At 69.4% G+C, this 193199-nt stretch carries 203 protein-coding genes, 1 tRNA gene and 4 pseudogenes; 90 read left to right on the top strand and 118 right to left on the bottom strand.

Features of this window, described 5'->3' with window-relative positions; genetic code table 11:
- The first annotated feature begins 115 nt into the window (after window positions 1-115).
- On the top strand, window positions 116-889 hold the full coding sequence (locus FG385_RS13650) for a deoxyribonuclease IV (protein ID WP_139097059.1): 774 nt from the start codon (window positions 116-118) through the stop codon (window positions 887-889).
- 7 nt (window positions 890-896) lie between these two features.
- On the opposite strand, the gene FG385_RS13645 is transcribed toward FG385_RS13650, so the two are convergent.
- The 3 genes from FG385_RS13645 to FG385_RS13635 form a co-directional block, all read right to left on the bottom strand.
- Window positions 897-2441, bottom strand: a complete 1545-nt coding sequence (locus tag FG385_RS13645; protein WP_139097058.1) for a glycosyltransferase family 87 protein — start codon at window positions 2439-2441, stop codon at window positions 897-899.
- Between the two features lie 46 nt (window positions 2442-2487).
- Window positions 2488-5070 carry a transglycosylase domain-containing protein gene (locus tag FG385_RS13640; RefSeq protein ID WP_139097057.1) on the bottom strand — a complete coding sequence of 861 codons (2583 nt, stop codon included), beginning with the start codon at window positions 5068-5070 and terminating at the stop codon, window positions 2488-2490.
- Between the two features lie 63 nt (window positions 5071-5133).
- The gene (locus FG385_RS13635; protein ID WP_139097056.1) at window positions 5134-5532 is read right to left on the bottom strand and encodes a DUF5318 family protein; all 399 of its coding nucleotides are present in this window, start codon (window positions 5530-5532) and stop codon (window positions 5134-5136) included.
- Between the two features lie 236 nt (window positions 5533-5768).
- Here FG385_RS13635 and FG385_RS13630 point away from each other — a divergent pair, with 236 nt between their 5' ends.
- From FG385_RS13630 to FG385_RS13620, 3 genes are all read left to right on the top strand, one after another.
- A complete protein-coding gene (locus FG385_RS13630; RefSeq protein ID WP_139097055.1) occupies window positions 5769-6329 on the top strand; it encodes a PadR family transcriptional regulator in 561 nt (186 codons plus the stop codon).
- Between the two features lie 50 nt (window positions 6330-6379).
- The gene (locus FG385_RS13625) at window positions 6380-7471 is read left to right on the top strand and encodes an inositol-3-phosphate synthase (protein WP_139097054.1); all 1092 of its coding nucleotides are present in this window, start codon (window positions 6380-6382) and stop codon (window positions 7469-7471) included.
- 170 nt (window positions 7472-7641) lie between these two features.
- On the top strand, window positions 7642-7836 hold the full coding sequence (locus FG385_RS13620) for a response regulator transcription factor (RefSeq protein ID WP_407645493.1): 195 nt from the start codon (window positions 7642-7644) through the stop codon (window positions 7834-7836).
- Here the strand turns inward: FG385_RS13620 and FG385_RS13615 are convergent.
- Window positions 7797-8471, bottom strand: coding sequence for an HAD family hydrolase (locus FG385_RS13615; protein ID WP_139097053.1), 675 nt, complete (start codon window positions 8469-8471; stop codon window positions 7797-7799). The two genes, FG385_RS13620 and FG385_RS13615, sit on opposite strands and share 40 nt — an antisense overlap.
- 66 nt (window positions 8472-8537) lie before the next feature.
- Here FG385_RS13615 and FG385_RS13610 point away from each other — a divergent pair, with 66 nt between their 5' ends.
- Both FG385_RS13610 and FG385_RS13605 read left to right on the top strand, forming a co-directional pair.
- Window positions 8538-8993 (top strand): MarR family winged helix-turn-helix transcriptional regulator, encoded by a 456-nt coding sequence (locus FG385_RS13610; RefSeq protein ID WP_139097052.1) that lies wholly within the window; start codon window positions 8538-8540, stop codon window positions 8991-8993.
- Entirely contained in the window at window positions 8983-10197 is a 1215-nt protein-coding gene (locus tag FG385_RS13605) for an MFS transporter (RefSeq protein WP_139097051.1), read from the top strand. Before FG385_RS13610 ends, FG385_RS13605 begins: the two co-directional genes overlap by 11 nt.
- Here the strand turns inward: FG385_RS13605 and FG385_RS35600 are convergent.
- Window positions 10187-11090 (bottom strand): annotated as a pseudogene (locus tag FG385_RS35600) (MFS transporter); the annotation flags it as partial. The gene FG385_RS13605 and the pseudogene FG385_RS35600 sit on opposite strands and share 11 nt — an antisense overlap.
- Before the next feature lie 56 nt (window positions 11091-11146).
- Between FG385_RS35600 and FG385_RS13595 the strand changes: the two are divergent.
- A complete protein-coding gene (locus FG385_RS13595; protein ID WP_139097050.1) occupies window positions 11147-11836 on the top strand; it encodes an SDR family oxidoreductase in 690 nt (229 codons plus the stop codon).
- Between the two features lie 11 nt (window positions 11837-11847).
- On the opposite strand, the gene FG385_RS13590 is transcribed toward FG385_RS13595, so the two are convergent.
- From FG385_RS13590 to FG385_RS13580, 3 genes are read right to left on the bottom strand one after another with little or no spacing between them, the layout of a single operon-like run.
- Window positions 11848-13149: an amidohydrolase family protein gene (locus FG385_RS13590; protein WP_139097080.1), complete on the bottom strand. Its 1302-nt coding sequence runs from the start codon at window positions 13147-13149 to the stop codon at window positions 11848-11850.
- Complete coding sequence (locus tag FG385_RS13585; protein WP_139097049.1) at window positions 13146-13796, bottom strand: response regulator; 651 nt, start codon at window positions 13794-13796, stop codon at window positions 13146-13148. Before FG385_RS13585 ends, FG385_RS13590 begins: the two co-directional genes overlap by 4 nt.
- Window positions 13793-15499 (bottom strand): sensor histidine kinase, encoded by a 1707-nt coding sequence (locus tag FG385_RS13580; protein WP_235022551.1) that lies wholly within the window; start codon window positions 15497-15499, stop codon window positions 13793-13795. The genes FG385_RS13585 and FG385_RS13580 overlap by 4 nt, the downstream gene beginning before the upstream one ends.
- Window positions 15500-15608: 109 nt before the next feature.
- Here FG385_RS13580 and FG385_RS13575 point away from each other — a divergent pair, with 109 nt between their 5' ends.
- Entirely contained in the window at window positions 15609-16304 is a 696-nt protein-coding gene (locus tag FG385_RS13575) for an ABC transporter ATP-binding protein (RefSeq protein WP_139097047.1), read from the top strand.
- Window positions 16301-18514, top strand: a complete 2214-nt coding sequence (locus tag FG385_RS13570) for an FtsX-like permease family protein (RefSeq protein ID WP_139097046.1) — start codon at window positions 16301-16303, stop codon at window positions 18512-18514. Before FG385_RS13575 ends, FG385_RS13570 begins: the two co-directional genes overlap by 4 nt.
- Window positions 18515-18568: 54 nt before the next feature.
- Here the strand turns inward: FG385_RS13570 and trmB are convergent, their stop codons facing one another.
- The 6 genes from trmB to FG385_RS13540 form a co-directional block, all read right to left on the bottom strand.
- Entirely contained in the window at window positions 18569-19273 is a 705-nt protein-coding gene (trmB, locus tag FG385_RS13565) for a tRNA (guanosine(46)-N7)-methyltransferase TrmB (protein WP_139097045.1), read from the bottom strand.
- A 19-nt stretch (window positions 19274-19292) separates the two neighbouring features.
- On the bottom strand, window positions 19293-19838 hold the full coding sequence (locus tag FG385_RS13560; protein WP_200834442.1) for a hypothetical protein: 546 nt from the start codon (window positions 19836-19838) through the stop codon (window positions 19293-19295).
- Between the two features lie 296 nt (window positions 19839-20134).
- Entirely contained in the window at window positions 20135-20902 is a 768-nt protein-coding gene (locus tag FG385_RS13555) for an ABC transporter permease (RefSeq protein WP_139097043.1), read from the bottom strand.
- A 15-nt stretch (window positions 20903-20917) separates the two neighbouring features.
- The gene (locus tag FG385_RS13550) at window positions 20918-21859 is read right to left on the bottom strand and encodes an ABC transporter ATP-binding protein (RefSeq protein WP_139097042.1); all 942 of its coding nucleotides are present in this window, start codon (window positions 21857-21859) and stop codon (window positions 20918-20920) included.
- Window positions 21860-22094: 235 nt separating this feature from the next.
- A complete protein-coding gene (locus tag FG385_RS13545; protein ID WP_139097041.1) occupies window positions 22095-22748 on the bottom strand; it encodes a response regulator in 654 nt (217 codons plus the stop codon).
- The gene (locus FG385_RS13540) at window positions 22745-23914 is read right to left on the bottom strand and encodes a sensor histidine kinase (RefSeq protein ID WP_456061873.1); all 1170 of its coding nucleotides are present in this window, start codon (window positions 23912-23914) and stop codon (window positions 22745-22747) included. The genes FG385_RS13545 and FG385_RS13540 overlap by 4 nt, the downstream gene beginning before the upstream one ends.
- A 169-nt stretch (window positions 23915-24083) precedes the next feature.
- On the opposite strand from FG385_RS13540, the gene FG385_RS13535 reads away from it, so the two are divergent.
- The 5 genes from FG385_RS13535 (at window position 24084) to FG385_RS13515 (ending at window position 30825) form a co-directional block, all read left to right on the top strand.
- Window positions 24084-25598, top strand: a complete 1515-nt coding sequence (locus FG385_RS13535) for a dynamin family protein (protein WP_200834441.1) — start codon at window positions 24084-24086, stop codon at window positions 25596-25598.
- A gap of 5 nt (window positions 25599-25603) precedes the next feature.
- The gene (gene grpE, locus FG385_RS13530; RefSeq protein ID WP_160148785.1) at window positions 25604-26047 is read left to right on the top strand and encodes a nucleotide exchange factor GrpE; all 444 of its coding nucleotides are present in this window, start codon (window positions 25604-25606) and stop codon (window positions 26045-26047) included.
- Complete coding sequence (locus FG385_RS13525) at window positions 26044-27870, top strand: dynamin family protein (protein WP_139097039.1); 1827 nt, start codon at window positions 26044-26046, stop codon at window positions 27868-27870. The genes grpE (FG385_RS13530) and FG385_RS13525 overlap by 4 nt, the downstream gene beginning before the upstream one ends.
- Window positions 27871-27967: 97 nt before the next feature.
- A complete protein-coding gene (locus tag FG385_RS13520; protein WP_139097038.1) occupies window positions 27968-28663 on the top strand; it encodes a hypothetical protein in 696 nt (231 codons plus the stop codon).
- A 338-nt stretch (window positions 28664-29001) separates the two neighbouring features.
- A complete protein-coding gene (locus FG385_RS13515; protein WP_139097037.1) occupies window positions 29002-30825 on the top strand; it encodes a phosphoenolpyruvate carboxykinase (GTP) in 1824 nt (607 codons plus the stop codon).
- 53 nt (window positions 30826-30878) lie between these two features.
- Here the strand turns inward: FG385_RS13515 and FG385_RS13510 are convergent, their stop codons facing one another.
- Window positions 30879-31124: a helix-turn-helix domain-containing protein gene (locus tag FG385_RS13510; RefSeq protein WP_139097036.1), complete on the bottom strand. Its 246-nt coding sequence runs from the start codon at window positions 31122-31124 to the stop codon at window positions 30879-30881.
- Window positions 31125-31228: 104 nt separating this feature from the next.
- Between FG385_RS13510 and FG385_RS33895 the strand changes: the two genes are divergently transcribed.
- Entirely contained in the window at window positions 31229-31423 is a 195-nt protein-coding gene (locus tag FG385_RS33895) for a hypothetical protein (protein ID WP_160148784.1), read from the top strand.
- On the opposite strand, the gene FG385_RS13505 is transcribed toward FG385_RS33895, so the two are convergent.
- Complete coding sequence (locus FG385_RS13505) at window positions 31378-32973, bottom strand: alpha/beta hydrolase (RefSeq protein ID WP_139097035.1); 1596 nt, start codon at window positions 32971-32973, stop codon at window positions 31378-31380. The genes FG385_RS33895 and FG385_RS13505 overlap by 46 nt on opposite strands.
- A gap of 180 nt (window positions 32974-33153) precedes the next feature.
- Between FG385_RS13505 and FG385_RS13500 the strand changes: the two genes are divergently transcribed.
- The 3 genes from FG385_RS13500 to FG385_RS13490 are packed head-to-tail and all read left to right on the top strand — an operon-like array spanning window position 33154 to window position 35705.
- On the top strand, window positions 33154-33408 hold the full coding sequence (locus FG385_RS13500; RefSeq protein WP_139097034.1) for a DUF3311 domain-containing protein: 255 nt from the start codon (window positions 33154-33156) through the stop codon (window positions 33406-33408).
- Window positions 33405-35069, top strand: coding sequence for a monocarboxylate uptake permease MctP (gene mctP, locus FG385_RS13495; RefSeq protein WP_139097033.1), 1665 nt, complete (start codon window positions 33405-33407; stop codon window positions 35067-35069). Before FG385_RS13500 ends, mctP begins: the two co-directional genes overlap by 4 nt.
- Before the next feature lie 9 nt (window positions 35070-35078).
- Window positions 35079-35705: a peroxidase-related enzyme gene (locus FG385_RS13490; protein ID WP_139097032.1), complete on the top strand. Its 627-nt coding sequence runs from the start codon at window positions 35079-35081 to the stop codon at window positions 35703-35705.
- On the opposite strand, the gene FG385_RS13485 is transcribed toward FG385_RS13490, so the two are convergent.
- The 5 genes from FG385_RS13485 to FG385_RS13470 form a co-directional block, all read right to left on the bottom strand.
- Window positions 35695-35970 carry a hypothetical protein gene (locus tag FG385_RS13485; RefSeq protein ID WP_200834436.1) on the bottom strand — a complete coding sequence of 92 codons (276 nt, stop codon included), beginning with the start codon at window positions 35968-35970 and terminating at the stop codon, window positions 35695-35697. The genes FG385_RS13490 and FG385_RS13485 overlap by 11 nt on opposite strands.
- A 3-nt stretch (window positions 35971-35973) precedes the next feature.
- Window positions 35974-36903 (bottom strand): bifunctional helix-turn-helix transcriptional regulator/GNAT family N-acetyltransferase, encoded by a 930-nt coding sequence (locus FG385_RS13480; protein WP_139097031.1) that lies wholly within the window; start codon window positions 36901-36903, stop codon window positions 35974-35976.
- Between the two features lie 181 nt (window positions 36904-37084).
- Window positions 37085-37234, bottom strand: a complete 150-nt coding sequence (locus tag FG385_RS34365) for a hypothetical protein (RefSeq protein ID WP_200834435.1) — start codon at window positions 37232-37234, stop codon at window positions 37085-37087.
- Between the two features lie 181 nt (window positions 37235-37415).
- Window positions 37416-38612, bottom strand: a complete 1197-nt coding sequence (locus FG385_RS13475; protein ID WP_139097030.1) for an ATP-binding protein — start codon at window positions 38610-38612, stop codon at window positions 37416-37418.
- 120 nt (window positions 38613-38732) lie between these two features.
- On the bottom strand, window positions 38733-40004 hold the full coding sequence (locus FG385_RS13470; protein WP_139097029.1) for an acetyl-CoA C-acetyltransferase: 1272 nt from the start codon (window positions 40002-40004) through the stop codon (window positions 38733-38735).
- An 80-nt stretch (window positions 40005-40084) separates the two neighbouring features.
- Between FG385_RS13470 and FG385_RS13465 the strand changes: the two genes are divergently transcribed.
- Both FG385_RS13465 and FG385_RS13460 read left to right on the top strand, forming a co-directional pair.
- Window positions 40085-41428, top strand: a complete 1344-nt coding sequence (locus FG385_RS13465) for a 3-oxoacyl-ACP reductase (RefSeq protein WP_139097028.1) — start codon at window positions 40085-40087, stop codon at window positions 41426-41428.
- Window positions 41428-42288, top strand: a complete 861-nt coding sequence (locus tag FG385_RS13460) for a MaoC family dehydratase (RefSeq protein WP_139097027.1) — start codon at window positions 41428-41430, stop codon at window positions 42286-42288. The genes FG385_RS13465 and FG385_RS13460 overlap by 1 nt, the downstream gene beginning before the upstream one ends.
- Here FG385_RS13460 and FG385_RS13455 read toward each other — a convergent pair.
- Window positions 42248-42901, bottom strand: a complete 654-nt coding sequence (locus FG385_RS13455; protein WP_139097026.1) for a TetR/AcrR family transcriptional regulator — start codon at window positions 42899-42901, stop codon at window positions 42248-42250. The two genes, FG385_RS13460 and FG385_RS13455, sit on opposite strands and share 41 nt — an antisense overlap.
- A gap of 44 nt (window positions 42902-42945) precedes the next feature.
- Here FG385_RS13455 and FG385_RS13450 point away from each other — a divergent pair, with 44 nt between their 5' ends.
- Window positions 42946-43506: an SCP2 sterol-binding domain-containing protein gene (locus FG385_RS13450; protein WP_235022550.1), complete on the top strand. Its 561-nt coding sequence runs from the start codon at window positions 42946-42948 to the stop codon at window positions 43504-43506.
- On the opposite strand, the gene FG385_RS13445 is transcribed toward FG385_RS13450, so the two are convergent.
- Window positions 43503-43928 carry an FxsA family protein gene (locus tag FG385_RS13445; RefSeq protein ID WP_139097025.1) on the bottom strand — a complete coding sequence of 142 codons (426 nt, stop codon included), beginning with the start codon at window positions 43926-43928 and terminating at the stop codon, window positions 43503-43505. The genes FG385_RS13450 and FG385_RS13445 overlap by 4 nt on opposite strands.
- A gap of 6 nt (window positions 43929-43934) precedes the next feature.
- Complete coding sequence (locus FG385_RS13440) at window positions 43935-44513, bottom strand: TetR/AcrR family transcriptional regulator (protein ID WP_139097024.1); 579 nt, start codon at window positions 44511-44513, stop codon at window positions 43935-43937.
- An 88-nt stretch (window positions 44514-44601) separates the two neighbouring features.
- Between FG385_RS13440 and FG385_RS13435 the strand changes: the two genes are divergently transcribed.
- The 4 genes from FG385_RS13435 to FG385_RS13420 all read left to right on the top strand — a co-directional run bounded on the left by FG385_RS13435 (window position 44602) and on the right by FG385_RS13420 (window position 49676).
- Window positions 44602-45531 (top strand): quinone oxidoreductase family protein, encoded by a 930-nt coding sequence (locus FG385_RS13435; protein ID WP_160148783.1) that lies wholly within the window; start codon window positions 44602-44604, stop codon window positions 45529-45531.
- A 70-nt stretch (window positions 45532-45601) separates the two neighbouring features.
- Entirely contained in the window at window positions 45602-47401 is a 1800-nt protein-coding gene (locus FG385_RS13430) for an NHL domain-containing thioredoxin family protein (RefSeq protein ID WP_139097076.1), read from the top strand.
- Window positions 47402-47492: 91 nt separating this feature from the next.
- Window positions 47493-47786 carry a GroES family chaperonin gene (locus FG385_RS13425; protein WP_139097075.1) on the top strand — a complete coding sequence of 98 codons (294 nt, stop codon included), beginning with the start codon at window positions 47493-47495 and terminating at the stop codon, window positions 47784-47786.
- 18 nt (window positions 47787-47804) lie between these two features.
- Complete coding sequence (locus FG385_RS13420; RefSeq protein ID WP_139097022.1) at window positions 47805-49676, top strand: VanW family protein; 1872 nt, start codon at window positions 47805-47807, stop codon at window positions 49674-49676.
- 8 nt (window positions 49677-49684) lie between these two features.
- On the opposite strand, the gene FG385_RS13415 is transcribed toward FG385_RS13420, so the two are convergent.
- The 4 genes from FG385_RS13415 to mug form a co-directional block, all read right to left on the bottom strand.
- Window positions 49685-49960 carry a GlsB/YeaQ/YmgE family stress response membrane protein gene (locus tag FG385_RS13415; RefSeq protein WP_139097021.1) on the bottom strand — a complete coding sequence of 92 codons (276 nt, stop codon included), beginning with the start codon at window positions 49958-49960 and terminating at the stop codon, window positions 49685-49687.
- A gap of 91 nt (window positions 49961-50051) precedes the next feature.
- The gene (locus FG385_RS13410) at window positions 50052-51887 is read right to left on the bottom strand and encodes an acyl-CoA dehydrogenase (protein ID WP_139097020.1); all 1836 of its coding nucleotides are present in this window, start codon (window positions 51885-51887) and stop codon (window positions 50052-50054) included.
- Between the two features lie 131 nt (window positions 51888-52018).
- Entirely contained in the window at window positions 52019-52810 is a 792-nt protein-coding gene (locus FG385_RS13405) for a response regulator transcription factor (protein WP_139097019.1), read from the bottom strand.
- A 198-nt stretch (window positions 52811-53008) separates the two neighbouring features.
- On the bottom strand, window positions 53009-53563 hold the full coding sequence (gene mug, locus FG385_RS13400) for a G/U mismatch-specific DNA glycosylase (protein WP_139097018.1): 555 nt from the start codon (window positions 53561-53563) through the stop codon (window positions 53009-53011).
- Window positions 53564-53605: 42 nt separating this feature from the next.
- On the opposite strand from mug, the gene FG385_RS13395 reads away from it, so the two are divergent.
- A complete protein-coding gene (locus FG385_RS13395; protein WP_139097017.1) occupies window positions 53606-54238 on the top strand; it encodes a class I SAM-dependent methyltransferase in 633 nt (210 codons plus the stop codon).
- A 187-nt stretch (window positions 54239-54425) separates the two neighbouring features.
- Here the strand turns inward: FG385_RS13395 and FG385_RS13390 are convergent, their stop codons facing one another.
- Window positions 54426-55055, bottom strand: a complete 630-nt coding sequence (locus FG385_RS13390; protein WP_139097016.1) for a VanZ family protein — start codon at window positions 55053-55055, stop codon at window positions 54426-54428.
- A 188-nt stretch (window positions 55056-55243) separates the two neighbouring features.
- Here FG385_RS13390 and FG385_RS13385 point away from each other — a divergent pair, with 188 nt between their 5' ends.
- From FG385_RS13385 to phoU, 4 genes are all read left to right on the top strand, one after another.
- Window positions 55244-56944: a bifunctional metallophosphatase/5'-nucleotidase gene (locus FG385_RS13385; protein WP_139097015.1), complete on the top strand. Its 1701-nt coding sequence runs from the start codon at window positions 55244-55246 to the stop codon at window positions 56942-56944.
- Window positions 56945-57288: 344 nt separating this feature from the next.
- The gene (locus FG385_RS13380) at window positions 57289-58026 is read left to right on the top strand and encodes a GGDEF domain-containing protein (protein ID WP_139097014.1); all 738 of its coding nucleotides are present in this window, start codon (window positions 57289-57291) and stop codon (window positions 58024-58026) included.
- A 1455-nt stretch (window positions 58027-59481) separates the two neighbouring features.
- Window positions 59482-60870, top strand: coding sequence for an LCP family protein (locus tag FG385_RS13375; protein ID WP_139097013.1), 1389 nt, complete (start codon window positions 59482-59484; stop codon window positions 60868-60870).
- Window positions 60871-60946: 76 nt separating this feature from the next.
- Window positions 60947-61612: a phosphate signaling complex protein PhoU gene (gene phoU, locus FG385_RS13370; RefSeq protein WP_139097012.1), complete on the top strand. Its 666-nt coding sequence runs from the start codon at window positions 60947-60949 to the stop codon at window positions 61610-61612.
- Here the strand turns inward: phoU and FG385_RS13365 are convergent.
- From FG385_RS13365 to pstB, 3 genes are read right to left on the bottom strand one after another with little or no spacing between them, the layout of a single operon-like run.
- Window positions 61609-62244: a GTP pyrophosphokinase gene (locus tag FG385_RS13365; protein ID WP_139097011.1), complete on the bottom strand. Its 636-nt coding sequence runs from the start codon at window positions 62242-62244 to the stop codon at window positions 61609-61611. The genes phoU and FG385_RS13365 overlap by 4 nt on opposite strands.
- Window positions 62245-62253: 9 nt before the next feature.
- Entirely contained in the window at window positions 62254-63153 is a 900-nt protein-coding gene (locus tag FG385_RS13360; RefSeq protein WP_407645491.1) for an EamA family transporter, read from the bottom strand.
- 60 nt (window positions 63154-63213) lie between these two features.
- Window positions 63214-63990 (bottom strand): phosphate ABC transporter ATP-binding protein PstB, encoded by a 777-nt coding sequence (gene pstB / locus FG385_RS13355; RefSeq protein WP_139097010.1) that lies wholly within the window; start codon window positions 63988-63990, stop codon window positions 63214-63216.
- Window positions 63991-64353: 363 nt separating this feature from the next.
- On the opposite strand from pstB, the gene pstS reads away from it, so the two are divergent.
- The 3 genes from pstS to pstA all read left to right on the top strand — a co-directional run bounded on the left by pstS (window position 64354) and on the right by pstA (window position 67559).
- Window positions 64354-65463, top strand: a complete 1110-nt coding sequence (gene pstS, locus FG385_RS13350) for a phosphate ABC transporter substrate-binding protein PstS (RefSeq protein WP_139097009.1) — start codon at window positions 64354-64356, stop codon at window positions 65461-65463.
- 81 nt (window positions 65464-65544) lie between these two features.
- Window positions 65545-66513: a phosphate ABC transporter permease subunit PstC gene (gene pstC / locus FG385_RS13345; RefSeq protein WP_327436839.1), complete on the top strand. Its 969-nt coding sequence runs from the start codon at window positions 65545-65547 to the stop codon at window positions 66511-66513.
- On the top strand, window positions 66510-67559 hold the full coding sequence (gene pstA, locus FG385_RS13340; RefSeq protein WP_139097007.1) for a phosphate ABC transporter permease PstA: 1050 nt from the start codon (window positions 66510-66512) through the stop codon (window positions 67557-67559). The genes pstC and pstA overlap by 4 nt, the downstream gene beginning before the upstream one ends.
- A 7-nt stretch (window positions 67560-67566) precedes the next feature.
- Here pstA and mshD read toward each other — a convergent pair whose 3' ends face one another.
- Both mshD and FG385_RS13330 read right to left on the bottom strand, forming a co-directional pair.
- Window positions 67567-68454: a mycothiol synthase gene (gene mshD / locus FG385_RS13335; RefSeq protein ID WP_139097006.1), complete on the bottom strand. Its 888-nt coding sequence runs from the start codon at window positions 68452-68454 to the stop codon at window positions 67567-67569.
- 10 nt (window positions 68455-68464) lie between these two features.
- On the bottom strand, window positions 68465-69217 hold the full coding sequence (locus FG385_RS13330; RefSeq protein WP_139097005.1) for a winged helix-turn-helix transcriptional regulator: 753 nt from the start codon (window positions 69215-69217) through the stop codon (window positions 68465-68467).
- A 192-nt stretch (window positions 69218-69409) separates the two neighbouring features.
- Here FG385_RS13330 and FG385_RS13325 point away from each other — a divergent pair, with 192 nt between their 5' ends.
- The 6 genes from FG385_RS13325 to FG385_RS13300 all read left to right on the top strand — a co-directional run bounded on the left by FG385_RS13325 (window position 69410) and on the right by FG385_RS13300 (window position 73335).
- Entirely contained in the window at window positions 69410-70273 is an 864-nt protein-coding gene (locus FG385_RS13325) for an LmeA family phospholipid-binding protein (RefSeq protein WP_235022548.1), read from the top strand.
- Between the two features lie 4 nt (window positions 70274-70277).
- Window positions 70278-70703, top strand: a complete 426-nt coding sequence (locus tag FG385_RS13320) for a TlpA family protein disulfide reductase (RefSeq protein ID WP_139097004.1) — start codon at window positions 70278-70280, stop codon at window positions 70701-70703.
- A 196-nt stretch (window positions 70704-70899) separates the two neighbouring features.
- Window positions 70900-71337: a DUF4395 domain-containing protein gene (locus FG385_RS13315; RefSeq protein WP_139097003.1), complete on the top strand. Its 438-nt coding sequence runs from the start codon at window positions 70900-70902 to the stop codon at window positions 71335-71337.
- 37 nt (window positions 71338-71374) lie between these two features.
- Window positions 71375-72211 (top strand): sulfurtransferase, encoded by an 837-nt coding sequence (locus FG385_RS13310; RefSeq protein WP_139097002.1) that lies wholly within the window; start codon window positions 71375-71377, stop codon window positions 72209-72211.
- A gap of 2 nt (window positions 72212-72213) precedes the next feature.
- On the top strand, window positions 72214-72522 hold the full coding sequence (locus FG385_RS13305) for a DUF1416 domain-containing protein (protein ID WP_139097001.1): 309 nt from the start codon (window positions 72214-72216) through the stop codon (window positions 72520-72522).
- Window positions 72523-72720: 198 nt separating this feature from the next.
- Window positions 72721-73335, top strand: coding sequence for an FABP family protein (locus tag FG385_RS13300; RefSeq protein ID WP_139097000.1), 615 nt, complete (start codon window positions 72721-72723; stop codon window positions 73333-73335).
- Between the two features lie 7 nt (window positions 73336-73342).
- Here the strand turns inward: FG385_RS13300 and FG385_RS13295 are convergent, their stop codons facing one another.
- The gene (locus FG385_RS13295; RefSeq protein ID WP_139096999.1) at window positions 73343-73990 is read right to left on the bottom strand and encodes a response regulator transcription factor; all 648 of its coding nucleotides are present in this window, start codon (window positions 73988-73990) and stop codon (window positions 73343-73345) included.
- Window positions 73975-75207, bottom strand: a complete 1233-nt coding sequence (locus tag FG385_RS13290) for a sensor histidine kinase (protein ID WP_139096998.1) — start codon at window positions 75205-75207, stop codon at window positions 73975-73977. The genes FG385_RS13295 and FG385_RS13290 overlap by 16 nt, the downstream gene beginning before the upstream one ends.
- 167 nt (window positions 75208-75374) lie before the next feature.
- Here FG385_RS13290 and FG385_RS13285 point away from each other — a divergent pair, with 167 nt between their 5' ends.
- A complete protein-coding gene (locus FG385_RS13285) occupies window positions 75375-75773 on the top strand; it encodes a hypothetical protein (RefSeq protein ID WP_139096997.1) in 399 nt (132 codons plus the stop codon).
- On the opposite strand, the gene FG385_RS13280 is transcribed toward FG385_RS13285, so the two are convergent.
- Entirely contained in the window at window positions 75752-76600 is an 849-nt protein-coding gene (locus FG385_RS13280; protein WP_139096996.1) for an aminodeoxychorismate lyase, read from the bottom strand. The two genes, FG385_RS13285 and FG385_RS13280, sit on opposite strands and share 22 nt — an antisense overlap.
- Before the next feature lie 31 nt (window positions 76601-76631).
- Here FG385_RS13280 and ygfZ point away from each other — a divergent pair, with 31 nt between their 5' ends.
- Window positions 76632-77759, top strand: a complete 1128-nt coding sequence (ygfZ, locus tag FG385_RS13275; RefSeq protein ID WP_139096995.1) for a CAF17-like 4Fe-4S cluster assembly/insertion protein YgfZ — start codon at window positions 76632-76634, stop codon at window positions 77757-77759.
- Window positions 77760-77812: 53 nt separating this feature from the next.
- Complete coding sequence (locus FG385_RS13270) at window positions 77813-78379, top strand: RsiG family protein (protein ID WP_139097072.1); 567 nt, start codon at window positions 77813-77815, stop codon at window positions 78377-78379.
- On the opposite strand, the gene FG385_RS13265 is transcribed toward FG385_RS13270, so the two are convergent.
- Window positions 78376-79269, bottom strand: coding sequence for a hypothetical protein (locus FG385_RS13265; RefSeq protein WP_139096994.1), 894 nt, complete (start codon window positions 79267-79269; stop codon window positions 78376-78378). The genes FG385_RS13270 and FG385_RS13265 overlap by 4 nt on opposite strands.
- Before the next feature lie 197 nt (window positions 79270-79466).
- On the opposite strand from FG385_RS13265, the gene FG385_RS13260 reads away from it, so the two are divergent.
- The 4 genes from FG385_RS13260 to FG385_RS13245 all read left to right on the top strand — a co-directional run bounded on the left by FG385_RS13260 (window position 79467) and on the right by FG385_RS13245 (window position 82240).
- Window positions 79467-79655, top strand: a complete 189-nt coding sequence (locus tag FG385_RS13260; protein ID WP_139096993.1) for a DUF3073 domain-containing protein — start codon at window positions 79467-79469, stop codon at window positions 79653-79655.
- Window positions 79656-79746: 91 nt separating this feature from the next.
- A complete protein-coding gene (locus tag FG385_RS13255; RefSeq protein WP_139096992.1) occupies window positions 79747-80607 on the top strand; it encodes a 3-hydroxybutyryl-CoA dehydrogenase in 861 nt (286 codons plus the stop codon).
- A 2-nt stretch (window positions 80608-80609) separates the two neighbouring features.
- Window positions 80610-81500 (top strand): Gfo/Idh/MocA family protein, encoded by an 891-nt coding sequence (locus tag FG385_RS13250; RefSeq protein WP_139096991.1) that lies wholly within the window; start codon window positions 80610-80612, stop codon window positions 81498-81500.
- Window positions 81501-81637: 137 nt separating this feature from the next.
- Complete coding sequence (locus FG385_RS13245) at window positions 81638-82240, top strand: VanZ family protein (protein WP_139096990.1); 603 nt, start codon at window positions 81638-81640, stop codon at window positions 82238-82240.
- Here the strand turns inward: FG385_RS13245 and arfB are convergent.
- From arfB to FG385_RS13205, 8 genes are all read right to left on the bottom strand, one after another.
- Window positions 82206-82640 (bottom strand): alternative ribosome rescue aminoacyl-tRNA hydrolase ArfB, encoded by a 435-nt coding sequence (arfB, locus tag FG385_RS13240; protein WP_139096989.1) that lies wholly within the window; start codon window positions 82638-82640, stop codon window positions 82206-82208. The two genes, FG385_RS13245 and arfB, sit on opposite strands and share 35 nt — an antisense overlap.
- A complete protein-coding gene (locus FG385_RS13235; RefSeq protein WP_235022547.1) occupies window positions 82624-82890 on the bottom strand; it encodes a type II toxin-antitoxin system RelE family toxin in 267 nt (88 codons plus the stop codon). The genes arfB and FG385_RS13235 overlap by 17 nt, the downstream gene beginning before the upstream one ends.
- Window positions 82887-83162, bottom strand: a complete 276-nt coding sequence (locus FG385_RS13230) for a type II toxin-antitoxin system Phd/YefM family antitoxin (protein WP_139096988.1) — start codon at window positions 83160-83162, stop codon at window positions 82887-82889. Before FG385_RS13230 ends, FG385_RS13235 begins: the two co-directional genes overlap by 4 nt.
- A gap of 41 nt (window positions 83163-83203) precedes the next feature.
- Entirely contained in the window at window positions 83204-84277 is a 1074-nt protein-coding gene (gene purM / locus FG385_RS13225; protein WP_139096987.1) for a phosphoribosylformylglycinamidine cyclo-ligase, read from the bottom strand.
- 30 nt (window positions 84278-84307) lie between these two features.
- Window positions 84308-85825, bottom strand: a complete 1518-nt coding sequence (purF, locus tag FG385_RS13220) for an amidophosphoribosyltransferase (protein ID WP_139096986.1) — start codon at window positions 85823-85825, stop codon at window positions 84308-84310.
- 92 nt (window positions 85826-85917) lie between these two features.
- Entirely contained in the window at window positions 85918-86301 is a 384-nt protein-coding gene (locus tag FG385_RS13215; protein ID WP_139096985.1) for a hypothetical protein, read from the bottom strand.
- On the bottom strand, window positions 86288-86527 hold the full coding sequence (locus FG385_RS13210; RefSeq protein ID WP_139096984.1) for a DUF397 domain-containing protein: 240 nt from the start codon (window positions 86525-86527) through the stop codon (window positions 86288-86290). The genes FG385_RS13215 and FG385_RS13210 overlap by 14 nt, the downstream gene beginning before the upstream one ends.
- A 235-nt stretch (window positions 86528-86762) precedes the next feature.
- Window positions 86763-87641 carry a helix-turn-helix domain-containing protein gene (locus tag FG385_RS13205; RefSeq protein ID WP_139096983.1) on the bottom strand — a complete coding sequence of 293 codons (879 nt, stop codon included), beginning with the start codon at window positions 87639-87641 and terminating at the stop codon, window positions 86763-86765.
- A 175-nt stretch (window positions 87642-87816) separates the two neighbouring features.
- Here FG385_RS13205 and FG385_RS13200 point away from each other — a divergent pair, with 175 nt between their 5' ends.
- Window positions 87817-88653 carry an SAM-dependent methyltransferase gene (locus FG385_RS13200; RefSeq protein WP_139096982.1) on the top strand — a complete coding sequence of 279 codons (837 nt, stop codon included), beginning with the start codon at window positions 87817-87819 and terminating at the stop codon, window positions 88651-88653.
- Here FG385_RS13200 and FG385_RS13195 read toward each other — a convergent pair.
- Window positions 88650-89030 (bottom strand): sterol carrier family protein, encoded by a 381-nt coding sequence (locus tag FG385_RS13195; RefSeq protein WP_139096981.1) that lies wholly within the window; start codon window positions 89028-89030, stop codon window positions 88650-88652. The genes FG385_RS13200 and FG385_RS13195 overlap by 4 nt on opposite strands.
- 56 nt (window positions 89031-89086) lie before the next feature.
- Between FG385_RS13195 and FG385_RS13190 the strand changes: the two genes are divergently transcribed.
- The 4 genes from FG385_RS13190 to FG385_RS13175 all read left to right on the top strand — a co-directional run bounded on the left by FG385_RS13190 (window position 89087) and on the right by FG385_RS13175 (window position 92829).
- Window positions 89087-89710 carry a type VII secretion system-associated protein gene (locus tag FG385_RS13190; protein WP_200834434.1) on the top strand — a complete coding sequence of 208 codons (624 nt, stop codon included), beginning with the start codon at window positions 89087-89089 and terminating at the stop codon, window positions 89708-89710.
- 96 nt (window positions 89711-89806) lie between these two features.
- Window positions 89807-90616 carry a lysozyme gene (locus FG385_RS13185; RefSeq protein WP_139096979.1) on the top strand — a complete coding sequence of 270 codons (810 nt, stop codon included), beginning with the start codon at window positions 89807-89809 and terminating at the stop codon, window positions 90614-90616.
- Window positions 90617-90774: 158 nt separating this feature from the next.
- Window positions 90775-91644: a lysozyme gene (locus FG385_RS13180; protein WP_139096978.1), complete on the top strand. Its 870-nt coding sequence runs from the start codon at window positions 90775-90777 to the stop codon at window positions 91642-91644.
- Window positions 91645-91770: 126 nt separating this feature from the next.
- Window positions 91771-92829: a hypothetical protein gene (locus FG385_RS13175; RefSeq protein ID WP_139096977.1), complete on the top strand. Its 1059-nt coding sequence runs from the start codon at window positions 91771-91773 to the stop codon at window positions 92827-92829.
- Here FG385_RS13175 and FG385_RS13170 read toward each other — a convergent pair.
- Window positions 92823-93407, bottom strand: coding sequence for a helix-turn-helix domain-containing protein (locus FG385_RS13170; RefSeq protein ID WP_139096976.1), 585 nt, complete (start codon window positions 93405-93407; stop codon window positions 92823-92825). The genes FG385_RS13175 and FG385_RS13170 overlap by 7 nt on opposite strands.
- Window positions 93408-93420: 13 nt before the next feature.
- Here FG385_RS13170 and FG385_RS13165 point away from each other — a divergent pair, with 13 nt between their 5' ends.
- Window positions 93421-93930 carry a GNAT family N-acetyltransferase gene (locus FG385_RS13165; RefSeq protein WP_235022546.1) on the top strand — a complete coding sequence of 170 codons (510 nt, stop codon included), beginning with the start codon at window positions 93421-93423 and terminating at the stop codon, window positions 93928-93930.
- On the opposite strand, the gene purL is transcribed toward FG385_RS13165, so the two are convergent.
- Window positions 93923-96211 (bottom strand): phosphoribosylformylglycinamidine synthase subunit PurL, encoded by a 2289-nt coding sequence (gene purL / locus FG385_RS13160; protein WP_139096975.1) that lies wholly within the window; start codon window positions 96209-96211, stop codon window positions 93923-93925. The two genes, FG385_RS13165 and purL, sit on opposite strands and share 8 nt — an antisense overlap.
- Before the next feature lie 67 nt (window positions 96212-96278).
- On the opposite strand from purL, the gene FG385_RS13155 reads away from it, so the two are divergent.
- Window positions 96279-97853, top strand: coding sequence for an ABC transporter ATP-binding protein (locus tag FG385_RS13155; RefSeq protein WP_139096974.1), 1575 nt, complete (start codon window positions 96279-96281; stop codon window positions 97851-97853).
- The gene (locus FG385_RS13150) at window positions 97844-99571 is read left to right on the top strand and encodes an ABC transporter ATP-binding protein (protein ID WP_139096973.1); all 1728 of its coding nucleotides are present in this window, start codon (window positions 97844-97846) and stop codon (window positions 99569-99571) included. Before FG385_RS13155 ends, FG385_RS13150 begins: the two co-directional genes overlap by 10 nt.
- Window positions 99572-99590: 19 nt before the next feature.
- Here the strand turns inward: FG385_RS13150 and purQ are convergent, their stop codons facing one another.
- Together purQ and purS are read right to left on the bottom strand one after the other, a co-directional pair.
- A complete protein-coding gene (gene purQ, locus FG385_RS13145; RefSeq protein WP_139096972.1) occupies window positions 99591-100265 on the bottom strand; it encodes a phosphoribosylformylglycinamidine synthase subunit PurQ in 675 nt (224 codons plus the stop codon).
- A 70-nt stretch (window positions 100266-100335) separates the two neighbouring features.
- Window positions 100336-100572 (bottom strand): phosphoribosylformylglycinamidine synthase subunit PurS, encoded by a 237-nt coding sequence (gene purS / locus FG385_RS13140; protein ID WP_091517268.1) that lies wholly within the window; start codon window positions 100570-100572, stop codon window positions 100336-100338.
- Window positions 100573-100709: 137 nt separating this feature from the next.
- On the opposite strand from purS, the gene FG385_RS13135 reads away from it, so the two are divergent.
- Complete coding sequence (locus tag FG385_RS13135) at window positions 100710-101591, top strand: U32 family peptidase (protein WP_139096971.1); 882 nt, start codon at window positions 100710-100712, stop codon at window positions 101589-101591.
- Here FG385_RS13135 and FG385_RS13130 read toward each other — a convergent pair.
- The 4 genes from FG385_RS13130 to FG385_RS13115 are packed head-to-tail and all read right to left on the bottom strand — an operon-like array spanning window position 101556 to window position 105392.
- Window positions 101556-102326 carry an IclR family transcriptional regulator gene (locus tag FG385_RS13130; RefSeq protein ID WP_139096970.1) on the bottom strand — a complete coding sequence of 257 codons (771 nt, stop codon included), beginning with the start codon at window positions 102324-102326 and terminating at the stop codon, window positions 101556-101558. The genes FG385_RS13135 and FG385_RS13130 overlap by 36 nt on opposite strands.
- A gap of 36 nt (window positions 102327-102362) precedes the next feature.
- The gene (locus tag FG385_RS13125; protein WP_235022545.1) at window positions 102363-102758 is read right to left on the bottom strand and encodes a L,D-transpeptidase; all 396 of its coding nucleotides are present in this window, start codon (window positions 102756-102758) and stop codon (window positions 102363-102365) included.
- 38 nt (window positions 102759-102796) lie between these two features.
- A complete protein-coding gene (locus FG385_RS13120) occupies window positions 102797-104272 on the bottom strand; it encodes an aldehyde dehydrogenase family protein (protein WP_139096968.1) in 1476 nt (491 codons plus the stop codon).
- Window positions 104217-105392 carry an MFS transporter gene (locus FG385_RS13115; RefSeq protein WP_235022544.1) on the bottom strand — a complete coding sequence of 392 codons (1176 nt, stop codon included), beginning with the start codon at window positions 105390-105392 and terminating at the stop codon, window positions 104217-104219. Before FG385_RS13115 ends, FG385_RS13120 begins: the two co-directional genes overlap by 56 nt.
- A 68-nt stretch (window positions 105393-105460) precedes the next feature.
- Here FG385_RS13115 and FG385_RS13110 point away from each other — a divergent pair, with 68 nt between their 5' ends.
- Both FG385_RS13110 and FG385_RS13105 read left to right on the top strand, forming a co-directional pair.
- Complete coding sequence (locus tag FG385_RS13110) at window positions 105461-106411, top strand: DUF5937 family protein (protein ID WP_139096967.1); 951 nt, start codon at window positions 105461-105463, stop codon at window positions 106409-106411.
- Window positions 106412-106439: 28 nt separating this feature from the next.
- Window positions 106440-107075, top strand: coding sequence for an MBL fold metallo-hydrolase (locus FG385_RS13105; protein ID WP_139096966.1), 636 nt, complete (start codon window positions 106440-106442; stop codon window positions 107073-107075).
- Here FG385_RS13105 and FG385_RS13100 read toward each other — a convergent pair.
- From FG385_RS13100 to FG385_RS13080, 5 genes are all read right to left on the bottom strand, one after another.
- Window positions 106997-107743 (bottom strand): DUF2334 domain-containing protein, encoded by a 747-nt coding sequence (locus FG385_RS13100; RefSeq protein WP_200834432.1) that lies wholly within the window; start codon window positions 107741-107743, stop codon window positions 106997-106999. The genes FG385_RS13105 and FG385_RS13100 overlap by 79 nt on opposite strands.
- 74 nt (window positions 107744-107817) lie before the next feature.
- Window positions 107818-109245 carry an adenylosuccinate lyase gene (gene purB, locus FG385_RS13095; protein WP_139096965.1) on the bottom strand — a complete coding sequence of 476 codons (1428 nt, stop codon included), beginning with the start codon at window positions 109243-109245 and terminating at the stop codon, window positions 107818-107820.
- A 9-nt stretch (window positions 109246-109254) separates the two neighbouring features.
- Window positions 109255-109830, bottom strand: coding sequence for a TetR/AcrR family transcriptional regulator (locus tag FG385_RS13090; protein ID WP_139096964.1), 576 nt, complete (start codon window positions 109828-109830; stop codon window positions 109255-109257).
- Window positions 109827-110492 (bottom strand): hypothetical protein, encoded by a 666-nt coding sequence (locus FG385_RS13085; protein ID WP_139096963.1) that lies wholly within the window; start codon window positions 110490-110492, stop codon window positions 109827-109829. The genes FG385_RS13090 and FG385_RS13085 overlap by 4 nt, the downstream gene beginning before the upstream one ends.
- On the bottom strand, window positions 110485-110994 hold the full coding sequence (locus FG385_RS13080) for a SigE family RNA polymerase sigma factor (protein ID WP_139096962.1): 510 nt from the start codon (window positions 110992-110994) through the stop codon (window positions 110485-110487). The genes FG385_RS13085 and FG385_RS13080 overlap by 8 nt, the downstream gene beginning before the upstream one ends.
- A gap of 97 nt (window positions 110995-111091) precedes the next feature.
- Between FG385_RS13080 and FG385_RS13075 the strand changes: the two genes are divergently transcribed.
- Both FG385_RS13075 and FG385_RS13070 read left to right on the top strand, forming a co-directional pair.
- Window positions 111092-112126 (top strand): threonine aldolase family protein, encoded by a 1035-nt coding sequence (locus tag FG385_RS13075; protein ID WP_139096961.1) that lies wholly within the window; start codon window positions 111092-111094, stop codon window positions 112124-112126.
- On the top strand, window positions 112123-112722 hold the full coding sequence (locus tag FG385_RS13070) for an HAD-IA family hydrolase (protein ID WP_139096960.1): 600 nt from the start codon (window positions 112123-112125) through the stop codon (window positions 112720-112722). Before FG385_RS13075 ends, FG385_RS13070 begins: the two co-directional genes overlap by 4 nt.
- On the opposite strand, the gene FG385_RS13065 is transcribed toward FG385_RS13070, so the two are convergent.
- The 9 genes and pseudogenes from FG385_RS13065 to purD all read right to left on the bottom strand — a co-directional run bounded on the left by FG385_RS13065 (window position 112719) and on the right by purD (window position 120872).
- On the bottom strand, window positions 112719-112904 hold the full coding sequence (locus tag FG385_RS13065) for a hypothetical protein (protein ID WP_139096959.1): 186 nt from the start codon (window positions 112902-112904) through the stop codon (window positions 112719-112721). The genes FG385_RS13070 and FG385_RS13065 overlap by 4 nt on opposite strands.
- 115 nt (window positions 112905-113019) lie before the next feature.
- On the bottom strand, window positions 113020-114177 hold the full coding sequence (locus tag FG385_RS13060) for a pyridoxal phosphate-dependent aminotransferase (protein WP_139096958.1): 1158 nt from the start codon (window positions 114175-114177) through the stop codon (window positions 113020-113022).
- 18 nt (window positions 114178-114195) lie between these two features.
- A pseudogene (locus FG385_RS13055) lies at window positions 114196-114411 on the bottom strand (transglycosylase SLT domain-containing protein); the annotation flags it as partial.
- Between the two features lie 1683 nt (window positions 114412-116094).
- Window positions 116095-116376: pseudogene (locus FG385_RS34840) on the bottom strand (WXG100 family type VII secretion target); the annotation flags it as partial.
- A complete protein-coding gene (locus tag FG385_RS13045; RefSeq protein ID WP_139096957.1) occupies window positions 116373-116726 on the bottom strand; it encodes a hypothetical protein in 354 nt (117 codons plus the stop codon). The gene FG385_RS13045 and the pseudogene FG385_RS34840, both read right to left, overlap by 4 nt.
- An 81-nt stretch (window positions 116727-116807) precedes the next feature.
- Complete coding sequence (locus FG385_RS13040; protein WP_139096956.1) at window positions 116808-117578, bottom strand: ESX secretion-associated protein EspG; 771 nt, start codon at window positions 117576-117578, stop codon at window positions 116808-116810.
- Window positions 117575-119152 (bottom strand): hypothetical protein, encoded by a 1578-nt coding sequence (locus FG385_RS13035; RefSeq protein ID WP_139096955.1) that lies wholly within the window; start codon window positions 119150-119152, stop codon window positions 117575-117577. The genes FG385_RS13040 and FG385_RS13035 overlap by 4 nt, the downstream gene beginning before the upstream one ends.
- On the bottom strand, window positions 119149-119523 hold the full coding sequence (locus FG385_RS13030; RefSeq protein ID WP_139096954.1) for a PE domain-containing protein: 375 nt from the start codon (window positions 119521-119523) through the stop codon (window positions 119149-119151). The genes FG385_RS13035 and FG385_RS13030 overlap by 4 nt, the downstream gene beginning before the upstream one ends.
- Before the next feature lie 86 nt (window positions 119524-119609).
- On the bottom strand, window positions 119610-120872 hold the full coding sequence (gene purD / locus FG385_RS13025; RefSeq protein ID WP_139096953.1) for a phosphoribosylamine--glycine ligase: 1263 nt from the start codon (window positions 120870-120872) through the stop codon (window positions 119610-119612).
- A 106-nt stretch (window positions 120873-120978) separates the two neighbouring features.
- Here purD and FG385_RS13020 point away from each other — a divergent pair, with 106 nt between their 5' ends.
- Both FG385_RS13020 and FG385_RS13015 read left to right on the top strand, forming a co-directional pair.
- Window positions 120979-122070: a glycerophosphodiester phosphodiesterase gene (locus FG385_RS13020; RefSeq protein WP_200834431.1), complete on the top strand. Its 1092-nt coding sequence runs from the start codon at window positions 120979-120981 to the stop codon at window positions 122068-122070.
- 347 nt (window positions 122071-122417) lie between these two features.
- Window positions 122418-123932, top strand: coding sequence for a DHA2 family efflux MFS transporter permease subunit (locus FG385_RS13015; protein WP_139096952.1), 1515 nt, complete (start codon window positions 122418-122420; stop codon window positions 123930-123932).
- A gap of 51 nt (window positions 123933-123983) precedes the next feature.
- Here FG385_RS13015 and FG385_RS13010 read toward each other — a convergent pair whose 3' ends face one another.
- Window positions 123984-125270, bottom strand: coding sequence for an adenylosuccinate synthase (locus tag FG385_RS13010; protein WP_139096951.1), 1287 nt, complete (start codon window positions 125268-125270; stop codon window positions 123984-123986).
- Window positions 125271-125310: 40 nt separating this feature from the next.
- Between FG385_RS13010 and FG385_RS13005 the strand changes: the two genes are divergently transcribed.
- Window positions 125311-125991: a hypothetical protein gene (locus tag FG385_RS13005; RefSeq protein ID WP_235022543.1), complete on the top strand. Its 681-nt coding sequence runs from the start codon at window positions 125311-125313 to the stop codon at window positions 125989-125991.
- A gap of 152 nt (window positions 125992-126143) precedes the next feature.
- On the top strand, window positions 126144-126770 hold the full coding sequence (locus FG385_RS13000) for an HNH endonuclease family protein (protein WP_139096950.1): 627 nt from the start codon (window positions 126144-126146) through the stop codon (window positions 126768-126770).
- A 78-nt stretch (window positions 126771-126848) separates the two neighbouring features.
- Here FG385_RS13000 and FG385_RS12995 read toward each other — a convergent pair whose 3' ends face one another.
- On the bottom strand, window positions 126849-127508 hold the full coding sequence (locus FG385_RS12995; RefSeq protein WP_235022542.1) for a TetR/AcrR family transcriptional regulator: 660 nt from the start codon (window positions 127506-127508) through the stop codon (window positions 126849-126851).
- Between the two features lie 58 nt (window positions 127509-127566).
- Between FG385_RS12995 and FG385_RS12990 the strand changes: the two genes are divergently transcribed.
- Window positions 127567-128790: a lipase family protein gene (locus FG385_RS12990; protein WP_139096949.1), complete on the top strand. Its 1224-nt coding sequence runs from the start codon at window positions 127567-127569 to the stop codon at window positions 128788-128790.
- A gap of 65 nt (window positions 128791-128855) precedes the next feature.
- On the opposite strand, the gene FG385_RS12985 is transcribed toward FG385_RS12990, so the two are convergent.
- The 3 genes from FG385_RS12985 to FG385_RS12975 form a co-directional block, all read right to left on the bottom strand.
- Window positions 128856-129263, bottom strand: coding sequence for a DUF3151 domain-containing protein (locus FG385_RS12985; RefSeq protein WP_139096948.1), 408 nt, complete (start codon window positions 129261-129263; stop codon window positions 128856-128858).
- 160 nt (window positions 129264-129423) lie between these two features.
- Window positions 129424-130452: a class II fructose-bisphosphate aldolase gene (gene fbaA, locus FG385_RS12980; RefSeq protein WP_139096947.1), complete on the bottom strand. Its 1029-nt coding sequence runs from the start codon at window positions 130450-130452 to the stop codon at window positions 129424-129426.
- A gap of 67 nt (window positions 130453-130519) precedes the next feature.
- On the bottom strand, window positions 130520-131347 hold the full coding sequence (locus tag FG385_RS12975) for an LLM class F420-dependent oxidoreductase (protein WP_139096946.1): 828 nt from the start codon (window positions 131345-131347) through the stop codon (window positions 130520-130522).
- Window positions 131348-131398: 51 nt separating this feature from the next.
- Between FG385_RS12975 and FG385_RS12970 the strand changes: the two genes are divergently transcribed.
- The 6 genes from FG385_RS12970 (at window position 131399) to FG385_RS12945 (ending at window position 136206) form a co-directional block, all read left to right on the top strand.
- Window positions 131399-132328, top strand: a complete 930-nt coding sequence (locus FG385_RS12970; RefSeq protein WP_139096945.1) for an aldo/keto reductase — start codon at window positions 131399-131401, stop codon at window positions 132326-132328.
- A gap of 51 nt (window positions 132329-132379) precedes the next feature.
- Window positions 132380-133258: an SDR family oxidoreductase gene (locus tag FG385_RS12965; RefSeq protein ID WP_139096944.1), complete on the top strand. Its 879-nt coding sequence runs from the start codon at window positions 132380-132382 to the stop codon at window positions 133256-133258.
- Window positions 133259-133380: 122 nt separating this feature from the next.
- A complete protein-coding gene (locus tag FG385_RS12960; protein WP_139097065.1) occupies window positions 133381-133950 on the top strand; it encodes a SigE family RNA polymerase sigma factor in 570 nt (189 codons plus the stop codon).
- A gap of 52 nt (window positions 133951-134002) precedes the next feature.
- A complete protein-coding gene (gene nagA / locus FG385_RS12955) occupies window positions 134003-135142 on the top strand; it encodes an N-acetylglucosamine-6-phosphate deacetylase (protein ID WP_139097064.1) in 1140 nt (379 codons plus the stop codon).
- Between the two features lie 10 nt (window positions 135143-135152).
- Window positions 135153-135458, top strand: a complete 306-nt coding sequence (locus FG385_RS12950) for a hypothetical protein (RefSeq protein WP_139096943.1) — start codon at window positions 135153-135155, stop codon at window positions 135456-135458.
- Window positions 135459-135537: 79 nt separating this feature from the next.
- Entirely contained in the window at window positions 135538-136206 is a 669-nt protein-coding gene (locus tag FG385_RS12945; RefSeq protein ID WP_200834430.1) for a DedA family protein, read from the top strand.
- Window positions 136207-136313: 107 nt separating this feature from the next.
- Here the strand turns inward: FG385_RS12945 and FG385_RS12935 are convergent, their stop codons facing one another.
- Both FG385_RS12935 and FG385_RS12930 read right to left on the bottom strand, forming a co-directional pair.
- Window positions 136314-137705, bottom strand: coding sequence for an FAD-binding oxidoreductase (locus FG385_RS12935; RefSeq protein WP_139096941.1), 1392 nt, complete (start codon window positions 137703-137705; stop codon window positions 136314-136316).
- A gap of 56 nt (window positions 137706-137761) precedes the next feature.
- On the bottom strand, window positions 137762-138187 hold the full coding sequence (locus FG385_RS12930) for a PPOX class F420-dependent oxidoreductase (protein ID WP_139096940.1): 426 nt from the start codon (window positions 138185-138187) through the stop codon (window positions 137762-137764).
- A gap of 218 nt (window positions 138188-138405) precedes the next feature.
- On the opposite strand from FG385_RS12930, the gene FG385_RS12925 reads away from it, so the two are divergent.
- From FG385_RS12925 to FG385_RS12910, 4 genes are all read left to right on the top strand, one after another.
- A complete protein-coding gene (locus FG385_RS12925; protein WP_139096939.1) occupies window positions 138406-138924 on the top strand; it encodes a MarR family winged helix-turn-helix transcriptional regulator in 519 nt (172 codons plus the stop codon).
- Window positions 138925-138927: 3 nt separating this feature from the next.
- A complete protein-coding gene (locus FG385_RS12920) occupies window positions 138928-141537 on the top strand; it encodes an MFS transporter (RefSeq protein WP_139096938.1) in 2610 nt (869 codons plus the stop codon).
- The gene (locus FG385_RS12915; protein ID WP_139096937.1) at window positions 141534-142355 is read left to right on the top strand and encodes a YceI family protein; all 822 of its coding nucleotides are present in this window, start codon (window positions 141534-141536) and stop codon (window positions 142353-142355) included. The genes FG385_RS12920 and FG385_RS12915 overlap by 4 nt, the downstream gene beginning before the upstream one ends.
- A gap of 91 nt (window positions 142356-142446) precedes the next feature.
- The gene (locus FG385_RS12910; protein WP_139096936.1) at window positions 142447-143136 is read left to right on the top strand and encodes a DedA family protein; all 690 of its coding nucleotides are present in this window, start codon (window positions 142447-142449) and stop codon (window positions 143134-143136) included.
- Window positions 143137-143231: 95 nt separating this feature from the next.
- Here FG385_RS12910 and FG385_RS12905 read toward each other — a convergent pair whose 3' ends face one another.
- The 7 genes and pseudogenes from FG385_RS12905 to FG385_RS12875 form a co-directional block, all read right to left on the bottom strand.
- A complete protein-coding gene (locus tag FG385_RS12905) occupies window positions 143232-143645 on the bottom strand; it encodes a VOC family protein (protein WP_139096935.1) in 414 nt (137 codons plus the stop codon).
- A 117-nt stretch (window positions 143646-143762) separates the two neighbouring features.
- Window positions 143763-144554 (bottom strand): annotated as a pseudogene (locus FG385_RS12900) (SDR family oxidoreductase).
- On the bottom strand, window positions 144551-145186 hold the full coding sequence (locus FG385_RS12895) for a nucleoside/nucleotide kinase family protein (RefSeq protein WP_139096934.1): 636 nt from the start codon (window positions 145184-145186) through the stop codon (window positions 144551-144553). Before FG385_RS12895 ends, FG385_RS12900 begins: the two are co-directional and overlap by 4 nt.
- Window positions 145183-146016, bottom strand: coding sequence for a PfkB family carbohydrate kinase (locus FG385_RS12890; protein ID WP_139096933.1), 834 nt, complete (start codon window positions 146014-146016; stop codon window positions 145183-145185). Before FG385_RS12890 ends, FG385_RS12895 begins: the two co-directional genes overlap by 4 nt.
- Window positions 146013-146822: an ATP-binding cassette domain-containing protein gene (locus FG385_RS12885; RefSeq protein ID WP_139096932.1), complete on the bottom strand. Its 810-nt coding sequence runs from the start codon at window positions 146820-146822 to the stop codon at window positions 146013-146015. The genes FG385_RS12890 and FG385_RS12885 overlap by 4 nt, the downstream gene beginning before the upstream one ends.
- On the bottom strand, window positions 146819-147808 hold the full coding sequence (locus FG385_RS12880) for an ABC transporter permease (protein WP_139096931.1): 990 nt from the start codon (window positions 147806-147808) through the stop codon (window positions 146819-146821). Before FG385_RS12880 ends, FG385_RS12885 begins: the two co-directional genes overlap by 4 nt.
- Window positions 147805-148821: a substrate-binding domain-containing protein gene (locus FG385_RS12875; RefSeq protein ID WP_139096930.1), complete on the bottom strand. Its 1017-nt coding sequence runs from the start codon at window positions 148819-148821 to the stop codon at window positions 147805-147807. Before FG385_RS12875 ends, FG385_RS12880 begins: the two co-directional genes overlap by 4 nt.
- A 111-nt stretch (window positions 148822-148932) precedes the next feature.
- Here FG385_RS12875 and FG385_RS12870 point away from each other — a divergent pair, with 111 nt between their 5' ends.
- Window positions 148933-149949: a LacI family DNA-binding transcriptional regulator gene (locus tag FG385_RS12870; RefSeq protein ID WP_139096929.1), complete on the top strand. Its 1017-nt coding sequence runs from the start codon at window positions 148933-148935 to the stop codon at window positions 149947-149949.
- A gap of 192 nt (window positions 149950-150141) precedes the next feature.
- Here FG385_RS12870 and FG385_RS12865 read toward each other — a convergent pair whose 3' ends face one another.
- The 10 genes from FG385_RS12865 to FG385_RS12820 form a co-directional block, all read right to left on the bottom strand.
- Window positions 150142-151110, bottom strand: coding sequence for a glycoside hydrolase family 76 protein (locus tag FG385_RS12865; RefSeq protein ID WP_139097063.1), 969 nt, complete (start codon window positions 151108-151110; stop codon window positions 150142-150144).
- A complete protein-coding gene (locus FG385_RS12860; RefSeq protein ID WP_456061872.1) occupies window positions 151110-151757 on the bottom strand; it encodes a TrmH family RNA methyltransferase in 648 nt (215 codons plus the stop codon). Before FG385_RS12860 ends, FG385_RS12865 begins: the two co-directional genes overlap by 1 nt.
- Window positions 151758-151777: 20 nt before the next feature.
- Entirely contained in the window at window positions 151778-152155 is a 378-nt protein-coding gene (locus FG385_RS12855; RefSeq protein WP_139096927.1) for a DUF2784 domain-containing protein, read from the bottom strand.
- A 182-nt stretch (window positions 152156-152337) separates the two neighbouring features.
- The gene (pyrE, locus tag FG385_RS12850) at window positions 152338-152901 is read right to left on the bottom strand and encodes an orotate phosphoribosyltransferase (RefSeq protein WP_139096926.1); all 564 of its coding nucleotides are present in this window, start codon (window positions 152899-152901) and stop codon (window positions 152338-152340) included.
- Window positions 152902-152911: 10 nt separating this feature from the next.
- Window positions 152912-153673 (bottom strand): SDR family NAD(P)-dependent oxidoreductase, encoded by a 762-nt coding sequence (locus FG385_RS12845; RefSeq protein ID WP_139096925.1) that lies wholly within the window; start codon window positions 153671-153673, stop codon window positions 152912-152914.
- The gene (locus tag FG385_RS12840; RefSeq protein ID WP_139096924.1) at window positions 153670-154362 is read right to left on the bottom strand and encodes a type III secretion system chaperone family protein; all 693 of its coding nucleotides are present in this window, start codon (window positions 154360-154362) and stop codon (window positions 153670-153672) included. The genes FG385_RS12845 and FG385_RS12840 overlap by 4 nt, the downstream gene beginning before the upstream one ends.
- Before the next feature lie 69 nt (window positions 154363-154431).
- Window positions 154432-157041: an ATP-dependent chaperone ClpB gene (clpB, locus tag FG385_RS12835; RefSeq protein ID WP_139096923.1), complete on the bottom strand. Its 2610-nt coding sequence runs from the start codon at window positions 157039-157041 to the stop codon at window positions 154432-154434.
- Window positions 157042-157145: 104 nt separating this feature from the next.
- On the bottom strand, window positions 157146-158333 hold the full coding sequence (efeB, locus tag FG385_RS12830; RefSeq protein ID WP_139096922.1) for an iron uptake transporter deferrochelatase/peroxidase subunit: 1188 nt from the start codon (window positions 158331-158333) through the stop codon (window positions 157146-157148).
- Entirely contained in the window at window positions 158333-160324 is a 1992-nt protein-coding gene (efeU, locus tag FG385_RS35425) for an iron uptake transporter permease EfeU (RefSeq protein WP_327436836.1), read from the bottom strand. Before efeU ends, efeB begins: the two co-directional genes overlap by 1 nt.
- Window positions 160325-160453: 129 nt before the next feature.
- Window positions 160454-160909, bottom strand: coding sequence for a MarR family winged helix-turn-helix transcriptional regulator (locus FG385_RS12820; RefSeq protein WP_139096921.1), 456 nt, complete (start codon window positions 160907-160909; stop codon window positions 160454-160456).
- A 335-nt stretch (window positions 160910-161244) separates the two neighbouring features.
- Between FG385_RS12820 and FG385_RS12815 the strand changes: the two genes are divergently transcribed.
- Entirely contained in the window at window positions 161245-162417 is a 1173-nt protein-coding gene (locus FG385_RS12815) for a globin domain-containing protein (RefSeq protein ID WP_200834429.1), read from the top strand.
- On the opposite strand, the gene FG385_RS12810 is transcribed toward FG385_RS12815, so the two are convergent.
- Entirely contained in the window at window positions 162418-162807 is a 390-nt protein-coding gene (locus FG385_RS12810) for a VOC family protein (RefSeq protein WP_139096920.1), read from the bottom strand.
- On the bottom strand, window positions 162804-163100 hold the full coding sequence (locus tag FG385_RS12805) for an ArsR/SmtB family transcription factor (RefSeq protein ID WP_139096919.1): 297 nt from the start codon (window positions 163098-163100) through the stop codon (window positions 162804-162806). The genes FG385_RS12810 and FG385_RS12805 overlap by 4 nt, the downstream gene beginning before the upstream one ends.
- Before the next feature lie 63 nt (window positions 163101-163163).
- On the opposite strand from FG385_RS12805, the gene FG385_RS12800 reads away from it, so the two are divergent.
- Window positions 163164-163862: a dienelactone hydrolase family protein gene (locus FG385_RS12800; protein WP_139096918.1), complete on the top strand. Its 699-nt coding sequence runs from the start codon at window positions 163164-163166 to the stop codon at window positions 163860-163862.
- Here the strand turns inward: FG385_RS12800 and FG385_RS12795 are convergent.
- The 5 genes from FG385_RS12795 to FG385_RS12775 form a co-directional block, all read right to left on the bottom strand.
- Window positions 163859-164290 carry a heat shock protein transcriptional repressor HspR gene (locus FG385_RS12795; RefSeq protein ID WP_139096917.1) on the bottom strand — a complete coding sequence of 144 codons (432 nt, stop codon included), beginning with the start codon at window positions 164288-164290 and terminating at the stop codon, window positions 163859-163861. The genes FG385_RS12800 and FG385_RS12795 overlap by 4 nt on opposite strands.
- Entirely contained in the window at window positions 164290-165468 is a 1179-nt protein-coding gene (gene dnaJ, locus FG385_RS12790; RefSeq protein ID WP_139096916.1) for a molecular chaperone DnaJ, read from the bottom strand. The genes FG385_RS12795 and dnaJ overlap by 1 nt, the downstream gene beginning before the upstream one ends.
- A gap of 24 nt (window positions 165469-165492) precedes the next feature.
- Entirely contained in the window at window positions 165493-166182 is a 690-nt protein-coding gene (grpE, locus tag FG385_RS12785; protein ID WP_139096915.1) for a nucleotide exchange factor GrpE, read from the bottom strand.
- Window positions 166179-168035 carry a molecular chaperone DnaK gene (gene dnaK, locus FG385_RS12780; RefSeq protein WP_139096914.1) on the bottom strand — a complete coding sequence of 619 codons (1857 nt, stop codon included), beginning with the start codon at window positions 168033-168035 and terminating at the stop codon, window positions 166179-166181. The genes grpE (FG385_RS12785) and dnaK overlap by 4 nt, the downstream gene beginning before the upstream one ends.
- A 168-nt stretch (window positions 168036-168203) precedes the next feature.
- On the bottom strand, window positions 168204-168863 hold the full coding sequence (locus tag FG385_RS12775) for a DUF4097 family beta strand repeat-containing protein (protein WP_139096913.1): 660 nt from the start codon (window positions 168861-168863) through the stop codon (window positions 168204-168206).
- A 145-nt stretch (window positions 168864-169008) separates the two neighbouring features.
- On the opposite strand from FG385_RS12775, the gene FG385_RS12770 reads away from it, so the two are divergent.
- Window positions 169009-169551, top strand: coding sequence for a YbhB/YbcL family Raf kinase inhibitor-like protein (locus tag FG385_RS12770; protein ID WP_139096912.1), 543 nt, complete (start codon window positions 169009-169011; stop codon window positions 169549-169551).
- A gap of 38 nt (window positions 169552-169589) precedes the next feature.
- Here FG385_RS12770 and FG385_RS12765 read toward each other — a convergent pair whose 3' ends face one another.
- Complete coding sequence (locus tag FG385_RS12765; protein ID WP_139096911.1) at window positions 169590-170150, bottom strand: TetR/AcrR family transcriptional regulator; 561 nt, start codon at window positions 170148-170150, stop codon at window positions 169590-169592.
- The gene (locus FG385_RS12760) at window positions 170147-170473 is read right to left on the bottom strand and encodes a DMT family transporter (RefSeq protein ID WP_139096910.1); all 327 of its coding nucleotides are present in this window, start codon (window positions 170471-170473) and stop codon (window positions 170147-170149) included. The genes FG385_RS12765 and FG385_RS12760 overlap by 4 nt, the downstream gene beginning before the upstream one ends.
- Window positions 170474-170620: 147 nt before the next feature.
- On the opposite strand from FG385_RS12760, the gene FG385_RS12755 reads away from it, so the two are divergent.
- The 6 genes from FG385_RS12755 to FG385_RS12725 all read left to right on the top strand — a co-directional run bounded on the left by FG385_RS12755 (window position 170621) and on the right by FG385_RS12725 (window position 177500).
- Window positions 170621-172861 (top strand): (Fe-S)-binding protein, encoded by a 2241-nt coding sequence (locus FG385_RS12755; RefSeq protein ID WP_139096909.1) that lies wholly within the window; start codon window positions 170621-170623, stop codon window positions 172859-172861.
- Window positions 172862-172967: 106 nt separating this feature from the next.
- Entirely contained in the window at window positions 172968-173609 is a 642-nt protein-coding gene (locus tag FG385_RS12750) for a DUF742 domain-containing protein (protein ID WP_139096908.1), read from the top strand.
- A gap of 98 nt (window positions 173610-173707) precedes the next feature.
- On the top strand, window positions 173708-174115 hold the full coding sequence (locus tag FG385_RS12740; RefSeq protein ID WP_139096907.1) for a YciI family protein: 408 nt from the start codon (window positions 173708-173710) through the stop codon (window positions 174113-174115).
- On the top strand, window positions 174112-175257 hold the full coding sequence (locus tag FG385_RS12735) for an RNA polymerase sigma factor (protein ID WP_139096906.1): 1146 nt from the start codon (window positions 174112-174114) through the stop codon (window positions 175255-175257). The genes FG385_RS12740 and FG385_RS12735 overlap by 4 nt, the downstream gene beginning before the upstream one ends.
- A gap of 40 nt (window positions 175258-175297) precedes the next feature.
- Window positions 175298-175894 carry a TetR/AcrR family transcriptional regulator gene (locus tag FG385_RS12730; RefSeq protein ID WP_139096905.1) on the top strand — a complete coding sequence of 199 codons (597 nt, stop codon included), beginning with the start codon at window positions 175298-175300 and terminating at the stop codon, window positions 175892-175894.
- Window positions 175887-177500, top strand: a complete 1614-nt coding sequence (locus FG385_RS12725) for an acyl-CoA dehydrogenase family protein (protein ID WP_139096904.1) — start codon at window positions 175887-175889, stop codon at window positions 177498-177500. The genes FG385_RS12730 and FG385_RS12725 overlap by 8 nt, the downstream gene beginning before the upstream one ends.
- A 51-nt stretch (window positions 177501-177551) precedes the next feature.
- Here FG385_RS12725 and dcd read toward each other — a convergent pair whose 3' ends face one another.
- Both dcd and FG385_RS12715 read right to left on the bottom strand, forming a co-directional pair.
- Window positions 177552-178133 (bottom strand): dCTP deaminase, encoded by a 582-nt coding sequence (dcd, locus tag FG385_RS12720; RefSeq protein WP_139096903.1) that lies wholly within the window; start codon window positions 178131-178133, stop codon window positions 177552-177554.
- A gap of 9 nt (window positions 178134-178142) precedes the next feature.
- Complete coding sequence (locus FG385_RS12715; protein ID WP_139096902.1) at window positions 178143-179315, bottom strand: oxygenase MpaB family protein; 1173 nt, start codon at window positions 179313-179315, stop codon at window positions 178143-178145.
- Window positions 179316-179400: 85 nt separating this feature from the next.
- Between FG385_RS12715 and FG385_RS12710 the strand changes: the two genes are divergently transcribed.
- Window positions 179401-179471, top strand: a tRNA-Gly gene (locus tag FG385_RS12710).
- Window positions 179472-179535: 64 nt separating this feature from the next.
- On the opposite strand, the gene FG385_RS12705 is transcribed toward FG385_RS12710, so the two are convergent.
- The 8 genes from FG385_RS12705 to FG385_RS12670 all read right to left on the bottom strand — a co-directional run bounded on the left by FG385_RS12705 (window position 179536) and on the right by FG385_RS12670 (window position 183803).
- Window positions 179536-179814, bottom strand: a complete 279-nt coding sequence (locus tag FG385_RS12705) for a PIN domain-containing protein (RefSeq protein ID WP_139096901.1) — start codon at window positions 179812-179814, stop codon at window positions 179536-179538.
- Window positions 179811-180062 (bottom strand): hypothetical protein, encoded by a 252-nt coding sequence (locus tag FG385_RS12700; RefSeq protein ID WP_139096900.1) that lies wholly within the window; start codon window positions 180060-180062, stop codon window positions 179811-179813. The genes FG385_RS12705 and FG385_RS12700 overlap by 4 nt, the downstream gene beginning before the upstream one ends.
- Window positions 180063-180072: 10 nt before the next feature.
- Window positions 180073-180249 carry a hypothetical protein gene (locus FG385_RS34825; protein ID WP_235022541.1) on the bottom strand — a complete coding sequence of 59 codons (177 nt, stop codon included), beginning with the start codon at window positions 180247-180249 and terminating at the stop codon, window positions 180073-180075.
- 79 nt (window positions 180250-180328) lie between these two features.
- The gene (locus FG385_RS12690) at window positions 180329-181066 is read right to left on the bottom strand and encodes a hypothetical protein (protein ID WP_139096898.1); all 738 of its coding nucleotides are present in this window, start codon (window positions 181064-181066) and stop codon (window positions 180329-180331) included.
- Window positions 181063-181794 carry a hypothetical protein gene (locus tag FG385_RS12685; RefSeq protein ID WP_139096897.1) on the bottom strand — a complete coding sequence of 244 codons (732 nt, stop codon included), beginning with the start codon at window positions 181792-181794 and terminating at the stop codon, window positions 181063-181065. The genes FG385_RS12690 and FG385_RS12685 overlap by 4 nt, the downstream gene beginning before the upstream one ends.
- Window positions 181795-181811: 17 nt before the next feature.
- Complete coding sequence (locus FG385_RS12680; protein ID WP_139096896.1) at window positions 181812-182807, bottom strand: hypothetical protein; 996 nt, start codon at window positions 182805-182807, stop codon at window positions 181812-181814.
- A 122-nt stretch (window positions 182808-182929) separates the two neighbouring features.
- A complete protein-coding gene (locus FG385_RS12675; protein WP_139096895.1) occupies window positions 182930-183235 on the bottom strand; it encodes a type VII secretion target in 306 nt (101 codons plus the stop codon).
- Between the two features lie 112 nt (window positions 183236-183347).
- Complete coding sequence (locus tag FG385_RS12670; protein ID WP_200834428.1) at window positions 183348-183803, bottom strand: GNAT family N-acetyltransferase; 456 nt, start codon at window positions 183801-183803, stop codon at window positions 183348-183350.
- A gap of 107 nt (window positions 183804-183910) precedes the next feature.
- On the opposite strand from FG385_RS12670, the gene FG385_RS12665 reads away from it, so the two are divergent.
- Window positions 183911-184582: a YdcF family protein gene (locus FG385_RS12665; RefSeq protein WP_139096894.1), complete on the top strand. Its 672-nt coding sequence runs from the start codon at window positions 183911-183913 to the stop codon at window positions 184580-184582.
- A 57-nt stretch (window positions 184583-184639) separates the two neighbouring features.
- On the opposite strand, the gene FG385_RS12660 is transcribed toward FG385_RS12665, so the two are convergent.
- Window positions 184640-185272: a class I SAM-dependent DNA methyltransferase gene (locus FG385_RS12660; protein WP_139096893.1), complete on the bottom strand. Its 633-nt coding sequence runs from the start codon at window positions 185270-185272 to the stop codon at window positions 184640-184642.
- An 84-nt stretch (window positions 185273-185356) separates the two neighbouring features.
- Here FG385_RS12660 and FG385_RS12655 point away from each other — a divergent pair, with 84 nt between their 5' ends.
- Window positions 185357-186628 carry a wax ester/triacylglycerol synthase domain-containing protein gene (locus tag FG385_RS12655; protein WP_139096892.1) on the top strand — a complete coding sequence of 424 codons (1272 nt, stop codon included), beginning with the start codon at window positions 185357-185359 and terminating at the stop codon, window positions 186626-186628.
- A 64-nt stretch (window positions 186629-186692) separates the two neighbouring features.
- Here the strand turns inward: FG385_RS12655 and glmS are convergent, their stop codons facing one another.
- From glmS to FG385_RS12635, 4 genes are read right to left on the bottom strand one after another with little or no spacing between them, the layout of a single operon-like run.
- Complete coding sequence (gene glmS / locus FG385_RS12650) at window positions 186693-188519, bottom strand: glutamine--fructose-6-phosphate transaminase (isomerizing) (protein WP_139096891.1); 1827 nt, start codon at window positions 188517-188519, stop codon at window positions 186693-186695.
- Between the two features lie 16 nt (window positions 188520-188535).
- On the bottom strand, window positions 188536-188793 hold the full coding sequence (locus FG385_RS12645; protein WP_139096890.1) for a hypothetical protein: 258 nt from the start codon (window positions 188791-188793) through the stop codon (window positions 188536-188538).
- A 59-nt stretch (window positions 188794-188852) separates the two neighbouring features.
- A complete protein-coding gene (gene dusB, locus FG385_RS12640; protein WP_200834427.1) occupies window positions 188853-189998 on the bottom strand; it encodes a tRNA dihydrouridine synthase DusB in 1146 nt (381 codons plus the stop codon).
- Window positions 189999-190051: 53 nt separating this feature from the next.
- On the bottom strand, window positions 190052-190894 hold the full coding sequence (locus FG385_RS12635; RefSeq protein ID WP_139096888.1) for a fumarylacetoacetate hydrolase family protein: 843 nt from the start codon (window positions 190892-190894) through the stop codon (window positions 190052-190054).
- A gap of 98 nt (window positions 190895-190992) precedes the next feature.
- On the opposite strand from FG385_RS12635, the gene FG385_RS12630 reads away from it, so the two are divergent.
- Window positions 190993-191994 carry a LacI family DNA-binding transcriptional regulator gene (locus tag FG385_RS12630; protein WP_139096887.1) on the top strand — a complete coding sequence of 334 codons (1002 nt, stop codon included), beginning with the start codon at window positions 190993-190995 and terminating at the stop codon, window positions 191992-191994.
- Window positions 191995-191998: 4 nt separating this feature from the next.
- Window positions 191999-192460: a DUF6328 family protein gene (locus tag FG385_RS12625; protein WP_139096886.1), complete on the top strand. Its 462-nt coding sequence runs from the start codon at window positions 191999-192001 to the stop codon at window positions 192458-192460.
- Here the strand turns inward: FG385_RS12625 and FG385_RS12620 are convergent.
- Window positions 192445-192729 carry a DUF3040 domain-containing protein gene (locus FG385_RS12620; protein WP_139096885.1) on the bottom strand — a complete coding sequence of 95 codons (285 nt, stop codon included), beginning with the start codon at window positions 192727-192729 and terminating at the stop codon, window positions 192445-192447. The genes FG385_RS12625 and FG385_RS12620 overlap by 16 nt on opposite strands.
- A 223-nt stretch (window positions 192730-192952) precedes the next feature.
- Here FG385_RS12620 and FG385_RS35305 point away from each other — a divergent pair, with 223 nt between their 5' ends.
- The gene (locus FG385_RS35305; RefSeq protein ID WP_268815923.1) at window positions 192953-193078 is read left to right on the top strand and encodes a hypothetical protein; all 126 of its coding nucleotides are present in this window, start codon (window positions 192953-192955) and stop codon (window positions 193076-193078) included.
- The last annotated feature ends 121 nt before the right edge of the window (window positions 193079-193199 follow it).

The raw sequence follows: 193199 nt of genomic DNA, 5'->3' as shown, positions 1-193199 counted from the left end.
CCAACTACACAACCACCATCACCGTCCAGATCCTTGACGGTTGACGACCTACCAAGACCACTAACTACGCGGCATTGCGGTTAACCCAGACGATTTGGGCCGGTAGCCTCCCTACATGCTCATTGGTGCCCATGTCCGCGACAACGACCCCTTGACCGCCGCAGGGGAGCGTGGCGCCGAGGTCATGCAGTTCTTCCTCGCCGATCCGCAGGGCTGGAAAAAGCCGGTGCCCGCACCGAGCGCCGAGGAGATTTCCGCGGCCGGGATCGAGGTCTTCATCCATTCGCCGTACGTGGTGAACGTGGCCTCGATGAACAACCGGATCCGCATCCCGTCGCGCAAGGCCGTGGCCCAGCACGCGGCCGCGGCTGCGGAGATCGGCGCGAAGGGGCTCATCGTGCACGGTGGGCACGTGCGCAAGGAGGAGGATCCCGCGCAGGGCCTCGAGAACTGGGGCAAGCTGTTCGAACGCCAGTCCGCCGAGGGCGGGTTCGGGGTGCCGATCCTGATCGAGAACACCGCGGGCGGCGACGGCGCGATGGCCCGTCACCTGGACATGCTCGCGCGGCTGTGGGACATCGTCGGCGATCTCGGCGCCGGGTTCTGCCTCGACACCTGCCACGCGTTCGCCGCCGGCTGGGAACTCGACAGCGTGGTCGCGAAGGTCAGGGCCATCACCGGCCGGATCGACCTGGTGCACCTCAACAACTCCCGCGACGAGTTCGGTTCGACGCGCGACCGGCACGCCAACGTCGTCCACGGCGGCGGCACGATCGACCCCGAACTGCTGGTCGCCGTCGCGAAGGAGGTGCAGGCACCGGTCATCGTCGAGACTCCGTCCGACGGTCAGGCCGACGACATCGCCTACCTGCGCAAAGCCCTCGGTTAGCCGACGATCACTGCACCGCGACCGCCCTCGGTCGCGGTTTCACGGTGAACACGTCTCGGGCGCGGTCGAGCACCCCGCCCGCGGGGTCGTCGTCGCCGGACAGGCGGATCTTGTCCAGCGCCGGGCGGTAGATCTCGCGGATCACCAGCACGCACAGCCCGACGACGGCCAGGTCACGCACCACGACGAAACCGAGGAACCAGTCCTCCGGCAGCCCCTTGTGGTCGACCCCGAGGTAGTAGAACATCCGCGGCACCCACACCGCCGCGTCGATCAGCATCCAGCCGAACAGCAGCCGCCAGCGTGGGATCGCGAGCACCGCGAGCGGCACCAGCCACAGTGAGTACTGCGGGCTCCACACCTTGTTCGTCACCAGGAACGCCGCCACCACAAGGAAACACAGCTGCGCGAGCCGCGGCCGGACCGGCGCGGCCAGCCCGACGTAGGCGATCCCGGCGCAGCACACCAGGAACAGCCCGCCGACGACGACGTTGAGCCAGGTCGGCGTCTGTCCCGGTTGGAGTGGACCGTCGAAGCCCGTCCAGCCCGTGAAGTACGAGATCACGTTGTAGAGCGAGTCCGGGTCCATCCCGCGGACGGTGTTGAGCCGGAAGAACTCGCGCCATCCGGCGTTCAGGGTGAACGCGATCGGCAGGTTCACCGCGAGCCAGACGGCGGTCGCCGCGCCGGCCGTGCGTGCCCAGTACCGGAACTTGCCGGCGCGCATGCACAGGATGAGCAGGGGCCCGAGCAGCAGCAGCGGGTACAGCTTCGCGGCGGCGCCCAGCCCGAGCAGGACGCCGGCGAGCACCGGTTTTCGTCGCGCCCAGGCCAGCAGACCGGTCGCGGCGAACGCGGTCGCGAGCGTGTCGAAGTTCGTGAACGCGTGCACCATCACCAGTGGCGAGAGCGCGGCCAGCACCGCGTCCCACGGGCGCCGGTTCGCGGTTCTGCCGACCGCCCACACCGTCACCAGCCAGGCGACGGAGAGCCAGAACGCGGTGATGTTGAAGTACACGGCCACCGGGAGCGCCCCAGGGAGCCAGCCGGCGTTCGAGACGGTGACCCAGGCCGAGGTCAGCTTCGCGTTGACCCACTGGAACAGGCCCGTGAGCACCGGGTACTCCATGTACCGCACTTGCTCGTTCGCCGTGCCCGCGCCGTCGATCCAGCTGGTCCGGTACGGGAAGGTGCCCGACTTGTCGAGTTGCTCGGCGCTGTAGAGCGGGACGATGTCCGAATAGCACATCGCGACGTACGGCCGCCCGGCACGCCAGTCGAGCTGGTTCTGCCCGCCGCTGTCGGTGTACTGCTGGATACAGCTCGCCTTGCCGAGCCAGCACAGCACCAGCGCGAGCGTCGCGAGCGCCAGCCCGACCCGTTGCGGCGTCCAGAACCAGTGCCGGCCCACCGCCGCGTGCTCGCCCAGCGGACCGCCGATCGGCTTGCTCGCCGCCGCGACGAGCGGCTCGGTCAGACTCGGCGCGATCCGCTGACCCGGGCTCAGTGACGGCGGCTCGGGCTCGGCGGTTTGATCGGTCGGGCTGGACACCCGGGCGATGTTACGGGCAGCCGGGTTGGCTCCGGCTTAAGCCTCCTCAGCCGCCGGGGTTGCTCGTCCCGCTCACGTTGTTCTGGCCCGCGGTCGGGAACAAGATGGGTGGGCTGGACGACTTGGGTGGCTTCGACGAGGGCGGCGACGACTGTGTCGGGGTCGTCGAAGTCGAGGGCGGCGTCGTCGTCGTTGCCGGGGTGGACGGCGGCGGGCTCGGCGGCTTGCTCGACGTGTCGTCGGCACTCGCCGTCGCGCCCTTCCCGATCGGCTGCACCGTGGAGAACTTCTCGGCCGGTTTGCCCTGCAGGTAGCCGTTGATGAAGTCCTGCCACATCTTGGCGGGCAGGCCGTCACTGCTGAGGGACTTGCCGTTCTTGTCCTTCAACGGCTTGTTGCCACCGGTGCCGACCCACGAGGACACCGATACGGACGGCGTGTAACCCACCATCCACACCTGCGAGTTGTCGTTCGAGGTACCGCTGGCGTTCGTGCCGCTCGCGTCGTACTGCTGGGTACCGGTCTTACCGGCGCACTCGTGGTTCGCGGGGCACTTGAGGTGCGAGAACCCGATCACCGGTTTGAGGGCGGTCGTGACGTTGCCCGCGATCTGCTTGCTCTTGTCCGCGTTGTCCGTCGCGAACGCCGGGGTCGGCTTGCTCGGCGTCTGGTAGACGACGTTGCCGGCCGGGTCGGTCACCTTCGTCACGAAATGCCGCTGCAGCGCGATGCCGTCGTCGGCGAAGGTCGCGTACCCGCTCGCCATGTCCAGCGGCGTGACCTCGGTCGTGCCACCGCCGAGCGAGATGTTGTTGTCGACCGCGGTGTTGTCGAGGGCGGTGACCCCGGCTTCCTTGGCCGCGTCCTTGACCGCCTGCGGGCCGACCACGTTCGCCACCATGTCGAAGAACACGGTGTTGGTCGAGCGCATCGTCGCCTCGGCGACCGTGCATTCCGTCGAGCAACTGTTGGATCGGCCCGCGTTGTTGATGTAGCGGGGTTTGCCGTTGACCTCGCCGAACTGGCGGTGCGTGGTGCCGTCGAACGTCTCGCCGAGGCCCTTGCCCATCTTGAGGAAGGCGGTGATGTCGAACGCCTTGAACGAGGACCCCGGGTTGCGCTTGGTGTCGGCCCAGTTCACCGCGTTTGTCTTGTCGTTCGGCCCGCCGTAGTAGGCGATCACCGCGCGCGTCTTCGGATCGACGGCCACCATCGCGTTCTTGAGATCCTGCGGCTGATCGTCCATGTACTTGTGGACGGTGTCCTCCATCAGCTTCTGCGCCGCCGGGTCGATCGTCGTGTAGATGTTGTACCCGCCGGCCTGCAGCTTCTCCTTCGAGTAGCCCGCCGCGTCCAGTTCGTTCTCGACCTGGGCCTGGATGAACGCCTCCGGTCCCGTGATGTGCTGTGGTCTGGTGTCGCCCTTGGGCAGCGGGGCCGGGAACTGGGCCGCCTTCCGGTCCGCCGAGGGCAACCAGCCGTACTTGACCATGTTGTCCATCACGTAGTTCCAGCGCCACTGGACGTACTCGGTGTTCTCCGACTTGCCGGGGCCCTGGATCAGCCCGGCCAGCAGCGCCGCCTCGGACGGGGTCAGCTGCGCGGCGTCCTTGTTGAAGTACGCGTGCGAGGCGGCCTGGATGCCGTAGGCGTTCCGTCCGAAGTAGACGATGTTCAGGTACGCCGTGATGATGTCTTCCTTGGGCTGGGTCTGGTTCATCTTGAACGACTTGACCAGCTCCGTGGCCTTACGGGTCAGTGTCGGCGCGTCGTTCTCGGTGGCCTTCTTGATGTACTGCTGCGAGATGGTCGAACCACCGCCGCTGCCGCCGGTCACCTGGTTGTAGGCGGCGCGCAGGATGCCGATCAGGTCGAACCCGTTGTTGGTCTCGAAGGTCGCGTCCTCGGCCGAATACACCGCGTGCTTGACGGTCTCGGGGATCTGGCCCGGCTTGAGGATCTCCCGGTTGCCGGTGTCCGGGACCTCCTTGCCCATCACCGAGTTGTTGGCGTAGTAGTACGTGACGACCTGGTTCTGCTGCGCCAGCACCGATTCCGGGGTGGGCACGTCGACCAGGAAGTAGGCGACGGTGAACGCGATCGCCGGCACGATCACGGACAGTCCGAAAAGGCTGTACAGCGTGCGACGGACGATCTTCCAGCGGCGCTTCTTGCGCTGCAGCGGGGTCAGCGCGGCCTTGCCGTTCTTGCCGGTCGCGGCCTCCGCGGGGGACGCGGCGTCCTCGGCGCCGAACTCGTCGAACCGGTCCTGCGCCTCGTCGTGGCCGTCCTCGGGGAAACTGCCGCTGCCGAGCGGACTGTGCGTGAGCAACCCCGGGTCGCGGCCCGGAGGCGGGCCGGGCGGCGGACCGTAGCCACCGCGGTTCGGACCGGAGGGAGGCCCGGGCCGCCGGGCCGGAACGCCGCGGCCGGCCGGTGGTACGCGGCGCTCGGTCGGGCCGCCGTCGGGGTCGCCGCCCGCCGGCCAGCCAGGCTGCTCCGGCTCGCCGGGCCACTGCGGGCGGTGCGGGGGTTCACCGCCGGGGCGCCGCGGACCGCCCCGCCGGGGGGCGGGACGTGCGTCGTCGGGCTCCTGACCTGGCCAGGAGCGGTTGTACTCGTCGTTCACGGATGAACCTCCCAGACCGGCGCTTCGGGGTACGCCGCTGGCACGGTCACGGTTGTCGTACGGTCACTGCCCGGCGGTCCTCTTCGAGGTCCGTTCCGGTGCTCCCGTGCCCAGGACGTATGACAGCACCAGGTGGTTCCATCGGCAGGCCGCGCAGACCTCGACCTGGTGCACGGTGAACTCGCGGAACAGCCCGGCCATCCGCGTGAGCTCCGCCGGGCTCTTCGCCGAGCCGGTCATGTGCTTCAGGTCGTCACCGAAGACCCAGGAGACGAGCATCATCGCCGGCGAGAGGCAGACCGGACACTGGTCCCTGGTCTGCTCGCCGTGGAATTTCGCCGCCCTGAGCAGGTACGGGTCCGCGTCGCAGACGTCCTTCCTACCGAGGCGACCCGCGCGGAAGTCGGCCAGCAGCGCACGGCGCTGCAGCCCGTAGTCCACGACGTGTCGCTGCATCTGCACGCTGACAGAGTACGTGCCCGCTCTGGGTGCGCCATGAGCTGTTGGGTCTAAAGATCTCGGCGGCGTGGAGGAACACGCCGACGGTTCGATAACTCTCCGGTGAACTTCGCGACCGCGCGCTGGCGAACTTCAGGTGATCGACACCGTTAGCTGCACCACTCCGATGTATCGGCGCGATATAATTGGGCGTTAGATTGAGGAGGTGGGGTCGTTTGTCGCCCGAGAGGGGGTGCACCGTGCTGGAGTTCGCCATCCTGGGACTGCTGCACGAGACACCGATGCACGGATACGTGCTGCGCAAACGGCTGCACGAGACGCTCGGCATGTTCCGCACGTTCTCTTACGGCTCGCTGTACCCGACTCTACGCAGGCTGCAGCGGGCGGGCTTCATCGTCGAGGAGGCCGATGAGCTCGGTGAGCACACGAAGACCCAGCCCAGGACGAGGGTGCGGCGTGGCCGCCGGGTGTACAAGCTCACAGCCGAGGGCAAGGAGCACTTCGCGCAGCTACTCGGTGACGCCGGTCCGCAGACCTGGGACGACGAGGGATTCGGCGTACATCTCGCGTTCTTCTCGCGCACCCCGGCCGATGTCCGGATGCGCATCCTGGAGGGCCGTCGCCGGCGCGTGGAGGAGCGCCGGGAGGGTTTGCGGGCGGCCATGGCCAGAGCCGAGGAGAAGATCGACCGCTACACGCGCGAGCTGCACAGGCTCGGCCTGGAAAGCAGCGAACGGGAAGTCCGCTGGCTCAACGAGCTGATCGCGCACGAGCAAGCCGAACAGGGCGGGCAGAGCTGAAGGCCAAGAACATGGACCCGAACAAGGAAACGACCGAAGGAGAATCCGGCATGGGCGACAACAGCGGCCGCGTGAAGGTGGCCATCGTTGGCGTCGGCAACTGCGCGGCATCGCTGGTGCAGGGTGTGCATTACTACGCGGACGCCGATGACGCCTCGCGGGTGCCTGGGCTGATGCACGTACGTTTCGGCCCCTACCACGTGCGCGACGTGGAGTTCGTCGCCGCGTTCGACGTGGACGCGAAGAAGGTCGGGCACGACCTTTCCGAGGCGATCCTGGCCAGCGAGAACAATACGATCAAGATCACCGACGTGCCGCCGCTCGGGGTGCCGGTGCAGCGCGGTCACACGCTGGACGGGCTCGGCCGCTTCTACCAGGAGACGATCGAGGAGTCCGACGAGCCGCCGGTCGACGTGGTCGCGGCACTCAAGCAGTCGGGCGCGCAGGTGCTGGTCTCCTACCTGCCGGTGGGTTCCGACGAGGCCCAGAAGTTCTACGCGCAGTGTGCGATCGACGCGGGGATGGCGTTCGTCAACGCGATCCCGGTGTTCATCGCGTCGAACCCGGAGTGGGCGCAGAAGTTCACCGACGCCGGTCTGCCGATCGTGGGTGACGACATCAAGTCCCAGGTCGGTGCCACGATCACGCACCGGGTGCTGGCGAAGCTGTTCGAGGACCGCGGGGTCCAGCTCGACCGCACGATGCAGCTCAACGTCGGCGGCAACATGGACTTCAAGAACATGAAGGAGCTCGAGCGCCTGGAGTCGAAGAAGATCTCCAAGACCCAGGCCGTGACCTCCCAGGTCGAGCGGGACATGGGCAAGGCGAACGTGCACGTCGGTCCGTCCGACTACGTGCAGTGGCTCGACGACCGCAAGTGGGCCTACGTGCGGCTCGAGGGCCGGGCGTTCGGTGACGTGCCGCTGAACCTGGAGTACAAGCTCGAGGTGTGGGACTCCCCCAACTCGGCCGGCATCATCATCGACGCCGTGCGCGCCGCGCAGATCGCACTGGACCGCGGGATCGGCGGCCCGCTGCTGTCTGCCTCCTCGTACTTCATGAAGTCCCCGCCCGTGCAGTACAACGACTCCCAGGCCCACGACTCGGTCGAAGCCTTCATCCGCGGCGACGTCGAACGCTGACCCCCGGCGCTCACCGGCAGGCAACACCAAGAGGGGGTCTGCCGGCGAGCGTGCCGGGTTTCGCGCGGCCTCGCCGGGATCGTCGACGGCGTGCTCAGCGTGCTGCTGTCCTTCCTCGCCTTCCTGCCCGCCGGTCTGACCGCCTTCCTGGTGTGGAGTGGCTGGTGGGCATGCAACTGCTGTGTGTGCTGCTGATCGCCAGGGGCCTGTCGAACCAGGAGATCGCCGTACGGCTGGTGGTGGCCGAACAGACGGTGAAGACGCATATCGGCCGGATACTGGCGAAGCTCGGCTTGCGGGACCGGGCGCAGGCCGTGATCGTCGCCTACGAATCGGGTCTGGTCTCGCCAGGGCTGCCCGGCTGATCGAGCGCTCCCGGCAGGTCCCGGATGTCGTCGAGCACGAACGGCACCTCGCCGAGCACCGCCGGGTCCGGCGGGAAATGCGGGTTCGGCACCGCGTAGACGGTCATCCCGGCCGCGAGTGCCGAACGCATCCCGTTCGTGGTGTCTTCGACGGCGGCGCAGCCCCGCGGCGGCGTGCCCAGTAGCTCGGCGGCCTTCAGGTACACGTCCGGCGCCGGTTTCCCCGCGGCGACCTGCTCACTGGACACGGTGATGGCGACCACCTTCGTCAGGTCCGTGGCGTCGAGGAACGCCGCGATCAGCACCGGAGGTGACGAGCTCGCGATCGCGACCGGGCACCGTTCGGCGACCGCGCGGACCGTCTCCGCCGCGCCGGGCAGGACCGGCGGGCCACCGGCGTACCGCTTGGCCATCTCGTCGATCACGACTTCCGCGATGCGCTCCGGGGTCAGCCGCGCGCCGAGCTCGTCGACGAGGTACCGCGCCCATTCCGGGGTGCTCATTCCTTGCATCGCGCGGGTGGCCGAGGCGGTCCACTGCCCGCCGTGCCCGGCGACGACCGCGCGGCGCACCTCGTCCCAGGTTCGTTCGGAGTCGACCAGCACACCGTCGAGATCGAAGACCACCGCGTCCATGCCCTGCAGACTACTTGTGTGCTGGATTACTTCGACACGCTAAGTAAAAGTGCTTAGACTGTCTAAGTGAAGTCCGGAGTCCACGAGCTGGCCCACGAGCTGCGGCCCCTCGTCTTTCGCCTGTACTACGTCGTACGCCGGTTGACGCCGCAGCATCAGCTCAGCCTGACACAGGGATCCGTCCTGGGCGAACTCGTGATCGGCGGCCCGCGGCGGATGAGCGCGCTCGCCGAGCTGGAAGGCGTCCGCCAGCCGTCGATGACCGACCTGGTGCGCCGGCTCGAACGGCTCGGTCTCGTCGCCAGGACAGCCGATCCCGAGGACCGGCGCGCGGTCCTCATCGCGGCGACCGACGCCGGCAAGCGCCTGATCGACGAGGTCGTCATGGCCCGCGAGGAATTCCTCCGCGAGCGGCTCACGGCCCTCGACCCCGGCGAGCGCGCGGCGATCGAGGCCGCGCTGCCCGCCCTGCGACGACTCATCGATCCAGTGAAGAAGGAGGAATTACTGGATGAGCGCTGAACACGGAAGCCTCCTGGCGGCCGTGAAGGGCCAGCCCAAACAGGTCTGGATCACCGCCTTCGCAGCCGTGATCGCCTTCATGGGCATCGGCCTCGTCGACCCGATCCTGCTGTCCATCGCGGACGGGCTGCACGCGACGGCCTCCCAGGTGACGCTGCTCTTCTCGTCCTACCTCGGTGTGCAGGTGCTGGCCATGCTGATCACCGGCGCCGCGAGCGCCCGGTTCGGTCCGAAAAGGACGGTGCTGACCGGGCTGGTGCTGATCGTCGCCGCCACCGCGCTGTGCGCCGCGGCGGGGTCGATCGGGCAACTCGTCGCGCTGCGCGCGGTGTGGGGCCTCGGCAACGCCTTCTTCATCGCGACCGCGCTGTCGGTGATCGTCGGCGCGGCGACCGGCGGGCAGTCCGGGGCGATCCTGCTGTACGAGGCCGCGCTGGGTGTCGGCCTCGCGGTCGGGCCGCTGCTCGGCGCGTTGCTGGGCAGCATCTCGTGGCGCGGCCCGTTCGTCGGCACCGCGGTGCTGATGGCCGCCGCGCTCGCGCTCTGCACGATCTTCCTGGCCCGCGACTCGCACGAGAAACGGGCGAAGATCCGGCTCGCCGATCCGCTGCGTGCCCTGCGGCACAAGGGATTGCTGCGGACCTCGATCGGTTCGGCGCTCTACACCGCGGCCTTCTTCACCGTGCTCGCCTGGACCCCGTTCGTGCTCGGCTGGGGCGCGGTCGCGGTCGGTCTCATCTTCTGCGGCTGGGGTCTGTGCGTCGCCGTCGCGGGCGTTGTCCTCGCGCCGAAGCTCGCGCACCGGCTGGGAGAGCGGCACGCGACCGCGCTCGCCGTGTTCGGGTACGCGGTCGTCATGGTGGCGCTCGTCGTGCCGGGCAAGCCGGTCGTGGTGGCCGCCGCGATCGCGTCCGGCCTGGTCTCGGGCCTGCTCAACACCTTGTTCACCGGAACGGCGATGTCGATCAGCGACGCCCCGCGACCGGTCGCCAGCGCGGGCTACAACTTCTGCCGGTGGCTCGGCGGCGCGGTGGCCGCGGCGCTGGTCGGGCACGTCGCGGACTGGTTCGGCTCACCGCATGCGCCGTTCGCCGTCGCGGCCGTACTGTGCCTGATCGCCGGTGGCCTGCTGCTGGTGAAGGAACGGGCGGCGGATCCGCGGAACGTGCCCGAGGCCGCTGCCCTGGTCGGCGAGGAGTTCTAGGTTCTGGTGCGGGTTTGGCGACCAGTGCGCCCGCGACCATGCAGACGCCGACGACCCACAGCCCCGTCCGCTGGGTGCCGGTCAGATCGCGCAACCAGCCGGTGACATAGGGCGCGGCGAACCCGCTGATATTGCCGAGCGAGTTGATCAATGCGATCCCGCCGGCGGCCGCCGCTCCGGCGAGGAAGTTCGACGGCAGCGCCCAGAAGGCCGGCAGGGCGCAGCACACGCCGACCGCGCAGACGGTCACCGCGACCATGGCCGCATAAGGGTTTCCGAGGTACGGCGCGATCGGGATGACGATCCCGCCGAGCAGCATCGGCAGCGCCACATGCCGTTTCCGTTCGCCGTGCCGTGCCCAGAACACCATCGCCACCGCGCCGAACACGTACGGGATCGCGATGACGAGGCCGGACTGGGTGACGGAAAGCTTGGTGCCGAACTCCGAGCCGAACCCGGCGACGATCGTCGGCAGGAAGAAGCCGAGCGCGTAGAGGCCGTAGGCGATCGCGAAGTACACGAACGCGAGCAGCATCGCCGGGATCCCCTCGACGAGGAACATGAACCGCCAGCCGGACAGCCCGAAGATCCCTACAGGATGATCCCGGGGAAGAACCCGGCTTCGGCGACGCCGAGCAGGAACCGCAGGACAACGAGCGTGGTCGCGTTGGGCACGAAGGCCATCACGGTCGCGACGACGCCCCAGAAGGCGCTGCGGCGCTACGCGTCTCCATCAGGGGCGGCGGTCGGGCTGGCGGGTGGGAATTATGCGCGAAGCCGATGTTGACACGGTCGAGGTAGTTGACGAAGTAGAGCAGCGCCAGGGACGGCATCACCCGCACGGCGACCTTGGTGAGCACGCGATCACCCGCGGTGGCGGTCTTCATCGACATCTGGGCATTCCAGGGGACGTTCGGCCGGTCCGTCAAGGACCAATTACGGTGGGTGCATGTCGGAAGCTCTGCTTGCCCTGGTCACCGGCGCCTCCCGCGGGATCGGCGCCGCCATCGCGCACTCGCTCGCGCCGGCCCACCGGGTGCTGCTCGGCGGGCGGAGCGGCGAGGCGCTGGCCAGGCTGGCGGCGGAGCTGCCGGGCGCCCGGCCGTGGCCGGTGGAGCTGACCGATTTCGAAGCCATGGCCGAAGCGGTCGCCGGGATCGACCGGCTGGACGTGCTGGTGCACTCGGCCGGGGTGGTCGAGCTGGGCACGGTCGCCGAGTCGGATGTCGAGTCCTGGCGGCGGAACTACGAGGTCAACGTTCTCGCCGTGGTTGAGCTGACCCGGCTCTTGCTGCCTGCGCTGCGCGCGGCGGGCGGGCATGTGGTGGTGATCAACTCCGGCTCGGGCCGCAACGCGCGGGCGGGCTGGGGCGCTTACGGGGCCAGCAAGTTCGCGGTCCGCGCCTTCGCCGATGTCCTGCGCCAGGAAGAGGAACCCAACGGCCTGCGGGTGACGACCGTGTACCCGGGCCGCACCGCGACCGAGATGCAGCGGGCGGTCAACGCGACGGAAGGCACCGAGTACACCCCGGACGCGTACCTGCGCCCGGAGTCGGTCGCCGACGCCGTGCTCGCGGCCGTGACCGCCACGCCGGACGCCCACCCGACGGACGTGATCCTCCGGCCGAGGCGTCGCTAGCCCTCGCCGGGTCAGCGCAAGCGCGCCGCCGATTCCCGTGCCGCCGCGAAGGCCTTCTCCCGATCCACTCGCACCGGTTCGCCGTCGGAGAGCACGTGGTCCCCCGCGACCCACACGTCCCGTACGCGCCGGGAACCCGCGGCCCACACCAGGTTCGCCAGCAGCTGGTCGTCCGGCGCGGCCAAGCCCGCCGCGAAGGCGAAGCCGTCCGCCTCGATGTGCACCATGTCCGCCCACCGGCCCGGCTCCAGCGCGCCGATGTCTTCGCGGCCCAGCGCTTCCGCGCCACCGCGCGTGGCCAGCAGCAAGGCGTCCGCCCCGCCCAGCGCAGTGGAGTCCTTTGTGGACAACCGGGCGAGCAGCGCGGCCAGCTGGATCTCCTGCCACAGGTCGAGATCGTCGTTGCTGGCCGGGCCGTCGGTGCCGAGTCCGACCGGGACCGAGGCCGCGCGCAGATCCGCCAGCCGCGCGATGCCCGACGCGAGTTTCCCGTTGGAACCGGGGCAGTGCGCCACCCCGACCCCGCGCGCGGCGAACAACGCGATGTCCTCATCGGACAGATGGATCGCGTGCGCCGCCAGCACCCGCCCGTCGAGCAGGCCCACCTCGTCCAGCAGTTTCGGCACCGAACCGAACTCCGCGCGCTGCTTCTCGTCCTCGTTCGCCGCCTCGGCCACATGGATCTGCACCAGCGCGCCCCGCGCCGCGGCCGCTTCCGCGGTGCGCCGCAACGCTTCCGGCGGCAGCATGTACGCCGAGTGCGCGGCGAAGGACAGTTCGATCCGCTCGCCCGGCCCGAACCGCAGGCCATCGGCGTCGATCCACCGTTCGGTCGAGGCGATCATCGCGCGCCAGTCGAACCCGGGCAGGTCTATGATCGGGCCGCCGAGCACCACGCGCGCGCCGGTGGAGAGCACCGCTTCGGCCATTTCGTCCGGATGGAAGTACATCTCGGCGCTCGTGGTCACCCCGTGCGAGAGCATCTCCAGCGAACCGAGCACCATCCCGGCGCGGACGTCCTCGGCCCGCAGCTTCGCCTCGGCCGGCCAGATGATCTCGTTGAGCCAGCGCAGCAACGGCAGATCCCCGCCCATCCCGCGCAGCAGCGTCATCGGGCTGTGCGCATGCGCGTTCACCAGGCCGGGCAGCAGGATGCCGGACAGGTGGGTGACCGCCGCGCGGAGAACGGGTGCTTCCGTGACGGGCCCGCAGTAGGTGATCCGCCCGTCGTCGACATCGACCACGCCGTTGCGGATCACCGAGCAGGCGGGATCACAGGGCAGGACGATCGGGGCGTGGAACCGCTGCATCAGTCCATTAAACCGGAGCGCCAGGCCCACGCCGCGATCTCGACCCGGTTGCGCGCCCCGATCTTGGCTTGAACGGCCGCCAGATGTGTCTTCACGGTCGAGAGCGACAGGAACAGTTCGCCGCCGATCTCCGTGTTCGTCAACCCGCGCGCGGTCGCCCGCACCACGTCGAGCTCACGTGCGGTCAACGGTTCCTTCGGCGGAGCCACCTCGCGCTTCGCGGACCCGCCGTCGAAGTGTTTGAGCAGCCGGACGGTGATCTGCGGGGAAACCAGCGCGTCCCCGCGGTCGGCGGCGCGCACGGCCTCGATCAGCAGCGCCGGCCCGGCGTCCTTGAGCAGGAAGCCGCTCGCGCCGTTGCGCAACGCCGTGTGCACGTACTCGTCGAGGTCGAACGTGGTCACCACGACCACCTTGAACGGGTCCGCGACCTCGGGCCCGGCCAGCTGCCTGGTCACCTCGAGCCCGTCGAGGCCCGGCATCCGGACGTCGAGGAGGCACACGTCGGGCCGCAGCTCACGCGCCTTCGTCACCGCGGCGACGCCGTCCGCGACGTCCGCGATCACCTCGATGTCGTCCTGGCTTTCGAGGATCATCCGGAACCCGGTGCGCACCATGCTCTGGTCATCCGCGATGAGCACCCGGATCATCCGTCTTCCCCTTCCAGCGGCAGCCAGGCCTCCACGACCCAGCCGCCTTCGGCCGGGCCCGCGGTGAGCCGCCCGTGCAGCAACTCGACCCGCTCGCGCATTCCCACGAGACCGTATCCGCCCGAACCTCCGGCCGGTCGCGGGTCCGGTGCGCGCCCGTCGTCGCTCACCCGCACGTGTAGCTCGCCGTCGAGTGTCTCGGCCAGCACATCGACCCGGGTCGCGCCCGCGGCGTGCTTGCCCACGTTGGTGAGCGACTCCTGCACGAGCCGCAACGCCGAGCGCGCGACCTCCTGCGGGATACCGGGGCCCAGGCGCAGTTCGAGTTCGGTCGGCACGCCGTGGTGGGCCGTCTCGGTCAGCTGGCGCAGGTCGGCCTCGAGGTCCGTGGTGGCCTGCTCGGTGGCACCGGAGCTGCCGCGCATGCTCCGGACCAGCCGCCGCATCGCGACCAGCGCCTCGGTACCGGCCTCCTCGATCTTGTCGAGTGCCTCCATCGCGAGCGCCGGGTTCTTGTCCCCGATCATCTTCGCCGCCTGCGCCTGCACCACGATCCCCGTGACGTGGTGGGCGACGACGTCGTGCAACTCCCGTGCCAGCGCCATCCGCTCCGAAGTCTGCGCGTCGGTGACGGCCGCCTCGACGACCTTCCGGCGCTCGGAGTCCCGCGCCCGGAAGTACAGCCCGACCGCGACCGCGATCCCGAGTACCAGCACCGCCGCGAGGAACAGCGACTGCAGCTCACCGGGATTCCCGCGGGAGGCCGTGTTGGCGGCGGACGCCAGGCCGACGGACACGGACATCAGCGCGATGACCGGCCACGCCTGCGCCGGCCGGGCGGCGCGCACGAGGAACACGACGATCACCGACCCCGCCAGGACCTCGGTGGTCGGCAGCGAGTCCAACACCACGTCGGCATGGCCGGGCGCGAACCAGAACGCCGGCACCGTCGCGAGGAAGACGCCCGAGACCAGCACTCCGGACACGACCGGCCTGCGCGCCGCGAGCACCGCCAGTACCGCGCTCGCCGCCGAGCACAGCCACAGTGGGAACATGCGTGGCCCCTCGCGGAGCACCTGGTACAGCTCCATGAACGCCGGCAGGCACAGCACCCCGATCAGCGGCCACTGGCTGCGCACCAGTTCGGTCGCCAGATCGGCCCCCTTGGCTGCCCCGGCCAGCCGGAACCGCACGCCGACCGCGACCGCCGCGATGAGCAGCACCAGCCCGAGCAGCAGGCTGCGCTCGAACCGGCTGGAGTAGATCGAGGTGTCCGACCTCGCGGTCGCCGCGAACAGGCCCGCGATCACCAGCGAAGCCGTCGCCGCGAGGGCCATCCCGGGCCGCAGCCGCCGCACCGCGAAGTACACCAGTTCGAGCCCAGCGACCGTCTCGGTCAGCGACAGGTCGGTCAGTACGGTCGAGAACGCGGCGGCGTCGGTGATCCGGATCAGTGCCGTCGACCCGATGAGCACCGCGGCCCCGGCGAACGAGCCTCGCGCCGGATGCGCGCGGGCCCACAGCGCGCACGCCGAGACCGCGAAGATCCCGGGCAGCAACAGCAGGTCCCGCCCCCGCGGGCCGACGTCGTCGAACGAGGCGGGCAGCACGATCAGCAGGTCGGACAGCAGTGCCGCGAGCAGGATGACCCCTTCGAGGCCGAGCCTGCGCCAGGCCACGCGGAAACGGTCGGAGAACGGCACAACGGAACGGTAGAGGATTTCCCCCGCCGCGCACCTTGGCCGCCCGGCTATCCGATGTCGGCCGATCGGCCGATCCGTCCGCCCCGCGGCGGCTGCGAGCCTGCTGGGCATGAATCCACAGTGGAACGACCGGGCGGTGCTGTCCGGACGGGGGCTCGTGAAGCGGTACGGCGCGCAGTTCGCGCTGGCCGGTGTGGACATCGAAGTCCAGCCGGGGGAGGCGGTGGCGATCGTCGGGCCGTCGGGATCGGGCAAGACCTCGCTCCTGCACGTGCTCGGCGGCATCATCAAGGCCGAGGAAGGCGAGATCTCCCTTGCGGGGCAACGGATCGACCAGCTGTCCGAAAAGGGCCGCAGCGAGTTGCGGCGCAGCGAGTTCGGGTTCGTGTTCCAGCAGGGGATGCTCGTCGCCGAGCTGACGGCCGAGGAGAACGTCGCACTGCCGATGCTGCTCGGCGGCACGCCACGCAAGCGGGCTCTCGAAGCGGCGCGCGAATGGCTGAACCGGCTGGGCCTTCGCGGGTGTGAAGGCAGCAGGCCCGGTGAGCTCTCCGGCGGGCAGGCGCAGCGGGTCGCGATCGCGCGCTCGCTCACGCACCGGCCGAAGGTCATCTTCGCCGACGAGCCGACCGGCTCCCTCGACACCCGCACCGGCAAGGAGACGATGGACGCGCTCCTGGTCGCGGCCGCGGACGCGGGGGCCTCGGTGCTGATCGTGACCCACGACCGGGAGCTTGCCGACTCGCTGCCCAGGACCGTCACCATCCGGGACGGGCGGATCGTCAGCGGGCTGGTGGTCGCGTGAACCCGGTGCGGCTCGCGATCCGGGTGCTGCGTGTGGACGGGCGCACCCGGACCTCGACCATCCTCACCGCGGTCGGCGTGGCGGTCGCGACCGGGCTCGTCCTGCTGCTGGTGAGCCTGCCGTACGCGACGAAGGCCAGGGCCGAACGGTCCATCTGGCAGGTGACCAACTACGGCCGGAGCGGCTCGGTGATGCTCGTCGCCGGCGGTACGGACTTCACCGGCGACAAGGAGATCACCCGGCTCGACGTGGCGTCCACAGTGGACCCAGGCACGATCGCGCTGCCGCCAGGCGTGCCGAGGTTTCCCCGGCCCGGCGAGGTGCTCGTCTCGCCGGCGCTGTTCGAGCGCATGCAGGCGCTCGCGCCCTCGCAGCTGGCCGACCGGTTCCAGGGCAGGGTCGTCGGCACGCTCGACGAGCGCGCGCTGACGTATCCGGACCAGCTCGTCGCCCTTGTCGGCCACACACCGGCGACGATGCCGGACGGCGCGCAACCGTCCACCGGTTTCCGGAGTGTGGACCGGGCCGAGGTCGATCCGCTGCTCGCGCTGTTGGCCGGGGTCGGCGTCGTGGTGCTGATCGTGCCGAGCCTGGTGCTGGTCGCGTCCTCTTCGCGGCTGACCGCGGCCCGCCGGGAGCGGCGGCTCGCGGCACTGCGGCTCGCGGGCGCCACCCCGGGGCAGGTCACCGGCATCGTCGCGGCGGAGACGGGGGTCGCCGCGGCGGCCGGTGCGCTGCTCGGGCTCGCGGTGAGCCCGGTACTCGACTGGTTGGCCGCGTTCGTGCCGTGGGGCGGCGGCACCTGGCTGCCCTCCGACTTCGGGCTGCCCGTGGGGATGACGGTCTTCCTGGTCGTCGCGATGCCGGCGCTCGTGCTCGCGGCGGCCGTGCTGGGGTTGCGGCGCGTGGTGCGCAACCCGATCGGCGCGGTGTCCTCGCATGCGCCGAAACCGCTGCGCGCGTGGCGGCTGCTCGCGTTGCCGATCGCCGGGGCGTTCTTCTTCATCGTCATCTCGACTCGCTCGTCGAGCATGACGATGGTGCTGCTCGGACTGCTGCTGGTGGTGGGGTCGGCGGTCGTCGTCGGGCCGTGGATCACCTACGCGGTCGGCCGGATCTTCGTGCAACGCTGGCGCAAACCGGCCGGGCTGCTCGCCGGGAGGCGGCTGCTCGACGACCCGCGCGGCGCGTACCGGGCGTCCGCGGGCGTGGTGCTCGCGGTGTTCATCGGTTCGATGGCGCTGATCCTGTTGCCGAGCTTCGAAGGTATGGCCGGGGGCGGGGGCACGTTCCGCGATGAGGTGCTGTCGGTGAGCACGTCACCGCAGCGGGCCGGGGAAGTCGCCGCGCGGACGAACGAACGTCTCGCGCGGTACGGCCAGCGGGCGCGCGCCGTGGAGGTGGGCGAGGTGACGCTGTCCTCGGTGAACGGTTCGCAACTGCAGGCGGTCGTGGTCCCGTGCGGGCAGGTGTCCCAGCTGTTCCGCATCGAGCTGTCCTGCGCTCCTGGACCGGCGGTGTACGGCGTCGGGGACCTGTCCGGGTACAAGGTGAGCCCCGGTTACGGCGAGCCGGGCGTGCCGTTCGCGGCAGGGACCCAGGACCGTGTCATGCGCCCGCTCGACTCCGACGTGAGCGTGGACGCGATCATCGACCCGGCCGCGCTCCCGGCGGGATTCGTGCCCAGCCAGGCCGAGGTCGCGGTGACCACCGCGGGCAGCGATCCGGACACCGTGCGGACCGCGCTCGCCGCGAGCGGGGAAAGCATCTACAGCCGGGACATCTACCTCGTCCACCAGCAGGCGCAGCTGGGTGACCTGCGCCGGGTCACGGTGATCGGCCTGGTCGCCGCGGCGGTGCTCGCCGGCTGCAGTGCCGCGATCGCGACCGCCGGTTCGGTGATGGACCGGCGCCGGACCTTCGGTGCGCTGATGGCGGCCGGCACCCCGGTCCGGATCCTTTCTCGCGCGCTGCGGGCCGAGGCCGCGCTGCCGGCGCTCGCCGCGACGATCGGCGCCGGGGTGACCGGGATGCTGGTGGGGCTCGGGCTGTTCAGCCTGGCCCAGAAGGGTCGCGAAGGCGTCTCCGCCGTGCTCACACCGTGGTTGCTGGCGCCGGTGGTGCTGGGCTTGGGGGTCGCCGTGCTGGCCGCGTCGGTGTGCACGCCCGCGCTCAACCGGGTGCGGGCCGAGCCACTTGCCGACGAGTGAAGGGGGGAGATCCGGGTGTCGCCTTTCGTCGGGGGAAGGGCGACACCCGGATCTTCACTTCGACGGCAGCCGCTCGAAGATCAGGTCGCGGCTGATCCGGCCGTCGTCGTTCGCGCGCTGCTCGAACTTCGTCACCGGGCGCCAGCCCGGGCGCGGCGCCCAGTCGGGAAAGCGGTTGCGCAGCAACGGTTCCCCACCGCACACCTCGAGCATCTGATCGGCGTAGTGCGCCCAGTCCGTGGCCAGGTGCAGCATCCCGCCCGGCGCCAGCCGGGACGCGACGAGCGAGACGAACTCCGGCTGCACGAGTCGCCGCTTGTGGTGGCGTTTCTTCGGCCAGGGGTCCGGGAAGAAGATCCGCACCCCGGAGAGCGTGCCGGGCTCGACGTGCTCGGTCAGCAGGGCCACCGCGTCCCCGTGCAGCAGCCGCAGGTTCTCCAGCGCAAGTTTTTCGGCACGCAGCATGAGCTGGCCGAGGCCCGCCTCATACACCTCGACGGCGACGTAGTTGACCTCCGGCTCGGCCGCCGCGAGTTGCGCCGTCGTCTCGCCCATCCCGGAGCCGATCTCCAGCAGCACCGGGGCGGACCGGCCGAACCACTCCGCGAAGTCGAGCCGGCCCGGTGGCAGCCCGGCCACCTCGCGGCCCAGTTTCGGCCAGTCGTGCTCCCAGGCCCGCTGCTGGCCGACGGTCATCCGGCCACCTCGCTGCACGTAGCTGACAACACTCCTCAGCCGCGGTTGCTGCTCGCTCTCCACGCACCCAAATTAGCCGGGCTCAGCGCACCGCTTCGAACTCCCCCAGCCGCGAGCGCAGGCCGGCGAGGCCGGCGACCGCGATCGGCTCGGGGGTGGTGCCGCTGTGCGCGGGCAGCACGTCGATCCAGCCGTCGTGCCTGCTCGTGTTCAGCAGCGTGGTGGGGATGCGGTGGCCCGACCGGCCACCCTCGGAGGGCATGAACTCCCAGTACCCCGACTCGCCGTCGGCGGCCCACGGCACGTACTCCCAGCCCGGCCGGCGCGAGAGCAGTTGCGCTATCCGGTCCTCGACGCGGAACCCGTCGGCACGGGACTCGAGGCGGCCGTCGGCGAGGGCACGCAGCCACCACGGCGACGCGATCGGCTCACCATTCGCCGTCACCGCGCCGAAAAGGGACAGCACCTCGCTCTCCGGCGCGCGATGGATCCACGCGCGGCGGATCTCCGCGGGTCTGGTCGCCATCGCGGCGTCCCGGGGCAACTCGATCGCCTGCGACCACTGCAAACCGTCCAGGGGTTCGAGCAAAGGCTGATGCGCCACACTGCGCGGATCGGGAACGGGCATGCCGATTTCTCGTCCGATATCCACCGTCAAGGGTCACCTCCATCGGGGTTCCTGACGTGGTGACTCCCATATTCCCTGGTCAGCGCCCACATGTCTGCCCCCTGTGAGAGCTAACACAAAGCATTTACGATCTCTTAACCCAGATTGCCCAACGGTCATCGGAGATTAATCGATTGCACGCGCATGAGAAGGTCCGGGCCACCCCCCGAATGGTGGCCCGGACCCTTTCCTTCTTTCCCCTGTCCGGCCGGTGCGCCCCGAATTCGCGCCTGTCGCCGGAGTCCCCTGTGGTGGGTTTACGCGTCCCGCCGGTTCGCGGACACGAGTGCCCCGATCAGCAGGATGGCCGCGAAAGCGGCGAAATACGCGAGCGACCAGCCCTGGCCGAGTACCGCGGTGGACAGCCCGGGACCTGCGTCACCGCTGCGGCCCATGTTCGACGCGCCGTCGCCGGTGAGGAACTTCTGCGCCACGTTGAACGGCATCCACTTGTAGATGTCCTCACCGATGCTCGGGATGAGCCGGATGAGGCCCTCCACGGCGAGCGAATAGATCAGCAGCAGTGCGATGGCGCCCGCGCTGTGCCGGATCAGGACGCCCACGGCGACCGCGATCACGGCGGCCAGCGCGTAGATCACACCGACGCCCGCGACGTTGATCCAGTCCGCGGCGCTGTTGAGCGCGAGGTCCGCCTGCGGTTTGAGCAGCTTGCCGACGCCCCACGACCCGAAGGCGCTCACCTCACCGATGACCAGCGCGACCAGCGCCACCACGGTGGTCTTCGCGAGCAGCGCGCCCGTGCGGTTCGGAATCGCCTGGAAGGTGGTGCGGATGGTGCTGAAGCGGTACTCGGTGGTGACCGCGAGCGCGGCCAGCACCATGATCACCGCCATGCCGAAGCTGTAGCCGAACTGGGTCGAGGAGACCGTGGCCGCGAACTCGCCGTTGGAGTTGCCGACGACCAGCGCCGAGAAACCGATGGTCAGGACCAGCGCGGCGAGCGCGCACCACCAGGGTGAGCGTGTCGTGAACAGCTTGATGCGTTCTACTGCGAGCAGAGTCATTGTCGTCCGTCTCCCCTACTTGGCGCTCGCCTCGAGCACCTGCTGTGCTTCGGTCTCCAGGCCGGTGTGGTACTCGACCGAGTCGCCGGTGATCTGCATGAACGCCTGCTCCAGCGAGCCCGTCTGCGGGCTCAGCTCGTGCAGCACCACGCCGTTCTCCGCGGCCAGTTCGCCGATCTTGTCGCTCTCCATCCCGGAGATGACGACGCCGCCGTCGGAGTCGACGATCGTGCCGCCCGCTCGCTCCACGGCCGGGCGCAGCCGGTCGAGATGCGGGCTGCGCACCTTGACGCTGTTCTCCGCGGCGCGGGCGACGAACTGCTTCGTCGTGCTCTGCGAGATCAGCTGCCCCTTGCCGATCACGACGAGATTGGACGCCGTCAGCGCCATCTCCGAGAGCAGGTGGCTGGAGACGAACACGGTGCGGCCCTCGTCGGCAAGGCGGTGCATGAACTTGCGGATCCAGAGGATGCCCTCCGGGTCCAGGCCGTTGACCGGCTCGTCGAACAGCAGCACTTCCGGATCGCCGAGCAGGGCGCCGGCGATGCCGAGCCGCTGCGACATGCCGAGCGAGAAACCACCGGCGCGCTTGCCGGCGACACTGCTCAGGCCGACGATGTCGAGCACCTCGTCGACGCGGCGGGCCGGGATCTTGTTCGACTTGGCCATCCACGCCAGGTGAGCGCGCGCCGAACGGTTCGGGTGCACCCATTTCGCGTCGAGCAGAGCGCCGACGGTGCGCAGCGGCTGCTTCAGGTCGTGGTAGCGCTTCCCCCCGATGCGCACCTGACCGGAAGTCGGATTGTCGAGTCCGAGAATCATGCGCATCGTGGTGGATTTGCCGGCCCCGTTCGGGCCGAGAAAACCGGTGACCTGGCCTGGCTCGACGCTGAACGAGAGGTTGTTCACGGCCAGCGTCCGGCCGTAGCGTTTGGTGAGGCCCTGTGCCTCGATCATGACTTGCTCCCCTGTGTCAGGCCTTGGATTGCCCCTCGTGGCTCATGGTGTCCGATCGGGTGGTCCGAGCGCGTCATCCTGCAGGTCTAACTTCCACCCGACTGCAGGACTAGCTTCCCGGAAATCCCGGTGGGGCGCGATCGGGAATGACCCTGAGTCGCCCCTGAGCTTCGCGGGCTGGTCTGGTCGGGGGAATCGACAATGGCGGGAATTCGATTCCGAACAGCTCGGCCACTTACCTCTGGCCCGGCCTGATCAGCCCGGTCTCATACGCGAGCACGACCGCCTGCACCCGGTCGCGCAGGCCGAGCTTCGACAGGATCCGCCCGACGTGGGTCTTCACCGTCGCCTCGGACAGGAACAGCGTTTCCGCGATCTCGACGTTCGACAGGCCCTTCCCGATCAGGACGAGCACCTCCCGCTCGCGGTCGGTCAGCGCCCCCAGCTCCGACTCGTCCCGCAGCGGCCCGCCGCCCGCGACGAACCGGTCGAGCAGCCGCCGCGTCACCGAAGGCGACACCACAGCGTCCCCGCTGGCCACCGCGTACAGCGCCGACACCAGGTCCGCCGGCGGGGTGTCCTTCAGCAGGAACCCGCTGGCCCCGCCCTGCAGCGCCGCGTACACATACTCGTCGAGGTCGAACGTGGTCATCACCAGCACGCGGGACGTCCCCGCCTCGACGATCTGTTTCGTCGCCTCCACCCCGTCGAGTACCGGCATCCGCACATCCATCAGCACCACGTCCGGCCGCAGTTCCCCGGCCAGCCGCACCGCTTCCGCACCGTCACCGGCCTCGCCGATCAGGTCGATGCCCTCCAGCGCACCGAAGACCATCCGGAACCCGGCGCGCATCAGCTCTTGATCGTCGACGACGAGAACACGGATCACTGCCTCAACCTAACGGGCAAGATCGCGTGCACCCGCCACCCGCCACCCCTCGCGGGGCCGACCTCGAGCGAGCCACCGTAGACGTTCGCGCGCTCCCGCATCCCGATCACGCCGTTACCACCCGGCAGCGGCGGCTCGGCCGGCACGAGCGCGCGCGCCTTGCCCGCCCCGTCGTCGGTGATCACGACGTCGACCTGATCCTCGGCACGCACGACCACCACCTCGGCCCGTGCGCCCCGGCCGGCGTGCTTGAGCGTGTTCGTCAACGACTCCTGCACGATCCGGTACACCCCGAGCGACACCCCGGCAGGCAGCCCGGCGAGCGGGCCTTCGATCCGCATCGCGACCGGCACCCCGGCCTGCCGCACGCGGTCGGCAAGCTCCTCAAGCGATTCCGCGTCCGGCTGCGGGATCCGCGGCCCGCCCTCGCCCTCCTCGTTATTTCGCAGCACCTCGAGCAGCCGCCGCAGTTCGGCGAGCGCCTCGCGGCCGGTGCTGGAGATCGTCTGCACCGCGCGCTCGGCCAGGTCGGGGTTGGTCCGCACCGCGTACGAGGCCCCGTCCGCCTGCACCACGATCACGCTCACCGCATGCGCCACGACGTCGTGCAGTTCGCGCGCGATCCGGCCGCGCTCCTGCGCGACGGCGATGCGCCCGGCCTGGTCGCGTTCGGTCTCCAGCAGGTGCAGCCGCGCCTCGAGCTCACCCTGGTACGCCCGCCGTGCGCCGACGAACTCCCCGAGCACCCAGGAGAACGCGAAGGTCAGCGCGACGATGATGGCGAACACCCAGTTCGCGGGCTTCCAGGTGAGTGCGAGCTGCACGGCGCCGGTGCCCGCCTGGGCGGCGAGGTACCAGGACGCCTGCTTCCGCCCGACATACACGACCAGCGTGTACAGCGCGATCGCGCTCGCGGCCAGGCTCGAGACGCCCAGCTGCAGCGTGCTGTGCAGGATGCTGATGACCAGCACGACGTACGCGACGACCAGCGGCGAGCGCCGCCGGAACACGATCGGCAGCGTCATCGCCAGATCGACCGGGATGGTGATGTACCACGGCTTGAGCGTGCTGCGCGGGGAGGCCGAGTCCAGCCCGAACAGCATGAGGTCCAGCAGGAGCAGCAGCGCGGCGAGCAGGCTGTCCCCGACCACGGGATGCGCCCGCATCCACAGACTCAGTCGCCGCACCCGTTCACCGTAGGCCGGCCACCACCGATCGCGCGTCATCCACCGGTAGCACCTTCGATAGGACCACGGGACGATGCATGGCAGGATTCACACCCGGCGGAAAGGGGGGAATGTGAAGGATGCCGGGCGCTTTGCCGGCCCCCTTTCGATGTCGGTGGCGAACCTGTGCCACCGGCTGCAGCCGCAGGTTTCCGCGCCCACCGCCACGGGATTCGCCGAGGTCGTCCGCCGGCTGGGCGCGCCGTTGCAGGTCGCCGTCGCAGGCCGGATCAAATCGGGGAAGTCCACCCTGGTCAACGCCCTGATCGGGCGCCGGGTCGCGCCCACGGACGTCGGGGAGTGCACGCGGCTGGTCACCCGGTTCCAGTACGGCACGGTGGACCGGATCGAGGTGGTGTTCACCGGCGGCCGCAAGCAGGTCCTGCCGTTCGCCCCCGACGGCAGCATCCCCGCCGAACTGGGGGTGGACATCGCCGAGGTCTCACATCTCGAGGCGTACCTGACGAGCGCGGTGCTGCAGCGGATGACCGTCATCGACACACCCGGCCTCGGTTCGCTCGATGCCGCGTCGGTTTCCCGTACTCAGGAGCTGCTCGGTGCCGCGAAGCAGGACGAGGGCTCCAACGAGCTCGACGACACCTCACGCAACGCCGTAGCCGGCGCGGAGGCGGTGCTCTACGTCGTGACGCAGGGCGTGCGCGCCGACGATCAGCAGGCGCTCGCGGCCTTCACCGCCGCGACGGCGAGCCGCGAAGCCGGGCCGGTCAACGCGATCGCGGTGCTCAACAAGGCCGACACCATCGCCCCGGAATCCGTGCAGGGCGCGGAAAACAGTGAGACTCCTGTCTGGAAGGCAGCCGAGCTTCTCGCCGAGAAGCAGGCCGCCCTGCTCAAACCTCGCGTCGCCGACGTGCTGCCCGTGATGGGGCTGATCGCCGAGTCCGCCGAATCCGGCCAGTTCACCTCCGCCGACGCCGAGGCGCTGCGGAAGCTGTCCACTTTGGATGAAGCGACGCTGGAGACGATGCTCGTCGCGGCGGACATCTTCACCAGCTGGGACTGCGCGGTGCCCACGGGAACACGGTTGCGGCTGCTGGAAAAGCTCGACCTGTATGGCATCCGGTGCGCGATCGGCGCGATCCAGGCCGATCCGGCGATCACCGCCGGTGCGCTGCGCCGGGTCCTGCTGGAATCCTCCGGCCTTGCCGCGGTCCGCGCCCGGCTCGACGTCGTGTTCGCCGCCCGCGCGGACGGGATCAAGGCCGCCGCCGCGCTGGCCTCGGTGACCGCGCTCGCGCACGCGTCGGGTAACCCGGCCGAACGGCAGCGCGTGCACGACGCGATCGAAGTCCTGCTCGCCAAGCCCGAGGCGCACCAGTTGCGCGTGCTCGAAGCGCTGACACTGGTGGTCGCGGGCGCGGTGGACATGCCGGAGGATCTCGCCGCGGAGGTGCTGCGGGTCGGCAGCAACGCCGAGATCGACGCCCAGCTCGGGTCACCCGGCGCGTCGCGGGCCGAACTCGCCTCGCAGGCGCTCGAACGGGCAGGCTGGTGGCGCTCGTTCGCGTCCTTCGGCGCGACCCCCGCCCAGAGCCGCGTGGCCCATGTCGTGCACCGCGCCTACTTCCTGATCTGGCAACAACTGCGCGAGAACCGGGGGTGAGTGGGATGCCTGCATGGTTTCGCCGGGAACCGGATCCGGCGGCGGACGATCCGACGGGCCAGATCCCGGCCCTGAGCATGGCGAAGGTCATCGAGGAGGCCGAGGGAACCGCGGCGGCCGACGGTGCGTCGGAAACGGACGTGAAGTCCGTGTTGGACCGGGCGCTGGCCGACCGCCAGGCGCTCATTCAGCTGTGCCTCTACGCGCTCGACCGGGCTCGTAGCGGCGGCGTGGTCGAACGTATCGAGCAGGGCCTGGCCGGGATCGGGGTGACAGCGGTCCGCCCGGACGGCCAGCGGTTCGACCCGTCACGGCACGAGGCGGGCGGCGCGGTGCTGACCGACGACCCGGCGCTGGACGGCGTCGTCGCGGAGACCGAGGTGGTCGGGTTCGCCGATCACGACCACCTGCTGCGCGCCCCGGTCGTCACGGTATACACGAAACGATGACGGTCACGACGCTGCCCGGCCAGGTCAAGCAGGCGCGCGAAGCCCTGCTGGCGCTCTTGCGCGAAAACGATCCCCAGGCGGCGAAGTGGGTCGACGACATCCGCCGTGCGCGCCCGCGCAAACCGTCGGTGGTGGTGGTCGGCGAGACCAACCGCGGCAAGAGTTCGCTGGTCAACGCGCTGCTCGCGAAGCCGGGGCTGTCACCGGTGGACGCGGACGTGGCCACGTCGGCGTACCTCGTGTTCGACGATGCGCCGGAATGGGCCGCGCAGGCCTGCTACCCCGGGCAACTCGCCCCGGTCGGCATCCCGCTCGACGAGCTCGCGCGGTGGGTGTCCGTGGGGCACGAGCTGCCCGAAGGCCAGCTCCCGCCGAGGTACGTGGAGGTCACCGGCCCGGTGCCGATCCTCGAACGTGTGTCCATAGTGGACACTCCAGGGGTCGGCGGGCTGAACTCGATGCACGGCGAGCTGGCGATGGAAGCCGCCGCGAACGCGACTGCGCTGCTGTTCGTGGTCGACGCGTCGGCCCCCTTCACGTCCGGGGAGCTGGACTTCCTGCGCAAGGTCGGTGACCGGGTCGAGACCGTGCTCTTCGCACTGTCCAAAACGGACCAGTTCCGCGGCTGGCGCGAGGTGCTCGAAGCCGACCGGCAGCTGCTGGACGAGCACGCGCCGCGCTTCGCCCGGAGCGCGTTCCATCCCGTCTCGGCCCGGATGTTCGAGATGGCCGGGCGCGCGCCGAACGAGCAGGCGGCCGCGATGCTGCGCGAGCGGTCCGGGGTGAGCGCGCTGCAGGCGGCGATGCAGGAGGAACTCGTCGGCCGCTCCGCGATGCTCGGCGAGGCCAACACCCTGCGCGCGCTCGCCACGGCGCTGGGCGAGCAGTACGCGATCCTCAGCGCGGAGCAGCGCGCGCTGTCCTCCGGCGAGGACGAGGCCGAAGCGCTGCGCGCGCGGCGGGACAAGCTTGCGGCCGAGCGCCGCTCGTCGACGCGCGGCTGGCAGCTGAAGCTGCGCGGCGAGATCCAGCGTGCCCGCGTCGATCTCGGGCACGAGTCGAGCCGGCAGATGCGGGACGCGCAGGCCTGGTTCCGCCAGCAGATCGACGCCGCCAAACGCGAGCGGCTGCACGAGCTGCCCCAGCAGGTCGACGCCGCGCTGCAGATGATCTCCCAGCGGGTCTCCGGGATCATGGCGCACCGGCTCAACCGGGTCACCGAGATCGCACTGGCCGACCTGTTCTCCCCGGAGGAGCTCGACGTCATCCGCGCCCAGTTCCTGCGTGCCGGTGGTCCTCAGGTCGTACTGCGCACACCGGACAAGCGGCCGCCGACTCCCGAGGACAAGCTGCTGGTCTTCATGGGCGTCTCGGGTGGGGTCGGCGCCGGCAAGATCGCCGCGCTGCCGCTGGCCGGGTTCGCCCTGCTGAACCCGGTCGTGCTGCCCGCGACGATCGTGATCGGGCTCGGCGCGGGCTGGTGGATGGCCCGTACCCGCCGGCACGCGGCCGACAAGCAGCACATGAGGCAATGGCTCGTCGAGTCCATTGCGGACGCCCGCGCGACGCTCGACCAGCTGGTGGCCGAGCAGCTCATCGAGGCCGAGCAGCAGCTCTCGCTCGCCCTCGACGAGGCGCTGGCCAGGAGGATCGAGGGCATCGAAGCCGAGCTGAAGGAAGTCGACAAAGCGATCAAGATGGACGCGCAGGAGCGGGCCCGGCAGCTCGGCGAGCTGAACCGGCGGCTGCGTGAGGTCGGTGACGGCCGGGACCGCGCGGAGAACCTGCTGTCCACCATGCGCACCGTGCGTGACCAGCACTGATCACAGTCGGGGCGGTTCGGTTGTGCCGGGGAACCGAACCGGCCTAACGTGAGTCCAAGTTCCCGAGATCACAACCTCGAGTGGGGAGAAGCGGGCCGTGTGGATCGACGATACGGGTGGCGCTGACACGACGGAGACCGGGCACGACAGTGAGCTGGAGATCACGGTCGATGGCCACACCTACTCCGCCCAGGAGAACTTCGACATCGACCACGACGGGCACGACGACACGGTCCAGCTCGACAACGCGGACGGCACGATCACCGCGTATGTCGACACCGACCACGACGGTCGCGCGGACGAGTACGTGCACACCGACACCGGCGGCAAGATCGTCGAGATGGCCCGGTTCGACTCCAGCACCGGCGACTGGGTGGCCGACGGCCAGGGCCCTGGTTCGACCGACGGCACCGACACGCAGACCGGCCAGCAGGGCGACATCGTGGTGGACCTGCCCGGCGGCACGGTCGACGTCGGGCACGCGACGGTCGACAGCAACAACGACGGCACCGCCGACACCGCGGTCGTGACCGACCAGGACGGCAACACCCGCCTGTTCACCGACACCAACGGCGACGGCAGCGCCGACGTGCAGACGGTCATCACGCCCGACGGCCAGTCGCACACCTACGAGCACACCGGCCCCGGCGAGTGGACCGAGACGGCGGGTGCCCCGCGCGCCAGTGGCGTGAGCGGCGACAGCGACCAGCTCTGGGGCGGCGGCCACGACACCGTCGTCGAGGGTGTCGCGAAGATCGACTCCGCCACCGGGCAGTGGATCTCGCAGAACTGAATCCTGCTCGCAAAGGGCCGGTTTCCCCGCGGGGAGGCCGGCCCTTTCTCCGTCACCCCGCCCGCGCCGGTATCGGCGAGATCACGCGACCCTCGGAAAATCTTTTGCGCTAGGCCGGTTCAGCGATATCTGAATCGATTCCCTGATCGTTCTTGTGAGAGAACCGACAGCTCAGGGCTCGGTTACGGGACGGACATCCGGCTAACCTCATGGAATCCCAATTTTTCAGCACGCCGGTCGCCAGCCGGCGCGCGAAGCCATTCGGTCGCCGGCGAAGGAGCCCGCATCCGGACTCCCGTCCGGTCGCGGGCTCCTCCCCGTCGAAGTCAGGAGAAGGAATGACTGCAGTAGCCATCCCGGGACTGGACCAGGCGCCGACCTCGCACCGCGGGGTGATCGCGTGGGTGCGGGAGGTCGCCGAGCTGACCACGCCCGACCGTGTGGTGTGGTGTGACGGCTCCGAGGAAGAGGCCGCGCGGATCAATTCCGAACTTGTCGAAGCCGGCACTTTCCGCCCCCTGCAGGCGAAACCGAACTCGTTCTGGACCGTTTCGGACCCCAGTGACGTGGCCCGCGTCGAGGAGCGCACGTTCATCTGCTCCGAGCGTGAGGAGGACGCCGGGCCGACCAACAACTGGGTCCACCCGGACGAGATGAAGGCGACCATGACCGAGCTCTACCGGGGCTGCATGGCGGGTCGCACGATGTACGTGATCCCGTTCTGCATGGGCCCGCTCGACTCCGACGACCCGAAGCTGGGCATCGAGGTCACCGACTTCGCCTACGTCGTGGCGTCGATGCGGGTGATGACCCGGATGGGCAAGGCGGCGCTGGACAAGTTCGTCACCGAGGACGGCTCCGAGCGCGAGTTCGTGCCGGCGCTGCACTCGGTCGGCATGCCGTTGCGGCCCGGCGAGCAGGACGTGCCGTGGCCGTGCAACGACACGAAGTACATCACGCACTTCCCGGAGACCCGCACGATCTGGAGCTACGGTTCCGGTTACGGCGGGAACTCCTTGCTGGGCAAGAAGTGCTACGCGCTGCGCATCGGTTCGGTGCTCGCCCGCGACGAGGGCTGGCTCGCCGAGCACATGCTGATCCTCAAGCTCATCTCGCCGGAGAACAAGGCGTACTACATCGCGGCCGCGTTCCCGAGCGCCTGCGGCAAGACGAACCTCGCGATGCTGCAGCCGACGCTCCCGGGCTGGCGCGCCGAGACCCTCGGCGACGACATCGCGTGGATGCGCTTCGGCGAGGACGGGCGCCTGTACGCGGTGAACCCGGAGTTCGGCTTCTTCGGTGTGGCACCGGGGACCGACTGGCACACTAACCCGAACGCCATGCGCACCATCGAAAAGGGCAACACGGTCTTCACGAACGTGGCCCTGACCGACGACGGTGACATCTGGTGGGAGGGCATGGAAGGCAAGCCCGACCACCTGACCTCGTGGAAGCAGCAGGACTGGACCCCGGAGTCGAGCGAGCCCGCCGCGCACCCGAACTCGCGGTACTGCACGCCGATGTCGCAGTGCCCGACGCTGGCTCCCGAATGGGACGACCCGCAGGGCGTGCCGATCTCCGCGATCCTGTTCGGTGGCCGCCGCGCCACCACCGTGCCGCTGGTGAACGAGGCCCGCGACTGGCAGCACGGGGTGTTCATGGGCGCGACGATGTCCTCGGAGAAGACGGCGGCCGCGGCCGGCAAGGTCGGTGAGGTGCGCCGCGACCCGATGGCGATGCTGCCGTTCCTCGGCTACCACGCCGGTGACTACTTCAAGCACTGGATCGAGCTGGGCAAGTCGGCCGACAACTCGAAGCTGCCGAGGATCTTCTACGTCAACTGGTTCCGCCGCGGGGACGACAAGCGCTTCCTGTGGCCGGGCTTCGGGGAGAACTCCCGTGTGCTCAAGTGGGTCGTCGAGCGCATCGAGGGCAGGGCGGGCGCGGTCGAGACCCCGGTCGGCTTCGTGCCGCGCGCCGAGGATCTCGACACCGAGGGCCTGAAGGAGCCGCTGGCCGACATCCAGGCGGCCCTGGACGTCAAGCCCGAGGAGTGGCGCCAGGAGATCCCGCTCATCGAGGAGTGGTTCGACAAGATCGGTGACCGGGTCCCGTCGAACATGCACGACGAACTCGAGCAGTTGAAGCAGCGACTCGGCTGACCGGACCGCGAAAGAGGGGCCTGCCTTCACCCGAAGGCAGGCCCCTCTTCGTGTCAGCCCGTCGGCACCGCGCCGCGTAGCGCCTCCAGCGGCAGCCCGACCGCGTCGGCCACCGCGACGACCGTGAAGAACGCCGGCGTCGGGATCCGGCCGGTCTCGATCTTCCGGAGGGTTTCCACCGAGATGCCCGCCTCAGCGGCCACCTCGACCATGCTGCGCCCCCCGCGTGCCTCCCGCAGGACCGCGCCCAGCCGCTCGCCGCGGGCACGTTCGGCTTCGGTCAGCGGCACTCGCACCATGCGCCCAGTCTATCCGCAGTAGTTGCCCACAACCTGTGGACAACTCTGTGCACAGGTTGTGGGCAACGCTTTCCATGATCGGCGCGTCTCATCCGGTACAGCCTGTGAGAGGGGTGGAGACCATGGCGTACGCGGCGATCGCGATGATTGCGCTCGCGCTCGGTTACCTGGTCACGGCCGTGCTCTGTGGGAGGTTCCGCGCCACGAACAGCCCCGCCGAGCAGGAGCCCGGCGGGGCTGGGGAAGAGGCCGATCAGGCGCCCGGCGGCACCGGGAGCGGCACCCCTGGCAGGCTCTGATCGTCCGGCACGACGCCGTCCACCAGGTAGTCCTCCACAACCTTGTCCACGGCCGCGTTCCCGCCGGCGTAGATCCCGTGATCACCTTCGCCGGTCACGGTGATCATCCGCGAGCCCGCGAAGGCGTGGTGCGCCCGCAGCGCGCCTTCGATCGGGGTCGCCGGGTCGTGGGTCGACTGGACCATCAGCACCGGCGGCACGCCGTGACCGTCGAGCACGGGCAGCCGTTCCGGCCGGTTCTTCCAGAAGATGCACGGCTGCACGAGCCAGCCCCACCCCAGCAGCGGGAAGTCCGGGCCGAGATCGGCCGACTGCTGGATCGCGGTCTGCCGGTTGCCCAGCCACGGGCCCTCGTTGCACGGGATGGTCCAGAAGCTCGCGTCGTACGCGTCGTCGTAGTCGGTCGGCACGACCAGCGGCTGCGGGCCGAACGCCTTCTCGTCGGCGCCGCCCGCCTTGACCTTCTGCTTCGCCGAAGCCTGCTGGTCCGCCGGCGGGTTCTGGGTCAGCGTCCGCACGTTCACCAGGTAGTCGGCCAGTTGCGGGAAGGCCTTCTTGCTGTAGAGCTCCGAGGCGATGTACGAGTCGAGTTCGTTCGCCGACAGCGGGGAGCCGTCCACGTCGACCGGCTGCTTCGCCAGCGACGCGCGGACCTGCTCGTAGGTCTGCCGCGCGTCCTCACCGGTCGCGCCGAAGTGGTACAGCTTGTCGTACGTCGCCAGCCACGGCAGGAAGTCCTCGCGCCAGCGGCGTTCGAAGCCGAGCGGTTGCCAGTCGAAGGATTTCTGCCAGGTGGTGGTGAACTCCGTGTTCGAGTCGAGCACGAAACGCCCGGTCCGGTCCGGGTAGGCCTGCGCGTAGTGCGCGCCCAGCCAGGTGCCCGCCGAGTAGCCGACCCAGTTGATCTTCTCCCGGCCCAGCAGCACCCGCAGCAGGTCGAGGTCGTGCACCGTCTGGTCGGTATTGATCAGCGGCCCGAGTTCGCCCGATTTCACCTGGCACGAGTCGGCCGCGTACTTGGTGGCCTCGAGGATCAGGTTGAGGTTCTCGCGGTCGCGGTCCCGCGGGTCGAGCGTGGTACCGGTGCCGATCGCGCCGCCGCAGGTGATGTTCGTGCTCTTGCCGGTGCCGCGCACGTCGAACCCGATGATGTCCTGGTGCTCCCGCAGCCGCTGCTGGTTGCGCAGCCGCGCGGGGAAGAGCCGGCCGGGCGCGCCGGGGCCGCCGGGGTTGACGAGCACGCTCGCGGTCGCGTCGCTCGTCGCCTTCAGTCGGCTGACCGCGATGGTCAGGTCGATGTTGTCGTCGGGGCGGTCCCAGTCCCGGGGGACCTGGTAGGTGGCGCATTCGATGCCCTCGGCGCCCGCCGGCGGCTTCTGCCCGGACAGCTCGTCCGGACTGCAGGTGTGCCAGCCCAGGGCCTGGTTCGCGTACTTCGCGGGAATACCCGTCGAGTTCAGCGGCTGGGCGTCCGCGACGGCCACCGCGTTCCCCGCCAGCAGCGCACCGGCCAGTGCCGGGATCATCGCCGCGTAGCGTATCGACCTCATGCTCTCCCCTTCGTCACTCGGCGCCACCGATCAGTCGCATATTGATAACCGGCTGGGACGAACGGGGCAACCTGCATTCGTCGGGCATCTGCTGATCGAATCGATACATCGGACAGGGTGACGGAGCCCGTTCCAGGACTTAAGGTGCTCAGGGCTGTCCGAGAGTTCTTGCGAGGTCCGATGTCTGGCAAAGCCGCCGGGAAGGTCACCGGGTTGCAGATCAGCCCGTGGAACCTGGTCCTGCTGATTCCACTGTTGATGCTGGTCACGCCGTGGTTCAACTTCGACAAGCCGAGATTCCTCGGGTTGCCGTTCTTCTACTGGTTCCAATTCGTCTGGGTCTTCATCGGGGTGGCGTCGGTCGCGCTGGTCTACGTGATGACGAAGGGCGCACCGGTGGTCAAGGGCAAGCAGGACGAGGGAGAAAACCGATGACGCCGGGCAAGGGGCTGGAATGGACCCAGCTGTCGATCTTCGTGGTGCTGTTCGCGCTGGTGACGGTGCTCGGGTTCGCGGCGGCGCGCTGGAAGGCCGCCGCGTCCCTCGACCACCTGGACGAATGGGGCCTCGGCGGGCGCAAGTTCGGCTCGTGGATCACCTGGTTCCTCGTCGGCGGTGACCTCTACACCGCGTACACGTTCGTCGCCGTGCCCGCACTGGTGTTCGGGGCAGGCGCGATGGGGTTCTTCGCACTGCCGTACACGGTGATCCTCTACCCGATCGTGTTCCTGCCGGCGCTGCGGATGTGGTCGGTCTCGCGCTCACGCGGTTACGTGACCCCGGCGGACTTCGTGCGTGGCCGGTTCGGTTCCCCGACGCTCGCGCTGCTGATCGCGATCACCGGCATCGTGGCGACGATGCCCTACATCGCGTTGCAGCTGACCGGCCTGGAAGCGGTGCTGCGCACCATGGGGCTCAACGGTGGCGGCATCGTCGGGCACCTGCCACTGCTGATCGCGTTCATCATCCTGGCGCTCTACACCTACCAGTCGGGACTGCGCGCGCCGGCGCTGATCGCGTTCGTCAAGGACGGCCTCATCTACGTGGTCATCCTGATCGCGGTGTTCTACCTGCCGGCGAAGCTGGGCGGCTGGTCGCACATCATCGACGCTTCGGCGGCGAAGTTGGCCCAGCCCAACCCGAAGACGCACGCGCCCTCCGGTTCCGTGCTGCTCACCGGCACGAACCAGTTGCAGTACATCACGCTGGCGCTGGGTTCGGCGCTCGCGCTGTTCCTGTACCCGCACTCGATCACGGGTGTGCTTGCGTCGCGCGGCCGGAACGTGATCAAGCGGAACATGATGGCGCTGCCCGCCTACTCGTTCCTGCTCGGCCTGCTGGCGCTGCTCGGCTACGTGGCCATCGCGGCCGGGGTCAAGCCGATCACCAACGCGGCCACCGGCAACGCGGACTCCAACACGGTGGTGCCGGTGCTGTTCGACCTCCAGTTCCCGGCCTGGTTCGCGGGCGTCGCGTTCGCCGCGATCGGGATCGGCGCACTCGTGCCGGCGGCGATCATGTCGATCGCGGCGGCGAACCTGTGGACTCGCAACATCTACAAGGAGTACCTCAGGCGGAACGCGACCCCGGCGCAGGAGGCCAAGCAGGCGAAGCTCGCCTCGCTCGTGGTCAAGTTCGGGGCGGTGGCCTTCATCCTGTTCATCGATCCGCAGTTCTCGATCGACCTGCAGCTCATCGGCGGCGTGCTGATCTTGCAGACACTGCCGTCGGTCGCGATCGCGCTGTACACGCGGTGGCTGCACCGCTGGGGCCTGATCGCGGGCTGGGCCGTCGGGATGGCCTGGGGCCTGATCATGTTGTACAGCATCCCGAACCCGGTGACCGGCAGAGCGCATTTCGGTGGTTCGGCGCTTCCGCTCGGCAAGCTGTCGATCTTCGGCTGGCACCCGTTCTCGGGTTCGACGATGCAGATCTATCCCGGTTTCGTGGCGCTGATCGCGAACCTGGTGGTCGTGGTGCTCGTCACGATCATCGCGCGGGCGATGAAGGTGTTCAACGGCACCGACGACACCGAAGGCACGGACTACCACGCCGACGAGCACGACAAGGACCTCCGCCCGATCGGTGCGCACTAGTGTGAAGGGATGAGCCAGGTAAGCCGTTTCCCGGTCGTGGAGCTCGACGGGCTGCCCGCCGATCTCCGCGACCGGGTCGGCGCGATCGCGGAGAAGTCCGGGTTCGTGCCGAACATCTTCCGGGCGCTCGGCCACCGCCCCGCCGAGCTGCGCGCGTTCCTCGACTACCACGACGCGTTGATGGATCGAGAAGGCGGCCTGAGCAAGGCCGAGCGCGAACTGGTGGTGGTCGCGACATCCGGCGCGAACCACTGCACGTACTGCGTCGTGGCGCACGGGGCGATCCTGCGGATCCGTGCGAAGGATCCAGAGCTGGCCGACCGGGTGTCGGCCAACCCGTGGCAGGCCGAGCTGGACGAGCGCGGCCGCGCGATCGTCGACCTGGCGCTCGCGCTCGCCCAGAGCTCGTACCAGTTCGGCGAAACGCACCTGGCCGCGGCTCGCGAAGCCGGTCTGACCGAGGACGAGATCTGGGACGTCGGCGCGATCACGGCCCTGTTCGCGATGTCGAACCGGCTCGCCCACCTCACCGCACTCCAGCCGAACGCGGAGTTCTACGAGATGGGCCGTCAGCGCCAGCCCGTCTCCCCCCACCACCCCCAACGGACGCGCTCCGCGCGGCGGCCTAGAACCTGAAAAAGAGCGTGGGCAGGCTGTGGTCGAACAACCATGACCACCAGTTCCGATGCCGCTCCGCCAGCCGGGCCCAGCGCGAGGGCCGCCACACCCGTGGATCTTCGCGCGGGGTGAACGCCTCCCCGGTCAGCAGCACGGCGGGATGCCCACGAGGGCAGGTGCCGGACACCGAGATGATCCCCGGCGCGAGGTTGTAGACGTCCTCGACCTCGTCGACGCCCAGCAGTGAGCGGCTGTCACAGGTCGGGCAGTGGACCACGAACATGGCTCACCACTCCAGCCGCCAGGTTTCCCCGACCAGATCCTGGCCGAAGCTGTGGTGCTGTTCGCTCGCGACGAGTTCGAACCCCGCCTTCGCGTAGATCGCGCGCGCCGCGGTGAGCACGCTGTTCGTCCACAGCTCCATCGCCGTGTACCCGTGCGCCTTGGCGAACGTCAGGCATTCGGTGACGAGCCTCTTGCCGAGGCCGTGCCCCCGTGCGCCGGGTTCGACGATCAGCAGCCGGAGCTTCGCCGTGCGCTCGTCGGAGCCGCGTACGCAGAACACGCAGCCGGCGCGCTCCCCGTCGAGCTCGGCGATCCACGCCGCTTCGCGCTTCGGATCGTGGTTCTCGGCGTAGTCGGCGACGATGCGGGCGACGAGCGCTTCGTAGGTCGCGTCCCAGCCGTACTCCTGCGCGTAGATCGCGCCGTTTCGCTGCACGACCCAGCCCAGATCGCCCGGCCGGGGCGGCCGCAGGACGACGGTGCTGTCCCGGGCCTCGTCGCCGACGAGCGTGGTGATCGCCCGCATCGACCGCAGCAGGCGATCCTGGTCCTCGTCGGTGAACTGGTCGAGCAGTTTCCCGATCTGGTCGATCGTGCGCTGCTCAAGCGAGTGCTGTGCGTCGCGGCCTGCCTCGGTGAGGCGGAGGACTTGGCGGCGGGCGTCGGACTCCGATCGTTCCCGCGTGAGCAGGCCACGCGATTCGAGCCTGGCGAGCAGGCGGCTGGCGTACCCGGCGTCCATCCCGAGCCGCCCACGCAGTCGGGTCAGCTCGGTGACGCCCTGCTGCTCGAGCTCGTAGAGGACGCGGGCCTCGCTGAGTGAATAGTCGGTGCCGACGAGTCCTTCGTCGAGCGCACCGATGACGCCGGTGTAGAGCCGGTTGAAGGCGCGGACGCGCGCTACGCGGTCCAACAGCTGCGGATCGTTCATTGCCTACCTCAACTAGATCTTTGACTTGGTCAAAGAGTAGTCCGGGCGTCAACCGGTTTGAGGCATTGGAAAACCCCGTGCTGCTGCCAGGTCGGGGGTCCGCCAGCATCACGGGGTCGTAAGGGGTATCGCCAGGGCCGGGGGTGGCGTTACACGGTGACCGCTATGTGGTCCAGATCACTCAGCGCAGGTGCACCTGGTGTGCCTGCGCGATCGCCATCAGTTCCTGGCGCATGGTCGGGGTGGCGGCGTTGTCGATGGCCCGGTTCACCGCGCGACGGGTACGAGCCTCGGCGCGGCGGGCCCGGAACTTGGCGGCGATGGTGCTCATGGGTTTTCGCATCTCCTCGGACGTCTCAGTAGCTGTATCTCCAGCATGCGCCTTTTTTCACAAGCGTGCCATCGATTGTCCGGTGACCTACCACACGAGCCGATGAATCATCGGAACGGACGCCGTATTCCGGATGATCTTGATATCTAGTGAGAGGCCTAGAAAGCCGTAGAAGACCCGATCAATCCTCGGCGCGGCCGAGCAGGTAGTGCCCGAAATGCGGCACGGTGAAGGCGATGAGCCCGCGTTCGGCCGAGTAAACCAGGCCCTTCTTCATGAGGCTGTCGCGTGCCGGGGACAGCGAAGACGGCTTCCGTCCCAGGTAGACCGCGATGTCCGAGGTGCCGGCGCCCTCGTCGCGTCCCTGGGTCAGTTCCGCCATCGCACGCAGGTACTCGCGCTCGGCCGGGGTCGCCCGCTCGTAACGCGACCCGAAGAACCCCACGGCGAGTTCCTGCTCGGCCTCCGGGGCGGCAACCTGCACGTCCTGCATCGTGACCGGATCGGCCGGCGCGGCGTCCCAAGCCGCCTTCGCGTAGGCCTGGATGAAGTACGGGTAGCCGCCCGAGGCGTCGAACAGGGCATCCAGCGCTTCCGGCTCGATACCGGCCTCTTCGCGCTCGATCGGCGCGAGCACGGCTCGGTCGGCGTTTTCGCGGTTGAGCCGGTCGATCCGCACGTACCGGAAGAGCCGCTCGGAGTACGACTTCGACGCGGACAGGACGGCCGGCACATGCGGCAGGCCCGCGCCGACGACCACCATTGGTGCGCCGGACTGCGAGAGTTCGTGGCAGGCCGCGCACAACGCGGACACGTCGGGCGCCTTGAGATCCTGCATCTCGTCGATCAGGATCACCGCGCCGGTCCCGACGTCGGCGGCCAGTTCCGCGACGTCGGTGAAGAGTTCGACGAGGTCGATCTCGATGTCGCCCGAGTCGGCGCGGCCCTGCGCGGCGGGCACGTCGATCCCCGGCTGCCAGCGGTCGCGCAGCTTCGCGTCGGGCTTGTTCGCCTTGAGCGCGAACGCCTTCAGGACGGCCAGCACCCCTTCGACCCGGTCCGGCGCGCGGTGGCGGACCGCGAGATCGCGGATCGCCCGGTGCAGCGCCGCCGAGAGTGGCCGCCGCAGTTCGGCGTCCGGGCGGGCCTCGACCTTGCCGGCGCCCCAGCCGTGCTTGACCGCCATCGACCGCAGCTCGCCCAGTAGCACGGTCTTGCCGACGCCGCGGAGTCCGGTCAGGACCAGGCTTCGTTCGGGCCTCCCCCGCGCGACCCGCTGCAGCACGACCTCGAACGCGTGCAGTTCGCGCTCGCGGCCGGCCAGTTCGGGCGGCCGCTGCCCCGCGCCGGGCGCGAACGGGTTGCGGATGGGATCCATCCGTAGGACGGTATCGAGCTTTCTAGGGCTGATCTGATATTTGCCGAGATATCGCTATCGGCGTGTCGCTACAGTTTTCTAGTTCTTTCTAGTGTCAGGTCAATAATCGTCGAGAATCCGCTACTTCTCCAGGATCGCGGTCACACCCTGCCCGCCCGCGGCGCAGATCGAGATCAGCCCGCGCCCGGAGCCCTTCTCGTGCAGGAGCTTCGCGAGCGTGGCCACGATCCGTCCGCCGGTGGCGGCGAACGGGTGGCCCGCGGCGAGCGAAGAGCCGTTGACGTTGAGCTTCGCGCGGTCGATCGAGCCGAGCGGGGCGTCCAGCCCGAGCTTCTCCTTCGCGAAGGTCGGGTCCTCCCACGCCTTGAGCGTGGCCAGCACCTGCGAGGCGAACGCCTCGTGTATCTCGTAGAAATCGAAGTCCGGCAAGGTGAGACCGGCCTGAGCGAGCATGCGCGGCACCGCGTAGGCGGGCGCCATCAGCAGACCCTCACCGCCGTGGACGTAGTCGACGGCGGCCGTCCGCGCGAAGGTCAGGTACGCCTGGACCGGTAGTTTGTGCGCCTTGGCCCACTCCTCACTCGCGAGGAGCACGGTGGACGCGCCGTCGGTCAGCGGGGTCGAGTTGCCGGCCGTCATCGTGCCGGACTTCCCACCGAACACGGGCTTGAGCTTCGCGAGCTTCTCGGCGGTGGAGTCGGCGCGCAGGTTCTGGTCGCGGGCCACCGTGAGGAACGGCGTGATCAGGTCGTCGAAGAACCCGCGCTCGTACGCGGCCGCGAGCCGCTGATGGCTCGTCGCCGCCAGCTCATCCTGGGCCTCGCGCGGGATGTCCCATTCCTTCGCGGTCAGCGCGGCGTGCTCGCCCATCGACAGACCCGTGCGCGGCTCGGCGTTGCGCGGGATCTCTGGCACGATCTGGCCGGGACGCAGCTTCGCCAGCAGGCGCAGGCGCTCCCCGAGCGATTTGGCCGCGTTGAGCCGGACGAGGATCCGGCGCAAGTCTTCGTTCACGGCCAGCGGCGCGTCGGACGTCGTGTCGACTCCGCCCGCGACGGCCGAGTCGAGTTGCCCGAGCGCGATCTTGTTCGCCATGTTGACGACCGCCTGCAGCCCGGTGCCGCAGGCCATCTGCACGTCGGAGGCGGGCGTTTCCGGTGCGAGCCTGCTGCCGAGCACGACCTCGCGGGCGAGGTTGAAGTCGCGGGCGTGCTTGAGGACGGCACCGGCGGCGAACTCCCCGATCCGCTCGCCTTGCAGGGCGAACCGGCTGACCAGCCCGTCGACCGCGGCGGTGAGCATGTCCTGGTTCGAGGCCCGGGCGTAGGGCCCGTTCGAACGCGCGAACGGGATCCGGTTGCCGCCCAGAATCGCGACCTTGCGGACGTCCATGGTTTCCCTCCGGTCTCCGAAAACGCTAAAGACAGTGTAACCTACTGATGAGTAGGTTGTGTCCGAGCAAGGAGGCACTGATGGCCGACCGCTATCAGCAGTTCACCAGGACCCCGGTCGGGAAGTTCCTGGTGCCCAAGCTGGGCCTGCCCAACCCGGCGCCGCTGCGCCGCTACCGGCCCGGCCGGCCCCCTCTCGATGGTCCCGCGCTTTTCGGCGCCGCGCCCGGTGGGCGCCTGGCGAAAACGGTGCAGGCGCAGCTTTCCGACGCGGGCCTCGAGGTGCTGACCGAGCCGCTCGAGGACGGGCGGTACGGCGCGCTCGTCTTCGACGCCACCGGGATCACCGACCCGAAGCAGCTGCGCGAGATGTACCTGTTCTTCCACCCGGTGATCCGCAAGGTCGGCGCATCGGGCCGGGTCCTCGTCCTCGGCACTCCACCTGAGCTGGCCGACGGTCGCGAGCGGATCGCGCAGCGCGCGCTCGAAGGGTTCGTGCGCTCGGTCGGCAAGGAGCTCAAGCGCGGCGCGACCGCGCAACTGGTCTACGTCGCGGCCGGGGCCGAGGAGGCCGCCGAGTCGACGCTGCGGTTCGTGCTGTCCGCCAAGTCGGCCTTCGTCGACGCGCAGGTCATCCGGGTCGGCACGCAGGGCGTTCCGGACGCGCCCGCGCCCTCGAACTGGGAGAAGCCCTTGGAGGGCAAGGTCGCGCTCGTCACCGGCGCTTCACGCGGGATCGGCGCGGCGATCGCCGAGGTCTTGGCCCGCGACGGCGCGCATGTGGTCGCGCTCGACATCCCGGCTCAGGGCGCGGACCTGTCGCGGGTGGCGAACCAGATCGGCGGTTCGGCGCTGCAGCTCGACATCACGGCTGCCGACGCGCCCGAGAAGCTGGCCGCGTACCTGAAAGAACGGCACGACGGCGTCGACATCGTCGTGCACAACGCCGGAATCACCAGGGACAAGACGCTCGGCAACCTCACCGAGGGCGGTTGGGACGCGGTGCTGACGGTCAACCTCGCCGCGCAACTCGCCGTCAACGACAAGCTCCTCGCGGACAAGGTGCTGCGCGGAGGAGGCCGCATCATCGGGGTCTCGTCGATCGCCGGGATCGCGGGCAACGTCGGTCAGACCAACTACGCCACCAGCAAGGCGGGCGTGATCGGCATGGTGCACGAGGGCGCGCCGAGGCTCGCCGAATACGGCGGCACGATCAACGCCGTCGCGCCCGGCTTCATCGAGACGCAGATGACGGCCGCGGTGCCGCTGTTCATCCGGGAGGCCGGGCGCCGGCTGTCGAGTCTCGGCCAGGGCGGGCTGCCCGTGGACGTCGCGGAAACCATTGCCTGGTACGCGAATCCCGCGTCGGCGGCGGTCAACGGCAACGTCGTTCGCGTCTGCGGCCAGGCATTACTGGGGGCGTGATGGCGACGAAGGAACTGCATTCCGCGCCGCGCCTGGCTTCGCTGTACGCCAAGGCGGTCCTGCCCTCACGCGGCGGCGAAACGCTGCCCGACACCGAGTACCTGCGCGCGGGCGTCGAGTTCGATCCGGCGCATCTGGCCGCGTACGACCAGGTGTGCGGGTTCCGGTTGAGCGACGAGCTGCCCGCGACCTACCCCCATCTGCTCGCGTTTCCGCTCCAGATGGCGTTGATGACGCAGCCGGATTTCCCGTTCCCGTTGCTGGGCATGGTGCACGTGGCGAACCGGATTACCCAGCGGCGGCCCGTCCGGCTCGGCGAGACGGTGTCGATCCGGGTACAAGCGGAGAACCTGCGGCCGCATGAGAAGGGCCGCCAGTTCGACGTGCTCAGTGAACTGTCCACACAGGACGGTGTGGTGTGGCGCGAGGTGAGCACGTACCTGCGGCGTGGAGGCCGTTCCGGTTCCTCGCGGAGCAGGCAACTCGCCGCCCCGTCACCCACCGCGATCTGGCGTGTGCCCGCCGGTATCGGCCGCCGGTACGCCGAGGTCTCCGGCGACCGCAACCCGATCCACCTGCACCCGCTGACCGCGAAGCTGTTCGGTTTCCCGGCGGCGATCGCGCACGGTATGTGGTCGAAGGCGCGCACCCTCGCCGCCTTCGAAGGACGGTTGCCCGGGGCCTACACCGTCGACGTCCGGTTCAAACTTCCCGTGCTGCTACCGGCGAAGGTCGCGTTCACGTCGTGGGAAACGAGTGACGGCTGGGCTTTCGAACTGTGGCACGCGAAGAAACCCAAGCCGCACCTGGAAGGCACGATCAGCTCGGTTGCCACACCCGGCCCTCGAGGAGGTCGTTGAACCCGAGCCACACCAGGTTCATCAACCACGAGGCCAGCACGCCGTCGGACACATCGGAATGGTCCAGCCACCAGTCGGCGAGCGACTCGGCCGCGCCGACGAGCGAAACGGCCAGCGCGGGCCCGGAGAACTCGGCGACCTGACCGAGGCCCTTCTTCGTGCCCGCGGTGACCACGAGCGCCGCGACCATGTCGATCGCCTTGCTGCGCAACAGATCTATCTCGCCCGCGAACTGGCCGCCGACGGTGAGCGCCTGGCGGTGCAGCACCGTCCACGAGTCGCGGTACTCGGCGACGAACCGGTAGAACGCGCGCAGCCCGTGCCACAGTTGCATATCCGGCGGCAACTCCGAGCGCACGCCGACGCGCACCGCCTCGAGCAGGCGCGAGGCCTCGCGGCGGATGCATTTGGTGAACAGGTCTTCCTTGGCACCGAGGTAGGAGTAGATCATCGGCTTGGACACGCCCGCGGCCTCGGAGATCTCGTCCATCGATGCCGAGTGGTAACCGTGCCGGGAGAACACCTCGACGGCGGCGTCCAGGATCTGCTTCTCCCGGACGGCTCTCGGCAGGCGTCGCGAGCGTGGCGGCGCGGGCTTCACTTCTTCGGTCACAGTGAGAAGCTACCTCGTCGTCCCGGCACCGGTACGATCATTGGGTGTCCTCGGATGTCATCGACGCATTCGCTCGCCGGATAGACCTGGCGAAGCTGAGCGCCGGGCAGTTCATCCGCCTGCTGGAAACCCTGCACATGCTCGGCTCGGCGGGCGCCGGCGTGGAGATGGGCGCGATGTCCACGGAAACGCTGGTGGACGTGGTGGGCCGGGCCACGAAGGAGCAGTTGCGGGCGGTCGCCGGACATCCGGAACTGCGCAGGTTGTTTCTGGAGGAAATCTTCCGGCGGATGTCGGATCATTTCTTACCGGAAAAGGCGAAGTATTCGTGCGTCGTGGTCAACTGGCGGTTCTCCGGTGGCGACGGCGACGGGGGCTTCGACCGGTTCCAGACGGTGATCGAGGATGGCACATGTGTGTCCGGGGCCGATCTCGGGCGCGAGCCGGACACCACGATCACGGTGGCGGCGGACGACTTCTACCGGATCGCGACCGGGAACGCGGCCGTCGCGACCATGTTCGTGACCGGCAAGGTCAAGGTGAAGGGCGAGTACGCGCCCGCCGTGCGGCTGGCCGGATTCTTCGACCTGCCGAGCCCTCGCTAGCCCTCGATGACCGGGTGCGCGCGGTCGTCAGGGACGACCTCGCTGTCCACCACGATCACGCGGCTCGCCGACGGCATCCGCTTCTCCGCGCGGCGCAGCCAGGCCCGGCGCACCACGCCGCGCGAAGGCGGCAGGAGTAGCAACAGCCCGGCGATATCGCTGAGGAAGCCCGGCAGCAGGATCAGCAGCCCGCCGAGGCCGACGAGCATGCCGTCGGTGACCTCGGCCTGCGGTGAACGCCCCGCCGTGGCGGCGGTCATGAACGCGCGGGCGGCACGGGCGCCTTCGCGGCGCGCGAGCCAGGACCCGAGGATCGCGCCGGCCAGCAGCAGGCCCAGCGTGCCGAGCACTCCGACGGCTGAGCTCACCGCCCACACGGCGGCCACCTCGGCGACCACGTAGAGCAGGAAGAAAACAGCCATACCCGTTCAACGCGCGGGCGGCTCGATTTGCTCCCCGAGCAGTGCATCGGCCAGTTGCCGCAACGAAACCGACAGGCGTTCTGCCTCGCCGTCGCGGAGCATGTGCACGATCAGGTCGCTGCTGAGCGCGCCGAGCAGGATGTGAGCCACCACCTCGGCGTCGAGGTCGGGCCGCGCCTCGGCGATCAACTCCCTGATGTGCCCATGCCACTCGACGTAGATCGGGTTGTCCTGCCGGTGCCCGGACGCGTGCTCGTAGGCCGCAAGCAGCGAGACGTTCCGCGAGGACAGTTCGACGACGGCGTCCAGGAACGCCGTCAACCGCGCGCGGGCGGGCGCACCGGGACCGAGCGGCGGCGGGCCGCCACGCCACGCCTGCTGGAACTCGCTGATCCGCTCCATCGCGAGCGCCCGCATCAGGCCGGCGCGGTTGGTGAACCGGTGGAACACCGTGCCCTTGCCGACCCCCGCGTCCGCCGCGACCCGCTCGATCGACACGTGTTCCGGACCGCTGGCGGCGATCAGGTCCTCGGCGGCGCGCAGGATCGCGCGTCGGTTGCGGGCCGCGTCCGCGCGTTCTGCCATCGCCCGCTCCTCGACAACTTGACCGTCAGTCCATATAGTAGCCGGCACTAACTTGACCAACGGTCCACTTGGAGGACGAATGCGTGCGATGACGCTTCGCGAGTACGGCGACGCGGACCGGCTACGACTCGAAGACATGCCGGAACCGGTGCCCGGGCCCGGTCAGGTGCTCATCCGGGTCGAAGCGATCGCGGCCGCCTACTACGAGGTCGGCATCCGCTCGGGCCAGTTCCCGCTGCCGACCGGACTGCCGATGGTGTTCGGTTTCGAGGCGGCGGGCACCGTGGTCGGCGGACCGCTGAAGGGACAGCGAGTCGCCGCCATGACCTTCTCCTGCGGCGCGTGGGCGGAGTACCTCGCCGCCCCGGTCGAGGAGGTCACCCCCATCCCCGACAGTGTTTCGACCACCGACGCCGTGGCCGCCGCGACACCCGGCTCGGTCGCGCTCGCCTTGCTGCGTAAGGCGAACGCACGGGGCGAGCAGGTCCTGGTCGAGGCGGCGGGCAGCGGCGGGGTCGGCAGCTACCTCGTGCAACTCGCGCACCGGAACGGGGCCGCGCACGTGACGGCGACGGCGGGCAGCGCGGCGAAGCGGGAGTTCGCCGCCCGCCTCGGTGCCGATCTCGTCCTGGACCATCACGATCCACAATGGACGGACGAGGTGCCGCGCGGACTGGGCGTGATCTTCGAGGCGATCGGCGGCCGGACCTCGAAGAACCTGCTCGACGCGCTCGCCTCCGGTACCGGCCGGATGCTTTACTACGGGTTGCTGAGCGGTGCGCAGCCCGCGATCGAGGCCGCCGATCTCGCCTACCGCGGGCTCACCTTCACCGGCTGTGCGGGCCTCGACGCGTGGGCCAAGGAAGTGCGGGCGACGCGCGCCGATGTCCTCGAACTGCTCGCGAAAGGCCGGCTCGAAGCCCCCATACACGGCACGTTCCCGCTCGAGGACGCGGTGAAGGCACAGCGGCTGGTGGAGGACCACGCCGTGCTCGGCCGGGTCGTGCTGCGGCCGTGACCGGCGGGCCGGGAACAACCCCGGCGGGAGCCGCTCGTTGACCTTCGACGTGACTTCTGTTCGATCCCGCGTGCGCGCGCCCGAGCTGTCCGGTGACGGCTGGCTCAACACCGGCGGCAAGCAGATCAGGCTCGCCGAGCTACGCGGCAAGATCGTGCTGCTGGACTTCTGGACCTCCGGCTGCATCAACTGCCTGCACGTGCTCGACGAACTTCGCCAGCTGGAGGAGGAGTTCGCCGACGTCCTGGTGACGATCGGCGTGCACTCGCCGAAGTTCCTGCATGAGGGTGAGATGGCGGCGATCAGGGCGGCCGTGCGCCGGTACGAGGTGCACCATCCGGTGCTCAACGATCCGGAGCTGGAGACGTGGTCGCAGTACGCAGTGAAAGCGTGGCCGACGCTGGTGATCGTCGACCCGGCCGGCTACGTCGTGCACGTGGCCGCCGGTGAGGGGCATGCGGAGGCCCTGCGCCGGGTGATCACCGGCCTGGTGGCCGAGTACGAAGCCAAGGGCACCCTCCGCCGGGGTGGCAGCCTGTACGTGCCGGCCGAAGAGCAACAGGGCCCGCTCGCGTTTCCGAGCAAGGCGGTCGCGACGGCCGAGGGCCGGATCCTCGTCGCTGACACCGCACACCACTCCATCGTCGAATTCGCATCCGACGCGGAGACGGTCGTCCGCCGGTTCGGCGGCGGTGAGCGAGGCGCGGTGGACGGCGCGTTCGACGTCGCCCGGTTCTCCGAGCCGTCGGGCCTCACCCTGCTGCCCGCGGAGGTCGCCGAGCGGGCCGGTTACCACCTCGTGGTCGCGGACACTGCCGGGCACCTGCTGCGCGGGATCAACCTGAGCAGCGGCGAAGTGTCCACTGTGGCCGGTACCGGCGACCAGTGGCGCGACGGGGAAACCGGCGGGCCGGCAAGGGAAATCGACCTCACCAGCCCATGGGACGTGGCCTGGTGGGCGCCCGTCGGCGGGGTCGTGGTCGCGATGGCCGGCAACCACACGCTGGACCTGTTCGACCCGGTCAAGGGCACGATCGCACGGTACGCGGGCACGACCGTCGAAGGCCTACGCGACGGCCCGCTGCCCGAGGCGTTCTTCGCGCAGACGTCCGGCCTCGCAGTGCAGGGAAACCGGCTCTGGCTGGCCGACGCCGAGACCTCGGCCCTGCGGTGGATCGAAAACGGCGAAGTGCACACCGCCGTCGGGTACGACCTGTTCACGTTCGGTCACCGCGACGGTGACGCCGAAGACGCGCTGCTACAGCATCCGCTCGGCGTCGCGGCCCTGCCCGACGGCACACTCGCGATCGCCGACACCTACAACGGCGCGATCCGCCGCTACAACCCGGAAAGCCGCGAGGTCTCCACGATCACCGGCGGGCTCGCGGAGCCGTCCGGGCTGCTCGTCCTCGACGACGAGTTGCTGGTGGTCGAGTCGGCCGCGCACCGGCTGCACGTGCTGCCGCTCTCGTCCGAAGCCGGCCGGCACCTGGGCGACGCGCACGCCGTGCGCCGCCCGCCGAGCCTGCTCGCGCCCGGTGGAGTGCAGCTTTCGGTGGTGTTCACGCCGCCACCCGGCGAGAAGCTCGACGACCGGTTCGGCCCGTCGACGCGTCTGGAGATCAGTGCTTCGCCGCCCGAGTTGCTCGTCGACGGCGGCGGCGTGGGCACCGAGTTGACCCGCGAGATCACGCTCGCCGAGGGCTACTCGGAAGGCGTGCTGCAGGTTGTCGTGCAGGCGGCGAGTTGCGATTCCGACGCCGCCCATCCGGCCTGCCGGGTCACGCGCCAGGACTGGGGGGTGCCGATCCGGCTCACCGACGGCGCTCCGGCGAGCCTCCAGCTCATTATGGCCGGTTCGGCGGAGTAACCCATCGTCCGTGTGGGTGCGTAGCATTACTCGCGTGTCCGCTGCCACAAGCCTGCCGGGTCCGGGTCAGGGCCCGAAGCTGGAAGTCCAGATGCTGCACGACCGGGTGCTGGTCCGGTTGTCCCCGGACGAGGGGGAACGCCGCAGCGGCGGCGGCATCGTGATTCCCGCGACCGCGCAGGTGGCACGCCGGCTCGCTTGGGGCGATGTACTGGGCGTAGGCAGTAATGTGCGCAACGTGAAGGTCTCCGACCGCGTCCTGTTCAACCCCGAGGACCAGCTGGAGGTCGAGATTCAGGGCGAGGCGTACCTGGTCATGCGCGAGCGTGACATCCACGCCGTCGCCACCGAACGCACGGAGCACGGCACGGGGTTGTACTTGTAGCTCACCGGGAGGGGTGAGGTGCGCGAGGACCACTACTGGCCGAACTGGGACTCGGACGATCGCCGGACCGGGCGGATCACCGGTTCGCGCGCCGCACCCGAGTTCCTGACCGAGGAACCGCTCGACGCGCACGAGGACACGCTGGTCGAGGAGTTGCTCGACGGCGATCGCGGCGGCCGGCCCTGGCCGTCGCGCGGAAAGCGCTTTCTCGGCAAGATCCTCATGGTGACCGGCGGCGTGCTGGTCATCGGCGTGGTGCTCTACACGGTGGACCTCATCCTCAGCGCCGGCGAGGTTCCGCGTGGGGTCGTCGTCGCCGGGGTCGATGTCGGCGGGCTCAGCCGGGCCGACGCCGAGGCGAAGCTTCGCCGTCAGCTCGAACCGAGGCTGACCGAGCCGGTCCCGATCATCGCCGGCGACGTGCGGAGCACGCTCGATCCGCTGCACTCGGGGCTCGGCCTTGACTGGCCGTCCACCCTCGCGCAGGCCGGTCACCAGCCCCTCGACCCGCTCGACCGGATCCGCTCGTTCTTCACCAAGCGCGACATCGACGTGGTGACCAAGGTGGACCCGGACGCGCTGAACCAGGCCGTCGGCAAGCTCGCGACCGGCAAACTCGATCACCCGCCGACCGAAGGCGGCATCGGCTTCGAACCCGCGCAAGGCACGGACGGCGGCGTGACGGCCTACGCGATCGAGCCGCGCGCCGGGCAGACCCTCCAGGACGTCCAGGGCGCGGCGAATCTCGTCCGGGCACGCTGGCTCGACAAGAGCGGGGTGCGGCTGCCGATGACCTTGACGCCGGTGAAGGCCACCTCGGCCGGGGTGCACGCAGCGCTGGACAACATCGTCCAGCCCGCCGTGTCGGCGCCCGTCGTGTTCCACGGCGACGGGACGGACGGGATCCTCCAGCCCACCGCCATTTCCGCCGCGCTGCGGTTCACCGCCAAGGACGACGGCTCGCTCCAGGTCGGCGTCGACGCCGCGAAGCTGCGGGACGATCTGCAGCCGCAGCTTGCCGCCACGGAGAAACCGGGCAAGGACGCGCAGATCGTGTTCACCGGTGGCGCGCCGGTGGTCCAGCCGTCGGAGGATGCGCGTCAGGTCGACTGGGCCGGCACGTTGAAACCGCTGATGAGCGTGTTCGTCAAGGGTGACCACCGGGAGTTGCCTGTCCAGTACCAGACTCGGCCGCCGAAGCTGTCCACCGACAACGCGAACGCCCTGGGCATCAAGGAAGTCGTCGGCGAGTTCACCACCGGCGGCCTCTCCGGCGCCGACGCCGCGAACGTGGCCGCGATGGCGGCCAAGGTGACCGGGACGGTGCTCCGGCCCGGCGAGACGTTCAGCCTGCTCGATCGCGTCGGCCCGTACGGCGCCGCGGGTTTCGTGTCGGCGCCGGTGAACGAGGACGGCACCGGCCCCGCGGTGCTGGGCGGCGGGGTTTCGCAGTTCGCGACCACGCTGTACAACGCCGAGTACTTCGCCGGCCTGGCCGACGCCGGGCATTCGGCGCACGACTACTACTTCGGCCGCTACCCCGTGGCGCGCGACGCGAAGGCGATCCAGGACGACGGTTCGCCGGTCGATCTGAAGGTCACCGACGATCTCAACAGTGGTGTCGCGATCGAGGCGTTCACCTCGGGTTCAACGGTCACGGTGCGGATCTGGGGCACGAAACAGTTCCGCGTCGAGAGCGGCACCGGCCCGCGCACGGATTTCGTCCCGCCGCCGCTCCAGCCCGGCCCGCCGGGCTGCCAGCGCTCGCCCGGCTCGCCGGGGTTCAGCGCCAGCGACACGCGGGTGCTCTACGACCTGGGCTCGGGTGCCGAAGTCCGCCGCGACAGCCGGGCCGTCACCTACGCGCCCCGGCCCATCGTGTTCTGCTGATCCGTCCGCTACCGGTTGATCCCGCGGCGGCCGAACGAACCGCTGACGAGCCCGACGCCGACCGCGGCCAGCCCCAGCTGCGTGAAGAACTCGAGCCAGTCGAAGCCCGGGGTGTTCGCGTAGCCGACGCCCCGCGCGATCGCGGAGCCGATGAAGGCCGCGGCGATGCCGATGAGGATGGTCAGCCAGATCGGGATCCGCTGCCTACCGGGCACGATCAGGCGGCCGAGCGCGCCGATGATAAGGCCAACGACGATCGCCGAAATGATTCCGCCAATGGTCATCGAAACTCCCTGTGTCTCGTTGGCTCTGGGAATACCGTAGCGCGGCCGCGGCCAAACCGCGCTGCTCGTGACCTCCTCGCCATGACTGGACTCAGAACGCGGCTTCCGGGACCTCCATGAGGTCGTTGTCGGCGCCCTCGACGACAGCGCGGCGCGCGGTCAGCTCCGGCAGCACGCTCTTCGCGAAGAATGAGGCCACCGCGATCTTGCCCTGGTAGAACGCCTGGTCCTTCGCGGCGGCACCGTCCACTTTGGCCAGTGCGACCTCGGCCTGGCGCAGCAGTTGCCAGCCGACGAGCAGGTCACCGGCCGAGAGCAGCAGGCGCACCGTGTGCTGGCCGACCTTGTAGAGGTTCTTCGCGTCCTCCTGCGAGGCGGTCAGGTAGCCGATCATCGCGCCGAGCATGCCCTGCACGTCTTCCAGTGCCTGCTTGAGCAGCTGCCGCTCGTTCTTGAGCCGCGCGTCGGACTCGGACCCGGTGTCTTCCACGAACTTGCTGATCTCGTTCGCGAGGTGCCCGAGCGCCTGGCCCTTGTCGCGGACGATCTTGCGGAAGAAGAAGTCCTGCGACTGGATCGCCGTGGTGCCCTCGTACAGCGAGTCGATCTTCGAATCGCGGATGTACTGCTCGATCGGGTAGTCCTGCAGGAAGCCGGACCCACCCAGGGTCTGCAGCGACTGCACGAGCTGCTCGGTGGCCCGCTCGGAGCCGACGCCCTTGACGATCGGCAGCAGCAGGTCGTTGACCCGCTCGGCCAGCTTCAGTGATGCCTCATCGCCGTCCTGCGTCCACACCTGGTCCTGGTACGAGGCCGTGTACAGGTACACCGCGCGCAGGCCCTCCGCGTACGCCTTCTGCAACATCAGCGAGCGGCGCACGTCGGGGTGGTGCGTGATGGTGACGCGCGGCGCGCTCTTGTCGAGCATCTGCGTCAGGTCCGCGCCCTGCACCCGCTCCTTGGCGTACTCGAGCGCGTTGAGGTAGCCGGTGGACAGCGTCGCGATCGCCTTGGTGCCCACCATCATGCGGGCATACTCGATCACCTGGAACATCTGCGCGATGCCGTCGTGGACGTCGCCGAGCAGCCAGCCCTTGGCCGGGGTCCCGTGCTGGCCGAAGGTCACCTCGCAGGTGGTGGACACCTTCAGGCCCATCTTGTGCTCGACGTTGGTGACGAAGGCGCCGTTGCGCTCGCCGAGCTCACCGGTGTTCGTGTCGAAGTGGAACTTCGGCACCAGGAACAGCGACAGGCCCTTGGTGCCCGGCTTCGCGCCCTCGGGGCGGGCGAGCACCAGGTGCATGATGTTCTCGGTCATGTCCTGGTCGCCGGAGGTGATGAACCGCTTCACGCCGTCGAGATGCCAGGAGCCGTCCTCCTGCTTGATCGCCTTCGTGCGCCCGGCGCCGACGTCGGACCCGGCGTCCGGCTCGGTCAGCACCATGGTGGCGCCCCACGCGCGGTCGATCATGATCCGGGCCCAGCGCTTCTGCTCCTCGGTGCCGTTGCGGTCGAGGATCATCGCGAAGCTCGGGCCGGCCATGTACATGAACAGCGCCGGGTTCGCGCCGAGGATGAGCTCCGAGGCGGCCCACTGCACGGTGGGGGGCAGCCCGAGGCCGCCGAGGTCGTTGGTCAGGCCCAGCCGCCACCACTCGCCGTCCCACAGCTGCTGGTAGCTCTTCTTGAAGGATTCCGGCAGCGTCGCGGAGAACGTCTTCGGGTCGTACACCGGCGGGTTGCGGTCGGCGTCGGCGAAGGACTCCGCGAGCGGGCCGGTGGCGAGGTTGTTCAGTTCGGCCAGCGCACCGCGCGCGGTCTCCTCGTCGGAGTCCGCGAGTACGCCCTTGCCGAGACGATTCTGGACGCCGAGCACCTCGAAGAGGTTGAACTCGAGGTCTCGCACGTTGCTCTTGTAGTGGCCCATGTCGTCGCTCCGTTGGGTGTCGGTCTTCCGGCTGGGCGCATGCTGGTCCCCTACTGGCCGGTAACATCAGGATATTACCCTCTGGTAACCGCAGCAAGGGGAACCATCCGGTTGTGATCCGAAATCACCGTTCAGCGTGCGTGGCGCTCGGCGGAGCCAGACGGAGGAAATGGGGTCTGACCAGGCGTTCCCCGCTCCGGAGAGTCCTCGGGCTGGGTGATGAGGATGCCGCCACGGAACGCGATCGTGACGGCGTGCGTGCGATCACGCGCGGAGAGCTTGCGCAGGATGCTCTTCACGTGGGTACGCACGGTTTCGACCGACAGGTACAGGATTTTCGCGATCGCGGCGTTCTCCAGGCCTTCGGCGACCAGTTGCAGCACCTGGAACTCGCGCCGGGACAGGGGCATCCGCGGTCGGCGGGTGGCGACGACGGGCTCGCCCGGCCGCGGGCTCTGGCGCTGCTGGGTAACCAGTGGCGCCAGTGCGGGGTCGACGTAGCGGCGGTCGAGGTGCACCCGCCGGATCGCCTCGACCAGCCGGCGCGCTTCCGCCGTGCGGGGCAGCGCGCCGTGGACGCCGGCCAGAGTCGCGGTCTGGAGGAAGGCCGCGGTCCGGTGGACCTCGCGGACGAGCAGGACGACCAGCAGCTCTGGGTCACCGCTGACGAGGAGTTTGGCCAGGTGCCCGTTCGGATCGAGGCCGGAGTCGAGCAGGAGGACGTCGGGATGCACCTGTTCGGCGAGCTGCAGGGCGGCATGGGGGTTGCCGGCGTGCCCGGCCCAGTGCAGGCCGGGGGTGCGGTGAACGATCGCGGAAAGTCCTTCACGGCAGAACGGCACCGGGTCGACGGCCGCGACCCCGAGGCTGCGGGCCGGTGGAGAGCCCTGTGGCGCTCGGGCTGGCTCGTTACTGCGCGTCATCAGAATACTCCGTCTCACACCGTCAGCGCCGCCGTGTACCCGGCTCGGACGGTGCCGCGCCCCTCGGTCATCCGTCCAGGTCCCGGGCTACACGATCCAATCCCCCCTGCTGGGACCGGTGCTGGCCTGACTCGTCGTCGATTGTGGGAGTTGCCAGACCGGCGCCTGTGACGCGGGTTCACCCAGCTGAGTTACGTACTACTCTGAGTAGAATTTTTCGCGCAGTGAGGCGAACACCTGTGCGAGTGTCGCGGGGGTCCAGTGGGCGTTGAGACCGCTCGGATTCGGCAGCGCCCAAACCGCTGTTTCACCGATCGAAGCCGGCTGCGCACCGATCGTGGCCTTGGGCCGGCCGAACGCCGTGCGGTAGGCGGTGATGCCGACGACCGCGAGGCAACGCGGCCGGTAGCGCTCGATCTTGCGAGTGAGAATCTGCGCGCCGTCGCGCAGCTCGGCGTCGGTCAGCTCGTCGGCGCGGGCGGTCGCCCGTGCGACGAGGTTCGTGATGCCGAGGCCGTAACCGGTGAGTTCGTCCTGCTCGCTCGGATCGAGACGGTGCGGCGTGAAGCCGGCCGCGTGCAGCGCGGGCCAGAACCGGTTGCCGGGGCGGGCGAAGTGATACCCGGTGGCGCCGGAGTAGAGCCCCGGGTTGATGCCGCAGAACAGCACCCGCAGGCCGGGCGCGATGACGTCGGGGATCGTCGCCCCGCTCGCCGCCGCGAGCTGCGCCTTGGTGGGCCGGATGGGAGTCATGAGCACCCGGATCCAACCATGCGAGCCTGGCATCCTGGCGGAATGACCACCGCGGACGGCAGCCCCGTCGAGGTTTACCGGCTGCTCCCTCCGGCCGGCGAAGCGGAGATCGTGCATGCCGCCATCCCCGCCGGCGCGGCGGTGCTCGACCTCGGCTGCGGTACGGGCCGGATCGCGCACGCGCTGATGGCGCTCGGACATCCGGTCACCGCGGTCGACGATTCGCCCGCGATGCTGGCGCGGGTCCGGGCGGCGAAGGTGTGCTCCCGAATCGAGGACCTGCAGCTGGATCGGCGCTTCGCTGCCGTTCTCCTGGCGAGCCATCTCGTCAACGCGCCGGACAGCGCTCCTGTCCTGGCCGCCGTCGCGCGGCATCTCGCGCCCGGTGGCCGGGCGATCGTCGAATGGCATCCGCCCGAGTGGTTCGACACGGTCGATGACGGCGGCGGCCGGCTCGGCGAGGTCGAGATCCGCCTGTCCGGAATTTCGCGCGAGGCCGACCTTCTCCGCGCGACCGTCCGGTACGCGGCCCGCGGTGCCGTCTGGGCTCGGCATTTCACCGCGCGGCGCCTCGACCAGCCACGACTCGAGGCGCTGCTGGCCGGGGCCGGGCTCAGGTTCGGCCGATTCCTGTCAACGGACCACACCTGGTTCTCCGCGGTGTCCGGGTTGTAGGTGGCACGACGCACATATCAGGCGTACGCTCTGTGATCTGCCACACAAGGACGACGCCAAGGGAGGCGGCGTGGAACTCGCGATCGTCCTCGGCCTCGTAGTGCTGTTCTTCGCGGCCGCCACGGCAGTGGTGGCCATCGAGGACCGCAGAGCCGCGCGCCGGGAGGCCGTGCGAAGGGCCGCGCGCCTAGCGCGCCTCGGTGAGGTCGATCCGCTCGCGCCGCATCGGCTGCGTACGCACCGCTGATTTCCGCAGAGCGAGGTAGAGCGCGCCGGCGATCCAGCCGAGCGCGGCGCCGCTGGTGTTGGTGATCAGGTCGTCCACGTCGAAGATCCGGTACTGGAACGGCGCGGTGCCCCAGTTCGCCGTCAGTTGAGTGACCTCGACGCACAGCGACACCGCGAAGCCCAGCAGCGTCGTCCCGACGAGACCGCGCCGCCACAGCACCCGGGCGAAGATGCCCAGCGGCACGAAGAGCAGCACGTTCAAGGCCATCTGCTCGAACGCCGTCGTCGTCAACGCGTTGAGCAGGCCAGGGCCGGCGGCGTCGGTGCGCACGTCGGTGATCCACTGGAACGGCACCAGTTGAATGGTCTGCACCAGTGGCCGGGTGCGAGGTCCGGGCAACGGCAGGAACACCACTGCCAGCCCGAGGCAGGCGTAGCACAGCACCGCGGCGGTCCGCACCACTCGCCCGGGGACGATGCGCCCGAACCGCGCCCGGTGCAGCACGAGTTGCGGGACGAGCACCGTCGCCCAGATCGCGAGGAATACGACGATTCCCGTTGCCAGCGCTGTGACCTGCGGTGATTTCATGAGTCGACCGTATGGTCTGAACCCCTGCGGCCGGATCGGCCGTGCGGCCTGACCGGCCTCGCCGGCATCGGCCAGATGGCCGGGATGGCCGGGCACCGGACGTTCACGAGAGCTTCCGCCGATCGGCCCTGGTCAGCCACCGCGGCATCCCGGCAAGATCCAGACGTTATGCGCCTTCTGGAGGGAATATGACGATTTCGCCCCGCGTGTGGCGTCGCACTGTAGTGGTCACGGCCGCGGCGCTCGCTGCCGTCGCGGTCACCGCCGCGCCGGCGTCAGCGCAGCGGACCGGTCCGACCACGGACGTCCGGCTGATCACGTTCAACGACTTCCACGGCAACCTCGAGCCCCCATCGGGCTCTTCGGGCCGGATCACCTTGTCCGACGGCACGACGGTGGACGCCGGCGGCGCCGCGTATCTCGCGACGCACGTCAAGCAACTGGAGTCGCAGGTCCGCGACTCGCTGGTGCTCTCCGCCGGAGACAACGTGGGCGCGTCCCCGCTGACCTCGGCGCTGTTCCACGACGAGCCGACGATCGACTTCCTCAACGAGATCGGCGTGCGGGCCTCGGTCGTCGGAAACCACGAGTTCGACGAGGGGTACCGGGAGTTGCGGCGCATGCAGGACGGCGGCTGCCACCCGGTGGACGGCTGCCAGTTCGAAGGTTCCTTCGCCGGCGCGGACTTCCCGTTCCTGGGCAGCAATGTCTCCTTCGAGAACGGTGCGCCGGCGCTCCTGCCGTTCACGGTCAAGTACTCCGGCGGGGTGCCGATCGGGATCATCGGCGCGACGCTGGAGGATCTGCCGACCGTCGTCACCCCGAGCGCGATCGAGGGGCTGAAGTTCGGTGACGAGGTCGAGGCGATCAACCGGACATCCGGCTGGCTCGACCGGATGGGCGTGCGGTCGCAGGTCGTGCTGCTGCACCAGGGCGACAACACCGGTGCCGGCGGCCCTGACGACTGCAACGTCACGCCCGGCCCGGCGACCCGGATCGCCAAGGCCGTGTCGTCGAGCGTCGACGCGATCTTCACCGGGCACAGCCACCAGCAGTACAACTGCGTGATCGACGACCCGGCCGGGAATCCGCGCCCGGTCGTCCAGGGCGCGTCCTTCGGGCGGCTGCTGTCGGTCGTCGATCTGAAGATCGACCGGCGGACACGTGACGTGGTGCGCTCGGCGACGATCGCGCACAACGAGATCGTCACCCGCGACGTCCCCCCGGATCCGGCGGTGCAGAAACTGGTCGACGAGGCCAAGACGAAGTCCGCGCCGATCGCGAACGAAAAGGTCGGCACGATCACCGCGGACCTCAAGGCCGCCGGTGCGGCTTCGGGCGAATCAACGCTCGGCGACGTGATCGCGGACGCGCAACTCGAAGGCACCACGGCGAACGGCGCGCAGCTCGCGATCACCAACCCGGGCGGGATCCGCGCCGACCTGACGTACGCTTCCTCGCCGAACGGCGAGGGCGACGGCGTGGTGACCTACGGCGAGGCGTTCACCGTCCAGCCCTTCTCGAACATCATGCAGACCATCACGCTGACCGGGGCGAACCTGAAGAACGTGCTGGAGCAGCAATGGACCGCGAGCACGACGCGGATCCTGCAGATCTCCTCGACGTTGCACTACACGTACTCGGCCTCGGCGCCGATCGGTTCGCGCGTCTCGGACATCACCGTCGCCGGGGCGCCCGTCGACCCGGGCGGCACCTATCGCGTGTCCGTGAACAACTTCCTCGCCGCGGGCGGGGACGGTTTCACCGAGTTCACCAAGGGCACCGACCTCGCCGGTGGGCCGGTCGACCTCGACGCGCTGATCGCGTATCTGGGCGCGCATCCCGGAATCGCGCCGCCGCCCGCCGACCGCATCACCGCGTTGCCGTAGTCCTCCTTCCGGCATGCGGCCCAACCCGAATTGGGCCGCATGCCGGTACCCTTTCTCGGTCGCCGAAGTCACGCACCGCATTCGCTTCACGGGCAATCAATTGTTCCGCCGTGTGCTCGTCAGCTTTTCACACGAAGTCACCGTCTCTTGTAATTTTCCTTTTGCAGCAAGGATTTTGCCTGCTTGCGGGCGGTCATCGCAGGTGTGCGCGTGGTCGTGACACGCCCTCGTCTGTCGCAGCGGCGAATACGTAGAGCCACCATCTCGTCGTCCGGTTGAGCGATATTCATGTTTGCCTGTACCTCCCACTCAAGCCGCGCCTCTATGTAGACGACAAGAACTGGGTGACGGAGGTGGATACGGTGACGCCGAAGCAGGTCGCCCCGGACGAGGCAAGCCTGCACGAGTCGATCGCCGGTGCGCTCGCGTCACAGGGGGACTGGCGCCGCGCGTACGAACATCTGCGGGTCGCCCTCGACCTGGCCCGCGCCGAGCCGTCGATTCCCGAGCAGTTGCGACGCGAGGTGGACCGTCTACGCCGCGAGCGGGCCGAAGCGCGCGAAGAGAGCCTGCGCGACGCGCTCACCACGGTGTACAACCGGCGATATCTCGACCGGCGGCTGGACGATCTGCTTTCGGACGCGCGCAAACCGCTCGCGGTCGCACTCGCCGACATCGATCTGTTCAAGAATGTGAATGACACATTCGGTCATATCGTCGGTGATCAGGTGCTGCGGCGGGTCGCCGCGCTGCTGCGGGAGGGCCTCCCGTCACACGCGTTCTGTGCGCGCTACGGTGGCGAGGAGTTCATGCTGGTACTGCCCGCGGTGCAACCGGACGCCGCGGTTCGCGTCGCCGAACTGGCCAGGGCGCGCATCGCCGAACATCCCTGGTCAGCCTTGTGCGACGGGCTTTCGGTGACCATCAGCGTGGGTCTGGCGTACGAGTCGGGCGACGTGACCGCCAGCCGCCGCCAGGTGCTCGAGGCCGATGATCTGCTCTACGCCGCCAAGCACGCGGGGCGCAATCGGGTCGCATACCGGGACCGCGCGGGCACCCGGGTAATTGAGTACTGTCCGTAGTTTTCGGACGATATTTCCTCTTTATCACACCGATCGGTTCACTCGGTTCGCCGCAGGCCTCGTGAACTTCTCGCACGCTAGGTGAAAAAACTCGCGGGAGGGTGTCGTCAAGAACGGGGAGTATCCGTACGATAACGATGCTCGCCGTCGGGGCGATCACTGTTGCGAGTGGTATTTCGCCTGCTGGAGAGACTGGAAGGAGCACGGGTGCCAGACGATCATGCCGCCGGCCCCGGCTCCCGTGGCAATGGCGGGCATCCGCGTGCCCGCCGACGTCGCTCGATCGACACCCATGGCGGGATCAGCGTGTCGGACGTGCTGGCACAGCACACCGGAATCCGCCCCACCTTCGATCCGACCGACGCCCCCGGCTCGCACGGCGACACGAAGGATCCGCACCCCTCGCTGCCTCCGGCGGGCCGGCGGTCCGAACCACCCGTGCCGCGAAGGCCCCAGGCCCCGCCGCCCAGACCGCCGGCGTCGCGCCGCCCGCCGTTGCGCGCGGTCCCCGATCTGCCCGAATCGCGGCACGCGAGGCCCGAGCCGCCCGCCACGGAGTCGCGGCACGCCGCGCCGGTCCCGCCGGAACCACGGTGGTCCGCGCCCGAAACCTCGGAGCGGCAAGCGCCGCCCAGGTCGGCCAGCCCGGAAGGCTCGGAGCGGCAAGCGCCGCCGGAGCGGCGGTGGGCCAAGCCGGAGGGTTCGGAGCGGCAAGCCCCGCCGAGGTCGGCCAGCCCGGAAACCTCGGAGCGTCAACCGCCGCCGGAGCGGCGGTGGGCCAGTCCGGAGGGTTCGGAGCGGCAGGCGCCGCCCAGGTGGGCTGGCCCGGAAGGCTCGGAGCGGCAGGCTCCGCCGAGGCGGGCCAAGCCTGAGGGGCCCGACCGGCCGGCGCCACCCACGGCCCCACGCCAGGTGTCCGAGCCGCCTGCCAAGGAGCCGCGGCGAGTCGAACCGCCTGCGCGCCATGCCGCGGCGCAGCCGCCCGAGTCACGGCGATTCGCCGTCGAGCCGCCCGCTGTCCGCCGGCTCGCGGGTGAAGCCGATGGCCGCCACTCGGCCCCCGACCTCCCCTTGCCCGGCGAGCCTGAGGGCCGCCGGTCCGCGCCGAACCTTCCCGCGCCCGGCGCCGAACGGCCGATGCCGCGGCGCCCTCCCCAGACAGGGCCCGATGCCCTGCGCGGCCCGATGCCGCCGAGGGCTCGTCGTGCGGATGCCCCGGAGTCGTCGGAAAGCCGTCCGTCGCCGATGCCGCCCGGTGCTCGCCGCCCGGACACCCCCGAGTCGTCGGAGAGCCGTCCCGCCCCGAAGCCGCCCGAGGCCCGGCGCCCCGCGCCTGGAGCCCGTTCCCCCAAGTCGTCCGAAGCCAACTGGCCGGGAGCCGCCGACGAAGCGAACGCCACCGCGCAAGCACGGTCCGGCGCGCCTCGTGTCGTCAAGCCGGAGGACCGGCTGACGATGACCGACGAGATGGAGCCGATCGACGACAGCACCAAGGTGCGCCGCAAGATCGACCATTCGCTAGCCCGGTTCTCGGCGGCCCACGACGAGCTCCAGGCCGAAGAGGCGAAACGCAAGCAGCGCCTGGAAAAGCTGACCGCCCGCCCCGTCCAGTTGCTCGAGCAGACCCGCACCAGGCTCCAGCGAGTCGTCCTCCCCGCGCGGGCGCCGGCCGCCGAGGAGGAGGCCGAGCCCACGCGGCTCGTCGCCCCGCCGCAGACCCGGTTGCAGGAAAAGAAGCAGCGGCACAGCGAACGGACCGTCCGCATTGGACGGATCACGCTGATCGTGCTCGCCGTGCTCGTGTTCCTCGGCACCGGCGCCGCGTGGGGGACGAAGACGTGGTTCAACAGCAAGTTCACGCAGATCGCCGCGCTCGACGAGAACTCGGCCGACATCCAGGACGCGCCGGCCCAACTCGGCGACGAGAACTTCCTCATCGCCGGTTCCGACACCCGCGTCGGCGCGACCGCCGGGGAAAACGTCGGCAATGCGAACGAGGTCCAGGGCGCCCGTTCGGACACGGTGATGCTCGCCCACATTCCGGCCGACCGGAAACGCGCCGTGGTCATTTCGTTCCCGCGTGACCTCGAAATCTCCCGTCCCGCTTGCGAACGTTTCGACGTGGGCACGGGCAACTACTCGAGCGATGTCGTCCCGGCCGAGACGAAGGTCAAGCTCAACACCGCGTACGCCATCGGCGGTCCGCGCTGCCTCACCAAATGGGTGCAGCAGGAAACCGGGATGAAGATCAACCACTTCGTCGGCATCGACTTCGGCGGGTTCAAGGACATGGTCGACGCGGTGCAGGGCGTGACCGTGCACATCGACAAGCCGATCAAGGACACGGTGCTCGGCATGGTCATTTCGCAGACCGGGGACGTGACGATCTCCGGCAACCAGGCGCTCAGTTTCGTCCGCGCCCGCCATGTGATCGGCGACCCGACCTCGGACTACGGCCGCATCAAACGCCAGCAGGAGTTCATCGGCGCGCTGATGAAGAAGGTCATGTCGCGCGGCGTGCTCACCAGCCCGGCACAGCTGTCGGGTTTCGTGACCGCCTTCGCCAAGGCGACCTTCGGCGAGAATATCGGGGTCGACCAGATGCTCACGCTCGCGCAGTCGATGAAGGGTCTCGATCCGTCCACGGTCGCCTTCATGACCATTCCGACGACCGGCGAGGCGAACTCGCGCGGTAACGAGGTGCTGATCGAAAGCAAGGCGAAGGCGATCTTCCAGGCGCTCATCGAGAACACTCCGTTGCCGGGCAGCACCCCACCGCCGACTTCGCCGGACACGCAGGCCAGCGGCAGTAAGGCCACCGGCGGACCGCAGCCTGATCAGTAGCATTCGTTAGGCGGGGTTCACTGCCGGTTCATCCTGCGATGCGGTGTTCGCTCTGCTCAGCCCGTAAGGTGTGGCCATGCGCGAGGCTTATCACGTCGAACTCGAACAGTTGGCCGACAACCTGGCGGAGATGTCCGTCGGGGTGGCCGCCGCGATGGAGAAGGCGACCAGGGCCCTGCTGGACGCCGATCTCGCGCTGGCCGAGCAGGTGATCGGTGACGACGCCAAGATCGACGACATGCGGGCCGAGTGTGAGGAGCAGGCGTACGCCCTGCTCGCGCTGCAAGCCCCGGTCGCGACCGATCTGCGGACGGTGCTCGCGGTCATCCACGCCGCGGAGAGCCTCGAGCGGATGGGCGACCTCGCCCTGCACGTGGCCAAGGCGGCCCGCCGCCGCCACCCCGAGTCGGCGCTGCCGGAGCCGGTCCGGCCGTACTTCGCCGAGATGGGCGAGGCGGTCGTGAAGCTGGCGCTGCGCGCGGAAGAGGTCATCAAGTCCAGGGACGTCGAGGCCGCCCGCTCGATCGAGGCCGACGACGACCAGGTCGACGAGATCCACCGCCACCTGTTCAGCGTGATCATGGCGAAGGACTGGGAGTTCGGCGTGCCCGCCGCCGTCGACGTCACGCTGCTCGGCCGCTTCTACGAGCGCTACGCCGACCACGCGGTTTCGGTCGCCAAGCGGATGGTGTTCGTCGCCACCGGCAAGATGCCCGGCTACGGCGCCGACGAGGACATCTAGGGCTGGATTCGCTGGTGTAGCGCGGTCATCCGGCTGTCAAGATCGGCTGCGGTGGCCGGGGTCGCCTGCAGTTCGACCGCGAAGTCCGCCGGGGCCTCGCCGTCGTACTTGTAGAACAGCTTGTGCTCGACGGCGGCCCAGAAGTCCATCGCGATCGTCCGCATCTGGATCTCGACCTTGACCTTCTCGACCCGGTCGGACAGGAACACCGGGATCCGCACGATAAGATGAAGGCTGCGGTAGCCATTGGGTTTCGGCTCGGCGATGTAGTCCTTCGTGCGGACGATCTCCACGTCGTCCTGCCGCCCGAGCATGCCCGCCACCATGTACACGTCCGGCACGAACGGGCACACCACGCGGATCCCGGCGACGTCCTCGATGTGCTCCTGGATCGCCTCGATGTTCGGCTCCAGGCCCTTGCGCCGCAGCTTCTGCAGGATCGCCTGCGGCTGCTTGACGCGGCTGGTGAGGTGCTCGATCGGGTCGTGCTGGTGGGCGAAGTCGAACTCCTCGGACAGGATCCGTAGCTTCGTCATGAGCTCGTCGACCGCGAACTTGCAGACCATCAGCTCACTGCGCAGTTCGCGCAGAAGGGCGGCCGCAGGCTGGTCCAGGTCGTCGAGGACGGTCACGACGCCAGGTTACTTGGCCGTGCGGGTCGCCCCGATCGACGCCGCCACCACGCAGCACAGCGCGACCCATTGCAGGGCGTGCAGCGACTCGTGCAGCACGACCAGCCCGGCGAGCGCGCCGACCGCCGGTTCGAGGCTCATCAGCACGCCGAACACGCGCGGCGGGATCTTGCGCAGGGCCTCGAGTTCCAGCGAGTACGGGATGACCGAGGACAGCAGCGCGACCGCGAGGCCGAGGATCAGCAGCCACGGCGAAAGCAGGCCGGTGCCGGTCTCGGCGATGCCGGTGGGCATCGCGACCATCGCGGCGACCGCCATCGCGAGCGCGAGCCCGTTGCCCTGCGACGTGCGGCTGCCCAGCGCGGCGCTCAACAGGATGTACGAACCCCAGCAGACCGCCGCGCCGAGCGCGAACAGCAGCCCGGCCATCGACAGGTCGCCGCGGGTCTCGGCCAGCAGGACGACGCCGCCGGCCGCGAGCAGCGCCCACAGCGCGTCGATCAGCCGGCGCGATCCGGCGAGCGCGACGGCCAGCGGGCCCAGGAACTCGACGGTCACCGCGATGCCCTGCGGGATGCGGGCCAGCGCCTGGTAGAAGCTCAGGTTCATCAGCCCGAGCACGACCCCGTAGGCGAGCACGACGGGCCACGCGCGGCGGCCGAGCCGCAGGGCCGGCCGCCAGACCAGCAGCAGCACCACGGCCGCGAAGAACAGGCGCAGGCTGACCGTGCCTGCCGGGCCCGCCACCGCGAACAACTGTTTGGCCAGCGAGGCGCCCACCTGCACGCACACGATCCCGAACAGGACCTGCAGCGGCGGCGGGACGGCGCCTAGCGCTCGCCCCGTGAATGAGCGCGCCCGTAGCCGGGGCAGGCGTCCCCCCAGCTCATCCACGTGTACCGAAACCACGTGACGACCCTAGCCGGGGGGGCCGACAGTTTTCGACCCGGTTACGGTCGCTGCGGGGACTCAGCCGAAGCGGCCGGAGATGTAGTCCTCGGTGGCCTTCTCGTTCGGGTTGGAGAAGATCTTCTCCGTGTCGTTGAGCTCGATCAGGCGCCCTGGCTGGCCGACCCCGGCGAGGTTGAAGAACGCCGTCTGGTCCGAAACCCGCGCCGCCTGCTGCATGTTGTGCGTCACGATGACGATCGTGTAGTCCTTCTTCAGCTCACCGATCAGGTCCTCGATCGCGAGCGTCGAGATCGGGTCCAGCGCCGAGCACGGCTCGTCCATCAGCAGCACGTCCGGCCGCACCGCGATCGCCCGTGCGATGCACAGCCGCTGCTGCTGCCCGCCCGAAAGGCCGCCGCCGGGCTTGTTCAGCCTGTCCTTGACCTCGGTCCACAGGTTCGCCCCGCGCAAGGCGCGCTCGGCGATCTCGTCCAGCTCCTTCTTGTTCCGCACGCCGGAGAGCTTGAGCCCGGCGACGACGTTGTCCCGGATGGACATCGTCGGGAACGGGTTGGGCCGCTGGAAGACCATGCCGATGGTGCGGCGCACCTGGACCGGGTCCACGCTGGAGGCGTAGATGTCCTGGCCGTCGAGCAGTACCTGGCCGTCCACCCGGGCGCCCGGGATGACTTCGTGCATCCGGTTCAGCGTGCGCAGCACTGTCGACTTGCCGCAGCCGGACGGCCCGATGAACGCGGTGACGTTGCGGGGCGGCACCGACAGCGTGACGCTGTCCACGGCGTGGAATTTGCCGTAGTAGATGTCGAGGTCCTTGACGTCGATTCGTTTCGCCATTTGCGGTGAACGCTCACTTCTTTCCAGGTCCGTCTAGACGTACGAGGCTACGGCCGTGCGATGTCCGGATTACAGTGGCCAGGTTAACGAAAAGTGAACAGAAGGCGTGTACCTTCCTGCGTTTCGGGGCACCCGAATGGGGTAGGTCACGCTGTCTGCGAAGCCGCTGAGAAGAGCGTCACAAAACCCTGCGACGTGGTGTTATTACGGAGCGTTCGCCGTGATCCGTTCGATATCTTCCCGGGGCGGCTTTCACCTCGCGTTCAACTGAGGTCCGCCTTCAGTCCACTGCGGTTGCTTACCGTGCCCTTGCGCGACACAGCGTCGCGCAGACAGTCCTTGCCAGTGTTGGAGGATCCTCACGTGAAAATCAAGCGGCACGGCGCCGCGTTCGGCGTTGTCGCGGCCGGTGCTCTGCTCCTGACCGCGTGCGGCAGCGACAACAACAACGCGACGCCGGGCGGGACGAGTGCGCAGCCCACCTCGAACATCCAGTGCGCGAACGGCTCGCTGATCTCCGCCGGTTCGACTGCCCAGTCGAACGCGATGTCGGAGTGGGTCAAGGCGTACCAGAACCAGTGCAGCGGCGCGAACATCAACTACCAGGGCGGCGGCTCGGGTAAGGGCGTGCAGCAGTTCCAGCAGGGACAGACGGACTTCTCGGGTTCGGACTTCCCGCTGGGTGAGTCGGACAAGCCCGCCGCGGACGCGCGCTGCAAGAGTGGTCCGGCCCTCGACCTGCCCATGGTGCCCGGCCCGATCGCGGTCGGCTACAACGTGCCCGGCGTGGACAAGCCGCTGAACCTGTCCTCGTCGGTGCTCGCGAAGATCTTCTCCGGCAAGATCACCAACTGGAACGACCCGGCCATCGCCAAGGACAACCCGGGCGTCAACTTCCCGTCGCTGGGTATCCAGACGTTCCACCGTTCGGACGGTTCGGGCACGAGCTACAACTTCTCGAACTACCTCGCGAACGAGGCGAAGGCCGACTTCCCGTTCCCGGCCAACAAGAACTGGCCGGCCCCGGGCGGCCAGGGCTCGAACGGCACGCAGGGCATCGCGCAGGGCGTGAAGAGCACCCAGGGCGGCATCGGCTACATGGAGTTGTCGTTCGCGACGCAGAGCAGCATCCCGTACGCGAAGGTCAGCAACGCAGCCGGCCAGTTCGTCGAGCTCACCAACGACAACGTGAAGAACTTCCTGTCCAAGGCGAAGGTCGTCGGTGAGGGTAACGACGTCAAGCTGCAGTTCGACTACTCGAACACGGACGCGAACGCGTACCCGAACCTGCTGGTGACCTACGAGATCGTGTGCTCGTCGGGCAACGACCCGCAGAAGCTGCCGCTGCTGAAGGGCTTCCTGAACTACCTCGCCAGCAACGACGGGCAGGCGCCGCTGGCGCAGCAGGGCTACGTCCCGCTGCCCAGCAACATCCAGAGCAAGGTTCAGGCCGCGATCAGCTCGCTCAAGTAAGACCGAAGAAGCGCATCATGACGGCCTCGCCGGGCAACCAGTCCGGCGAGGCCGGTGCGCTGAGTAGACGAGGAGCGCGAAATCACTGTTAACTCCGCTGCCGAGGAGCTGAGGGCCGAACTGACCCGGCACCCATCCCGCCGTGGCGACGCCCTGTTCCGCTGGCTCGCGAAGAGCTCGGGGTGGTTCATCCTGGCGCTGCTCGTGCTGATCGCCGCGTTCCTGGTCATCGAGGCGATTCCCGCGCTGCAGCACGACAAGTCGAACTTCTTCTCGACACTGGCGTGGGACCCCGACCAGACCGGCGAGTTCGGCATCGCCGCGCTCGCGTTCGGCAGCATCCTGAGCTCCCTCCTCGCGTTGATCATCGGGGTGCCGATCGCCGTCGGCGTCGGGCTCTACATCAGCCAGTACGCGCCGCGCGCCGTCGCGCGCCCGCTCGGCTACATCGTCGACCTGCTGGCGGCCGTGCCCAGCGTGGTGTTCGGTCTCTGGGGCCTGATCTGGCTCGTGCCGACGTTGATCCCGCTGTCGGAGTTCCTCAACAAGTGGCTGGGCTGGTTCCCGCTGTTCGCATCGTCGAACAACACCTACGGCAAGTCGATGTTCGCCGCGGGTGTCGTACTCGCGGTGATGATCCTGCCGATCGTCGCGGCGCTGTGCCGCGAGGTGTTCATCCAGACCCCGGACGAGCACATCGAGGCGGCGTACGCGCTCGGCGCGACGCGCTGGGAGATGATCCGGATGGCCGTGCTGCCCTATGGCCGCTCCGGAATGATCAGCGCGATCGTGCTCGGCTTCGGCCGTGCCATCGGCGAAACCATCGCCGTCGCACTCGTGCTCTCGTCCAGCAACGTCATCACGTTCCACATCTTCGACCCGGCAGGCGCGACGATCGCGGCCAACGTCGCGAACAAGTTCGGTGACGCGGGTGCCACCGGGCGCAGCGCGCTCATCGCCTCCGGCCTCGTGCTGTTCGCGATCACGCTCGTGGTCAACTTCGGTGCCCGCGCGATCGTGCGGCGCGGCAGCAAGGAGAAGAGGGCATGACCGTCGCACTTGAAGAGCCGCTGGGCGCCAACCCGCTGACCAGGCCGCGGCTGACCTGGGTCGGGCTGGCGGCGACGGCACTGGGCGCGGTCGCCATCACCGCGCTGCTGTTCCTGGTCACCCCGCTGTCCGGCTACGTCGCGTTCGTCCTCATCGCGGCCGTGCTCTACGTCATCGCCTTGACCGTCGTCTCGGCGCTCGTCGAGGGCTGGCGGCACGCCAAGGACCGGCTGATGATGAACGTGCTGCTCGCGACCGTGTTGTTCGCGGTGCTCGCGCTCGTCGGCGTGCTCGGCTACACGGTCTTCCGCGGCCTCAGCCGCTTCGACGGCACGTTCCTCACGCACTCGATGCGCTCGGTCGCCGAAGCCGACCCGGACGGTGGCGCGTACCACGCGATCATCGGCACGCTGGAACAGGTCGGCATCGCGACCGCGATCGCCGCGCCGCTGGGCATCCTCGTCGCGGTCTACCTCGTCGAGTACTCCTCCGGCAGGCTCGGCCGGGTGGTGAGCTTCCTCGTCGACGTGATGACGGGGCTGCCTTCGATCGTCGCCGGCCTGTTCGTCCTCGCGCTGTGGATCGTGCTGCTTGCGCAGCCCTACTCGGGCTTCGCGGGCTCGCTCGCGCTGATCGTGCTGATGCTGCCGACCGTGATCCGCTCGACGGAGGAGATGCTCAAGCTTGTCCCGGCGGCGCTGCGCGAGGCTTCGTACGCGCTGGGTATCGCGAAGTGGATCACCGTGGTTCGGGTCGTGCTGCCGACCGCGACCGCCGGCATCGTCACCGGTGTCATGCTCGCCATCTCCCGCGTCATGGGTGAGACGGCGCCGGTGCTGCTGACGGTGTTCGGTGCGCAGTCGATCAACTTCAACCCGTTCAGCGACCCGCAGGGGTCGTTGCCGCTGTTCGTGTTCACCGAGGCGGGCCAGCCCAACAACACCGCGCTCGACCGTGCGTGGGCCGGCGCGCTGACGCTGATCCTCATCGTGCTGCTGCTCAACCTGATCGCCCGCACCGTAGCCCGCTTCGCGCGGGTGAAGTGAGGATCGGTCACCGCGCGTACTGGACGTCCACGCTGTAGCGGGCGAAGCCCAGCTTCTCGTACACCGCGATCGCCGGGGCGTTGTCGCCTTCGACGTAGAGGATCACCTGGGTCAGGCCGGTATCGGCGAGGTGGCGCAGCCCCGCGGCGGTGAGCGCCTTGCCGAGCCCGCCGCCCTGTGCCGCCGGATCGACGCCGACGACGTAGACCTCGCCGACGTGCTCGCCGTCGAACCGGTTCGGATCGGCCGGGTGCACCTTCGTCCAGTGGAAGCCGATGACAGCGCCGTCGCGCTCGGCGAGGAAGAAGCCAGCCGGGTCGAACCAGTCCTCCCGTTCGGCGGCACGCAGGTCGTCGACGGTGAGGCTGCCCTGTTCGGGGTGCCAGTCGAAGGCGCGCGCGTTGACGGCGATGACCGCTTCCTCGTCCTGCCCAGGCACGAAAGTGCGCAGTGTCACGTCCGGCGGCGTCACCGGCTCCGGCCAGCTCCGCACCGGGGTGTGCAGGACGAGCAGTTCGCGGGCGCGCGTGAAGCCCTCGTGCTCGGCGATCCGCGCTGCGGCGGGGTGGTCCCCGTGCGACCACACTCGCACGCCGGTATCCGCTTTCGTGATCAACTCGCGCGCCAGTTCGCTGCCATGACCCCGGCGGCGCCGGCCGGGATGCACGATCAGCTCGGCGACCTGCCTGCCGAACGAGTCCCCGGCGGTGTCCAGGTGCGCGTACCCGGCCAGCTCGCCGTCCTCGCGCCCCAGCAGGTGAAGCCCACCTTGGAACGGCAGCGGCCCGGCCTCGTCCACTTCCGGACGCCCGTCGGCCTCGCGCGCGGCGAGGAGCAGCACGCGAACCTCCTGCGTGGCGGACTCGTCCAGTTCAGCTACCCATACGCGATGCACGAGTTCGAAACTACGGCGTGGACAGCTCGCTGGGCAGCTCGGAGGTGTCGAACGACAGGGAAGTGACGCCGGGCTTCGGCGCGCCCTTGGCCGGCCGCTCGAACTTGTAGCCGACGTTGCGCACGGTGCCGATCATCTGCTCGTGCTCGGGGCCGAGCTTCGCGCGCAGCCGCCGGACGTGCACGTCGACGGTGCGGGTGCCACCGAAGAAGTCGTAGCCCCAGACCTCCTGCAGCAGCTGGGCGCGGGTGAACACCCGGCCGGCGTGCTGCGCGAGGTACTTGAGCAGCTCGAACTCCTTGTAGGTCAGCTCGAGGGTGCGGCGGCGCAGGCGGGCGGTGTACGTGGCCTCGTCGATGACCAGCTCGCCGACCCGCAGCTCGGCGTCGACCTGGGTCGAAGCGCCGTCGCGCGTGGTGGCCAGCCGCAGCCGGGCGTCCACCTCGGCGGGGCCCGCGGTGGGCAGGAGGATGTCGTCGGTGCGCCATTCGGCGCTCACCGCGACCAGCCCGCCCTCACCGACGACGGCGATGATCGGGGTGCTCGCCTCGTCCTCGCCGGCACCCTTGAGCAGCCGGCAAAGGCTCTTCGCCGACGCGAGGTCCGCGCGAGCGTCGAGCAGGATCACGTCACGATGCCCGGCGTCGAGGAGCGCGGTGACTTCGGGCGCGCGCACGCGTACGGTGTGGGGCAACAGGTCCAGCGCGGGCAGAACTGCGGTAGCGTCCGCCTCGGGAGTGAGTACGAGCAGATCCAAGCTCATCGCCACACCGCCTTCTTGATCGTAGCCTCGAGCGACCCGGGGTCGGTGATTTCCGTAAAGACTAGCTGGTGAGAACGGGAAACACCTCCCCTGTGCCGTGCTCGTCACACTGACGTCACACTGGGGGCGCATATCGTTCAGTCCGCGCCGTAACGGCTTCCGACAGATCGGATACGAAGAGTGAGCAGGCCTGTGACCGAGGATCGCCCCAGCTCGCCGCGGCCCTCGGGGCGTCGCGGCCGCCGGACCCGCCGCATCGTCATCAGCCTCGTGGTCGTGATCGGTCTGCTGGTCGGCGCCGATTTCGGGCTCGCCGCGTTCGCCGAGCACACGGTGTCACAGAAGGCACGCGAACAGCTGAAACTCGCCGAGGACCCGTCGGTCACGATCCACGGTTTCCCGTTCACGACGCAGGCGATCAGCGGTGACTACCGGCATATCTCACTGTCCGCGTCCGGAGTGCCGATCAACCAGCTCAAGGACGTCGCGGTCAACGCCGACTTGACGGACGTGACCGCACCGCTGTCGGACCTGATCAACGGCAACACCGACGCGATCAAGATCGGTGAGCTCGAGGCGCAGGTCACCATCAAGGCGAGCGATATCGCGAAGATCAGCCCGCTGACCAACATCGAGGACCTGCGGATCGAGCCGTCGAGCATCGAGTACGTGCAGACCGGGCAGGACTCGACAGGCTCCGACGGCCAGCAGCAGAGCGACGACAAGCAGGACAAGTCGGAGGCGGGGATCCGCGTCTCCGGGAACGTGCAGATCGCCGGCCAGAAGATCGAGATCTTCTGCTTCGCCATGATCGAACTGCATGGCACTTCGATCGACATCGTCCCGAAGCGGCTGCAGTACGGGAATGACAAGGAGACGACCGTCGTTCCCACGTCTGTGCAGAAGGCCCTGCTGCCCAACTTCAAGACGTCCATCGACACCGGCAACCTGCCGTTCGAGGTGACCCCGACCGCCGTCAAGGTGAACAGCGGTTCGGTGACGGTCAAGGGGAAGGCGCAGAACGTGACGTTCAGCGGGGCCACCACGGGAAGGTGAACTGATGGTCGGCGTCTGGGTCGTACTCGGGGTGCTGCTGGTCGGCGGGGCCGCCGGCGCGGTGCTGCGTACCCGGAACGGGCGGATCCGCGCCGCGAAGGCGACCGAGCGCTCGCTGCCGGCCCCCGTGGCCGACGCGCTCGACCCGGCCGCGATCACGCTGGTCCAGATCTCGACCACGTTCTGCGCACCGTGCCGGCACGCCAAGGCGGTGCTCAAGCCGCTCGCCGAGCGCACAGCCGGCCTCCGGCACGTCGAACTCGACGTCACCGACCGGCCGGAGGTGGCGCAGGCGCTCGGCGTGCTGCGCACCCCGACCACGCTCGCTTTCTCACCTGGTGGGAGCGAGCTGCTGCGCATCAGCGGTGTCCCGAAGGGCCCGGCGGTCCTGGAAGCCCTTGACGAGCATCTTTCCAGTCCCACCAGTTGAACACAGTTCCCGCGGAGAGTGCGCCGTGGGTACTCTGAACGGCGTGACCACCACGCTGCTGACGCAACGACGCGCGGTTGATCTGTGCCGCGTGCGCAGCAGTCTGTGTCTGTCCTGACGAGCCTTTTCGCGGCTCATTCTCCCCGGTTCCGTCATTTCTTTGCCGTGCGCGCATGCGCTCAATCCGGGAGGCTTCATGTCAGCAGGACCAGGCGTCGATCCACGTGGCCCGAGGTTCGCCGCCGCCGTGACGACGGTCGTACTGGCGGTGGTGCTGGTCACCGGCTGGTGGCCGCTGCTCGCCGCGCAGACCGTGGTGTTCGCGATCGGCGCGTTCATCGGGCTCAAGCCCGCGCCGTACTCGCTGCTCTACCGGTACCTGGTGGCGCCGCGGCTCGCCGCGCCCACCGAACGCGAGGACGCGGCGCCGCTGCGCTTCGCCCAGACGGTCGGGTTCGCGTTCGCGCTCGTCGGCACGGTCGGCTACGCGGCCGGACTCGTCCCGCTCGGTGTCGTGGCGACCGCGTTCGCCCTGTTCGCCGCGTTCCTCAACGCCGCGTTCAACTTCTGCCTCGGCTGCGAGATGTACCTGCTGATCCGGCGGTTCGTCCCGGCCGCGGGCCAAGCGTCCTAGAAGTCCACCATCGAACAAGAAAGTGAGTGCCGCTCAAATGAGCCGTGAAGACGTCCTGGTCACGACGCAGTGGGCCGAGGAGAACCTGGCCACCCCTGGCGTGGTCTTCGCCGAGGTGGACGAGGACACCACCGCCTATGACGGCGGCCATATCCGCGGGGCCGTGAAGATCGACTGGAAGACCGAACTGCAGGACCAGGTCCGCCGTGACTTCGTGGACAAGGCGGGTTTCGAGGCCCTGCTGTCCGAGAAGGGCATCGGCAACGACGACCTGGTGATCCTTTACGGCGGCAACAACAACTGGTTCGCCGCGTACGCGTACTGGTACTTCAAGCTGTACGGGCACGGCAAGGTCAAGCTGCTCGACGGTGGCCGCAAGAAGTGGGAGCTCGACGGCCGAGAGCTGTCGTCCGACGAGGTCAAGCGCGAGCGCACGACGTACGCCGCGAAGGCGCCGGACACCTCGATCCGCGCCTTCCGCGACGAGGTCGTCGCCGCGATCGGCACGAAGAACCTGGTCGACGTCCGCTCGCCCGACGAGTTCTCCGGCAAGCTGCTCGCGCCCGCGCATCTGCCGCAGGAGTCGGCGCAGCGCGCCGGCCACATCCCGACGGCGCTGAACGTGCCGTGGGCCAAGACGGCCAACGAGGACGGCACGTTCAAGAACACCGACGAGCTCAAGGAGCTCTACGACGAGGCGGGCCTGGACACGGGCAAGTCGACCATCGCCTACTGCCGCATCGGCGAGCGGTCCAGCCACACCTGGTTCGCGCTGCACGAGCTGATCGGGCTCGAGGACGTGAAGAACTACGACGGTTCGTGGACGGAATACGGCTCGCTGGTCGGCGTGCCGATCGAAACTGGAGCGAAGTGAACATGAGTGCTGACGGTTGCGGTGCGCCGGTTCAGACGGCGACGCCGGCGGACATCGACACGCAGGGCCAGGTCGTGCTGGCCGGCAAGGTGAGCGGGAGCGACGGGCCGCTCGGCGGCGCGTACGTGCGCCTGCTCAACGGTGACGGCGATTTCGCCGGTGAGGTCCAGGCCTCGCCGGCGGGCGACTTCCGCTTCTACGCGGCGCCCGGTGCGTGGACCGTCCGCGCGCTGCACCGTACGGGCAACGGTGAGGCCTCGGTCACCGCGGAGGGGCCGGGCCTGCACGAGGTGGCCATCTCGGTCGCCTGAGGTTTCGCCGAACGAGGCCGTCTCCCTTACCGGGAGGCGGCTTCTTCGCGTGTCGAGGGCCACCCGGGATCCTCCGGCCCCGGGAGTTAAGCTGCGGGTGTGGAAGCTCTGTTTACGACCCTGCTGGTGATCGCTGGTATCGCCGTCGTGTGGTTCGCCGTCTACGTCGTCTACCGGCTCTACGCAGACCAGCGCTGAATGGGCACCGGAGACGAAGCGATCCAGGCCGCGGAGCAGCGGGCTGAGAGCACTCGCGAGCGCAACCTTCCCCAGTTCGACGATCTGCCGATCCCGGTCGACACCGCGAACCTGCGCCACGGCGCGGAACTCAACGACGCCTGCCTCGCCCTGCTGCCGCTGGTGGGCGTCTGGCGTGGCGAGGGCGAGATCACCTACTCGACGATGGAGAAGCCGGTCAAGTTCGCTCAGCAGCTGACCATCGCGCACGACGGCAGGCCGTTCCTGTTCCATGAGGCCCGCGCCTGGCTGCTCGACGACGAGGGCAACGTCATCCGCCCCGCGGCCCGCGAGGTCGGGTGGTGGCGCCCGCAGCCCGACGACACGATCGAACTGCTGCTCGCGCATTCGAGCGGGATCATGGAGATCTTCTATGGCAAACCGCGCAACCAGACCTCCTGGGAGCTGGGCACGGACGCGGTCGCCCGCACCGCCAGCGCGAAGGAGGTCAGCGGCGCGAAACGGCTGTACGGCGTGATCAACAACGGTGACCTCGGCTATGTCGAGGAGCGCGCCATGGTGGGTGAGCCCATGCAGCCGCACGCCTCGGCACATCTCCACCGCGTCGTCGGCTGATCGCGGGTCAGGGCTTGTCCAAATAGGCGAGTACGGCGCGGACGCGCCGGTTGCTGTTGTCGTCATCGGTGATCCCGAGCTTGCCGAACAGCGACGTCGTGTACTTGCTGATCGCGCTTTCGCTCAAGAACAGCCGCTGTCCGATGGCCTGATTGGACAGTCCCTCGGCCATCAGGCCGAGCACGGCGTGCTCGCGTTCGGTGAGCCCCTCGAGCCGGCGGTTCGACGCGTCACTGGAGAGCAGCTTCGCGATGACGGCCGGGTCCATCGCGGTCCCGCCACCGGCGACGCGCTGCAGCGCGTCGATGAACTGGTCCGCGTCGAACACGCTCTCCTTCAGCAGGTAGCCGACGCCGCCGGCACCGTCGGTCAGCAGTTCGCGGGCGTACAACCGTTCGACGTGCTGGGAAAGGATCAGCACCGGCAGCCCGGGCACCTCGCGGCGCGCGGCCAGCGCCGCCCGCAGGCCCTCGTCCGCCTGGGCCGGTGGCATCCGGACATCCACAATGGACACTTCCGGCCGCCATTTCAGCAGCGCGTCGAGCGTTTCGGGCCCGGTGGTCGCGGTCGCCACCACCTCGTGCCCGTACGCCTCCACGAGCCGGACCATCCCGTCACGCAGCAGGTAAAGGTCCTCGGCTACCAGGATTCGCATGGCACGACCATCCTCGCTCGGGTCGGACCGCCGGCCGGGCTGGTGATCTCCAGCGTGCCGTCGAACACGGCGAGGCGGCGGCGCAGTCCCGCCAGGCCGCCTCCGTCGGGCACCTTCGCGCCGCCACGGCCATCGTCTTCGACCTCGACCACGATGCCGGTCTCGTCCGGCGCGATGGAGATCCGGACCCGCGATGCGTGGGCGTGCTTGACCGCGTTGGTCAGCAGTTCGGCGGTCCCGAAGTACAGCGCGGACTCGATCGGCGGGTCCAGGCGCACCGGACCGTCCGCGCTGACCTCGACCTCCAGTCGGCTGTCCAGCGCGAGTGCGCGAACGGCGTCGACGAGCCCCCGCTCGGTCAGCACCGGTGGGTTGATCCCCTGGACCAGTTCGCGTAGCTCGGCCAGCGAGGTGGCGGCACCGTCCCGAGCCGCTCGAAGGAGCTCTTTTGCCTGGTCAGGCCGGGTTTCGAGCAGCTTCTCCGCGGTCGCCAGCGAGAGCCCGAGCGCGACCAGTCGCGCCTGCGCGCCGTCATGCAGATCCCGCTCGATCCGGCGGATTTCCGCGGCCTGCGCGACCGTTGCGTCCGCGCGCTGAGCCGTCAGTTCGGCCACCCGGTCCGCCAGCACCATTGGAGGCGTCGCACGCAGGAAGCGCCCCGCGACCGGCTCGATGAGCCGCCAGGCGTACGGAGCGCTCGCGACGGCCACGACCAGACCGACCGCGCCGGGGACGAACGCCGACCGGGCGAACCCGAGCACGGCCGCCACGACTCCGGCAGGCGGGACGGCGGCGACCGCGCCCGCCAGCGGGACGATCGCGGTGAACCGCAGGTCACGCCACGTCGCGGGATCGTGCCACCGGTCCTTCAGTTCCTGATCCTCCTCGGCCTCCTTGCGGGTGCGCGCGTAGGAGGAGCCGTTCCACCAGTACCCGGTGGACATCTGCGTGACCGGCGCGGGGCCGCGGTATCCGGGCGGAATCACCGTGCCCGTCCACGTCGCGACGAAGAAGCGGACCAACCGGCAGACCGGCCGGGACAGCACAAAGGTCGCGACACAGGCCAGGACGACCGGCGCTATCCACGTCCACGGACCCGACCACCAGATCACCAGCACCGTCGCTCCCGCCCACATGGCCGGGACCAGCAGGCCGACGACGGCCACCACGCACGCCCGCCAGAACCCCACGCAGGCCTTTCGCACCCACGACCCCATGATCCGTCCTCACTCTCCGGCGAGCCCCCATCGCGGCTCGGTGCCTTCACTGTGCACCGCGACGGCGTGGAAACCAGCCGGATCGGCGCCGAAGTAGGCCTAGCCCCACCCAGCCGTGCGCCCACGCCCATACCGGGGCTCACCCGCGCTTTCTAGCGTCGGCAGGTATGGAAGACACCAACCGTTCCCGGCAGACCCTCGGCCGCGCCAAGTTCTTCGTCGCGGCCTACGGGCTGCTCAGCGTCGTCGTGCTCGGCATCGTCGCCACACTCGCGGTCACCGGGCATCCGGTGACCGCGTTCATGTGGGGCCGCTCCGGTGGCGTGCTCGCGAGCGCCGCGGTGGCCTACTGGCTGACCCTGCTCGCCGCACGTGGGAGACGCTGGGCCTACGTGCGCGTACGCATCATCTCGATCGTCGTACCCGTCGCGATCGTCGCGATCGACAGCATCCCCGGCGCACTGCCGCCGTGGTTCGTCGCACTGCAGGTGGTCTGCGCGCTCGCCATGGCCGGGGCTGCTTTCTCCTTGCCCCGTAAGGGAAGTCAGGCGTACACGTCCTCGTAGGCCTTCGCCAGTTCCGCGTGCACCGCGCTCGAATCGGGCAAACGGTCCCCGTCGAGCGTGTGCACGCGGGTCAGCTTGCGCACGGACGAGGCCAGGAAGAGCCCATCGTTGTCGCGCAGGTCCGCCGTCGAGAGCGGCTCGATCTTCGTCGACCAGCCCGCCCGCTCGGCACCGCGGAACACCGCGGCCTGGGTGGTGCCCGGCAGGATCCCGATCGTCGCCGGCGGGGTGTACAGGGTCCTGCCGCGCGCGATGATCACATTCGACGTGGGCCCCTCCAGCACCGTGTCGTCGGTCGCGGTGAAGATGACGTCGCTGGCGCCCCGGCGGGCGGCTTCGCGCACCGCGGCCATGTTGACCGCGTAGGACAGGGACTTCGCGCCGAGCAGCAGCCACGGGGCCCGCTCGGCGAGGCCCGGGTCGATCCCGCGCTCCAGGGTCACCGCGGCGACGCCTTCGGCACGGGCGCGGATCACCTTCTCGTCGATCGGGATGCCCATCGCGAACGCGGTCGGCCCGGCGCCGGGCAGCCCGTCGATCCCGCGCGTGCAGACCAGTTTGAGCGCGAACTCGTCCCCGCCGATCCAGTTGCCGATCACCTGCCGGGTCGCCCGCTGCCACGCCTCGTCGTCGGGTTCGGGCAGGTCCAGCATGGACGCCGAACGCGCGAGCCGGTCCAGGTGAGGGCGCAGCTCACGCGGCGTGCCGCCGGCGACGAGCACCGTTTCGAAGATGCCGTCACCCCTCATCAGACCGAGGTCGTCGACGCGGATGTGCGGGGCGTCGGGGTCGGCGAGGGTTCCGTCCAGGAAGGCGAGTACGCGCATGGAGTCACCGTACTCACCTACCATCGACGGTATGACGTATCAGTCGCTGCTTCTCGAGGGGCCGGGCGCCGTCGCCCCGCCGGACGGCCATCCGGAACAGGGCGTGCCCTGGCACTGGGGCGATCCCTTCGCCGAGCAGCGCACCGCCACCAGAAGCGCCGCCGTCGTAGACCGCTCGCACCGTGAGGTGCTGAAGGTGACCGGGCCGGAGCGGCTGTCCTGGCTGCACCTGGTGATCTCGCAGCACGTCACGGAACTGCCGGAAGCGACGGGCACCGAGGCACTGGTGCTGGACAGCCACGGCCATGTCGACACCCATATGGTGCTCGCCCACCTCGGGGAAAGTGTCTACCTGGACTCGGATCCGGGTGCGAAGGCGACGAGCGCGCTGCCCGGGGGCGGGCCGCAGAGCCTGCGTGAGTACCTCGAAGCCATGAAGTTCTGGTCGCAGGTCGAGATTTCCGACGTCACCGGCGACCTGGCCGTGCTGACCCTGCTCGGCCCGGACACCGACCAGATTCTGTCCACTTTGGACATAAAGCTGGCCGCGACGCCGTACGCGGTCGCGGCCGTCGAGGGCGGCTTCGCGCGCCGGATGCCCTGGCCTGGGCGCTCGAGCGTCGACCTGGTGGTGCCACGCCCGGCCATGACCGGCTGGTGGGGCCGCATCACCGATGCGGGCGCCCGCCCCGCGGGCACCTGGGCGTTCGACGCGCTCCGCGTCGAATCGCTGCGCCCCCGCGTCGGCGTCGACACCGACGACCGGACGATCCCGCACGAGGTCGGCTGGATCGGCACGGCGGCCCATGTCGCGAAGGGCTGCTACCGCGGCCAGGAGACCGTGGCGAAGGTGTTCAACGTCGGCCGCCCGCCGCGCCGGATGGTGCTGCTGCACCTCGACGGCTCGCCGGAGATCTACCCCGAGACCGGCGATCCCGTGCGCCTCGGTGACCGGGTGGTGGGCCGGGTCGGCAGCGTCGCGCAGCATCACGAGCTCGGGCCGGTCGCCCTCGCGCTGCTCAAGCGGTCGGCGCCGGTGGACGCGGAACTGCTTGCCGGAGACGAAGATCGAGTGGTCCAGGCGGCCGTCGATCCGGACTCGGTCCCCGCCGAGCACGCCGCCCCAGGGCGAGAAGCGGCCGCGCGCTTGCGCAGCTAGAAATGAACGAACCCGCCCTGGCGCGGCGGGTCGCGATGGAGCAGGATGTCCGCGTGATCGAAGTCCGGCCGGGTGGACGCCGTCGTATCGACCGCGTCCTGAACCCCGGCTACGTGCAGGGCCTCGGCGATCTTTCGCTCGAGGAGCTGCGTGAGCGGCGTGACGAGGCCGCGCAGGAGGAGACCGACCTGTCCTATCTGCGCCGGCTCCTGCACGCCCGGATCGACATCGTGCGCGCCGAGCAGCAGCGCCGCAGCACCGGCGGGCAGAGCAGCATCGTCGAGCAGCTGGCGACGATCCTGTCGGACAACGCGCTGCGCCCGGCCCGCGGCTCGGGTCGCCACCAGGCGCTGGAACCTTCACGCGCCGGCGAGCACCGGCGCCAGGCGGAGGCGCTCGTCGGCAACTCGGACCTGACGGACGTCGGCTCGCACTCCGACGAGAAGCTCGCCGAAATCCTGCGTGACTACGGCGAGGAGGAAAGCTCGGTCTCGGCCCGCCGCCGCGAGGTCCAGGCGGTGGTCGACCTGCTCAACTCGGAGATCGCCACCCGCTACCGCGACCGCACCTCCCTGGTCGACGACCTACTGGCGGCCGAGCGCGCCCGCGACGACGACTAGTTAAAGTGCTCGCGGGCGGCGAGTTCGGCCCAGTACTCGCGCAGGTCGTTGAACAACTCCGCGAGCCGCTCGACGTCGCCCGCGCGCAGCGCTTCGAGGATCCGGTGCACTTCCTCGGCGGACGTGTCCGACTCGAGGATCGGGTCCGCGATCAGCTGGACCAGCCCGCCGTAGTCGAGTTCCACGGCCGAAGCCGGATCGAAGTTCGTCAGCCACCGCTCGGTCTCTTCCAGGATCCGGGTCGGCCCGGAGTCGCCGAGCGTGCTCTCCACCAGTTCGCGGGCTTCGGCCGCCCGCCGGAGCGCGTCCGGCATCGCGACGCGCCAGGACAGCTCGCGTTCGGGATCCTCCTGGCCGGAGCCGAGGTTGAGCCGCTTCTCGGCGGGATCGACGAGGGCGAACCACGGCAGCGGCACGGTCCAGGTGGTCGAAAGCACGTGCACGGCGGCCTTCGGCAGATCGCTGAGTGCCGAGTTCGTCCGCGACCGGACCGTCTCGGCGGTGACCCCGCCGGCGTCGAGCACGGATGCCGTCAACGCGGGCGACGCGTCGCCGAGGAAGCTAACCAGTGCGGCCGCCGAGCGGGCCCTCAGTTCGAGTGGGCAGATGAGCGGACCGGGCCCCACCTCGCCGGGGACATCGGCCGCGTCGAGCACCAGCAGATCGGTCGTGGTGCTGGGTGCGGCTCGGCCGTCGGCGAGCTCCGCGGGCAGCAGCCGGATCGGCGTCGCGGCTTGTGATTTGAGCCACATGCACTGCTCGCGCTCGCCCACCGAGGCCCGGTTCAGGGTGGCGGCTTCGACGGCCTCTTTCAGCTGGTCCGAGGCTGGTTCGCCGAAAGCGGACAGGGGCTCGTACACCCGGAGGTAAGCCACGAACGGTCGAAGCACCACTGAATCGTGGCACGTCGGCGGCCCGCTCCGTGCACCGACCACGCGAAGCCGGCGAGACTCTCGCCACCGGAGCAGGTGCCACGTCGCATTCAACCCCCGCGACAAGGTACGGTGTTGGACAGGAAACAGTTGTCGAGACATGCGGGGCCGCCGTTTCCCCCGGCCGCCCCGTCCCTGTGCGAGGGGGTCGAGCCATGGGGCGCGGCCGGGCTAAGGCCAAGCAGACGAAGGTGGCGCGAGAGCTCAAATACAGCACTCACGACACGGACTTCGATGCTTTGCAGCGCGAGCTGTCAGGTAAGTCCTCTCAGAACTCCCACGACGAGGACGAAAAGTACGAGGACCCGTACGCGGACGAGTACGACGACGACTACCGTCGTTGACGACTGACGAGGCACGAGGGTGGGCACCGGAGGAGAGTCCGGGACCCGCCCTCGTTCCTCGTGATGCGCCGGGTTCGCTGAGGAGGTTTTCGTGGCGGATATCCAGCGCGTAGGCGTCGTGGGTGCCGGACTGATGGGTTCTGGCATCGCCGAAGTGCACGCACGAGCGGGTGCCGAGGTGATGGTCACCGAAGTCAGTCAGCCGGCGCTGGAGTCCGGCCGTGCGCGGATCGAGAAATCGCTGCAGCGCGCGGTCCGCAACGGCAAGCTGCCGGAGTCCGACGCGGAAGCCGCGCTGAAGCGGATCACCTTCACCACCGAGGTGGAGGCGTTCGCTGACCGCGACCTCGTGATCGAGGCCGTCATCGAGCAGGAGGCGGCGAAGGTCGAGATCTTCCGTTCCCTCGACAAGGTCGTCGAGCGCGAGGACGCCATCTTCGCCTCGAACACGTCCTCCATCCCGATCATGAAGCTCGGGATGGCCACCGGCCGTCCCGAGCAGGTGGTGGGCATCCACTTCTTCAACCCGGTCCCGGTGCTGCCGCTCGTCGAACTGGTGCCCTCGCTGCTGACCGGCGAGGAGACGATCAAGCGCGCCGACGAGCACGTGACGGGGCTGCTCGGCAAGACCGTGATCCGCTCGCAGGACCGCGCGGGGTTCATCGTGAACTCGTTGCTCGTGCCCTACCTGCTCTCCGCGATCCGGATGATCGAGTCCGGGTTCGCCTCCGCCGAGGACATCGACCGCGGGATGGAGCTGGGTACCGCGCACCCGATGGGTCCGCTGCGGCTGTCCGATCTCATCGGCCTCGACACGATCAAGGCCATCGCGGAGTCGATGTACGAGGAGTTCAAGGAGCCGCTGTACTCGCCGCCGCCGCTCCTGCTGCGCATGGTGGACGCGGGTCTGCTCGGTAAGAAGAGCGGACGCGGCTTCTACTCCTACTCCTGACCATGGACGAGCCGCTACGCGTCGGCCTGGTCGGCGCGGGCCCGTGGGCGAAGGCCGTGCACGCCCCGGGGCTCGCCGAACATCCCGGCACGACGCTGACCACCGTGTGGGCGCGCCGGCCGGACGCCGCACGCGAGCTCGGTGAGGCGCACGGCGCGTCGGTGTCGCAGAGCCTCCCGGAGTTGCTCGGTCAGGTGGACGCGGTCGCGTTCGCCGTACCGCCGGCCGTGCAGGCCGAGTTCGCGCTGGAAGCCGTCAAGGCGGGCAAGCACGTCATCCTCGAGAAGCCCATAGCACCGGATCTCGAATCCGCGGAGCGGCTCACCGAAGCCGTGCTCGCCGCGGAGGTCGCGAGCCTCGTCATGTTCACGCTGCGGTACGCGGTCGAAACCCGCGAGTGGCTGGACGATCTCGCCGCCGCCGGTGGTTGGAGCGGCGGTTCCGCGCGATGGCTGTCGGGCGCCCTGCTGTCCGGGCCGTACAGCACTTCGCCGTGGCGACACGATAGTGGGGCGCTGGCGGATGTCGGCCCGCACGTGATCGATCTGCTCGACGCCGCGCTCGGCCCGATCGTCGAGGTCGTCGCCGCGCACCGGACGGCCGAAGACCTGTGGCATCTGGTGTTCACCCATGAGGGCGGTGCGGCCAGCACAGCGGCGATGTCCATGCGCCTGCCGGTCGAGCCCACGGTGGCGGAGATCGCTGTGTTCGGTGCGCACGGTTACCGGGCACTCGCTCGTCGCCCGGTCGCGGGAATCGAACGGTTCATCGCCCTGCTTGACGATTTCGCCGCGATGATCGCCACGGGCACCACGATCCATCCCTGCGATGTGCGCCGCGGCCTGCATGTCCAGCGCGTTCTGGAACGGGCGCGGCAAGCCGCCACGCCTTAACACGAACCCGGTTCACGCCTTCGTAACGCCACGCCGAGCGAGCATCGTTTCACCGAAAAGTGCACTCGATCGGCTCTGCCGTTTCCGGGCCCCGCTGCAAAGATCATCTTCGTAGGTGAGTCGGGGAAGGGGTAGGCGTGGCTGTGCTTTCGGCGAGTTTCGGCATTCTGGCTCCGGTGACGATCATCGCGCTCCCGTTCGCGCTGTTCGCGTGGCGGCTGCTGACGAACTGGAGGAGCCGCACCAGGCCGGCACTGTCCGCGGCGACGACATCCGGTCTCGACACCGGGATTGTCGTGATGGCGCTGGAAGTTCTGGCGCTGACGATGATGCCGGTGGGCCACTCGCACGGCAGTTCCCTGCACCTGATGCCCGGCTCGGACATCCTCACCGAGTTCGCCGGCAACGGTTCGCTGTGGCAGATAGCCGGCAACCTGCTCCTGCTTGCCCCCCTCGGCGTGCTGGTGTCGCTGCGTTTCCCGGCACTGCGGTCGATCCGGCGGATCACGGCGCTGGCGTTCGGGGTTTCGGTCGTGCTGGAGCTGACCCAGTACCTGCTGCACGCGGGGCGGGTCACCTCGACCGACGACGTGCTGCTGAACACGCTCGGCGTCGCCGCGAGCGCGACGTTGAGTTGCGGCTGGGCAAGGCGCCCGGTGCCGGTCAAGATCCCGGCGCAGCAGCCGGCGCCGCTGGTCGAGGCGGTCAGTCCTCGTAACGCCGGCGCCGGCCGCGTTTGACCTCGCCGCGGCGTTTCTTCTCGTCGAGCCGGCGCTCCTTGGCACCACGGCTCGGCTTGGTGGGACGGCGTTTCGGCGGCGGCGGGGCCGCGGCATCGCGCAGGAGCGAGACCAGCCGCACCCGAGCCGCCTCCCGGTTGGCGAGCTGAGCGCGATGCTCGCTCGCGGCGATCGTCAGGACTCCGTCCGAGAGCCGCGAGGCCAGCCGGGCGAGCAGCCGTGGCCGCAGATCGTCCGGAATGGACGGCGACCCCGCCACGTCGAAGGACAACTCGACGCGTGAGTCGGCGGTGTTGACCCCCTGCCCGCCCGGCCCGGAGGAGCGGGAGAACCGTTCGCGCAGCTCACCGGCCGGAATCACGAACCGGCGGGTGACGGCAAGATCATCGTCGATAGACATGGGCTCGATGGTCGATGTGCAGAACCTCGACCACGATCTCATCGTCGTCGATTTCGTACAGCACCCGGTACGGTCCGCGCCGCGCCGAATAGGTCCCAGCGAACTCACCGACCAGCGGTTTGCCCAGCCGGTACGGTTCCTGGGCGAGAGGCCCGAAGATGAACGCGACGCAGGCCGACGCGATCTTCTCGGGCAGCTTGTCCAGGTCGCGTTCGGCTCGGGCGGTGAACCGGACCTCGTGGATCGTCACCTCAGGTATTTGGCCTTGATCGCGTCGGTGTCGGCGAAACGTCCAGCCCCGGCGTCTTCGATGCCCTCCCGGAGAGCGTCGGCCACCTCGGGATGCGACAGGATGTCGACCGTTTCCTCCAGCGCCGCCAGGTCGTCAGGCGAGATGAGCACCGCGTCAGGATGACCGTGCCGCGTGATGGTGATCCGGTGGTGGGTCCGCGAAACCTCCACGACCAGTTCCGAGAGCCGGTCGCGGGCCTCTCCGAGCGGAACTTCGGGTGTGCTGGTCATGCCACGAGTATAGCCAAAAGTCTGGGCAAAACCCATAGACCTCAGAACCGGGGATGGTCCCCCGACAGCACGGCGCGCCGATCGGCGTCACCCTCGGCGGCGGCAACCTCGCCCAGCACCCAGGCCGGGACGTGCCGTGCGGTCAGCACCGCGAGCGAGCGGTCGACGTCCTCGGCGCCGATGACCGCCACCATGCCGACGCCCATGTTGAACGTCTTCTCCATCTCGGCACGCTCGACCTTGCCGCGCTGGGCGATCAGCGCGAACACCGGCGCCGGGGTCCAGGTCCCGCGGTCGAGCCGGGCGGTCAGCCCTCGCGGTATCACGCGGGCCAGGTTCGCCTCGAGCCCGCCGCCGGTGATGTGCGCGTACGTGCGCACCTCGGCCTCGGCGGTCAGCGCCAGGCAATCCTTGGCGTAGATCCTCGTCGGCTCCAGCAACTCCTCGCCGAGCGTGCGGCCGAATTCCTCGACATGCCCTTCCAGCGGCATCCGCGCGATCTCCAGCAGCACGTGGCGGGCCAGCGAGTAGCCGTTGGAGTGCAGGCCCGACGATCCCATGGCCACCACGACGTCGCCGGGGCGGACGCGCTCCGGGCCGAGCACGTCCGAAGCGTCGACCACACCGAGCCCGGTCGCGGACAGGTCGTAGTCGTGCTCGCCCATCATCCCGGGGTGCTCGGCGGTTTCCCCGCCCAGTAGCGCGCAGCCGGCCTGGACACAACCGTCGGCGATGCCGCTGACCAGGGCTTCGATCCGCTTCGGCTGGACCTTGCCGACCGCGATGTAGTCCTGCAGGAACAGCGGCTCGGCGCCGGTGACCACCAGATCGTCGACCACCATCGCCACCAGGTCGACGCCGACCGTGTCGTGCTTGTCGAGCGCCTGCGCGACCGCGATCTTCGTGCCGACGCCGTCCGTGGAGGACGCCAGCACGGGCTCCTTCCACTTGTCGAGCTTGAGCGAGAACAGTCCCGCGAACCCGCCGACCCCGCCGAGCACCTCCGGCCTGCTCGCCCGCTCGGCATGCGGTTTGAGCAGTTCGACGGCTTCGTCGCCGGCCTCGATGTCGACGCCCGCGGCGGCGTAGGTTGCAGCGTTCGTGGATTCGCTCACGGCAAGCGGGCTCCAGACTGGTTCCTCGGCTCAGGGACGCCGGACGGCATCCCCAGCACCGTACCCGGCCTGGGTGACGGAAAAGGATGTGCCCGCAGCGTCGTTCACGCTCTCCAGTACGTGCTTGCCGATGAGTGCGTCGTCGGGCAGCGGGATCGGGTACTCACCGCTGAAGCACGCGGTGCACAGGCGCGAGCGCGGCTGCTCGGACGCGGCGACCAGACCGTCCAGCGAGACGTACCCCAGCGAGTCCGCGCCGATGAGCCGGCGGATACCGTCCAGGTCCGCGCCGTTGGCCACCAGCTCCGCACGCGAGGCGAAGTCGATGCCGTAGAAGCACGGCCAGCGCACGGGCGGGGACGCGATCCGTACGTGCACCTCGAGCGCCCCGGCCTCGCGCAGCATGCGGACCAGCGCGCGCTGGGTGTTGCCACGGACGATGGAGTCGTCGACCACGACCAGCCGTTTGCCGCGGATCACGTCGCGCAGCGGGTTGAGCTTGAGCCGGATGCCCAGCTGGCGGATCGTCTGCGACGGCTGGATGAACGTGCGGCCGACGTAGCCGTTCTTCACCAGACCCTGGCCGTACGGCACGCCCGAAGCCTGCGCGTACCCGATCGCGGCCGGGGTGCCGGACTCGGGTACCGGGATGACCAGATCGGCCTCGACCGGGCTCTCCTTCGCGAGCCGTTTGCCGATGTCCACGCGGGTCGCGTGCACGCTGCGGCCGGCGATGGAGGTGTCCGGACGGGCGAGGTAGACGTACTCGAAGACGCAGCCCTTGGGTTCGGGCCCGGCGAACCGCGTCGAGCGCAGGCCTTCGGTGTCGATGGCGATCAGCTCACCCGGCTCGACCTCGCGTACGAACGACGCGCCGATGATGTCCAGCGCCGCCGTCTCGCTCGCGACGACCCAGCCGCGTTCGAGCCTGCCCAGCACGAGCGGGTGCACGCCGTGCGGGTCGCGTGCGGCGTAGAGCGTCTCTTCGTCCGAGAACACCAGGCAGAACGCGCCTCGCAGGGTGGGCAGCAGCTCCGTCGCGGCGGCTTCGATGCCCTTGTCGGCGGCCGTCGCGGCGAGCAGGCCGCAGACAAGGTCGGAGTCACTCGACGACCCGGTCAGCCCCGCGTGGGGCTTGATGCCCGCTTCGCGGGTGCGATCCCGCAGCTCGGCGGTGTTGACCAGATTCCCGTTGTGCGCGAAGGAAAGCCCGCTACCGGTCGCGGTCGTGCGGAACATCGGCTGGGCGTTCTCCCAGGTCGAGGACCCGGTGGTGGAGTAGCGGCAGTGCCCGACGGCGATGTGCCCCTGCAGCGAGGAGAGCACCTGCTCGTCGAAGACCTGGCTGACGAGCCCGAGGTCCTTGAACACGACGATCTGCTTGCCGTCCGACACCGAGATGCCGGCGGCCTCCTGGCCACGGTGCTGCAGCGCGTACAGCCCGTAGTAGGCCATCTTCGCGACTTCCTCGCCCGGCGCCCAGACACCGAACACGCCGCATTCTTCTCGAGGTTCGTTTTCGGGCTGATCATTGTGGTCGGAAACCACGAAAGTGCTCCCTGGAGACGAGGGCTGGCCACCTCAAGTGTAGGTCGCCCCCGGTGAAATCAAGGTCCTCCCCTGCGTGACCTTGATTTCGCTCAGCCGGCGGCGGCGAGCCACTTCGCGCTGCTGCCCCGGCCCGGCACCCAGCAGCCGCTCACTCGGCATGCCAGGTCCTCGCCGTAGGAGTCGGCGAGCGCGAGCAGTTCGTCCAGCACCTCACCGGCGCCGCCGCGGCGGCTCCACAGCCTCCGCTGCGGGGTCAGGATGTCCGCTTCGTCTCCCGGCAGCCGGCTGGCCTCGACGTCGTCCTCGGCGTTGAGCCGGACGACGTCGATGACCGAGCCGTGTGCCCGGATCCCCACGACGGCGACGACGTTGCCGTCGTCATCGCGGGGATGGATGAACTGGTAGCCGCGGTCGATGAGGTCCATCAACCGCGCTTCCATCGAGTCGCGCAGATCTTGCTCAGCTGAGCACATCGTCGAATTCGCCGTCCTTGGCGCCCGCGAGGAACGCGGCCATCTCGTCGCGTGTGTAGACCAGTGCCGGCCCGTCGGGGAAACGCGAGTTGCGCACCGCTATCTCGCCGGAGGCCAGCGGAGCCACCTCGACGCAGTTGCCCATCGCGCCGCTGTACCTGCTCTTGCGCCAGCTGGCGCCGGTCAGCTCGGTGGCCGGCATGCCGTTCGAATGTCGTTTCGCCATCTTCCGCACCCTCCCGATCGACTCGCCTGGTGGTGCATCTGCACGTGCATCTGCACTGGAGGAAAAGCTACCAGGTGTCCGTGCACGAGTAAATGCACGAGTCGATGCACGTGCAGATTCACGGGCTTCTCGTCTACCGCCACGTATCCGTGCAGTTCGGAGCGCACCTGGGCGGGTGAACAAGTCCCCGACGGGCGGGGTCTGAAACTAACTCAGTGTGACGAGATTGCGGGTGCTAGATCTCTGCAATCCGTTTGACAAGCCTTTGTCTGCTTCGATCGGGTGTTTCCGCGTCGACGGTGAGCCGGTCGAAGGCACGGCTGTAGAGTTCGAGTTCGTCGAGCTTCTCGAGGTAGAGGGCGCCGTTGAGGTGCTCGATGTAGGCGATGTTGGGCAGTTCGGGCTCGGCGAACTGCAGCAGCGAGAACGCGCTTTCCGCCGCGAAGCCGCTCGTTTCGAAGGGCACGATCTGCAGCGAGATGTTCGGCATCGCGATCATCTCGACCAGGTACTCCAGCTGCTTCTTCAGCACCCCGTGCCCGCCGACCGGGCGCCCGAGCACCGCCTGGTCCAGTACCGCCCACAACCGGGGCGGTTTCGGGCCGCCAAGCAGCCGCTGCCGCCGCATCCTGATCGCCACCCGGGCTTCCACCTCCGGATCCGAGGTGTCCTGGGCGCCGCGCGAGATCACGGCGCGGGCGTAGTCCTCCGTCTGCAACAGGCCGGGGACGAACATCAGTTCGTAGGTGCGGATGCGGGTGGCGGCCTCTTCCAGGCCGATGTAGTTGTCGAACCAGGTGGGCAGGGTGTCGTTGAAACTGCGCCACCAGCCAGGGCGGTTGGCCTGCTTGACCATCTCCACGGCCCAGGTCCGCTCGGTCTCGTCGTGCACCCCGTACATGGTCAGCAGATCGACCACGTCACGTTCCTTGCAGCCGACCCGGCCCAGTTCCATCCGCGAGATCTTCGATTCGGAGGCCCGGATCTCCCACGCCGCCTGCGCGCGCGTGATGCCGGCCGCTTCGCGCAGCCTGCGCAGTTGGGTGCCGAGAATCATCCGCCGGGCGGTGGGGCCGGCGGCCTGCTCCACGTCGGGAGGACTGGCCTGGGCCATCGGTCAAACCCTCCTGGTGCCGGGGTGCGGGGAGGCAGGAACCGCCCGACTACTCAAGGTACACCGCGGCGAAGCGCGGTCAAGTCTGTAGGCGCATTTACCCGGAGGGCGGCAGTCATTACCCTAGGTGTGCCCTACAACACTCAGCTGATCGTCCCAGTCAGGGAGCCCCTCGATGACGGAAACCGCCCGCACGTACCCCACCGCGGTCCCGGTCGGCGTCGACCCGACCCGCGCGAGCATCGCCCGGGTCTACGACGCGTTTCTCAACGGCAAGGACAACTACGAGATCGACCGTGAGGTACTCAGGGGGGTGCAGAAGGCCGCACCCGAGGCGCAGGAGCTCGCGACCGAGAACCGCGGCTTCCTGATCCGTGCCTGCCGCTTCCTGGCTCTGCAGACCGAGGTCACGCAGTATCTCGACCTCGGGTCCGGTCTGCCCACCGCGGAGAACACTCACCAGGTGGTGCAGCGGATCAAGCCCGAAGCCAAGGTGATCTACGTCGACAACGACCCGGTCGTGCTCGCGCACGGGCGCGCACTGCTGGAGGAGAACGAGCAGACCCACTTCGTCGCGGAGGACATCTTCCAGCCGGAGAAGGTGCTCGAAAACCAGCTCGTCCGGGAGACGTTCGACTTCTCCGAGCCCATCGCGCTGCTGCAGGTCGGCACGCTGCACCACTTCGAAGGCACCCCCGGCGAGCCGGCGGACATCATGCGCCGGTACATCGAGGCCCTCGCGCCCGGTTCCTACGTCGTGGTGAGCCACTTCCTCGACCCGGAGAACGAGCACAGCGTGGTCGCGCGGAGGATGGAGGAGGCGTTCCGGCACAGCATGATGGGCTCGGGCACGTTCCGCACCCACCCCGAGATCGAGGAGCTGTTCGGGGACCTCGAGATGGTCCCGCCCGGGGTCGCGAAATGCGTCGACTGGTGGCCGGACGGCCCGCAGATCAAGCCCCTCAACCAGGTCCAGCACTGCATCGCGGGCGGTATCGGCCGCAAGCGCTAGAGCCGGACGACCGGCAGCCAGTGTGAAAGGTCGGCGCGCAGGCCAGATGCGGTGACCCGGCCCGACTCGACCGCGTCCGTCCACAGCAGACGGCCGGTGGCGAGCTCGAGCCAGGTCTTCGCGTCGGTCTCGATCACGTTGGGCGGGGTGCCGCGCGTATGGCGGGGCCCTTCGACGCATTGCACCGCACCGAATGGCGGCACCCGCACCTCGACACTTCGTCCCGGCGCGTCGGCGGCCAGAGCGCGTAGGCTGAGTCGCACGGCGGCGGCCAGTGCGGGTCGCGCCGGTTTCTCCTCGTTTCCGCTCAACCAACCGGAGGCCGCTGTCACCGCGGCGCGTAACTCTGCGGGGTCGACCGAACGCGAAGGTGGCATGGGAGGAACAGTAGAGTGAACGTCAGTACGAAGGCACGCGAGACGCGGGGTTGAACATGGCGCAGCGGGACGACGCAGACCGGCTCGTACCCAATCTCCCGACCACCAACCGGCCCGGTAAGCCGAAGATCACCGAAGAGATGCGCGCCAACGCGAGGGCCAACCCCAACAGCTGGCTGTACGTCATCGACGAGGCCTTCGATCCCAACGGCCCGGTGCCTTCGTGGGCCGTCGTCGGCGCGTACCCGGTCAACGCGCGCGGCAAGATCGTCGAGGACTTCCACCCCAACGACCGCTACCGCCCCTCGCCGAAGGCGCTCGGTTTCCCGGATCCGGGAAACGAACTCGAGCGGCTGTTGCAACTGGTCCGGACCAACCACCGGCCGGCGGAGGACCTGCCGCCGGTGATCCTCAACGCGACGCTGTTCGTGTACGCGATGTCCCCGCTGCAGCGCACGGTGATCGGCTTCCACAACACCGACGGCCGGGTGCTGGTGCCCGCGTACACGTCGAAGGCGCTCGTCCCGCGCGAATGGCCGCACGCCCGCGCGGTGCTCGGACGTGACATGGTGCCGCTGCTGGCCGGGCATCCGGTGGCGATCAACCCGCACGACGTCATCACCGCGGTGGTGCCGGCCGAGCATCTGGAGTACGCCCTGGCCCGCGAAGCGCGGCGATGAGGACACGCCGGTTTTCACACTACTGAGCGACAACCAACTCGCGAAGTGTGCTCGATAGAGGCATTGTGACCCCCGGAGGTATAGAGGGGAGTCGCTGTGCGTCCATGGAATTCGAGTCTGCGGTGGGGTGCGGCCGTAACCCTGTCGGGTGCCCTGACCGCGGTGGTCACCCCGCCGGCGGCGGCCGCCGCCGACTACAGCCTCGCGGGCAGTACGTCCGCCGGATCGCAGATCGAGAAGGTCGAGGGCATCCAGGGCACGGCCCGCTACCAGGACCTCGACGGCACGCTCGGCCACGACGTCAGCGGGCACCAGGGCGCGGTCGACTGGGGCGCCGCGTGGCAGGCCGGTGGCCGCTTCGTTTACGTCAAGGCCACCGAAGGTACGGGCTACGTCAACCCGCAGTTTGCCCAGCAGTACAGCGGTTCCTATGGCGTCGGCATGATCCGCGGGGCCTACCACTTCGCGCGGCCGGACGTGTCCAGCGGCGCGGAGCAGGCGAACTATTTCGTCGATCACGGCGGCGGCTGGTCCCCGGACGGCAAGACGCTGCCGGGCGCGCTCGACGCGGAGTACAACCCCTATGGCGATGCCTGCTACGGCAAGGATCCGATCGCGATGAGCCTCTGGCTCGCGGACTTTTCGAACACCTACCGTGCGCGCACCGGCCGCTTTCCCGCTATCTACACCTCCACAAGCTGGTGGAACAAGTGCACCGGCGGGAATGCCGGTTTCGGCGCGAACCCGCTGTGGGTGGCCCGGTACAACGACGTCATCGGCGCGCTGCCGCCGAGCTGGCAACATCAGACGATCTGGCAGTACGCCGACGCCGGCTCGCTACCCGGTGATCAGAACCTGTTCGACGGCTCGCTCCAGCGCCTCAGCGATTTCGCGCTCGACCGCTAGCCCAAGGGGGCGAAGACGAAAGTCGGTGAGTTCCTCACCTGGCACGAGATCTTCGCGGAAGCTGGTGACAAGTCGGCATGTCGTCATAAAGAATCACGCGCGGACGGCTCCCTGCAACGACCGTCCAACCGCGAGGGCAACCGAAAGGGCACCATCCCATGTCCATTTCTTCGAGAAGACGCCGGCTCGCTGCCGCCGTCTGTGCGGCATCGGCCGGAGTACTGCTGTCGGGTCTGTTCGTGCCGGCGGATGCCGCCGAAAGCACCACCTCCGTGGCTCAGTACATCGCGCAGCATTCCCACGCGATGGGCTCGCAGATCAGGCGGGTCGAGGGCGATCGGTCCACTCCGGACAGCCGGTCCGCGGCGAGCCGGCCGCAGGGGCTGAACGTCGACGGCGTGACCGCGACCGCCACGGTCCCCGGTATCGACGTGAGCGGCTACCAGGGGAATGTCGACTGGACCAATTACTGGGGCCAGGGCATCCGGTTCGCCTATGTCAAGGCGACCGAGAACACCAACTACACCAATCCGTACTTCGCGCAGCAGTACAACGGTTCGTACAACGTCGGCATGATCCGCGGCGCCTACCATTTCGCGACCCCCAACACCTCGACCGGCGCGGCGCAGGCCAACTACTTCGTGGATCACGGGGGCGGTTGGTCGGCCGACGGCAAGACCCTGCCGGGCGCGCTGGACATGGAGTACAACCCGTACGGCGCGACCTGTTACGGCCTGTCCAAGAGCGCGATGACCGGCTGGATCAGGGACTTCAGCAACACCTACCACGCGCGCACGAACAAGTGGCCCGCCATCTACACGAGCACCAGTTGGTGGAGCCAGTGCGTGGACGGTGACTTCAGCTCGACCAACCCGCTGTGGGTCGCGCGGTACGCCTCGAGCGTCGGCACCCTTCCGTACAACTGGGGTGTTTACACGTTCTGGCAGTACAGCTCGAGCCCCATCGACCAGGACACCTTCAACGGGTCCCTGGACCGGCTCGTGGTGCTGGCGACCAACCACGACTGAAGGAATTGACGCCGGGAGGGCTCCCACCGCGGGCGGGTGGGGGCCCTTTTCGCGTATTTTTTCCTGGAACCAGGCCCGGCGCCGGCACGTCCGAGCGGGCGTAGTGACATGCGAAAGGCGACGCCGATGACGTATCCACCGCAGCCGGGCCAGCCGGATTACGGGCAGCAGCCCGAACCCTACGGGCAGCAGCCCGGCGGGTATCCCCAGTCCGGCGGCTTCCCCCAGCAGCCGCCGGGGCAGCCACAGTACGGGCAGCAGCCCGGATACGGCCAGCCGTACGGCCAGCAGCCGGGCTACACCCAGCCCTATCCCGGCTACGACCAGTCCGGTGGCGGTCAGTATCCGCCGCCGCCCGGTCAGTACCCGCCGGGTATGTACGGTGCTCCCCCGCCGGGCGGTGGTGGCAGCAAGAAGGGCCTGTGGATCGGGCTGACCGTCGGCGCCGTCGTGATCCTCGCCGCCCTCGGCATCACGGGCTTCTGGGCGCCGGGTTTCTTCCTCGGTGGCAGCGGCGGTGACTCCGGTCCCCAGACGACCGCGCAGCAGCTCGTCGACGGGCTCAACAAGCACGACAAGGCCGCGCTCAAGGCACTGGTCTGCTCGAACGCCGAAAGCGATGTCAACGACAAGATCGACGCGGTCGACGACGTGCAGAGCGCGAAGCTGTCCAGCGTGCAGGCCAACGGCGACAAGGCCACCGTGGTCGTCGCGGTCACGGCCGGCGGGGAGAACGGCACCGCGACCGGCGGCCTGCTGAAGCAGAACAACAAGTGGTGCTGGCACGACGTCACGCTCCGGGCCTCGACCAGTTCGGAGCGTTCGTCCTCGCCGTCGTCGCGGACGCGCAGCAGCAGCAGCTCGCCGAGCTCGACCTCCAGTTCCGGTGGCGGCGGGAGCGGCGCCTACCAGGTGACCACGCAGAACTTCCTGTCCAAGGTCAACGGGGGCGACAGCGCGGGCGCGATGGCGCTGGTGTGCAAGGCCGACGTGTCCGACATCGAGCCGAACGTCACGAAGGCGACCTCGCAGGGCGCGAACCTGACGGCGAAGGTTTCGGGGATCGACGGCATCGGCTTCGGCGACGTCAAGGGAACCGTCGGCGGCCAGTCGGTCAGCGGGGGGTTCATCTCGACCGACGAGGCGGACGGCGGCGTCTGCGTCGACAGCTTCGACTTCTACTGACCGGCGGTCATGCGGCCGAGGCCGGGGCGCCTCGGCCGCATGATCAGCGCCGCGACGTAGTACGTGCACGGCAGGTCCGAGTGGTTGGCGTAGGAGAGCGTGACGTCGGCGGCGAGGTACAGCGAGTCGCCTTCGCCGAGGATCACCACCTCGCCGTCGACGGTCAGCGTGAGAGTGCCGTCCTGCACCAGAATGAACTCGTGCGAGCCCGCCGCGTAGGGCGGGTACGTCCCGGCTTCACAGCGCGGGGGCAGGGTCGAGCGGATCCATTCGAAGTTCACCCCCGGCACGACCGGGGTCAGGATGGTGCGCCGCCAGCCACCCGGCTCGTGCACGGTGTCCTGCTCCGCCGCTCGCCGCACGATCACCCGCTCCGGCTGCGTGAGCAGCTGCACCAGCGGCGTGCCGAGGCCGGCGGCGATCCGGTCGAGCACCACGACCGTCGGTGCCTTCGCGCCCCGCTCGACCGCGGAAAGCATGCTCACGCTCACTCCTGAGCGCTCCGCCATTGACTGCAGGGTCAGCCCGCGTTCGGCCCGCGCCGCCTGAATTCGCTCGCCCAGAGCCGTGAGATCCATGTACTCTATAGTAATGGACAGTTCTCCTATGGTGGAAGCGGCGATACCGGAAGATCTCGCGGCGATCGGGGAGATCTACGCCCACTACGTCCAGCACAGCGTGGCGACCTTCGAGCTGACCGCGCCGGACGACGCCGAGTGGAAGCAGCGGTTCGCCTCGGTGACCGAGGCCGGGCTGCCGTTTCTCGTCGCGCGCGTACACGGCGAGGTGGCCGGCTACGCCTACTGCTCACCGTGGAAGGCGCGCCCCGCCTACCGGTACACGGTCGAGGACTCGATCTACCTCGCGCCCGCCGCCGCCGGTCGTGGCGTCGGCGGCCGGCTGCTCGACGAGCTGCTCGCGCGGTGCGCGGACGCGGGCATTCGCGAGGTGATCGCCGTGATCGCGGACCCGGGACCGCAAAACCCCTCCCCGTTCCTGCATCGCCGCCGCGGTTTCACCGACGCCGGCCGCCTCACCGGCGTCGGGTTCAAGCACGGGCGCCGGCTGGACACCCTGCTCATGCAGAAGACCCTCAGCTGAACAGCTTCGGCAGCGTCCCCTCCCACGCCTCGCGCAGCTCGGCGATGGGGAACGTGGCCACGTCCTGGATCTCCAGCGACTCCGACTCCGGATCCACCACGCCGGTCTTGCGCCACGGCAGCCCGCGTGCGCTGCACATCTCGGTGAACCGCAGCTCCTCCGTCCGCGGGACCGCGACCAGCACCCGGCCCGAGGACTCGGAGAACAGCTGCACGAACGGGTCCGCGTCCTCGTCGAGCACGATCCGCGCGCCGCACTGACCGGTCAGCACCGTCTCGGCGAGGGTCTGCGCCAGCCCGCCGTCCGACAGGTCGTGCGCGGCGGAGATCATGCCGTCGCGCGAACCGGCGACGAGGATCTCCGCGAGCAGCCGCTCGCGCTCGAGGTCGACCTTCGGCGGGCGGCCGCCGAGGTGACCGTGCACGACCTGCGCCCACGCCGAGCCGTCCAGCTCGTCAAGCGTGTCACCGAGGAGGATCAGCGTCTCCCCGGCCTCGGCGCCGATCCCCGCCGGGATGCGGCGGCGGACGTCGTCGATCACGCCGAGCACGCCGACCACCGGGGTCGGCAGGATCGCGGTCTCCCCGGTCTGGTTGAAGAAGCTGACATTGCCGCCGGTCACCGGGACGCCCAGCTGAGCGCACCCGTCGGCGAGCCCGTGCACGGCCTGCTCGAACTGCCACATCACGCCCGGGTCGGTCGGCGCGCCGAAGTTGAGGCAGTTGGTCACCGCCAGCGGCGTCGCCCCGCTCGTGGCGACGTTGCGGTAGGACTCCGCGAGCGCGAGCTGCGTGCCGACATACGGGTCCAGGTACACGAACCGGGCGTTGCAGTCGGTCGAGACCGCGACCCCGCGGCCGGTGCGCTCGTCGACGCGGATCAGTCCCGAGTCGGCGGGCTGCGCGAGCACGGTGTTGCCGCGGACGTACCGGTCGTACTGGTCGGTGACGAAGTCCTTCGCCGCCTGGTTCGGCGAAGAGATCACGCGCAGCAGCGTCTCGCGGATCTCCTCGGCCCCCGAGGGCCGGGCCAGGCGCGCGGTGCCGTCCGACTGAATACTGTCCTGAGTGGACGGACGGACGACCGGCCGGTCGTACACCGGGCCCTGGTGCGCGACGGTGCGCGGCGGCACGTCCACCACGGTCTCCCCGCGCCAGGTGATGACCAGGTGCTCGCCGTCGGTGACCTCACCGATCTCGGTCGCGATGACGTCCCATTTGCGGCAGATCGCCATGAACTCGTCCACTTTGGACGGTTCGACGACCGCGCACATGCGCTCCTGCGACTCGCTGGAGAGGATCTCCGCCGCGGTCATCCCGCTCGCGCGCAGCGGCACCCGGTCCAGCTCGATGTGCATCCCGCCGTCACCGGCCGCGGCGAGTTCAGAGGTCGCGCACGAGAGCCCCGCTCCGCCGAGGTCCTGGATGCCGACCACGAGCTTCTTCGAGAACAGCTCCAGGCAGCATTCGATGAGCACCTTCTCGGTGAACGGGTCACCGACCTGGACGCTCGGCAGTTTCTTGCGGCCGCCGGCCGACTCGTCACCGGAGAACGTTTCGCTGGCGAGCACGGACACACCGCCGATCCCGTCGAGGCCGGTGCGCGCGCCGAACAGGATGATCTTGTTGCCGGTGCCCGAGGCGAAGGCCAGGTGCAGGTCCTCGGTGCGCATCGCGCCGATGCACATCGCGTTCACCAGCGGGTTGCCGGCGTAGCTCTCGTCGAACACGACCTCGCCGCCGACGTTCGGCAGGCCGAGGCAGTTGCCGTACCCGCCGACCCCGGCGACGACCCCGGGCAGCACGCGCCGGGTGTCGGGTGCCTCGGCCGGGCCGAAGCGCAGCGCGTCGGCGACCGCGATCGGCCGGGCACCCATCGCGAGGATGTCGCGCACGATCCCGCCGACCCCCGTCGCGGCGCCCTGATAAGGCTCCACATAGGACGGATGGTTGTGGCTTTCGACCTTGAACGTGACGGCCCAGCCGTCGCCGATGTCGACCACGCCGGCGTTCTCCCCGATCCCGGCGAGCATCTTGGCCTTCATCTCGGGCGTGGTCGTCTCGCCGAAGTACCGCAGGTGCTTCTTCGAGGACTTGTACGAGCAGTGCTCGCTCCACATCACCGAGTACATGGCGAGCTCGGCATCGGTGGGGCGGCGGCCGAGGATCTCGCGGATCCGGGCGTACTCGTCCTCGGCGAGACCGAGTTCGAGGTAGGGCTGCGGGGTGTCGGGCGTATCGGCGGCGCGCGCGGTCGTGTCGATGACCAGGGTTTCCGTCACGCCCCCCAGGGTAACGGGGCGAGAAAATCGGTCGCCTCGGACACTTCGGGTCCATACCGTTGAGCGAGTGCGTCTGCCATCACGGCTCACCCCTTTGCGCTTCCTCGGCGCCCTGCTCAGGGCCCGGCCCTCGCTGGCTGTGGCCGGCTGTGTGCTGGGCGCGGTGTCGCTGCTGCCCGCCGCGCTGCTGCCGCTCGTGATGGGAAACACGGTCGACGCGGTCGCGGCGGGGCGGCCGATCTGGGGGCAGGCCGGTCTCATCGCGGGGCTCGCGGTGGTGCAGGCGGTGTTCGTCACCGGGCTGATCTACGCGATGCACGGGTTGTGGCTGCACGGAGCGGCGACGGCGCAGCGGGTGGTCGCCGACCACACCGCGCGGCTGGGGGCGTCGCTGCGGGCACAGGCCGCGACCGGTGACGTGATGGCGATCTCCTCCAGCGACGTCGGCCGGATCGGCAACGCGATCGAGATGGTCGGGCGGATGTTCGGCGCGGCGGTGGCGTTCCTCGTCGTCGGTGTCGCCCTGCTGTTCCTCTCGCCGCTGCTCGGCGCGGTCGCGATGGTGGGCGTGCCGCTCGCGGTGCTGAGCATGGGACGGCTGATCGCGCCGCTGCAGAAGCGCAAGGGCGTCCAGCGCGACGAGCTCTCGGAGGTCAACGGCATCGCCTCGGACATCGTGTCGGGCCTGCGGATCCTTCGCGGCGTCGGCGGGGAACGGCAGTTCCTCCACCGGTTCCGCGCGGCGAGCCAGCGCGTGCGGCGCGCCGGGGTCGAGGTGGCCCGCAGCGAGTCGTGGCTGATGGCCGCCGAGGTGCTGCTGCCGGGGCTGGTCGCGGTCGCCATCACCTACCTGGGCGCGCGGCTCGCGGCCGCGGGCACGATCGGCGTGGGTGAACTGGTCACCTTCTACGCCGCCTCGGCGTTCCTCGTGGTGCCGGTCAGCACCGCGACGGAGTTCACCGAAGCACTGGCCTCGGCGCTGGTGTCGGCGAAGAAGATCTGCGGGGTGCTGAGCCTGCGGCCCTCCCTGCCCGAGCCGGCAGAGCCGGTCGCGCTGCCGGCGGGGCCGCTGGAACTGCACGACAGCGAGACCGGGTTCACCGCGGTGGCCGGCAAGCTGACCGTGATCGACGCGGGTTCGCGGGCCGAGGCGCTCGCCGAGCGGATGGCCCGGTTCGCCGACCCCGCACCCGGCGAGAAGGTGCTGGTCTCGGGCGTGCCCGCGGATCATGTATCCCTGGCCGAGTTGCGTGCCCGGGTGGTCTACGCGCACAACCAGGACCTGTGGTTCTCCGGTCCGCTGCGCGAGCAACTGGTGCCCGGGCAGCGCGCGGAGTCCGCGTTGCGGGCCGCCGACGCGGACGACATCGTGGCCGGTTTCCCCGGCGGCCTCGACGAGTTGATCGGCGAACGCGGCCGCGAGGTGTCCGGTGGTCAGCGCCAGCGACTGAGCCTGGCCCGCGCGCTCTCGCTGGACGCGGACACGCTCCTGCTCGACGAGCCGACTTCGGCGGTCGACACGCACACCGAGGCGCGGATCACCGAGCGGATCGCGGAGCTGCGCCGCGGAAAGACGACGGTGGTGTTCACCGAGAGTCCATTGTGGACTCTCGTGGCGGATGAGGTGATCTCGTGCCGGTGAGGCTGCCGCTCGCGACGGCGCGGGCGGCCAGGCAGTGGCTGCGCGTGGCGCTGCGCGCGCATCGAAGAGCGTTCATCACGGTGATCGGGCTGTTCAGCCTGGCCGCGGTGGCCGGGCTCGCGGGTCCGCAGATCCTGGGCTACCTGGTCGACTCGGTCGCGTCCGGACGCGTGGACATCGAGCTGCCCGCGCTGCTGTTCGTGGTGCTGCTGCTGGTGCAGGCGGCGCTGAAGCGGACCGCGCGGGTGCACGCCGGCATGCTCGGCGAGCGGATCCTGGCCGAGACCAGGGAACGGTTCGTCGGGGAGTCGCTGCGGCTGCCGCTGAGCACGGTCGAGGCGGCGGGCACGGGCGACCTGCTGAGCCGGGCGACCACGGACGCCGGCCGGATCGACCACGCGGTACGCAACGCGCTCCCGCAGATCGCCGTCGCCGGGATGACAGTGCTGGCCACCGTGGTCGCGATGGTGGTGACCTCGCCGCTGCTGTCGCTCGGGCTCCTGGTCGCGGTGCCGCTGCTGTACATCTCGTCGCGCTGGTACTGGGCGCGCATCCCGTCGACGGTCGAGCGGATGCTCGACGCCTGGGCCGATGTGCAGAGCGGCCTGCACGAGACGGCGGACGGCGCGCGTACCGCCGAGGCGCTGGGCCAGATCGAGCGCCGGGTCACGCTCGGGCGGCGGACGCTCGGCGGAGCGGTCGACGGTGAGCTGGCGCTGCGGCGGCTGACGGTTCGCTGGGTGCCCTGGGTGCAGCTGTCGCAGGTGCTGCCCATCGCGGTACTGATCCTGCTGGGCGCGTGGGCGTACAGTCGCGGGCTGGTCGGGCTCGGCACCATCACCACGATGGCCGTGTACCTGCAGGCGCTCGCCGGTCCGCTGGAGGAGCTGCTGTGGTGGACCGAGGACGTGCTGGTCTCGGGCACGGCCTTGCGGCGGGTGCTGGGTGTCCGGGGCGCGGAGCGGACCGGGCGCGGACGGCCGCGCGGCCGGGAGCTGGTGGTGCGCGACGTGCGCTACGGCTACACGGCCGGCCGGGAAGTGCTGCACGGGATCGACCTGCGGATCCCGCCTGGCGAGCGGCTCGCGATCGTCGGACCGTCGGGTGCGGGTAAGTCGACCCTGGGCCGGTTGCTGGCCGGGGTCGCGGCGCCGCATTCGGGTTCGGTGACCGTCGGTGGCGCGGAGGTTTCGGCACTGGCCGAGGACGTGCTGCGCGGCGAGGTGCTGTTGCTGACGCAGGAGCACCACGTGTTCGCCGGCACCCTGAGGGAGAACCTGACGCTCCCCGCGGGCGAGTGGAGCGACGCGGATCTGGCGCGGGCGCTGGACGCCACCGGCCTGACCGGCTGGTTCGCCGGCCTGCCCGACGGGCTCGGTACCCGGCTCGGCGCGGGTGCTCTGGCGGTGCCGGCCGCGGTGGCGCAGCAGCTCGCGCTGGCCCGAGTGGTGCTGGCCGACCCGCACACGGTGGTCCTCGACGAGGCGACGTCACTGCTGGACACCTCGTCGGCACGGCAGCTGGAACGCTCCCTGAACGGCGTACTCGAAGGCCGGACCGTGATCGCGATCGCGCACCGGCTGCACACCGCGGCCGCGGCCGACCGCGTGGCCGTGCTCGAGGACGGGCGGATCACCGAGCTGGGCTCGCACCCGGAGCTACTGGCCGCCGGCGGCGCGTACGCCTCCCTGGTCCGCGCCGCGGCGGTGGCCGTGTGACCTGGCGCCCGCGGCGGGCTCAGGCGCTGGCGACCAGGGCGTCGACGGCCGAGTAGAACATCCCGAGCCCGTCGTCAGACGGCCCCGTGAGCGCGTCGATCGCGTGCTCCGGATGCGGCATCAGACCGACCACCCGCCCGTTCGCGCTGGTGACGCCCGCGATGTCGTTGCGCGAGCCGTTCGGGTTCACGCCCACGTACCGGAACACCACCCGGCCCTCGCCCTCCAGTTCATCCAAAGTGGACTGGTCGGCGACGTAACAGCCCTCGCCGGACTTCAGCGGGATCAGGATCTCCGCGCCCTTTTCGTAGCGAGTGGTCCACGTGGTCGCGTTGTTCTCCACCCGCAGCCACTGGTCGCGGCACACGAAGTGCAGGTTCTCGTTGCGCACCAGCGCTCCCGGCAGCAGCCCGGCCTCGCACAGGATCTGGAAACCGTTGCAGATGCCGAGGACCGGCATGCCCTTCCCGGCCGCCTCGACGACCGAGTTCATCACCGGTGCGAACCGGGCGATCGCGCCGCAGCGCAGGTAGTCACCGTAGGAGAAGCCGCCGGGCACGATCACCGCGTCGACCTCGCGCAGGTCCTCGTCGGCGTGCCACAGCGACACGGCTTCGGCGTCGGCGTACCGGACCGCGCGGGCCGCATCGACGTCGTCGAGCGTGCCGGGGAACGTGATCACACCGATCTTCACGACAGCCTCCGTGCCTTGCGGGACACCCGCACCCGGTCGGCGGTCGTGACCGGGGCTTCGCCATTGTCGCTCACGACAGCCTCCGAACGGTCCACTCCTCGATCACCGGGTTCGCGAGGAACCCCTCGGCGATCTTCGCCAGCGTCTCGTCGTCGACCGAGTCGTCGACCTCGAGCTCGAAATGCTTGCCCTGCCGGACCTCGGTCACCCCGGTGAAGCCCAGCCGCGGCAGGGCACCTGCCACGGCCTGGCCTTGCGGGTCCAGGATCTCGGGTTTGGGCATGACGTCGACCACGACTCGGGCCACGGCGGGGGCTCCCATGTCTTCGCAGGTAGGGCGGTACTTATAGAGAGTAGCCCACATCCTTGACCGCGCCGCCCGCTGTTCCTAGTCTCGTCTGTGATAGCGAATCGTGTCCGAAATATCGAACGGCGGTTGCGTCAGTGCACAGAACCCGTGACTTCCTGCGCTCGCTCGGCCTGCCCGGCGGGGACCTCGCCGAGCTGCCGTCCAGCACGAAGAGGTTCCCTGATGGCGCCCAGTACCGCGTCGAGATCCCGAGCGTCGAAGGGCCGGAGGCGCTGGAGGCCGTGTACAGCGAGGCCGACGCTCGCGGGATCACCGTCGACCGGGTGTCGCAGGGCAGCGGCGGGATGCTGCTGACCCAACGTGAGCTTGCCGACATCGTCGCCTTCGAGCGCGCCCGCGGCATCGAGGTGTGCCTGTTCTCGCGGCCGGTCGCGGCGTGGGACACCGGGGCGGCGTCGCTCACCGGCCCGGTCGCGGCACAGGCCCGTGGCACCGAGCAGCTTGTCCACGTGCTGGAGGACATCCGGCGCACCACGGAGGCCGGGATCCGCAGCGTGCTGGTCACCGACCTCGGCGTGCTGACCGTCGCGGCGCGGATGCGGGCTGAGGGCGAGTTGCCGGGGGACCTCAAGTTCAAGGTCAGTGTCCAGATGGGACTCGCGAACCCGGCGTCGATCCGGCTCGCCGAGCAGGCCGGCGCCACGACGTACAACGTGCCCACCGACCTGAGCCTCGCGCAGCTGGCCGCGATCCGGGCGGCGATCGACATCCCGCTCGACATCTACGTCGAGGCGCCCGACGATCTCGGCGGGTTCGTGCGGCATTTCGAGATCGCCGAGATCGTGCGCGTCGCCGCCCCGGTGTACCTGAAGTTCGGGCTGCGCAACGCCCCCAACATCTATCCGAGCGGCACGCACCTCACCCCGACCGCGGTCGCGCTGAGCCGCGAGCGGGTGCGGCGCGCGGAGATCGGGCTCGAACTACTCGACCGGTACTCCGCCAAGGCGGCGGGTTAGCCGCGCGGCGCCCTCGCGCACCAGCTTTTCCCAGCGCTGCCAGGCCTCTTCGGAATGCCGCGAGGTCGGGATCGAGATGCTCATGGCCGCCACCCAGTCGCCGCGCGCGTCGGCCACCGGCGCGGCGACGCACCCCGCGTCCGGATTGGACTCGCCGCGTTCGTGCGCGATGCCGGTGCGGCGCACCTCGTCGAGTTGAGCAAGCAGAGCGGGCCGCGAGGTGATACTGCTTTCCGTCAGCGCGGCCAGTTTCCGTCCCTTCAGGCGTGCGCCCAGCTCCTCCGGGGAGAGTCCGGCGAGCAGCACCTTGCCGACCGCGGTGCAGTGTGCGGGCAGCCGCCGACCGACCTCCGAGATCAGCCGCACCGAATGGACCGAATCTATTTTGGACACATAGACGACGTCGAGCCCGTCGAGCACCCCGACGTGCACGGTCTCTCCGCACTGCGCCGCGACGGACCGCGCGGCGGCGTCCGCTTCCTTCGCGAACTCCAGCCGCCGTTGGTACCGGGACCCCAGTTCCAGCAACACCGGCCCGAGCGAGTACGTCGTCTCCTCGCCCACCTCACGGTCCAGGTACCGGCGGGCGGCCAAGGTGGTCAGCAGTTCGTGCGCGGTGGACCGGGGCAGCCCCAGCCGCTCGACGATCTCGGCCGCGGACAGGCGAGCGTCCGGGCCGAGGAACAGTTCGAGCACGTCGGCCGCGCGCTGGACGGCCGGGACGAGGCGTGGCATGACGCCACGATACCCGGCCGTCCGAAATATCGGACGCTACGCGACCACCTGGACCTCGTCGCCAGGGTGGAGCTGATGGTAGAAGTTCACCGCGTCGCGATGGGACAGATGCACGCAGCCATGCGACATCTGCTTCAGGCTGCCCTCGTGGAAGGCCACGCCCGTGGTGGTGAAGAACACCGAGTAGGGCATCGGACCGTTGAATTCCTTGCTGTAGTGGTCGATGTCCTTGTACTTGACGTGGAAGATCCCCTTCGGCGTCGGGTACTTCGGCAGCCCCGGCGTCGCCGGCACCGGGCCGTTGCCCCGCAACCACGCCTTCCCGGTGCTCAGCTGTACACAGGCCTTCGCCTGCGGTTCACACGGCGTCGTCGAGGCCTGAGCCGCCGGTGCGGCGAGTCCGAGTGCGCCCAAAGCCGCTGCTCCCGCCATAATTCCGGTTATGGTTCGCAAGGTAGCCATACATCTGGTTACCCATTTTTGTGCCGTCCATACCTGAGCGTGACGAGCCTGGCGACGAGCTTGTCGGTCTTTTCGGTGCGGCTGAAGGTCGTCAGCTTGAGCGGCACGGCGAACCGCTGCCGAGCCACGGCTTTCGGCCTGGCGAACTCGCGAAGGCCTTCCGGGCCGTGGATCCGCCCGAAGCCCGAGTCGCCGACCCCGCCGAAGGGCAGCGAGCCGATCCCGGTGAACGAGAACGGGGCGTTGACCGAGGTCATCCCGGCTTTGAGCCGGGCGGCGATGGCGGCGCCGCGCCGCTTGGAGAACACTGTCGAGCCCAGGCCGTAGCGGGTGGCGTTGGCCTTTTCGACGGCCTCGTCCATGTCACGCACCTTCGCCACCGTCATCGTCGGGCCGAAGGTCTCCTCGAGGATGGCTTCGGAATCCTCCGGCACGTCGACCAGCACCGTCGGCTCCACGTACCGCTCGCCCACTTTGCCGCCGGTGAGGGCGCGCCCTCCGTGTGCGAGCGCGTCCGCGATATGGCGGCGGATGACCTCGAGCTGCGCGGGCATCGTGATCGGGCCGTACTCCGTGCCGGGCCGGACCTTCCCGGTCAGCTCCACGACCTTGTCGACGAAGCTGTCGTAGACGTTCTCGTGCACGTACACCCGCTCGACGCCGACGCAGGTCTGGCCGGAGTTGGAGAACGCTCCCCACACCGCGGCTTCCGCGGCGGCCGTCAGATCGGCATCGCTGTCCACGATGAGCGCGTCCTTGCCGCCGGCCTCGATCACGACGGGCGTGAGGGTCTCCGCCGCCGCGGCCATGATCTTCTTGCCGGTCGCGGTCGAGCCGGTGAACGCGATCTTGTCCACCCCCGCCGAAACCAGCGCCGCCCCGGTCGCGCCGAACCCGGTCACCAGCTGGAACACCGGCTGCTCGCCGACGACCTCGGCGAAGGAGTCGACGAGCCACTTGCCGACGCCCGGGGTGAACTCGCTGGGCTTGAAGACGACGGCGTTGCCCGCGGCGAGCGCGTAGGTGATCGAGCCCATCGGTGTGTAGACCGGGTAGTTCCACGGCCCGATCACGCCGATCACGCCCAGCGGCTGGTACTCGACCGAAGCCGTGTGGTTGCCGAGCAACAGCCCGGGCGAGCGGCGCCGGCGGCCGAGGATCTTCGGCGCGTGCCGGGCGGCCCAGGCGATGTGCTCGATCGCGAGGATCGCCTCCAGCTGCGCGTCCCCGTGGGGCTTGCCGTTCTCGGCCTGAACGACCGCGCACAGCTCGTCCAGGTGCCGGGTCACGTGCGCGGCCCAGCGCAGCAGGCGGGCGCGCCGGCCGTCGAACCCGAGCGAGGCCCACCAGCCGGCGGCCACGCGCGCGAGTTCGACGGTTTCGTGGACCTGCTCGGCGGTGTGCACCGGATAGGTCCCGACGACCTCGTCAGTGGCGGGGTTCAGCGAATCGAAGGTGTCCTGCCCGACTTCCACGGCGGTCATACCGGCCCTCCATACTGGTGAGTAACACCAGCATGGCACAAGCGACCGCGGAGCTCACCACCGCGAGCGCGGGTGCGAGCCACAGGGGCAGCACGCCGATGGACAGCGACCCGAGCGCGAACCCGGTCCCCTGCACCGCGAACGACAGCGAGAACCCCTCCGCGCGGCGGCCTTCGGGCAGCAGCCGCTGCAACTGGACCGACGCGAGGGTGACGAGCGGGCCGGTGCACGCGCCGATGGCGGCGGCGCCGGTCAGCAGCCCCGCCCAGCCGAGATCCGCCGCGACGACCGAACCACCCGCGATGAACCCGGTGAGCAGCAGGCAAGCCTGCCGCCTCGGTGCGAAGGAGGGCGCCCGCCACGCGTAGATGGCGCTGCCGAGGATGCTCGAGCCGCTCAGTACGGCGATCACCAAGCCCGCCAGCCCCGGCCCGGCGCCGAGCCGCTGGACGAGGGGCAGTGGCGCGACCTCGATCGTCGAGAGCAGGTGGCCGATCGCGAACTGGCAGGCAAGCCACGGCGCGGCCCGCATGATGGGCAGTTTTTCCTTACGTGGCAAGCGGAATTCGGCCTGCGTGCGCGGTACCAGCGCCGCCGAGGCGAGGTAGGCGAGCGCCATCGCGGCCAGCGGCAGCACCGGGCTGGCGAGGCCGCACAGCGAGACGAGCAGCGGCCCGGCGATCAGCACGCCTTCGAGCAGCATCGCGTCCACCGCGACCGCGCGGGCCAGGCGCTCGGCGGGGATCGTGCCGGGGAGCAGGCTGCGGAAGCCGCCGGAGAGCCCGCCGGCGATCGAACCGGGCACCGCGACCAGGACCAGGAGCACCGGACCGGGCAGCCGCATGACGGCCATCGACGTCAGTGCCCCGAACATCAGCGCGGCGCACGTGAGGATCACCAGCAGCCCGCGAGCCGGGCCGATCCGGTCGAGCAGCCTTCCCGCCGGGACCGCGCCCAGCAGTTCCGCGGCCACGAACAACGCCATCATCACGCCGCCGAGCCGGTAGGAACCGGTGACCGCGGTCGCGAGCAGGGTGAAGGCCAGCGGCGCCATCGTCGCGGGCAGCCGCGCCAGCTGCACCCCGGCCGACCAGCGCCAATACGTCCTCGGCAGAGTCATGCGACCAGCCTCGCGCGCGGCCGATGTGCGGCATACTGATTCGGATATAGCCGAAACATGGAATGCCGATGATCGAACTCGAACTGACCTCGCGCGGCGCGCAACGCGTCCGGTTCGGCATCTCGCCGCTCGAAGAGGCGATGGGCGCGATGCAGGTCATCCTCGGCCGGCGGCGGCATCCGGCGTACCTGCCCTGGCTAACCACGGCACGAGCGCGTGCGGGCGAACTGCCGATCGACGGGCTGCGGCGGGTGCTGTCCGGGCGGCACTACATCACGGACTTCCTCAGCCCGCCGCCCGAAGCCCCGGAGACCACGGCCGAATGGCAGCTCGCCCGTATCCGGCGCACCCCGCCCGAACAGGTCGCCGCGGAGCTGGCCATGGTGGACGCCGACCTCGGCGACCTCGCCGACGATCCGGTACGGGCACGCGACCGCCTCGCGGACGAAATGGCGATCGTGTGGACCGAGCTTGTTGAAGGACAGTGGCCGCGGTTGCGAGCGGTGCTCACCGAAGACATCGCCTACCGCTCGCGGCGGCTCGCCGAGGGCGGGATCCGGTTGGTGCTGGCGGATCTGAATCCCCGCGTCCGCCTCACCGGGGACCAGGTGCTCATCGACATCCGAAGCCGCTCCCGGCTGCGGCTCGACCGGCGCGGATTGCTGCTGCTCCCGGGTGCCTTCGCCTGGCCGGGCGTCGGCGTGATGGCGGTGCCGCCCTGGCAGCCGTCACTGCTCTACCCGGCGCGCGGCATCGCGCGGGTGTGGTCGCCCGCGCGCGAGCCGGACAGGCGACTGGCCGCCGTCCTCGGCCGGACGAAGGCCGCGCTGCTGGCGTCGCTCGACGAGCCCGCGTGCACCGCCGCGCTGGCCGCCCGGCTCGGCCTCGCGCCCGGCACGGTTTCGGCGCACCTGACCGCCTTGCGGGATGCGGGAATTCTCACCTCGAGCCGGAACGGGCACGAGGTGCGATACCGGCGAAGTGATCTTGGCGAGGGCCTGCTCGTGGGAATAGGGTGAAGCCGCAAATACGCGGAGGAGCGAACAGATGCGAATTGTCCACTTTGGACACGCCTGTGTCCTGCTGGAGACCGACGGCGCGCGGATCCTGCTCGACCCCGGTGCGTTTTCCGAGGGTTTCGAGGCCGAGCGTGAGTTGTCCGCGGTGTTCATCACCCACCAGCACTTCGACCATATCGACACGAACAAGCTGCCGGCGCTGCTCGAAGCGAACCCCGGCGCCAAGCTGATCATCGACCCCGGCACCGAGGAGACCGTCGCCAAGCTCGGTGTCGAGTTCGAGATCGCGCGCCCCGGCGACTCGTTCGACATCGCGGGCACGGCGGTGAACGCGGTCGGCGGCGAGCACGCCGTGATCCACGCGGACATCCCGGTCATCCCGAATGTCGGCTTCATCTTCGAGCACGGCGCCTTCTACCACCCCGGCGACTCGTTCCATGTGCCCGAGCAGCAGATCGACGTGCTCGGGCTGCCGACCGGCGCGCCATGGCTCAAGGCGGGCGAAGCCGTCGATTTCCTGCGCGCGGTCGGGCCGCGGGCGGCCGTGCCGATCCACGAGGCGGTGCTCGCGAACCCGGCGATGCACTACGGGTTGTTCACCAACCTCGCACCGGAGGGCACCGAGGTCCGGGTCGTGCCGCGGGGCGAGGCCGTCAAGCTCTGATAAGTGGTCCCGAAGGCCCGGTTCTCCAGGGCGACGTCGACCGCGTCGAACAGCGCCTGCCGGAGACCGGGCCGGGTGAGATCCATGGCGTCGATACCGAGCCGGACCAGGCCGCCGCGCCGGGCCGCGCGCGCGGACGCGAGCACCAGCGCGAAACAGCGCACGGTTTCGGTCCGCTGGTTGTGGTTCGCGAAGTCCTGCACGCGGGCCCGGTGCACGGCTCCGGTCTCCAGGTCGTGGATCGCACCGACGTCCGCGCACAACCGGAAACCCTGACCGCGCAAGGCTTCCAGCGTGCCGCGGGAGGCCAGCCAGCGCGGTGGCGCGAACCCGTCGGCGGTCAGCCCGGCCCGGTCGAACGCGGCCTGCGCGGCGATCAGCCGCAACCTCGCCTCGTGCGCGGGCAGCGCGGCGAACTCCGCCTTGCGGCCCAGATGCGGTCGATGCGCGGGCGCGATCCGGTGGTCGTACCCGTGCAGCAGCAGGCCGTCGCCGCGACGGACGCGGGTGCGCACCCATTCGGTCACCGCGGGCGTGCCCGCCAGTTGCGGGGCGAACAGCAGGGACAGCGGCACTTTCCGCCGGTCGAGCTCCGCCGCGAGTTCGGCACAGCGATGCAGTGTCCGGGGGCCGATGCCGGACAGTGAGACCAGCAGACGGGCGTCCATGCCGCCATTAGCGCAGGCGAAGATGGCTTTGCGCTTACCTGCGAATTACACCGCGCCACCTGAGCGCGGAATTCCTACAGAATCGGCGCCGGCACGTAGTTCGTGGCTTCCGGGAACCGCGTGAGCAGGCTCTCGACCTGCTTCGCGACCACCGCGACCTGCGCGGGCGCCACCCCGGTGAACGACAGCCTGTCCGCGAGCAGCCTTTCGAGGTCCTCGCGGGTCAGCGGCAGCCGTTCGTCGGCCGCGAGCCGGTCCAGGAGATCGTTCTGGCTCAGCCCCTTCTCGCGCATCGCGAGCGCGACGGCGACCGCGTGCTCCTTGATCGCCTCGTGTGCCGTCTCGCGACCGACCCCGGCCCGCACGGCGGCCATCAGCACCTTCGTGGTCGCGAGGAAGGGCAGGTACCGGTCCAGCTCGCGCGCGACCACGGCCGGGAAGGCGCCGAACTCGTCCAGCACCGTCAGGAACGTCTCCAGCAGGCCGTCGAGCGCGAAGAACGCGTCCGGCAGGGCGACCCGGCGGACCACCGAGTCCGACACGTCGCCCTCGTTCCACTGGTCACCGGCCAGCTCACCGATCATCGACAGGTAGCCGCGCAGCACGACGGCGAGCCCGTTGACCCGCTCGCACGAGCGCGTGTTCATCTTGTGCGGCATCGCGGACGAGCCGACCTGACCGGGTTTGAAGCCCTCGGTCACCAGTTCGTGCCCGGCCATCAGCCGGATCGTCTTGGCGAGGCTCGACGGCGCGGCGGCCAGCTGCACGAGCGAGGACAGCACGTCGAAGTCCAGCGAGCGGGGGTACACCTGGCCCACGCTGGTGAACGTCCGGGAAAACCCGAGGTGCTCCGCGATCCGGCGCTCCAGAAGGTCCAAAGTGGACTCGCTGCCCAGCAGATCCAGCATGTCCTGCGCCGTGCCGACCGGGCCCTTGATCCCGCGCAGCGGGTACCGCCCGATCAGGTCCTCGAGCCGCTCGAACGCCACCAGCAGCTCGTCGGTCGCGGTGGCGAACCGTTTGCCCAGGGTGGTGGCCTGCGCCGCGACGTTGTGCGAACGCCCGGCCATCACCAGATCCGCGTGCTCGACGGCGAGCGCGGCCAGCTTCGCCAGCACCGCCGCGACCCGGCCCCGGAGCAGTTCGAGCGAGCGGCGGATCTGCAGCTGCTCGACGTTCTCGGTGAGATCGCGCGAGGTCATGCCCTTGTGCACGTGCTCGTGCCCGGCCAGCGCGTTGAACTCCTCGATGCGGGCTTTCACGTCGTGCCGGGTGACCCGCTCGCGCTCCGCGATCGAGGCCAGATCGACCTGCTCCAGCACGCGCTCGTAGTCCTCGACCACCCCGTCCGGCACCTCGACACCCAGCTCCCGCTGGGCCGTGAGCACCGCGAGCCACAGTTCGCGCTCCAGCGTCACCTTCCGCTCCGGCGACCACAGCGTGACCAGTTCGGCCGAGGCGTAACGGGCGGCGAGAACGTTCGGGATGCGCGGTTTGGTCACGTGACAAGACTACGTGAGGGCGTCGCGCAGCATGGCGTGTGCGGCCGCGCGCGGATCGGGATCCGCCTCGATCAGCGCGTTGACCACGGCGCCGTCGACGAGCGCGACGAGCTGGTGGACGCGCTCGTCGTCGATGGGCTTGCCGGACCGGGCGAAGATCTCCTTGAGCAGCACGTGGAACTCGTCCTGCAGAGCGCGGACCACCGGCCGCAGGTACGGCCGGCGGCCCGTGGTGACCAGCCGTTCGTACCGCGCCAGCACCGCGTCGAACGTGCTGTCCTCGCCCAGCAACTGGTCGAGCGCCAGCTCGATGACGGTGTCCATCGCGCGCGGTTCGGTGCTGATCTTGGCCAGCTGCTCGCGGCCGCGAGCTAGCTCGTACCGGCCGCTGTGATCGACGGCGGCGGTGACGAGGTCTTCGAGAGTGTCGAAGTAGTAGGTCGTCGACGCGAGCGGCAGGCCCGCTCGCTCGGCCACCGCGCGGTGCCGGATCGCGTCGAAACCACCCTCGACGAGCAGTTCGGCGGCGGCCTCCACGAGGGCGGCGCGCCGGCGCTCGCCCTTCGGCGTGCTGGCGGCGGTCACCCCGCGAGTTTATGAGCGAGAGCTGCGGCGATGCCGGCAAGGTCGGCCTGCAGCGGCGGCGCGCTGCTCGCGTCCGGGAAGCTCAGCACCAGCACCGTGCCGCCGCTCGCCGTGTGCTGCAGGGCCGAGATCGTGTTGGCGGGCTCCCCGACGGCTACTCCGGCGGGGAAGAATGTCACTGAAATGACTCCGCCGCGGTCGCCGTCCGTGACGTGGAACCCCGCCGATCGGGTGGCCGTCGGACAGAAGCGGCCGGGCAGCGGTCCGGTCGTACCGGTCGCCGGGAGCTCGCCAGCGAGGGCAGTGGCGAGCTCCCGGTCGACCTTTTCGCACCCGGTTGGGGTGCCTTCGGCCCGGGGGCCGTCCTGCCCGTTCCCGCCGCTTCCCTGCAAGGGCGAAGGGCCGGGCAAGGTCTGAGAAGGACGCGCGAGCGCGTTCGCCGGTTGCGCCGACTGCGACCCCGTAGATCGAAAATAGGTCAATCCGGCGATCCCGGCAGCGGACAGCACGACGACCAGGCACACCACGGACAGCAGCACCGCCGACCGCCGCCGGGCGGCCGCCCGCGCCGACGCGGCCGTCACGTCGCCGAGGTCGAACGTGGGCTGAGGCGGATCGCCGGGCGCGGCCCGGAACAGCGTCTCGAGGTCCTTCTCATCCATGCGTCTCCACCTCCTCGCCGAGTGCCGCCCGCAGATGCGCGAGCCCGCGTGCCGTCTGGCTCTTCACGTTTCCTTCGCTGCAGCCGAGTACGTTCGCGACGCCGGCGACGTCGAGGCCCTCGAAGTACCGCAGCACCAGCACCGCCCGCTGCTTCCGCGGCACCCGTTCGAGCCCGGCCAGCAGGTCCGCCCGCAGCGCCACCTGATCGTCGAGCCGTTCGGCGACCGGCTCCGGTTCGGGCAGCCGCTCGACCTGCTGCTCTCGCCGCCATGGCCGGCGGGACTCGTCGATCGACGCCCGGACGAGCGTCTTCCGCAGGTACGCGTCGGTCGCGCCGCGCTCGCGGATGCGGTTCCACCTGCGATGCAGCGCGACGAACGCGGTCTGCGCGAGATCGTCCGCACGATGCCAGTCGCCACAGAGCAGGTACGCGGTTCGGCGCACGCAGTCCCGCCTGGCGGCGAAGTACTCCGCGAACTCCTGCTCGTCGTGCTCGTTCACCGGCCTCCCGGGCGTCTCACTGGACTAGACGGACGCACTGCCCGCTGCGGTTGCATGCGGGTTGTAGGTCAACTAATGCGTGTGATGTGATCTAACCGTGACCTCACCTGACACCAAGTCGCTCGATTTCCGCTCGGACACTGTCACCCAGCCGGACGAAGCGATGCGGAGAGCTATGGCCTCCGCCGAGGTGGGGGATAACGTCCTCGACCGCGATCCGACCATGAAAAGGCTGGAAGAGCGGGCCGCCGCGGTGCTCGGCATGCCGGCCGCGCTGTGGACGCCGAGCGGGACGATGGCCAATCTCATCGCCCTCAGCGTGCACCTCCAGCGCGGTGATCGCTTCGTCGCCCCGAAGGGCGCGCACGTGCTGGTCAACGAACTCGGTTCCGCGGCGTGGCTCGCCGGTGGCATGCCGGACCCGCTCGAGCACGACGCCGGGCCAGGCCGGCCGACCCCGGAGACGCTCGCCGCCGCGATCGGCGCGCGCGGCGGGCCGTACTACACGCTCCGCACCACGTTGCTGTGCTTGGAGAACACCCATAACGCCTCCGGTGGTTCGGTCATCCCGCCGCACGAACACGCGCAGTTGCTCTCCACCGCGCGCCAGGCCGGGTTGCGCGTGCACCTCGACGGCGCCCGGATCTGGCATGCGGCGGCGGCGCTCGGCCTGCCGCCCGCGGCGCTCACCGTCGGTGTCGACACCGTGTCCGCGTGTTTCTCGAAGGGGCTCGGTGCGCCGGTCGGATCGGTCGTCGCCGGAAGCGCGAGCTTCGTCGAACGCGCGCGCCGCATGCGGCAGATGCTCGGCGGCGGGGTGCGGCAGGGCGGAGTGCTCGCCGCGGCCGCGCTGATCGCCCTGGACCGCATCGGTGATCTGGAAGAAGACCACGAAAAGGCGCGCAAGCTGTCCGGCGGGCTGGCCGAACTCGGGTGGGAGGTGAACAGTCCCGAGACCAATATCGTGCTCGCCCGGGTCGCGGACCTTTCGGTCACTCTCGAATCGCTCGGTGCACTTGGCATCCACGCGTCGACACTCGGTGGACGGGTACGGTTCGTGACGCACCGCGACCTGTCGATGGCGGACGTCGAGGAGGCGTTGCGCCGGATCAAGGCTGGGGGGCATCCGTGAGAACTGGCAGGGGGCGGGGACAACACTGGGTTGTCTTCGACTATGGCGAAGTCATCTGTGGCAGAACGGAGGCGATTCCCGCGCTGGCGTCCGCGCTGGGTGTCGGGGTCGCCGAGTTCGAGCCGCATTACTGGTCGTTGCGCGACCGGTACGACCGCGGAGCCACGGATCTCGAGTACTGGGGCGCCGTCGGCGAGGCGCTCGGCGTCCCGGTCGATGAGTCCATTTCGGACACTTTGACGCGGATCGACATCGAGGGCTGGTCCCGCCTCGAACCCGCCTCCGTCGAACTGGTCTCCGCACTCGCGGAGGCCGGCGCGGCGCTGGCCCTGCTGTCGAATGCGCCTGCCTCGTTCGCGAGATACGCCGAAAAGCAGGATTGGGCGCGGAATTTCCGGGTCCGGCTGTTCTCCGGCGACGTCGGAGTGGCCAAGCCGGACGCGAAGATCTTCGAACTGCTGCTCGCCCGCCTGGACGCCCAGGCGGGCGAATGCCTCTTCTTCGACGACCGTCAGTCCAATGTGGACGGCGCGCGCGCCGCAGGGCTGCGGGCGCACCGGTGGTCCGGCGTCGACGCGGCGCGGTCGGTGCTCTAGCGGCGGAGGCGCTTGGGCTCGCTGCGGTTCTTGATCGCGCCGTACGCCGCGGTGCCGAGGAACACGGCGCCACCGATGATGGCGATCCACAGCACGGCCTTGAGCAGGAAGCCGACCACGGATCCGATCACCATGAACGCCACCCAGGCGAGGATCAGTGCCCCGACGATCTTCCAGAACATGGCATCCCTCCGTTACCTCCGCGAGCCGTCCGGCCCGCTACGAGCCAGGCTGCCAGGTTTCGGGCGGCGAAGCTCGCTATCTCGGCAACGTTCAGGGGAAAGCCGGGGTTCCCCCTTACTCCAGCCACGCACCCAGCCGCCGCACCCCTTCGGTGAGTTCCTCGCCGGCCCCGGCGAACGAGAACCGTACGTATTCGCCCCCGTGCACAGGGTCGAAGTCGATACCCGGCGTGATGGCCACACCCGTGTCGGCGAGCAGGCGCTGGCACCAGCTGAGGCTTTCGGTGGTGTGCTTCGAGACATCGACGTACGCGTAGAAGGCCCCGTCGACCGGCGCGACCCGGTCCAGCCCGATCTCACGCAGCCCGTCGAGCAGCAGATCCCGGTTCGCGCGGTAGTGCTCGACATGCCCGTCGAGTTCGGCGTACGACTCGGGCTCGAACGCGGCCACCGCGGCGTGCTGGGCGAGCGCGGGCGCGCAGATGTTGAGGTTGCCGGTCAGCACGTCCACCGCGCGGTGCAGCCGGCGCGGCACCAGCATCCAGCCCAGCCGCCAGCCGGTCATCGCGAAGTACTTGGAGAACGAGCCGAGCACGATCGACTCGCGCCCGGTCTGCCAGGCGCAGGCGAGTTCGATGTCGTAGGAGATGCCGTGGTAGATCTCGTCGCTGATCAGCTGCACACCCCGCGCCGAGCACCAGCCGTCGATCGCGGCCAGTTCGGCGGGCGGCAGCGCGGTCCCAGCGGGGTTGGTCGGGCTGGCCACGACGAGTCCCGAGATCGGGCCAAGCCCCTCGAGCAGTGCCACGGTCGGCTGGAAGCGCGTCGACTCGTCGGTCTGGAACTCGACGACCTCACACCCCAGGGCGGACAGGAGGTTCCGGTACGCCGGATAGCCCGGCCGCGCCATCGCGACGCGGTCGCCCGCGTCGAACGCGGCGAGGAACGACAGCATGAACCCACCGGACGAACCGGTGGTGACGATGACGTCCTCCGGGCTGACCTCGAGCCCGTACCGGTGGTCGTAGTGGCCCGCGATCGCCTCGCGCAGTTCCGGGATGCCCAGCTGGACGGTGTAGCCGAGGTTCTGCTCGCGCAGCGCGCGCTCGGCGGCGGCCAGCACGGGCCGGGGCGCGCCCGCGGTCGGCTGACCGGCCGCCAGCGAGATCACGTCACCGTGGGTGCGCTGCCGCGCCTGCGCCGCGGAGAGCACGTCCATGACGTGGAACGGCGCGACACTCGAACGTCGGGAGGGACCAGGGAAGTCGACCATGACTTGAGATTAGAGGCGCTAGTAACCGACGTAGCCGCCACCATGGGCCATCGACGCCAGCCCGGGGGTGTTCGCGATGCTGCCGTACCGGCCGATCGTGTACCGCACCCCGGCGATGATGTTGTCCACCGGGTTGTAGATGTCGTCGTGCCCGGGCAGCTTGTTCGAGTTGAACGTCGAATCGATGCACTGCATGAGGCCCTTGGACGGATGCCCAGCGGCGGCGTTGGAATTCCCGGTGAGGAAGACGTGCTCGTCCTCCCTAGCCGTCCACGTACCGAGCTCGGTCGTCACGCACCAGACGTCGGCACGGCCCGCGTTCTCCCTGGTCAGGAAAGCGCCAGTGACGACCGGGGTGTTGGGCCGCACGGATGCCTCCGGCAGCCAGCTCGCCGGCCGGTGCGACCGCACGGAACGCAGCACGCGCGGGCGGTGGCCGGACAGGTAGACCGCGATCGTGATCGCATCGAGGATCGTGCCCGGCGCCTGGTAGATCGCGGTCAGCGACTTCGCGCGGGTGCCTTCGGCGTCGACGATCGCCTCCAGCCAGGCGGCGCGCTGCTCGGTCGACATCGCGAGGACCTGGGCCACCGCGTCCGACTTCGGGTGCCCAGCCCGCATGAGCAGATCCTGTGCATAGTCGTGATCGAGCCGGAACTGATGGCGGGGTCCGCAGCCGCCTCGGTTGTCGACGTAGACCGCATGGGGCACGCCGTCGAGCAGCCGCCGTAGCTTCTGCACCATCGGTGGCTTGGACTGCGCGATGGACATGGTGGGCCGGTGCCTGCGATTCTCCACATGTCCGTCGCCGGCGATCCAGCCGAGGATCGCCGCTTCGACCACCGAGATGTCGAGCCCGGCGGGCGTGTCCGCAGGCGCGGATAGCACCAGACGGTCGCGGCTGCGCACATCCCGCGTTTCGACGAACGACGCCTCGGTCGCGTACTCGTTCCGCTGCTTCGGCGGAACGACGCCGTGGATCTTGCCGCGATGCACCGCCACACCGTTGCCACTGCTCGGGCCCCAACCGCATTCGGGGCATTCAGCGGGCAGATCGGTTCGCGTGAGATGTGTCCGCGGCAGGTTGAGCCACCTGTGATTCGGCGTCGTCGTCGCGTACCAGCGCGAATTGCCTAGCCTGACCAGCGGCGCGTCCGCGTGGTGGACGATGCGGGTCACGCGGGTCCATTCGCTGCGGCCGGTCGCCGCGTTGAAACCGATCGTCCTGTCCCCGACCGCCACTTCGTCGTGCTTGAGCCAGCCCCGCTGGGTGAGAATTGCCGTGCCCAGCGGCACGCAGTCCCAGAGGTTGATCGCGTGTGGGTTACCGCCGGACTCGTGCTGGATGATCGCCCAGATGTTCTTGATGTCCGCATCGGTGACGTTCACGCCCGCGGCCTGCAGCTCCTTGATCGCCTCTTCGATCCACTGCTGCACGTTGCCGGGCGGGTTGCCCACGGGAGGGCCGCCGCTCGGGCCGAGACCGCCGCCACCGCCGCCACCGCCGCCGGAGTACCCGTGCGAACCGCCGTGCAGGCCGCCGGTGCTCTTCATCGACTGCGGTCGGGTGCCCAGCGGCGGCACTGACGAGTACCCGCCCTCCACGTCCTGCTTCACCAGGCCCATCACCCGCTGGATCTCCTGGTTGGCCCCGTCGAGCTTGCCGCCGATCTGGGTCTGCGCGTCGTTCGCGATCCCGGTGGTGACCTTGAGATTCGCCGCGATGATCTGGTCCGGCGTCTGGGCCGGCATCGTCGCGCCCTGCTTGTGGTTGTTCACCGCGTCGATCTGCGCCTGCGCCGCGTCGGCGTCCGACTGGGCCTGCTTGTTGAGCCCGTCGATCTTGCCGTGCGCGTCGTCGCGGAGCTGCTGGACCTCCTTCTGGGTGCGATCGAGGAAGCCCTGCAGGTTGGTCAGCTCGTTCGAGACCTCGTCGAGGTGGTCGTTGACCCGCTGGCCCGCGTCGCCGATCTGCTTGACGTAGTTGAAGAACGAGTCGGCGGCCGCACCGGACCAGGTGCCGCCGCCGAGTGCCGCGGTCGCGTTGCGCAGCGCGACCGTGTGGTCGGCCGAGTCCTTCGAGGCCTGCCGGAACTGGTCGGCGACGCCCTGGATGGCGGCCGGGCGCACGTTCTCGACCTGCTGGGTCTTCGTCTCGACGTCGTTCCAGTTCGGCGGGAACTCGGCTTTCGCGCTCATTGGTCGAGGCTTCCGTCCTTGACGGTGACGCTGTCCCTGGCCGCGTCGTCGGTGCCGCGCAGGGCGCGCGCGGCGTCACGCAGGGCGCCGCCGGTGGACTTCATCAGCTCGGCCGCCGCGTCGAACTGGCCGTGCATGCGGTCCCGGTAGGACTGCAGCGCGCTGACCGCGTGCTCGGAGGGGTGCTCGCCGGGGACGTGGTCGGGGTGCCTGATATCGCCGAACGGATTCGGCCCCGCGACCCCGATCATCTTCTGTTTCGAGTCCTTGAAGCGGTCGTGCAGATCCTCGACCTTGCCGGCCACGTGCTCCAGCGAGTCCGGATCGCTCTGCTGCGACACGATCGTCATCCCCCTTCGCGCAAACTCGTAGTTCCGACGCCCGCACCGCGGCGGCGGTTCCCCGATCTTTCTAGCACCGGTGAGCCGAGCTCACACCTCTTCCAGCAACTCCCAGATCCGGGCGGCGAGCAGCTGGTTGTCCGCGGGCGCGACGGTCACCCAGTCGCCGTCGGCCCCGGCGCCCAGCTGCACGAGATACCGGCCGGCATCGGTGTCGTGGAACGCGACGACCCGGTCACCGCGGCGCATCCCGCCGTCACGGCGCAGGCGCTCGACCCCGAACTGCCCGCGCGCGGCCATCCCGACCATCATCCCGGCGAGCTCCTGCGCCTGCGCTAGCGCCACCCCGCGGTCCTCCAGCGCGGTGACCAGCGCCTTCGGCTCGCCCTTGGCGTCCGCGTCGGCGGCGCGCACGATCCGGTGCGGCACGCTCACCGAGTGACCGACGCCGGCGTGCAATTCGCCGGCGACCGAGACCGCGGATTCGGGCAGCGACGTGTCGCGCGCCGGGATCAGCCACACCTCGTCGCGGTCGATCACCGCGAGCAGCGCCTGGCTGCCGGTGCTGACCGCGAGACCCTTGATCTCCCGGTCGGCCCAGACCCAGATGTCGATGCTCACCTTCGGGTGGGCGAGCAGGTTCAGCTGATCGACGAGCTCACCGGAGGCGCGCGTGCCGCGGGCCAGCCGCCGTTCGCCCAGCGACAGCCACGCGTCGGCGACGAGGGCGCGCCGTTCGCCGTGTGTGCGGCCGGGGCTGAGCACGCGCAGCGCGGGATGCGGCGGCGGTAGCCGCTCGGTCTCCCACAGCACGTCGAACTCCGTGGTGGACAGCACGAGGCTGCCCCGCGGGGCGCTCACTCTTCCGGCAGTGGTTTGCCGCCGATGAGGTCGGTGGAGACCTCACGCGGATCGGTGAACAGGTCGCGGTCGTCGACGCCGTACCGGCGCACGTGGTGACCGTCTTCCTCGCCGTCCTGCGTCGCGGCCGGTTCGAGGATCGCGCGCGTGCGGTGGCCGGTCGGCGGCTCGGGCGCCGCCTTGCGGGCGCGCAGGGCTTCCTCTTCCTCCGGCAGGTCGCCGATGGGCAACGGGCGGGCGCCCTTCGGTGCGCTACCGCGGGCGGGCCGGTCACGTTCCGGTTCGCCGCTGGTCACGCCGCCGACCCCGGCCGCACCGATCGCGGGCGCACCTTCCGCGAGCGCCCCGGCGCCGCCCACGGCGCGGACGCTGCCGAGCCCGAGCCCGACGTTCGCGGGCGCGCTCCCGCCACCGGCTACGGCGCCGAAGGACTTTCCCTCCGCCAGCAAGCGTTCGCCGCCGGTCCGCAGCGCGTGCCCCGCGCCTTCGGCCGGTACACCGCCTGGCTTGCCCGGGGCGGCGGCCGACTTCTCCCCGCCGGGCGTCGCGCTCACGACCCCACCGCCGCCGACTCCGACTTGCTGACCGGGCGCGGGAGGAGCCACCGGGCCCGGACCGGAGGGCCTGGCGGCGGTCTCCGGCTGGCTGGTCCGTTCCTGCTGGCCGGGCCGCTGGGAGCCGCCGACGACCGCGGTGATCGGCTCGGTCACCGGGGCAGGCGCAGGCGCCGCGACGGTGCTCGGGACGGTCGCCTGGGAGGGTGCTGTCGCTCCGGCACCGGTCTGGTGCGCGGACACCGGCAGGCCGGTCGGCGCGTTCGCTGACGGCGCCGCCGCTGTCACGGGTGAGGTCTGGACCGGCGCGTCCTTCGCACTCGCGGCCACGGTCGGTGACGTGTCCGGCACCTCGGGCACTTCGGGCGCCGGCGGGACCGGCTCGATTGTCGGCCCGGCGACCGACCCGACGGCGGCACCCGGCGAGGCCAGCATTGACTGCGGTTCCGCGACCGGCTGCGAGGCGGCGAGATACTCACCGCTGTCGTGGGCATACGCGTTGAGCGCGTCGACGGCCTGCGCCTTCGCCTCGATACCGGTCTTCACGCTCGCCGCGTGATCGGTCTCGAAGCCGAAGAGGCTGAACAACGTGTCGGCCAGTGTGTAGCCGCCCTCGCCCTGGCGGAGTGCGTCGGGTTCGGGCAGCTTGTTCTTGGTCCGGTTGAACGCCTCGCCCTGCTCGAAGATCAGCTCCGCGGCCTGTGCCACCTTCGTGTTGGCGTCCGCGGAGAACCCGGCCTGGCCGGACACGGCGGCGCTCGCCTGCCCGCCGGCCTGGCTCTGCCACGACACCCCGAGCGCGCCGAGCTGTTCACGCAGCGTCGTGTCGGTGTGCGAAAGCGCGCCGGCGATCTGCTTGAGGGCCTCGACCGCGTCGCCCATGTTCGCCGTGCCGCTGCCCTCGCGGAACCTCTCGACCTCGAGCGCGAGGCTCTCCGGGTCGTAGCCGTCGAAGCGCTGGTCCCGCAGCTTCTCGACGAGCGTCGGAACGTCGTAGCGGCTGCTGTCGAAGGTGCTCACTTCGCCTTCCCCTCGAGCGCCGCGATCTTCTCGTCCTCGCCCGCCTGGTAGTGGCCGGCCGCGGTCCGCAACTGCGCGGCGAGTTGCCGCAGCTGGTCGATGTAGCTCTGCACGCGATGGGCGTACGAGCCGTCCCCGCGCGCGACGAGCCTGTTCCACGCGTCGACCGCGGTTGAGCTGACCACATCCTGCGCCGGCGGGTCGATGGTCAGCTCAACCAGCAGCTGGCGCACCCGGTCGGCGAGCGCGTCTGCCTGGTCGCTGATGATCTTGGCCACCTGGCGCACCTGGCCCGGCTCCACATGGATGTCCGCCGCACCGGGCACCCCGGGCACGGCGGTGCTCAACGCGCTCACGGTGGTTTCTGCCATGGTGCGCACTCTCCCGGGTACGGACGGTGACCGCCAGTCTCCTCAGCAGGCTACCAACGTCCGGGTGTGCGTGGGCCGAGTTCGCGTTATCCGGCGGGGACCGTCACCTGCCTGTTGACCGCGCGCAACGCGATGTCCGTGCGGTGGTGCGAACCGGCGAGGTGGACCTTCGCGACCCGTTCGTACGCCTGGGCGCGGGCCGCGGCGAGATCCGGGCCGGTGCCCACGACCGAAAGCACGCGGCCGCCGTGCGCCACGACCGCGCCGTCGTCCCGGCGGCGTGTCCCGGCGTGGAGCACGCCCTCGGCCTCGGAACCGGTGATGACGTCGCCCGCACGGGGGACGCCCGGGTACCCGTCGGCGGCGATCACGACGGTGACCGCGGCGCCCTGCTGCCAGTCCAGCGGCGGGTGCTCGACGAGCTTGCCGGTCGCGGTGGCGTACAGCAGCCCGGCCAGCGGGGTGCCCAGCAGCGACAGCACGACCTGGGTCTCCGGATCGCCGAAGCGGCAGTTGAACTCGATGACCTGCGGCCCGTCCGAGGTCAGCGCGAGGCCCGCGTAGAGCAGGCCGGTGAACGGGGCGTCGCGCGCGGCGAGTTCGTCGACGACCGGCTGGACGATCTCGGCGACGATCCGCTCGACCAGCCCTTCGGGCGCCCATGGCAGCGGTGCGTAGGCGCCCATCCCGCCGGTGTTGGGCCCGGTGTCGCCGTCGCCGACGCGCTTGAAGTCCTGGGCCGGCATCAGCGGGACCACCGTGCGGCCGTCGACGAGGCAGAACAGCGACAGCTCCGGACCGTCCAGAAAGGACTCCAGCAGGACCGGATGCCCGCCGTCGAGCAGGGTCATCGCATGCGCGCGGGCCTGGTCGTAGTCCGTCGTCACGACGACGCCCTTGCCGGCGGCGAGCCCGTCGTCCTTGACCACCCAGGTGGGCCCGAAGCGCGCGAGCGCCTCGTCGAGCCGGGCGGGGTTGTCGACGGTCTCGGCGTGCGCGGTGGGCACCTTCGCGGCGGCCATCACGTCCTTCGCGAACGACTTCGAGCCCTCGATCCGGGCCGCCGCCGAGGACGGGCCGAAGCAGGCGATCCCGGTCTTGCGGACCGCGTCGGCGGCACCGGCGACCAGGGGCACTTCGGGGCCGATCACCACGAGGTCCGCACGCCAGCTCGTGGCGAGTTCGGCGACTGCCGACGGTTCGGCCACGTCCACGCCGAGTTGCTCGGCCACCGAAGCCGTGCCCGCGTTGCCGGGGGCGCACGCGAGCGCGGTCACCGCCGGGTCGTGCGAAGCGGCGAGGACTAGGGCATGTTCGCGGGCACCTGACCCGATGACGAGAACGCGCACGCCCTGAGACTAACCGGGCACCCCGCACGCGCCGTTCACCCGCCCGACGACGACGCGTCGATCCGTTTTGCCGCTTTCGCAGTGTGTCCGCTGGACAGTGGTGATCATGCGGACACGAATGGTGGTGGGACTGTTGTCCGGGCTGGCGTTGCTCGGGTTGGCCAGCCCGTCGAGCGCGGTCGAGGACACGCGCACGGAAGACCGCGGTCCGGTGGTCGTCGGCCATCGCGGCGCGCCCGGGTACCGCCCGGAGCACACGCTCGCGTCGTACGAGCTCGCCTTCCGCCAGGGCGTGAACTGGGTGGACGTGGATCTTGTGCCGACCAAGGACGGCCGGCTGGTCGCGCGGCACGAGAACGAGATCGGCGGCACCACCGACGTCGCGCGGCATCCGGAGTTCGCGTCGCGCAGGACCACGAAGGTCATCGAGGGGAACGCGCTCACCGGCTGGTTCACCGAGGACTTCACGCTCGCCGAACTCAAGACGCTGCGTGCGACCGAGCGGATCCCGGAGGTGCGCCCGCACAATACGATCTACGACGGGCGCTGGCAGATCGCCACGTACCAGGAGGTGCTGGACCTGACGACGCGCCTCGGCCGGCAACTGCACCGCACGCTGGGGACGTATCCCGAGGTCAAGCACTCGACGTACTTCACCTCGATCGGCAACCCGACCGAGCCGAAGCTGGTCGACATCCTCAACCGCAACGGGCTCAACCGGCGCAGCGCGCCGGTGATCATCCAGTCGTTCGAGGTGTCGAACCTCGAAGCGCTGAGCAAGCAGGTGCGCGTGCCGCTGCTGCAACTGACGTCGGCAACCGGGGCGCCGGCGGACTTCGTCGCGAAGGGCGACAAGCGCACGTACGCGGATCTGGTCACGCCCGCGGGGTTGAAGGAGATCTCGACCTACGCCGATTATCTTGGCCCGGACAAGAACCAGATCATCCCGCGCGACGCGGCCGGGAACCTCGCCGCGCCGACGACGTTGGTGCGCGACGCGCACGACGCCGGGCTGAAGGTGGCGCCGTACACCTTCCGCAACGAGAACGCCTTCCTGCCCGCGAACCTGCGCTCCTCTTCGGACCCGACCGCGTGGGGCGACATTTTCGCCGAGGAATCCGCTTTCCTGGCAGCGGGAATCGACGGGTTCTTCGCCGACCAGCCGGACACGGCGTTGCTCGCGGTAACCGGCGCGTAGCGCGTTCTTACGGCAGGGGATCTGCTTTCAGTCCGTGAAGCAGGTCCCCTGCGTCTATTTCGAGTGCTTCGGCGAGGGCGAGGATGACCCATGGACAACCACCAATCCGGTCAACCGGCGGGTCTGCCGGTACCGAGGGACTTCCCCGGCGCGCGCTCGGGGAAGCCGTGGTGGTGCGGGCAACAGTAGCGCTTGGCCCCAGCGGAAATGCTTCAGCCCACGGCGAAAAGCCGTAGCGTCACGTTTTTCCGTTTCGATAGTCTCGATAGCAGCTTGAGGGGGTTTCGCAGCGGGGCGGCGCTTCTTCGGCTGCGCCTTGCCTTGCTCCCCGACGCGAAACGGATCCCATGACTACTGCCGAGCCCAGACCTGCGGATTCCGACAAGCTCGATCCGGCCGTGCTGAAGGTCGCCGGAGTCGTCGTGCTCGGCGCCGTCATGGCCATTCTCGACACCACGGTCGTGAACGTGGCGCTGCAGGCGCTGACGCTGGAGTTCAAGACCTCGTTCGACACCATCCAGTGGGTCGTGACCGGCTACATGCTGGCGCTGGCGACCGTGATTCCGGTCACCGGCTGGGCTTGCGACCGGTTCGGCAGCAAGCGGCCGTATCTGCTGTCGATCGGGCTGTTCCTGCTCGGCTCGATGCTCGCCGGGATGGCGTGGAACATCGAGTCGCTCATCGCGTTCCGCGTGCTGCAGGGTTTCGGCGGCGGGATGCTGATGCCGGCCGGTATGACGATCATGACGAGGGCCGCGGGCCCGCACCGGGTCGGCCGGGTGATGGCGGTGCTCGGGGTGCCGATGCTGCTCGGGCCGATCGGCGGGCCGATCCTCGGCGGCTGGCTCGTCGACGCGGTGAGCTGGCGCTGGATCTTCTACATCAACGTGCCGATCGGCGCGATCGCGTTCCTGCTCGCGTGGCGGATCCTGCCGAAGGACGAACCGCGCCCGGCGGAGAAGTTCGACTTCCCCGGCATGCTGATGCTCTCGCCCGGGCTCGCGTTGCTGATCTTCGGCGTGTCCAAGATCCCGCAGGAGGGCGGGGTTTCCTCGGTCGGTGTCTGGCTGCCCGCGGTCGCCGGGCTCGCCCTGATCGTCGCGTTCGTGCTGCGCGCCGGGCGGATCAAGAACCCGCTGGTGGACCTGAAGCTCTTCAGGAACAGGACCTTCGCGGTCGCGATGCTCACCATGTCCTTCTTCATCCTGGCCTTCCTCGGCTCGATGCTCCTGCTACCCACGTACTTCGTACTGGTGCGCGGCGAGTCCGCGTTGCAGGCCGGGTTGTTGCTGGCGCCGCAGGGCATCGGCGCGATGATCACGATGCCCATCGCCGGGCGGCTCGCCGACAAGATCGGGCCGGGCAAGGTCGTGCTGCCCGGGATCCTGGTGATCATCGCGGGCCTGGCGGTGTTCACCACCCAGGTCGGCGCGAACACGCCGTACCTGGTGTTGATGGCCGGATTGTTCGTGATGGGGCTCGGGATGGGCGCCACGATGATGCCGATCAACGCGGCTGCCCTCCAGACGCTGACTCAGCGGTCGGTGGCGCGGGCGTCGACGACGATGAACATCGTGCAGCAGGCCGGCGGTGGGATCGGCTCGGCGGTGATGTCGATCATCCTGGCCAGCCTGCTCGCCGGGAAGTTCGGCGTGCCGACCAGCCAGGGCCAGCTCGCCGCGACGGCGCTGATCATGAACCCGCGGACACACGACGCCGCGGCCGCCGCCTCGGCCGACGCGTTCGCGTCCACGTTCCTCTGGGCGCTGATCCTCGTCGCGGTGTGCTTCATCCCGGCGCTCTTCCTGCCGAAGAAGCCGGCTGTCCCCGCTGAGGAGGAGCCGGAGGCCGTCACAGCCTGAATCTTCGTCCGGGTGGCCGAACAACCGTCTACCGCGCGGCCTTCCGCGGGCTCAGATGAACTCGTGCCGGACGATGGTCTGGTCCCGCCCGGGACCGACGCCGATCGCGGAAACCCGTGCGCCGGAAAGCTCCTCGAGCCGCTCCACATAGGCCTGCGCGTTCGCGGGCAGGTCGGAGAAGGACCGGCACTCGGACAGGTCCTCCCACCAGCCCGGCAGTTCCTCGTAGATCGGCACGGCGTGGTGCACGTCGGTCTGGGTCATCGGCATGTCCTCGGTCCGGAAGCCGTCGACCTCGTACGCGACGCAGACCGGGACGCGATCCAGCCCGGACAGCACGTCGAGCTTGGTCAGGAAGTAGTCGGTGATCCCGTTGACGCGCGCGGCGTACCGGGCGATCACCGCGTCGAACCAGCCGGTGCGCCGCGACCGGCCGGTGGTGACGCCGAACTCGCCGCCGGCCTTGCGCAGGTGCTCGCCCATTTCGTCGTGCAACTCGCTCGGGAACGGCCCCGAGCCGACGCGCGTCGTGTACGCCTTGAGAATGCCCAGCACGGTGGTGATCCGGCCCGGCCCGATGCCCGAACCGGCACTCGCGCCGCCCGAGGTCGGATTTGACGAGGTCACGAACGGGTACGTGCCGTGATCGACGTCGAGCAGCGTGCCCTGCGAACCCTCCAGCAGCACCGTCTCGCCACGCTCGAGTGCCTTGTTCAGTTCCAGCCGGGTGTCGGCGATGCGATGCGCGAACCTCTCGCCGGCCGCGAGCACCTCATCGGCCACCTGGTCGGGCTCGAGCGCCTTGCGGTTGTAGACCTTGACCAGCACCTGGTTCTTGAACTCGAGCGCGGCCTCGACCTTCTGGCGGAAGATCTTCTCGTCGAGCAGGTCCTGCACCCGCACCCCGACCCGCGCGACCTTGTCCTGGTAGCACGGCCCGATGCCGCGGCCGGTGGTGCCGATCTTGCGGCTGCCCAGGTAGCGCTCGGTGACCTTATCGATCGCCACGTGGTAGGGCATGATCAAATGCGCGTCGGCGGAGATCAGCAGGCCGCCGGTGTCGACGCCGCGTTTCTCCAGGCCGTCGAGTTCGTCGAGGAGCACACCCGGGTCGACGACGACCCCGTTGCCGATCACGTTGGTGACGCCGGGGGTCAGGATGCCGGAAGGGATCAGGTGCAGGGCGAAGTTCTCGCCGTCGGGCAGCACGACGGTGTGCCCGGCGTTGTTCCCGCCCTGGTAGCGGACGACCCACTGGACGCGGTCGCCGAGCAGGTCGGTGGCCTTGCCCTTGCCTTCGTCGCCCCATTGGGCACCGATCAGCACGATGGCCGGCATGTGACACTCCAGGTATTCGGCGAGGATTGAGAGCCGGTGCATGAGCGTAACGGAGGGCCGGGACGTGCGGGGACAGGTACTGGTTTGCGGAGCGTCGGTGCCCGCGCTGCCCGAATTGGACGGGCTCGCCGTGCACCGGGTCGGCGAGCGGCCCGGCAAGGACGAGGTGGACCCGCTGCTCGACGCCGATCCGCTCATCGTCGCCGGTACCGACGCGGACCTCGCCGCCGTCGTGCTTCGCTTGCTGCGCAAGGAAAAGCTCGCCACCACACGGGTCGGTTTCGTGCCCTCGGACCCGCGTTCGGAGGTCGCGGCGCTGTGGGGGCTGCCGACCGATCCGGCCCGCGCACTCGCGCTCGCGACGCGGGGCGAAGTGGACCCGGTGCCGCTCCTGCGCGACGACAACGGCGGCGTGTTAGTGGGAAGAGGCACATTCGGCGCTATCCGCGGAGTTGCTTACTGTGACGACGAAGTCGCGCTGCGCGGTACCGCGCGGTCGATAGAAGTGTCGCCCGATGGCGAAGGCGGCCCGGGGATGACGGTTCGCATCGTGAAGGGCCTCCTGTTCAAACGCCCGGTGACGTTGGCCGGCCGCGCGTTCCAGCTCGGCTGCATCCCGGCTCAGCCGGTCAGCGACGGCGTGCCGTTCCCGCGCGCGGTCACGAAGTGGACCTGGTACCGGCACACCGAGGATCTGCGGCTCATCCGCGGACTCGCCTGACTACAGAACGTGCTGCGTCGTTCGGTCCCAATCCGACCGGCAGTCACGGCGATCACGGTCCGCCTACTTTAGGTCGGATTGGTCATCCTACGGACGTCGGTAAATCACCCACCAGTATTGCCTCCGTCACTTTCCTCGCTCACGCTCAGAGCATGCCTGGTTCCCGTACGCTCACCGTTCTCACTGTCTCCGTGATCGTGGCTGCCGGGTTCACCGGCACCGCACTGGCCACGCCGCCCGGTATCCCCTCCGAATCGACCGCGCGCAGCGAGCTGGCCGCGCTCACCGTCAAGGCCGACGGCAGCCTCGACGGCTACTCGCGCGACAAGTTCCCGCACTGGATCGACCAGGGCAACAGTTGTAACACCCGCGAGGTCGTGCTCAAACGCGACGGCACGAACGTCACCACCGGCTCCGACTGCTACCCGACCTCGGGCAGCTGGTACAGCCCGTACGACGGCGCGACCTGGACCGCCCCGTCCGACGTGGACATCGACCACGTCGTCCCGCTTGCCGACGCGTGGCGCACCGGCGCCGCTTCGTGGACGCAGGCGCAGCGGCAGGCCTACGCCAATGACCTGGCCGACCCGCAGCTGATCGCGGTCACCGACAACGTCAACCAGGCGAAGGGCGACGCCTCGCCCGACGAGTGGAAGCCGTCGCTCACGAGCTACTGGTGCACCTACGCGGAGATGTGGATCGCCGTGAAGTCCAGGTGGAACCTGACGGTCAACAGCGCGGAGAAGTCAACGCTCACCGACATGCTCGGGCACTGCTGATCTCGCGGAAAGTCCCGCCCCGGCGAAGGAAACCGGGCAGGCCGCCCAGCGAACAGTATGTCCGCGACGTGGCCGGGCTCAGCGCAACCGGTCGAGTACGTCCGGCGCGTGGCTGTAGAGGCGGAGCACGCCACCGATGGTGAACTCGGTGAGCAGGTCGATCAGCGCGTCGGGGTCCGGTGGCTCGCCGGGCCAGGACAGGGTGACCAGCACCTCCGTCATCGCGAAGTACATCGCGACCAGCGCGGTGTCCGCCCGCCCCGGCTCGATCCCGAACGCGGCCCAGCGTTCGCCGCTCGCGGCGGTGTAGACCTCGGCGAGCCGGGAACGCAGGCGGGTCGCCGCGGGGTCGCCCGTGCGTTCGGCTTCCTGCAGCACCGGCAGCGCGTCCGGATGCTCGGCGACGAAGGCGAACATGGTCGCGTAGTTCTTGCGTGCCCAGGACTTCAGGTCCAGCTCGGGGTCGCCCGAACCACGTTCGGCGATGGTCCGGTACGCGAGTTCCTCGGTGTCGGCGACGGTGTGCGTGAACAGTTCGTGCTTGTCGCCGAACAGTTCGTAGACCGCCTGCCTGGTCAGCCCGGCCTGGCGCGCGATCCCCTCGATCGTCGCGCCCTGGACGCCGCGGGCGGCGAACACCTGCCGTGCCGCCGCCAGGACGAGCCCGCGTTGTTCCTCGACCGGCAGCCTGCGCGGCCGACCCGGACCACGCTTCCGGGGGATTGACGCCTCACTCACCTGACCTCGATCCTTTTTCGGACAGCGCTGTCGGAAAATAGTTTATCGGGGAGCGAGCATGCGTCTGACCCACCGCCGCGGGATCGTGGCAGCCCTCGCCTCGGTCATCGGTCTGGTCTCGCTGACTGTCGGGGCGGCGCCGGCCGGGGCCGCCGACTTCTACGATCCGCCGTCGCCCCTGCCGGCGGGCTCTCCTGGAGACATCATCCGGCACGAGCCGTCGCAGTTCTTCCTCGACCCGGCGAAGACCTTGCCCGCCCCCGCCAAGGTCCAGCGCATCATGTACCGCAGTACCGACACCCACGGCGATCCGGTCGCGGTCACCGGCACGGTGCTCACCCCCACGCTGCCGTGGCAGGGTCCCGGCCCTCGCCCCATCATCAGCTACGCCGCCGGCACGCAGGGTCTCGGTGACCAGTGCGCGCCGTCGAAGGCCCTCGGCGCGGGCCAGGAGTACGAGGGCCCGTTCATTTCGGGACTGCTCGGCCGCGGCTACGGCGTCGTGATCACCGACTACGAGGGGCTGGGCACGCCGGGCGTGCACACCTATGTCAACCGCAAGGCCGAGGGGTACGCGGTGCTCGACGCGATCCGTGCCGCCCAGCGGCTGCCCGGTTCCGGCCTCCCCGCAGACGGCCCGGTCGCGATCGCCGGGTACTCACAGGGTGGCGGCGCCTCCGCCGCGGCGGCGGAACTGCAACCGGCGTACGCACCCGAACTGCAGCTCAAGGGCGCGTATGCCGGGGCCCCGCCCGCCGACCTGGCCGCCGTCGCGAGGAACCTCGACGGGCACTACGCGGTCGGCTTCCTGCTGTTCGCCGTCGCGAGCATGAACTACGCCTACCCCGACCTGAACATCACGAGCGTGCTCAACGCGAAGGGCAAGGCACTCGAGAAGCAGGTCGAGAACGAGTGCACCGCCGACGCGATCCTCAACCACGCCTTCACCCGCACCGCCGACCTGACCGCCGACGGCCGGCCGATCACCGCGTACCTGGGTGAAGAACCCTTCAAAACGGTCGTCGGCGAGCAGCGAATCGGGCTTACCCCGCCGGCCGTGCCGGTGCTGGTCGCGCACAGCGCGCTCGACGACATCGTGCCCTACCCGCAGGGCCGGACCATGGCCCGCGAGTGGTGCTCGGAAGGAGCGACCGTGCAGTTCGACACCCTCGCCGCGCCGACGCACGTGGGCGGCGCACTGGCCGCCTACCCGGACGCCTTCGCCTGGCTGGACGCGCGCCTGCACGGCGCTCCGGCCCCGGACAATTGTGGAGCCTTTTAGAGAACACCGCGGCGCGAAGCGCCTCGATGAGGGGCGGTGGTCGGGCGGGCGGTGCGCTTGACCGTTTACGTCAGCCCGGTCGCCTCGGCGGCGGCCGGATCGGAGTCGACGAGGAACGTGCGGCAGCGCTCGTACTCCTCGGTCTCGCCGATGCGCTCGGCGGCCTTCGCCAGGACGGCGAGGGCTCGCAGGAAGCCCTGGTTGGGCCGGTGGTTCCAGGGCACCGGGCCGAAACCCTTCCACCCGGCGCGGCGCAGCTGATCGAGGCCGCGGTGGTAGCCGGTGCGGGCGTAGGCGTACGCGGCGACGATCTCACCTGCGTCCAGCGCGCGTTCGCCCAGCGCGGCCCAGGCCTCGCTGAAGTCCGGGTGCTCGGCGGCGACCTCGGCGGGATCGGTCCCGGCGTCGAGTGCGGCCTGTGCGTCGGTGCGTTCGGGGAGCCGGGTGGGCTCCGGCTCCAGCAGGTTCGTCATGCCGCCATCCTGCCTCGTCAGAAGACGAAGCTGGCGAGCACCCCGCTGCCGAGGAGGACGAGGCACGCGACGAGCACGGCGGCGACCATTCGTTTGGGCATCACGGGCCGACACAATGCCGGGCCCGTGATGCCCACGGCAAGTACACCCGCGGGTGAAGTCAGAGCTTCGTGCCCACGGACTTGAGCGCCTGCGCGGCCTCGACGATCCGCGCGGCCATCGAAGTCTCGGCCTTCTTGAGGTAACTGCGCGGGTCGTAGGTCTTCTTGTTGCCGACCTCGCCGTCGATCTTCAGTACGCCGTCGTAGTTCTTGAAGAAGTGGTCCGCGATGGGGCGGGAGAACGCGTACTGCGTGTCGGTGTCGACGTTCATCTTCACCACGCCGTACGAGACCGCCTCGTGGATCTCCTCCAGCAGCGAGCCGGAACCGCCGTGGAACACCAGTTGGAACGGCTTCGAACCGGCGGGCAGGCCCAGCTTCTCCGACGCGACCGCCTGGCCCCGCTTCAGCACGTCCGGACGCAGCTTGACCGCGCCCGGCTTGTACGCGCCGTGCACGTTGCCGAAGGTGGCGGCCAGCAGGTAGCGGCCCTTCTCGCCCGAGCCCAGCGCGTCGACCGTCTTCAGGAAGTCGCCCTCGGCGGTGTACAGCTTCTCGTTGATCTCGTTCGAGACGCCGTCTTCCTCACCACCGACGACGCCGATCTCGACCTCGAGGACGATCTTCGCGGCGGCCGCCTTCTCCAGCAGGTTGGTCGCGATCTTGAGGTTCTCGTCGAGGTCGATCGCCGAGCCGTCCCACATATGCGACTGGAACAGCGGGTTCTCGCCGCGGTTGACCCGCTCCTGCGAGATGGCGATGAGCGGGTTGACGTAACCGTCCAGCTTGTCCTTCGGGCAGTGGTCGGTGTGCAGCGCGACGTTGACCGGGTACTTCTTCGCGACGACATGGGCGAACTCGGCGAGCGCGGTCGCGCCCGTCACCATGTCCTTGACATGGAGGCCGGACGCGAACTCCGCGCCGCCGGTGGACACCTGGATGATGCCGTCGCTCTCCGCGTCGGCGAACCCCTTCAGCGCCGCGTTCAGGGTTTCCGACGAGGTCACGTTGATGGCCGGGTAGGCGAACTCGCCTCCCTTGGCCCGGTCGAGCATCTCGGCATAGACCTCGGGGGTGGCGATGGGCATCGTTGGTCTCCTCCTGGACGGTGGTGCGCCTTCTTGCCCGAATCGTACGAGGTCCGCCGGGCCGCGACTACGACAGCAGGACCTCCGCCACAGCCCGGTACGCCGGCAGCGGATCGTCGTCGAGCACCTGGACGCAGACCTGGTCCGCACCCGCGTCGAGATGCGCCTGCAGGCCCTCGGCGATCTGGGCCGCCGTGCCGTGCAGCGCGAGCGCGTCGACGAGCGCGTCACTGCCGCCGTCGGCGAGGTCCTCGTCGGTCCAGCCCAGCCGCTTGAGGTTGCTGCGGTAGTTGACCAGGTGCAGGTACGGGTTCTCCACGCGCGGCCTGCCGATCGCGCGGGCGCGCTCCGGGTCGGACTCCAGCACGATCTTGTGCTCGGGGACGAGCAGCTTGCCTTCGCCGAGGATCTCGCGCGCCTGGCGGGTGTGCTCGGGTGTGGTGAGGTACGGGTGCGCGCCCGCGGTGCGGTCGGCCGACAGCTTCAGCACCTTCGGGCCGAGCGCGGCGAGCGCCCTGTCCTCGACCGGGACGCCGGCGGCGTCGAGTTGGTCGAGGTATTCGACCATCTTCTCGTAGGGCTTCTGGTAGGTCTTGGTCGCCTCCGGATGGCCGATCCCGACGCCGAGCAGGAAGCGTCCCGGGTACTTGCCGGCGATCCGGTGATAGGAGCGGGCGACGGGCGCCGCGTCGTCCTTCCACATGTTGACGATGCCGGTCGCGACGACGACGTGCTCGGTCGCGTCGAGCAGCCGGTCGACGTCGGCGAGATCCGCGTCGGGCGAGCCGCCGAGCCAGATCGCGCCGTAGCCGAATTTCTCCACCTCCTGCGCGAGCTCAGTGCTCATTTGGCTCGGGTGCCGCCAGATACCGAGTTTGCCGAGTGCGTTCACCATGCCGCTCACAACTTCACTCGCCGCCCTGGCATTCCGAGCTAGCGTGGAACCATGAAGATCGGGAACAGCGAACTGGACGTCTACGGCCTGAACCTGGGCGGCAACGTGTTCGGCTGGACGGCCGACGAGCGGCAGTCCTTCGAGGTACTGGACGCTTACGCCGCGGCAGGCGGGAACTTCATCGACACCGCCGATTCGTACATGCACCGCGCTCCGGGCAATTCCGGCGGCGAATCGGAGACCGTCATCGGGAACTGGCTCGCCAAGCGCGGCCGTCGCGATGACATCGTGATCGCGACGAAGGTGGGCAGTTGGCCGGCGCGTCCCGGGGTTTCCGCCAAGAACATCCGCGAGGCGGCCGAGGATTCCTTGCGGCGCCTGCAAACCGACCACATCGACCTGTACTACGCACATCGGGACGTCGCGGACGTGCCCCTGGCGGAGACGCTCGGCGCGTTCGACGAACTCGTGCGCGCCGGCAAGGTCCGCTACCTCGGTGCGTCCAACTACAGCGCGGAGCGGCTCGCCGAGGCACTGTCCATTTCGGACCGTGAAGGCTTCGCCCGGTATGTCGCGCTACAGCCGCACTACAATCTGGTCGAGCGCGGGTACGAGGACGAGTTGTTGCCGCTCGTGCGGCGCGAAGGACTGTCCACATTGCCCTATTTCGCGCTGGCGAAGGGCTTCCTGACCGGAAAGTACCGCTCCCGCGAGGTGAACACGGGCAGCCCGCGCAATGAGGGTGCGATCGCGTACCTCGACCATCGCGGCGAGCGCGTGCTGGAGGCGCTGGACGACATTTCGGCCGCGCACAAGACGTCGCCCGCGGCCGTCGCGCTCGCCTGGCTGGCCGCGCGGCCGACCGTCGCCGCGCCGATCGCGAGCGCGCGCAATGTCGATCAGTTGCGTGATCTGCTGGCCTCGGTCGAGCTGCGGCTCACCGCGGCCGAGTTGACGAGCCTCGACGAGGCCTCGTCGTAATCACCTACTCAGTAGTAGCTTACTCGCGGTAGGTTGGGGTACGGTTCGACCATGGCCAACGTGAACGGCAAGGTCGTGCTCATCACCGGAGCTGCGCGCGGTCTCGGGGCGGGGCTGGCGCAGCGGCTCGCCGCCCAGGGAGCCAAGGTGGCGCTCGTGGGCCTGGAGGCCGAAGAGCAGCGCAAGGTCGCCGACCAGATTGGCGCGTCGGCACGCTCCTGGGAAGCCGACGTCACCGACTGGGACGCGCTCGAGCGCGCCACCGCGGAAGTGGTCGAGCACTTCGGCGGGATCGACATCGTGGTCGCCAACGCGGGGATCGCCACCACCGGGTTCGTCCGGTCGGTCGACCGGGTGGCCTTCGAGAAGGTGATCGAGGTCGATCTGCTGGGCGTGTGGCGCACGTTCCGCGTGACGCTGCCGCACGTGATCGAGCGCAAGGGATACCTGCTGGCGATCTCCTCGCTCGCGGCGATCACGCACGCCCCGGGTCTGGCGAACTACTCCGCGGCCAAGGCCGGGGTCGAGGCGTTCTGCAACAGCCTCCGCGCCGAGGTCGCGCATCTCGGGGTGCGGGTCGGCGTCGCGCACCCGACCTGGATCAAGACCGACCTCGTGGACAGTGCGGACGCGCATCCGGTGTTCGGCAAGCTGCGCGGCGGGATGCCGGGCCCGCTCGGCAAGACGTACCCGCTCGACGTCGCGCTCGATCAACTCGAGGCGGGCGTGCTGAAGCGGGCGCGGGCGATCCACGTCCCGCGCTGGGTGCTCGCGCTGAAGTTGGTGCGCTTGTTCCTGCCACCGATCATCGAACTCGGCTCGCGGTTCCGGGTCCCGGCCGCGGACCGGGCCGCGATCGAGGACATCGACGCGCGGGGCTCGCGCGCCGCCGCTGTCGTCGGCAACGGCGGGAAGGCCGCGATTCGCTAGGGACGTACCCGGCAAGCCCCAACCTCTGCCCGCTCGCGACTATGGCGCGCTCCGGCAACCCGATACGCTGGGCGCGCGTTGGAACAGTCGTGGCGAACACGCGGACGAGGGTCGAGGAGTACATGCCGGAGGGCAATGCGGAGCGTAGTGTCGAGCGCACGCTGGGGCATTTGCGCACGATCGACGGGGCGGGAGAGACGCCCACGCAGTCCGCGCCGCTGACGCTCGAGGATCTGTACCGCACGCATCGCATGCGCCTTGTCCGGCTGGCCATCCTGCTGGTCGACGAGCCCGCGACCGCGGAGGACGTCGTGCAGGAGGCGTTCACCGGGCTGTATCGCAACTGGGCCCGGCTGCGCGACGCGCAGGCCGCCGTCGGCTACCTGCGCACCGCGGTCGTCAACGGCTCGCGCAGCGTGCTGCGCCGCCGGAAGACCGCACGCGAGTACGTACCGCCGCATGCGGTGAACGCACGGTCGGCGGAAAGCCTCGCGATGCTCTCCAACGAACACCAGGCCGTGGTCAGCGCGCTGTCGAAACTCCCGCCGCGCCAGCGGGAGGTGCTCGTACTGCGTTACTACGGCGGGCTTTCGGAGGCGGAGATCTCCGAGGCCGCCGGGATTTCCAAGGGTACCGTCAAGTCCACCGCGAGCCGGGCCCTGGAATCGCTGCAGAAGGCGATGAGCGGTTGACCTTGCCACTCGTGGTTTAGACCAATATATGCTGGAGTACGTGACGGACTTCGTGCTGACCGGCGGCCGACTGGCGCTACCCGAAGGACTCGTCGACGACGGCTGGCTCGCCGTCGCCGATGGGCGGATATCCGGCATCGGCACCGGCACCCCACCACCGGGCGACCACCTCGAGCTGGCCGGTGGCCTCGTGGTGCCCGGGTTCATCGACGCGCACTGCCACGGTGGCGGGGGCGGCTCGTTCTCCAGCGCCGAAGCGAAGGAGCTGCGGCGCGCCATCGCCGCGCACCGGCGGCACGGCACGACCACGATGATGGCCAGCCTGGTCTCCGAGCCGATCCGGACGCTGGTGAACCAGCTGGCCGCGCTTCGTGAGCTGGTCGAGGACGGTGAGCTCGCCGGTGTGCACCTCGAAGGTCCGTTCATCGCCGAAGCCCGCTGTGGCGCGCACGATCCCGCCGTCCTGCTCGAACCCGACACCGCATCCGTCGACGCGCTGCTGCGGGCCGGGCACGGCGCCGTACGCATGGTGACGCTCGCCCCCGAGCTGGCCGGCGGGGTTCGCGCCGTGCGGCAGCTGACCGAATTCGGCGTCATCGCGGCGATCGGGCATACGGACGGTACGGAGGAACAGATCCGCCCGGCGATCGAAGCCGGTGCGACCGTGGGGACACACCTGTTCAACGGCATGCGCCCGCTGCACCACCGCGAACCGGGACCGATCGGGGCGCTGCTGGACGACGAGCGGGTGACCGTCGAGCTGATCTGCGATCTCGTGCACGTTCACCCGACCGTCCTGCGCCTGGCCGCGACGTACGCCGGCCGCGGCCGCACGGTGCTGATCACCGACGCGATGTCGGCCACCGACGCCGCCGACGGTCGTTACCAGCTCGGCCGCCTCGAGGTCGACGTGCGGGACGGCGTCGCGACCCTCTCCGACACCGGCTCGCTCGCGGGCAGCACGCTGACCATGGACGTCGCGTTCCGCAACTTCGTGCGCGGCGCCGGGCTGAGCATCCCGGACGCGGTGCGCGCGACCTCCGGCCGGCCCGCGGAGTTGCTCGGCATCGAAGACCGCACCGGTTCCCTCGAAACCGGCCTGTCCGCGGATCTCGTCATCCTCGACGACGACCTGCGGCCGGCCAAGGTCCTGCGTCGTGGGGAGTGGGTCGGCCACGGGATTGCCCACTAAGCTGAAGAGGGTGAGCGAGCTTCAGGACCCGGAGCGCCTCCTGGCCGAGGCGTTGCGTGCGCAGGCGCGGAATGCTCCGCCGGGCACCACGCCGGAACCCTCGCCCAGCCTTCCGGCCCAGTACGGCCTGCTGTCGGGCACCGGCGACGGCGCGCTGGCCCGCGAGAGGGCCGCGCTCGAGCCCCCGGCCGTGCGCCACCGGGAGGTCCAGGCGAAGCTGCCGTCCGGACCGCTGCCCGCCTACTGGATCCTGCTGCTCGCGGTGCTCCTCGGGCTCGCGACCGGCGCGGTGATCGGGCTCATCACGCTGCTGTGAGGTCGCTGAAACCACACAGGGTCACCCTGTACCGTTTTGTGCTGTGTACCTCGCCGCGACGACGACCACACTCGCCTTGATGCCCAACTGGCTCAACCCGGAGTACCTGCTGACCCAGTTCGGCGCGTACGTGATCGTCGGGCTGTGCCTGGTCATCTTCATCGAAAGCAGCATCTTCCCGGTCCTGCCCGGTGACTCGATGCTGTTCACCGCCGGCCTGTTCGTGGCGCAGGGCGCGATCCATGCCCCGCTGTGGCTCGTCTGCCTGCTGGTGACGGTCGCGGCGCTGCTCGGCAACGCGGTCGGATACCTCATCGGGTACAAGGCGGGCCCGGCGCTGTTCAACCGGCCGGACTCGCGGTTCTTCAAGCAGGAGTACGTCGACAAGACGCACGCGTTCCTGGAAAAGCACGGCCCGAAGGCGGTCGTGCTGGCGCGGTTCGTGCCCTTCGTGCGCACGTTCATCACGTGGATCGCCGGGGTCGGCCGGATGGACGCGAAGAAGTACTTCACCTACACGATCATCGGCGGTATCGCCTGGGCCGCCGGCATCACCGCGCTCGGCCACCTGCTCGGCAACATCTCGTTCATCAAGAACAACATCGAGGCGATCTTCGTCCTGATCGTGCTGGTGTCGGTGGTGCCGCTGGTCGTCGAATGGGCCCGCAGGCGCCGCGAGCGCAAGAACGGCGCCGTGGCCGAGACCGATCCGGAGGTCACCCAGCAGATCCCCCGGATCGATCACTGACCGTCCCGGCTCAGGCCCCGGGGCTCCGCGTCGGCAGTCCGTCAGCGCGCCGCTTTCCGGTTCCGCGCGGATCAGCTTCACCAGCGCGGCCGTGTCGAGATAGTACCTCAGGTCATCGAGAACATCGAGCCCGGGTTGAACACGTTGTCCGGATCCAGCGCCTGCTTGATCTGCCGGTGCACCCGGATCCCGACGGGGCCGATCTCGCGCGCGAGCCAGTCCTTCTTGATCTTCCCGACCCCGTGCTCACCCGTGACCGTGCCGCCCAGCGACAGGCCCACGTCGAGGATCGCGTCGAAAGCCGTGCGGGCGCGCGCGAACTCGTCCTCGTTCCCCGCTTGGTAGACGATCGTCGGGTGCATGTTCCCGTCGCCGGCGTGCCCGACGACGGCGATCCGCAGGCCGACCTCGTCGCTGATCCGCTCGCAACCCTGGATGAGCTCGGCGATCCGGGTCCGCGGGACGGACACGTCGTCGGTCAGCCACACGCCGTACTCCTCCAGCGCGGTGAGCACGACCCGCCTGGCCTGTAGCAGCATCTTGCCCTCGGCCAGGTCCTCGGTCGCGTAGGTCATCGTCGCCTCGCAGTCGGAACAGATCTGCTCGATCGCGGCGAGTTCGCGCCTGGCCACCTCGGCACCGGAGTCCGACTGGCACAGCAGCAGCGCCTGGCAGTCCGAGCCCGCGCCGAGGTCGGTGTTGAGATGGTGCTCGGCCGCCTTGATGGAACTCGCGTCCATGATCTCCATCAGCGAGGGCACAAGTCCCTCGCGGACGATCCGGGCGACGGCCTCGCCCGCCTTGTCCGTGTGATCGAACCCGGCGACGAGCGTGGCGGGTGCCTGCGGCAGCGGGCGCAGCGCGACGGTCGCCTTCGTGATGACGCCGAGCGTGCCCTCGCTGCCGATGAAGAGCTTGGTCAGATCGTAGCCGGCCACGCCCTTCACGGTGCGCCGCCCTGTCCTGAGCAGCGAGCCGTCGGCGAGTACGACTTCCAGCCCCAGCACGGAATCCGTGGTGACCCCGTACTTCACACAGCACAGCCCGCCGGCGTTCGTCGACAGGTTGCCGCCGATCGTGCACCAGTCGTAGCTCGACGGGTCGGGCGGATAGAACAGGCCATGCTTCTCGACCGCGTTGCGGAAGTCGAGGTTCACCACGCCGGGCTGCACGACCGCGAGCCGGTTACCGGCGTCGATCTCCAGCACCTGGTCGAACTTCGTCATCACGAGCATCACGCAGCCGTCGATGGCGTTCGCGGCACCGGACAGCCCGCTGCCGGCGCCGCGCGGGACGATCGGCACCTTCGCCTCGGCGCACGCTCGCACGATCGCCTGGACCTGTTCGACCTCGGAGGGCTTCACCACCGCCAGTGGCCGGCCGGACGGGGCCAGCGGCATCATGTCGCGCGAGTAGCTGTCGATCACGTCGGGGTCGGTCAGGACGGCTTCGTCGCCGGCCGCTTTCCGGAGCTTGGTCAGCAGTGCGTCATTGCCCATGGCTCATATCGTAAGGCTGTCTTCTCCACACTGCGGAACAAGTTTTCCGAATTTGATCAGCGTGTCATCCCGATGATCCGGTCGACCGGTATGCGCAGTACGAGCCGTTTGTCGGTCACCATCGCGGCGCGGTATTCGTCCCAGTCCGGATGCTCGCCGGCGACCTTGCGGTAGAGGTCGATGAGTTCCTCGACCGCTTCGTCGTGCGGATCCCGCGCGACGGCTGAGAGTTCGGCGGTGCCCTCGGCGACGGCGTAGGACCAGCCGTCCGTGCTGGTCACGTGGTAGGTCGCGCGCGGATCGCGACGGAGGTTCCGCGTCTTCGCCCTGCCGTCCGTGATCGACACCAGGATCCGGCCGGTTCCGGCGTCGTACAAATGGGTCACGTTGGACAGTTGGGGCCTGCCGTCGCGCCTGAGGGTCACCAGCACTCCGAACGGGCGGTCGGCGAGAAGCTCGAGCAGGGCAGCGTCATCGGTCATGCCAGGAATTGTCGTACCCCGGGCGTAGTTTCGATATGCGCGGGGAGTGAACGGTGCGAACCGGACAGAGCGACCCAGGGTAATTCACTTGCCTTTGGCAACTAAAGTGTTTTACGACACATGGGGAGTTATTTGACTGGCGCAACCAACCAGTTGAGGTGCATCCTTGCTTAGGGCAACTAGTTGCAGGCGCCAATTAAGCGAAGAAGGTGATGACCATGGCAGCCGCCACGCGCGAGGTAGCCATCACGGCAGGCGAACTCGACCTCGCGGACGAGTTGGGGATGCAGTTGGTCCGCTTCATGCGCGCCGTGCACAAGGCCAAGGCCGGGGTGGTCACGCACGGGCAGGACGGGATCGAGCGCGCCGCCTACGCGATCCTGTTCCACCTGATCCACGACGGCCCGCAGCGCACCAGCAAGCTCGCCGAGTCGTTGCATGCCGAGATCTCCACGATCAGCAGGCAGAGCAGCTCCCTGGTGCAGCACGGCCTGGTCGAGCGCCAGGCCGACCCCGAGGACGGCCGGGCGTGCCTGCTCGCTCCCACCAGCGAGGGGCTGCGGGTCTTCGAGGAGAACCGGCGGCAGCGCAACCAATGGCTGGCCGAGGTGCTGGCCGACTGGCCGGAGGAGGACAGGCTGACGCTGAACCGGCTGCTGGCCCGGCTCAACTCCGGCATCGAGACAAGCATTCTGCAGATGGCCGACCACGGGTCGGCCGAGGCAAAGGGGGCCTGACGCATGACGAGTTCCACCAGACAACCCGCGGCGGCGGCGGGGGGAGCCGCGCCGGTGGCGGAGATGCCGCGGCTGTCACACCGGCAGATCATGACCGTGCTGTCGGGCCTGATGCTGGGCATGTTCCTCGCCGCGCTCGACCAGAACATCGTCAGCGTGGCGATCGTCAAGATCGCGAACGACCTGAACGGGTTCAGCGAGCAGGCCTGGGCCACCACGGCGTACCTGATCACCGCGACGATCGCGACCCCGCTGTACGGCAAGCTGTCCGACATCTACGGGCGCAAACCGTTCTTCCTGGCCGCGATCGCGATCTTCGTGATCGGTTCGGCCGCCTGTACGTTCGCCACCTCGATGTACGAGCTGGCGGCCTTCCGGGCGTTCCAGGGCCTTGGCGCCGGTGGCCTGATGTCGCTGGCCATGACGATCATCGGTGACATCGTGCCCCCGCGTGAGCGGGTGAAGTACCAGGGCTACTTCATGATGGTCTTCGGTTCGGCGACCGTCCTCGGCCCGGTGCTCGGCGGGTTCTTCTCCGGCCTGACCACCCTCGGCGGGCTGCACGGCTGGCGCTGGGTCTTCCTGATCAACGTGCCGATCGGCATCGTCGCCCTGTTCGTCGTGTTCAGGGTGCTCAACGTCCCGCACCTCAAGCAGCCGCAGAAGATCGACTGGTGGGGCGCGCTCTCGCTCGCGGTGGCCGTCGTGCCGCTGCTGCTGGTCGCGGAGCAGGGCCGCACCTGGGGCTGGGGCTCGACCCGGTCGGTGATCTGCTACGCGGTCGCGGCGTTCGGCGTGATCCTGTTCATCTTCGTCGAGTACGTCATGAAGGACGCGGCGCTCATCCCGTTGCGGTTGTTCAAGAACTCGACGTTCAGCCTGGTCATCATCGCCGGCACGATCGTCGGTGTCGCGATGTTCGGCAGCATCACCATGGTGCCGCAGTACTACCAGGTGGTCCGCGGCTACTCGCCGACCGAGGCCGGCCTGCTGATGCTGCCACTGGTGCTGGGCATCATGATCGGCTCGCAGATCTCGGGCCAGATCACCGCGAAGACCGGCCGGTACAAGATCCTGCCGATCGTCGGCACGTTCGTCATCGCGGCTGGCACGGTGCTCTTCGCGCAGGTGCACTTCGACAGCCCGGCGTGGCAGCCGCTCGTGTACACGCTGGTCATCGGCCTCGGCCTCGGTGGCTGTATGCAGACGCTGATCATCGCTGCGCAGAACGCCGGTCCGCGCAGTGACATGGGTGTGTCCACCGCGTCCGCGACGTTCTTCCGCCAGATGGGCGGCACGCTGGGTGTCGCGGTCTTCCTGACGATCCTGTTCAACCTGCTGCCGACCAGGATCTCGGACGCCTTCGGCGGCCACCTGCCGGCCGGGTTCAACGCCGGCGCGCTGAACCAGTTGCAGTCGAACACGAGCGGTTTGCACAGCCTGCCCGCGGCCATCAAGGACCCGGTGCTGACCGGCTTCACCAACTCGATGCACGGCGTGTTCTACGTGGCCGCCGGCGTGGCTCTGCTGGCCACCATCGTGCTGCTGTTCATGCGGGAGATCCCGCTCCAGGACAGGCCCGGCCCGTCGGCCCCGGCCATGGAGGGCGGCGAGGCGCTGCTGCCGGACGAGGCCAGCGCCGAATCGGAGAACTGGGCCGACGCCGAGGCGGCGCTGGCCGAGCCGGAGCCCGAACCGGCGCTCGTCGGCGCCGGCCGCCATGCGGCGCCAGGTGAGACCAACGGGCACGGCAACTACGAACTCGCCACGCAGACAGCGCCGTTCGCCACGGCGACGGCCGGGATGAGCAGCCCCGTCGACACCGACGGCCAGCCGATCAGCGGGCATATCCGCAGGCAGGACGGTTCCTCGGTGCTCGGCGCGGCGCTGACCCTGATCGACCAGCGCGGCCGCCAGGTCGCGCGGGGCACGGCGGGCAGCGACGGTGCGTACACCATCAACGCTCCTGGCGCGGGCACGTACGTGCTGATCGTTTCGGCGAGCGGCCACCAGCCGCAGGCCTCCAGCGTCGTGGTCGGGCACGGCCCCGCCCAGTTGGACCTCACGCTGGTCGGTTCCGGAGAGTTGAGCGGCACCGTCCGGATCGCCGGGCAGGGCACGCCGTTCGCGGGCGCGACGGTCACCCTGACCGACTCGCGCGGTGAGGTCACCGGCGCGTCGATCACCACGACGGAAGGCGCGTACACCTTCCACGGCGTCGGCGCCGGGACGTACACGCTGGTCGCGAGTGCCGAGCGGATGCGCCCGGTCGCGGAGATGCTGACCGTGCCCGACAGCGGCGTGCTGCGGCACGACCTCGAGTTGTCCTCGGCGGTCGTGCTCTCCGGCACGGCCCGCACGGACGGCGATCGCGCGGTCCCCGATGCCCGCATCACGGTGCTCGACGGGAACGGCAACGTGGCCGCGGTGGCGAGGACCGACGCCGAAGGCCGGTACCTGGTGAGCGATCTGCCCGAGGGCAGCTACACCGTGGTGGCCAGCGGATACCCGCCGGCGACGAGCCAGGTCGAGCTGCCGGGTGGGGAGGCGGTCCACGACGTGCGGCTCGGGTACGAGCAGGTGATCGACCAGTTCGGCGGCGAGCGGTCATGACGGGCCTGAACGCGCGGATCCAGACCGCCGAAGGCTGGGCGGTCGAGGGCACGGTGCTCACCGTGACCGACATGTCCGGCCACCAGGTGGCTCGCGCGGTCTCGGACGCGAAGGGGGCGGTGGACACTCAGCCACTGCCCCCCGGGGTCTACACCGCCGTGCTCACCGCGGCCGGGTACAACCCGGTCGCCCGTACGGCGCAGATCGGCTCGGACGGCACCGGCTCCCTCGGGGAGATCCCGCTGCAGCCGGTGGCCGGTTCGGTCGAACCGCCGCCGCCGGGGCCGTGGACGATCGACCCGGTGCACACCACGGTCGTCGCGACCGCGCGGCATCTGGGCATCGCGAGCATCCGGGCCCGGTTCAGCGAGGTCAACGGCCGGATCGTGATCGGAAGGCCGGTCGAGCAGTCCTCGGTCGCGGCCGAGATCAAGGCCGCGAGCCTCGACAGCGGGATCAAGATGCGGGACGACCACCTCCGCTCGCCGGACTTCCTGGACGTCGACACCTTCCCGACGATCAGCTTCGCCAGCACGGGCCTGCGCCAGCGCGGCGCGGACACGTGGACGCTGGCGGGCGAGCTCACCCTGCACGGTGAGCGGCGGCCGGTCGAGCTGGACCTGACCTACGGCGGCTGGGGCCCGGACCCGTGGGGCGGCGTGCGCGCCGCGTTCCACGCCGAGACCCAGTTGCACCGGAACGAGTTCGCGATCAACTACAACGCGATGGTCCGGGCCGGGGTCGCCGCGATCGGCACCACGGTGAAGATCGAAATCGACGTCGAGGCCGTTCAAGGCGAGTCGCTGCCGCAGATGTGAGCACCCGTTCGAGGGCTCCGAGTGGTTGACGGATACGGCGAATACCCCTTCGGCTGACCGCGGCTTGCGTTCGCCACGTAGGCTTCGGCGGGTGAGTGTCGTGAACGCCGCCTCGTCAGGCCTTGGTGTCAGCTGGCTGGACACCGCGGGCCCGGTGCTGGTCTGGGTGATCGTGCTCAGTTTCGTGTTCGTGGAATGCGCGCTGATCGTCGGCCTGTTCCTCCCGGGCGATTCGCTGCTGTTCGCCGCCGGGGTCGTGCTGGCCTCGCACGGCGCCGACGCCAACGCCTGGCTGCTGTCGGTGGCCGCGCTGGTGGTCGCCGTCGTCGGGAACCAGGCCGGGTACTACATAGGCAGGCATACGGGCACCCGGTTCATCGCCCGCCGCGGCGGGCGCGTGCTGAACAGAGCCAACCTCGAGCGGGCGCGCGCGTTCCTCGACCGCAGGGGGTTCTTCGCCGTCGTGGCCGCGCGGTGGATCCCGTGGGTGCGCACGCTGGCGCCGCTCATCGCGGGCGCCGCCCGGATGAACCCGCGGCGGTTCCTGCTCGCGACGACGCTCGGCGGGCTGCTGTGGGTGCCGACACTGGTGCTGCTCGGCTACTACGGCGCCGGGTTGCTGGAAGTGATCCCCTGGGTGAAGACGGTGCTCGTCTGGCTTTCGGTGGCGTTCTTCATCGGGGGTACGACTTTCGGCATCGTGCGGTACCGCCAGGAGATGCGCCGCCCGGTCGACGACACGCGTCGCGAGCACGACACAGAACTCCCCGAAGCCGCCTGACCCTCCTTCGCGGTGGTGGAGCCACGCGCAAGCAGCTTCGAGGCCGGCGCGCAGGTGCGGGAGGACGTCAAGAGCGTCGGCAACGCGCGTCCGCTTCAGGAGGTCGGATCCGCCCAGACCTCGAGCTGGATCCCGTCCGGATCGCGGAAGACCACGACGGCGGAGCCGGGCAGCGTGCGGGACGCCTTGGCCGGGGAGTGGGTGACGCCGTACTCCACGAGCCGGCTCTCCCATTCCTTGAGTTCGGCGTAGGAGTCCACCGTGAACGCCACGTGGTCGAGACCCGCGCGCCGCTCGTCGAAGTCGCCCAACTCGGTGTCCGGATGCTGGACCAGGATCACCGAGAACGCCTCGGCCCGCCCGCACAGCACCACCTTCCGGATCCCGGTCTCCGCGTCCTCGCGGCGGGCGACCTCCTTCAGATCCAGCACCCGCTCATACCACGGGACACTGCGATCCACGTCCGTCACCGTGAGCGCCAGGTGATGCACGCCGGTCAGCGTGGACATACGGCAGCCGTCCTTTCGTGTTCCCCACGGCAAGGCTACCGACGCTCGCGCTGAGTAAACGCTTTCTCGTGAATCTGTGGACAACTCAGCGAATTGCTCACAGCCTGTGGACAACTTTCAACGCCCGCCGCCCACGGTGAGTACCGAGCCGGTGGCGTACGACGACGCTCGGGAGAGCAGCCCACAGCACGGCTTCGGCGATCTCTTCGGGCCGGCCCGCGCGCCCGAGCGGGATGCCCGGCGCGAGCCTTTCGAGCCGGTCCGGCAGACCGGCCGCCTCGTGCAGGCCCGTTTCGACCATGCCCGGCGCGACAGCGTTCACCCGGATGCCCTCACGCGCGACCTCCTGCGCCAGGCCGACGGTCATCGTCTCCACGGCGGCCTTCGTCGCCGCGTAATGCACCCGCCCGCCCGTCGCCCGACCACCACCCCTGATCGAGGCGCTCCGCGCCGCAGCGCTGAAGCCGAAGCGGTCCGCGCGGCCGTCGAGGAGATGTTCACGATCACGCCGCCCGAACCGCCGTACCGCGTGGACATCCGCCGCACCGCCTCGCGGCAGCACAGGAACACCCCGCCGACGTTGACGTCCAGCACCCTCTTCACCGTCTCGGCGCTCTGCTCGTCGAGACGGCCCGGGGTGTTGCCGGTGATCGCCGCGTTGTTGACGACTCCGATCAGCGGCCCGAACTCCGTGGCCGCGTCGAACAGTTCCGTCACGTCCTCTTCGGCCGAGACGTCGCCGCGCACCGTCAGCGCCCGCCGGCCGAGCGCCCGCACCTGCGACGCCACTTCCTGGGCCGCGACCCCGTCCGACGCGTAGTTGATCACCACGTCGTACCCGTGGGAAGCCGCCAGCAGACATACCGCGGCCCCGATCCCCCGGCTCCCGCCGGTCACGATCAGCGTCATATGGCGAAGTTGGCCAGCGGCATATTCTCCAGCACGAGATCCGCGCGCGCCGCGCTCGGCACGATCAGATCGGCGTTCCGCTGGTCGCTGCCCAGCGCCCGGCGCCGCGCCTCGACGAGCGACCGGCCGTACAGGCGGTGCCGGGTCACGAGCCGCTCGACCCGCTCATGCTCGTCGGGCGCGAGAAACCACACCTCGTCCAGCAGTCCGCGCACCGCGGCCCACGGTGGCGAGTCCAGCAACAGATAGTTGCCCTCGGTGATGACGAGCGGCACGTCCGCCGAGACCGGGACGGCCCCTGCGATCGGTTCCTCGATCTCACGCCGGAACTCCGGCGCGTACACGGTTTCCCGCCCGGCCTTGAGCCGGCCGAGCAAATGCACGTAACCGTGCGCGTCGAACGTGTCGGGCGCGCCCTTGCGTTCGGCCCGGCCCAGCCTGCGCAGCTCGACCTGGGCGAGGTGGAACCCGTCCATCCCGACCACCGCCGCCCGGTTGCCGAGCGCGTTCGCGAGCGCCCACGCGAGTGTGGTCTTGCCCGAAGCGGGCGCGCCCACGATCCCGAGCAGTGTCCGCTCACCGCGCGCCACCAGCGATTCCGCGCGTTCCAGCAGGTCGTCGAACGACGTCATGGCATTCCCATCCTCATCACCCAGGCCCGCGGCCCGGCGTACCGCACCCGCCGCGCGGCCACCTCGTTGGCGTACCGGATCAGCTCCGGTAACTCGAACCTCCCGACACCGTATGCGAGCGCGCCGTGCCAGACATCGCCCGCGCCCAGGGTGTCCCGCGCTTCGGTGGCCGGGACTGGCACCTCGCCCGCGGCGGACGCCGTTCGCCAGCGCACCGGGTCCGCGCCCGCCGTCGTGATCACCGTGGCAACCCCGCGGTCGAGCAGATCCGGCCCGGGCGCGCGGAAATGCGCCGAGCAGGCGGCGATGTCGACCAGCGGCAGCAGTTCGTCGAGCACCGGTTTCCAGCTTCCCGCGTCCAGCACGACCGGAATCCCCTGTGCGCGGGCCCAGCGCGCGGTGCCCAGCGCCAGTTCCGGGTGGTGACCGTCGACCAGGACCGCGCTCACCCCGTCCAGCTCCCAGGGCGCGCCGGAGAAGGCGGGACTGTTCGCCGCGTTGCGGGAGACCACCGTGCGTTCGCCGTCGCGATCCCTGACCGCGACGGCACTCAACGCTGGCGGGTCCGCGACGGATGGCGCGATATCGACGAAATCCACCCCGCAGGCGGAAAGGTCGGCACGGGCGAGGCCGGCGAGCGGGTGCGAACCGAGGACCGTCAGCAACCGCGCCCGGCCCCCGAGCGCGGCGACCGTCACCGCCGCATTGGCCGCCGGCCCGCCCGCGGCCACGTCCACCGACAAGGACTGCACCTTCTCGCCGGGCGCGGGCAGTTCGGCCACCCGCTGCACCACATCGATCGTACAGAGGCCGGCGAGAAGGACGGTCATGCCGACAGTCCCGTGTGGACAGCCGCTTCGACCTCGCGCACCGCACCGTTTTCGCCGACCTCCAGCGCACCGGTGATCAGCCCGACGACTTCGTTCATCGACGTCGTCTCCGGCGACACGACCGCGACGCGCCTGCCGAGCCGGTGCACGTGGATCCGGTCGGCGAGCTCGAACACGTGCGGCATGTTGTGGCTGATCAGCACCACCGGCAGGCCGCGCTCGCGGATCCGGTGGATCAGCGCGAGCACTCGCCCGGATTCGGCGACGCCGAGCGCCGCGGTCGGCTCGTCCATGATCACCGCCTTGCTGCCGAACGCCGCCGCCCGCGCGACCGCGACACCCTGACGCTGCCCGCCCGACAGCGTCTCGACCGGCTGCGTGATCGACTTGACCTTGATGTCCAGCTCGTCGAGGACGCGCTGGGCCTCGGTGCGCATTTTCGCCGTGTCCAGCTTGCGGACGAGCCGGAGCGGGCCGGTGCGCCGGACTTCCCGGCCCAGGAACATGTTCGCCGCGATGTCCTGTGCCGGCGAGAGCGCCAGATCCTGGTACACGGTCTCGATGCCGATGCGGCGGGCGTCGATCGGAGTGCGCAGGTGCACGGTCTCACCGTCCACTTTGATCTCGCCGGCGTCGGGCACGAGAGCGCCCGACAACGCCTTGATCAGGCTGGACTTCCCGGCCCCGTTGTCGCCGACCACGGCGAGCACTTCGCCCGGGTAGAGGTCGAAGTCGGCGCCGTCGATCGCGGTGACGTGTCCGTAGCGTTTGACCAGCCCGCGCGCGGACAGGGTGGGAGTGGTCATGACTTCCTCCTCGCCAGACGGTCGACGATGACGGCGGCGATGACCAGGGCACCCGTCGCGAGGTCCTGGTACAGCGAGTCGACGCCGAGTTGGGACAGACCGGACTGCAGCACGGTCACGATCAGCGCGCCGACCATCGTGCCGAGCACCGAACCGCGGCCGCCGAACAGGCTCGTGCCGCCGAGCACCACCGCGGTGATCGACTGCAGGTTGCCCAGCTGGAACGCGTTCGGGTCGGCGTTCGGGATCCGGCCGAGGGCCTGCCACGCGGCGAGGCCGAAGATCAGCCCGGCGACGACGTACACCGAGATCACCGTGCGGTTCACCTCGATCCCGGACAGCCGTGCCGCCTCGGCGTTGTCGCCGACGGCGTAGACGTGCTTGCCCCACGCCGTTCGCGTGAGCGCGTACCACACGACCAGGTACATCACGAGTGCCACGGTCATGCCGTAGGTGACGGGGATACCGCCGAACAGGTAGCGCTGGGTGCCGAGCCAGGTGAGTACGCCGTGCTCGGTCACCGGCACGGCCTGGCCGCTCGCGACGAGCTTGTCCGCCGCGGTGAGCATCGTGAAGAAGCCCAGCGTCACGATGAACGGCGGCAGCTTGACCTTCGTGACCAGCGAGCCGATCACCAGCCCGATGCCGATCGTGACGAGCACGCCGAGGATCAGCGCGGCCGGCCCCGGCATGCCGCCGGCGAACAGCTTCGCCATGATCAGGGTGCCCAGCACCATGGCCGAGGCATTGGACAGGTCGATCCCGGCGGTGAGGATGATCAGCGTCTGGCCGAGCGCGAGCGTGCCGACCACGAGCGCCTGGTCGACCATCAGCGACAGGTTGTCCAGTTCGAGGAACCTGCTGGTGGACAGCGAAAAGATGATCATCGCGAGGATGAGCGCGAGCGCGGGCCCGGCGGCGGGCGCGCGCAGGAAGAACTCACCAGCGCTGTCGTGTGTCCGGCGTTCCGCGGTTACGGCGGTCATTTCGTCCCCCAGCAGTTCTGCAGGCCCCATCGGGTGTCGTGGCTGGGCACACCGGGCATCGGTTGGTCGGTGATCACGACGGATCCGGTGTCGATGAACCCGCTCGGCTTCTTGCCGGTCTTCGCGTATTCGACGGCCGCGTGCACGCCCTCCTGGGCCATCTTGCGCGGGAACTGCATGACCGTCGCCGCGTACTCGCCGTCGCGCACGTTCTCCACACCCTGGCAGCCGCCGTCGATCGAGCCCATCACGACGTGCAGCCCCCGCGCCTGCAGTGCCGCGAACGCACCACGCGCGGTGGGTTCGTTCATCGTGTAGACGGCGTCGACATCGCTCGAACGCTGCAGCAGGTTCTCCATCTTCTGCTGCGCGGTGCTCTGATCCCCGTTCGCCGGCTCGCGCCCGACGATCGCCGGGTCGCCGTCCTTGAGCCCGATTCCTTCGAGGAAACCGTTGTGGCGGAAGGTGTCCACGGTGCTGCCCGCGGTGCCGTCGATCATGATCAGCTTCGGTGCGGCGCCGCCGAGCGCGGCCTTGACGTACTGGCCCTGCTGGCGGCCGGCGGCGAGATTGTCCGTGGCGAACGTGGCGTCGACGGCGCTCGCCGGATCGGTCGCGGTGTCGAGCGCGATCACCATGATGCCGGCCTTGCGCGCCCGGTCGATCGCGTCCAGCACGCCGGTGGAGGAGTTCGGCGTGATCAGGATCGTGGTCGCGCCCTGTTGCATGAGGTTCTCGATGGCGCGGACCTGGCCGTCGTTGTCGCCGTCGAACTGCCCGGCGAGCGCGACGAAGTCGGCGCCCTGAGCTTGCGCGGCCGCGCTCGCGGCGTTGCGCAGTTCGACGAAATACGGGTTCGTGTTGGTTTTGGTGACCAGGCCGATCTTGGCAGCAGCATTGCCGTCGCCGCCAGCTCCTGTGCTGGCGCTGCCACCCCAGTGCCGTTCGACCGTGCACCCGCTGACCGTCACTGCGGCGGCCACAAGCAGGCACAGGAGACTGCGATGTCTCACGGGACCTCCCCATCGAGGCTGGGACCTTGCTGCCCGGACGGTAGAGATCTCTATCCTGATCTCGCAAGCGTTTGCGCAAACGCTTGCCGGTAAGCATTGACGGGAGCGTTCATGTCGCGGCAAAGATCTGTCAGGCCCACTCAGCGGGATATCGCGGAGCTGGCCGGGGTGTCCATCACCACCGTGTCGCATGTCGTGAACGGGACGCGGGCGGTGGCGCCGGAGACGAAGGCCGCGGTGCTCGCGGCGATCGAGAAGACGGGCTACACGGGTGACGTCATCGCCCGCTCGCTCGTCACCGGCGGCACGCGCTCGATCGGGGTCGCGATCTCGTTGCTCGCCAACCCCTACTTCGCGGCGCTGATGCAGGCTGTCGAGCGCGAAGCCGCCGAAGCGGGGTACACGGTGCTGCTCGCCGATACCCACGACGCGGTCGCAACCGAGCAGGACACCGTACGCGCGCTTCGCTCCCGCCGCGTCGAAGGTCTGTTGCTGACTCCCGCGCCCGGCGACGGGGCGGTGATCAGCGAGTTGGTGTCGCTCGGCGTGCCGGTCGTCCTCGTCGACCGGTTGACCACGCGGACCGACGTGGACCAGGTCGGCTCGGAGAACATCCAGTCGACCTCGGCGCTCACCGAGCATCTGGCGTCGCTGGGGCACCGGCGGATCGGGCTGATCAGCGGTGTGCCCGGGCTGAGCACGAGCGAGGAGCGGATACTCGGTTACCGGCTCGGGCTGGGCCGCGGTGGGCTGACGTGGCAGCCGGAACTGGTGGTGACCGGGCATTCCTCGAAAGAGGGTGGCGCAGCCGCGCTGCGCCGGTTGATGGAGCTGTCCGAGCCGCCTTCGGCGCTGGTGGTCGCCAACGACGCGATGATGGTCGGCGCGCTGCACGAGGCGCGGCGGCGTGGCCTGCGCGTCGGCCGGGAGTTCGCGATCGCCGGCTACGACGACGCCGAATGGGCCGATCTCGTCGACCCGCCCCTGACGACCATGGCGCAGCCGACCGAGGAGATCGGCCGCCAGGCGGTGCGCCTGCTCCTGGCCCGGATCACCGATCCGGACCGCCGCCCCGAAACTATCCGCCTCCCACCCCACCTGATGCACCGCCACTCCTGCGGTTGCTAACCCCGCCGCCTCGGGCCAACACGCCGCCGCCTCGGGCCAACACGCCGCCGCCCCGGGCCAACTCGCCGCCGCGTCTGGCCAACACGCCGACGCCCCGGGCCAACACGCCGACGTGGGGGGGCGGGCCCGGCGTGTTTGCCCGCTGCGCTCGTGAGTTGGCGCGTGGCGCGGGTGAGTTTGCTCGTCGCGGGGTCAGAGGGTGGCGGCGGCTTCCAGCAGGAGCCAGGCGCCGACCTGGACGGACAGGTCGCGGGAGGCTTCGTCCGGGGCTGGTTCGGACCATTCGGAGCTGAACAGCGGGCCGCCGGGGGCTTCTGTCGCGCCGGACCAGGCGGCCTGCGCCGAGTCCAGGACCAGAGACCGAGCCGCGTCGCCCCCCGGGGCGGGCAACCGGCCGGCGGCGAGCGCCAGGTACCGCGCCAGGATCCCGGCGAACAACCCACCGTCCCCGCCGCCCTGGCCGCGCAGCACCCCGCCCGGCGCGCAGTGCGCGGCGACCGCCCGCACGGTCCGCGCGGCAGCGTCCACTTCGGACAGCTCAAGGCAGGTGCCCAGGAAAACCCCTTGGCAATACGTGTAAATCGCCTTCACCAGCTCGCCGTCGTCCACCCGCAGGCCGTCCCATACGAGACCGGTCGCGGGGTCGACGAGCGTCGCGTCCATCCACTCGAACAGCTCCCGCGCGCGCTCGGTCTCACCGGCACGCGCGTGGAGGATCGCGGCCGGACCGTTGGACGGCGCGTTCTTGAACCGGTCCCCCTTATGCCACCAGATCCCGCCGCCACCCTCGGCGGTCCACGCACCGCGCAACTCGGCCAGCAGCACCGAAACGTCACGGCCCGCGCGCTGCATCGCGAGCCCGAGCCAGGCCATGTCGTCGTAGTACTCGTTGGTCCAGCGCCCGAAATTACGCAGCCGCACAGTCCGCATGAACCGGTCGATGGTCACCGAGCGCGCCGGCGTGGGCTCACGAAGCTGGGCGTCGATGAGGCAGTCGAGCAGATGCGCCTGCCACCAGTAGTTCCAGTGCCAGTGCACGCGCTGGTCCGGGGTCGGCGGCCAGCCGCTGCGGCCGAGCACGGTGCGCGGCAGCGCCCAGACCCGGCGCAGATGCCGCGTCGTGATCGCCCGCTCCGCCGCGGCGGCCCACTCCCGGTACATCACCAGGCCCGGGACAGGTCGGCGTGCTGACGGATCCACGCGTGCATCACGATCCCGGCGGCGACCCCCGCATTGATCGACCGCGTCGTGCCGAACTGTGCGATCGACACCACCAGCGACGCCGCCTCCTGCGCCTCGACGGACAACCCCGGGCCCTCCTGCCCGAACAGCAGCACGCACTCCCGTGGCAACTCGACGGTTTCCACCGGGCGCGAACCCGGCGTGTTGTCGACCGCGACCACGGCCAGCCCCCGTGCCACCGCGAATTCCTTCAACGACGCGACATCCGCATGGTGCTCGAGATGCTGGTACCGGTCGGTCACCATCGCGCCGCGCCGGTTCCAGCGGCGCCGCCCGACGATGTGCACGGCGGCCGCGGCGAACGCGTTCGCCGTGCGGACCACCGTGCCGATGTTGTGATCGTGCTGGAAGTTCTCGATGGCCACATGGAAAGGATGCCGTCGCCGGTCCACGTCCGCGACGATCGCTTCACGCCGCCAGTAGCGGTACGCGTCCACCACGTTGCGGCGGTCGCCCTGCGCGAGCAGTTCCGGGTCGTAGCGGGGATCGGTGGGCCGCTCGCCCGGCCACGGCCCGACGCCGACCTCTTCACGCGCCGTCCACTCGGTCGGCCCAGTTTCGTCCAGTTCCACTCCGCGATTTTCGCTCAGGCCTGGCGCGCGCGGTGCGTCGGCGCGTGGTGGCGGTAGCGGAGCCAGGCGCCGACGTAGGAGAACACCACGATCGCGAGCGAGAGGATCGCCACCAGCGGCAACATCGCGCGCGGGAACACGGTGTCGTAGATGTAGTACGCGTTGAACCCGCCGGGCAGCATGCCGAGGCCCTGCTTTTCGCGGAAGAAGTCCTCGAGGGCGGTCAGCGGGCACGGGATCGGGAACACGTTCACCGCGACCCCCCAAAGCGCGAAGAAGACGTGCACGAAAATGCTCCTCGGCCAGCGCCAGGCGAGAAAGCCGCCGAGACCGATGTACAGCAGCGCGATCAGGTGAATCCCGACCGTGATGTCGGCCAGTACTCTCCACATCGACACCTGTGACCTCCCCGTTTCACAGCACCCTCACATCCGAAAATACTCCGGGTTTCCTGAGAAAGCGGGGTCGAGAAGGTGTGACGCGTGATCAACCACCCGCCCGGACGCGCGAGTGCAACGCGGTGACCACCTTCCGTGCCGAATCGAACGCGCCGTTCTGGAACGGTTTGCTCCGCTCAGGCCAGCCCGAGATCATCGGAGGTCAGGAGGTACCGGTAGGGCAGCCCTTCCTTCTCGATCGCCTCGCGCGCTCCCGTGTCGCGGTCGACGATCGTCGCCACACCCACCACCGTCGCACCGGCCTCGCGCAGCGATTCGACCGCGGTGAGCACGCTCGCACCCGTCGTGGAGGTGTCCTCGACGGCCAGCACGCGCTGTCCGGAGACCTCGATGCCCTCGATCCGGCGCTGCATCCCGTGCTGCTTGGTGGCTTTGCGGACCACGAACGCGTCGAGCACCAGGCCGTCGGACGCCGCCGAGTGCAGCATCGCGGTGGCGACCGGGTCCGCGCCGAGCGTCAGCCCACCGACGGCGACGTAACTCCAGTCGGCCGTCAGCTGACGCATCAGCCTGCCGATGAGCGGGGCCGCCGCGTGGTGCAGCGTCGCCCGCCGCAGGTCGATGTAGTAGTCGGCTTCCTTGCTCGAGGACAGCGTGACCTTGCTGTGCACCACGGCCAGATCCGTGATCAGCCGTGCCAGTTCGAATTTCGCGTCTTGGTCAATCCCCGGTTTCGCCACGCGGAGAGTCTTACACACGAGGCCCGGTCACGATGCCGCTGATCCGCCGGATCAGCCCGCCCGGGAGGAGCCGGCCGAGCGCGACGAGCGCCTTGTACTGCATACCCGGCACCGAGACGAGCTTGCCGCGGCGCAGATCCGCGAGGCCGGCGGCGGCGACCCGGTCGGCGTCGAGCCAGAACGCGTTCGGGGCCGAGGGCGAGATGCCGGCGCGCTGGTGGAACTCGGTGCGGACGAACCCGGGGCACAGGGCCATCAGGCGCACGCCGCGCGGGAGGGTGACCCCGATGTCCTCGGTGAACGCGCTCACCCACCTCTTGGTCGCGGCATAGGTGGAGCCGGGGCCGGGAAAGAAGGACGCCACGCTCGACACGTTGACGATGTCGCCGGTGCCGCGCTCGATCATGCCGGGCAGCGCGGCGCGGGTCAGCCGCAGCACGGCGGTGACGTTGACGTCGAGCTGGCGCTGCAGGTGGTCCGGGGTCAGCTCCAGGAACTCGGCGCCGAGGCCGATCCCGGCGTTGTTGATCAGCACGTCCACCGGCTCCTGCCCGAGCCGTTCCTCGACGGCCGCGCGGCCCTCCAAGGTGGCGAGGTCGGCCGGGAGCACGGCGACCGTGACCCCGTACCGGTCCGACAGCTCCCTCGCCGTACTCGCCAGGCGCGCCTCGTCTCGGGCGACGAGCACCACGTCGTACCCCTCGCGCGCGAGCCTGCGGGCGAAAGCCGCCCCGAGGCCCGCCGTCGCGCCCGTGACGAGCGCGGTGTTCACGCCTGGTCCTGTTGCCCAGGCGCGTTCGAGTGCCGGCCGCCCGAGGTGGCTTCCTCATCGAAAGGGTCGACGATGTCGGCGATCTCGCCGAGGTCGCGCAGCAGCCGTTCGAGCCGCGACGGGCCGGCCTGCGGGGCCGCGCTCGCGAGCACCCACTCGTTCTCCAGCCAGGCGACCCCGACGTCACCGCCGAGCGCGTCCGCGGCGTCGACCAGCTCCTGGGTGATCACGCGGCGGGCGGCTTCGGGCTCGTCGGCGAACGCGTAGCGCGAGCCGACCGGGCCGAGCAGTTCGGGCATGTCGGCGCGCTGGAAGGGGACGCTCGCCAGCCACAGCTCGACGAGCGCGGGATGCACGCGGTTGCACCGGACGGCGACCACGACGGCGGGGATCTGCCCGCCCGCCTCGATGTCGAACACGAACACCGGGCGGCGCCCGTCAGAGGTGAACGTCGAACCGGCGACGACGTTGACCGCCGTCTCCGCGCCGAAGTAGCCGAGCGCGCCGCCGGACCACTGTTTGGCCAGCCTCTCGTCCTCCTCGACGAACTGCCAGCCGCGCAGGTCGGCCCATCGCATGCGCTCCCGGTTGCGGGAGCCCTCTCTCGTCCGGTCGGCGAAGAGCAGCACGAGGCCTGCCGCCAGTGCGACGGCGGCGATGACGAACCAAACCCACGCAGGCATACCCACGCGCTCAGGGTATCGTCACGGGCCGCTGAACCAAGATCAGCGGCCCGTGTCGTTACCACCCGTTCGGGTTCAGCCCTTGGTGACCGTCAGCGCGTTCCCGGCCTCCAGGTACGGGATGTCGACCCGGACGGTGTCCCCGTCGCGGATCTCGCCGGACAGCAGCTTCTTCGCCAGCTGGTCGCCGATCGCGGACTGGACCAGACGGCGTAGCGGCCGTGCTCCGTAGATCGGGTCGAAACCGTTGAGGGCCAGCCATTCCCGGGCGCCGGGCGTGACGTCCAGGGTGAGCCGCCGCTGCGCGAGGCGCTGGGCGAGGCGGTCGACCTGGATGTCCACAATGGAGGTCAGCTGCTCGGTGCCGAGCGAGTGGAACACCACGATGTCGTCGAGCCGGTTCAGGAACTCGGGCTTGAAGTGCCGCTGCACCGTCGACAGCACCGCGTCCCGCCGCTGCTGCTCGTCGAGCCCCGCGTCCGCGATGGCCTGCGAACCGAGGTTCGAGGTCAGCACCAGGATCGTGTTCCGGAAGTCGACCGTCCGGCCCTGGCCGTCGGTCAGCCGCCCGTCGTCGAGGACCTGCAGCAGCACGTCGAACACGTCGGGGTGCGCCTTCTCGACCTCGTCCAGCAGGACCACCGAGTACGGCCGCCGGCGGACGGCCTCGGTCAGCTGGCCGCCCTGGTCGTAGCCGACGTAGCCGGGCGGCGCGCCGACCAGCCGGGCGACGCTGTGCTTCTCCGAGTACTCGCTCATGTCGATCCGGGTCATCGCCCGCTCGTCGTCGAACAGGAACTCCGCCAGCCCCTTCGCCAGCTCCGTCTTGCCGACACCGGTCGGGCCGAGGAACAGGAAGGAGCCCGTCGGGCGGTCCGGGTCGGCGACACCGGCGCGCGTCCGGCGCACGGCGTCGGAAACGGCGGTGACGGCTTCGGCCTGGCCGACCACGCGCTTGCCCAGCTCCTCTTCCATGCGCAGGAGCTTGCCGGTCTCACCTTCGAGCAACCGGCCCGCGGGAATGCCCGTCCACGCGCTCACGACGTCGGCGACATCGTCCGCACCGACCTCCTCCTTCAACATCACGTCCGCGCCCGACGAGCTGGACGCCGTGCTCTGCTGGGCGGCCTCGAGTTCCTTTTCCAGCGCGGGAATCCGGCCGTAGCGCAACTCCGCGGCACGGCCGAGGTCGGCGTCGCGCTCGGCGCGGTCCGCCTCGCCGCGGAGCCCTTCCAGCTGTTCCTTGAGGTCACGGACCTTCTCGATCGAGCCCTTCTCGTTCTGCCAGCGGGCGGTCAGCGCAGAGAGCTCCTCGCGCTTCTCCGCCAGCTCGGCGCGCAGCGCGTCCAGCCGCTCCTTCGAGGCGACGTCTTCTTCCTTCGCGAGCGCCATCTCCTCGATCTCGAGGCGGCGGACGGCCCGCTCGACCTCGTCGATCTCGACGGGCCGTGAGTCGATCTCCATGCGCAGCCGGGACGCGGCCTCGTCGACCAGGTCGATCGCCTTGTCCGGCAGGAACCGGGCGGTGATGTAGCGATCGGACAGCGTCGCGGCGGACACCAGCGCGGCGTCCGTGATCCGGACACCGTGGTGCACTTCGTAGCGCTCCTTGAGGCCGCGGAGGATGCCGATCGTGTCCTCGACCGACGGCTCGCCGACCAGCACCTGCTGGAAGCGCCGCTCCAGCGCCGCGTCCTTCTCGATGTGCTGGCGGTACTCGTCGAGCGTGGTGGCGCCGACCATGCGCAGCTCACCGCGAGCGAGCATCGGCTTGATCATGTTGCCGGCGTCCATCGCGCCCTCACCGGTCGCACCGGCGCCGACGATCGTGTGCAGCTCGTCGATGAACGTGATGACCTGACCGGCCGAGTCGGTGATCTCCTTGAGGACGGCCTTCAGCCGCTCCTCGAACTCACCGCGGTACTTCGCGCCGGCGACCATCGAACCGAGGTCGAGCGCGACAACTCGCTTGCCCCGCAAGGATTCCGGCACGTCGCCCGCGACGATGCGCTGGGCGAGCCCCTCGACGATCGCGGTCTTGCCGACGCCCGGCTCGCCGATCAGCACCGGGTTGTTCTTGGTCCGCCGCGAAAGCACCTGCACGACGCGGCGGATCTCGGTGTCGCGCCCGATCACCGGATCCAGCTCGCCCTGGCGGGCGCGCCCGGTGAGGTCGACGCCGTACTTCTCCAGGGCCTTGAACGTGCCCTCCGGATCGGGGCTGGTGATCCGCGCCGAGCCGCGCACCTTGGTGAACGCCTCGCGCAGCGCCTCGGCGGTCGCGCCGTGCCGTTTGAGCAGAGTGCCAACGGAACCGCCCCCAGCGTCTTCCATGGCGAGGCCCACCAGCAGGTGCTCGGTCGAGACGAACTCGTCGCCCATCTCGGTCGCGAGCTTCTGGGCATGCGTCAGCGACTTCAGCGCCGCGGTGTCGAACTGCGGGGTGGACACCGTCGCGCCGGTGGCCGAGGGCAGCCCGTTGGTGATCGGCTCGAGCTCCGTGCGCACCTGCGCCGGGTCCGCGCCCACAGCCGTCAGCAGCGGGCCGGCGATACCGTCGCTCTGCGCGAGCAACGCGCCCAGCAGGTGCGCCGGGGCGATGCTCGGGTTGCCCGCCACGGTCGCCGCCTGCGCCGCCGACGAGATCGCCTGCTGGGTCTTCGTCGTCGGGTTGAAAGCGTCCATCCCACACTCCATGTCTCAACGCCTGTCTGAGGACAGCCTCCCGCATGGGCCGTCGATAAGCACAACGTCAGAAAAGTTGAGTGTGTTCCGCTCAAGTCTGCGCGTTAGGCCATTAAGCTCCGGGCGAACCAGTCCTGCGTGTCCCGCACGCCGGGGAGGACGTAGAAGTACCCGCCGCCGTAGGGCTGGATGTAGTCGACCAGCGGCTCGTTGATCAGCCGGGTCTGCACCGTCTCGAACTGGCGTTCCAGGTCCTGCTGGTAAGAGGAGAAGATCAGCCCGACGTCGATGTCGCCGTTCAGGTCCACCCCGAGGTCGTAGTTGTAGCCGCGCCGGAGCAGGCGGCTCGGGTTCGTCTCCGGCGTGCGCGGGTTGGCCATCCGGATGTGCGAGTCGAGCGGAATGGTCTTGCCGTCGGGATCGGCGGCGTAGTCCGGCGTGTCGAACTCGCCCGCCCCGTCCAGCGGGGCGCCGCTGTCGCGCTTGCGGCCGAACATGTTCTCCTGCTCGGTGATCGACACCCGGTCCCAGAATTCGACGAGCATCCGGATGAGCCGCACCACCTGGTACGAACCACCCTCTGGGGTCCAGATCAGCTCGTCCGCCGCGGTCGGGTTCGCGATCCCGTCCTTGAAACCCATCAGGTTCCGCGGTGTCCCCGATGGTCGCGGCGGCGAATGGAAGCCGTTGATCCGGTACCGCAACTGCATCGCACCGCGCGTGTGCTTGGCGATGTCCCGCAGCGCGTGCTGCACGGTGTCCGCGTTGTTGGCGCACAACTGCAGCATCAGGTCGCCGTGGCACCACTTGGGCTCGAGCGAGTCGTTCGGGAAAGTGCGCATCGGCTTGAGCTTCCCTGGCTTCTTCGCGGCGAGCCCGAACCGGTCGTCGAACAGCGAGGAGCCGACGCCGAGCGTCACGGTCAGCCCGTCGGCGGGTACGTCGGAACCGAGGATCGCGCTGTCCGACGGCGGCGAGCCCACACCCAGATCCGGCGGGGTGCCGCCGGCGGTCAGGAACCGGGCGCGGTCGGTCAGCGTGCGGAACAGGTCGGTGAGCCCGGGCCGGTCGGCCGCGGTCACGTCGAACGCGGCGAACGCGGCCGCGGCCTGCTGCGGGGTGAACACGCCTGCCTGGTTCGCACCATGGAAGGCGAAGCTCTGGGCGACGCTTTCGGTGCCCTTCGACCGGTCGTCGGCGTACGCGCCGGCCGCGACCAGCCCGCCGGCGAGCGCGGTGCCCGCCACGCCCGCACCCGTGCCCTGCAGGAACCTGCGCCTGGAGATGTCCATCAACTCTGCCTGATCTCGAGAAGGTCGGGGATGAGGGAAAGCGTTTCCAGTACCTGCCCGATCGCCGCGTTCACGTGCTGGCGCCGGCTCAGCGGCGCGGTTTCCGGGCTGCCGCTGGTGGCCTCCAGCGCCTGTTCGAGGGTGCTCAACTGGGCCTTCGCGGTCGCCACGAGTCCCGGCCGCCGCTGCTCGATCAGCGGTGCCAGTTCGTCGAGCACGACCCGCGTGCCGTCGACGTCGGCCAGCGTCTCCTGGTAGCCGGTGCCCGCGCCCTGGTCGGACATGCCGGAGAGCTTGTCGCGCGACGCGTCTTCGAGGATCTCGTGCGCGCGTACCGGCAGGTCGGCCGGGTCGGCGGTGACCGTCGGCAGTTGCTGGCGCAGGCTCGCGACGTCCCGGGCCAGCTTGTCCGCGATCGGGGTCAGTTCGGCCGCGCCCTGGCCGTGCCACAGGCCGTACTCGAGCCGCCGCAGGCCCGTGAAGTCCTTGTCCTGCACACCATCCGGGAAGCCGTCGGGCTGCCCGTCGATGGCGTCGGCGAGGTCGCCGAAGCTGCCGTAGGCGGCGCCCACCCGCTCCCAGGTGAGCTGCGCCGGAAGCCAGTCCGCCTTCGCGGCGTCGAGATTCCCGGCCGCGAGCGCCCCGCGCAGCGTGTCCACCTGCCCGGCCAGCGTGGCCAGTTGTGGCGCGACATAAGCCTGGTACTGCTTCAACGGACCGGCGAGATCCTGTTCGGACACCGGGAGCACGACCGGGGGCGCGGTCCCGCCACCGCCGGTCGCGGCCACGGCCACGGCCGCCGACCGCTGCTCGGGTGCACCGGACATCTCGCACCGCCACGCGTACTGCCCGGCGGGCAGGTTCGCCGGCATGGTGCGCCGCGTGCCGGGGCCGAGGCCTTCGAGTTCGCCGATGACACCGTCATCGGTCGCGCGCACGAGATAGATCTCGCCGCTGCGCCCCGACTTGTTGACCACGGTGAACTCCTGCCGCCCCGCGGCCAGCGAGTGGAAGTCGGGCGCGCACGCCGACGCGGTGATGGTCACCTGCTGCGTGCTCGCCGGCGAGGACGGCACGACGAATGCGAACACCCCGGCCGCGGCGGGCGGCACGGCGATGGCGGCGGTGATCCACACCCAGCGCCTGACCGGCTTGCGCTCGCGCCTGACCTTGACCGGCGCGGCCGGCTTGCGCGCGTAGAACACGGTCAGCACCGCGGCGAGGTAGGCGACGTAGGCGATCACCTGCAGCCAGGTCATCGTCGGGGAGAGGTTCGTGACGCCGCGGATGACCGTGACCCACCACGCGTCCGCGGAGATCGAACCGGACAGGTCGAAGGCGAGCCACGTGTGGCCCGGCAGCAGCCCGGCATCCTGCAGGTCACCGAGGCCGTAGGCGAGCACCCCGGCCGCGATCACGACGAGCAGCACGGCGGTGCGCGAGAAGAACTTGCCGAGGTTGATCCGGATCGCGCTGCGGTAGAGCAGCCAGCACAGCAGCGCGGCGATCGCGATGCCCAGCGCCGCGCCGACCAGTGGCGCCGCCGACTCGCCCGCGGCCTGCACGGTGGTCCAGAGGAACAGCGCGGTTTCGAGGCCTTCGCGGCCCACGGCGAGGAACGCGGTCAGCGCGAGGGCACCGGTACCGATCGCCGCCGCGCCGCTGACCTTCGCCGACAGCTCGCCGGAGAGGTTGCGCGCGGTCCGGCGCATCCAGAACACCATGGCGGTCACGAGGCAGACGGCGATGATGCTGAGGATCCCGCCGAACGCCTCCTGCGCGGTGGTCGACAGCTCCGACCGCGAGAACGTGAGGACGGCGCCGAATCCGGCGGCGAGCAGGACCGCGGCGAGCACGCCGAGCCAGATGGGAGAGGAAGACGCCTTCTCGTCAGCGCGGCGCAGCGCGGCGAGCAGGATGCTCACCACGAGCCCGGCTTCCAGCCCTTCCCGCAGCCCGATCAGCAGGTTCGGGACGCCATCGGCCCACACGCGGTACTCCTTCGGCTTCGGCGAGTCTGGTTAGCCTTACTTTAGGCGCGCCGAGCCGGTGAAAATAGCCTAGGCATTCCTAAGTTTGCCCAGGTCACACCGCATTTCGGGCAGAACGGGCGAATGGGCTCAGTTCGTGTCGAACGTATTGCGCATCGCGTCGTTCATCGACCTCAGACGCTCGGTCAGCGCGGTGACCTCGTCCTCGGTCCACTCGCCCAACGCCATGCGCACGAACTCGACGTGGTTCTCGCGCCAGCGTTGGAGTTCGGCGCGACCCTGCTCGGACACCCGCACGAGGGCCGCGCGCCCGTCCTCGGGCGCGGGCCTCCGCTCGACGAGCCCGGCCGCGACCAGTTGCGCGATCTGCCTGCTGATCACCGAGACGTCCACCATCTTGCGCTTGGCCAGGTCGGACGGGCGCGATTCACCGTTCGCGGCGAGATCGTGCAATACCATGGCCGCGGCGGGATGCAGGCCTGGCTCACCGCGCTGCCAGGAGGCGGTGACCCACGCCTGCAGAAGCTGGCTCGCGGTCCGCAGCTGCTGCAGGAGTTCGATCCCGGCCTGTTCGCTCAGGGTCATCGGGGTTCCTTCTGATTGGTTGTGGCAAACAACTATACGCACGGTAGTTGTTTGAAACAAGGATCAAACGCGTGAGTCGGACCACTCAGTAGGGGGCGCACTTACCACCCGGACGGAGCAACCATAGGGGGATTCTGGCCGAAAGCAGTTACTCTGCGGTCCAAATGTGTCCCACTTTCAGGATTACGCTTGACTGGATGGGGTGGAATATTCGTGATCATTTCACGCAGTGACGACCCCTGTGGCCTGGTCGTGCATTCCGGGCTCGTGCTATTGCGCGTTCGTGAATAATCGAGCCCGAGCATGAACTCGCACCCCGGAGCACCCCGAACCCGATGACCGCCGAACCCGTCAGTCCCGTCCCCCGGTCCGTCCGCCGGGAGGCGCCTCCAGCCGTCACCGCCATGGTGCGGCTGATCCAGGATTCCTGGGCCAAGGCGGAGCCGTACTTACCCGAAGTGACGCAGTTCTTCTACGGCATGCTCTTCACGCTCGCCCCCGCGACGCGCGACTTCTTCCCCATCAACATGGAGGTCCAGCGCAACCGGATGGTGCGGGCCCTCGTGCACGTCGTGCAGATGGTCGACCAGCCCGACGACCTCGTCCCGTTCCTGCGCCAGCTGGGCCGCGACCATCGCAAGTTCGGCGTGATCCCGAAGCACTACGAGGCGATCGGCACGGCGCTGCTCGCCGCGATGCGCTCGCAGCTCGGCCTTGACTGGACCCCGGAGGTCGAGCGCGCCTGGGCGGAGGCGTTCACGATCATCGCCCGCCAGATGCAGGAGGCGGCGGCCTCGGACACCAACCCGGCGAGCTGGTCGGCGATGGTCGCCGAGCACCGGCGGCTGAGCTGGGATCTCGCGATGATCCGGGTCGAACCGGATTCGGACATCCCGTTCCGGGCCGGTCAGTACCTGAGCGTCGAGGTGCCGCAGCGGCCGCGGTTGTGGCGCTACCTGTCGCCGGCCAACGCGCCGCGCGAGGACGGCTCGCTGGAGTTCCACGTCCGTGCCGTCGACGGCGGCTGGGTCTCGCGCGCGATCGTGAGCCACACGCAGAAGGGCGACGTGTGGCGGTTCGGCCCGCCGCTCGGGCGCCTGCACATCGACCGCCCGTCCGGGCGGGACGTCCTGATGGTCGCCGGCGGCACCGGGGTCGCGCCGCTGCACGCGATGCTCGACGATCTGGCGCAGTGGGGCGAGAACCCGAAGGTCCACCTGTTCTACGGCGGCCGGACACGCGAAGACCTGTACGCGCTGGAGGGCCTGCGGATGATCGCTTCGTGCAACCCGTGGCTGACGGTGACGCCGGTGATCGAGGGCGGGCCGGGGCTGTCGGGGTGCGAGCAGGGCACGCTCGCGGACGTGGTCACCGGCCACGGCGCCTGGCCGGGGCGCGACGTGCTGGTGTCGGGCTCGCCCGCGATGATCCGGGCGACCGTGTCACGGATGCTCGTGGCCGGGACGGCGCTCGATCAGATCAGGTACGACCCGTTCACCATCGACTGACTACTTCATGGTGGCGAGCTGGATCAGGTTGCCACAGGTGTCGTCGAGGACGGCGGTGACCACCGGCCCCAGGTCGGTCGCGTCCTGAGTGAACTCGACGCCCAGCCCCTTGAGTCGCTCGACCTCGGCGTACACGTCGTCCACGGCGAACTGCGTGAACGGGATGCCGTCGGAGACCAGGGCCTTCTTGAACGGGTCCGCGGCCGGGTGGCCGTCCGGCTCCAGCAACAGCTCGACCCCCTCCGGGTCGGCCGGGGAGACCACGGTGAGCCAGCGGGCGCCGCCCGCGGGCACGTCGGTCTTCTTGATGAACCCCAGCTTCTCGGTGTAGAAGGCGAGCGCCTTGGCCTGGTCGTCGACGAGCACGCTGGTGATGTTGATGCGGATCACGGGTTCGGTTCCTCTCGGTCGATGGGCCACCGCTCGACGATCGAGCGCAGCGGGCTCGTGTCGATGTGGTGGAACTTGTACCGGCCCTGCCGCCGGGTGTGCACCAGGCCGGCCTGCTCGAGCACCGCGAGGTGTTGCGAGATGGCCTGGCGCGAGGAGGCAAGGCCATGCCGCATGGTCAGCCGGCCGCAGATCTCGAACAGTGTCTGACCGTCCTTTTCGGTCAGTTCATCCAGGATGGTGCGCCGGGTCGCGTCGCCGATCGCCTTGAACAGGTCCGGTTCGGCGCCCACGGACGGAATAATAGGCAAGTAGTCACTTGCCTGTCAACGTGGCGCATTCGCTACCCTGCCCCCATGGATATTCCTGTGGCGGACGGCACCATTCGCGGTTACCTGGCCAGGCCCCAGACCGAGGTCTCGGGCGAACCGCCGCGGCCGGGGGTCGTGGTCATCCATGACGCGGTGGGCCTGACCGAGGACGCGCGCAACATCACCGAGCGGTTCGCCACCGCCGGCTATCTGGCGTTGGCCCCGGACCTGTTCTCGCGCGGCGGGCTCTTTCGCTGTGTGAAGACGGTTTTCCGGGAGCTCGCGACGGCGAAGGGGCGCGCGTTCGAGGACATCTCCGCCGCCCGGCGGCTCCTCGCGGAGCGAGCCGACTGCACGGGGAAGGTCGGCGTCGTCGGGTTCTGCATGGGGGGCGGTTTCGCACTCGTCGCCGCGACGCAGGGTTTCGACGCCTCCGCCCCGTACTACGGGCAGCTGCCGAAGGACTTGTCTATTTTGGACGAAGCTTGCCCGGTCGTGGCGAGCTTCGGCAAGCGGGACCCGTCGTTGAAGGGCACCGCGGCCAAACTCGAACAGGAGCTGACCGACCGCGGGATTCCCCACGACATCAAGGAATACCCGGACGCCGGGCACAGCTTCGCGAACCAGTTCCCGATCGGGCCGCTGAACGTGCTGGCCAGGTACGCCGGAGTGGGCTACCACCGCGAGTCCAGCGAGGACGCGTGGCGGCGCGTCCTCGCCTTCTTCGCGCGGCACCTGCGCTAGGACCTGCGCTTCGGCTTCCACACCACCAGCGATGTCTCCTGCCGGATGGGCACGAGGTCCTTCCGGTAGGAGGCGTGCACCGCGGCGGCGGCTTGTTCGGCGGCGGCGTACGCGGCGGCCAGTTCCTCGGTCAGTTCCGCGACTCTGGCCCGCAGGGCATCGACCTGGTTCTCCAGTTCGATGATCCGCTTGATCCCGGCGAGGTTGACGCCGGCCTCCTGCGAGAGCCGCTGCACTTCGCGCAGCAGCGCGATATCCCGCATGGAGTACCGCCGCCCGCCGCCGGACGTGCGGCCTGGTGAGACGAGCCCCTGCCGGTCATACGCGCGCAACGTCTGGGCATGCAGCCCGGACAGCTGCGCCGCCACCGAGATCACGAAGACCGGGGTGTCCTCGTCCGCCCCGTGTGGCAAGCCGCCGAACGCCATCACCGCTCCTTGAGCATCCGTGTGATCTCGGGCCTCGGATCGTGCTTCGCCGACGCCTCGGCGAACGCCTCGAGCGCCTGCTTCTCCGTTCCGTCCAGTTTGGACGGGACCGCGACCTGCAGGGTCACCAGCAGGTCACCCTGCGAGCCGTCCCGCTTCGTGATGCCCTTGCCGCGCACGCGCAGCACCCGGCCGTTGTTCGTGCCGGCCGGCACCTTCAGCGAGACCGTTCCGTCCAGCGTGGGCACCTTGATCGTCGCACCCAAGGTCACCTCGGGGAAGCTCACCGGCACAGTGATCGTCAGATCGTTGCCCGACCGGCCGAACACCGGGTGCGGGCTCACGTGCACCCGGACGTACAGGTCACCCGCCGAGGCCCCGCCCCGGCCCGGCTCGCCCTGCCCGGCCAGCCTGATCCGCTGGTTGTCGTCGACCCCGGCCGGCACCCGCACGGTCAGCGTCCTGGTCTGCGTGCTGATGCCCTCGCCACCGCATTCGGGACACGGGTTGTCGATGATCTTGCCGCGGCCGCGGCATTCGCGGCACGGCTCGGAGAACGCGAAGGCCCCCTGGCTGCGGCTCACCAGACCCGAACCCTGGCAGATCGGGCACGTCCGCGGGCTGGTGCCGGGCTTGGCGCCGTTGCCACCACAGGTCTTGCACGTGGCCGGGCTCGACAGCCGCAGCGGCAGGGTCGCGCCCTTGACCGCCTCTGCGAAATCGATCCGGACGTCGGTCTCGACGTCGGCACCCCGCTGCGCGCGGGCGTTCGTCGCGCCGGGCGCACCACCACGACGGCCGAACAGACCGCCCAGGATGTCACCGAGCCCGCCGAAACCACCACCGCCGGCACCGGCTGTCTGGCCGAACAGGTCGCTCATGTCGAACGTCCCGCCGCCGCCACCGCCGCCGGGGAAGCCGAAGCCGCCCCCGGCGCCGGCCCCGAACAGCCGCCGCGCCTCGTCGTACTCCTTGCGCTTGGCGGCATCCGACAGCACGCCGTAGGCCTCGGACACCGCCTTGAACTTCTGCTCGGCCTCGGCGTTGCCCGGGTTGGCGTCCGGGTGGTTCGCCCGGGCCAGCTTGCGGTACGCCTTCTTGATCTCGTCCTGCGACGCGTCGGAGGAGACGCCCAGTTCGCGGTAGAAGTCCTTGCCTATCCACTCCCGTGCACTCACCGGACGTCCCCTCCTTTCCGTTCGTTATCGGTTGTTCTCATCCGACAGTTGCTCCACCGGTAGCTCACCCTCGACCGGCTCGTCCACCGGCGGGGCGCCGCCCGGCTCGTGGTCGGTGACGCCGACCAGCGCGGCCCGCAACGTGCGCTCGCCGAAGCGATAGCCGCGGCGCAGCACCGCGGTCACCGTCGGGCCCGCGACCTCGGGCGAAGTGCTGTGCTGCACCGCCTCGTGCACGCTCGGGTCGAAGGGCTCGCCCTCCGCGCCGAACGGCTCGAGGCCCGCTCGCTGCAGGCCTGCGACGAGCTTGTCCGCCACCGACTTGAACGCACCGGTGAGGTCGCCGTGCTGCTCCGCCCGCTCGAGATCGTCGAGCAGCGGCAGCAGGTCGTTCACCACGGAGGCCTTCGCCCCGGCGACGACGGCCTCACGGTCCCGGTCGACCCGCTTGCGGTAGTTGGCGTACTCCGCCTGCAGCCGCTGCAGATCTGCGGTGCGTTCCGCGAGCTGCTTCTCGAGATCGGACTCGACGCCGACGGCATCATCCACAATGGATTCACCGAGCGACGGGCCGGACTCTTCGTCAGCCGGTTCCGGAGCCTGTGGCCGTACCTGACCGGTCTCGGGGTCGATCTTGCGACGATCCCGTACCACCACCGGCTCCGTTACCTCCTGTTCCCGCTCTTCCGTGTCCCTGAAGTGCTTGCCCGTCACTTCTTCTCGTCCTCGTCCACGATCTCGGCGTCCACGACGTCCTCCTGCGGCTTGGCGGAGCCGGCGCTCTCGCCACCCGCCGCACCGGCGTCCGCACCGGCACCCGGCTGCTGCGCGTTCGCGTACAGGGCGGTGCCCAGCTCCTGCGAAGCGGTGTTCAGCTTCTCGATCGCTTCCTTGATCTTCGCCGAGTCGGTGCCCTTCAGGGCCTCGTTGGCCTCGTCGATCGCGGTCTTGACCTTGCCCTTGACGTCCTCGGGCAGCTTGTCCTCGTTGTCCTTGACGAACTTCTCGGTCTGGTAGACCAGCGTCTCCGCCTGGTTGCGGGTCTCCGCCTCCTCGCGGCGCTTGCGGTCCTCCTCGGCGTGCGCCTCGGCGTCCTTGACCATCCGGTCGATGTCGTCCTTCGGCAGCGCGGAGCCACCGGTGATGGTCATCGACTGTTCCTTGTTCGTGCCGAGGTCCTTCGCGGTCACGTGCACGATGCCGTTCGCGTCGATATCGAAGGTGACCTCGATCTGCGGCACGCCACGCGGCGCCGGGGGCAGCCCGGTCAGCTCGAACATGCCGAGCTTCTTGTTGTGCGCGGCGATCTCGCGCTCACCCTGGAACACCTGGATCTGCACCGAGGGCTGGTTGTCGTCGGCCGTGGAGAAGATCTCCGACCGCTTGGTGGGGATGGTCGTGTTGCGCTCGATGAGCTTGGTGAACACGCCGCCCTTGGTCTCGATGCCCAGCGACAATGGGGTCACGTCGAGCAGCAGGACGTCCTTGACCTCACCCTTGAGCACACCGGCCTGCAGCGCCGCGCCGACCGCGACGACCTCGTCCGGGTTCACGCCCTTGTTCGGCTCCTTGCCGCCGGTCAGCTCCTTGACCAGGTCGGACACGGCCGGCATCCGGGTGGAACCGCCGACGAGCACCACGTGGTCGATCTGGCCGACCGAGATGCCCGCGTCACGGATGACGTTGTTGAACGGCGCCTTGGTGCGGTCGAGCAGGTCCGAGGTGATCCGCTGGAACTCCGCGCGCGACAGGGTCTCGTCGAGGAACAGCGGGTTCTTGTCCGCGTCGACCGTGATGTACGGCAGGTTGATGCTGGCCGAGTTCGAGCTGGACAGCTCGATCTTCGCCTTCTCCGCCGCCTCGCGGATGCGCTGCAGTGCCATCCGGTCCTTGGTCAGGTCGATGCCGTGGCTCGCCTTGAACTTGTCCACCAGCCACTTGACGATGCGCTCGTCCCAGTCGTCACCACCGAGGTGGTTGTCACCGCTGGTGGCGCGGACCTCGACGACGCCCTCGCCGATCTCCAGCAGCGAGACGTCGAAGGTGCCACCACCGAGGTCGAAGACCAGGATGGTCTGCTCCTTCTCGCCCTTGTCCAGGCCGTAGGCCAGGGCGGCCGCGGTGGGCTCGTTGACGATGCGGAGCACGTTCAGGCCCGCGATCTGGCCGGCCTCCTTGGTGGCCTGGCGCTGCGCGTCCTCGAAGTACGCCGGAACGGTGATGACCGCGTCGGTGATCTCCTCGCCGAGGTACGCCTCCGCGTCGCGCTTGAGCTTCATCAGCACGCGGGCGCTGATCTCCTGCGCCGTGTACGTCTTGCCGTCGACCTCGGTCTTCCAGTCGGTACCGATGTGCCGCTTGACCGAACGGATCGTGCGGTCCACGTTGGTGACCGACTGGTTCTTGGCAGGCTGCCCGGTCAGCACTTCGCCGTTCTTGGCGAAGGCGACGATGGACGGGGTGGTTCGGGAGCCTTCGGAGTTGGCGATGACCGTCGGCTCGCCGCCCTCAAGGACGGCGACGACCGAGTTGGTCGTGCCGAGGTCGATGCCGACCGCTCGCGCCATGGTGGTTCTCCTCCTGATATACGCTGCTTGAGCTGGGGTGTCGCGCCCGCCTTGAGCGGGGCTCGCTCAAGTTCTATCCTCTGGTTCCGGGTTCGTCAAACCAGACTTGAGCCTGGGGCGCTCAACCTTCCTGCCGGTCCAACGACCGGGTCCGCGCGGTTGTTCCCGCTAGTCGTGCCGGACCTTGATGTCCCCGCTCGTGGCCTGCAGGTCGAGCACGTGCAGGGCGGCGGGATCGGTCGGGACCTCGATGTCCTGATCGCCGGACGTCGTCCGCGCGTTCACCCGGTAGCGGTCGTCGGGCACCGTGACCTCGACATCGCCGCTCGTCACGTCCGCGGTCACGTCCTGCGCGGTGCTGAGGCTGATCTTGATGTCGCCGGAGGTCGTATGCGCCTTCACCGGCCCCGGCGCGTTCTCCACCGTGAGCTTTCCCGAGTTGCTCGTCACGTCGGCGGCGACCCCGTCGAGGCGCACGTCGCCGGACGTGCCGCCGCCGGTGATCGTCGTGCCGCGCGGGACGACGAGTTCGTAGTCCACCGTGCAGTTGCGCCCGCAGCCGTTCAGCAGGAGCCGGCCGTCGGCGATCCGGTAGGCCTCGTCCGGGTGGGAACCGGCGTAGTGGAAACGCTCGCGGACTGAGGTCGTCGTCGTGTCGGCGGCGCTGATCCGGACGTCGCCCGAACTGGTGTCGAGCCGGACGGTGTGGATGGGCTGGGCGATCTGGTGGACCGACTCTCCGGTGTGCGGCCACCACCAGCCGACGGCGATGGCGACCCCCGCGCCGATGAGGGCTGTTCCTCCGACCGCGAGTGCCGGTCTGCCCATTGCGTCCTCCCCAGACAACTTAGGTGTGCAGGAGACGCTAAGGCCGGGTAGACCTGGAGGACATCAGGGAACGCCCCCGGTTCGACCCTGGGGTGTCCCCTACCTACGCTGCAGACCTGATCTTGTTCGCGGACAAGGAGGATCGATGGCGCAGTCACCGAACCCGTACGACTTTCTGCCCCCCGTGCCCGGTTTCACGCTCACGAGTTCCGACATGCGAGACGGCGAAACGCTCGCCTCCCACCACCGGAGCGGCATCTTCGGGGTGCCCGGCGGTGAGGACCGTTCGCCGCAGCTGTCCTGGTCGGGCTTCCCGGCGGAGACGAGGAGCTTCGCGGTCACCTGCTACGACCCTGACGCGCCGACCGCGAGCGGCTTCTGGCACTGGGCGGTGTTCAACATCCCGGCGTCGGTCACCGAGCTGCCCTCGGGAGCGGGCGGACCGAGCGGCGAAGGGCTGCCCGCGGGCGCGGTCACGCTGAAGAACGACGGCGGCGTGAAGCACTTCCTCGGCGCGGCCCCGCCGGCCGGGCACGGGCCGCACCGCTACTTCTTCGTGGTGCACGCGCTCGACGTGGAGTCGCTCCACGTGCCAGGGGACGCGACCCCGGCGTTCCTCGGCTTCAACCTGTTCGGCCACACCCTCGCCCGCGCGGCCATCGTGCCCGTCTACGAGGAGAAGGGCTGAAGTCTCAACCTGTCCCGGTATGAGGCGGCGCACCTGCCTCAGTGCGGCCGCAGCAGGTACTCGACGACGGGCTTGAGCTCCTCCGCGGTCGGCGGTTCGTCGTCGATCAGGCCCTGGATCAGCAGCCCGTCGATCCCGGCCAGAAAGGCCCGCAGCGCAACGAGATCGTCGGGCCGGACCATCGACGTGAGCACGTCGAGCCACCGCCGCGCCGCCGGGCGCAGTTCGGGGCGGCGGGCAGCGAGCAGGTACAGCTCGTACTCGGCCATGGTGCGGCCGCGGCGCGGGCCCAGCGCCTCGGCGAGCAGGCCCGCGACCTCCGCCGCGCCGAGGCTGCCCCGCGAGCGGGCGCGGTCGATCGTCCAGTAGACCTCGGTCGCCATGTCCTGCGCGCATGAGATGAGCGTCGCGATGAGCAGTTCGTCGAGGTTCGCGAAGTGATACGTGGTCGACGTCGTCGGCACACCCGCCTCCGCCGCCACGGTGCGGTGCGTCACGCCAGCGACCCCGTCGCGTTCGATCACCCGCAGCGTCGCCTCGACGATGTCGTGCCGCCGCCGCTCGCCGCGCGCCTTGCGGCCGTCCCGCTGGACCCTCATCGCGCCGACCCTAGTTCGATCAGCACCACGCCACCGATGACCAGCACCAGCCCGGCGACCATGGCGACACTGATGTGCTCACCGAGGAACAGCACCCCGATCAGCGCCACCGCGGCCACGCCCGCCGCCGCCCAGATGGCGTACGCGACCCCGACCGGCAGACCCATTTTCAGTACCAGGGAAAGCGCGACGAACGCCACCGCGTATCCGGCGACCACGACGAGCGACGGGGTGAGCTTCGAGAACCCCTCGGAGAGCTTGAGTGAAACGGTGCCGGTGACCTCGGCCGCGATGGCCAGGGCGAGGAGAAGGTAGGCGGCCACAAGGCCAAAACTACCTGAACGATCGTCCCGATTTCTAGGGAGTCGTACACCACATCGGTGGGACTTAAGGCCCAGTCATGGGTTACTCATCGGTAGCAACGGTTGGGCTCCCGCCCCACAACGACATTCGGACGAAAGGCTTCGTTCATGGGTGCTCTGCAGATCACGCTCGGTGTGGTCGGCGTCGCCATAAGCATCGTCGCTTGGACCATGTTCGTCGCCGGCGTCCGGCGCATGGTGCGCATCATCCGCCTCGGACAACCGGACCCGACCCGCAACGGCCCCTTCCGGTCGCGCTTCGGCACGCTCGTCAGGGAGTTCGCGGCGCATACGCGGATGAACAAGGTCCGCCACGTCGGCCCCTGGCACTGGATGGTGATGTGGGGTTTCCTGCTCGGCTCGCTGGCGTGGTTCGAGGCCTACGGCGAGACGTTCGACCCGCACTTCCACTGGCCCGTCTTCGGCGCCTGGGAGCCGTGGCTGCTGCTCACCGAACTGCTCGGCCTCGGCACCGTGATCGGCGGGCTCGCGCTGATGGTCATCCGCCAGCTCAACCACCCGCGGCGGGCGGACCGCCAATCGCGCTTCGCCGGATCGAACCTCGGGCAGGCGTATTTCGTCGAGGCCGTGGTGATCATCGAGGGCCTCGGCATCCTCGCGGTGAAGGCGTTCAAGATCTCCAGCGGGATCGAGGACCCGTCCTGGTGGAGCAGCTTCGTCACCAAGGGCATCGCCGAACTGCTGCCGGCGAGCACCGCTGCGGTCACCATCACCGCGCTGCTCAAGCTGCTGTCGGGGATGGTCTGGCTCTACGTGGTCGGCCGGAACCTCACGATGGGCGTGGCCTGGCACCGGTTCAGCGCGTTCTTCAACATCTACTTCAAGCGTGAAGACGACGGCGGGGTCGCGCTCGGCGCGCTCAAGCCGATGATGAGCGAGGGCAAGCCGCTCGACTTCGAAGAGGCCGACCCGGAGAAGGACGTCTTCGGCGCCGGCAAGATCGAGGACTTCAGCTGGAAGGGCTGGCTGGACTTCACCACCTGCACCGAATGCGGCCGCTGCCAGTCGCAGTGTCCCGCGTGGAACACCGGGAAACCCTTGTCCCCCAAGCTGGTCATCGCGCAGCTGCGCGACCACGCCTACGCGAAGGCGCCGTACCTGCTCGCGGGCGGCAAGAAGGACATGGCGGGCGACGAGGTCGGTCTCACCGGGGACAACCCGTACGCGGGGATCGACGTGCTCGCGATCGCCGAAGCCGACCGGGCCCTGGTGGGCAACGACGGCGCGGTGATCGACCCGGACGTGCTGTGGTCGTGCACCACCTGTGGCGCCTGCGTCGAGCAGTGCCCGGTGGACATCGAGCACGTCGACCACATCGTCGACATGCGCCGCTACCAGGTGATGATCGAGTCGAACTTCCCGTCCGAGCTGAACGGGATGTTCAAGAACCTGGAGAACAAGGGCAACCCGTGGGGCCAGAACGCGAAGGACCGGCTGGCCTGGGCAGACGACCTCGACTTCGAGGTCCCGGTATTCGGTGAAGATTCTGCTGAGCTGGCCCCTGACACTGAATACCTGTTCTGGGTCGGCTGCGCCGGTGCCTTCGAGGACCGTGCGAAGAAGACCACGCGGGCGGTCGCCGAACTGCTGCACCTGGCCGGCGTCAAGTACACCGTGCTCGGCCCGGAGGAATCCTGCACCGGCGACCCGGCGCGTCGCGCGGGCAACGAGTTCCTGTTCCAGATGCTCGCGCGGCAGAACGTCGAGGTGCTCAACTCGGTGTTCGAGGACCGGGACCAGCGCAAGATCGTCGTCACCTGCGCGCACTGCTTCAACACGCTCGCGAACGAGTACCCGGAGCTGGGCGGCACGTACGAGGTCGTGCACCACACCCAGCTGCTCAACCGGCTGGTGCGCGAGAAGCGGCTGGTGCCGGTGGCGCCGATCGCCGCGGACGTGACCTACCACGACCCGTGCTACCTGGGCCGCCACAACAAGATCTACGAGGCGCCGCGTGAACTGGTCGGCGCGTCCGGCGCGCAGTATCGCGAGATGCCGCGGCACGGCGACCGGTCGATGTGCTGCGGGGCCGGCGGTGCCCGCATGTGGATGGAAGAGAAGATCGGCAAGCGGATCAACCTCGACCGCGTCGACGAGGCGCTCGGCACCGCACCGTCGAAGATCGCCACCGGCTGCCCCTTCTGCCGCGTGATGCTCACCGACGGTGTCACCGCACGCCAGAACGACGGGCAGGCGAGCGAGAAGGTCGAGGTCGTGGACGTCTCACAGCTGCTGCTCGAGGCGGTCAAGCGGCCCTCGCGGCCGGCGCCGGTCGCTGTGCCGGAGTCGTTACCCGAAGTGGGCGCGGACCCGCTGGAGGTCGATTAATCGCGCTTACCGCCGAACAGGGGTCGACAGCCGGGTTATTCTTGACTTCCTCGCCGCCACAGATGTCCGCGAGCACTACCGTGACCTGCGCGAACGGGGCAGAAGAATGGGCACATCCGCTGACGGCGAGCCGGCCGGCAAGCCGCCGGCCGCTCGTGCCGGTGCCCGCTTCCCGTCGGCCAAGCATCTCGAACGGTTCTCGGACGCAGCACCGGTCGAGCAGAAGGAGCAGCGGCAGGCGGCCCGCCCCTCCGGTGCCCGGTTCCCGAGCGAGAAGCAACTGGAGAAGTTCGACGAGCCGGTCGCGCCCCCACCCGAACCCGAGGAGCCGGAACCGGAGTGGCCGGTGCACGAGCCGGTCCTGCCGCCGCTGCCCCGGTTCGCCGAAGACATCCCGACCGAGGACGCGGTCGGCCCCCGTGTCCGCCCGTACGTGCTGACCAGGGGCCGCACCCAGGCCACGCACGAGCTGGCGCTCGAAACGATGGTCAACGTCCGCGCCGACGCGCGGTGGACCGGCGCGGCGCTGAACAACGAGTACCAGCCGGTGCGGGCGTTGTGCCGGCAGCCGGTGTCGGTCGCGGAGGTCGCGGCCACGCTGTCGATGCCGCTGGGCGTGGCGAGGGTGCTCCTGTCCGATATGGCCGAACTCGGGTTGCTGCACATCCACGGCACCGAGCGGACGGCCGAGGGAAGACCCCCGATGGCGCTGATGCGCCGCGTGCTGGCAGGCCTCCAGCGGCTCTAGGAAAAAGTTCTGGCCGCGATGTCGAGAATCCGTGAACGGCTCCGTCCCCGCGGTGAATGTGACCAGAATGGGTCGCACCCAGCTTCGAGGAGAACACGATGGCCAAGTACCTGCTGCTCAAGCACTACCGCGGCGCGCCGGCCGCGGTCAACAACGTGCCCATGGACCAGTGGGCGCCGGAGGAGGTCACCGCGCATGTGCAGTACATGCGCGACTTCGCGGCCCGGCTCGAGGAGACCGGCGAGTTCGTCGACGCTCAGGCGCTGGCGCCGAACGGGATGTTCGTCCGCTACGACGGTGAGGGCCGCTCGCCGGTCACCGACGGCCCGTTCGCCGAGACCAAGGACCTGATCGCGGGCTGGATGGTGATCGACGTCGACACCGAGGAGCGCGCCATCGAGCTGGCCGGGGAGCTTTCGGCCGCCCCCGGTGCGGACGGGAAGCCGATCCACGAGTGGCTCGAGCTGCGCCCGTTCCTCACCGAACCGCCCACGGTGACCGAGTGAACGAGGCGTTGCTGCGGGGGCTCGTACCTGCGGTGATCGGCGTCCTCGTCCGACGCGGAGCGGATTTCGCGTCGGCCGAGGACGCCGTGCAGGATGCCCTGATCCGGGCGGTGGAGACCTGGGCCGACGACCCGCCGCGTGATCCGAAGGCGTGGCTCGTCACGGTCGCGTGGCACCGGTTCCTCGACGCGACCCGGGCGGACGCCGCACGTCGCCGGCGTGAGGACCTCGTCGACGAGGAGCCGGAGCCCGGTCCCGCGGCGGCGGTGGACGACACGCTCCGGCTGTACTTCCTGTGCGCCCATCCGTCGCTGACGCCCTCGTCCGCGGTAGCGCTCACGCTGCGCGCCGTCGGCGGGCTGACCACTCGCCAGATCGCCCAGGCGTACCTGGTGCCGGAGGCGACCATGGCGCAGCGGATCAGCCGGGCCAAGCGCACCGTCTCCAGTGTGCGGTTCGACCAGCCCGGCGACGTCGCGACCGTGCTGCGGGTGCTCTACCTGGTCTTCAACGAGGGCTACTCCGGGGACGTCGACCTCGCCGCCGAGGCCATCCGGCTCACCCGGCAGCTCGCGGCCGCGATCGACCACCCCGAGGTGGCGGGGTTGCTCGCGCTCATGCTGCTCCACCACGCCCGCCGCGCCGCCCGGACCGCGGCCGACGGCAGCCTGGTGCCGCTCGCCGAGCAGGACCGCGGCCGGTGGGACACCGCGGCGATCGCCGAGGGCGTCGACATCCTGCAGGCCGCGCTGGCTCGCGACCGGCTGGGCGAGTTCCAGGCCCAGGCGGCGATCGCGGCGCTGCACGCGGACGCGCCGACCGCCGGCGAGACCGACTGGGTGCAGATCGTCGAGTGGTACGACGAGCTCGCGCGCCTGACCGACAGTCCGATCGTCCGGCTCAACCGCGCGGTGGCCGTCGGTGAGGCCGACGGTCCCCGCGCCGGGCTGACGGCGCTCGCGGCGCTCGACGACTCGCTGCCCCGGCACACCGCGGTGGCGGCCTACCTCCACGAACGCGACGGCGACTCGGCAACGGCGGCGCGGCTGTACGCCGAGGCGGCCCACAAGGCGCCCAACCTCGCCGAGCGCGATTACCTCACCCGCCAGGCGGCCCGGCTCAACGCCGCCCGGTCCGCGTGACCCATTGCGTGAAGCGCTGAATCAGTGGTTCACTTCTTGAGTGCCGTATCGCCGGACGCCGAAGATCCAGGCGCGACTGGACGCCCAGCGCGCCGCGATCCTCGACGCTGCCGGTGAACTGCTCGCCGAGCACGGGTACGCGGGCTGCTCCGTCGCAGCCGTCGCGGCGAAGGCCGGTGTCGCCACCGGCAGCGTCTACAAGCACTTCCCCGGTAAGGCCGAACTGGTCGTCGAGTTGTTCCGTGCCGTGGTCGGCCATGAGGTCGAAGCCGTCACCGCCGCGGCCGAGTTGCCCGGGGACCCGGACGAACGCGTCGTGGCCGCGTTCGAGACCTTCGCCCTTCGCGCGCTGAAAGCCCCGCGCCGGGCGTACGCGCTGTTGGCCGAACCCGTCGACGCCCCCGTCGAGGCGGAGCGCATCGTGTTCCGCCGCGTGTTCCGGGACGTCGCCGCCAAGCACATCCGGGAAGGCGTCGCCAAGGGGCTGCTGCCGCAGCAGGACTCCGGGCGTACCGCCGCGGCGCTCGTCGGCGCCGTCACCGAAGTGCTCGTCGGCCCGCTGACCACCGACAACACCGATGTGCTCGCCGATCTGCGCACCTTCATCCTGCGTGCCCTAGGAGGTTCCCATGTCTGACACCCACGAGGTCTTCAACCAGGCCCCGCCGCTGGTCGGTTACGACGTCGCCGAGGACGCCGCGCTGCTCGAAGGGTTGCGCCGCGAAGGTGCCGGCTGGGCCGAGGACGAGGTGCACGAGATCGGCCGGCTCGCGGGCAGCGAACAGGGCCAGGAATGGGGCCGCCAGGCCAACGAGCACCCGCCCGTACTGCATACGCACGACCGGTACGGGCACCGGATCGACGAGGTCGAGTTCCACCCGGCGTGGCACGAACTGATGACGGTCGCGGTCCGGCACGGCCTGCACGCCGCGCCGTGGCGCGACGAGCGTCCGGGCGCGCACGTCGCGCGCGCGGCGAAAGTGCTGGTGTGGAACCAGGCCGAGGGCGGGCACGTCTGCCCGATCTCCATGACCTACTCGGCGGTTCCCGCGCTGCGCGCCAACCCCGAACTCGCCGCCGTGTACGAGCCGCTGCTCGCCGCGCCCGAGTACGACTTCGGCCTGCGCGTGCCGACCACCAAGCGCGGGCTCATCGCGGGCATGTCGATGACCGAGAAGCAGGGCGGCTCAGATGTCCGCGCGAACACGACCACCGCGAAGCCCGTCGGTGACGGGAGCTACGTGCTGACCGGGCACAAGTGGTTCACGTCGGCGCCGATGTCCGACGTGTTCCTCACGCTCGCCCAGGCGCCCGGCGGGCTGTCCTGCTTCCTGCTCCCGCGCGTGCTGCCGGACGGTTCGCGGAACCGGATCTTCCTGCAGCGCCTGAAGGACAAGCTGGGCAACAAGTCCAACGCGTCGTCGGAGATCGAGTACGACGGCGCGCTCGGCTGGCTGATCGGCGAGGAGGGCCGGGGTGTCCCGACCATCATCGAGATGGTCAACAACACCCGGCTCGACTGCGTGCTCGGCACGACTTCCCTGATGCGCCAAGGAGTCGTGTACGCGACGCACCACGCCGCGCACCGCCGGGCGTTCGGCGCGAACCTCATCGACCAGCCCGCGATGGCGAACGTGCTGGCCGATCTGGTCGTCGAGTCGGAGGCCGCGACCACGGTCGCGATGCGGCTCGCGCGCGCGACCGGTGATCCGGAGCAGGCAGCCTTCCGCCGTCTCGCGCTGGCGGTTACCAAGTACTGGGTCTGCAAGCGGGGTCCCGCGCATACGGCCGAAGCGCTCGAATGCCTTGGCGGCAACGGATACGTCGAGGAATCGGGTATGCCACGGCTCTACCGGGAGGCGCCGCTGCTGTCCATCTGGGAGGGTTCGGGCAACGTCGCCGCGCTGGACGCGTTGCGCGCCATGGGGAAGCAGCCGGAAACTGTGGAGGCCTTCTTCGGTGAGGTCGAACTCGCGGCCGGTGCGAACGCGCGGCTGGACGACGCCGTCGGCGCCCTGCGCAAGGAACTGTCCGATGTGGACGACGTTCAGTTCCGCGCGCGGCGGCTGGTCGAGATGATGGCCTTGGTGCTGCAGGGTTCACTGCTGGTCCGGTATGCCCCGGCCGCGGTGTCCGACGCCTTCTGCGCCTCGCGGCTCGGTGGTGACTGGGGCATCGCGTTCGGCACGCTGCCGTCCACCGCGGACACCAAGGCCATCATCGGGCGGGCGCGCGTCAGCTGATCTCTTCGCACGAACCTCAGCGCGAAAGGAGTGCGAACTCGGCTTAGGCTTTCAGCGCCAGGTGTCCACGCGATGGAAGTTCTTGTAGGCGCGGCTCGGCGTCGGGCCGCGCTGGCCCTGGTAGCGGGAGCCGACCTCGGCCGAACCGTACGGGAACTCGGCGGCGCTGGTGAGGCGGAACAGGCACAGCTGGCCGATCTTCATCCCGGGCCAGAGCGTGATCGGCAGGTTCGCGACGTTCGACAGTTCCAGGGTGATGTGCCCGGTGAACCCGGGGTCGATGAACCCGGCGGTGGAGTGCGTGAGCAGCCCGAGGCGGCCGAGGGAGGACTTGCCCTCCAGCCGGCCCGCGAGGTCGTCGGGCAGGCTGACCAGTTCGAAGGTCGAGGCGAGCACGAACTCGCCGGGGTGCAGGACGAACGGGTCCTCGCCCTGCTTCTCGACCAGCGAGGTCAGCTCGTCCTGCTGCTTGGCCGGGTCGATGTGGGTGTACTGGCTGTTGTTGAAGACCCGGAAGAAGCGGTCGAGCCGCACGTCCACGCTGGACGGTTGCACCATGGCGGGGTCGAAGGGATCGATCCCGAGCCGGCCGGCTTCGACTTCTTTGCGGAGGTCACGGTCACTCAGCAGCACCCGACCACCCTAGAGGAGGTGCCGGGAGTAGGTGGGATCGAGCCGCACAATCTTCCCGAGCCTGTCGACGTAGTGACGGCGCTCGAGGGTGCCGATGAGCTCCTGAAGCGTGGTGGCGCCGGGGATGCGGCGCCGGGCGGTCTCGGCGGCGAAGTTGACCGCCGCCGCGGTGAGCACGGCGCCCTGGGTGAGGAGGTCGTTGGGCAGGCCGAGGAAATCGGCGTTGGCCTTGCCGAGCACGAGGCGGCTGATCGAGGAGTGCACGCGCCCGAGCGCCTTGCCGATGGGCCCGCTCTCGTGGGTGTCGCGCAGGGCCTTGGCCAGGCGCTTCGAGTCCTCGTCGGGGATGAACTCGGTGGTGGCGAGCAGCCAGAGCAGGCGCCAGGCGTCGTTCTCGCCGGCGGGCAGGAGGCCTTCGTCGACGCCCATGAGCCAGCCGACGTAACGCCACAGGTGAAGGATGTCGGCGCGCTCGCGGTCGGTGTAGCGGATGCCGAGTAGCTGGGTGCCGACGACAAAGACGAGGGAGAACAGCAGGAGGGTGCCGGCCGTCTGGACCTGGTTGACCGGGCGGTCCCAGGCCTCGTAGTCCCAGTCGCGGCGGCGGTTCATGGCCGCGCGGACGTGCGCGTGCACGAGCCGCACGCGGAGGGCGGACGCGTAGCCGCTGCGGCCGCGCCGGAGGTTGCCGGGCGTGGTGACGTCGATCCACCACGCGGCGGTCTCGATGAGGCGGCGGCCGGCCATATGCTCGATCTCGCCGGTCGCGACAAGGGATTTCGTCGCGCGGGAGGCGAGGTAGCCGCCCATGAGCGACATGTCGCCAAGGGGGAACAGGCCGAGCAGTCCGGTGCGCGTGATCGCCCGGGCGCCCCGCTCGAGCCGGTCGTGGTCGAGCCAGTAGGGCGTCGCGTCGACGGCCCCGAAGAAGTCGCGAACCTCTGCGGGCGGTTCGGCCATGTGGTCGATGCCTTTGGTGAGCGCCTCCTCGAACGCGGGCCTGGTGGCAGGCATACTCGCGACGAGCGCGTCGGCGAGCGGGTCCTCGGCCTTGGCGTACTCGCGGAACTGCCGGACCTGCTCCGCAGTCGCGCGAAGATCGTCACTGGGCCCGAACAACTTCGCGGCCAGCCGGAACCCGCCCTGGCGGAAGAGCTGGGGATCGGGAAGCCGCTCATCCATGACAACAAGTGTTGTCAGTTGCCCGCGGCACGTCAAGCAGGCCTCGCGAAGGAGTTGGGGCGCACCGTGTATGCTTTGAGACGCTGCGGATGTAGTTCAATGGTAGAACATCAGCTTCCCAAGCTGAATACGCGGGTTCGATTCCCGTCATCCGCTCTTCGCGGCAAAGGCCCAGGTCAGAGGCGGTTTCCTCGGGACCCGGGCCTTCGTCGTATCTAGATCATCTCCGGTCGTCGGGCCATTGGCGGCCATGCGGCGTCGGTAAGGGCAGCAGTTCGAACGAAGCGACGTGTCGTGGCCGTGCAACGGAGAAATGCCGGGTGTCCAGTGTTGCCACGCGTGTCACGCCGAGGCGTTCGGCCAGTGCTACGACGCAGGCGTCGGCGGTGCCAAGCGGGAAGTCGGCATACTTGTCGACCAACAACTCGGTGCATTGTTTGTGGTCTTCGTCGCGGCGATTGCCCATGGCAACGACGACACCGGTGTCGACGAGGATCACGCTGTCTTGCTCGATCCGCCACCGAGTTCGTCACGGGCGATCGTCTTCGAGCGCCTACCCAGGTCGGGTTCGGCGTCGAGCACGCCGACTGTCCGGAACCGCCGACGGGGCCGCTCGGTCTCAGGTTCATCGGCGAGCTGTCGGAGCATGCTCAACACGGCCGACACGCGCTCATCGGGTACCGCTTCCAGCAGCCGGCGGGCAGCCTCACGCGACTCCGCAGGTTCCCGGCTGCTCTCGCTGCTCATGACCGCCAGTCTAGTGGAATGCGATCCTCGTGGTCGGCTCCCCGCACCGGGCGCGCCGTGCCATTAGCGTGCCATTGGGAGCGGTCAACCACGGTTCCAGCAACATGCCAGCAAGCCGGTCCGTGTCGCTGGTGGCCCGCTGGTAGATCAGCGCGGCCAGCATGTCGTCGGATCCCAACCGCGCCATGAGGTCGCGGGTCGACATGCGTCGCCGCGGGGCAGCTCGTGGGCGCCTGACCGGCGGCGACCCCATCGAGTTCTCGTGGTTACCAGCTCGGGCCGTCGCCGCCGGTGAGGATGCGGTTGTTCCATTCGGGCGTGCTGGTGATGGCGGCGACGAGCCGGGTGAGCTCGCGTGGCCGGCGAGTCGGCACGACCCATGTGGTCGAGCGCGTCCCGGCCTGCGATGTGCCCGCGAACAGCGCCTGCACGTCGCGGAAGGTGGGGAACTGGGCGTACTCGGGGTCGATCTCGATGATCAGCTCCGCCTTCGCGAACGGCGCGGTGAGCATGCCCAGATAGAACGCGGCGACGGGAAGGCCACCGGTCGCCCGGAGATTCTTCGACGGTGCGCGGTGCGCGGTCTTGTCCAGCTCGCGCATGCGTTTGCGGTCTGTCGTCACCTCGAGCGCGAGGATGCCGCGCCACGGGCACGAGAACACGTGGTAGTGCTGGAACGACGCCGGCGGCGGCTTGCGACGTCGCTTGCGGTCCGGTTTGCGTTCCCAGCGCCGCACCGCGCCGATGCGGACGCCGTCGCCGTCGATCCGGATACCGGTGGGCCAGACCATCGGCAGGTAGCGCGCTCCGGTCGCCAGCCAGATGATCAGCGGCGGGATGACGAGCAGCGCGAATCCCTCCGCATGCAGGATCATCCCGGCCACGACAGCGGCGATCACCAGGACCGGCATCGCGATGCCGAGGACGACCAACGGCGGGCGCCAGGAACAGCGGTCCTCGGCGTACGCCTCGACCCCGCGAAGCCCGAGCGGCGTCCCGTTCATGTTGTTACTCCCGACTCGATGAGGTTCCTCATTTTCGTCATGACAGCACCGTCGTCAAGAGACAGGATCTCCCGGCCTCGTATAGTGTCACGGCGAAACTTGCCGACTTCGGGATTGTGAAAGAACTCCACTCTGTACTCGGCATCCGAATGCAGCCAGGCACCGAGCGCGCGGACAGCCTCGCCGGGAGAAACCAGCAGATACTGGTAGATCTGGTTCAAATTGCCATCCTCTTCCGGTGCCAGCTCTTCGACGTCGCCCGTGTGCGGATTCAACCGATTAGTGCTCGGGCGTTCGACGAGAACGACGCGAATACCTCGTCCTTGTTCCGCGACCCCGTACATGCGCGGCGCATCCTGTGACGCGCACTCCGCAGTGCAGACAGCGAGGAAGGACGGATGTGCGCGCCCTGTGACGATCGTCGCCAGCGGCGCGTGCATGCGCAAGGTGGGGTCATCAGGATCCGCGGGCGGATCCAGCAGCCGCCGTTGGTGCAGGCCGTTCAGCGCGTTGACGACAAGCTCTTCCCGGGCCGCTTCGGGCAATTCTGCCCATGCGCGCACGATCGCTTCGTCGAACAGCGAATGCGCGGGCGCGCCGAGCACACACAGTTCCGTGGCCAGCAGATCCGGCAGCGGAGCTAAGCCGTTCTGTTCGGCGGCATCGAAGAGTCGGCGGGCTTCCGCGACGTCGGCCGCGCGTGGGCCGGGTTTCGCGTTCGTGTCCATCGGGGCTCCCTCCTCGATCAGAGCCAGCTTGAAACGGCGTGCCAGGCGGACGATGCGGCATGCCCGATGGCTTTGCCGGCGGTGACGGCGCCGTGCCCCACGGCATTGCACGCGTCGTGAAAGGCGCCCCAATGGTGGTACAGGTAATTGCCACCGAGGTAGATCCCGGTAGCCGCCATGGTGACTTCACCGGCGACGGGAATCTCATCGGTGGCCATGTTCGCGACCAGCAACGCCCCGTTGACCCCGGCTGCCGCGCGGTCGACGTTGCCCATGGCGCCCTTGTCCGGCGGGCTGATCATCGTGAACGCATCTCCGGCGATCCCGGCGACCCCCATACCGAACCCGGCTGCCTTGCCGAGATTTGTCGCGGGGGCGACCCATTTGATGTCCTGGGCCCACTGCTGGGTGAACGCCTTGGCCGCATCGATCTTGGTGCCGACTTTCGCGGCGGCCGCCTCGACCTCGTCCCACGAGATGAGGCCGTTCTCCGCGTCGTGGGCGATCGGACTCATCTCCCGCCACCAGTTGCCGATGTGCTCTGGCATCTCCTTGGTCCACTTTTCCAGCGCTTCGGTGGCCGACTCGCCCTTCTGGACGGCCATGTCGAGCCACTTGTCAGCGTTGACGACGTCCCAGGGAGCGTGCAGCTTCTCGAGCCACGCGCGTACGGGTTCGCTGCCTTCCCAGACCTTGTTCAGTTGCTCCTCGACTTCGCCGAGCTTGCCCGACGTTTCGCGAGCCGAGTCTTCTACTTCCTTGTTCGCCGTCGCGGCGTCGCCCTTCGCCGCGGCGACACCGTTCTGATCGTTGTTCGTCGACGCGTGCTGCGCGCTCGTGCCGGCGCTCGCGACCTTTTCCTGAGCGGCCTGCAACGTGGTGGCGTAGCTGCGAATCGCACCCGAGACCTGGCTCAGCGACGGTGGGATCAGGCCCGATCCGTTCTTGAGTCCGGTGGCGAACGCGGCGTAGGCGTTCGCGCCGTCGCCCTGCCACTGAGCCTGCGATTGCACCGACGACGCCGTCCGTCCGGTGTCGCCGGAAACCTGTGTGAGGGTACCGGCATGCCGGTCCAGCTCATCGGCGAGCCGTAGCAGCGCAGCCGGATCGCCTTGTGGCGCCGCGAAATCGTTCGTTATCGCGCGCCGCCTGCCGCATTGTCGACGTGCTTCTTCGCCTGCTCGTCGGTCTGGTCGAACTGTTTCGCGGCCGTGGCGGCCTGGTTTCCGAGGTACTCGATGCCGGCAGCCGTATCCATGGCTGCTTTCATGGCCGAGGCGCCGACCTTCGACAATGCGCTCGCCAAATCGGGGTGCCCTGCGGCGCTCGCCATATTGCCGAGCGTCTCGGTCAGATTCTGCGCGACCGTTTTGGTCTGATCGCCGATATTCAGAATTCTGCCCGATCCCGGCTGCAATTCGCCCGGGTGCACAGAAAGCATGCGGCTCTCCTTCTTGACCGTGTGTCGCCGGGTCGAAAACTAGCAAAGCATCCTCGCGGGTACCGGATAATCGGAGAATCAAAGCGAACATAACAAGCAAAAATGATGAAAGCTATGCTCCGTTTTCCGGCAATAGAGGTTTACCTGAACGATTTTCGCGAACTGGTATCCAGTGAAGCGTCAGGTCCGGCAGCCGTTCCATGTTGTCACTGCCGTCGCTGGCGCGGACCACGGCGAAGCCATGGCGCTCGTAGAAGGCGCGGGCTTCGGTGTTCTGTGCGAAGACGCGCAGCGACACGCGTTCCGAGCTCAATGTCTTGATCTCGTCGAGGAGCAGCGTGCCGATCCCTTGGCGCAGGACATCTGCCCGCACATATAGGTGTTCGAGCACATCGCCGTCCAGTGCGGCGTAGCCGACGACTTCGCGGCGCCGCACCGCGACCGTGGTCCGGCATGTCCGCAGGACCACCTCGCTGATCCAGCCCGTCACCTCGCCCGGGGTGTATGTCTGTGCCGGCAGACAGGGCATGGTCGCAGCTCGCGAGTCCAGGTGGATGCGGGCAATCACGTTCGGCGTCCTCGCCCGTGGCCAGCCGGATCAGGGTCGTGTTGTCGCCATCCACCACCGGAACCTACAGCTAACCTGGACTTTCCACCCGATCAGGAGCTGTGCCGATGCCCGAGCGTTCGACCCGCATTCCCGACGAATTACGCGCCGACGTCCAAACGCTCTGGGACTACCACAACCTCCACCACGCACCGCGGCCCACCGACGTCGGCATCGGACTCGGCAGCCACGATCTCGGCGTCGCCACCTATACCGCCGAGTTGTTCCGGCAAGCCATGTTCCCGCTCATCGTCTTCACCGGTGCCAACGCACCCACCACGGTCGAACACTTCCCGCGTGGGGAAGCGATCCACTACCGCGAACATGCCGTGGAACTCGGTGTCCCGGACGCGGCGATCCTCGTCGAGACGGAAGCCCGCAACACCGGCGACAACATCGGCTTCACCCGCCGGCTGCTCGAGGAGCGCGCGATCGCGGTGCGGTCGGTGACGCTGATCAGCCGCCCGTACCAGCAGCGGCGCGCCTACGCCACCTGCCGGAAACTCTGGCCCGACGTCGACGTCGTCTGTGCCTCCCGGTCACAACCGCTCGACGAGTACGTCGAGTCCATCGGCGACGCGGACCGCGTGATCACCATGCTCGTCGGGGACACGCAGCGAATCACGGTCTATGCCGAGCGAGGGTTCGCGGCTCCCATGGAGCTGACCGCCCTCGCGCGCCGGGCCTACGACAACTTGGTCCGAGCCGGCTACGTGAACCGACTGATCGGCAGACCATGACGTCTGTAGGTCGTTGCGGGCGCACTTCGGGCGGTCTTCTTCGGCGCGGGGAAAGGGTCAGTGGCGCGCGAGCAGGTACGCCTGCGGCGTCTTCTCCGGCCCTTCCGGCTCGCGCACCAGCTGGGCATGCATCGCGAAACCGGCTTCCGTCAAGAGCTTCACGACGTTGCCGGGCGAGAGGCGGTAGGCGTCCAGCGACAGGTCGTGACCGTAGGCGTGCGAAAGATGGCGCGGCTGGCCTTCACCGGTCTGGAAGGCGAGCAGCAGATGCCCGCCCGGTTTCAGCACGCGCGCGAACTCCGCGAAGACCGCCGGCAAGTGCTCCGGCGGCGTGTGGATGATCGAGTACCAGGCCACCGCGCCCGCCAGTTCGGCGTCCGGCAGATCCAGCCCCAGCAACGAACCTTCCTCGAACCGCAGACCCGGATGGAGCCGCCGCGCGACCGCGATCATCTCCGGCGACAGGTCGACGCCGAACACGTCCGTCCCCAGCGAAGCCAGGTGCGCGGTGATCCGGCCCGGGCCGCAGCCGAGATCGGCCACGGGACCGTCGGCGAGTTCGGCGAAAGCGCCGAGCATCGCGCGGTCGAACGGGCTGCCGGCGAGCGCGTCGCGCAGCAGCTCGGCGTAGTCGGCGGCGACGGCGTCGTAGGCCGTGCGGATCTCGCGCAGGAAAGAAGGTTCGGTCACCTGGGGAACGTTACCGGCGGCCACCGACAGAAAATGGGCCCTTCGACTCTGGTCCGTTGGGCCGGGCGAGGAGTCCGCTGAGGTATGCCCACGATCGAGCGAGCGAGCCCGGGCGATCTGGCGTTCCTCGCGATGGACAGCAGGACCATGCCCGAGCAGTTCGGAGTACTGCTATCCCTCGACTGGGCGGGCTTCGATCTGGCGCGCGCCCGGCGGTTGTTCGCCCAGCGGATCCCGGCTCTGCCGCGGTTACGCCAGCGGCTGGTCCGCGTGCCGGCCGGCTGCGGCGGACCGATCTGGATCGACGACACCGGGTTCGACCTGCACCAGCACGTCCGGGCGATGCCTTGTGAAGATCTGCTCAGCACGGCGCTCGAGGTCGTCGCGACCCCCCTGCCGCGTACCGCGCCGCTGTGGTCCGCGGTGTTCCTGACCGGGCCCGGCGGGGAGGTGGGCCTGGTGATCGTGCTGCACCACGCGCTCGCCGACGGTGTCGGTGGTCTCGCTGTCCTGGCGCATCTGCTGGATCCCGGCACCGCCGCGCCGGAGACGCCGTTCCCGCGGCCATGGCCCGCGAACAGGCAACTCGCCGCCGAGAACCTGGCACGCGCCGTCGCGCGGCTCCGGCGGTCCCGCGAGTTCTGGCGACAGCTTCGCGCCGCACTGTCCGCGGGAGGCGGGTTGTGGCCGCCGCGTGCCGCGCCGTCGGCGTTGCTGCGGAAGACGGGGCCGCGGCGAGTGCTCCGGGCCGTCCGCGTGGAGGTGGAGCCACTGCGAAAGGCCGCACATCGTTGTGGCGCAACGGTAAACGACGCCGTGCTCGTCGCGGTCGGTGGCGCGCTGCATCGGGTCGTGAGCCAGCCGGCGTTCGCCATCGCGGTACCGGTCTCCGGGCGGCCGCAGGGAGATGGACTCGGCAACGTCGTGACCCCGATGCTGATCCGGGTGCCGGGCGGCGGCGATCTGCTGTGGCGGCTGAGGCAGGTCGCCGCGCAGGTGCGGGAGACCAAGGCGGCCGCGGCGGGCCCGTCGCTGCTCGCGCTGCTGGGCAAGGCCTATCGCGGTCTGGCCGCACTCGGCGGGTACCGGTGGTACATGAATCACCAGCATCGGCTGCACACACTGGTCAGCCACGTGCGCGGCCCGGCGGAACCGGTCTTCTTCGGCGGCCATCCCGTTCGCTCGGCCGTGCCGATCGGCATCGGTGAGGGCGGGAACGTGACCGTCTACTTCGAAGTGCTGTCCTACGCCGGCTGCCTGACGATCACGGTGATCGCGGATCCGGATCATTTCACGGAGATCGACACCGTGGCGGCCGCGTTGCGCGCGGAACTGGACGCGATCGCGCGAGGCTAAGATCGGCGGATGACACAGGACGGGCCGAAAGGCGTTGGCGCACCGGCGATTCGAGCCCTGGTCACTACTCCACGGTCACGCTCTTCGCGAGGTTCCGGGGCTTGTCGATGTCCCGTCCCAGATGGTGCGCCAGGTGGTAGGCGAACACCTGCAGCGGCACCGTGAACAGGATCGGGTCCAGCTCCGGCTCGCTGCGCGGCACCTGGATCACCGAGTCCGCCAGGCCGGACGGCAAAGCCGCGTTCGTCACCGCGATGACCGGGCCGCCGCGGGCCTTGATCTGTTCGATCGTCCCGATGTTCTTCGCCAGCAGCTCGTCGTCCGGGACCACGACCACCGAGGGCATCGACGGGTCGATCAGCGCCAGCGGCCCGTGTTTCAGCTCGCCCGCCTGGTACGCCTCCGCGTGCACGTACGAGATCTCCTTCAGTTTCTGCGCGCCTTCGCGTGCGACCGGCCAGCCTCGCACCCGGCCGATGAAGAACATCCGCACCGCCGAGCCGTGTTGCTTCGCCACGGCGGAAATCTCGTCCTCGGCCGCGAGGACCTCCGCGATCCGCGCGGGCAGCGCGTCCAGGCCGGCGACGATCCGCGCACCGTCCGAAACGGATAGATCGCGGACCCGCCCGAGCGCCAGCGCGAGCATCGCGAAGACGACACCCATATTCGTGTACGCCTTGGTCGAGGCGACGGAGACCTCCGGCCCCGCGTGGAGGAACACCCCGCTGCCGCATTCGCGGGCGATCGCGCTGCCGACCGTGTTGACGACCCCGATCACCTGGCCGCCCTTGCGCCGCAACTCTTGCACCGCGGCGAGGGTGTCCGCCGTCTCGCCCGACTGGCTCACCGCGACGTACAGCGTTTCCTCTTCGACCACCGGGTTCCGGTATCGCAGCTCCGACGCCGGTTCGGCGTCCGCAGGCAGCCGCGCCCATTCCTCGACGAGGTTCGCGCCCAGTTGCCCCGCGTAGTACGCCGATCCGCAGCCGAGGAACTTCACGCGGCGGATCGCCCGCAGCGCACGGGGATCGAGGTTGATCCCACCGAGCCGGGCGGTCCCGAACCGCTCGTCGAGGCGGCCGAGCAGCGTCCGCCGCACCGACTCCGGCTGTTCCCAGATCTCCTTGTGCATGAAGTTCGCGTAGTTGCCGAGATCGTAGTCGGCATCCTTCAAGTCCACTGTGGTCGGTGTCTTCGCCGTGCGGTGTGCCTGCAGCGTGCTGGTGACGAAATCGTCCGGCGTGATCGTCGCGAGTTCGCCGTCGTCGAGATACACCACCCGCTGCGTGTACCGCACGAGCGCGGCCACGTCCGAGGCCACGAACATCTCGCCGTCACCGATGCCGAGCACGATCGGGCTTCCGTTGCGTGCCACCACAAGCTGCCCCGGATTCCGCGCGTCCAGCACCACGATCCCGTACGCGCCGTTGACCTCACGCAGGGTCGCCCGCACCGCGTCTTCCAGCGACGATGCACCGTCCGCCAGCGCCCGTGCGATCAGATGCGCCAGCGCCTCGGTGTCCGTTTCGGACGCGAACGCCACGCCCTCTTCGGTCAGCCGCGCGCGAAGCCGGCCCGCGTTTTCGATGATCCCGTTGTGCACCACGGCAATCCGCTTCGCGCTGTCCACATGGGGATGCGCGTTGGCGTCCGTCGGCTCACCGTGCGTCGCCCACCTCGTGTGCGCGATGCCCACTGTGGACGGTTGGCTCTCGTCGACGAGATCGCGCAGCTCATCCACGCGCACCGCGGCCTTCGTGATCTTGAGGCGGTTCCGCTGCGCGACGGCCAGCCCGGCCGAGTCGTAGCCGCGGTACTCCAGCCGGTGCAGCCCCTCGAGCAGGATCGGCGTGGCCGGCCGTCTGCCCACGTAACCCACGATTCCGCACATACTTTCGCGCCTTCCTTCAGCCGTAGACGATGCGCCGCAGCTGGCGCTCGGTCAGCGCGCCGGCCCCGACGGGGCGTTCGGCGAGCTCAGCGGTGATGACCTGCCAGATCTCGGCGTTCTTACGCCCGCGCCGTTGCAGTTCCGCGTGCCGGCGGCGGACGAACTCCTCGGCGGTCTCGCGGTAGTACGCGATGACGTCCGCGATCACCCGCTCGGCGACCAGCACCGGCAGGCCCGTGGAGCCCGCGATGTGGTGCACCAGCTGCTGATCCATCCTTCGACGTTCGCAGCTGGCTGCCTGCTCGGCAAGTTTCCTGCCCGAAATCGGGCAGATCAGCCGCCCGAATGCATGTCCTCGGCCTCGGGGACGAGATCGTCGTCCGGGTTGTCGAGCCAGCCGTGCGGGAGGGTGACCTTGCCGGGCGAGCCCTGGCGCCCGCGCGGGCCGAGCGCGCCCGCCGGGAAGGGCGCGCCGTGGTCGAGACGGGTGATCAACTCGTCCAGTTCGTCGAGCGAGGACACCATCGCGAACCGGCGGCGCAGGTCCGAGCCGACCGGGAAGCCCATGAAGTACCAGGCCATATGTTTGCGCAGGTCACGCATGGCCTTGGTGGGCCCGTCGTGCTCGACGAGCAGTTCCGCGTGGCGGCGCAGCACCCGCGCGACCTCGCCGAGCGAGGGGCCGGCCGGGATCTCGCGCCCGGCGAACGCGGCCTCCAGTTCACCGAACAACCATGGCCGCCCGAGGCAACCGCGCCCGACGACCACGCCGTCGCAGCCGGTCTCGGCCATCATGCTCAGTGCGTCGCCCGCGGTGAAGATGTCGCCGTTACCCAGGACGGGGATGGTCCGCACCGCCTCCTTCAGGCGGGCGATCCTGGTCCAGTCGGCCTTGCCCGAGTAGCGCTGGGCTGCGGTGCGGGCGTGCAGCGAGACCGCCGCCGCGCCCTCGGCTTCGGCGATCCGGCCCGCGTCGAGGTAGGTGTGATGATCGTCGTCGATGCCGACGCGGAACTTGACGGTGAACGGCACCCCGGCCGGCTCCGCGGCCTTGACCGACTCCCGGACGATGTCGGCGAACAGGTGGCGCTTGTAGGGAAGCGCGGCCCCGCCGCCCTTGCGCGTGACCTTTGCCACCGGGCAGCCGAAGTTCGAGTCGATGTGATCGGCGAGGCCCTCGCCGACGATGATCCGGACGGCCTCGGCCATCGTCTTCGGGTCCACCCCGTACAGCTGCATCGACCTGGGCGTTTCGTGTTCGCCGAAGGTCATCATGTGCATCGTGCCGGGATGCCGCTCGACGACGGCGCGGGCGGTGATCATCTCGCACACAAAGATCCCGGCGCCGTACTCCTGGCACAGCCGCCGGAACGCGACGTTCGTGATCCCCGCCATGGGCGCGAGCACGACCGGGGGATCGACCTCGTACGGGCCGATCTTCAGGGCGGGCCTGGTCAGGGTCTGGGTCACGCGCTCCATTGTCACCCGTGACGACCGTTACCGGCGACGGGGTCGGGTCAGGACGACTTCGCTCACCGCAGCCGCTGGCGCTGGCGACCCAGCTGGTCGATCTCCAGTTCCATGACGTCCCCCGCCTTCAGGTACGGGTACTTCCCGGACAGCGCGACGCCCTGCGGGGTGCCCGTGTTCACCACGTCGCCCGGGTCCAGGACCAGGTACTGGGACAGGTCGAAGATCAGCTGCGCCACCGGGAAGATCATGTCGGCGGTGTTCGAGTCCTGGCGCGGTTCCCCGTTGACCCACGAGCGCAGGCCCAGCTTCTGCGGGTCGGGCAGTTCGGCGGCGGGTAGCAACCACGGGCCGAGCGGGTTGAACGTCTCCGCCGACTTGCCCTTCGACCACTGCCCACCCGACAGTTCGGTCTGCAGCGCCCGCTCGGACACGTCGTTGCCGATCGTGTACCCGGCGACGTAATCGAGCGCCTCCTCCGGCGAGGACAGGTAGCGCGCCTGCTTGCCGAGCACGACCGCGAGCTCGACCTCCCAGTCGACCTTCGTCGCGCCCGGGGGGATGAGCACGTCGTCGTTCGGGCCGACGACCGTGTTCGGGTGCTTGAAGAAGATGATCGGCCGCTCGGGCGGCGCGGAACCGGACTCGGCGGCGTGCGCGGCGTAGTTCTGCCCGATGCAGATCACCGCGCCCGGCTTCGCCACCGGTGCGCCGATCCGCTGCCCGAAATCGTCCACAGTGGACAGAGAGCCGGCGTCGAGTGCGCCTGCGATCCGGGCAAGGCCGCCGCCGGCGAGGAAGTCTCCGGTGATGTCGGCCGTCAGGCCGCTCAGGTCGAACACCGTCCCGTCGTGGCGTACCACCGGCCGCTCGCCGCCGAATTCGCCCAGCCGCATCAGTTCCACGTGGAGCCTCCTCGTCGTCGTGGTCCTAACGTTAGTCTTGCTCACGAACGACGGTCACCCGGACCCGTGAAACGTTTCATTCCGTGCTAGCATGGTCCATGGTCGGCATCAAGGACGTGGCACGGGAAGCCGGGGTCTCCATCGGCACGGTGTCCAATGTGGTCAACCGGCCGCATATGGTCTCGACCGCGACCCGGACCCGCGTGCTGTCGGTCATCCAGGAGCTGGGGTACGTTCGCGACGAGTCCGCGCGGCAGCTGCGCGCCGGCCGCAGCCGCATCCTGGCGTTGCTGGTGCTCGATCTGGGCAACCCGTTCTTCGTCGACGTGGTGCGCGGCGCGGAGGAGACGGCGCATGAGGCCGGCCTCAACGTGATCACCTGCAACAGCGGGCAGCGGGTGGATCTCGAGGCCTCGTACCTCGGCATGTTCGCCGAACAGCGCGTGCGCGGGGTGCTGCTCGGTCCCGTCGGCACGTCGGCCCAGGCGCTGGAAACCTTCCGCCGCAGGCGAATCCCGTACGTAGTCGTCGACCGCAAGGTGCCGCCGGAGGAGGCCAGCTCGGTCTCCGTGGACGACGTGGCGGGCGGCGCGCTCGCGGCCGGGCACCTGCTCGAAGCCGGACACCGGCGGATCGCCTTCGTCAACGGGCCGCAGGTGCTCGCGCAGTGCCGTGACCGCGAAGCCGGGGTCCGGTCCGCGCTCGACGGTTCCGATGCCGAGCTGTCCGTGCTGGAGACCGGCGCGCTCGATGTCGCGTCCGGGCGGGACGCCGGGGCCCGGCTCCTCGGGATGAGCCCCCGGCCTACGGCGGTGTTCTGCGCCAACGATCTGCTCGCGCTCGGCGTGCTGCAGTCGATGGTCGCCGCCGGGGTGCGGGTACCCGCGCAGCTGGCCATCGTCGGCTACGACGACATCGAGGTCGCGGCCGCGGCGGCGGTGCCGCTCACCTCCGTCCGCCAGCCGGCGAAACGGCTCGGCCGTACCGCGGCGGAGCTGCTCATCGCCGAGTCCGGGGGCGACGAGGAACCGGTCGAACATCAGCAGGTCGTGTTCACGCCCGAACTCGTGGTCCGCGATTCCAGCCGCGGCCGGCGGTGACCCCATGGACGAGGAGACGCAGGACCAGCGCCTTGCCCGGAACCTCAACGAACTGCTCGCCGAGCTGCGGGTCGCGCAAGCGGGGGTGCAGATCCTCTTCGGGTTCCTGCTCTCGGTCGTTTTCACCGGCCTGTTCCGGGAGGCGAGCGGCTTCGAGAAGGGGATGCACCTGGTCGCGGTCGTCCTCACCGCGCTCGCGACGGCGCTGCTCGCCGCGCCCGCGGCGTGGCACCGGATCCTGTTCCGGGCAGGCCGCCGCACCGACATCCTCCGCGTGGGCAACCGGATCGTGCTCGTCGGCCTGGTCTGCCTCGCCGCCGCGGTTTCCGACGTGGTCTGCCTGATCGCGAAGGTCGTCTACGGCCCGGTGGCGATGGGCGTCGTGGGCGGTCTGGTGGCGATCGCGTTCGTGCTGCTGTGGTTCGTCGTGCCCAAGCTCCTAGGCCGTGGTCACTGGAGCCGGTAGAGCCAGGTCCGCCAGAGGATCGCGGTGGGCACCGCGACGGTCAGTATCGTGCCGAAGACGATCAGGAATCCCGATTGTGCCTGCGCACCCGCGACCATGATGAACAGGCCTGCCACGATCGAGCACAGTCCGCCGATGATCGCGAACACCACGTTCGGAATCCGCATCGGCCGCAGCTCGGACAGTCGCTGGGCCAGGCGCGGATTCTCTTCGGCCAGCTGACGCTCGATCTCGGTCAGCCGCCGCTGCTCTTCACCGTGAAGTGCCATACCGCACCACCTTCGGATCCCATTATGATCCCGGTTACGGCGCTTGTCATCGCTGCTGTCGGTATGAACATCATTCAGCTGTCCGGCCATTGCTTACCGTGAGTAGGTAACATAACCTCGTGTTAACACTCCCGTGGGAATACGGAGCGAGGGGGACGCGCTCTACCGGCGGGGAACGGGAACCGCGCGATGAGGGCTCGCGCGGGGAGGGAGGCAAGGACAGATGAGCGTGCGCCAGAAGGAACTGGAGCCCACGCCGATCTTCGCCGAGCTGAGTGCGGAGTTCGACCTCGAGCGGCTGCTGGCCGAGCCGGCCGAGCCGGACAAAGGTGCAGAGCAGGCCGAGTGACACACAGTCGGCACCGCGTCGCCGATGATCGTGACAAGCTGGCCGCATGACACCCCCTGTGTCAACCTCAAGGTCGAAATCATGCTGCGGTGGGCGTGGTGTGGCGTTGGAGCGCGCCGTG

This window comes from Amycolatopsis alkalitolerans, from assembly GCF_006152065.1.
GTDB classification, from domain to species: Bacteria; Actinomycetota; Actinomycetes; order Mycobacteriales; family Pseudonocardiaceae; genus Amycolatopsis_E; species Amycolatopsis_E alkalitolerans.
This window is presented reverse-complemented; position numbering and strand designations above follow the sequence as displayed.

What these genes read in the sequence shown, in the direction of transcription:
- FG385_RS13295 (WP_139096999.1), bottom strand. Translation starts at nt 73,990, where the DNA reads ATGCGAATCCTGGTAGCCGAGGACCTTTACCTGCTGCGTGACGGGATG.
- FG385_RS12620 (WP_139096885.1), bottom strand. Translation starts at nt 192,729, where the DNA reads ATGGCACTTCACGGTGAAGAGCAGCGGCGGCTGACCGAGATCGAGCGT.
- FG385_RS13460 (WP_139097027.1), top strand. Translation starts at nt 41,428, where the DNA reads ATGGCGACGAAGGAACTGCATTCCGCGCCGCGCCTGGCTTCGCTGTAC.
- FG385_RS13595 (WP_139097050.1), top strand. Translation starts at nt 11,147, where the DNA reads ATGTCGGAAGCTCTGCTTGCCCTGGTCACCGGCGCCTCCCGCGGGATC.
- FG385_RS13210 (WP_139096984.1), bottom strand. Translation starts at nt 86,527, where the DNA reads ATGGCGAAACGACATTCGAACGGCATGCCGGCCACCGAGCTGACCGGC.
- FG385_RS13305 (WP_139097001.1), top strand. Translation starts at nt 72,214, where the DNA reads ATGAGTGCTGACGGTTGCGGTGCGCCGGTTCAGACGGCGACGCCGGCG.
- FG385_RS13170 (WP_139096976.1), bottom strand. Translation starts at nt 93,407, where the DNA reads ATGGATCTCACGGCTCTGGGCGAGCGAATTCAGGCGGCGCGGGCCGAA.
- clpB (WP_139096923.1), bottom strand. Translation starts at nt 157,041, where the DNA reads ATGGACGCTTTCAACCCGACGACGAAGACCCAGCAGGCGATCTCGTCG.
- FG385_RS12985 (WP_139096948.1), bottom strand. Translation starts at nt 129,263, where the DNA reads ATGACGAACCTGCTGGAGCCGGAGCCCACCCGGCTCCCCGAACGCACC.
- FG385_RS13115 (WP_235022544.1), bottom strand. Translation starts at nt 105,392, where the DNA reads ATGACTCTGCCGAGGACGTATTGGCGCTGGTCGGCCGGGGTGCAGCTG.
- FG385_RS13010 (WP_139096951.1), bottom strand. Translation starts at nt 125,270, where the DNA reads ATGCCGGCCATCGTGCTGATCGGTGCCCAATGGGGCGACGAAGGCAAG.
- FG385_RS13230 (WP_139096988.1), bottom strand. Translation starts at nt 83,162, where the DNA reads ATGACCAGCACACCCGAAGTTCCGCTCGGAGAGGCCCGCGACCGGCTC.
- FG385_RS13605 (WP_139097051.1), top strand. Translation starts at nt 8,983, where the DNA reads ATGAGCGCTGAACACGGAAGCCTCCTGGCGGCCGTGAAGGGCCAGCCC.
- FG385_RS13165 (WP_235022546.1), top strand. Translation starts at nt 93,421, where the DNA reads ATGGACAGTTCTCCTATGGTGGAAGCGGCGATACCGGAAGATCTCGCG.
- FG385_RS12890 (WP_139096933.1), bottom strand. Translation starts at nt 146,016, where the DNA reads ATGACCGTCCTTCTCGCCGGCCTCTGTACGATCGATGTGGTGCAGCGG.
- FG385_RS13615 (WP_139097053.1), bottom strand. Translation starts at nt 8,471, where the DNA reads ATGGACGCGGTGGTCTTCGATCTCGACGGTGTGCTGGTCGACTCCGAA.
- FG385_RS12685 (WP_139096897.1), bottom strand. Translation starts at nt 181,794, where the DNA reads ATGGACACGAACGCGAAACCCGGCCCACGCGCGGCCGACGTCGCGGAA.
- FG385_RS12715 (WP_139096902.1), bottom strand. Translation starts at nt 179,315, where the DNA reads ATGGATGAGCGGCTTCCCGATCCCCAGCTCTTCCGCCAGGGCGGGTTC.
- FG385_RS13110 (WP_139096967.1), top strand. Translation starts at nt 105,461, where the DNA reads ATGATCGAACTCGAACTGACCTCGCGCGGCGCGCAACGCGTCCGGTTC.
- dnaK (WP_139096914.1), bottom strand. Translation starts at nt 168,035, where the DNA reads ATGGCGCGAGCGGTCGGCATCGACCTCGGCACGACCAACTCGGTCGTC.
- arfB (WP_139096989.1), bottom strand. Translation starts at nt 82,640, where the DNA reads ATGTCTATCGACGATGATCTTGCCGTCACCCGCCGGTTCGTGATTCCG.
- fbaA (WP_139096947.1), bottom strand. Translation starts at nt 130,452, where the DNA reads ATGCCCATCGCCACCCCCGAGGTCTATGCCGAGATGCTCGACCGGGCC.
- FG385_RS13485 (WP_200834436.1), bottom strand. Translation starts at nt 35,970, where the DNA reads ATGTTCGTGGTCCACTGCCCGACCTGTGACAGCCGCTCACTGCTGGGC.
- FG385_RS13105 (WP_139096966.1), top strand. Translation starts at nt 106,440, where the DNA reads ATGCGAATTGTCCACTTTGGACACGCCTGTGTCCTGCTGGAGACCGAC.
- FG385_RS13250 (WP_139096991.1), top strand. Translation starts at nt 80,610, where the DNA reads ATGGACGAGCCGCTACGCGTCGGCCTGGTCGGCGCGGGCCCGTGGGCG.
- FG385_RS13525 (WP_139097039.1), top strand. Translation starts at nt 26,044, where the DNA reads ATGACGGTCACGACGCTGCCCGGCCAGGTCAAGCAGGCGCGCGAAGCC.
- FG385_RS13475 (WP_139097030.1), bottom strand. Translation starts at nt 38,612, where the DNA reads ATGGATCCCATCCGCAACCCGTTCGCGCCCGGCGCGGGGCAGCGGCCG.
- FG385_RS13290 (WP_139096998.1), bottom strand. Translation starts at nt 75,207, where the DNA reads ATGGGGTCGTGGGTGCGAAAGGCCTGCGTGGGGTTCTGGCGGGCGTGC.
- FG385_RS13535 (WP_200834441.1), top strand. Translation starts at nt 24,084, where the DNA reads ATGTCGGTGGCGAACCTGTGCCACCGGCTGCAGCCGCAGGTTTCCGCG.
- FG385_RS13425 (WP_139097075.1), top strand. Translation starts at nt 47,493, where the DNA reads ATGCTGCACGACCGGGTGCTGGTCCGGTTGTCCCCGGACGAGGGGGAA.
- FG385_RS13320 (WP_139097004.1), top strand. Translation starts at nt 70,278, where the DNA reads ATGGTCGGCGTCTGGGTCGTACTCGGGGTGCTGCTGGTCGGCGGGGCC.
- FG385_RS13585 (WP_139097049.1), bottom strand. Translation starts at nt 13,796, where the DNA reads ATGATCCGGGTGCTCATCGCGGATGACCAGAGCATGGTGCGCACCGGG.
- FG385_RS12740 (WP_139096907.1), top strand. Translation starts at nt 173,708, where the DNA reads ATGGCCAAGTACCTGCTGCTCAAGCACTACCGCGGCGCGCCGGCCGCG.
- FG385_RS13480 (WP_139097031.1), bottom strand. Translation starts at nt 36,903, where the DNA reads ATGAACGATCCGCAGCTGTTGGACCGCGTAGCGCGCGTCCGCGCCTTC.
- FG385_RS13000 (WP_139096950.1), top strand. Translation starts at nt 126,144, where the DNA reads ATGCCTGGTTCCCGTACGCTCACCGTTCTCACTGTCTCCGTGATCGTG.
- FG385_RS12750 (WP_139096908.1), top strand. Translation starts at nt 172,968, where the DNA reads ATGGGCACATCCGCTGACGGCGAGCCGGCCGGCAAGCCGCCGGCCGCT.
- FG385_RS12920 (WP_139096938.1), top strand. Translation starts at nt 138,928, where the DNA reads ATGACGAGTTCCACCAGACAACCCGCGGCGGCGGCGGGGGGAGCCGCG.
- grpE (WP_160148785.1), top strand. Translation starts at nt 25,604, where the DNA reads ATGCCTGCATGGTTTCGCCGGGAACCGGATCCGGCGGCGGACGATCCG.
- FG385_RS12655 (WP_139096892.1), top strand. Translation starts at nt 185,357, where the DNA reads ATGCCCACGATCGAGCGAGCGAGCCCGGGCGATCTGGCGTTCCTCGCG.
- FG385_RS12965 (WP_139096944.1), top strand. Translation starts at nt 132,380, where the DNA reads ATGGCCAACGTGAACGGCAAGGTCGTGCTCATCACCGGAGCTGCGCGC.
- FG385_RS12945 (WP_200834430.1), top strand. Translation starts at nt 135,538, where the DNA reads ATGCCCAACTGGCTCAACCCGGAGTACCTGCTGACCCAGTTCGGCGCG.
- FG385_RS12975 (WP_139096946.1), bottom strand. Translation starts at nt 131,347, where the DNA reads ATGGTGAACGCACTCGGCAAACTCGGTATCTGGCGGCACCCGAGCCAA.
- FG385_RS13465 (WP_139097028.1), top strand. Translation starts at nt 40,085, where the DNA reads ATGGCCGACCGCTATCAGCAGTTCACCAGGACCCCGGTCGGGAAGTTC.
- FG385_RS13405 (WP_139097019.1), bottom strand. Translation starts at nt 52,810, where the DNA reads ATGACGCGCAGTAACGAGCCAGCCCGAGCGCCACAGGGCTCTCCACCG.
- FG385_RS13260 (WP_139096993.1), top strand. Translation starts at nt 79,467, where the DNA reads ATGGGGCGCGGCCGGGCTAAGGCCAAGCAGACGAAGGTGGCGCGAGAG.
- FG385_RS12645 (WP_139096890.1), bottom strand. Translation starts at nt 188,793, where the DNA reads ATGGATCAGCAGCTGGTGCACCACATCGCGGGCTCCACGGGCCTGCCG.
- FG385_RS13180 (WP_139096978.1), top strand. Translation starts at nt 90,775, where the DNA reads ATGTCCATTTCTTCGAGAAGACGCCGGCTCGCTGCCGCCGTCTGTGCG.
- FG385_RS13540 (WP_456061873.1), bottom strand. Translation starts at nt 23,914, where the DNA reads ATGCGGGCGCATCCCGTGGTCGGGGACAGCCTGCTCGCCGCGCTGCTG.
- pstB (WP_139097010.1), bottom strand. Translation starts at nt 63,990, where the DNA reads ATGGCGAAACGAATCGACGTCAAGGACCTCGACATCTACTACGGCAAA.
- glmS (WP_139096891.1), bottom strand. Translation starts at nt 188,519, where the DNA reads ATGTGCGGAATCGTGGGTTACGTGGGCAGACGGCCGGCCACGCCGATC.
- FG385_RS12915 (WP_139096937.1), top strand. Translation starts at nt 141,534, where the DNA reads ATGACGGGCCTGAACGCGCGGATCCAGACCGCCGAAGGCTGGGCGGTC.
- FG385_RS12675 (WP_139096895.1), bottom strand. Translation starts at nt 183,235, where the DNA reads ATGCTTTCTGTGCACCCGGGCGAATTGCAGCCGGGATCGGGCAGAATT.
- FG385_RS12800 (WP_139096918.1), top strand. Translation starts at nt 163,164, where the DNA reads ATGGATATTCCTGTGGCGGACGGCACCATTCGCGGTTACCTGGCCAGG.
- phoU (WP_139097012.1), top strand. Translation starts at nt 60,947, where the DNA reads ATGCGCGAGGCTTATCACGTCGAACTCGAACAGTTGGCCGACAACCTG.
- FG385_RS13280 (WP_139096996.1), bottom strand. Translation starts at nt 76,600, where the DNA reads ATGCGCGTACTCGCCTTCCTGGACGGAACCCTCGCCGACCCCGACGCC.
- FG385_RS12990 (WP_139096949.1), top strand. Translation starts at nt 127,567, where the DNA reads ATGCGTCTGACCCACCGCCGCGGGATCGTGGCAGCCCTCGCCTCGGTC.
- FG385_RS12630 (WP_139096887.1), top strand. Translation starts at nt 190,993, where the DNA reads ATGGTCGGCATCAAGGACGTGGCACGGGAAGCCGGGGTCTCCATCGGC.
- FG385_RS13045 (WP_139096957.1), bottom strand. Translation starts at nt 116,726, where the DNA reads ATGACGATCGTGTCGCAGCAGAGCGATCCGGACTCGCTGGAGCACGTG.
- dusB (WP_200834427.1), bottom strand. Translation starts at nt 189,998, where the DNA reads ATGGAGCGCGTGACCCAGACCCTGACCAGGCCCGCCCTGAAGATCGGC.
- FG385_RS12935 (WP_139096941.1), bottom strand. Translation starts at nt 137,705, where the DNA reads ATGGGCAATGACGCACTGCTGACCAAGCTCCGGAAAGCGGCCGGCGAC.
- FG385_RS12690 (WP_139096898.1), bottom strand. Translation starts at nt 181,066, where the DNA reads ATGAACGGGACGCCGCTCGGGCTTCGCGGGGTCGAGGCGTACGCCGAG.
- FG385_RS13625 (WP_139097054.1), top strand. Translation starts at nt 6,380, where the DNA reads ATGGGCGACAACAGCGGCCGCGTGAAGGTGGCCATCGTTGGCGTCGGC.
- FG385_RS12815 (WP_200834429.1), top strand. Translation starts at nt 161,245, where the DNA reads ATGACCGCCGAACCCGTCAGTCCCGTCCCCCGGTCCGTCCGCCGGGAG.
- FG385_RS13510 (WP_139097036.1), bottom strand. Translation starts at nt 31,124, where the DNA reads ATGGTGCGAGTGCCGCTGACCGAAGCCGAACGTGCCCGCGGCGAGCGG.
- FG385_RS12905 (WP_139096935.1), bottom strand. Translation starts at nt 143,645, where the DNA reads ATGTCCACGCTGACCGGCGTGCATCACCTGGCGCTCACGGTGACGGAC.
- FG385_RS12925 (WP_139096939.1), top strand. Translation starts at nt 138,406, where the DNA reads ATGGCAGCCGCCACGCGCGAGGTAGCCATCACGGCAGGCGAACTCGAC.
- FG385_RS13470 (WP_139097029.1), bottom strand. Translation starts at nt 40,004, where the DNA reads ATGGACGTCCGCAAGGTCGCGATTCTGGGCGGCAACCGGATCCCGTTC.
- FG385_RS13175 (WP_139096977.1), top strand. Translation starts at nt 91,771, where the DNA reads ATGACGTATCCACCGCAGCCGGGCCAGCCGGATTACGGGCAGCAGCCC.
- FG385_RS13085 (WP_139096963.1), bottom strand. Translation starts at nt 110,492, where the DNA reads ATGGATGAGAAGGACCTCGAGACGCTGTTCCGGGCCGCGCCCGGCGAT.
- FG385_RS13575 (WP_139097047.1), top strand. Translation starts at nt 15,609, where the DNA reads ATGAATCCACAGTGGAACGACCGGGCGGTGCTGTCCGGACGGGGGCTC.
- FG385_RS12770 (WP_139096912.1), top strand. Translation starts at nt 169,009, where the DNA reads ATGGCGCAGTCACCGAACCCGTACGACTTTCTGCCCCCCGTGCCCGGT.
- FG385_RS13445 (WP_139097025.1), bottom strand. Translation starts at nt 43,928, where the DNA reads ATGGCTGTTTTCTTCCTGCTCTACGTGGTCGCCGAGGTGGCCGCCGTG.
- FG385_RS34365 (WP_200834435.1), bottom strand. Translation starts at nt 37,234, where the DNA reads ATGAGCACCATCGCCGCCAAGTTCCGGGCCCGCCGCGCCGAGGCTCGT.
- FG385_RS13515 (WP_139097037.1), top strand. Translation starts at nt 29,002, where the DNA reads ATGACTGCAGTAGCCATCCCGGGACTGGACCAGGCGCCGACCTCGCAC.
- FG385_RS13120 (WP_139096968.1), bottom strand. Translation starts at nt 104,272, where the DNA reads ATGACCGCCGTGGAAGTCGGGCAGGACACCTTCGATTCGCTGAACCCC.
- FG385_RS13555 (WP_139097043.1), bottom strand. Translation starts at nt 20,902, where the DNA reads ATGACTCTGCTCGCAGTAGAACGCATCAAGCTGTTCACGACACGCTCA.
- FG385_RS13395 (WP_139097017.1), top strand. Translation starts at nt 53,606, where the DNA reads ATGACCACCGCGGACGGCAGCCCCGTCGAGGTTTACCGGCTGCTCCCT.
- FG385_RS12625 (WP_139096886.1), top strand. Translation starts at nt 191,999, where the DNA reads ATGGACGAGGAGACGCAGGACCAGCGCCTTGCCCGGAACCTCAACGAA.
- FG385_RS13100 (WP_200834432.1), bottom strand. Translation starts at nt 107,743, where the DNA reads ATGGACGCCCGTCTGCTGGTCTCACTGTCCGGCATCGGCCCCCGGACA.
- FG385_RS13205 (WP_139096983.1), bottom strand. Translation starts at nt 87,641, where the DNA reads ATGGCCCAGGCCAGTCCTCCCGACGTGGAGCAGGCCGCCGGCCCCACC.
- FG385_RS13005 (WP_235022543.1), top strand. Translation starts at nt 125,311, where the DNA reads ATGAGCGTAACGGAGGGCCGGGACGTGCGGGGACAGGTACTGGTTTGC.
- FG385_RS13190 (WP_200834434.1), top strand. Translation starts at nt 89,087, where the DNA reads ATGGCGCAGCGGGACGACGCAGACCGGCTCGTACCCAATCTCCCGACC.
- FG385_RS13390 (WP_139097016.1), bottom strand. Translation starts at nt 55,055, where the DNA reads ATGAAATCACCGCAGGTCACAGCGCTGGCAACGGGAATCGTCGTATTC.
- FG385_RS13215 (WP_139096985.1), bottom strand. Translation starts at nt 86,301, where the DNA reads ATGTGCTCAGCTGAGCAAGATCTGCGCGACTCGATGGAAGCGCGGTTG.
- pstA (WP_139097007.1), top strand. Translation starts at nt 66,510, where the DNA reads ATGACCGTCGCACTTGAAGAGCCGCTGGGCGCCAACCCGCTGACCAGG.
- FG385_RS12700 (WP_139096900.1), bottom strand. Translation starts at nt 180,062, where the DNA reads ATGAGCAGCGAGAGCAGCCGGGAACCTGCGGAGTCGCGTGAGGCTGCC.
- FG385_RS13505 (WP_139097035.1), bottom strand. Translation starts at nt 32,973, where the DNA reads ATGAGGTCGATACGCTACGCGGCGATGATCCCGGCACTGGCCGGTGCG.
- mug (WP_139097018.1), bottom strand. Translation starts at nt 53,563, where the DNA reads ATGACTCCCATCCGGCCCACCAAGGCGCAGCTCGCGGCGGCGAGCGGG.
- FG385_RS12665 (WP_139096894.1), top strand. Translation starts at nt 183,911, where the DNA reads ATGCCCGAGCGTTCGACCCGCATTCCCGACGAATTACGCGCCGACGTC.
- FG385_RS13550 (WP_139097042.1), bottom strand. Translation starts at nt 21,859, where the DNA reads ATGATCGAGGCACAGGGCCTCACCAAACGCTACGGCCGGACGCTGGCC.
- FG385_RS34825 (WP_235022541.1), bottom strand. Translation starts at nt 180,249, where the DNA reads ATGGCGCGGTTGGGATCCGACGACATGCTGGCCGCGCTGATCTACCAG.
- FG385_RS12755 (WP_139096909.1), top strand. Translation starts at nt 170,621, where the DNA reads ATGGGTGCTCTGCAGATCACGCTCGGTGTGGTCGGCGTCGCCATAAGC.
- FG385_RS12930 (WP_139096940.1), bottom strand. Translation starts at nt 138,187, where the DNA reads ATGACCGATGACGCTGCCCTGCTCGAGCTTCTCGCCGACCGCCCGTTC.
- FG385_RS13300 (WP_139097000.1), top strand. Translation starts at nt 72,721, where the DNA reads ATGGGCACCGGAGACGAAGCGATCCAGGCCGCGGAGCAGCGGGCTGAG.
- FG385_RS12855 (WP_139096927.1), bottom strand. Translation starts at nt 152,155, where the DNA reads ATGTGGAGAGTACTGGCCGACATCACGGTCGGGATTCACCTGATCGCG.
- FG385_RS12795 (WP_139096917.1), bottom strand. Translation starts at nt 164,290, where the DNA reads ATGGCGTTCGGCGGCTTGCCACACGGGGCGGACGAGGACACCCCGGTC.
- FG385_RS13200 (WP_139096982.1), top strand. Translation starts at nt 87,817, where the DNA reads ATGACGGAAACCGCCCGCACGTACCCCACCGCGGTCCCGGTCGGCGTC.
- FG385_RS13500 (WP_139097034.1), top strand. Translation starts at nt 33,154, where the DNA reads ATGTCTGGCAAAGCCGCCGGGAAGGTCACCGGGTTGCAGATCAGCCCG.
- FG385_RS13065 (WP_139096959.1), bottom strand. Translation starts at nt 112,904, where the DNA reads ATGTTCTGGAAGATCGTCGGGGCACTGATCCTCGCCTGGGTGGCGTTC.
- FG385_RS35305 (WP_268815923.1), top strand. Translation starts at nt 192,953, where the DNA reads ATGAGCGTGCGCCAGAAGGAACTGGAGCCCACGCCGATCTTCGCCGAG.
- FG385_RS12885 (WP_139096932.1), bottom strand. Translation starts at nt 146,822, where the DNA reads ATGACCACTCCCACCCTGTCCGCGCGCGGGCTGGTCAAACGCTACGGA.
- FG385_RS13195 (WP_139096981.1), bottom strand. Translation starts at nt 89,030, where the DNA reads ATGCCACCTTCGCGTTCGGTCGACCCCGCAGAGTTACGCGCCGCGGTG.
- FG385_RS12865 (WP_139097063.1), bottom strand. Translation starts at nt 151,110, where the DNA reads ATGTACCGGGAGTGGGCCGCCGCGGCGGAGCGGGCGATCACGACGCGG.
- FG385_RS12970 (WP_139096945.1), top strand. Translation starts at nt 131,399, where the DNA reads ATGAAGATCGGGAACAGCGAACTGGACGTCTACGGCCTGAACCTGGGC.
- FG385_RS12880 (WP_139096931.1), bottom strand. Translation starts at nt 147,808, where the DNA reads ATGACCGCCGTAACCGCGGAACGCCGGACACACGACAGCGCTGGTGAG.
- FG385_RS13375 (WP_139097013.1), top strand. Translation starts at nt 59,482, where the DNA reads ATGACCGACGAGATGGAGCCGATCGACGACAGCACCAAGGTGCGCCGC.
- FG385_RS12960 (WP_139097065.1), top strand. Translation starts at nt 133,381, where the DNA reads ATGCCGGAGGGCAATGCGGAGCGTAGTGTCGAGCGCACGCTGGGGCAT.
- FG385_RS13310 (WP_139097002.1), top strand. Translation starts at nt 71,375, where the DNA reads ATGAGCCGTGAAGACGTCCTGGTCACGACGCAGTGGGCCGAGGAGAAC.
- FG385_RS13130 (WP_139096970.1), bottom strand. Translation starts at nt 102,326, where the DNA reads ATGCCACGCCTCGTCCCGGCCGTCCAGCGCGCGGCCGACGTGCTCGAA.
- FG385_RS13060 (WP_139096958.1), bottom strand. Translation starts at nt 114,177, where the DNA reads ATGGTCGACTTCCCTGGTCCCTCCCGACGTTCGAGTGTCGCGCCGTTC.
- FG385_RS12870 (WP_139096929.1), top strand. Translation starts at nt 148,933, where the DNA reads ATGTCGCGGCAAAGATCTGTCAGGCCCACTCAGCGGGATATCGCGGAG.
- FG385_RS12765 (WP_139096911.1), bottom strand. Translation starts at nt 170,150, where the DNA reads ATGAGGGTCCAGCGGGACGGCCGCAAGGCGCGCGGCGAGCGGCGGCGG.
- FG385_RS12820 (WP_139096921.1), bottom strand. Translation starts at nt 160,909, where the DNA reads ATGACCCTGAGCGAACAGGCCGGGATCGAACTCCTGCAGCAGCTGCGG.
- FG385_RS13440 (WP_139097024.1), bottom strand. Translation starts at nt 44,513, where the DNA reads ATGGCAGAACGCGCGGACGCGGCCCGCAACCGACGCGCGATCCTGCGC.
- FG385_RS12725 (WP_139096904.1), top strand. Translation starts at nt 175,887, where the DNA reads ATGTCTGACACCCACGAGGTCTTCAACCAGGCCCCGCCGCTGGTCGGT.
- FG385_RS13410 (WP_139097020.1), bottom strand. Translation starts at nt 51,887, where the DNA reads ATGGGCCACTACAAGAGCAACGTGCGAGACCTCGAGTTCAACCTCTTC.
- ygfZ (WP_139096995.1), top strand. Translation starts at nt 76,632, where the DNA reads ATGACGTATCAGTCGCTGCTTCTCGAGGGGCCGGGCGCCGTCGCCCCG.
- FG385_RS13560 (WP_200834442.1), bottom strand. Translation starts at nt 19,838, where the DNA reads ATGCCCGTTCCCGATCCGCGCAGTGTGGCGCATCAGCCTTTGCTCGAA.
- FG385_RS12775 (WP_139096913.1), bottom strand. Translation starts at nt 168,863, where the DNA reads ATGGGCAGACCGGCACTCGCGGTCGGAGGAACAGCCCTCATCGGCGCG.
- FG385_RS13650 (WP_139097059.1), top strand. Translation starts at nt 116, where the DNA reads ATGCTCATTGGTGCCCATGTCCGCGACAACGACCCCTTGACCGCCGCA.
- FG385_RS13385 (WP_139097015.1), top strand. Translation starts at nt 55,244, where the DNA reads ATGACGATTTCGCCCCGCGTGTGGCGTCGCACTGTAGTGGTCACGGCC.
- FG385_RS13285 (WP_139096997.1), top strand. Translation starts at nt 75,375, where the DNA reads ATGGAAGACACCAACCGTTCCCGGCAGACCCTCGGCCGCGCCAAGTTC.
- efeB (WP_139096922.1), bottom strand. Translation starts at nt 158,333, where the DNA reads ATGGACATCTCCAGGCGCAGGTTCCTGCAGGGCACGGGTGCGGGCGTG.
- FG385_RS13435 (WP_160148783.1), top strand. Translation starts at nt 44,602, where the DNA reads ATGACGCTTCGCGAGTACGGCGACGCGGACCGGCTACGACTCGAAGAC.
- FG385_RS13620 (WP_407645493.1), top strand. Translation starts at nt 7,642, where the DNA reads ATGCAACTGCTGTGTGTGCTGCTGATCGCCAGGGGCCTGTCGAACCAG.
- mctP (WP_139097033.1), top strand. Translation starts at nt 33,405, where the DNA reads ATGACGCCGGGCAAGGGGCTGGAATGGACCCAGCTGTCGATCTTCGTG.
- FG385_RS13415 (WP_139097021.1), bottom strand. Translation starts at nt 49,960, where the DNA reads ATGACCATTGGCGGAATCATTTCGGCGATCGTCGTTGGCCTTATCATC.
- FG385_RS13125 (WP_235022545.1), bottom strand. Translation starts at nt 102,758, where the DNA reads ATGGCGGGAGCAGCGGCTTTGGGCGCACTCGGACTCGCCGCACCGGCG.
- FG385_RS13315 (WP_139097003.1), top strand. Translation starts at nt 70,900, where the DNA reads ATGTCAGCAGGACCAGGCGTCGATCCACGTGGCCCGAGGTTCGCCGCC.
- FG385_RS12895 (WP_139096934.1), bottom strand. Translation starts at nt 145,186, where the DNA reads ATGACGTCGTTCGACGACCTGCTGGAACGCGCGGAATCGCTGGTGGCG.
- FG385_RS13020 (WP_200834431.1), top strand. Translation starts at nt 120,979, where the DNA reads ATGCGGACACGAATGGTGGTGGGACTGTTGTCCGGGCTGGCGTTGCTC.
- FG385_RS13015 (WP_139096952.1), top strand. Translation starts at nt 122,418, where the DNA reads ATGACTACTGCCGAGCCCAGACCTGCGGATTCCGACAAGCTCGATCCG.
- FG385_RS13330 (WP_139097005.1), bottom strand. Translation starts at nt 69,217, where the DNA reads ATGAGCTTGGATCTGCTCGTACTCACTCCCGAGGCGGACGCTACCGCA.
- FG385_RS13490 (WP_139097032.1), top strand. Translation starts at nt 35,079, where the DNA reads ATGAGCCAGGTAAGCCGTTTCCCGGTCGTGGAGCTCGACGGGCTGCCC.
- FG385_RS13030 (WP_139096954.1), bottom strand. Translation starts at nt 119,523, where the DNA reads ATGGCAGAAACCACCGTGAGCGCGTTGAGCACCGCCGTGCCCGGGGTG.